The organism is Streptomyces sclerotialus (genome assembly GCF_040907265.1).
Taxonomy (GTDB): domain Bacteria; phylum Actinomycetota; class Actinomycetes; order Streptomycetales; family Streptomycetaceae; genus Streptomyces; species Streptomyces sclerotialus.
The window spans coordinates 4,030,001-4,260,686 of sequence record NZ_JBFOHP010000002.1 but is presented as its reverse complement, the minus strand read 5'-3'; the positions used below and the strand labels follow the sequence as shown (position 1 = coordinate 4,260,686).

Genomic DNA, 230,686 nt, shown 5'->3' with positions numbered 1-230,686 from the left:
GAGAAGGCCAGGGTCGACAAGATCCTGCAGAACCAGGAAGTCCAGGCGCTGATCTCGGCCTTCGGCACCGGGGTGCACGAGGACTTCGACATCGAGAAGCTCCGCTATCACAAGATCATCCTGATGGCGGACGCCGACGTCGACGGCCAGCACATCAACACCCTGCTGCTCACCTTCCTGTTCCGCTTCATGCGGCCACTGGTGGAGGCCGGGCACGTCTACCTCTCCCGCCCGCCGCTGTACAAGATCAAGTGGGGCCGGGACGACTTCGAGTACGCCTACTCCGACCGCGAGCGCGACGCCCTGATCGAGATGGGCAAGCGGGCCGGCAAGCGCATCAAGGACGACTCGGTCCAGCGCTTCAAGGGTCTGGGTGAGATGAACGCCGAAGAGCTGCGCGTGACGACCATGGACACCGACCACCGGGTGCTCGGCCAGGTGTCGCTGGACGACGCGGCCCGTGCTGACGACCTGTTCTCCGTGCTGATGGGTGAGGACGTCGAAGCACGTCGCTCGTTCATCCAGCGCAACGCCAAGGACGTCCGCTTCCTCGACATCTGAGCCCGTCGGCCCGAACAGCAGCCGCAGCTCGAAAGGACTTTGAACAGCAATGGCCGACGAGAACCCCCCTATGACCCCGGACGGCGTGACCGCCGAGGGCGCGCCCGCCGCCATCGAAGGCGTGGGCATGCGCGTCGAGCCCGTCGGGCTCGAGACGGAGATGCAGCGCTCCTACCTCGACTACGCGATGTCCGTCATCGTCTCGCGTGCCCTGCCCGACGTCCGGGACGGCCTCAAGCCGGTGCACCGCCGCGTCCTGTACGCGATGTACGACGGCGGGTACCGCCCCGAGAAGGGCTTCTACAAGTGCGCCCGTGTCGTCGGTGACGTCATGGGTAACTACCACCCGCACGGCGACTCCTCGATCTACGACGCGCTGGTCCGTCTCGCGCAGCCGTGGTCGATGCGGATGCCGCTGGTGGACTCCAACGGCAACTTCGGTTCTCCGGGCAACGACCCGGCCGCGGCCATGCGGTACACCGAGTGCAAGATGGCGCCGCTGTCCATGGAGATGGTCCGGGACATCGACGAGGAGACCGTCGACTTCCAGGACAACTACGACGGCCGTAGCCAGGAGCCGACGGTCCTGCCGTCGCGCTTCCCGAACCTGCTGATCAACGGCTCGGCCGGTATCGCGGTCGGCATGGCGACCAACATCCCGCCGCACAACCTCCGCGAGGTCGCGGCCGGCGCCCAGTGGCACCTGGAGCACCCGGAGGCCTCCAGCGAGGAGCTGCTGGAAGCGCTCATCGAGCGGATCAAGGGCCCGGACTTCCCGACCGGCGCGCTGGTCGTGGGCCGCAAGGGCATCGAGGAGGCGTACCGCACCGGCCGCGGCTCCATCACGATGCGCGCGGTGGTCGAGGTCGAGGAGATCCAGAACCGCCAGTGCCTGGTGGTCACGGAGCTGCCGTACCAGGTCAACCCCGACAACCTCGCGCAGAAGATCGCCGACCTGGTGAAGGACGGCAAGATCGGCGGCATCGCCGACGTCCGCGACGAGACCTCCTCGCGGACCGGCCAGCGCCTGGTCATCGTGCTCAAGCGGGACGCCGTCGCCAAGGTCGTCCTGAACAACCTCTACAAGCACACCGACCTCCAGACGAACTTCGGCGCCAACATGCTGGCGCTGGTCGACGGCGTGCCGCGCACGCTGTCCCTGGACGCGTTCATCCGCCACTGGGTGACGCACCAGATCGAGGTCATCGTCCGCCGGACGAAGTTCCGGCTGCGCAAGGCCGAGGAGCGGGCGCACATCCTGCGCGGTCTGCTCAAGGCCCTGGACGCCATCGACGAGGTCATCGCGCTGATCCGGCGCAGTGAGACGGTCGAGGTGGCCCGCGAGGGCCTGATGGGCCTGCTGGACATCGACGAGATCCAGGCGAACGCGATCCTGGAGATGCAGCTGCGGCGCCTGGCGGCCCTGGAGCGGCAGAAGATCACGGCCGAGCACGACGAACTGCAGGCCAAGATCCGCGAGTACAACGCGATCCTGGCCTCCCCGGAGAAGCAGCGGCAGATCGTCAGCGAGGAGCTGACCGCGCTCGTCGACAAGTACGGCGACGACCGGCGCTCGAAGCTGGTGCCCTTCGAGGGCGACATGTCCATCGAGGACCTGATCGCCGAGGAGGACATCGTCGTCACGATCACCCGTGGCGGCTATGTCAAGCGCACCAAGACCGACGACTACCGCTCGCAGAAGCGCGGCGGCAAGGGCGTACGCGGCACGAAGCTCAAGGAAGACGACATCGTCGACCACTTCTTCGTGACCACCACCCACCACTGGCTGCTGTTCTTCACGAACAAGGGCCGGGTCTACCGCGCCAAGGCGTACGAGCTGCCCGACGCGGGCCGCGACGCGCGCGGCCAGCACGTCGCGAACCTCCTCGCCTTCCAGCCGGACGAGCAGATCGCGCAGGTCATGGCGATCCGTGACTACGAGGCGGCGCCGTACCTGGTCCTCGCGACCAAGGCCGGTCTGGTGAAGAAGACGCCGCTGAAGGACTACGACTCGCCGCGCTCCGGCGGCGTCATCGCGATCAACCTCCGCGAGCAGGAGGACGGTTCGGACGACGAGCTGATCGGCGCCCAGATGGTCTCCAGCGAGGACGACCTGCTGCTGATCTCCAAGAAGGCGCAGTCGATCCGCTTCACCGCGACGGACGAGGCGCTGCGCCCGATGGGCCGCGCCACCTCCGGCGTCAAGGGGATGAGCTTCCGCGAAGGCGACGAGCTGCTCTCGATGAACGTGGTCCGGGCGAACACCTATGTGTTCACCGCCACCGACGGTGGGTACGCCAAGCGCACGAACGTGGACGAGTACCGCGTCCAGGGCCGCGGCGGCCTCGGTATCAAGGCTGCCAAGATCGTGGAAGATCGAGGAGAGCTGGTCGGCGCGCTGGTGGTCGAGGCGAGCGACGAGATCCTCGCCATCACCCTCGGCGGAGGGGTGATCCGCACGCGGGTCGACGAGGTCAGGGAGACGGGCCGTGACACCATGGGCGTCCAACTGATCAACCTGGGCAAGCGCGATGCCGTCGTCGGTATCGCCCGGAACGCCGAGGCCGGTCGCGAGGCCGAAGAGGTCGACGGTCCGGTGGACGGCGAGCCGGCCGATGACGAGGCGCAGGTCCAGGCCCCGGCGGCCGAGGGCGAGGAGCCCGCGGCGGAGTAGCGCGAGGAGTAGGTCGTGAGTGGAGCCACGGGTGCGCAGGCGGACGGATCGGACGACGGGCGGAAGCTTTCTTCCGGGCCCGCGACCGTGACGGACAGCGCCCGTGGCTCCGATACTGACGGCGGCCCCCGCGAGGAGGCCTCCGTCGAGGGGGGAACCGTGACCGACACCAGGCAGCCGCAACCTGAGGCACAGCCGCAGCCCGAGCCCCGCCCGCAGGGCAGCGAGGGCCAGCCCTACCGTCCGCCGTCCGCGTACGCGACCGGGGGCAAGCAGGGCATGCGGGTGCCCCGTCCGGGCCCGGGGGGCCGTACGACTCCGCGTACGCGCAAGGCCCGGCTGCGCGTGGCCCGTGCCGATCCGTGGTCGGTGATGAAGGTCAGCTTCCTGCTGTCCATCGCGCTGGGGCTGTGCACGCTGGTGGCGGTGTCGGTGCTGTGGATGGTGATGGACGCGATGGGCGTCTTCACCACGGTCGGCGGCACGATCAGCGAGGCCACCAGTTCCGACGGCGGCTCGGGCTTCGACCTGGAGACGTTCCTGTCGCTGCCGCGGGTGCTGCTGTTCACCGGTGTCATCGCGGCGATCGACGTGGTGCTGGCGACCGCGCTGGCCACGCTCGGGGCCTTCATCTACAACCTCTCGGCGGGTTTCGTCGGCGGTGTGGAGCTGACCCTGGCCGAGGACGAATGACCTGGTGCGGGCGGCCGCCGAGGGGCTTTCCGGCCCGGCCGGCCCATCGATTTGGGTCATGGCTCTGAAGTGCGCTAATCTTTCGGTGCAGCCAGCGAGGCGGCAACAAGCCAGGGGCTATAGCTCAGACGGTTAGAGCGCTTCCCTGATAAGGAAGAGGCCACAGGTTCAAGTCCTGTTAGCCCCACCGGCAAGGATCGGCCCGGACGGAGAATTCTCCGCCCGGGCCGATCCGTTTGTGCTTCTCACGAGTTGGGGCCGGGCTAGGTCACCGATTGATATCGACCGGTGTGTATCATCGGCCCCCGAAGGTCCCCTACGTCAACGAAAGACGAGGTCGCGCGGTGAAGAAGCTTCTCCTGGTCGCACTGGCCGCCATCGGCGGGCTCCTCGTGTACCGCCAGATCCAGGCGGATCGCGCCGAGCAGGATCTGTGGACGGAGGCGACCGACTCCGTGCCCGCAGGTTCGGGTGTGTGAGCCCCAGTTCCGTACGTACGTGACCCCGGTCACCGCACTCGGCGGTGGCCGGGGTTTCGTCTGTCCGGCGTCGTTGCGGGACTGTGACGCCCCACCGCTTGAGTTTGCTGTAGCACACCACTAGGTTGCGATGGCAAACGTGGCATGGGTGGCAGAGGGGGAAGGGGCACATGGCACGACGACGGACTGCGGCCGCACTGACAGGAGGGCTGCTCCTCACGCTCCTGGGCGCGCCGCAGGCGTCCGCCGCACCGTCCTTCAGCAGCGAAGGCATGGTCATGGTGCTGGACTCCTCCGGATCGATGGCGGAGCCGGACGGCGCAGGACACACCCGGATCGCCGCCGCACGCAAGGCGGTCGGCACCCTCGCGGATTCCCTGCCGGACGGCTTCCCCACCGGACTCCGTGTCTACGGCGCGGACAGGAACCGCGGCTGCGACGACACCCGACTCGTCCAGCCGGTACGCCCGCTGGACCGGGCCGGCCTCAAGAAGGCCGTGGCGGACGTCGAACCCAAGGGCGACACCCCGATCGGGCTCTCGCTCAAGAAGGCCGCCGCCGACCTCCCGCAGGGCACCGGCGGCCGCCGCACCATCGTGCTCATCTCCGACGGCGAGGACACCTGCCAGTCACCGCCGCCCTGCGAGGTCGCCGAACAGCTCGGCAAGTCCGGCCTCGACCTGCGGATCGACACGATCGGCTTCCAGGTGCGCGGCAAGGCCCGGCAGGAGCTGGAGTGCGTCGCGGAGGCGGGCAACGGCCGTTACTACGACGCTCCGGACGCCAAGTCCCTGGCCCGCCAGATGCAGCGCGCGGGCAAGCTCTCCGCGGACAGTTACCGCTTCCGTGGGAAGCAGGTGCGCGGGACCGCCGCACGCTCCGGCGCCCCCACCATCACGCCGGGCCAGTACCGGGACAGCATCGGACCCGGCGAGAAGCGCTTCTACGCGGTGCGGCTGGACGACAGGTCCACCGCGGACTTCTCCGCCACCGCCGTCCCGCACCCCGGCGCGGCCGTCGACACCACCACCGTGCTGCGCACCCAGCTCGCGTACGGCACCGACAGCTCCTGCGGGGCCAGCACCGAGGTGTTCGGCCAGAACGAAGGCGCCACACCGCTGACTTCGGGCGTCAGCCGGATCCCGTCGGAGGACGGCGGCGGCAGCTGTGACAGGGCCGGGCGCTACTGGCTCGTCGTCGAGCGCGAGGCGGCCGACGGCTCCGACGCCGCACGCTGGCCCCTGGAACTGACCTACCGCACCGAGCAGCCGCTCAGGAAGGGCGTCACGCCCGCCCGGTCCGCACCCGAGTACGGCGCGGGCGGCAAGGACGCCGTACTGCCCTCCGGCACCCCGAAGGACGTCACCGGCGGCACCGGCTTCAACGACGCCGAGAAGATCACCGAAGGCGTCTGGCGCGACAAGATCCTGCCCTCGCAGACCCTCTGGTACAAGGTCCCCGTCGGCTGGGGCCAGCAGCTCCGCTACGACGTGGAGTTCGCGAACGAGCCCACAGCGAAGGGCCACAGCGCACGGACCTCGTACGGCGCGACCCAGGTCTACACCCCGGCCCGGCAGCCCGTCGGCGGCGGAACCGGCGAGTTCACCCCGCAGACGCCCTACGACGGGCGGCAGACCGCGCTGCGCATGGGTACCGTCCCGGTCAGCTGGGCCAACCGCTACGAGAACGACCCCAACGTCGTCCCCGTGCACCGCGACGGCGACTTCTACCTCGCCGTCACCCTCGGTGCCAAGGCTGCGGAGATCGCGGACAATCCGCAGATCGGTGTGGTCCTGCGGGTGGCCGTACTGGGCAAGGCGAAGAGCGGCCCCGAGGCGCACGCCGCGGAGGCGAAGGATTCCGCCGACGCGGCGGACAGCGGCACGGCAGGCGATGGAGGATGGGCGGCGCGCCCGGTGATCGCGGCCGTCGGCATCGGTCTGGGAGTGCTGCTCCTGGCCGGCCTCGCGGTGGCGTACTTCACGGGTCGCGGCAAGCAGCGCAACGCCGGTACGGGTTCGGGACGACGAGGAGCAGGCACGTGGTGAGGCGGCGCACGATCAGGAGGGCACTGGCCGGCCCGTTGGCGCTCGGCGTACTGGGGCTGCTGCCGGGGACGGCCTCGGCGGACACGCTGCCCACGTACAGGACCGCGCCGGACGCAGAGCCCGTGAAAGGGACGGCCGACACCTCCCACGCCCCCGAGATCCGCCCCGGCACGTACACCGACTCCCTCAAGCGCGGCGAACAGAAGCGCTACGCCCTCACCCTGGACGACGAGACCAGCGCATACGTGTCGGCGGTTGCCGCGCCCGCGCCCGGCACCAAGGTCGAGGACTACACCGACGGGCTGACCGTCTCCGTCCAGGACGCCGACGGCACGACCTGCGGCACGGACGGCAGCGCGCGCTTCCGCGGCGGCGAGACGGTCTACCCGCTCGCCGACTACGCCACCCGCCGCATCGGCAGCGACCTGTCCGACTGCCAGCAGGCCGGCCCGTACTACGTGGTGGTGGAGCGCTCCGGCAACGCCACTTCGGGCCCCGACAGCTGGCCGGTCGAGCTGCGCTACATGACCGAGCCCCGCCTCAAGGGCGCGGCGCCCGGCGAACCAGGGGAGGGCAGCTGGAGCAGTGCCACGCCCGCCGCGCCCACAGGAGGCGCGGAGCGGCCCGTCTCGGGGGGCACCGGGTTCAACGACGCCGCCTCGGTGGGCAAGGGCCGGTGGCAGGACCGCATCCGGCCCGGCGAGACCCGTTTCTACCGGGTGCCGGTCGACTGGGGACAGCAGCTGGACGTGAGCGCCGAACTGTCCGGCGCCCCGGGGAAGAAGCCCGGTGTGGGCGCCTCGTCCTTCGTGCCCAGCGCGCTCGGCCTGACCGCGTACAACCCGGCGCGCGGCCTCGTCAGCGAGGAGAGCTTCCAGCCGTACGAGGGCGACCGGACGGCGGCGCGGCTGTTCACCGCGCCGGTGCACTACGGCAACCGCTTCAGCGACGACGATTCCGTCAGCCCGATGCGCTTCGCGGGCTGGTACTACCTGGAGGTGTCGCTGAACCCGGACGCCGCGAAGTTCTTCAAGGAGAGCGCGGACCTCACCCTGCGGGTGGACCTCAAGGGAGCGGCGGGACCGGGACCCGCGTACGCGAAGCCGGCCGCCGACTTCTCCGTCACGCCCGAGGACCGGGAGCTGGCCGAGACGGGCCGGGCGGCGTCCGAGGCGGAGCGCGACGGCCACCTGCGGACGGTCGGCTTCACCGGAATCGGGGCGGGTGCGGTGCTGCTCGCCGGGCTGGGCGTGTGGACGGTGACCGCGCGGCGCAAGGCCGCGGCGGGCGCCACGGCGGTCACGGGCCCGGCTCCGGCGGCACCGGCCGGCCCGGGAGCCCCGGTCCCCGGACAGCAGCCGTACGGGGGCCAGAACGGGCCTCAGAACGCCGGACAGGGGTTCGGGCGGCCCCCGCAGGGCTGATGAGCTCCGCGCGCCGCACAGGCCCGCCTGCGGCCCCGCACGGCCCGCGGACGGCGCGCGGGGACGGCGTACGCGGCCGTCAGCCGGCGGACAGCGCCCAGATCCCCACCGCGATGCACAGCAGGGCGACGACCAGCACCGGCACGGCGACCTTCGCCGGCGGCCCGGGGCGTACCGGCTTCGCGCCGTGCGCGTCCGGGCCGGCGGGCGCCGGGGCCTGACCGGGGACGCGCGGCTGGTCCACGGTGTACGGCCGGGTCAGCGGCACGTTCTGGCCCGGCGCGGCGGGAGCCTCGTACGTCCGCACGGGCGGGCCGGGCGGCTGCGTACCGGGCGCCGCGTGGGCAGGCCCCGGGGCCACGGGGAAGCCGGGCCCGGAGGACGCCGCGTCGGGGCCCGTCACCGGGAAGCCGGAGCCGGTCGAGACCTCGCCGGGGCCGGGCGCCGGGAGGGGCGTCGGCGTGGACGGCGTGGGAGGGCCCTGCGGGACGGGCGGCGCCAGCGGGAAGCTGCCGGTCTCCGACATCGAGGGTCCGCCACGGGCGCCGCTCCGAGTGCCGCTGTCCGGCCCGTCGGGCCCGTACCCGGAGGGCAGCGGCCCGATGTGGTCGAAGACCTCGACGATCTCGTCCTCGATCGTCTCCTCGGGCAGCAGCTCGACGGCCGACAGGATCGCCTTGCGGGCCCCGTTCGCCGTCCTGAAACGGGCCTCGGGATCCGGCTGGAGCAGACCGGCCAGTACCTGCCACAGCGGCTCGGGGACGCCCTCGGGCGCGCCCGGCACCCCGTGCTGCACGAAGCGCTCGACCAGCGCCTGGGCGTCCGGCTTGTTGCCGGTCAGCAGGTACAGCGCGAGCAGGCCGACAGCGAAGAGGTCGGCGGGGAAGTCCGGCTCGGCGCCCAGCAGTTGCTCGGGCGCGAAGTAACCGGGCGTCCCGACCACGTAGTTGGCCTCGGTGAGCCGCGGCTCACCCTTGCGCATCGAGATGCCGAAGTCGGAGACGCGCACGTGCGGACGCCCGGTACCGGTGGCCTCCAGCAGGATGTTGGCCGGCTTGATGTCCCGGTGGACCACACCCTCGGCGTGCACCGCGGCCAGCCCCGAGAGCACCTGGTCCAGCAGCAGGCACGTGTAGCGCGCCGGCAGCGGGCCGTAGTCGCCCACGAGGTGCGCCAGCGAACCGCCGTTGACCAGATCCATCGTGAACAGGACCTTGTCGTCGTCGGCAGCCCAGCTGGCCGGCGCGAGCACGTGCGGATGGTCGATGCGCAGCGCCTGCTCCCGTACGAAGCGCAGCAGCGTGTGCGCATCGCTCTGCTGCAGCACCTTGGCCGCCACGTAGCGTCGGCGCCGCTGGTCCCAGGCGCGCCACACGGCGCCCACCCCGCCCCGCCCGATCGGGTCGATCAGTTCGTACCTGCCGGCGAAGACCTCACCCATGACGCCGCGTCCGCTCCCTCACCGCACGTGTGTCTAGTTCTGGTGCGCTTCGTAATGGGCCACCGCGTCCGCGGTCCGGCCCGCTCCGTAGACCCGCAGGAACTCTGCCAGTTCGGGGTGTGTGGCGGCGAGGGAGTCAGCGGCTTCGATGATGTCGCCCGCCGCGGCGACCGACCGCAGCAGCGACTGGATCTCCCGCACGACGCGGCGCACGGTGGTGGCGCCCGTGGTGGCGGTCTGGGTGGTGTTGTTCAGCACCGAGCCGCCCGCGGTCTTCTTGATCTCGTCCATCCGGTCGGTGGCCTCGGCGGCGCTGACGCTGCCGTCGGCGACCTGACTGGCCAGCTCCTGGAGGGCCTGGACACGCTGGACCACGGCGGGATTGCCGATCTTCGCGCGCTGGCCGCTCATCAGCTGCGACAGCATGGGGGCCGAAAGGCCGAGCACCGCGGCGAGGCGGGCCTGATTGAGGCCGAGATCGTCGATGAGACGGCGGAAGAGTGCCCCCAGAGGCTCTCCGTACCAGCTGCGCTGCAGCTCCCGAGCGCGCGCGGTGGCTTCCTGCTGTGCTGCGTCCATGGCGTCTCCCCTTCGCTTCGCTGCCGCGAATCTCGCGAAGCATCCTACGGAGAGCGACCGCCCGGAGCGATACCCGGTCGGGAAAGCGGGCGGGTACCGGGTACTCTGGTGCGCGAAGGGGCCTTAGCTCAGTTGGTAGAGCGCTGTCTTTGCATGGCAGATGTCAGGGGTTCGACTCCCCTAGGCTCCACAGAAAACACCCTCCGAACTGCGGAAACGCGTTCGGAGGGCTTTTCTTTGCGGGACGGGACCGCGGCCGGCCGTCCTACGGGCGGCCGCCACGCTCGTCCGCCTCGGACTCCGCCTGCTTCGCCTGGACCTCGGGGTCCAGGACCGCGCCGGGGCTGCCGTCCACGGCGCTCAGCGGCGTGCGCTCGCCGACCTCGGTCGCGGCGGGCGGCTCGACCAGCCAGTCCGGGTTGGCCTGCTTGTCCCACCACTTCCACGCGGCGTACGCACCGCCGGCGAGGATGCCGACCAGCGCGAACCGCTTGAAGGCCTTGCCGGTCCGGGCCCGGCGGCGGCGCTTCCTGGCGAGCTTCTCGATCTCTGCGGCGGTGACCTGACCGCGCAGTGCGGCCAGCGCGGCGCCACCGCGCAGCATGGCCTCCTCGCGGGCGGGCTCCGCCGCCGCACGGGCACTGCGCACGGCCTTCTCCACGCGCGGCGCGGTGTAGTCGGTGGCCTGCCGGGCGGCCTTACGGGTGCGGGCCGCGGCCTTGGTCGCGGCGGCGTCCACCTTCGGGGGCAGTGCGCCGCGGGCGCTCTCCAGACGGGGCTGCAGCCGCGCGTCGTACTGGTGACGGGCCTGGTGCGCGGCCTCGGCCACCTTGGGAGCCAGCTTGCTGCGCGCCTCGTGCGTGAGGTGCACGGCGGTGTCCTTGGCCGTGCCGGCATACGGAGCCACCACTTCCGCGGCGTGCCGCACGCTGTCCTTGGCGGTGCCGGTCGCGGCGCGCACGCTGTCCTTGCGGGTCACGAGATCCTCCTCATCGGTGGCGTGTCCGGGCTCGGGGGCGTTCGCCCACGTCTGCTGTATCGCCTGTCCGCCCGCTTGCAGATCATGCCTGTGCGGTGGACGAACGGCATGTGCTGGCGGGCATCCGGGTCAATGCGGACTTCGGGCGCTTGTGATGACAATGCCACGGTTCGGCGTGGCGCGCGCCGCTTCGGCGGCTTCCGGCCGCGGTATCGCGATTCGGCGGTTTCTCGCCCCCTGTCTGAGTTTCCTGCCGATCCGGCCGGTAGTGGCCGAAGACCGCCGCCCGGACCGGAATGTACGGGTCCCCGCTGCGGGGAGGGGGAAACCCCAGGGAGGTGGGAAATCAGTGCGAACCTCGGTCGCTAGGTGGCGCGCGGGGGACGGGCGCGGGCGTTCGTGCGAGGATCGGGAACCGTCAGTGAAGACTTATGGAAGGTAGATCGTGGCTGAGCAGCTCTACGCCACCCTGAAGACCAACCAGGGCGACATCGAGATTCGGCTTCTGCCGAACCACGCCCCGAAGACGGTCAAGAACTTCGTCGAACTCGCCAAGGGCGAGCGCGAGTGGACGCACCCGGCGACCGGGAAGAAGTCCACGGACAAGCTGTACGACGGCACCGTCTTCCACCGGGTCATCGAAGGCTTCATGATCCAGGGCGGCGACCCGCTGGGCAACGGCACCGGTGGCCCCGGCTACGAGTTCGCCGACGAGTTCCACCCGGACCTGTCGTTCAACAAGCCGTACCTGCTGGCCATGGCCAACGCCGGCCCGGGCACCAACGGCTCGCAGTTCTTCGTCACGGTGTCCCCCACCACGTGGCTGACCGGCAAGCACACCATCTTCGGTGAGGTCACCAACGAGGCCAGCAAGAAGGTCGTGGACACCATCGCGACCACCCAGACGAACCCGCGCACCGACCGCCCGGTGAACGACGTCGTCATCGAGCAGGTCGTCATCGAGACCCGCTGAAGCCTCGGCGACGAGGTGCCGGCACTGTCCGGTCACCCCTGCCCGCGGCCGGCCGCGGGCGGCGTGGAACCATGACGCCCCGCCCGGTCGTAGACCAGGCGGGGCGCGCAGCTTGTCAGTGCCGCGGGCCAGTGAGGACGAGGGGTAGCGATGGAGCAGGCGGCAGGCAATCCGCAGGAACCGCAGGACGCCCGGGGCGGGAACGGTTCGCCGGAGGGCGGAGACGGTACGCCCGGCTGCTATCGCCACCCCGACCGGGCCACCGGCATCAGCTGCACCCGCTGTGAACGGCCGATCTGCCCGGAGTGCATGGTCAGCGCCTCGGTCGGCTTCCAGTGCCCGGAGTGCGTACGCGACGGCAGCGGCACGGGCCACGCGCCGGGCGCGAACCGGCCCCGTACGGTCGCCGGCGGTGCGCTGACCGCCGACCCGCGGCTGCTCACCAAGGTCCTCATCGGCGTCAACGCCGCGGTCCTCGTGGCCGCCCTGGTCTACCAGGACCCGTTCGTCAACGCACTGGACCTGGTCGGCCGGGCCTTCGACCCCGGCGCCCTGCGCGTGGTCGGGGTCGCGGACGGCCAGTGGTACCGCCTGCTCACCGCGATGTTCCTGCACGAGCAGCTCATGCACTTCGCGTTCAACATGCTCTCGCTGTGGTGGCTGGGGCCTCCACTGGAGGCGGCGCTCGGCCGGGTCAGGTTCCTCGCGGTGTACTTCCTCGCCGGGCTGGGCGGCAGCGCCCTGTCGTACCTGCTCGCCGCGCAGAACCAGCCGTCGCTGGGCGCGTCCGGCGCGGTCTTCGGGCTGCTGGGCGCCACGGCCGTGCTGCTCCGCCGGCTGAACCACGACATGAAGCCGGTGCTGATCCTGCTCGGCATCAACCTCGTCTTCACGTTCCTGTGGCCGAACATCGCCTGGCAGGCACACGTGGGCGGTCTGGTGGTGGGCGGAGCGCTGACGTACGCGATGGTGCACGCGCCGCGCGGCCGCCGGAACCTCGTCCAGGCCGGTGCCTGCGTACTGGCGCTGCTGGTGATCGTCGCGGTGGTGTGGTTCCGCACCGTCCAGCTCACGGGCTGAACCGTCCAGCTCCGGGCTGGACCGTCCAGCTCACCGGCTGAGACGCTCCCGTCCCGCAGTGCACCACTGCGCCATCAGATGCGTCATGCCCCTGAGGACCTTTTCCGCCACACAGGGGCACCCGCTGACGCGCGGGGGGAGTCCGATTACGCACAGGGCGCCCCGTGGAGAGTGACCGGCCGTTCACTTGTCCACAGCTCGTGTCGGCCCCTGTGCGCACCGTGCAGAATCCCGGCAAGGGGGCCCACTGCAGGGACGTTTTCCCAGTACAGCACGGTGGTACCGGGCCTCCGGCAGCCGTGCCACCGGTGTGACCGGCGTCAACCCCACAGGGGTTATCCACAGATCTTCTGAAGTTTTCCCCGGCTGTGGATAACCGTGTGGATGGCCTTGGGTACAGCTTGCGCACAGCGTGGGAATCAGGCCACGCCGATACGGGACCGGAGCTCAGCCCGGGGAGCTGACCGGAGGCAGGACCGGCGTACGGGCCGGGGCTACTTCCACTGGGTGGAGACGCCGAAGCCCACCGCGATGAAGCCGAAGCCGGCGACGATGTTCCAGTTGCCCATCGACTTGATCGGCAGATCGCCCTCGGTCACGTAGAAGCACACGATCCAGGCCAGGCCGATCATGAACATCGCCAGCATCAGCGGAGCCACCCAGCCCCGCCCTGAGTTCAGCTTGATCGAACTGGTCTGCTTCGCCGGCGGCGGCGTGAAGTCGTCCTTCTTGCGGATCCGTGACTTCGGCACGAGGAACTCTCCTGTCGATGCGCTGCGTAACCGCGCGGATGTAGTACAACGGCTGGCGCCGGTCGGGGGGCGTCGGGGATCGGGTGCTCCCCCCGGGCGTCCGTTAGCGTAGTGCTTCCGCGGCGTCGTAAGGAGTAAGGGTACGTTGAGCAATTCCGCTGACTCCTCCGGCCGCCGTTCGCGTCCGCGGCTGCGCCCCGTACGCCTGTTGACGCTCGCCGTCTTCGCGCTGGCCGGTCTGCTCTTCTGGATCAGCTTCGACACGGCACGCGGCACGAACCTGCGCTCGGACGACTCCATGCTGCGGCTGTCGGACCTCATCCAGGACCACAGCCAGAAGAACAAGATCCAGGACGAGCGCAACGCCTCCCTCCGCTCCGACGTCGACCGTCTCGCCGACGAGGACAGCGGCAGCACCGACGCCGACAAGGCCCGGCTCCAGGCGCTGGAGAAGAACGCCGGTACGAAGAAGGTGTCAGGGCAGGGCCTGACCGTCACCCTCACCGACGCGCCGCCCAACGCCACCGCCAAGATCCCCGGCGTGCCCGAGCCGCAGCCCAACGACCTGGTCATCCACCAGCAGGACCTGCAGGCCGTGGTCAACGCCCTGTGGCAGGGCGGCGCCAAGGGCATCAAGGTCATGGACCAGCGGCTGATCTCCACCAGCGCGGTCCGCTGCGTCGGCAACACCCTGATCCTCCAGGGCCGCGTCTACTCCCCGCCCTACACCGTCACCGCCGTGGGCGACCGCCAGGCGCTGTCCGACGCGCTCAACGCCTCCCCGGCGATCCAGAACTACCTCCAGTACGTCGACGCGTACGGACTCGGCTGGAAAGTCGAGCCGCGTGGGGCGATGACTCTGCCGGGCTACTCCGGCACAGTGGATCTCCACTACGCACAGCCTGTGCAGCCGTAGCGCGCGGCAGCGCGCCGGAGCGCCGAGGGCGGGGCGCGGAGCTCCGTGGGGGCGGTGGCCGGGTGACGGGCGGGAGGGACCGGCATGACCGTGCGGTGGATCGTCAGGACCTTCAGCGAACTGTGCCTCACCGTCGGCAGTCTGATCGTCCTCTTCGTGCTCTACCTGCTCTTCTGGACGGGCGTGCGCGCCGACAGCGCCATGGACGGCGAACTCGGCGCGCTGCAGGAACGCTGGTCCACGGGCCCGGCCGCGACCGCTTCGCCCCACCCCGGCGGGCAGTCGCCGGACGCCGGCCGGTCAGCGGGCACGTCGGGGGACAGCGGCCAGGCGCAGGGCGAAGGCCCGCCGCCGCAGCCCGCCTATCAGGACGGCCGGCCTTTCGCCGTCATGTACATCCCGCGCTTCGGCCGCGACTGGGCCAAGCCCGTCCTGGAGGGCACCGCCACCGACACCCTGAAGAAGGGCCTCGGCCACTACGCCCGCACCGCCCGGCTCGGCGCCACCGGCAACTTCGCCGTCGCCGGCCACCGTCGCACCTACGGCGACCCGTTCAAGGACTTCCCGCGGCTGCGGCCCGGCGACCCGGTCGTGATCAGCGACGGCACGACCTGGTTCACGTACCGCATCGACAAGCGGCCCTACCGCACCCTCCCCGGCGACATCGGGGTCATCGATCCCGTACCGCGCAAATCCGGCTACGACGGCCCCGGCCGTTACCTCACCCTTACGACCTGCGAGCCGGAGTGGGGGCACAGCCACCGGCTCATCGCCTGGGCGCACCTGGACGCCACCGCGCCCGTGGCCGAGGGACGTCCGCCGGCATTGCGCAGCTGAGCCCCACCGCCAGGACTCGCCCCGTACTCTGGTAGGGCAAATGACCATTGGCATCGGCAAGTAGGGACGGCATGTACGGCTGGATCTGGCGGCATCTGCCGGGCAACGTATGGGTGAAGGCACTGATCTCGCTCGTGCTCGTGCTGGCGATCGTCTTCCTGCTCTTCCAGTACGTCTTTCCGTGGGCGGAGCCGCTGCTCCCCTTCAACGACGTCACGGTGGACCAGGGAATGGAGGCCGTCCGATGAGCGCGAAGATCCTCGTCGTCGACAACTACGACAGCTTCGTCTTCAACCTCGTCCAGTACCTCTACCAGCTCGGTGCCGAGTGCGAGGTGCGGCGCAACGACGAGGTGGAGCCGGGGCACGCCCAGGACGGCTTCGACGGCGTCCTGCTCTCGCCGGGCCCGGGCGCGCCCGAGCAGGCCGGCGTCTGCATCGACATGGTGCGGCACTGCGCGGACACCGGCGTACCGGTCTTCGGTGTCTGCCTGGGCATGCAGTCCATGGCGGTGGCGTACGGCGGCGTCGTCGGCCGCGCGCCCGAGCTGCTGCACGGCAAGACGTCCCTGGTGACGCACGAGCACAAGGGCGTGTTCCAGGGACTGCCCACGCCGTTCACGGCCACCCGGTACCACTCCCTGTCGGTCGAACGGGACACCCTGCCGGCCGAGCTGGAGGTCACCGCCTGGACGGAGACCGGCCTGGTGATGGGTGTCCGGCACCGCGAACTACCCGTCGAGGGCGTGCAGTTCCACCCGGAGTCGGTGCTCACCGAGTGGGGCCACGGAATGCTCGCCAACTGGCTGGTCGAGTGCGGTGACGAGGGAGCTGTGGAGCGTTCGACGGGGCTCGCCCCGGTGGTCGGCAAGGCCGGCGCGTGACCGCGCTCCGCCCCGAGCGCGAAGGCACGTCGTCGTACGGTCCTCATGATCCGTACGACGACTCTGCCGCGTTCGAGGCGGCCGTCGGGCAGCTCGGCGATCCCCTCACGGATCCGCTGCCCGGCCAGGACGACGGCCGGGGCCCGGGGCCGGGGGCAGGGCCGGGGCCGGTTCGGAGCCGGGCGGCCGGCACCGCGTACGACCAGGCAGCCCGCCCGTACGATCAGCCTGCCGACCACCAGCAGTCCCTCGGCTACCCCCAGTCTGCCGACCACCAGCAGTCCGCCGAGTACTCACAGTCCGCCGGCTACCGGCAAGCTGTCGGCCACCAGCAGGCTGCGGCCTACGAGCCGACCGCCGTCTTCGACCGGATCCCGGCGCTCGACCAGGTGCCGGCACCTGATGCGGCCTCGGCCTTTGACCCGGCTTCGGCCTACGACCAGTCGTCGGCCTACGACCAGTCGTCGGCCTACGACCGGACGTCGGCCTACGGCCGGGAGGATACGTACGGCGGGGCGCACCTCTCGGGCTCCTCCGGCGCCGGCGCGTACGGCGATGCGGCCACGTACGGCGAGGCGGCCCTCGCAGCGGCCGACACCGTCATCGCACCGGCCGTTCCGTCCCTGCCTGCCGACGACGAAACGATGACGCTGCGGCAGGCGGACCCGAAGGCCGTGAAACGGCCCGAGGACGCTGTTTCACGTGAAACAGCGTCTCCGGCGACCGGTGGCCGTGCCGCGCGCCGCAGAGCGGCGCAGGAGGCCGCCAAGCGGGGCGGCAAGCGCGCCCGCCGGGCCGCTCCGGCCGCCGAGCCGTCCACCCCCGAGCCCGCGCCGACCTCGCGGGTCGCCGCACGCCGGGCCGCGCGAGCCCGCAAGGAAAGCGTCGGTGTCGTCGTCAGCCGGATCACGGGCGAGGCGTTCATCACCCTCGGCGTGCTGATGCTGCTGTTCGTCGCGTACCAGCTGTGGTGGACCAACGTCCTGGCGCACAACCAGGCGGGTGGCGCCGCCAACAACCTGCAGCAGCAGTGGGACAAGGACGGCGAGGAGGACAAGCGGGCGGCGGGCGCGTTCTCGCCCGGCCAGGGCTTCGCGATCATGTATATCCCGAAGCTGGACGTGAAGGTCCCGATCGCCGAGGGCATCGACAAGCACGGGGTTCTGGACCGCGGCATGGTCGGCCACTACGGCGAGGGCAAGCTGAAGACGGCGATGCCCTGGGACAAGAGCGGCAACTTCGCCGTCGCGGGCCACCGCAACACCCACGGTGAGCCGTTCCGCTACATCAACCGGCTGGTGAAGGGCGACAAGATCGTCGTCGAGACCCGCAGCCGCTTCTACACGTACGAGATGGAGAGCATCCTTCCGCAGACCTCGCCCTCCAACATCGACGTGATCGGCCCGGTGCCGCCCGGCTCCGGCTTCACAAAGCCCGGCCGGTACATCACGCTGACCACCTGCACCCCGGAGTTCACCAGTACCTACCGGATGATCGTGTGGGGCAAGATGGTCGAGGAGCGGCCGCGGAGCAAGGGCAAGCCGGATGCGCTCGTCAGCTGAGCACCATCAGGGGGTACCACGCGGTGACTGCCACCGGACACGACGCGGACGTCGACGGCGTCGAGGGCGTCGAGGGAACTGAGGACACCGAGGCGTCCGGGACATCCGCCACGAAGGCGTCGAAAACCGCGTCGAAGCCCGCGCCGCGGAAGGTGCGGCGCGGGATAGCCGCCGTCGTCAGCGTCATCGGGGAACTGCTGATCACCGCCGGGGTGATCCTGGGCCTCTTCGTCGCCTACTCGCTGTGGTGGACCAACGTCCTCGCCGACCGTGAGGCGCACCACCAGGGCGACCAGGTACGGCAGCACTGGGCCGACGCCAAGGACCAGGAGCAGAAGGAGCTGGACACCAAGGACGGCATCGGCTTCCTGCACGTCCCCGCGATGAAGAACGGTGAGGTGCTGGTCAAGAAGGGCACCAGCAGCAAGATCCTCAACAATGGCGTGGCCGGTTACTACACCGACCCGGTCAAGTCCGCGCTGCCGCAGGACAAGACGGGCAACTTCACGCTCGCCGCGCACCGCGACGGGCACGGCGCCAAGTTCCACAACATCGACAAGCTCAAGGACGGCGACCCGATCGTCTTCGAGTCGCAGCACCGCTGGTACGTCTACAAGGTCTTCGCGACCCTGCCGGAGACCAGCAAGTACAACGTCGACGTGCTGAACAAGGTCCCCAAGGAGTCCGGCAGGACCAAGCCGGGCCGCTACATCACCCTCACGACCTGCACGCCGGTCTACACCTCGAACTACCGCTACATCGTGTGGGGCGAGCTGGTCCGCACCGAGAAGGTCGACGCCGACCGCACCCCGCCGAAGGAAATCCGCTAGGCGCCGTCGCGCCGTACGCGGGAAAGTCCGGCCGTACGAGGGAGAACCCGGCCGTATGCGAGAGGGCCCGGGGCGTCTCGTGCCCCGGGCCCTCTGCCGTTCCTCTTGTCGCCGCTGCCGGCCTCAGTTCTTGTTGCGGCCCCAGCCGTCCATGCCGCCGAACCAGCCGCCGCCGTCGTCCCCGCCGTCGTTCCCGTTGCCGGGCATCGTCGTGACGTTCACGGAGGTGCCCTTGGCGACCTCCGTGCCGGCGATCGGGTCGGAGACCACGACGGTGGCGTCGTCGTCCTGCGGGCCGGTGATGTTGCCGACCGCGAGACCCATGTCGGTGAGGGTCTTCTTGGCGTCCTTGAGCTTCTGGTTGGCCAGGTCCGGGACCTGGAGCTTCTCCGCCGCCTTGGCGACGGTCAGGGTGATCGTGGAGCCGTTCTCGGCCTGGCTGCCGCCGGCCGGGTCCTGCGACAGCACGGTGTCGGCCGGCTGGTCGGACTCCTGGTCGGTACGCGCCACCTTGAAGCCCAGGTCGGTCAGCTGCTTCTCCGCCTGGTCGAAGGGCTTGTTGGTGACGTCGGGCACCGAGGTCTTCGGCTTGGCGGCCGCGACGGTCAGGGTGATCGTCTTGTCCTTGGCCGCCTCGGTCTGGCTGTCCGGGTTCTGCCTGATGACCTTGCCCGGCGTCTGGTCGGACTGCTCCGTCGTCTGCTGGATGTCCGTGAAGCCCTTGTTCTCCAGGATCGACTTGGCCTTGTCGAAGGTGTAGCCCAGCACGTCCGGCACGCTGATCTTGGCCGGGCCGGTGCACATCGTGACCGTGACCGTGTCGTCCTTCCCGATGTCCGTCCCGGCCGCCGGGTGCTGCTTGGTGACCTGGCCCCTCTTGGCGTTGTCGCAGGTCTTGCTGCCGCCCTTGACGACCTTGAAGTCGCCGTTGCGGCCGGCCTGCTGCGCCTCGTCGAGGGTCTTGCCGACCAGGCTGGGAGCCGGGAAGGTGCCCTCGGTCTTGCCGCCGCTGAACATCGCCTTGCCGATGAAGATCGCACCGATGAGTACCAGGATCGCCGCCAGGATCAGCAGGATCGTGGAGGTGCGGTTCTTCTTCTGGCCGCCGCGGCGCCGGTCGGGGCGCTCGTCGTAGCCGTAACCGCCGTCGTCGGGGTTGGTCGGCGGCAGCATGGAGGTGGCGCCCGCCGGGTCCTGGGGCCGCAGCGTCGCGGTGGGCTGGTCCTGGTCGTAGCCGACGGCACCGAGCGCCGCGGTGGCCGCGACCGGCTGCCCGTCCAGCGCCGCCTCGATGTCGGCGCGCATCTCGTCCGCCGACTGGTAGCGGTAGTCCGGGTCCTTGACCAGGGCCTTCAGGACGATCGCGTCCATCTCCGGAGTGATCTCCGGATCGAATGCGCTCGGCGGCTGCGGCTCCTCCCGCACGTGCTGGTACGCGACCGCGACCGGCGAGTCACCGACGAACGGCGGCCGCACGGTCAGCAGCTCGTACAGCAGGCAGCCGGTGGAGTACAGGTCGGAGCGGGCGTCGACGGTCTCGCCCTTGGCCTGCTCAGGGGAGAGGTACTGGGCCGTGCCGATCACCGCGGCGGTCTGCGTCATCGTCATGCCGGCGTCACCCATCGCACGGGCGATGCCGAAGTCCATGACCTTCACCTGGCCGGTGCGGGTCAGCATGACGTTCGCGGGCTTGATGTCGCGGTGGACGATGCCGGCCCGGTGGGAGTACTCCAGCGCCTGGAGCACACCGATGGTCATCTCCAGGGAGCGCTCGGGCAGCAGCTTGCGGCCGGAGTGCAGCAGCTCACGCAGCGTGGAGCCGTCGACGTACTCCATCACGATGTACGGGATCGAGACGCCGTCGACGTAGTCCTCGCCGGTGTCGTAGACCGCGACGATGGACGGATGGTTCAGCGAGGCGGCCGACTGGGCCTCACGGCGGAACCGGGCTTGGAACGACGGATCGCGGGCGAGATCCACCCGCAGCGTCTTCACGGCGACGGTGCGCCCCAGGCGGGTGTCATGGGCGAGGTAGACCTCGGCCATGCCACCGCGGCCGAGCACCGAGCCCAGCTCGTACCGGCCGCCGAGGCGACGCGGCTCTTCCATAGCTACTCCAGCCCTCTCCGTCGATCCCGACCGCACCTGTGTGTGGTCCGGCGGTGTGCTGTTCGGGCATACCGTACCCGGCCCGCATCATGCGGCCCGGCCGCGGCCGCCACCTGATATGCGACCGGTACGGTCGTGACCGAGGTCACTTGTTGCCGTTGACTACCGCCTCCATGACCGCCTTGGCGATGGGCGCGGCAAGCTTGCCACCTGCGATGTCGCCGCGCAGTGTGTCGGAACCCTCGATGACCACGGCGACGGCCACCGGGGTGCCCTTGTCGGTCTTGGCGTAGGAGATGAACCAGGCGTACGGGTTGTCCTTGTTGTTCTCGCCGTGCTGCGCCGTACCCGTCTTGCCGCCGACCGTGACGCCCGGGATCTGGGCGTTGGTGCCGGTACCGGTCTTGACGACCGTCTCCATCATGTCCTGCAGCTTCTGCGCGTTCTCCGGCTTCAGCGGCTCGCTGAGCTTCTCCGGCTGCTCCTGCTGGATGACGTTGAGGTTCGGCGCGACCAGCTTGTCGACCATGTACGGCTTCATCAGCGTGCCGCCGTTGGCGACCGCCGAGGCGACCATGGCCATCTGCAGCGGCGTGGCGCGGTTGGAGGCCTGCCCGATGCCGGCCATGGCGTTCTGCGGCCGGTTGTCCTCGGGGTAGACGCTGGCTTCGGCGCGGACCGGCGTGAAGTGTTCCTTGTTGAAGCCGAACTTGTCGGCTTCCTCGATCATCTTCTTGTTGCCGAGGTCGGCGCTGATCTTGCCGAAGACGGTGTTGCAGGACCAGCGCAGCGCCTCACGCAGGCTGGCGTTCTCGCACGGGATGTTGCCCTCGTTGGGCAGCGGGATGCGGGTGTCGGGCAGCGTCCAGGGCAGCGGCGAGTCCGTCTTCGCGTCGATGTCCGTGTACAGGCCGTTCTCCAGCGCCGCGGCCGCGGTGACGACCTTGAAGGTCGAGCCGGGCGGGTAGGTCTGGCGCAGCGCCCGGTTCAGCATCGGGTCGTCGGCGTTGTTCTTCTTCAGCAGCCCGTTGTACGCCTTGGCGTCGTCGTCGCTCATCCCGGCGAAGCTCGACGGGTCGTAGGACGGCGCGGAGGCCAGGGCGAGGATCGCGCCGGTCTCCGGGTTGATGGCCGCGACCGCGCCCTTCTTGCCCTTCAGACCGTCGTACGCGGCCTTCTGCGCCTTGGCGTCGAGGGTGGTGACGACGTCGCCGCCCTGCTGCTTCTCACCGGTGAACATGTCCACCGTACGGCTGAAGAAGAGCTTGTCGTCGGTGCCCGTGAGGATCGGGTCGTACAGCTTCTCCAGCTGGTTGGCGTCGAACGCCTGCGACGCGTACCCGGTGACCGGCGCCCACATGGGGCCGTCCTTGTACGTGCGCTTGTACTTGAAGTCGCCGCTGTCGGTCGTGGTCGAGCCCGTCACGGCCTTGTCGCCGACGATGATGTTGCCGCGCGGGATGCTGTACCGCTCGATGGCGACCCGGCGGTTGTGCTTGTCGTTCTTCAGTTCGTCGGCCTGGACGAACTGCACCCAGTTGACGCGGACGAGCAGAGCGAGGACGAGCAGGCCGCAGAAGATCGCGACCCGGCGCAAGGGCTTGTTCACGGTCGGACCACCTGGGTCATCTCGGCGTCGGTGGAGGGGGCGGGCGCCGGGGCCGGCCGGCGCGCGGTGTCACTGATGCGCAGGAGGATCGCGACCAGTGCCCAGTTGGCGATGACGGACGAACCACCCTGGGCCAGGAACGGCATCGTCATACCGGTCAGCGGGATCAGCCCGGTGACACCGCCGGCGACGACGAAGACCTGCAGCGCGAACGCGCCGGCCAGGCCGACGGCCAGCAGCTTTCCGAAGGGGTCGCGGGCGGCCAGCGCCGTACGGATACCGCGCTCGATCAGCAGGCCGTACAGCAGCAGGATCGCCATTACACCGGCCAGGCCCAGCTCCTCACCGACGGTGGCCAGGATGTAGTCGCTCTTCGGCGCGATACCGCCGATGAGGCGGGAGTAGCCCTGCCCGAGGCCCGACCCGAGAATGCCGCCGGAGCCGAACGAGTACATCGCCTGAGCGGTCTCGGTGACACCGCCGTTCAGCAGTTCCAGCGGGTTGAGCCAGTTGTGCACACGGGTCTGGACGTGCGACTCGAAGGTGGCCACCGCGACCGCGCCGGCGCCGCTGAGCAGCAGACCGAAGACGATCCAGCTGGTTCGCTCCGTCGCGACGTACAGCATGATGACGAAGAGGCCGAAGAACAGCAGCGACGTACCGAGGTCGGTCTCGAACACCAGGATCATCAGGCTCAGCGCCCAGATGACCAGGATCGGGCCGAGGTCGCGGCCGCGCGGCAGGTACAGGCCCATGAAGCGGCGGCTGGCCAGGGCCAGCGCGTCGCGCTTCACCATCAGATAGCCCGCGAAGAAGATCGCGATGATGATCTTTGCGAATTCACCCGGCTGCAGCGAACCCACACCCGGAATCGTGATCCAGATGCGGGCACCGAAGCGGGCCGGGAAGAACACCGGCAGGATCAGCAGGACCAGCGCCACGACCATCGAGATGTAGGTGTAGCGCTGCAGGACACGGTGGTCCTTGAGGAAGATCAGCACGCCCAGGAACAGCGCCACGCCCAGCGTGGACCACATCAGCTGCCCCGGCGCCATCGCCCCGCCCAGCTGCGGCGTGGTGATCTGCGGCTCCTGGTCCAGGCGCCAGATGAACACCAGACCCAGGCCGTTGAGCAGCGTCGCGATCGGCAGCATCAGCGGGTCCGCGTACGGCGCCCACTTCCGCACGACCAGGTGCGCGACGCCCGCCAGCAGGCCGAGCCCCAGCGCGTAGCCGAGCACGCCGGCGGGGACCGTGTCCTCCTTGGCGAGCCCGACGTTGATGTAGGCGAACACCGGGATGATCACGGCGAAGACGAGCAGCGCCAGTTCGGTGTTCCGGCGGCTCGGGGCTCCGATCGTCCCGATGGTGGTGGTGTTGCTGGTACTGCTCATGAGATCAACGGCCCCCTACGCCCTCACTGCTGGGTGCTGCAATTCTTTTCCAGCCGCTGCTGCTCCGCGGAGGGGGAGTTGCTGGTGGACGGCGTGGGAGTGGGGCTCGCGCTGCCCGCGTCGGTGCCCGGCTTCGTCGTGCCCGGCTTGGTGGTCGCGTCCGGCTTGGTACCGGCGGTCCCGCCTGCCTGGCGCTCGCTCTTCTTCCGGGCCGCCTCGCGCTCCGCGGCCTCCCGCTGCTGCAGGGACTTGCACGCACCGGCCTGCTTGCCGAGCTCGCCGACCTTGGCCAGAGCCTGCGTCCGGCTGTCGACCGCGATCGTCTCCTCGACCTGATTGCGCTGGTAGGCGGGCAGGTACTTGAGTTCGATCTCGGGGTGATCCTGATCGATCTTGTTCATGGAGAACCACGCCAGGTCCTGGCTGATGCCCTGGTACAGGGCCACATGCCCGTCCTTGGCACCCACGAAGTACTGCGACTGCGTCCAGCGGTACCCCGCGTACAGGCCACCGCCCACCACGGCCAGGCACAGCGCGACGATCAGCGTCGGCTTGATCCACCGGCCCCGGCGCCGCGGCTGCGCGTAGTCCTCGTCGACGAACGCGCCGTACGCGCCCTGCGGCGGAACGGTCTCCGCGCCGCCGCTCCCGGGCGGACCGAACCCGCCGGCCGGCTGCGGGGGCACGTCACCGCGCCCGCCACGGCCCAGCTCGGCCGCACGGCCCGCGGGGGTCTGCATGGCACCGTCACCGAACTGGTGCTGGTTCTCCGCCACCGCGCCCACGATCACCGGGGTGTCGTTCAGCTGCCCGGCGAGCGTGTCGGTGTCGTCGACGTTCAGCACGTCGGCCACGATGCAGGTGATGTTGTCCGGGCCGCCGCCGCGCAGCGCGAGCTGGATCAGCTCCTGCACCGTCTCGTGCGGGCCCTGATAGCTGGCGAGGGTGTCCTCCAGCGTCTGGTGGCTCACCACCCCCGACAGCCCGTCGGAGCAGATCAGATACCGGTCCCCGGCGCGCACCTCTCTGATGGAGAGGTCCGGCTCCACATGGTCACCGCTGCCCAGCGCCCGCATCAGCAGCGACCGCTGCGGGTGCGTCGTGGCCTCTTCCTCGGTGATCCGGCCCTCGTCGACCAGCCGCTGCACCCACGTGTGGTCCTGCGTGATCTGCGTGAGCACGCCGTCGCGCAGCAGGTACGCGCGCGAGTCGCCGACGTGCACGAGGCCGAGCCGCTGACCCGTCCACAGCAGGGCGGTCAGGGTCGTGCCCATGCCCTCCAGCTGGGGGTCCTCCTCGACCATGACGCGCAACTGGTCGTTGGCGCGCTGCACGGCCGTGCCGAGCGAGGTGAGGATGTCCGAACCGGGCACGTCGTCGTCCAGCTGGACCAGCGTGGAGATGACCTCGGAGGAGGCGACCTCACCGGCAGCCTGGCCGCCCATGCCGTCGGCGATGGCGAGCAGGCGCGGGCCGGCGTACCCGGAGTCCTCGTTGCCCTCCCGGATCATGCCCTTGTGGGATCCCGCGGCAAAGCGCAGTGACAGACTCATGCGCACCTCGCCCGTCGGCTCGGGGTACAGCCGGTCTCGCGCCACACTGCCCACCCTCCGGTCGGGAGCGCGCACGGGCCGGCCGAGAGGACCGCCGCGGCTCGCTCGCTCCGCTCGCTCATTGTCGTACTACTTCCGCAGCTCGATGACGGTCTTGCCGATGCGGATCGGCGCTCCCAGCGGAATCGGCGTCGGAGTCGTCAGCCGGGTCCGGTCGAGGTACGTGCCGTTGGTGGACCCGAGGTCCTCGACGATCCACTGCCCGTCCCGGTCCGGGTAGATCCTGGCATGCCGGCTGGAGGCGTAGTCGTCGTCCAGCACGATCGTGGAGTCGTGCGCCCGCCCCAGGGTGATGGTCTGGCCCTGCAGGGCGACCGTCGTGCCCGTGAGGGTCCCTTCGGAGACCACCAGCTTGGTGGGGGCGCCGCGCCGCTGGCGGTTGCCACCGCCGCGGCCGCTCTCCTGACGGCGCTGCTGCTGCGCCTGCGGCGGTGCCGCCTGCCGCTGCGCGCCTCGCGGCTCCTGGCCCCCGCGGCGGGCGGCGCCGCGCTGCGTGACGCGCGTGCCGAACAGATCGCTGCGGATGACCTGTACGGCCACGATGACGAACAGCCACAGTACGGCGAGGAAACCCAACCGCATGACCGTGAGGGTCAGCTCTGACATTGCCCCCGCTTCACCCTTCGGCTTGCCGGTAAACGATGGTGGTGCTGCCCACGACGATCCGCGAGCCGTCGCGGAGCGTAGCGCGGGTGGTGTGCTGCCCGTCCACCACGATGCCGTTCGTCGACCCGAGATCCTGGATCGAGGACGGCGATCCGGTCCGGATCTCGCAGTGTCGGCGCGAGACCCCCGGGTCGTCGATGCGTACATCGGCGTCGGTGCTGCGGCCGAGGACCAGCGTCGGGCGCGAGATCTGATGGCGGGTGCCGTTGATCTCGATCCAGCGCCGGGTCTGGGCCTGCGGCTGCGGTCCGGCGCCGGGGCGCGAGGCCTGCGGCGCACCGGGCGGAGGAGACGAGGGCATGGGGGGCGGGCCCACGTGTCCGCCGCCGGGCCGGCCGGCCCGGGCCGCGCCGGCACCCTGCGGGGCGGCGCCTCCCTGCTGTGACGAACTGGCGGCGAGGGTACGGCTGCGCACGCGGTACAGGCCGGTGTCGAGATCCTCCGCCTTCTCCAGGTGGACCTTGATCGCGCCCATGAACGTGTAGCGCTGCTGCTTGGCGTAGTCCCGCACCATGCTGGACAGCTCGTCACCGAGCTGACCGCTGTAGGGGCTGAGGCGCTCGTAGTCCGGAGCGCTCAGTTCCACGATGAAGTCGTTGGGGACGACGGTCCGGTCGCGGTTCCAGATCGTGGCGTTGTTGTCGCACTCACGCTGGAGCGCGCCCGCGATCTCCACGGGCTGCACCTCGGACTTGAACACCTTGGCGAAGGTGCCGTTGACGAGGCCCTCGAGACGCTGCTCGAAGCGTTTCAGTACTCCCACGGGGCACCTCCTTCCTCAGTCTTCTTCAGGGTCGTCCCTGTACTGCTTACTGATCGTATCCACGCGTCGGGAAAACAGCTGGTTCCCCTTTCCCGCCTAGAGGACGAGTGTCGCCTCTCACAAGGTTGCCCACGCTCGCCGTCCGATGCTGACTGCGATCGTAGATGCGGCCGCACGACAGTGTCCCGCAACTGCCGGTCTCCCCGGGCGGGCGGGGCCGTTGAGGACGTACGGGGTGCCCGGATGGACCTTTCCCACGGGCGCCGTACTGACGCCACGGGGAGGATTGGATGCCCGCGGCGGGGCCGGGCGGGTGACGGACCCATGACCGGCCGGGACGAGCGGGGGTGCGGAGCCGTTCGAGAGCGGGGCGCGCGGCAGGCGTGAAGGGGGTCCGCGAGCGGCCGGGTGGCGGCCGGCGGGGAACGGGTGTGAAGGCACCCCCTGCAGCGTGCTAATGTTTTCCATGTCGAAAGGCGCTCCCGCCGAAGACCCGGACCGAACGGCCCGGATCGCCGGTGAGAGAATCGAACGGCAACACCCATGCGCGGGTGGCGGAATAGGCAGACGCGCTGGATTCAGGTTCCAGTGCCCGAAAGGGCGTGGGGGTTCAACTCCCCCCTCGCGCACAGAGGACCCCCCGGTCCCGGAGAGATCCGGACCGGGGGGTTTTTCGTTGTCCGAGGAGCGGTTGGCCGCGGGGCGGTCGTCCTCGGACCAGTTGTTCCCGGGGCGTCGGCCGGCGTCGGCCGGAACTGGGACGGCGGGGGATGTGAGGCGTACCTCACATCCCCCGCCGTCCCCGCCGTCATGAGGCCGGTCGGGTTCAGGCGGACACGCGCTCCGCGAGCTCCTTGGCCTTGGTGACCGCCTCCTCCTGCGCCTTCTCGCGCGAGGCCTCGAAGAGGGGGATCAGCTCGGCCATCGCCGGGTTCGACGGCGCCATCGTCAGCTCGGGCACGATGAAGTCCACCTCGAAGCCGAACCCGCCGCTGAGCACGGCCTCCAGGTAGTTCTGCACGTACTCGAAGGGCTCGCGCGGGGTGCCCGGGGCGTAGCTGCCGCCGCGGCTGGCCACGACGACGACCGGGGTGCCCTTGGCGGACGGGGTGTCACCGGTGGTGCGGCCCATGATGATCGCCTGGTCCAGCCACGCCTTCAGGGTCGACGGAATCGTGAAGTTGTACATCGGGGCGGCTATGACGATCGCGTCCGCCTGTTCGATCTCCTCGGCGAGCTTCGTCCGCAGCGCGAACGCCGCCTGCTGCTCCGGAGTGTGCGTGGCGGGGTCGCTGAAGCCGGCGGAGGCGGCGACGGCGTCGAGGTGCGGCAGCGGGTCGGCGGCCAGATCACGGTGGATCACCGTGCCGCCGGGGTGCTGTTCCTCCCAGGTGCGGCGGAAGGCAGTGGTCACCGCACGCGAGGCGGAGGCGCCCTCGGGGAAGACGGACGAGTCGATCAGCAGCAACGTGGCCATGGTGGGGCTCCTGGTGGCTATGGGCCGGTAGGGGCCGGGGCTGATGGCCGGCGTCCCCTACCTCGGCGGTAGGTGTAAAACCGTATGTACCTATGAATAGCACAGTCACTTACTTTTCTGCAGTACCCAACGGGAAAGCAGTACCCTGGTCCCATGGCGGATCGCGGCGGAGAGGCATGCAAGCAGGTCGACGGCGGCATGACGCGCGTCTTCGGGCTGCTCGGTAAGCGCTGGACAGGGCTGATCGTGGCCACCCTGATGTCGGGCCCGGTGCACTTCGCCGACCTGCGGCGAGCGATCCCCGGCATCAGCGAGCGCATGCTCTCCGACCGGCTCGTGGAGCTGGGCTCGGCGGGACTGGTGATCCGCGAGGTCGACGCGGGCCCGCCGCTGCGCGTGGCCTACCGCCTCTCCACCGCCGGGCTCGCCCTGGAGCCGGCGCTCAAGGAGCTGGCGCGCTGGGCCGAGACGTACCTGGCGGAGGGCGGCCGGTGCCCGGAGCAGTTCCGGGACTGAGGGCGGAGCTCTTGGCGTCGCGCCTGGTTGTCGCGCCCGGCTCGGTCCCGTCCTGTGGTGGCCGGGCGGGTCAGCCCAGCTTCTGCTGCGCTTCGTTGTAGCGCAGCAGGTACGAGGCGAAGCGCTTCAGGTCCGCGTCGTCCCAGTCGGCCAGCCGGTCGGTGAAGGCCTGGCGGCGCTGCGCGTCCGCGCCGGCGAGCACCTGCGCGCCGAGGTCGGTGGGGTGCAGCACCTGCACCCGGTGGTCGTCGGGGTCGACCCGGCGCTCGACGAAGCCCAGCCGTTCCAGTGCGGAGATCTGCCGACTGACGGTGGACTTGTCCAGCATGTAATGCGCGGCGAGGTCGGTGGCGCGACAGCCCTTCTGGTCGTCCAGGTGGGCGAGGAGGGTGTACGAGACGAGCGAGAGCTCGGGGTGCATCCGGGCCGCGGTGGCGCGTGCGCGGCGTGCGAAGGCGGTCAGCTCCTGCTGGATGATGCCGACGGAGTCGTCTCGCTGAGCCACTGTCGTTGCCTTCCCTTGCCTTTTCCTTGCCTTTCCCGGCTTTTGTTGCATAGTACAACCTTGTGTGGCCTGGTGTCTGAGCTGCCTGCTTTTGCCCTCCCCCTCGAAGTTATCCACAGGCCCTGCCGCCCGCCCCCGCTTGTCTGTAGCGTCTTCCCCGACGACGTCCCGCATTCCGTCCGAAAAGAAGGGGGCGGATGGCTGGATGGGGCGGGTGGTGCGGGGTGGGCTGGGGGGACTGGGGGCTGGGGCCTCGGGACTGGGGACTGGGGACTGGGGACCTGAAGGTCTGAAGGCCTGGATGTTCGAGGGGGCGGGGGGGAGGCCCCCGCGCCGCTCTCCGCCCCCGCCCGACCCTCCCCCTCCCCCCCGCCCCGATTTCCCCTCGCCCCTGCCCGCCTCCCACCCCCGTCCGCGCCACTCCCCGACCGAAGGACCCGCCCATGGACACCCCGCGTCTCCCCTACGTCAGTGGCTTCGCGCGGCGTGGTGACGGGGGTGAGGGCGGGCCCGGGCCGAAGGCCGTCGGGAAGGCGTTGCGGGAGACGGTTCCGCGGTCCGCGCATGCCGCGCTGGTCGTCGGGGGTGGCCGGCCCGGCGCCGTGGCGGCGGTGGAGGAGTCCAACGCCGACCGGCTGCCGGAGCTGGTGCCGATACGGGTCGGCCGGATGGCTGCCTCGCCGTTCGCCTTTCTGCGCGGCTCGGCCGGGTTGATGGCGTACGACCTGATGACCACGCCCGTCACCGGCATCGCGGCGCAGATCTGCGGTGACGCGCACGCCGCGAACTTCGGCCTGTACGCCGACGCGCGCGGGCGGCTCGTGATCGATCTGAACGACTTCGACGAGACCGTGCGGGGGCCGTGGGAGTGGGACCTGAAGCGGCTGGCGGCCTCGCTCGTCCTGGCGGGCCGCGAGGCGGGGGCGGACGAGGACGTCTGCCGGGACGCGGCACGGGACGCGGCGGGCGCGTACCGCCGCACGATGCGGCTGCTGGCGCGGATGCCCGCGCTGGACGCGTGGCACGCCATCGTGGACGAGGACCTGGTCTCGCACGCCGATGCCCGGGATCTGGTGGGGACCCTGGAGCGCGTCATGGACAAGGCGCGTAGGAACACCAGCGCGCGCTTCGCCGCGAAGGCGACCGAGGAAGTACCGGGTGACGGCGGCGGCAGCGGGGGTACGGCAGGCGGGGGCACGGGCGCGGGGCGCGGTGGTGTGCTGCGGCGGTTCGTGGACGCGCCGCCCGTGCTGCGGCGGGTGCCGGACGCGGAGGCAGCGGCGGTGGTGACGGGGCTGGCCGGGTACCTGCGGACGCTGCCCGACGACCGCCGGCCGCTGTTGTCCCGGTACGCGGTGCACGACGTGGCTTTCCGGGTCGTCGGTACGGGCAGCGTGGGGCTCCGGTCGTACGTCGTCCTGCTGCTGGATCACTTGGGCGAGCCGCTGGTGCTGCAGGTGAAGGAGGTGCGTGCCTCGGCTCTGGTGCCGTATGTGCAGAAGGCCGGGTTCGAGGTGACACCTGTGGAGCACGAGGCGCGCCGGGTGGTGCTGGGCCAGAAGCGGATGCAGGTCGTGAGCGACATGCTGCTGGGCTGGACGACGGTGTACGGCGGGGAGGCCGGGCCGGACGGGCGGCGCGAGGGGCTGCCTTTCCAGGTGCGGCAGTTCCGCAACCGTAAGGGCAGCGTGGATCCGGCGGCGCTGCCGGCGGACGAGCTGGACGACTACGCGCGGATGACCGGTGCGTTGCTGGCCAGGGCCCATGCGCACAGTGCCGATCCGCGGCTGGTCGCCGGGTACTGCGGGAAGAACGGAGCGCTGGACGAGGCGCTGGCCTCGTTCGCGGTGGCGTACGCGGACCGTACGGAGGCGGATCATCAGGAGCTGGTGACCGCGGTGCGCAACGGCCGGATGGCCGCGGAGCCGGGAGTGTGAGCCGGGCCTTAGGGTGGCCGGGTGACGAACTCGCAAGCGGAGAACGGGCAGGACGGCCAGGCAGCCGGTGGCGGCGGCCCGCAGGGTCCGGGGGCGGGCGGCCCCGAGGGACAGGACGCCGGTACGGCTCGGCTCGCGCAGGCCGTGCGGGCCGCCGAGCAGGCACTGATCGAGTTCGAGATCGCGGTGGAGACCTTCCGGGTGGAGGTCGAGAACTTCTCCCGTCTGCACCATCAGCGGCTCGGGCCGATGTACTCGCGGCTGGACGAGCTGGATGCGCAGATCGCGGAGGCCGTCGCGGCGCGGTCGGGTGATCCCGAGGATGTGCGCAGGGCGCAGGAGCTGCGTGCCGCCGTCCTGCCGATGCCGGGTGTGGAGGAGCTGTTCCACGGCTGGATGGGCTCGGAGGGCCTGTGGCCGGAGGCGCAGGCGATGCTCACGGACCAGCCGGTGCGCCCGCCGCAGAAGGTCCGGCCGAGCGAGGAGGCCCGCAAGGTCTACCGGGAGCTGGTGCGCAAGGCGCATCCGGACCTGGCGCAGGACGAGCGGGAGCGGGAGCGCCGGGACGCGTTCATCTCGCGGGTCAACGCCGCGTACGCATCGGGTGACGAGGCGGTGCTGCGGGAGCTGGCGGCGGAGTGGGAGGCCGGGCCGGTGCCGCAGGAGCGGCTGCTGAGCGAGAGCGAGGAGCTGTACGCGCGGCTGGAGTGGCTGGCGGAGCGCAAGGAGCTGCTGACGGCGCTGGCCGCGGAGCTGGAGGAGAGCGCGATCGGGCAGATGCTCAAGATGGCGCCGGATGACCCGGACGCGTTGCTGGCGGAGATCGCCGAGAAGCTGCTGGCCGATGTGGCGGAGCGGGAGCAGCGGCTGGCGCAGCTGGTCGGGTAGCGCGGGGAGCGTGGAGAGAGGCCGGTCGGGTAGCGTCGGGGCCATGCATTTTGGTTCTGTGCCCACGGTCGGTGTCGATGCGCTCACGCCGGCGGATTTCCTGCTGGACGTGCGTGAGAACGACGAGTGGGAGGCCGGGCACGCCGAGGGCGCCCTGCACATCCCGATGAGTGACTTCGTCTCGCGTTTCGGCGAGCTGACGGAGAAGGCGCCTGAGGGCGGCAAGGTGTACGTGCTGTGCCGGGTCGGTGGCCGTTCGGCTCAGGTGACGCAGTACCTGGTGCAGCAGGGCGTCGACGCGGTGAACGTCGATGGCGGTATGCAGGCCTGGGAGGCTGCCGGTCGTCCGGTGGTCACCGATCAGGGCGGGACCGGCGCGGTCATCTGACCGTCGGCTGAAGGCTTTTCGCGGCGGCGCTCTGTTTCACGTGAAACGTGGAGCGGGGCGCCGCCGCGCTTTTCGGGTCCGCTTCCCGGGGGCGGTTCACCCCAGCGGATGGGCGGCCGGCAGGTCTCCGAGTGCTTCCTCGTGGGCCGGGGCCGGGGCCGGGCCGGACCGAGTGCGAGTCCAGTTGCTCGGCCCAGGCGTGGTAGCGGTGCAGCGGGTAGTCGGTGTCGGCACAGAGTACGGCGCTGTGGATGCCGTGCAGGGGCCAGTGGGTGCCTTTCTGGTGCCCTCGACGGCCAGTTCGGCCAGTTCGGCCGGTTCGTGTCCGGTGCGGTCGGCGGTGGCGACGGTGAGGACCGGTTCGCCGCGGCCGATGCGGGGCAGCGTTTCCTGGCGGAGGGCGGGGCCGGCGTACGTCTGCAGGGCGAGTGCGGCGGCGCTGGTCTCCAGCAGCGGTACGCGGGCGAGGACCTTGACGGATTCGCGCAGGACGAGGCAGAGCGCGAGGGGGGCGAGCCCGGAACCGCCGTACCCGGGGACGAGGCAGAGGCCGAGCAGGTCGGCGTCGGCCAGGGTGCGCCAGAGACCGGGGTCGATGTCGTCGGCGACGGCTCCTGTGGTGAGGGCGGGGGACGGGACGGTGTCGGGGGCGACTCCGGAGAAGACGGCCCCGGCCGCTTCGGCGGCCGCCTGCTGTTCCTCGGTGAAGGCGGTCAAGGCGAAGTCCACTGCCTGTCCTTCCGCGCGCACCGTCGGGGGCCTGCAAGGCAGAACAGGTTGCAGGAATTGGGAATGGCGGCGGGCGGCCGGGGTGCGGCCGGTGCTGTCCGACGGGGCGGGACGGGAGGTGTCGAGCCTGTGGACAACTGGGGGATCGCTGACGCCGCGTGCGCTGCCTGGGTACGGTTCCGTGGCGGGAAAGCGCCGCACGGGACCGGGGAACGGGGCAGAAATGCAGTCATACGCGGAGGAAACGCGGCCACCGGAGAAGCCACCGGCCGCTGTGCTCTCACTGCCTTCGCGGATCGTGCTGGCGACCGCGGCGGGCGGCATCGCGGTGGCCGCGCTGGTCCACATCGCGATGATGTTCCTACACGTCGCGCCGTCCAACACGCTCACCAAGGCGCACGGTGCCGCGATCGACGACTACGTCTACCCGGAGTACGAGCAGAACTGGAAGCTGTTCGCGCCCAACCCGCTGCAGCAGAACGTCTCCGTACAGGTCCGTGCGGAGGTGCGCCCCGGGGACGGCGGCCGTGCGTGGACGACCGGCTGGACCGACCTGACCGCGCTCGACGGCCGGGCCATTCACCACAACCTTCTCCCCAGCCACACGCAGCAGAACGAGCTGCGCCGCGCCTGGGAGTCCTTCGTCGGCTCGCACGACGAGCAGAACCGCGCCAGAGGCGTCCGCGGTGAGCTCTCCGAGCGCTATCTGCGGCGGATCGCGCTGAACCGCCTCGGTGAGCAGTGGACGGCGCGGGGCGGCACGGTCGACCGGCTGGAGTTCCGGTCGGTGACGACGCCCGTGGGGCCGCCACCGTGGAGCAGCGAGGAGATCAGCGACAAGCCCGTGTACCGGGTCCTGCCCTGGTGGCCGGTCACCGTCGACGACCTGCCCGAGGGGGCGAGCAACAAGTGACCACGCACCCCATGGAGCCCAGGAGTGCCGGCGCGGACGACTACGTCGTACGGGACACCTGGATAGAGCGCGCGATCGGCCGCGGGTTCGCCCGGGTGACGGCCGGTCCGTTCGCCCCGTACCAGACCGCGGTGATCCGTATCGGCTTCGCGGCGACCTGGCTGCTCTTCCTGCTGCGTGAGTGGCCGCACCGCCATGAGCTCTACGGGCCGGACGGTCCCTGGACCTTGGACATGGCCCGCCGGCTGCTCGGGAACAACGGGTCCTTCTCGGTACTGGTCTGGTTCGACGGGCGGGGCTGGTTCGAGCTGGTGTACGGGCTGGCGATGGTGATCAGCGCGCTCCTGCTGGTCGGCTGGCGCACCCGCACCATGTCCGTACTGTTCATGATCGGCGTGCTGTCGCTGCAGAACCGCAGCGTCTTCCTCGGGGACGGCGGCGACAACGTCATCCACCTGATGTCGATGTACCTGGTCCTGACCCGGTGCGGGCAGGTCTGGTCGCTGGACGCCCGGCGCGCGCGGAAGGCGGCCGAGGCCGGTGCCGGCGATGCGCCGGGCCGGGACGTGACCGGCGTGCTCCTGTGGTCCTTCCTCGGACTGGCCCTCGCCCTCGCGCAGCTGCTGGGGCTGTACGGGCTGGAGTGGTCGGCCGACGGGCCGTTCCCGCACGTGGGCTGGGGTCTGGCGCTGTGGGCGCTGTGGCTGGTGCACGGTGTGTGGTGGTGGGTGCGGCGTTACGCGCCGGGGGAGCCCCGTACGGTCCTGAACACCGTCGCCGACCTCGCGCACAACGGTGCGCTGCTGGTCATCGTGGTGGAGGTCTGCCTGATCTACGCCACGGCCGGCTGGTACAAGATCCAGGGCAGCCGCTGGCAGGACGGCACCGCGGTCTTCTACCCGATGCACCTGGACTACTTCTCGCCGTGGCCCGAGCTCTCCTCGGTGCTCGCGGGCAACGGGCTGCTGATCATGCTGATCACCTACGGCACGGTGATCCTGCAGGTCGCCTTCCCCTTCACGCTCTTCAACCGGCGTCTGAAGAATGTCCTGCTGGTGGCGATGATCCTGGAGCACCTGTCCATCGCGGTACTGCTCGGGCTGCCGTTCTTCTCCCTCGCGATGGTGGCGGCCGACTCGGTCTTCCTGCCCACGAACTTCCTGCGCTGGCTGGGTGCGCGGGCGGCAGCGCTCCGCGGCCGGGTGCTCCCGGGTGGCGCCGCGCCGCCGGCGTCCGGGGGTGTGCCGGCGGCGGAGGCCGGGGAGGAGCCGGCCGGCGGGCCAGGGGCTCGTACGCGGGAGTCCGGCGGTGGCCATACGCTCGTGGGGTGAGCAGCGAGAAAACGGCCCCTGGCAGCGGTCGGGACACCTCCGGCAGCGGTCAGGGCACCTCTGAGGGCCAGGACACCTTCGTCGGTGGTCAGGACGGCCCCGGCGGCCAGGATGTCCCCGGTCGTCCGGACGGCCCCGGCCGGCGCACCACCGGACCGGCGACGATCCTGCCCGACGAGTCCGGGAGGTCCGCCGAGCCCGTGCAGTACGACGAGGGCTTCGCGACGGTCGTCGGCGTCGGGCCGCACCCGGAGCCCTGGCCGCAGGACGAGCGGTACGACCCGGAGCTGCTCGCGCACGGTGACCGGCGCAACGTCGTCGACCGCTACCGCTACTGGACCCGCGAGGCGATCGTCGCCGACCTGGACACCCGCCGTCACGACTTCCATGTGGCCGTGGAGAACTGGGGCCACGACTTCAACATCGGCTCGGTCGTACGGACCGCCAACGCCTTCCTGGCGAAGGAGATCCACATCGTCGGCCGGCGACGCTGGAACCGGCGGGGCGCGATGGTGACCGACCGCTACCAGCACGTGCGCCACCACCCCGGCACCGCCGACCTCACCGCCTGGGCGGCCGCCGAGGAGCTGCCGATCATCGGGATCGACAATCTCCCCGGCGCCGTCCCGCTGGAGACCACGGAACTGCCGCGGCGCTGCGTGCTGCTCTTCGGGCAGGAAGGGCCGGGGCTGACCGAGGAGGCCCGGGCGCACGCCTCGATGGTCTGCTCGATCGCGCAGTTCGGCTCGACCCGCTCGATCAACGCGGGGGCGGCCGCCGCCATCGCCATGCACGCCTGGATCGGCCGCCACGCCCGTATCGAAGGTCCCGCCTAGCGCCGGCGGGCCGGCCGGTCAGGCCGGCCGCCGCACCTCCACCGTCCGGAACCGGTTCGCCACGAACGCCCCGTCGCACAGCGCGGCGTTCGCCGCCGGGTTGCCACCGGAGCCGTGGAAGTCGGAGAACGCCGCGGTCTGGTTGACGTACACCCCGCCCGTGAGGTTCAGCGACAGCTGCGCGGGCTCCTCCAGACAGGCCTCCTCGACCAGCCGCTCCACCTCGGGGGAGGTGGTGTACGCGCCGACGGTCATGGCGCCCTTGTCGCGCAGCGTACGGCGCAGCAGCTCCACGGCCTCCGGCGTCGAGTCCACGGCGACGGCGAAGGAGACCGGGCCGAAGCACTCCGTGAGGTAGGCCGGGTCGGCGTCCGGGCTCTCCCACTGCTTCCGCTCGCCGTCCGCCTTGACCAGCACGGGCGTGCGGACCGTGGCGCCGGGGAAGTCGGGGTGCGTCACCTCGCGGGAGGGCAGGGCGACCTCGCCGAGCTCGGGGGCGGCCGTGATGCGCGCGGCGACCTGCGGGTTCACGATCGCGCCGAGCAGGGCGCCGGCACGGACGTCGTCGCCGAGCAGCTTCTGCACGGCGCCCGCCAGGTCGTCGACGACCTCGTCGTACGACTTGTGCCCGGCGTCCGTGGTGATGCCGTCCCGGGGGATGAGGAGGTTCTGCGGGGTGGTGCACATCTGGCCGCTGTAGAGGGACAGCGAGAACGCCAGGTTGCCGAGCATGCCCTTGTAGTCGTCCGTCGAGTCGATGACGACGGTGTTGACGCCGGCCTTCTCCGTGAACACCTGGGCCTGCCGGGCGTTCTCCTCCAGCCAGTCGCCGAAGGCGGTGGAGCCGGTGTAGTCGATGACGCGGACCTCGGGGCGCAGCGCGAGGATCTTGGCCAGGCCCTCGTCGGGGCGGTCCACGGCGAGCGCGACGAGGTTCGGGTCGAACCCGGCCTCGGCGAGCACCTCGCGTGCCGCACGGACCGTGAGGGCGAGCGGCAGGACGGCCCTCGGATGCGGCTTGACCAGCACCGGGTTGCCGGTGGCCAGGGAGGCGAAGAGGCCTGGGTAGCCGTTCCACGTGGGGAAGGTGTTGCAGCCGATGACCAGGGCGACGCCGCGCGGGACGGCCTGGAAGGTCTTGTTCAGCTCCAGCGGGTCGCGCTTGCCCTGCGGCTTGGACCACGGGGCCTCGCCGGGGGTGCGGGTCTGCTCGGCGTAGGCGTACGCCACCGCCTCCAGGCCGCGGTCCTGGGCGTGCGGCCCGCCGGCCTGGAACGCCATCATGAAGGCCTGGCCGCTGGTGTGCATGACCGCGTGCGCGAACTCGTGGGTGCGGGCGTTGATCCGGGCGAGGATCTCCAGGCAGACCGCGGCGCGGGCCTCGGGCCCGGCGTCCCGCCAGGCCGGGATGGCCGCGCGCATGGCGGGCAGCAGGACGTCGGGGTCGGGATGCGGGTAGGTGATGCCCAGCTCGATGCCGTACGGCGAGATCTCCTGGCCGGTCCAGCCGTCGGTGCCGGGCTGGTCCAGCTCGAAGCGGGTGCCGCGGAGTGCCTCGAAGGCGGCCTGGCCCTCGGGCGCGGCATTCTCGCCGTACGCCTTGGGGTGCTCCGGGTGCGGGGACCAGTACGCGCGGCTGCGGATGGTCTCCAGCGCCTTGTCGAGGGTGGGGCGGTGCTTCTCGATCAGCTGCGTGGCGGTCGGGTCGGCGGCCATCGGGGAACCAACTCCTCGTCGATCAGGCTGGGAGCGGACAGGCGACGGGGCTAGAGTAACCGAACGATCGGTCGGGGCAAGGGGGCCCGGAAAGCCTGTGGAAAACTCCGCGGGAGGCCGGTCCGCACGGCGGTCCCCACGGCGGTCCGCGTGCGGCCGGCAGTCCCGCCGCTCCCCCGCCGGCCGCCGTTCCCGTCCCGCTCTCCGGTCCGCTGTGCGGCCCCGTCCCGAAAGCTGCTGTAATCATGACCATGGCCAAGCGCGACACCTACACGCCCGATTCGCTGCTCGCGGTCGCCGTCGAGGTGTTCAACGAGCGCGGGTACGACGGCACGTCCATGGAGCACCTCTCCCGGGCGGCCGGTATCTCCAAGTCCTCCATCTACCACCACGTGCGCAGCAAGGAAGAGCTGCTGCGACGCGCCATAAGCAGGGCGCTGGACGGCCTGTTCGGCGTGCTCCAGGAGCCGGGCGCGACACAGGGGCGGGCGATCGAGCGGCTGGAGTACGTCACCCGGCGCGAGGTCGAGGTGCTGATCGCGGAGCTGCCGTACGTGACGCTGCTGCTGCGGGTCCGGGGCAACACCGACACCGAGCGGTGGGCCATGGAGCGCCGCCGCGACTTCGACAACGAGGTCGCCGAGCTGCTGAAGGAGGCGGCCGCCGAGGGGGACCTGCGGCCGGACGCCGACATCCGGCTGGCGACACGGCTGCTCTTCGGCATGATCAACTCGATCGTCGAGTGGTACCGGCCGGGCCGTGGCGGCTCGGCGAGCAGCGAAGAGGTCGCCGACGCCGTGGTCCGTACGGCCTTCGCGGGCCTGCGCAACGACGCCTGACCCCGAAGTGCGCCCGCCCCCTGGACGTGGGGCGCTCAGCCCTCCGGTTCGAGGTCGGTCTCCTCGAATACCAGCAGCGTGCGGGTGGACAGCACCTCCGGTATCGCCTGGATGCGGGTGAGGACCAGCTCCCGCAGCGCCCGGTTGTCCTTCGTGTGGACCAGCAGCAGGACGTCGAAGTCCCCGCTGACCAGGGCGATGTGGGCGGCGCCCGGCAGCGCCTGGAGCGCCTCGCGGACCGTGCGCCAGGAGTTCTGCACGATCTTCAAGGTGATGTACGCCGACGCGCCCTGACCCGCTCTTTCCTGGTCCACCCGGGCGCTGAAACCGCGGATCACGCCGTCGTCCAGCAGCCGGTTGATCCGGGCGTAGGCGTTGGCCCGGGAGATGTGCACGCGGTCCGCGACGGACCGTATCGACGCCCGGCCGTCGGTCTGCAGCATGCGCAGGATGTCGCGGTCCACGGCGTCCAGGGCGCGGACGGGCTGTCGTCCGGCGGGATTGACCATCTGTTCGTCCGGCATGCCGTCCCGTCTCCCCTTCTTGGACGTACTGACTCCATTCCAGGCTGTGCAGAACCGATTGTCCACAGGGTTCCCCCGCGTGTAGCCAAAATGTGTCGGCAACCGAACAATCGGTAGGGAGGAGTCCGGCCCACCGGCCGTGCCCCTGCATCGCAGTTTTCCCTCCAGCCGCCCGTCCCCACCCCGTACGAGGCGCACAGCGCCACCCCTTCGAACCGAGGAGGTGCCCTCATGACGGTCCTCGAGCAGCCCGGCAGCAGCAGGCACGGCAGCACCGCGACCGGCGACCGCCCTGCCCCGCCGCCCGCCTGGCGCCCCCGCGTCGACCCGGGGCCCCTCCTGCCCGACGAGGAGCCCTACCGCGTACTGGGCACGGAGGCGGCCGGCAAGGTGGATATCGCCCTGCTGAAGCGGCTCTACGAGCAGCTGGTCAGCGGTCGCCGGTACAACACCCAGGCCACCGCCCTCACCCGGCAGGGCCGCCTCGCCGTCTACCCCTCCTCCACCGGCCAGGAGGCCTGTGAGGTGGCGGCGGCGCTCGTCCTGGAGGAGCGCGACTGGCTCTTCCCCAGTTACCGCGACACGCTCGCCGCCGTCGCCCGCGGCCTGGACCCCGTCCAGGCACTCACCCTGCTCCGCGGCGACTGGCACACGGGGTACGACCCGCACGAGCACCGCGTGGCGCCGCTGTGCACCCCGCTCGCCACCCAGCTGCCGCACGCGGTGGGCCTGGCGCACGCCGCCCGCCTCAAGGGCGACGACGTCGTCGCGCTCGCCATGGTGGGCGACGGCGGGACGAGCGAGGGCGACTTCCACGAGGCGCTGAACTTCGCGGCCGTATGGCAGGCCCCCGTCGTCTTCCTGGTCCAGAACAACGGCTTCGCGATCTCCGTGCCGCTCGCCAAGCAGACCGCGGCCCCCTCGCTCGCCCACAAGGCGGTGGGGTACGGCATGCCGGGCCGCCTGGTGGACGGCAACGACGCGCCCGCGCTCCACGAAGTGCTCGGCGAGGCAGTGGCACGGGCCCGGCACGGCGGCGGCCCCACGCTCGTCGAGGCCGTGACGTACCGCATGGAGGCGCACACCAACGCCGACGACGCCACCCGCTACCGCAGCGACGCGGAGGTGGAGGCCTGGCGCGGCCACGACCCGGTAGCCCTGGTGGAGCGCGAGCTGGCCGCGCGCGACCTGCTCACGTCGGCGTACGTGAGCGCCACGAAGGACGCCGCCGAGGAGATGGCCGGCGCGCTGCGCGAGCGGATGAACGCCGACCCGGCGCTGGACCCGATGGATCTCTTCGCCCATGTGTACGCCGCACCGACCGGCCAGCTGCGCGAGCAGTCGGACCTGCTGCGGGCCGAGATCGAAGCGGAAGGGGAGCACTGATGAGCACGGCAGTCGCCGCCGGAGGCACCACCGCGACGGAGCGCAGGCCCGCCACGATGGCGCAGGCCCTGACCAGGGCGCTGCGTGACGCCATGGCCGAGGACCCGGCGGTGCATGTGATGGGGGAGGACGTCGGGCGGCTCGGCGGCGTCTTCCGGATCACCGACGGCCTCGCCGAGGAGTTCGGCGAGGACCGGTGCAGCGACACCCCGCTCGCCGAGGCCGGCATCCTCGGCACGGCCGTCGGCATGGCGATGTACGGCCTGCGGCCCGTCGTGGAGATGCAGTTCGACGCGTTCGCCTACCCCGCGTTCGAGCAGCTCGTCAGCCATGTGGCGCGGATGCGCAACCGCACGCGGGGCGCGCTGCCGATGCCGCTGACGATCCGCATCCCGTACGGCGGCGGGATCGGCGGCGTCGAGCACCACAGCGACTCCTCCGAGGCGTACTACATGGCCACGCCCGGCCTCCAGGTGCTCGCCCCGGCGACCGTCGCCGACGCGTACGGCATGCTCCGGGCCGCGATCGCCTCCGACGACCCGGTGGTCTTCCTGGAGCCCAAGCGGCTGTACTGGTCCAAGGCCGACTGGTCCCCCGAGGACCCGGCGGCCGTCGCGCCCATAGGCCGCGCGGAGGTCCGGCGTACCGGGAGCAGCGCCACGCTGATCACGTACGGCCCTTCGCTGCCGGTGTGCCTGGAGGCGGCCGAGGCGGCGCGCGAGGAGGGCTGGGACCTGGAGGTGCTGGACCTGCGCTCCCTGGTGCCGTTCGACGACGAGACGGTGTGCGCGTCGGTGCGGCGCACGGGGCGCGCCGTCGTCGTCCACGAGTCCACCGGTTTCGGTGGTCCCGGAGGGGAGATCGCCGCCCGGATCACCGAACGCTGTTTCCACCACCTGGAGGCGCCCGTCCTGCGGGTGGCCGGCTTCGACATCCCGTATCCCCCGCCGATGCTGGAGCGGCACCACCTGCCCGGCGTCGACCGGGTCCTGGACGCCGTGGCGCGCCTGCAGTGGGAGTCCGACTGGACCGAGGACGGCACCGGGCGCGGCGCCGGCGGCACCGAGGGGAGTGGTCGTGATGGCCGAGGTGCGTGAGTTCCCGCTGCCCGACCTGGGCGAGGGGCTGACCGAGGCGACGATCGTGCGCTGGCTGGTCGAGGTGGGTGAGGTCGTCGCCGTCGACCAGCCGGTGGTCGAGGTCGAGACGGCCAAGGCGATGGTCGAGGTGCCGTGCCCGTACGGCGGCGTCGTGACCGCCCGGATCGGCGCGGAAGGCGATGAACTGCCCGTCGGCGCACCGCTGGTGACGGTGGCGGTGGGCGCGTCGGAGGGCAGCGGTGGCGGGCCCGCCGCCGATGAGCCGTCGAAGAAGGCCGCGGGGACGGCCGAGGGCTCGGGGAACGTCCTGGTCGGGTACGGGACGAGCGCACCGGCCGGACGCCGGCGGCGGGTACGGCCTGCCGGCACGAGCGCCGGGAAGCCGGCGGGCGCCGGCGCGTCCCTGGGGGCCGCTTCCCCCGAGGCCGCACCCCCGGAGGCCGTCTCCGCGGGGACCGCGTCCACGGAGAGCGCATCCTCGGGGGCCGGGGCCCCGGAGGTCGGTGGTGCCGGTGAGTCGGGGCCCGTGCCGGTGATATCGCCGCTGGTGCGGAGGCTGGCGCGGGAGCACGGCGTGGACCTGCGCACGGTACGGGGGAGCGGCCCTGAGGGGCTGATCCTGCGGTCCGACGTGGAGCGCGCGCTGCGCGTCCCGGAGCAGGCGCCCGTGGCGGGCACCGTCGCCCCGGCGCCCGGGGCGCAGGTCCCGGCGGGAGCCGAGCGGCTGCCGCTGAAGGGGATGCGGGGCGCGGCGGCGGAGAAGTTCAGCCGCAGCCGGCGGGAGATCCCGGACGCGACCTGCTGGGTGGACGCGGACGCGACGGAGCTGCTGGCCGTGCGCCGCGCCATGAACGCGGGCAGTGGCCCCAAGGTCTCGCTGCTCGCGCTGCTGGCCCGGATATGCACGGCGGCCCTCGCCCGCTTCCCCGAGCTGAACTCCACCGTGGACACGGCGACGCAAGAGATCGTCCGGCTGCCGGAGGTGCATCTGGGGTTCGCGGCACAGACCGACCGCGGCCTCGTCGTGCCGGTCGTACGGGACGCGCACGCCCGTACGGCCGAGGGGCTCTCCGCGGAGATGGCCCGGCTCACCGAGACCGCGCGGGCGGGCCGGCTCGCGCCCGCCGAGCTGACGCACGGCACGTTCACCCTGAACAACTACGGCGTCTTCGGGGTCGACGGTTCCACGCCGATCATCAACCACCCCGAGGCCGCGATGCTGGGCGTCGGGCGCATAGCCGCCAAGCCCTGGGTGCACGAGGGGGAGTTGGCCGTACGGGACGTCGTACAGCTCTCGCTCACCTTCGACCACCGGGTGTGCGACGGCGGCACGGCGGGCGGCTTCCTGCGCTTCGTCGCGGACTGCGTGGAACAGCCGGCGATCCTGCTGCGGGGGCTGTGACGGCCCGCTGCGGCCGCTGTGACGGGCGGCCACGCACGAGAACAGGGGTACGGACGGAGTGTTGATCGTCCGGTCCCGGTGATACTCGGAGGGTGACGACCGACTACGACGCCATCGTGCCGGCCGGGGGCGCGGCGCGCCGCCTCGGCGGCGCCGACAAGCCCGCCCTCGCGGTCGGCGGCCGGTCGCTGCTGGACCGGGTGCTCGCCGCCTGCCCCGGCGCGGCGCGCACCGTGGTGGTCGGGCCGGAGCGGCCGACCACGCGCCCCGTGGTGACGACGCGGGAGGACCCGCCCGGCGCGGGACCGGTCGCGGCGCTCGACGCGGGCCTGCGGCGGACCACGGCCGGAACGGTGCTCGTCCTCTCCGCCGATCTGCCCTTCCTCACCGCCGCGACGGTGGACTCCCTGCTCGCGGCGGTGGCGGACGCGGGGCCGCCCAGCGCGCGGCCGGAGGGAGCGGGTCCGCCGGGAGCGGGTCCGCCGGGATCGGGTCCGCGGGGACCGGAACTACCGGAAACTCGTCCGGCGGGAGCGGAGTCGGCAGGGGTGGACGGTGCCCTGCTGGTCGACGGGGACGGCCGTGATCAGCCGCTCGTGGCGGCGTACCGGGCGGCGGCGCTGCGGCGGGCCCTGGAGACGCTGCGGACGGCGCACGGCGGGCTCGCCGGGCTGCCGCTGCGGGCGCTGCTGGCGGAACTGACGGTGCGCCGGGTGCGGGACGACACGGCGACGGCGTCGTACGACTGCGACACCTGGGAGGCCCTCAGCGCGGCGCGCGCCCGGATCAGGGAGCATGGACACGTGTTGGACGAATGGATCACCGCAGTCAAGGCCGAACTGGGCATCGAACTCGATGTCGACACGGCCGTACTCCTCGACCTGGCCCGGGACGCGGCGCACGGCGTGGCCCGGCCGGCCGCGCCGCTGACGACCTTCCTCGTCGGGTACGCCGCCGCCCAGCAGGGCCTGGACGTGGCGGAGGTCAGCAGGCGCGCGGCGGAGCTGGCGAACCGCTGGGCCGCGGAAACGGCGGAATGATGCCAGGTCCGACCGGAGACCCCGGCGAATTCGACGACGCGCTCGCCATCGCCAACGCGGGGCGTGCCCGGACGGGCGACGTGGCACCCCGGACGGCGAGCGCCTCGCCGCAAGCGGGTGCCGGCCCCCGAGCCGACGCGGCACGCCAGGACGCCGAGCCGCGGGGCGCTGAGCCGCGGGGCGCCGCATCCCAGGGCGGCACGTCCCGTACCGGCGAACGCTCCGGTGACGGCGCGTGGTTCGACCCGTGGCACGCGCCCTGGGGCAACAACCGCCGCGAGCCGCAGCCGGAGGCCGCAGCGGTGGCCGACACCCCGGATCCGGCCCGGGAGCCGAGCCCGGACCCGGGCCCGGACCCGGGCCCGAGCCCGGACCGTGGCCCGAGCCCGGACCCGAACGCAGAATCCCTCGGCCTCCCGAATACCCCAGCCCCCGCCCCCGCCCGTACCCCTCACCGCTCCTCCCCCTCCCCCCGCTCCGGCGCCCACGCCCCCTGGCACGTCGCGCGGGCGGCCGCGGCGGGGGCCGTGGACGGGCCGCTGGACGCCGGAGCCGTGGCGCTCGGCCCCGAAGCCCTGGGGCGGGTGCTCGCCGGGGCGCTCACGGCGCTCACGGACCTGCCCTCGTTCGACACCTCGGCGATGGACGGGTGGGCCGTGTCCGGTCCCGGCCCCTGGCGCGTCACCGCGCCCCGTACGGTGGCCTCCGCCGGGTCCGCCGGAATCCTCGCCGGTCAGGGCCCCGCCCGGCCGCTGCCCGACGGACACGCGATCAGGATCGCCACCGGCGCGCGGATACCGCCCGGTGCCTCGGCCGTGCTCCGTTCCGAGCACGGCGAGACCGCGGAACAGCCCGACGGCAGCACCTTGTTGTCGGCGCCCCGCGGCGCGCCGCCCGGCCAGGACATCCGGCCGCGCGGCCAGGAGTGCCGCAACGGGGACCAACTCCTGGCGCCCGGCGCCCCGGTGACCCCGGCCGTTCTCGGGCTGGCTGCGGCGGCGGGCTACGACGAGCTGTGGACGTACCGCCGCCCGGTGGTGGAAATCCTCGTGCTGGGCGACGAGTTGCTGCACAGCGGGCTGCCCCAGGACGGACGCATCCGGGACGCGCTGGGCCCGATGCTCGCGCCCTGGCTGCACGCCATGGGCGCGGAGACCGTCGGGCCGCGCCATCTCGCGGACGACGCGGGCGTGTTGTACGAAGCCGTCGCCGGCTCCACGGCGGACGTGGTGATCACGACCGGCGGTACGGCGGCAGGGCCGGTCGATCACGTCCACCCGACGCTGCGGCGGCTCGGGGCCGAACTGCTCGTGGACGGCGTACAGGTACGCCCCGGCCACCCGATGCTGCTCGCCAGGCTCGGCCCGGCGGAGGGCTCGGCCCGGCGCGGCCGGCGGGCCGGACGCGCCGCCCGTCCCGGGCGTTCCGTCCGCCACCTCGTCGGCCTCCCGGGCAATCCGCTGGCCGCCGTTTCGGGCCTGCTGACACTCGCCGAACCGCTGCTCGGTACGCTCTCCGGCCGTATGCGCGCCGAGCCCCGCCGGGTACGCCTCGCCGACGGCGTGCACGGTCATCCGCACGACACCCGGCTGGTCCCCGTGGCCTGCCGTACCGACGAGAAGGGAGGCGTCGTGGCGCTCCCCCTGCACTTCAACGGCCCCGCCATGCTGCGCGGGATCGCCGCCGCCGACGCGCTGGCCGTGATCCCGCCGGGCGGTGCCGCCGAGGGTGAGCCGGCCGCGCTCCTGGACCTGCCCTGGTCCTCCGCCGGCACGGCACCGGAGACGGGCGCCCACGGAGGCCGCGCGTGAAGCTCCCCACCCACGACGCCGCGGCGCGTGATCTCCCCGAGGACGTCTCGCACCGGGTGCAACTGCCCCGGCGCGCCCCTGAGGCCCCGCTGCGCCAGGTGGTGCGCCGGCTCATGATGGCGCTGATAGTGCTGGTCCTCACGGTCCTGATCGTCTGGGTGGACCGCGACGAGTACCACGACAACGCCGACGACTCGGTCGACTTCCTCGACTGCGTCTACTACGCCACCGTCACGCTCTCCACCACCGGCTACGGCGACATCGTTCCGTACGGAGACACCGCACGGCTGCTGAACATCCTGCTCATCACGCCACTCCGCGTCCTGTTCCTGATCATTCTGGTCGGCACCACCCTGGAGGTCCTCACCGAGCGGACCCGTGAACAGTGGCGGCTGAACCGCTGGAGGACCGCCTTGCGCGACCACACCGTCATCATCGGCTTCGGCACGAAGGGCCGGTCGGCCGTGCAGACGCTGCGCGCCACGGGCGCCAGCCGGGACCGCATCGTCATCGTGGACCCGAGCCCCAAGGTGATCGACTCGGCCGTCGCCGAGGGCTTCGCGGGCGTCCTCGGCGACGCGACGCGCAGCGACGTACTGCTGCGCGCAGAGGTGCAGCGTGCCCGCCAGATCATCATCGCGACGCAGCGCGACGACACCGCCGTCCTCGTGTCGCTGACCGCCCGTCAGCTCAACAAGAAGGCGACGATCGTGGCGGCCGTGCGGGAGGAGGAGAACGCGCCGCTGCTGCGGCAGTCCGGTGCTGACTCGGTGATCACCTCCGCGAGCGCCGCGGGCCGGCTGCTGGGGCTGTCGGTGCACAGCCCGAGCGCGAGCACGGTCATGGAGGACCTGATCCAGCAGGGCAGCGGCCTGGACATCGTCGAGCGCCCGGTGGTGAAGTCGGAGGTCGGCAAGTCGGTACGGGACACCGGTGACCTGGTCGTCTCCGTACTGCGCGGCCACCGGCTGCTGGCGTACGACGACCCGGCGGCGAGCCCGCTGCAGCACGCCGACCGGCTGATCACCATCGTCCGGGCGGTGGCCGGCGACGAGCGGGCCGAGCTGGGCCGCCCGGCCGGGCAGGGGCTGCCGGGCAGCGGTGTGCAGCCGATGCGCCGGGCGGACGAGAAGGACCGGGTGATCCGCCGCGCGGACGAACAGGACCTCGGCGACTGACCCGTACCGGGCCTCCGGCACGTGGCTCACGGCGCCGGGCCTCCGGTACTAGCTCACGCGCCGGTCCTCCGGTACGTGGCTCACGTGTCGGCCTCCGATACCGGGGCTCACGCGCCGGGCCTCCGGTACGTGGCTCACGCGCCGGCCTCCGATACCGGGGCTCACGCGCCGGGCCTCCGGTACGTAGGTCACGCGCCGGTCCTCCGGTACGTGGCTCACGCGCCGGCCTCCGATACGGGGCTCACGCGCCGCCGTACCGGAGTGCCCTCGGACGGGACCGGGCGGGGCGAGTAGCCTCGCGGCCATGCGAGCGATCACCATTCCCGAACCCGGCGGACCCGAGGCCCTGGTGTGGGCCGAGGTGCCCGCGCCGCAACTGTCCGAGGGCGAGGTGCTGGTCAAGGTCGAGGCCAGTGCCGTCAACCGCGCCGATGTCATGCAGCGACAGGGCTTCTACGACCCGCCGCCCGGCGCCTCCGCCTACCCCGGCCTGGAGTGCGCCGGGACGATCACCGAGGTCGGCCCGGGCGTGAGCGGCTGGGCGGTCGGCGACGAGGTCTGCGCACTGCTGGCGGGCGGCGGCTACGCCGAACAGGTGGCGGTGCCGGCCGGCCAGCTGCTGCCGCTGCCGAAGGGCCTCGACGTCACGCAGGCCGCCGCGCTCCCCGAGGTGACCTGCACCGTCTGGTCGAACGTCTTCATGGTGGCCCACCTGCGGCCCGGCGAGACGCTGCTGATCCACGGCGGCTCCAGCGGCATCGGCACCATGGCGATCCAGCTGGCCAAGGCGGTCGGCGCGAAGGTGGCCGTGACCGCGGGCAGCGCCGACAAGCTGGAGAGCTGCCGCGAGCTGGGCGCCGACGTGCTCATCAACTACCGCGAGCAGGACTTCGTCGAGGAGATCCGCAAGGCCACCGACGGCCGGGGCGCGGACGTCATTCTCGACATCATCGGCGCGAAGTACCTGGACCAGAACGTGCGGGCGCTGGCCACCAACGGGCGGCTGGCCATCATCGGTCTGCAGGGCGGCCGGAAGGGCGAGCTGAACCTGGGCGCGCTGCTGGCCAAGCGGGGCGCGGTCACCGCGACGTCGCTGCGCGGCCGGCCGGTCGAGGAGAAGGCCGCGATCGTGGCCGCCGTACGGGAGCACGTCTGGCCGCTGATCGAGAACGGCCAGGTGCGGCCGATCGTGGATCGTACGCTGCCGATGGCGGAGGCCGCCGAGGCGCACCGCGTCCTGGAGGAGAGCAGCCACATCGGCAAGGTCGTCCTGACGGTCGGCTGAGCCGGGCGGTCACCCGTACGGCCGTACGCCACCCGTACGGCCGTCCGTGCCGCCGTCCGTGCCGCGTGGTGTCACCGGCCCGCCGTCCGTACGGCGGTCCCCGCCGCGTGGTGTCACCGGCGCCGCAGCCGCAGCCCGATGAACGCCAGTCCCAGCCCCGTGAGCGCGAGCCCCGCGCCGAAGGGGAGGACGCGTGCGACGCGGGCGGCCCGTTCGGTGGCGTAGGGCGAGCGGAGGGCGCCGGCGGTCCCGCGGCCCGTCCGGGAGGGGCCGATGGACGGGTAGCCCTCGGGCGGGTTCAGCGTCTGCCAGTTGTGGGTGCCCTGGCCGTGCGGCGACAGCGGCCCGTACGGGCGGCCGGGCCGGTCGCCGGCCGGGCGGTCGGACGTGCCGGGGCTCTCCAGGGCCGCGCCCGACCCGAGGGAGCCGGAGTCCTGGGGCGTACCGGGCCCGCTCGTCCCGGTGGTGCGGGACGGGGTGCCGGTGCCGGTCCGGGCCGGGGTGCCCGGGCGGCTGGCCGGCCCGTCGGAGCCGGAGGCCGAGTCGCTGGGCGTGGGCCGGCCGGGCGTCGCGGTGGCGGAGTCGCTCGTCCCCGCCGTCGGGCTCGGGCCGGAGGCGGTCGAGAACGGCGAGGGGCTCCGGCCCGGTCCCGACGGGGCTGCTGACGAACCGGAGGGGCCCGAGGCGCCGGGGCCCTGCGGCCGGCCGGGGGAGTCGCCCGCCGTGCCCTCGGCGGGCGGGGCCTCAGGGACGGCCGGGACCGGGCCCCGGCCGGGGGACGTGCCGTCGGTGGACCGGCCGTCCACGGGGCGCCCGCCGGCGGGCGGCTGCGGCGGATCCGCCACTCGGGTGGTCACCCGTCCGGGTGGCCCTCCGGCGGCAGCGGCGGCCGCGGGAGCGGCGGGGAGCAGCGTGGTGGCCGTCAGCAGTCCGGCGGCGATGAGCGAGCGAAGTCCTGCAACCACGCCGTGTCCTCCCGTGCCGAGCCCTCGAGTGACGTCATCAGGGTCACATGAGCCAACAATTGCGGCATCCCGGGAAAAAGCGAAAGAACCTCTAAAAGGTGGGCGAACTCCCGTGATATGCGTGCATGTGCGCCCAAGTACCGAGACCGTGCCGCCGGACGAGGGTGGATCACCAGTTCCACGGGGCACAACCGTTCCTAAGTGCATGTACGAGAGAATGGCGGCATGGATATGCCGATGAACGAACGGTCGCAGGAGAGCCCGCACGTCCTGGTTGTCGGCCCGGACGGCATGGCTCTCGGCAGCGCAGGCGGCTCCGGTGGCGGAGACGGTGACGACGAGCCACGCGAGGTTCCGGTGACGGAGATGGTCGAACAGCCCGCGAAGGTCATGCGCATCGGCAGCATGATCAAGCAGCTGCTGGAAGAGGTGAAGGCCGCCCCGCTGGACGAGGCGAGCCGGGTCCGTCTCAAGGAGATCCACGCCGGCTCGGTGAAGGAGCTGGAGGACGGGCTGGCCCCGGAGCTCGTGGAGGAGCTGGAGCGCCTCTCGCTCCCCTTCACCGACGACTCCGTGCCCACCGAGGCGGAACTGCGCATCGCGCAGGCCCAGTTGGTGGGCTGGCTGGAAGGCCTGTTCCACGGCATCCAGACCGCGCTGTTCGCCCAGCAGATGGCCGCCCGCGCCCAGTTGGAGCAGATGCGCCGCGCCCTGCCTCCCGGCGCGGTGCCCGCCGACGAGGAGGACCAGCCCCACCCCGGCCGCGGCAGCGCCCGCTCCGGCCCGTACCTCTGATGTCACCTGCACCGAGGGGCCCTGCGCGCGGTGTGCGCGAAGGGCCCCTCGGTGCAGGTGCGTCGGGCACCGGCGTCAGCCGGCCTTGCCCGTCGAGACCACCAGCTGGATCTTCTGGTCACCCTTGGGGTCGTAGTTGTCGTTCTCGCCCGGCGTCTGCCGGATGACGGCGTTCTTCCCCCACATGGGTTCGCTGTTCTCGTAGGTGATGTCCCACTGCCAGCCGGCCTTCTGCATGCAGGTCTTCACCGAGCTGAGGTTCTTGCTGTAGAAGTTCGGCATCATGACCTTCGACTTGTCGTCGAAGCTCTGGATCGCTTCCGTGCATTCCTTCGGATCGATCGTGCGGTCCTTCTGCTCCGGCTGGACCTTGTCGGCGGCGTCCTCGGTGGCGGAGGCGGTGGGCTGGGGGGCGCTGGTGCCGCCGGCCTGGGGGCCGGGCCGGTCCGGGTCGCCGCCGCTGAAGGCGATGACCATGACGACCGCGACGACGGCGATCAGGGCGACCACGGCGGAGCCGATGATCACCGGCTTGTTGCTCCTGCCGCCGCCGGGCTGCCCGCCGCCCTGGGGGGCGATGGTGTACGGCGGCGGGGTCTGCACCCCGTTGTTGTACGGGCCGGGGGCCGGGGTCGGGTAACCGTGGCCGGCCGGCGGCGGGGTCGACGGGCCGAAGCCGCCGAACTGGGCGTTCGCGGGCGGCGGCGTGTACGGGTTCTGCACGTTGGGCGCGCCCGTGGCGGGCGTACCGGTCGCCGAGGGGAAGACCGCGGAGGCCACCGAAGCGCCGCTGGTACGCGGGCCCTGGCCGCCGATGATCACCGGCGAGGCGCCGGACTGCCCGGACTGGGCGATGCGCAGGCACTCGTCCTGCATCGCCTGCGCGGTGGGGAAGCGCTCGTTGGGGTTCTTCTTCAGCGCGCGGGCCACCAGCGCGTCCACCGCGGGCGGCACCGAGCGGTTGATGCTGGAGGGGACCGGCGGCTCCTCCTGCACGTGCGCGTACGCGATGGCCAGCGGAGAGTCCGCGTCGAAGGGCAGCTGCCCGGTCAGCAGCTCGAAGAGCATGATGCCGACGGAGTACAGGTCGGAGCGGGCGTCCACGCCGCGGCCCAGGGCCTGTTCGGGCGAGAGGTACTGCGGGGTGCCGACGACCATGCCGGTCTGCGTCATGGAGGTCACGCCGGACTGCATGGCGCGGGCGATGCCGAAGTCCATGACCTTCACGACGTTGCGCTTGGTCATCATGACGTTGCCGGGCTTGATGTCCCGGTGGACCAGGCCCATCTCGTGGCTGGTCTCCAGGGCCGCCAGCACGTCGGCGGTGACCTTGAGCGCCTTCTCGGTCGGCATGGCGCCGAACTGGGCGATGTCGGCGTCCAGGACCGAGCGCAGCGGCTGCCCGGCGACGTACTCCATGACGATGTACGGCACCATGCCGCCGTCGAGCTCGTCCTCGCCGGAGTCGAAGACCGAGACGATGTTGGTGTGCGAGAGCTTCGCGACGGCCTGTGCCTCGCGGCGGAAGCGCTCGCGGAAGGCCTGCTCGCGGCCGAGCTCGGTGTGCAGCGTCTTGATCGCGACCTCGCGGTCCAGCACGCTGTCGTACGCGAGGTGGACGGAGGCCATGCCGCCGGCGCCGAGAAGATCACGGAGCTGGTAGCGTCCCCGCCCCACCGAACGGCCCGCGCCACGGCCCTGTGCGCCGTCCTGGCTCATGTTTTCCGTTTCCCCCTCGGCGCACTGCCCGCACTGCCCGTACGCGGCACTGGTCGGGCTGTTCTGTTGCTGGCCGGGGCCGGTATGCGACCGGGCGGCCAGGTTCTGGATATCCGCAGCCAAGTGTGCCTGAGGCCTCCGGCCAGTCAAGCCGCGTGCCCGTTCCGTGACCAGATGGGCAACATCCCCGCACGGCCGCGGCGCGTGACAGGAGCCTGTCAGTAATGGGCTCGTCGGTTGTCGCGAGCGTGTCAGAACCATGTCACGAATCTGTCAGCACCGGCCGGGCAAAACGGTCACTCGTAGTGAACTTGCGACATGTGAGCGGTGAACGGTTTGATGGCCGGTCACTCACAAAACCGGTGCGCTCCGTGGAGCCTGTAGCGTGCTCTTGCGAAGACCGAGACTTTAAACCGCGTTCACGCGGAACGATTCGACGGCGAGGACCGATGGCACAGACGCAGAGCCCCCAGGGCCCGTCCGATCCTGAAGCCACCGGCTCCAATATCCCCGACGCACCGGAGATGTGGGGCAACGGCGGTCTGGTCGGCGACGGGCGCTACCGCCTGACGCGCCGTCTGGGCCGGGGTGGCATGGCGGAGGTGTTCGCCGCCGAGGACGTACGGCTGGGCCGTACGGTAGCGGTGAAGCTGCTGCGCTCCGACCTCGCCGAGGATCCGGTGTCCAAGGCCCGCTTCACCCGCGAGGCGCAGTCCGTCGCCGGCCTGAACCACCACGCCGTCGTCGCCGTGTACGACTCCGGCGAGGACCTGGTCGGCGGCAACACCATCCCGTACATCGTGATGGAGCTGGTCGAGGGCCACACCATCCGCGATCTGCTGCTCAACGCCGACGCGCCGCCGCCGGACCAGGCACTGATCATCGTCTCCGGGGTGCTGGAGGCGCTGGCCTACAGCCACCAGCACGGCATCGTGCACCGCGACATCAAGCCCGCGAACGTGATCATCACGAACAGCGGCGCGGTCAAGGTGATGGACTTCGGCATCGCGCGCGCCCTGCACGGCGCGTCGAACACGATGACCCAGACCGGCATGGTCATGGGCACGCCGCAGTACCTCTCGCCCGAGCAGGCGCTCGGCAAGACCGTCGACACCCGCTCCGACCTGTACGCGACCGGCTGCCTGCTGTACGAACTGCTCGCGCTGCGCCCGCCCTTCGTCGGCGAGACGCCGCTGTCGGTGGTGTACCAGCACGTGCAGGACATGCCGGTGCCGCCGTCGGAGGTCGCCGAGTCGGTGCCGCCGGAGCTGGACGGGCTGGTCATGCGGTCGCTGGCGAAGGACCCGGACGACCGGTTCCAGACCGCCGAGGAGATGCGCGGCCTGGTCCAGTACGCACTTCAGATGCTGCACGAGCAGGGCGGCCACACCGGTACCTGGAGCACCGGGCCGGTCGCCGCGCACGAGGGCGGCTCGACCGCCGCCATGGGGGTGGCGGCCACGACGGCCATGCCGCACCCGGCGCACGGCTCGACGGCCGCGCAGCCGATCCTCCCGCAGGGCATGCGGGAGGACGACGGCGGCTACGAGGGCGGACCGCGCGGCTCGAAGGGCGGCCGCGGCAAGATCTGGCTGATCGCCGCGCTCGCGCTGATCGCCGTCGTGGTCGGCGTCGCCATCGCCCTGCAGAACACCGGCGACGACAAGCCCGAGAAGAACCCGAAGCCGACGCCCACGGCGACGGAGAGCAAGGACGAGAAGACCACCGAGCCGCCGTCGGAGGACCCGACGACGGAGGCGACGCTGCCGGGCAACACGGGCGGCAACACCGGTGACTACACCCAGCAGCCGACGAACACCGGGGACCCGACGCCGTCGGACACCCAGACGGCGACGGACGAGCCGACGGACGACCCGACGCCCACGGACCCGACGACGGCGCCGACGACCGAGCCGACCTCGGACCCGACGACGGAGCCGACCGACGACTCGTCGCCGATCATCCCGCCGCCGGCGGACGGCGAGGACGGCGGCGAGTGAGCCGGCCGGGTATGTGACCTGAACGAGCGAGGCACCGATGCGGTGCCTCGCTCGTTCACGTAACGGCCGGACCCTGCCGACGTGCTCAGCCCGTGAACGCCTGCCGTACCGCGGCGTACTCGTCCGTCCACCACACCGCGAGCGCCGCGGCGGCCGGGAAGAGGCCGTCGGCGCGCCGGTCGCCCAGCCGGTAGCGCCAGTCCAGCATCCAGAAGTCGTTCAGGCGTTCCCACCAGACCCGGTGCACGGCGGCCGCCAGCTCGTCCGGGCCGACGCCCGAGGCACGCCGGTAGGCACGTGCGTAGGCCGCCACCTTCGCCAGGTCCAGGCTGCCCGAGGACCGTACGAAGAAGATCGCGGCGGCCCGTACGGTCTCCTCGGCGCGCGGTTTGACCGCCAGCCGGTCCCAGTCGACGATCGCGGCCGGCTCGGCGTCCCGGTAGAGCAGGTTCAGCGGGTGGAAGTCGCCGTGCACCCAGCCGGCGGGCGCCGCGCGGGGCGGCCGGTGGTGGGCGTGCGCGGCCAGCAGGGCGCGGCGTTCCAGGAGCCGGTGCTCGGCCAGCGCGTCGAAGCTGTCGTGCGGACGGGCGTCCCGGGCCAGCGCCAGCAGCTCGTCGATGCCCACGAAGGTGGCGGAGGGGTCGGCGCTCTCCTGGCCCGGCTGCGGCGGCTCCTCGGGCATGACCTGGGAGAGCGCCACATGGACCCGGCCCAGCAGCGTGCCGAGGCGGTGGCACTGGGCGGGGGTGAGCGCCGCGCCGTCCAGGTGACGGCCCTCGACCCAGGGGTGCAGGGCGTAGCAGCGGCCGTCGAGGACGGCGACGGTACGGCCGTCGGCGGCGCGTACGGGCGGCGCGACGGGCAGGCCCATGGCGCCCAGCAGGCGGGTGGCGCGGTGCTGCCGTACGAGGGCGGCGCGGTCGGCGTCGAGGTGGTGCTTGAGGAAGAAGTGGCCGCACGTGGTGACCAGCCGGTAGCCGTGGTTGAGCAGCCCCTCGGCGACCGGCTCGCACGACAGCGGCTCCCCGGCGCCTTCGTAGCGGCGCAGCAGGGAGCCGAGGAGGTGTCCGTCGGGCGCCGTTGCCGTCCGGACCGCAGATGAGCGCAGCACCCGCCAGATGTTAGATCACTTCCGACGGGCGGGTTTCCCGCACCGGTCGGCTATCGGTCAGCCTGAATGGGCGTACCCGAACACCGGGACCCCGGTCAGTGTGTGCACCTTCGCGAAGACCGGATCGATGCGCAGGAACACCGGGTCGAAGGGCTCGCCGTCGGCGAGCGCCGGGGTGCGTCCGAAGGCGTCGTGGTCGGCCGGCTCCGGGCACACGACGCCGGCCGTGCCGGTGAACTGTACGGTCCAGGTCTCGGGCTCGCCGGCGGTGACGTTGTCCGCCTGGTAGGAGACCACGCTGCCGTCCAGGGCGCGGTGGTAGCCGTGACCGCGGTGCAGGCGCAGCAGCAGCCGTCCCTTCTCGGTCACCACGTGCCGGGCGACCGTGGTGAAGGGCAGCGCCCGCAGGCTGGCCGAGACCCGGCCGTAGGGCGTACGGCTGAGCAGCTCCAGTGCGCGGAATTCGTCGGGCATGGGGACCACCCTGCCCGGCGGCGCGGGCACGGCTGTAGGGGCGGCCGCCCCGGTCCGCCGGGACGTTGGTCCCGAAAAGGCCGATGCCGCAGGTCAACCGTGCCGGAAGAAGTCGATGCGATACCGCGGGGCGTGGTTCAGCGGCCTTCCGCCTGCATTCTGGCGACGTATGCGGCGGCCTGTGAACGGCGTTCCATACCGAGTTTCGCGAGCAGGCTGGAGACGTAATTCTTGATGGTTTTCTCGGCCAGATGCAGCCGTTCCCCGATGGCGCGGTTGGTCAGGCCTTCGCCGATCAGATCGAGAATCCGCCGTTCTTGTTCGGTGAGGTCGGCCAGCCGGTCGTCGCCCTTGGGGCCGCCGCCGTCCCGCAGCCGCTCCAGGACCCGCGCGGTGGCCACGGGGTCCAGCAGGGACTTCCCGGCCGCCACGTCCCGGACGGCCGAGAGCAGCTCGTTCCCGCGGATGGCCTTGAGCACGTACCCGGACGCACCGGCCATGATCGCGTCGAAAAGCGCCTCGTCATCGGCGAAAGACGTGAGCATCAGGCACTTGATGTCCTCGTTCTGCGAGCGGATCTCGCGGCACACCTCGACGCCGCTGCCGTCCGGCAGCCGGACATCCAGCACGGCCACGTCGGGACGCGTCGCCGGGATCCTGACCAGGGCATCCGCGGCGGTACCGGCTTCGCCGACCACCTCGATGTCGCTCTCGACCGTGAGCATGTCGTGAACGCCACGCCGTACGACCTCGTGGTCATCGAGCAGGAATACCGTGATTTTTCCGTCTTCGTGCACGGGCTCAGTCTCACATACGAACCCTTCCCGTGCTCCGGTCCGGCGATATAACGTGCCGTTGTCCCGGCGGCCTGCGACGCTGTGACCAGGAGTTGTTCCCACCCTCCGCGATTTACTTGGAAATCCAAGCAAAATCGCAGGTCAGGGCCGTTTTCGCTTAGGCTCGGGAAATGGGTAACGTGCATGGGCAGGCCACGTCCGGGGCAGTTTTGTTCCACCCGGGCCTGACCGCGTTCGCACACACCCCGTGCGCCGTATCGGATACCGGGTGAGCCGCAATACGGCCACCGGCGGACCCCGGGGGCCGGACAGACGGAGGAGCAGCACGTGACCGTGGACAGCACTGCCGCACGGAAAGCTACGCGCAGTAGCGGCAAGCGCACGACCGCGAAGAAAGCGCCCGGCGGGACCGCGGCGAAGGCCAAGGCCGGCACGAAGGCCGGCAGCAAGGCGGCCGTCGGCGCACCGGCTTCGGCGGAGCACGACCCGGACCAGTTCGTCCAGCTGCTGACCCCTGAGGGGGAGCGCGTCGAGCACCCGGAGTACGCGATCGACCTGTCCGCCGACGAGCTGCGCGGGCTGTACCGCGACATGGTGCTGACGCGGAAGTTCGACGCGGAGGCCACCACCCTGCAGCGCCAGGGCGAGCTGGGCCTGTGGCCCTCGCTGCTGGGCCAGGAGGCCGCGCAGATCGGCTCGGGACGCGCGCTGCGCGACGACGACTACGTCTTCCCCACCTACCGCGAGCACGGCGTCGCCTGGTGCCGCGGGGTGGACCCGACGAACCTGCTGGGCATGTTCCGCGGCGTGAACCACGGCGGCTGGGACCCCAACAGCAACAACTTCCACCTGTACACGATCGTGATCGGCTCCCAGACGCTGCACGCGACGGGCTACGCGATGGGCGTCCAGAAGGACGGCGCCGACTCCGCCGTCATCGCCTATTTCGGTGACGGCGCGTCCAGCCAGGGTGACGTCGCGGAGTCCTTCACCTTCGCCGCCGTCTACAACGCCCCCGTGGTGTTCTTCTGCCAGAACAACCAGTGGGCGATCTCCGAGCCGACCGAGAAGCAGACCCGGGTGCCGCTCTTCCAGCGCGCCCGCGGCTACGGCTTCCCGGGCGTACGGGTCGACGGCAACGACGTGCTCGCCGTCCTCGCCGTCACCAAGGCGGCCCTGGACCGGGCCCGCACCGGCCAGGGGCCGATGCTCGTCGAGGCGTACACCTACCGCATGGGCGCCCACACCACCTCCGACGACCCGACGCGCTACCGCGGCAACGACGAGCTGGTGGCGTGGGAGGCCAAGGACCCGATCCTGCGGCTGCGCCGGTACCTCGAGGCCGAGGGGATCGCCGACGAGGCGTTCTTCGCCTCCGTCGAGAAGGAGGACGAGGCGCTCGGCAAGCGGGTGCGCGACGCGGTCCGCACCATGCCGAACCCCGACGACATGGCGATGTTCGAGCACGTCTACGCCGACGGGCACGCGCTCGTCGACGAGGAGCGCGCCCAGTTCGCCGCGTACCAGGCCGCGTTCGCGGAGGAGAACTGAACATGGCTGTCTTCGAGAAGATCACGATCGCCAAGGCGATCAACGAATCGCTCCGTGCGGCCATGGAGGCCGACCCCAAGGTCCTCGTCATGGGCGAGGACGTGGGCAAGCTCGGCGGCGTCTTCCGCGTCACCGACGGCCTGCAGAAGGACTTCGGCGAGGACCGGGTGATCGACACCCCGCTCGCCGAGTCCGGCATCGTCGGTACCGCGATCGGCATGGCCCTGCGCGGCTACCGCCCGGTCGTGGAGATCCAGTTCGACGGTTTCGTCTTCCCGGCGTACGACCAGATCGTCACCCAGCTCGCCAAGATGCACGCCCGCGCGCTCGGCAAGGTCAAGCTGCCGATCGTCATCCGCATCCCCTACGGCGGTGCGATCGGCGCGGTCGAGCACCACTCCGAGTCCCCCGAGACGCTGTTCGCGCACGTCGCGGGCCTGAAGGTGATCACACCTTCGAACTCCTCGGACGCCTACTGGATGCTTCAGCAGGCCATCGCCGGCAACGACCCGGTCATCTACTTCGAGCCCAAGCGGCGCTACCACGACAAATCCGCGCTGGACACCGAGGCCATCCCGCACCCGCTGCACAAGGCCCGGGTCGCCCGCGAGGGCAGCGACCTGACGCTCGCCGCGTACGGTCCGATGGTCAAGGTCTGCCAGGACGTCGCCCAGGTCGCCGAGGAGGAGGGCAGGTCCATCGAGATCGTCGACCTGCGCTCCCTCTCCCCCATCGACTTCGACACGCTCCAGTCCTCGGTCGAGAAGACCCGCCGCCTGGTCGTCGTGCACGAGGCACCGGTCTTCCTCGGCTCCGGCGCGGAGATCGCGGCGCGCATCACGGAGCGGTGCTTCTACCACCTGGAGGCGCCGGTGCTGCGGGTGGGCGGCTACCACGCCCCCTACCCGCCGTCCCGGCTGGAGGACGAGTACCTTCCGAACCTGGACCGGGTGCTCGACGCGGTCGACCGGTCGCTGGCGTACTGAGGGGCTTGAGGAGAGTCGTGAGCATGACTGCAACCGATCAGCGCTTCCGCGAGTTCAAGATGCCCGACGTGGGCGAGGGGCTCACCGAGGCCGAGATCCTCAAGTGGTACGTCACCGAGGGTGACACCGTCACCGACGGGCAGGTCGTCTGCGAGGTCGAGACCGCCAAGGCGGCCGTCGAGCTCCCCATCCCGTACGACGGTGTGGTGCACGAGCTGCGGTTCGGCGAGGGCACCACGGTCGACGTCGGCACGGTCATCATCGCCGTGGACACCGACCCGGGCGCGGGACCCGCCGAAGCCCCGGCAGCCGCTCCGGAGGCCGCCGAGCAGGCGGCCGAGGGCGGCGAGGAGGGCCGTAAGGCGGTGCTCGTCGGCTACGGCGCCGCGCCGTCCTCGACGAAGCGGCGGGCGCGCAAGGCGCAGCCCGGCACCGCCGCCGCGAACGGCGCGCAGGCGGCCGTCCAGGCGGAGCTGAACGGCCGCGCCGTGCCCGAGCCGGCCGCCGCGCCGGTTTCACGTGAAACGCCCGCGGCGACCGCGGCCACCGAGCCCGCGGCCGCCGGCCGGCCGCTGGCCAAGCCGCCCGTCCGCAAGCTCGCCAAGGACCTCGGTATCGACCTGGCTTCGGTCGTCCCGAGCGGTCCCGACGGGATCATCACCCGTGAGGACGTGCACGCGGCGGCCGCGCCCGCGCCCGCGGCGGTACCGGAGTTCGACGTGGCGCCGGCCCCGGCCGCGCCCGCGCCGGCCCCCGAGGCCGTGACCGCGGCCCGGGAGACCCGTGTCCCGATCAAGGGCGTACGCAAGGCCACCGCCCAGGCGATGGTGCACTCCGCCTTCACCGCGCCGCACGTCACGGAGTTCATCACCGTCGACGTGACCCGCACGATGAAGCTCGTGCAGGAGCTCAAGCAGGACCCCGACATGGCGGGCGTCCGCGTGAACCCGCTGCTCCTCGTCGCCAAGGCGTTCCTGGTCGCCATCAGGCGCCACCCGGAGATCAACGCCTCCTGGGACGAGGAGAACCAGGAGATCGTCCGCAAGGACTACGTGAACCTGGGCATCGCGGCGGCCACCCCGCGCGGCCTGATCGTGCCGAACATCAAGGACGCCGGCGCCAAGACGCTGCCGCAGCTCGCCGAGTCCCTCGGTGAGCTGGTCGCCACGGCCAGGGAGGGCAGGACCTCCCCCGCGGACATGGCGGGCGGGACGGTCACCATCACCAACGTCGGCGTCTTCGGCGTCGACACCGGTACGCCCATCCTGAACCCCGGCGAATCCGCGATCCTCGCCTTCGGCGCGGTCAAGGAACAGCCCTGGGTCCACAAGGGCAAGGTCAAGCCGCGTCAGGTGACGACGCTGGCGCTCTCCTTCGACCACCGGCTGGTCGACGGCGAGCTGGGCTCCAAGGTGCTCGCGGACACCGCCGCGGTGCTGGAGCGCCCCAAGCGCCTGATCACCTGGGCGTAGTACGAGGTCAGCGGCCCGGGCAGGGCGGCGCAGGCGAAAAGGAAGTGGTGTCGCCGCGCCGCCCTGCCTACCGTCGTGGTCATGACCGATACACAGATCACTGCTGACGCCACCGCCGACGCGGTTCCGCCCTTGCAGTCCGTCGCCTGGCTGCACATCAGGGACGGCCGCCTGCTGAGCGTCCGCACCCGCGGCAACGACACCTTCTACCTCCCCGGCGGCAAGTACGAGCCCGGCGAGACGGCCGCGGAGGCGCTCTCCCGCGAGCTGGCCGAGGAGATCGGCGTGACGCTCGCGCCGGGGGACCTGACCGAGGCGTTCACCGTCCACGACGTCGCCCACGGCCGTGCCGGCCGCCGCCTGCACATGACCTGTTTCACGGGCGGCCCGGCCACGGTGGACCCCGTACCGGGCCGCGAGATCGCCGAGGTCGCCTGGCACAACGCCGAGGACTTCGAGGTCTGCGCTCCCGCGTTCCGCCAGGTCGTCCGCCGTCTCACGGAGGCGGGCCGGCTGTAGCGCCCCGGCCCGGGCGGTCAGCCCGCGGTGACGCGGAGCTTGGACTGGCCGTGGCCGCGGGCCTCCCAGTCGTCCATGAAGTGGGCTGTCAGGCCGTGCCGCGCGGCGAGGCCGACGAGGGTCTCGGTGCGGTAGTAGAAGTCCTCGCGGAGCACTTGGTGCTCGGCGCCGGTGGTGCGGTCGAAGGTGAAGTCGAAGAAGCCGCCGGGGGCCAGCACCCGCCCCACGTGCGCCAGGCACTCGTCGATGACCTCGACCGGTGAGTGCGAGAAGACGCTGTGCGCGTGCACGACGTCGAAGTGGGCGTCCGGCAGGAAGTCCAGCGTGAGGTCACCGGTCAGGGTCAGGTGCGGGAGCTTCGCCTGGAGGCCCCGGTCGGTCAGCGTCCGCTTCGCCGCGATGAGGATGTCGGGCGAGATGTCGATGCCGTAGTAGTTCCCGGCGTCGAGGTACTCGATGAAGCGCCACCCGGCGCGGAGGTTGCCGCAGCCGATGTCGAGCATCCGGGACTGCCGGGTGAGGCCGTGTTCCCGCAGGTAGTCGAATTGCATCCGGCCGAGCGCGAGCCAGCGGCCGTGGCTCCGGCTGCCGACGGCCGCCTCGGGGTCGCGCCGGGTGTCGGACGCCATGACCGCGCGGTAGTAGCTCACGTGGTCGGGGTGGTGGAGGGCCAGCCAGCGGTCCCGTGCGGCTCGGCGGACGTACGGGGGTATCCGCCCGGGATGGCCGAGGGCGTAACGCACCTTGTGGGCGAGTGCCGTCCGGTCGGCGGTGAGGTTCTTCTTGACGGACATGGGATGCACCCCATCTCGATCACCGGGCGTCACGGGAAGGACACGGTGTCGTGGCGCTCTGCTCATGGAGCGTAGGTGGGGTGTGAGTAGTTGGCGTACGCAGCCTTGCTGCTCTCCGGCGCCACGTCCGTCCGGATGATGGACGAGGACGCAGACGCATACCTGTTGTATCTATCCTGTGCCCATGTCATCAGTATCAGCCCCGACCCCAGTACCCGAGAAGTCCGCCAAGCAGCCGCCCGCCGCCGAGCGGGTGTACGCACACGTCAAGCAAGCCGTCCTGGAGCGCCGCTACGAGGGCGGCATGCTGCTCACCGAGGGCGAGCTCGCCGAGGCCGTGGGCGTCTCGCGGACGCCGGTACGGGAGGCGCTGCTGCGGCTGGAGGTCGAGGGGCTGATCAAGCTCTACCCCAAGAAGGGCGCGCTGGTCCTGCCGGTCTCCGCGCAGGAGATCGCGGACGTCGTGGAGACCCGGCTGCTGGTCGAGGAGCACGCGGCGCGCAAGGCCGTGCCCGCGTCCGCCGCGCTCGTCGAGGAGCTGGAGACGCTGCTGGAGACGATGCGGGCGCAGGTGGCCGCCGGTGACCTGGCCGCCGTGTCGGTCACCGACCGCTGCTTCCACGCCGCGATCGTGCGCAGCGCCGGCAACCAGATCCTGGACCGGCTCTACGAACAGCTCCGCGACCGCCAGCTGCGGATGGGCGTCGCGGTGATGCACGCGCACCCGGACCGGATCGCGAAGAACATCGCCGAGCACGCCGAGATTTTGGAGGCGCTGCGGGCCGATGACCCGGAGGCGGCCACCGCAGCCGTGCACCGCCACGTCAGCTGGGTGCGGAACCTGGCCCAGGGGGACGTGCGATGAGTACCGCACAGAGCGCCCCCGTCTCGTTGCCCGGGGACCCGCCCGGCGGCCGGAAGGCCGTCTGGGTCTGGGGCATCGGCGTCGCCGTCTACTTCGTCGCGATCATCTACCGCACCAGCCTCGGCGTCGCGGGCCTGGACGCGGCCGAGCGCTTCCACATCAACGCCTCGGCGCTGTCGACCTTCTCCATCCTGCAGCTGCTGGTCTACGCCGGCATGCAGATACCCGTCGGCCTGATGGTCGACAAGATGGGTCCCAAGAAGGTCCTGGTCCTCGGTGCCACGCTCTACACCGTCGGCCAGCTCGGCTTCGCGCTCTCCGGCTCGTACGTCATGGCGCTGATCTCCCGTGCGCTGCTGGGCTGCGGTGACGCGATGACGTTCATCAGCGTGCTGCGGCTGGGCACCCGCTGGTTCCCGGCCCGCCGCGGCCCGCTCATCGCGCAGATCGCCGCCCTGATCGGCATGTCCGGCAACCTCGTCTCCACCCTCGTGCTCGCCCGGCTGCTGGACACCCTCGGCTGGACGCCGACCTTCGCGGGCAGCGCCGTCTGCGGCATCGTGGTGATCGCGTTCGTCCTGCTCTTCCTCAAGGACCATCCCGAGGGCTTCGAGCCCGTGCCCGTGAGCAAGCCGGCGGCCGGCAGCGGTTACGTCCGCCGGCAGATATCCGAGTGCTGGCGGGAGCCGGGCACCCGGCTCGGCATGTGGGTGCACTTCACCACGCAGTTCCCCGCGATGTTCTTCCTGCTGCTGTGGGGGATGCCGTTCCTCGTCGAGGCACAGGGCCTGACCGAGACCGCGGCCGGCGGACTGCTCACCCTCATCGTGGTCTCGAACATGGCCTCCGGGCTGGTGTACGGGCAGATCATCGCCCGCCACCACGCGGCCCGGCTGCCCCTCGCGCTCGGCACCGTCGGCGCCACGGCGACGCTGTGGGCGGCCATGCTGTGCTGGCCGGGGCACGCGCCGATGGCACTGCTGGTCCTCACCTGCGTGGTGCTCGGCACCTGCGGCCCGGCCTCGATGATCGGCTTCGACTTCGCCCGCCCGGCCAACACGCCGGAGCGCCAGGGCACCGCCTCCGGCATCGTCAACATGGGCGGCTTCATGGCCTCGATGACGACCCTGCTGGCGGTCGGCGTGCTGCTGGACGCCACGGGCGACAACTACCGCATCGCCTTCGCGACGGTGTTCGTCCTGGAGGCGCTCGGCCTCAGCCAGATCCTGCGGCTGCGCAAGCGCGCGGCGCGCCGTGAGCGCGAGCGGACGGTCGCCAGCCGGGTGGAGGCGGTGCACGTACCGGTATGACCGTCCGGCGCGTGCCCGCGCGGCGTGCGCTTCCCGGGTACGTACGAGGGCCCGCCGCCGTGACCACGGCGGCGGGCCCGCCCGCTTCCGAGGCGTCCCGCGGCGCCCGTGCGGCGGTACGCCCTACGGCGTCACCGCGAAGTGGTCCAGGACCGCGCCGGCCAGCTCCTGGTCGCCCTCGATCTTGATCTGACCGGCGACGGCGGCGGGCCGGACCCGCCCGCAGGCCAGCCGGACATAGGTCTCCCAGTCGGTCGTGAGCGTCGCGGCGGGGCCCAGCGAGACGCTGCCGTCGACCGATCCGTTGCCCTCGGCGTCGACCCGTACCGTCCGCATGAACTCCACCGGGCCGGACACGTCGACCACCACGGCCGAGCCGGCCGGGGCGCCCGCGCCCTCGGCGACGACCTTGGCGAGCGCGGGGATGAGGAAGTCGCGGGTGACGTGGGCGCCGGGGGAGTCGAGGTTGCCGGGCTGTCCGAGCGCCCGGCGGATGTCCTGCTCGTGCACCCAGGTGTCGAAGGCCCTGACCTTCAGCGCGTGTTCGAGCGTCTGCTCCTTGCCCTGCGGGCCGCGGACGACGGTGTCCGGCTCGCGCGTCTCGTTACGCAGCTGCCGGGACCGTCGGATGATCGTGTACTCCAGCTCGGCCGTCATCTCGGGGCCCGTGTGGTGCCGGCGGACGTCGACCTGCATCTCCATGTACCGCGCGAACTCGCTGCGTACGTGGTAGAGATCGCGCGGCAGGGAGTGGATGGGGCGGGGATCGCCCAGCGCCTCGCAGTCCAGGCCGATGAGGTGGGACACGACGTCCCGCACCGACCAGCCGGGGCATTCGGTGGCGCGATTCCACTCCCCTTCCACGAGCGGCGTCACCAGCTCGGATATTGCTTCGATGGAGTGCGTCCAGGCGTCGATGGAGGGCTGAAGGACTGGGTGGACGGTCACGGGACCCCTCGGACGGTTCGTACGCGGGCTGCTGTCTGTGCAGTTAAGTTACGCTGCGCACGGGCACCCCGGCAGTGCTTTCGGGTGACCATCGTAGGCATTTTTTGACGGCGGACCGGGCTCGGAAGACCAGGCGGTGGTACTGTGCGCGCTTCACTGATCCAAGTCGGTGTGGACCAGAAGGAATCGGTCAATTCCCGCCGCGAGCGCGTGGGTTCGCTCGTGCGCTCCCAGGCGGATGCGGATCTCGTCGTCCTGCCCGAGCTGTGGCCGGTGGGCGCCTTCGCGTTCGACGCGTTCGAGGAGGCGGCGGAGACCCTGGACGGCCCGACCCACCAGGCGATGTCGGCGGCGGCGCGGGAGGCGGGTGTCTGGCTGCACGCCGGGTCCGTCATCGAGCGCGCCACGGACGGCACCCTCTACAACACCTCGCTGGTCTACTCCCCCGACGGCGAGCGGGCCGCCCACTACCGCAAGATCCACCGCTTCGGCTTCGACAAGGGCGAAGCGACGCTGCTGGGCGCCGGCACGGACCCGGTCACGGTTGCGCTGCCGGACACCACGCTCGGCCTGGCCACCTGCTACGACCTGCGGTTCCCCGAGCTCTTCCGGCAGCTGGTGGACGCCGGGGCGCAGACCCTGGTGATCCCGGCCGGCTGGCCGGAGCGGCGCCGCTCGCACTGGTCGCTGCTGGCCCGCGCCCGCGCGGTGGAGAACCAGACGTACGTGCTCGCCTGCGGTACGGGCGGCACCCACGCCGGGGTCGAGCAGGCCGGGCACAGCGTGATCGTCGACCCGTGGGGCGAGGTGCTCGCCGAGGCGGGCCCCGGCGAAGAGATCATCAGCGCGGAGCTGGACCCGGAGCTGGTCGGGAAGACCCGGCACGTCTTCCCCGTGCTGCGGGACCGGGTACTGGGGCTGCCGAAGCCGTGAGGGACGGGGCCTGCCCGGGGAAGGCGCGCGCCGGGCGCGGCCCGGGGCCCCGTGCTCAGCCGCTGTGCTCAGTCCTCGCGCTCCCGCTCCGCCAGCCGGATCACGCAGACCGCGATCGCGATCAGCAGCGCCGCGTCGGCGTCCTCCCGCAGGACGTTGACCGCGTAGGTGTCCCGTACGGTCAGCCGGCGCCGGGAGATCTCCGCCAGCAGCTCGCCGTCGTACTCGACCGCGAACTCCCGGTCCAGGATCTTGCCGCTGACGTCCAGCTCCGTGCCGTCCACCAGCTCCACGCGGTAGTGGTTGCGCAGCAGTGACAGCCGCTTCCGGCGGATGGTCGCGATCACCTGGTCGTCGCGCTCGATCGCCATCGTGTCACGCAGGCTGAGCACCTTCTTGCGCAACGTGATCAGGACCCGGCCCTCCCGGTCCTTGATCTCGAAGGTCTCCCGCATCCGGAGCGCCTTGCCGTCGACGAGGTAGACGTTGCGCCCCGTCTCGTCCTCGATCCAGTAGTCCTCGCCGATGCCGAAGATCCGGTCGCGTACCAGGTATCTCATGCTGAACGTGTTCCCCGAACCCCGGCGGAATGCGCACCGGGGGACGTGACGTTGAATGTGCACATGGCTTCACGTGCACGCGTCCGCGCCCCCGAGCTGGTCGGCAAGGGCGGCTGGCTGAACACCGGCGACAAGACCCTGACCCTCTCCGACCTGCGAGGACGCATCGTCGTCCTGGATTTCTGGACGTTCTGCTGTGTGAACTGTCTGCACGTCCTGGACGAGCTGCGGGAGCTGGAGGAGCGGCACCGGGACACCGTCGTGATCATCGGCGTGCACTCCCCGAAGTTCGTGCACGAGGCGGAGCACCAGGCGGTCGTCGACGCGGTCGAGCGGTACGAGGTCGAGCACCCCGTGCTGGACGACCCCGAGCTGGCCACGTGGAAGCAGTACGCCGTCCGCGCCTGGCCGACGCTGGTCGTCATCGACCCCGAGGGCTACGTCGTCGCCCAGCACGCCGGTGAGGGCCACGCCCACGCCATCGAGAAGCTGGTCGAGGAGCTGGAGGCCGAGCACGAGGCCAAGGGCACGCTGCGCCGCGGCGACGGCCCGTACGTACCGCCCGAGCCGGTCGCCACCGACCTCCGCTTCCCCGGCAAGGCGCTCCAGCTGCCCGGCGGGTCCTTCCTGGTCTCCGACACCACCCGGCACCAGCTGGTGGAGCTGGACGCGGACGGCGAGAGCGTGCTCCGCAGGATCGGCACCGGTGAGCGCGGCCTCACGGACGGCCCGGCCGGGCAGGCCGCCTTCAGCGAGCCGCAGGGCCTCGCGCTGCTGCCCGACGGCACGGTGATCGTCGCCGACACCGTCAACCACGCGCTCCGGACGTTCGACCCCGCCACCGGCGAGGTCGCCACCGTCGCCGGCACCGGCAAGCAGTGGTGGCAGGGCTCGCCCACCGAGGGCCCGGCCCGCGAGGTGGACCTCTCCTCGCCGTGGGACGTGGCGTACTTCGACGGCCTGGTGTGGATCGCCATGGCCGGCGTGCACCAGCTGTGGACGTACGACCCGGAGTCCGCGACCGTACGGGCCGCAGTGGGCACGACCAACGAGGGCCTGGTGGACGGGCCGGCCGCCGAGGCCTGGTTCGCGCAGCCCTCGGGCCTGGCAGCCACCGAGGACCGGCTGTGGATCGCCGACTCCGAGACCAGCGCGGTCCGCTGGATCGACCGCGAGGGCGTGGTGCACACGGCCGTGGGCACCGGCCTCTTCGACTTCGGGCACCGCGACGGCGCCGCTGACCAGGCGCTGCTCCAGCACCCGCTCGGCGTGACCGCGCTGCCGGACGGCTCGGTCGCGGTCGCCGACACCTACAACCACGCGCTGCGCCGCTTCGACCCCGCCACCGGCGAGGTGACCACGCTCGCCACCGACCTGCGGGAGCCGTCGGACGCGGTGCTCGTCGGCGACGACATCGTGGTCGTGGAGTCGGCCCGGCACCGGCTGACCCGGCTGCGGCTGCCCGAGGAGGCGGTACGGGTCGAGTCGGTCGCGCACCGCACCCAGCGCGCCGCCACCGAGGTGGCCCCGGGCCGGCTCCGGCTGGACGTGGTCTTCCAGGCGCCGGCCGGCCAGAAGCTGGACACCCGCTACGGCCCGTCCACCCGGCTGCTGGTCAGCTCGACCCCGGCGGAGCTGCTGGCCGAGGGGGAGGGCGCCGGTACGGACCTCAGCCGCGACCTGGTCCTGGCGGACGGGGTGACCGAGGGGGTGCTGCACGTCTCGGCGATGGCCGCGTCCTGCGACGACGCCCCGGACATCGAGTACCCGGCCTGCCATGTGCACCAGCAGGACTGGGGCGTGCCGGTGACGGTCACCGCCGACGGGACGGCCCGGCTGGGCCTGGTCCTGGCGGGGCTGGACAGCGAGGCGTGAGCCGGTGGCGGATGACCCCGGTCACTCGCAGTTGTCGAGCGTCGAGTACTGCAGCTCACCGGGGTCGATCCGGATGCCGGGCATCCACAGCTCCTTGCCGTCCTGCCGGACCCGGAACCAGATGCTGCTGTGGCCGCCGACCTCGTCGGTGACGGTGACGCCGTTGGCGATGCGGCACTCGGCGGTCAGCTGTTCGCCGTGCCATACCCGGCCGCCGATGTTGGACGGACGGTAGGCCAGGTACGGGTCCATGGCCAGGCCCATGGAGCACTCGCGGGTGTGCTTGGACCGGCAGTCCTTGTCGACGTTGTGGACGGTGATCCGCTCGGTGTCCTTGGCGGCCGGTGTTTCACGTGAAACTCCGTCGGACGGAGCGCCGTTGCCGTTCAGGACCACGACGAGGACCGTGGCCGCCGCGATGACCGCGGCCGTGGCCGCACCCGCCAGGACCAGCTTCCGCCGGTGCGCGGGCTTCGGTGCCGGGTCGTCCGTCGGCGGGCGCTGCGCCGGTACGGGCGGCCCCTTGCCCTCCGACGGGCCGGGTGGCGTCGATTCGCCGGCAGCGGCGGCTTCGTTGGCGAGGTGCAGGAGCCGCACCAGCTCCGGCAGCCGGTCCTCGCCGGTGAAGGAGAGCTTGCACCACTGCACCAGCAGCCGTTCGTCAGGCAGGCTCTGCCCCCGGAGGTAGCGGGAGAGGGACGATCTGCTGGCGGGCAGCCGGGCTTCCAGGTCCTTCAGGCTCAGGCCCAGTTCGCGGTGCATGTGACGCAGCCCGGACACGAAGTCGCGTACGGGTCCGTCGAGTTGGTCGGGCAAGGGGGCGAGCGGCTTACGGCGAGGGTGGGTGGCGCGGTTCGGTTTCCCATGCACGGACGGCATTTCAGCACAGCCGTGGCACGCACCGCGAGAGGCACTTCCGCTCCCCTGTGGCGGAAGTGCCTCTCGTGACGGAATCCGGAAACTGCCCGGATCAGTCCGTGAACTTCACGGGGCGGTAGGGCTTGAACTCACCGCCGTTGAGCCCGTAGGTGAGGGACCGGTGGTCGGTGCCGTGGCCGCCGCGCTGCTCGTACGCGGTGTAGGAGGTGTGGGCCGCGTTGTCCCACTTCTCGAACATCACGACGTGCCGGGTGTTGCTGTCGCCCGCGGCGTCGATGAGCAGGTCACCGGGCTTCAGCTCGTTGACGGAGATCGGCCGGGTGATCCTGGAGCTGGTGAGCCCCACGGTGTTGGTGCCGGGCGCGCCCAGGCCCAGCGCCATGGAGACGTAGCCGGAGCAGTCCTGGCGGTAGCCGTCCTTCCAGTTCTTCGCCTGGCTGTAGGGCACCTGCGCACCGTTGTTGGCGGTCAGCCAGGTGGCCGCGCGCTGCAGCGCCTCGCCGCGGGTGCCGCCGGGGGCCGGCGGGGGCGGGTTCTGGCCGCCCTGCTCCGGTACGCCGGGCAGCTTGTCCTGCGGGATGTCGACCGCGATCACGCTGAGGAAGCCGGTCACCGGGCCGGTGATGTGCGCCATGTAGGTCGAGCAGGAGCTGCCCTCGCAGACCTTCCTGCCGGTGTTGACCTGGTAGTCCGCGGTGATCTTGTCCTGGCCGGCGGCGTCCTTGTTGATCATTCCGACGGACGGCGAGTCGACGTCCGGCGAGGCGTGCACCACCCAGCGCGTGCCCCAGGTCGGGAAGGTGCTGCCGGCCGCCGTCTTCTTGAGGGCGGCGGCGCCGCCCGCCTGCGTCTTCAGGTCGGCCTTGGCGTCCCGTGCGGTGACGGTGGTCTGCGCGGCGGCCTTGGTGCCGGTGTCGGCCTCGGCCGTCCCGCCCGAGCACCCCGTGACACCGGCGATGCCGATGCCCGCCGCGGCGACCGCGGGCAGGAGGCGGCGCAGCGTGCGGGCGCCGAATGCGGCGTGTGTGGTCTGCGACATGACGATTTCCCCTCGTTCGTGAGGCTGCTGAGCGCCGCGCTGTTCGGTGCGGTGCCCTGTCGGCCTCGGCGACGGGAATCATCATCAGCCGGGGAACAGGGGGTTTCCGGGGCTGCCGCGTCCCGTGGGACATCCCGCCTGCCGGGACGTCCCGGGAACGCCACTGACCTGCTGGGACGTCAGAGGGAGGCTGCCGAGCGCGGGACGCCCGGCGGGCGGAGCCGGGACATGACGGGACGCACGCGCGGGGACGGTGCTTCAGCGCCCGCAGGGCTGCGGGCCTCCGCGCACGCAAGAGGGGCGCCCGCGCGGGTTGCGCGGGCGCCCCTTCAGGCAAGTCCGTATGTCGTCCGGGTCTCACATGAGGTCACATGGCCGCGGGTCCGTCACTCGTATCCGTGCCGGTGGGTCTCCTCGATCACCGGAGCTGCGGGCGGCGGCGGCTGCATGCGACGCCGCTTGAAGATGCTGACGTACGCGGCAATACCGATGATGCCGACCGCCATCAGAATCAGGCCCACGAGATCGAGGTTGACCCCGGCCATCTGCCAGTCCACCGCGAAGGTCAGGATCCCTCCGACAGCGAGCAGACCGATGCACCAGCCGATGCCCATGATGTGCGCCTCCCTCTCGATCGGCGGTTCCGGGCAGGTCGCGCTCCGGGTACCCGGCCGGAAGGGCGTCAATCAGGCCGCGTCCGACGAGAGTTGTGGTGGCTCAGCCGTGATTCTCCGTCCCGTCCGTCTCACCGGCCCCGCCCCGCGCGAACAGCTGGGTCAGCGTGCTGATCGTGTAGACGTCCGTGGCCGCCTCGTCGACCAGGTGCATCTCGGCGAGCCGCTCCAGTCCGTCCTGCGTCCGCTCCAGGTCCGACCCGGCCAGCGCGGCCGCCGCCGAAGCGTTCAACTGCCCGTCCGTGCTGGTCGCCAGGGCGCTCAGCAGTCGCGCGTCGTCCGCCGACAAGCGGGCCACGGACATCCGCAGCGCCGAGGCGATGCCGGTGTCCTCCGCCGACAGCAGGGCCAGCCGTCGCCGCTCGTCGCGCAGCGCGGCCGCCAGCCGCGCCAGCCGCCAGCGGGGCCGCGCGGTCAGCTGGGCGACCGCCGCGCGCAGCGCCAGCGGCAGCCCGTCGCACAGCTCGACCAGCTCACGGGCGGCTTCCGGATCCTCGTCCACCCGCTCGGCGCCGAGCATCGCGCCCAGCAGCGCCACGCCCTCCGCCACGCCGAACACCTGCAACCCCACCGGCCGGGCGCAGTCGGTGGCCACCAGGCCGTCCAGCCTGCTGCGGCTGGTGACGACGGTGGCGCAGCCGGGCCCGCCCGGCAGCAGCGGCCGCACCTGCGCCGAGCTGCGCGCGTTGTCCAGGACGACCAGCAGCCTGCGGTCCGCGACCAGCGAGCGGAAGAGCGCGGACGCGGCCGTCGCGGAGGACGGCACGGCGTGCTCCGGCGTGCCCAGTGCGGTCAGGAAGAACCGCAGCACGGTGGCCGGTTCCATCGCGTCGCCCTCGCCGAAGCCCCGCAGGTCGGCGAAGAGCTGCCCGTCGGGGAAGTCGGCGGCGTGCTGGTGCGCCCACTGCACGGCACACGCGGTCTTGCCGACCCCGGCAGGCCCGGTCACCACCGCGAGCGGGCTGTCACCGCCGGCAGCGGCGTCCTCGGTGATCGCCGCGGTGAGCTGCCCCAGCGCGGCTTCCCGGCCGAGGAAGCGGGCCGGCGGCCGGGGCAGCAGTCGTGGCGGCCCTGAGACCGGGCCTCCCGCGCCGCCGTCCGCGCCGGGCTCCGCCCCGCCGGTTTCACGTGAAACCGCCGCGTCCGGCCGCCCGGCCGTCTCCCTGCCCCGCTGCTCGGGCACCCGGGCCTCGTCGGCGACCCCGCCGGCCGCCGGTTCGGCCCCGGCGGCCGGCACCGCTTCCTCGGCCCGCAGGATCTCCTCATAGGCACCCCGCAGCCGTGCGCCGGGGTCGACGCCCAGCTCCTCGCTCAGCAGCCGCCGGGTGCGGTGGTACCAGTCCAGCGCATCCGACTGGCGTCCCGTACGGAACAGCGCCCGCATCAGGGCGGCGACCAGCCCCTCCCGCAGCGGATGCTGCACGGCGGCGGTGTAGAGCACCGAAGCGGCCTGCTCGTGCTCGCCCAGCGCGCTGTGGGCGCGGGCCAGGGACTCCACCGCCGTCAGCCGCCGCTCGTCCAGTGCGTGCGTGGCGGCGGCGAACGGCGGACTGGTGACCGTGCCGGTCAGCGCGGGGCCGCGCCACAGGCCCAGCGCCTCGCGCAGCAGCGGCACGGCGTCGGCGGGGGCCGCCTCGGGCCGGGCCAGCGAGACCAGTTCACCGAACCGGTGCGCGTCGATCAGCTCCTCGGGCAGCCGCAGCAGGTACGCCGAGCCGTGCGTGGCCAGCTCCACGCCGTACGCCTCGGCACCGCCCTCGGCGAGCGTGGCGCGCAGCCGCGAGACATGGCCCTGCACGACCGTGCGGGCATGTTCGGGCGGCTCGTCCTCCCACAGGGAGTCGATCAACTGCTCCAGCGGGACGGTGGTGTTGGGCCGCAGGAGGAGCAGCGCGAGCACGCTGCGCCGTTTCGCGGGCCCCAGGGCGAGTTCGCCCGACGCGGTGGTGACGGCGACCGGGCCGAGCAGGGAGAACTCCAACTCAGCCCTCCAGGAAGGCCGTCAGGGCGGCGGCCAGAAGGTGCGGATCCTCGGCGCCGCACAGCTCGCGCGCGGAGTGCATCGAGAGGATGGCCACACCGATGTCGACGGTGGTGATGCCGTGCCGGGCGGCGGTGATCGGTCCGATCGTCGTGCCGCAGGGCATGGAGTTGTTGGAGACGAAGGTCTGCCACGGCACGCCGGCCCGCTCGCAGGCGTCGGCGAAGACCGCGCGGCCGCCACCGTCGGTGGCGTACCGCTGATTGACGTTGACCTTCAGGATCGGGCCGCCGTTGGGCATCGGGTGGTGGCCCGGCTCGTGCCGCTCGGTGTAGTTCGGGTGCACGGCGTGGCCGGTGTCGGAGGAGAGGCAGACCGTGCCGGCGAAGGCACGGGCCTTGTCCTCGTAGCTGCCGCCGCGGGCGAAGACCGAACGCTCCAGGACGGTGCCCAGCAGCGGGCCGTCCGCGCCCGTGTCGGACTGGCTGCCGTTCTCCTCGTGGTCGAAGGCGGCCAGCACGGGGATGCAGGTCAGCCCGTCCTGCGCGGAAGCGGTGGCGAGCGCGGCCGTACCGGCGTGCACGGAGAGGAGGTTGTCCATCCGGGGGCCGGCGACCAGCTCCTGGTCCCGGCCGAGGTACGCGGGCGGCTCGACGCTGTGCACCATCAGGTCCCAGCCGCGCACCTCGCCCGCGGCGAGCCCCGCCTCCTCCTCGACGAAGGAGACCAGGCTGCCTTCCTGCACGTCGCCCAGGCCCCAGATCGGCGTCATGTGGCGCTGCTTGTCGAGCTTGAGGCCGTCGGCGTTGACCGACCGGTCCAGGTGCACGGCCAGCTGCGGCACGCGCAGCAGCGGCCGGTCGACGTCGACCAGCCGGTGGCTGCCGTCCCGCAGCGTCACCCGGCCCGAAAGACCCAGGTCCCGGTCGAGCCAGGTGTTGAGCAGCGTGCCGCCGTAGATCTCGACGGCGATCTGCCGCCAGCCGTGCGCCCCGGTGTCCGGGATCGGCTTCACGCGGAGGTTCGGCGAGTCGGTGTGTGCGCCGACGATGCGGAAGGGCGTCGCCGGGGTGGCCCCCTCGGGCACGTACCAGGCGATGATCGCGCCCCCGCGGAGCACGAACCTGCCGCCCGCTTCTCCGTCCCAGGCATCGGTCTCGGCGACCTGCCGGAAGCCGGCCTTCTCCAGCCGGGCGGCCGCGTTCGCCACCGCGTGGTACGGCGACGGACTCGCGGCGAGGAAGGACATCAGGTCGTCGGTGTGGCCGCGATCGAAGCGGACAGATGTGCTCATGGATTCAGCATAAGGAGGCGTCGCACCGGGTGGGTGGTGCGCCGTACGGATGAGTGGAATCCGGCGTTTGTGTGGCCGGTGTGCTCCCTGTGACGGGCGGGGCCTCGGCGGAGCCGGTGCCCGAAAGCCGGCGGCCCCACCCGGGAAGAGCCGGTGCACGCGCCGCGCCCGGGAAGAGCCGGTGGCCCCGCCCGGAACGAACCGGACGGGGCCACCGAAGCAGCGGACGGGCGCAGGGCCCTCAGCGGCGGTGGGAGCCGCCGCCCCGGATCAGAACGCCGCCTCGTCCAGCTCCATCAGGGACTGGTCGACGGACTCGGCGAGCGAACGCTGGACCGAGACGCCCGGCAGGACGTTGTGCGCGAAGAACTTCGCCGCCGCGATCTTGCCCTCGTAGAACGCCTTTTCCTTGGAAGACGCGGTCGCCAGCTTCTCCTGGGCCACCGCGGCGCCCTTGAGCAGCAGGTAGCCGATGACGACGTCACCCGAGGCCAGCAGCAGGCGGGTGGTGTTCAGCCCCACCTTGTAGATGGACTTGACGTCCTTCTCGGTGGCCGCGAGGTCGGTCAGCATCGCGCCGACGATCGCTTCCAGGTCACCGGCGGCCTTGGCCAGCTCGCCGCGTGCGCCCTCCAGCTCCTCGCCGCCGACCGCCTCGGCCAGGAACTTCTTGATGGTCTCGGACAGGGTGGTCAGCGCCGCGCCCTGGTTGCGGACGATCTTCCGGAAGAAGAAGTCCTGGCCCTGGATCGCGGTGGTGCCCTCGTACAGGGTGTCGATCTTGGAGTCCCGGATGTACTGCTCGATCGGGTACTCCTGCAGGTAGCCGGAGCCGCCGAAGGTCTGCAGCGACTGGGCCAGCTGCTCGTAGGACTTCTCCGAGCCGTAGCCCTTCACGATCGGCAGCAGCAGGTCGTTCAGCGCGTGCTCGGCGGAGGCGTCCTCGCCCGCGGCCTCCTTGATCAGGATCTCGTCCTGGACGGTGGCCGTGTAGAGCACCAGGGCGCGCATGCCCTCCGCGTACGCCTTCTGCGTCATCAGCGAGCGGCGCACGTCGGGGTGGTGGGTGATCGTCACACGCGGCGCGGTCTTGTCGGTGAAGGCCGCCAGGTCCGGGCCCTGCACGCGCTCCTTGGCGTACTCCAGCGCGTTCAGGTAGCCGGTCGACAGGGTCGCGATGGCCTTCGTGCCGACCATCATCCGGGCGAACTCGATGATGCGGAACATCTGGCGGATGCCGTCGTGCTTCTCGCCGATCAGCCAGCCCTTGGCGGGGTGCTTGTCGCCGAAGGTCATCTCGCAGGTGTTGGAGGCCTTCAGGCCCATCTTGTGCTCGACGTTGGTCGCGTAGACGCCGTTGCGGGCGCCCAGCTCACCGGTCTCGAAGTCGAACTCGTACTTCGGCACGAGGAAGAGCGACAGGCCCTTGGTGCCCGGACCGGCACCCTCGGGGCGGGCCAGCACGTAGTGGAGGATGTTCTCCGCCATGTCGTGCTCGCCGGAGGTGATGAAGCGCTTCACGCCGGTGATGTGCCAGGAGCCGTCCTCCTGCTTGACCGCCTTGGTACGGCCCGCACCGACGTCCGAGCCCGCGTCGGGCTCGGTCAGCACCATGGTGGAGCCCCAGCCCTTCTCCGTGGCGACCTTGGCGATGTGCTTCTGCTGCTCGGTGCCCTCCTCGAAGAGCACGCCGGCGAAGGCCGGGCCGGAGGCGTACATCCACACGGCCGGGTTCGAACCCAGGATGGACTCGGCGAAGGCCCACAGCAGGGAGCGCGGCGTGGTGGTGCCGCCGATCTCCTCCGGGACACCCAGCCGCCACCATTCGGCGTCCATGTACGCCTGGTAGCTCTTCTTGAAGCTCTCGGGAACGGGCGCGGTGTTGGTCTCGGGGTCGAAGACCGGCGGGTTCCGGTCGGCGTCCTCGAACGACGCGGCCAGCTCGTTCTCGGCCAGCCGGGCGATCTCGGACAGCACGCTCTTGGCGGTGTCGACGTCCATCTCCGCGAACGGGCCGGTGCCGTACACGCTGTCGCGGCCGAGCACCTCGAAGAGGTTGAACTCGATGTCGCGGAGATTCGACTTGTAGTGCCCCATGGCGACGGCTCCGTAATCCTTCGTGAGGAGGTCCTCAAACGCATACCAGGTAGTAGCTTCTAGGATGCTACCCGTCGGTAATAAGAAGCAACCCCTAACGGCCCATCTGTGACTCAGTACGCTTTGCAGCTATGTACGGCTACGACCAGAACGTGGGCGCGGGTCAGCAGGGTTACGGTGCTGCGCCGCCTCCGCCGCAGCAGGCTCCTGGCGGTTACGGCGGGCAGCCGCTGTACCCGGAGCCGTCCCCGCCCTCCCTCGCCGACGCGGTACGTGCCTTCACCACCGGGTCGATGTCCGCCGAGGACTTCCAGGGGATCTTCGCCACGTCCAAGGTGTACTGCCCGCGGGGCGACAACCCGGGCTTCCTGGCGCTGCACAACACCCAGCAGCCGGTGATCCCGATGTTCACCTCGCTCAAGGAGCTGCGCGCGTACGCCGGCAAGGAGTCCAAGTACTTCGTGATCACGGGCGCCGAGGTCCTGGACCTGCTGCCGACCGGGTACGGCTTCGTGCTGGACATGGAGGGCGAGCACCGCATGGTGTTCGACGCCAAGGCCGTGGAGCAGATGGTCGACTTCGCGATGCGGCGGATGTACGGCTGACGGCACCGCTCCGAAGACGGCTGTCGCCGTCCCGACTCCGACCCGGTGGGCCGGTCGCGTCAGTACGCGACCGGCCCACCGGTTTATTACCCCTTCCGACCAGCGGAGACGCCTTCGGGAACAGAGTGCGCCTTGCGGGTTGTTCAGGCTTCAACTAAATTGAAAGCCGAACGACCGAGGAGGCCGTCATGCCCGCAGTGACCGTTGAGAACCCGCTGACCCTGCCGCGCGTCGCGGCACCCGCCGAGGCCCGGCAGCGCTCCGCGCTCGCCGTATCGACCGCACCCACCGGGTTCGAGGGCGAGGGCTTCCCCGTCCGCCGCGCCTTCGCCGGCATCGACTACAAGCACCTCGACCCGTTCATCATGATGGACCAGATGGGCGAGGTGGAGTACGCGCCCGGCGAGCCCAAGGGCACGCCCTGGCACCCGCACCGCGGCTTCGAGACGGTCACGTACCTGATCGACGGCACCTTCGTGCACCAGGACTCGCACGGGGGCGGCGGCACCATCAACGACGGTGACACCCAGTGGATGACGGCGGGCTCCGGCCTGCTGCACATCGAGGCGCCGCCGGAGTCGCTGGTGATGAGCGGCGGCCTCTTCCACGGGCTGCAGCTGTGGGTCAACCTGCCCAAGCGGGACAAGATGATGGCCCCGCGGTACCAGGACATCGGCGGCGGCCAGGTCAAGCTGCTGACCTCGTCCGACGGCGGCGCGCTGCTGCGGCTGATCGCGGGTGACATCGACGGGCACGAGGGCCCCGGCAGCACGCACACGCCGATCACGATGATGCATGTCTCCCTGAACCCGGGCGCCGAGCTGACACTGCCCTGGCGGTCGGACTTCAACGCGCTGGCGTACGGACTGGCCGGACGCGGCACGGCGGGGCCCGAGGGCCGGCCGTTCCGCATGGGCCAGGCGGTCGTCTTCGGAAACGGCGACGCGCTCACGATCAGGGCGGACGAGACACAGGAGTCCCGCAGCCCGAACTTCGAGGTCGTCCTCCTCGGCGGACAGCCGATCCGCGAGCCGATGATGCACTACGGCCCGTTCGTGATGAACACCCACGCGGAGCTGGCCCAGGCCTTCGAGGACTTCCAGGCGGGGCGGCTGGGCACGATCCCGGCTGCCGCCGGCTGATCCGACGCGCTCCGGCCGGGGCCCGGCGTTTCACGTGAAACGCCGGGCCCCGGCTTTGTGCTGTGCGGACCGCTGCGGGTCCGTGAGGCGCCGGCGGCCCGCCGCAGGGGTGTGGCCGTCGGCCGGGTGCCGGACGTGTCCGGCTGGGCGCGCAGTTCCCCGCGCCCCTGGCGTGCACGTGGTGGACTGGTCGGGTGCAGAAACGGATGAACAGGGATGAACGGGAAGCTCTGCTTCCCCTCGGTGCGCGCCGGACCGCGGCCTGGTGCGGGGTGGCACTGCTCGTCGTCGCGGTGGTCGCGGTCGCCGTATGGCTGACCGTGCACCTGAAGGCGGCCGTGACGCCCGTCCTGCTGGCCCTCCTGGGCAGCGCCCTGCTCGGGCCGCTCTACCGGCGGCTGGTCGCGATGAAGCTCAACAGTTCGCTGGCGTCCGGGCTGACCTGCGCCGCGCTGCTGGTGGTCGTCGGCGGCGCGGGGTACATCGTCGTGTCCGCGCTGATCGACACCGGCGACCAGATCGTGTCGTCGGTGCAGCAGGCGACCAGAGAGCTCAGCAAACACCTGGGCGGTTCCGGTGCCTCGCTGGGGGACCTGACGGCGAACGCCAAGGAGCTGGCGGAGAAGTTCGGCGGCCGGGCCGCCACCGGGCTGCTCTCGGGGATCAGCCTGGTCGGCCAGACGGTGGCCGCCGCCGTGCTGGCACTGCTGCTCACGTTCTTCTTCCTGCGGGACGCGCACAAGGCGGTGGGCGTACTGCGGTCCTGGGCGCCGGGCGACTCCGGGCCGCAGCTGGAGCGGATGGCGCGCCGCGGCTTCGAGGCCGTGGAGGGTTTCATGCGCGGGACGACCGTCATCGCGCTGATCGACGCCGTGTGCATCACCGTCGGGCTGCTGATCCTGGGGGTGCCGGGTGCCGTCGGGCTGGGCGCGCTGGTCTTCGTCGGTGCGTACATCCCGTACCTCGGCGCGTTCATCTCCGGTGCCGTGGCGGTGCTGGTGGCACTGGCCGACCGGGGCTTCGTGATCGCGCTGTGGGCGCTGGGCGTGGTGCTGTTCGTGCAGGTCCTGGAGGGGCACATCCTGCAGCCGATGGTCCAGAGCCGTACGGTCCACATGCATCCGGCCGTGGTGCTGCTGGCGATCACCGCGGGGGCGAGCGTGGCGGGCATCCTCGGCATGCTGCTGGCCGTGCCGCTCACGGCGGCCGCGACCGGGATCCTGTCAGAGCTGCACGAGCGTTATGCCGCCGGTTCCGACAGCGGCGGGCCGGGCAGCGAGGGACCGCCGTCCGGGGGCTCCTCCGGGGACACGCCGGGCAGCGCCCCGGCCTGAGCCCCGTCCGGTACGGCAGCGCCGCCACTGCCCGCGTCCTCGTACAGCTCGAACCAGATGGACTTGCCGTCCCCGCGTGGGTCCACGCCCCACGCGCCGGCCAGCAGCTCCATCAGGACCAGGCCGCGCCCGGAGGAGGCCAGCTCGCCGGGGCGGCGGCGGTGCGGCAGTTCGTCGCTGCTGTCGGCCACGTCCACCCGGATCCGCCGGGCGCCCTTCGCACCGGAGATCTCGGCGACCAGCAGGGCGTCACCGTCGGTGTGCAGCAGCACGTTGGTGACCATCTCGGAGACCATCAGGACGGCCGAGTCCACCTGGTCCTCGTCGGCCCAGTCGTGCAGCACGTCGCGGATCTGGCCGCGGGCCTCGGCGATTCGCTCCGGTTCGGCCTGCGCGATGGTCAGGAGCGTACGGCGGACGGGCAGGCCGGGCTGCGGCCCGCCGGTGCCGATGGCGCAGCCGGCGCCCTCACGGGACAGCAGCAGCATCGCGATGTCGTCCTCGCGGCGGTCCACCAGCGGCCCGGTGGTGTGGTGCGAGGACGGCCCGTGCACGGCCTGTACCAGGGCGTCGGCGAGCCGCTCCAGGCCGTCGCCGGTGTCCGGGTCCTCATGGGCCTCCATGACGTCCCGGAGGCGCGTCCAGCCGCTCTCCAGGTCGTGCCCGCCGGTCTCGATGAGCCCGTCCGTGCAGACCAGCATCGTCTCGCCGGGCTCCAGGACGAGCCGGGTGGTGGGGTAGTCGGTGTCCGGGTCGATGCCCAGCGGCATGCCGCCCGCGGTCGGCCGTACCAGCATCGTGCCGTCGGTCATCCGGATGGCGGGATCCGGGTGCCCGGCCCGTGCGATGTCCAGCAGCCCGGTGGCCGGGTCGACCTCGATGTAGAGGCAGGTGGCGAAGCGCGGGTCCAGCCCCTCGGCCTCGGTGTCGTTCAGGCCGGAGAGGAAGCGGGAGGCGCGGGAGAGCACGGCGTCGGGGTGGTGGCCCTCGGAGGCGTAGGCGCGCAGCGCGATCCGCAGCTGGCCCATGAGCCCGGCGGCCCGTACGTCATGGCCCTGCACGTCTCCGATGACCAGCGCGATCCGGCCCGACGGGAGGGTGATCATGTCGTACCAGTCGCCGCCGACCTCCAGGCCGCCGCCGGTGGGGACGTACCGCGCGGCCACCGCCATGCCCGGGATGTCCGGCTGCACCGTCGGCATCATGCTGCGCTGCAGGCCCGTCGTCAGCTCCAGCTGCGACTCCTGGTCGCCGGCCCGGTGCAGGGCCTGCGCGAGCATCCGGGCGACGGTGGTGAGCACGGAGCGTTCGTCGGGGGTGAAGGCGACGCGGTGGCCGAAGGCGGCCATCCAGGCGCCGACCGTCCGTCCGGCGCTGATCAGCGGCAGGAAGGCCCAGGACTCGCGGTGGAAGCGCTCGGCCATCGGCCAGGTCGCGGGGAACCGGCGGCGGTACTCGTCCGGAGTCGGCAGGTACAGGGCCCGCCCGGTCCGTATCACCTCGGCGGCCGGGTAGTCGGTGTCCAGGGGCATGTCGGCGAACGGCCGCTCGGCCCCGGGGGTGTGGCCGTGGTGGCCGATCACCGATATGCGGTCGCCCTTGATGCCGAAGACGGCCAGCCCGTCGGGCATGAAGCCGGGCATGGACAGGCCGGCCGCCACCCGCAGTACCTCGGCGGTGGAGCGGGCCTCGGCCAGCGCGCGGCCCGCGTCCAGCAGGAACGCCTCGCGGGAGCGGCGCCAGTCGCCGGTGACGGGGGTGCGCGCCGCTGAGGTGCCCGGCTGCGGCTCGGGGACCTCCTGGAGGGTGCCGACCAGCTCGTAGCTGTTGCCGAGCGGCGTGACACGGGCGCGGCAGCGGACGACCCGGAGTACCTTGCCGTCGTCGCGCATGACGCGGAGCCGGCCCTCGGCGAGGGTGTTCTCGGTCAGCGCGAGGTGGACGACGCCGTTGATCTCGGCGAAGTCGACGGCGTGGAAGCGGGAGCGGATGAAGGCCTCGCTGAAGTCGGCGGGCTCTTCGGGCAGGCCGAGCAGCCTGGCCGCCTCGGCGTCCAGCGTCACCTTGCCGTCTGCGTGGTCCCAGTGCCACAGGCCGGTGCCGATGGCGGCCAGGACGTCCTTGGTGCGCATTGCATCACTTTATGTGGGTTTCACGGAGGCCCACCAGTGAGAAGCACGTGACCCTGGTCCCATGGTGTTCCGGAGCGGCGCCCTCGGCAGCTTTTGTCGTGGATATGGCAACCCGGGGCGGCGGGGTGGAGCGGTAACCTGGAGCGGTTATGCCAATCCTGGGGTGATCATCGGGTTTCGCCCGGGAGCCGATCCGGCCTCCCGCCCCGTTGCCCCACCTCGACTCGCGACGACTTGGATGAGCGATGCATCGGTACCGGTCCCATAACTGCGGCGAGCTCCGGGCCGCGGACGTCGACACGGACGTCCGCCTCAGCGGCTGGCTGCACAATCGACGTGACCTGGGCGGCATCCTCTTCATCGATCTGCGCGACCACCACGGCATCACGCAGCTCGTCGCCCGCCCCGGCACCCCCGCCAACGAGAAGCTCGGCTCCCTGACCAAGGAGTCCGTCGTCCGCGTCGACGGCAAGGTCAGCGCCCGCGGCGCGGACAACGTCAACCCCGACCTGCCGACCGGCGAGGTCGAGGTCGAGGTCTCCGACGTGGAGGTGCTGGGCGCCGCCGAGCAGATCCCCTTCACGATCAACGCCGAGGACGGGGTCAACGAGGAGAAGCGCCTGGAGTACCGCTTCCTCGACCTCCGCCGCGAGCGCATGCACCGCAACATCATGCTGCGCACGGCCGTCATCTCCGCCATCCGCCAGAAGATGGTGACGCTCGGCTTCAACGAGATGGCGACGCCGATCCTGTCCGCCACCTCCCCCGAGGGCGCGCGCGACTTCCTGGTCCCCTCGCGCCTGCACGCCGGCAAGTTCTACGCCCTGCCGCAGGCCCCGCAGCAGTTCAAGCAGCTGCTGATGATCGCGGGCTTCGACCGGTACTTCCAGATCGCGCCGTGCTTCCGCGACGAGGACGCCCGCGCTGACCGCTCGCCCGGCGAGTTCTACCAGCTCGACATCGAGATGAGCTTCGTCGAGCAGGAGGACGTCTTCCGGCCCGTCGAGAAGCTCATGACCGAGCTCTTCACCGAGTTCGGCGGCGGCCGCGAGGTCACCTCGCCGTTCCCGCGCATCCCGTTCCGCGAGTCGATGCTCAAGTACGGCAACGACAAGCCGGACCTGCGCGCCAAGCTGGAGCTGGTGGACGTCTCCGACGTCTTCGAGGGCTCGGGCTTCAAGGCGTTCGCCGGCAAGCACGTCCGCGCGCTGGCCGTGCCGGACACCGCCGACCAGCCGCGCAAGTTCTTCGACGGCCTCGGCGACTACGCCGTCGAGCAGGGCGCCAAGGGCCTGGCCTGGATCCGCGTCGGCGAGGAGAACGCCCTGACCGGCCCGATCGCCAAGTTCCTCACCGAGGACGACGTGAAGGCCCTGGTCAACAAGCTGGACCTGGCCCCCGGCCACGCCGTCTTCTTCGGCGCGGGCGAGTTCGACGAGGTCTCCAAGATCATGGGCGCGGTCCGCGTCGAGGCCGCGAAGCGCGCCGGCCACTTCGAGGAGGGCGTCTTCCGCTTCTGCTGGATCGTCGACTTCCCGATGTTCGAGAAGGACGAGGACACCGGCAAGATCGAGTTCTCGCACAACCCGTTCTCCATGCCGCAGGGCGGCCTGGAAGCGCTGGAGACCAAGGATCCGCTGGACATCCTGGCCTGGCAGTACGACATCGTCTGCAACGGCGTCGAGCTGTCCTCCGGCGCGATCCGTAACCACGAGCCCGAGGTCATGTACAAGGCCTTCGAGATCGCCGGTTACTCCAAGGAGACCGTCGAGGCGGAGTTCGGCGGCATGCTCCGCGCGTTCAAGTTCGGCGCCCCGCCGCACGGTGGCATCGCCCCGGGCGTCGACCGCATCGTGATGCTCCTCGCGGACGAGCCGAACATCCGCGAGACCATCGCCTTCCCGCTCAACGGCAACGCCCAGGACCTCCTCATGGGCGCCCCGAGCGAGGTCGAGGAGTCCCGCCTGAAGGAGCTCCACCTGAGCATCCGCAAGCCGCAGGTGAAGTAACCGGCACGCACGCGAAGGGCCCGGAACCGATCGGTTCCGGGCCCTTCGCGCATTGCCGAGCATTACCCTGAGCGTCAGGCGCTGCATCGGCAGGACGTCGCGTGGACCGTGCTGCGCTCATCCGGATGTGGCACGAGCTGGACGTCCCCGACGGGCTGCGCGTCGAGCTGCTCGACGGCGAGCTGGTCATGCAACCCGACCCGGGACTCCTCCACGACCTGCCGGGCCGCAGTCTCGTCCGGCACACACCAGAACCTTTCGAGGCGTGGAGCGGGCGCGGCGTTCTGGTGGCTGACGATTACCGGCCCCGTGCCGATGCCGTCATCATCCGCGCCGAGGACCGCCCGGCCTTCGACAGCGCGGAACCCGACTGGTCACCGCAGATCGTCCTCGCCGTCGTCGAGACGGTCTCCACGACCCGCACGGCCATCAAGCGCGACTGGGAGGACAAGCGCGAGCGGTACGCCGAGGCGGGCATCCCCGTCTATCTGATCGTCGACCCGAACGACGCGACCTGGCATCTGCTCCAGCTCGACGGCCGTCACTACGTCGAGACCGCGAAGGGAATCTTCGGACAGGAGATCGCCATGCCGGAGCCCATGGGGTTCACGGTGCGGACGGCGGGCTGGCACCCGTACGGCGGGACGTCGGCGTAGCGATACGCGGAGGGCCCGGAACCGTGTCGGTTCCGGGCCCTCCGTCATGCCGTGGGGCTACTCCTCCTCGCCGCCGAAACGCTCGCGGTAGGAGGTCAGGTCGTCTTCGGTGATCTTGGCGAAGAGGACCGGGGGGACCGTGAAGGACGTGCCGGCCGGGACGGAGGAGAGCGCCTTCGCCTCGTCCGCCGTGACCCAGAGCGCCGTGTCGTCGGCGAGCGCGAACGCGCCGCGCATGGCCTTGGCCGCGGACGGGATGAACGGCTCGGAGACCACCGAGTACAGGTGGATGAGGTTCATCGCCGTACGGAGGGTCAGCGCGGCCGCGTCCTTGTCGGTCTTGATCTCCAGCCAGGGGGCCTTCTCCTCCAGGTAGGAGTTGCCCGCGCTCCACAGGGCGCGCAGCGAGGCGGCCGCCTTGCGGAACTGGAGGGCCTCCATGTGGCCCTCGTACTCGGCCAGCAGCTCGGCGATCTGCTCGCCCAGCCTCGCCTCGGCCTCGCCGGCCTCGGCGCCCGCCGGGACCTCGTCACCGAAGCGCTTCCGCGAGAAGGACAGCACGCGGTTGACGAAGTTGCCGAGGGTGTCGGCCAGGTCCTTGTTGACCGAGGAGGAGAAGAGCTCCCAGGTGAAGGAGGTGTCGTCGGACTCCGGCGCGTTCGCCATCAGGAAGTAGCGCCAGTAGTCGGCGGGCAGCAGCTCCAGCGCCGCGTCGGTGAAGATGCCGCGCCGCTGCGAGGTGGAGAACTTGCCGCCGTAGTAGTTCAGCCAGTTGAAGGCCTTGAGGAAGTCGACCTTCTTCCACGGCTCGCGGGTGCCCAGCTGCGTGGCCGGGAACATCACGCTGTGGAACGGCACGTTGTCCTTGGCCATGAACTCCGTGTACCGGACGTCGTCGGCCTCGTACCACCACGACTTCCAGTCCCGGGTCTCGCCGTCCGGGGCCGCGTCCGCCCACTCCTTCGTCGAGCCGATGTACTCGATCGGGGCGTCGAACCAGACGTAGAAGACCTTGCCCTCGGCGGCGAGGTCCGGCCAGACGTCGGCCGGCACCGGCACGCCCCAGTCCAGGTCGCGGGTGATCGCGCGGTCGTGCAGGCCCTCGGTCAGCCACTTGCGGGCGATGGAGGAGGCCAGCGTCGGCCACTCCTCACCGGTCTCGTCGATGAACTTTTCGACCTCGCCCTGGAGCTTGGACTGCAGCAGGAAGAGGTGCTTGGTCTCGCGCACCTCCAGGTCGCTGCTGCCGCTGATCGCCGAGCGGGCGTCGATCAGGTCGGTCGGGTCCAGCACGCGGGTGCAGTTCTCGCACTGGTCACCGCGGGCCTTGTCGTACCCGCAGTGCGGGCACGTGCCGACGATGTAGCGGTCGGGCAGGAAGCGCTCGTCGGCCTTCGAATAGACCTGGCGGATCGCCCGCTCCTCGATGAAGCCGTTCTCGTGCAGCTTGCGCGCGAAGTGCTGGGTCAGCTCGACGTTCTGCTCCGAGGAGCTGCGGCCGAAGTGGTCGAAGGCCAGCCCGAAGCCCTCGTAGATCGCCTTCTGCGCGTCGTGCTGCTCGGCGCAGAACGCGTCCACGGACTGGCCCGCGTCCTTCGCTGCCAGCTCGGCAGGGGTGCCGTGCTCGTCGGTCGCGCAGATGTAGAGCACGTCGTGCCCTCGCTGGCGCAGGTACCGGGAGTACACATCGGCCGGGAGCATGGACCCCACCATGTTGCCCAGGTGCTTGATCCCGTTGATGTACGGAAGGGCGCTGGTGATGAGGTGTCGAGCCATTGCCGGCTGCTCCCAAGTCGCTACGGTGAGTGATTTTTTGCACTACGGAACGCCAATATCGTACTCGCCCGGACGGGTGCCACCGCGCCCCCTTTTCGTGGCGCCCGTGGTCCCGCGCATGGTGCGCGGGCGACCGGGGATGCTGTGAGGAGAAGGGACCAGGGGGAGGGGCGGGCCATGGGAGAGCGACTGAGATGGGTCTCGTCGAGCTACAGCTGCGACACGGACGCGACCTGCGTCGAAGTGGCGAGCGCGGCGGGACGGGTACAGGTGCGGGACTCGCGGCAGGGGCCGGATGAGGACGCGCCGCGGCTGACGTTCTCCGCGGCGGCGTGGGCACTCTTCATCGCGCACACGACGGCGGACTGAGCGGCGACCGCGGCGGGCCGGGCGGTGCGTGGCCCCCGGGCCGTGTCAGCCGTGTCGTCTCAGCCGTGTCGACTTCGCCGGTACCGCCGATGCCGGTCAGCTGTCCTTGAGGACGCCCGCGGCGCGGGCCTCGGTGAGCCAGTCCGGGAACTCGATCATCAGCTGCGCGTAGAGGTCGGCGTCGGCCAGCGCGCGCGGGTCACGTCCGGCGTGGAAGAAGCCGGCGTTGTCGACCTTGCGCTTCTCCGGTACGGCCAGGTCGTCCAGCTTGCGCAGGAAGTCGAAGCCCTTGGCCTCGGGGTCGCCGAAGCCGACGAACTGCCAGAAGATCGGCAGCCCGGCCGCCTCGCACAGTGCCTTCTCGGCGGCGGGCTTCGACGTGGGGGCGCCGTCGGTCTGGAAGATCACGAACGCCGGGGCCGTGGTCTTCGACTTCTTGTAGTGGTCGATGACCGCGTTGATCGCCCAGTGGTAGTTGGTCCGGCCCATGTGGCCGAGCCCGGCGTGCAGCTCCTCGATCCGGCCCTCGTACGAAGTCAGGTCGATGTCGGCGGTGCCGTCGACGTCGGTGGAGAAGAAGACGACGGGCACGGTGCCGTCGTCGTCCAGGTTCGCGGAGAGGCCGAGGGCCTGCTCGGCGAGGTGCTGGACGGTGCCGTCCTTGTAGTAGTTGCGCATCGACCCGGAGCGGTCGAGTACGAGGTAGACGGCGGCACGCTGCGTGCCCAGCCCCTGCTTCGCCAGCGCCGCACCGGCGTCCTTGTAGAGGCTGACCAGCCCGGGCGCGACCTCCTCGACCTTGCTGAGGGAGATCGCGGCCGTGGCCCCGCTGTCCGCTGCCGTGGGGACGGAGGCGGGGACCGCCGGGGCCTCAGGGGCCGGCTCGGCCGGGGCCGCCTCCGCGGGAGCCGCCTCCGCGGGAGCCGCCTCCGCGGGAGCCGGCTCGATGGGGGCCTCGGTGCGGGCGGCGGGGATGGTGAGGGCGGGGTTAGCGGGCTCGTCCTGCGGGGCGGCTGCGGGCTCCTCGGCCTCGGCCTTGGGTTCCGCCTCGGGCCCGGCCTCGGCCTTGGGTTCCGCCTCGGGCCCGGCCTCGGCGGCGACCGGCTCGGGGGCCGTGGCCGGCTCGGCAGGCTTCTCGTCCTTGGCCTCGACCTTGGCCTCGACCTCGGGCTCGGCAGCGGGCCCGACCTCGGGCTCGACGGCGGTCGCAGGCTCGGCCCTGGTCTCCGGCGCGGCCTCGGGCTCGTCCTTGCTCCCGGGCTCGTGCTCAGCCTCGGGCTCGGCCTTCGTCCCGGCCGCGGGCGTCACCTCGGCCGGTGCCGCATCCGCCACGGCCTCGGCGTCGCCGGGCTCGGCAGCGGCACCGGCCGCTCCCGCAGGCTTCTCCGCGGTTTCAGCGGCTTCAGCGGTTTCAGCGGCGGCTGCGGTCTCCGCGGGCTGCTCCGTGTCCCGCTCCGTCAGACGCTCCGGCTTCGGGGCCGACGGGCGGTCGAAGGCCTCGCGTACCAGGTCGGACACCTCGGAGGCGGAGGCCTCGGCGGACGTGCCGGCGGCGGACCGGGCCGAACCCGTGAGCAGCGCGGCACCCGCGGCGGGGGCGGTCTCCGCATATACCTCCGTACGGGCCGGCTCCTGCTCCGTACGGGCCGCCGGTACCTCCTTCTCGGCGGCCGGCTTCTCGGCGGCCGGGGCGGCCTGCGCCGGGGGTGCCGACTCCTCGCGGGCCTCCGGGATGGCCGCCGCGTCGGTGGCCTCCGTCGCCGCGGCGGCATTCGGTTCCTTACGGGCCGCCTTGGAGCGACCGAAAGCGTTGCGCAGCAGACTCCGAATGCCCATCGGCGTACCTCTCGTGCGTGTGGTGTCGTGCATGTGTGGGTGCGGCGAATGTCCGAAAAGCGAGGCGCGTTCCTGACCTGGACGGACACCAAAGGGTAGCGGCCTGCCCCTACCGCATCGTGGGACCCCGCGCGTCGTGCTGCGGTACGAGCCGGAGTCACCCGGATTCACCGTCGGTTCATCTTCTTGTCGCCGCGCGTCGGGCCTGTGCCCATACCGTCGCCGCTGTTCGCACGACCAATCGTCACATCGGCCGACAGGCATACCGATCGGGATACCGACCGGCCCAGGGAAGGAACACCGTGCGCAAGCTGCTGCCACTGATCGGCTCGCACCCCGGCGGCCGTTCGGCCATGACCTGCCGTTACCGCTGTGGTGACGCCTGCTTCCACGAGACGCCCAACACCAGCGACAACGCCTATGTGGGCGACGTGATCGCGGGCGCGCTCTCCCGCCGGTCCGTGCTGCGCGCGAGCGCCGTCGTCACGGCCGCCGCGGCGACCGGCGCGGCGCTGACCGGCCCGGGTGCCACGCCCGCCGCTGCCGCGGGGGCCGGTGCCGGGTCCGGTACGGCGGCCGGTGCCACCCGGCACGCGCGCCGTCCCGCCCGCGGCCTGCGGTTCACGCCCGTCGAGCCCAACACCGCCGACGCGGTGACCGTGCCCGCCGGCCATGAGCACAACATCGTCATCCGCTGGGGCGACCCGGTGCTGCGCGGCGCCCCGGCGTTCGACGCGGACCGGCAGTCCGCCAAGGCGCAGGCCGGTCAGTTCGGTTACAACTGCGACTACATGGCCGTGCTGGACCTTCCGGGTGAGCGGGACCGGCAGCTCTTCGTGATCAATCACGAGTACACCGACGAGGCCCTGATGTTCGCCGGCTACGACGCGGAGAACCCCACCCGCGAGCAGGCGGAGATCGGGCTGCAGGCGCACGGCCTGACGGTGCTCGTGACGCAGGAGGAGCGGCGCAGCGGCCGGCTCACCGCGGTGCGCCGCCACCACCTCAACCGCCGGATCACCGGCACCACGCCGTTCGAGGTGACCGGTCCGGCGGCCGGCAGCGACCTGCTGAAGACCTCCGCCGACCCCGAGGGCACCCGCGTCCTCGGCACGCTCAACAACTGCGGTGGCGGCATCACTCCATGGGGCACGGTGCTGTCCGGCGAGGAGAACTTCAACCAGTACTTCGCCAACGGCGACAAGGTCACCGACGCGAAGACCGCCGCACGGCTGAAGCGGTACGGCATCAAGGGCGGGGCCAGCGAGCGCAAGTGGGAACGGTTCGACCGGCGCTTCGACGTCGCGAAGGAGCCGAACGAGAGCAACCGCTTCGGCTGGGTCGTGGAGATCGACCCCTTCGACCCCGACTCCACCCCGCGCAAGCTCACCGCGCTCGGCCGCTTCAAGCACGAGGCCGCCGAGCCGCGGCTGACCGCGGACGGCCGGCCCGTCCTCTACATGGGTGACGACGAGAAGTTCGACTACTTCTACAAGTTCGTCTCCGCCAAGCGGATGAAGCGCGGCAACAGCGCGGCGGCCCGTGAGCACAACCGCACGCTGCTGGACGAGGGCACGCTGTACGTCGCGAAGTTCACCGGCGACAGCCCGGCGGACGAGATCGACGGCTCGGGGAAGCTGCCGGAGGACGGCGAGTTCGACGGCCACGGCGAGTGGATCCCGCTGGCCACCGGCACCACCTCGCACGTGCCCGGCATGACCGCGGAGGAGGTCTACGTCTTCACCCGGATGGCCGCCGACAAGGTGGGTGCCACGAAGATGGACCGCCCCGAGGACGTCGAGCCCAGCCCCCGCACCGGCAAGGTCTACGTCGCGCTGACCAACAACAGCGACCGGGGCAAGGACGGCAAGGCGGCGGCCGACGAGCCGAACCCGCGCAACGGCAACAAGCACGGCCAGATCCTGGAGCTGACCGAGCGCCGTAACGACCCGGCGGCCGGACGTTTCACGTGGAACCTCTTCCTGGTCTGCGGCGACCCCGAGGACCCGGCGACGTACTTCGGCGGCTTCCCCAAGGATCAGGTCAGCCCGATCTCCTGCCCCGACAACATCACCTTCGATGTGCACGGCAACCTGTGGATCTCCACCGACGGCAACGAGCTGGGCAGCCACGACGGCCTCTTCGGCGTGGCGACCACCGGCTCCCGGAGGGGCCAGGTGCGGCAGTTCCTGACCGTGCCGACCGGTGCCGAGACCTGCGGCCCGATCGTGCAGGAGCGCCGGGTGCTGGTCGCGGTGCAGCACCCGGGTGAGGTGGACGGCGCGAGCGTGGAGCAGCCGGCGTCGCACTGGCCGGACGGTCCGGGCGAGCTGGTCCGCCCGTCGGTGGTCAGCGTCTGGCGCAAGGACGGCGGCGACATCGGCGTCTGAGGCGGACAGCGGGCCGGGCGTGCGCGTCCGCGGCGTGCGCGTCCGTGGCGTACGCCCGGCTGCGGCGTACGCCCGGCTGCGGCGTACGCCCGGCCCGGCGCCGGCCGAGCCCGCGCCTCACTCCGCCGGCAGTCGTTTCGCCGCCGCGCTCACCGACCGGGCGCGCCAGCCGTCCCCGGACCATGGATCGGCCGCCTCCAGGCGTTCGGGGGTGGTACGCAGCGTCCAGCGCCGGGCGGTCAGGCCGGGGTCGTCGAGTTCGTCCCGGGTGAGGGGCATGGCCACCGGCGCGCCCGGCTTGGCGCGCACGCTGTAGGGCGCGACCGCGGTCTGGGCGTAGGCGTTGCGCTGCACGTCGAGGTAGATCCGGCCCCGGCCGCCCTTCGTGGGGCGGTCGGCCTTGCGCTGCTCGGTGGTGAGCCGGTCCGGGTGGCGGCCGGCGAGCAGTTCGGCGGCGCGGTGCGCGAAGTCGCGTACCGCGTCGTAGTCGGACTTGGCGTCCAGCGGCGCGATGACGTGCAGTCCGCGCGATCCGGTGGTCATCAGTCGGGTGGGCAGTCCGACCTCGTCCCACAGCTCGCAGACCCGGGCGGCCGCCCAGCGCACGTCCTCGAAGCCGGCGCCCTCCGAGGGGTCGAGGTCGAAGATCAGGAGATCGGGGTCGTGGGGGGCGTCCTCCCGTGAGAGCCAGCGGTGCTGGGTGAGGGAGGCCTGCCCGGCCAGGTAGACGAGGGTGGCGGCGTCGTCGCAGACGACGTGCGTGACCTTGCCGCCGGCCTTCTCCTGCACGGAGGTGCGGATCCAGTCGGGGAAGTGGTCCGGCGCGTTCTTCTGCATCAGGGGCCGGCCGCCGATGCCGTCCGGATGACGCTCCATCATCAGCGGGCGGCCGCGCAGGTGCGGCAGCGCGCGCTGGGCGACGGCGCGGTAGTGCTCGGCCACGTCCAGCTTCGTGATGCCGTCGTCCGGGAAGAGGACTTTGTCAGGGCGGGTGATCGCGACGGTACGCCGGCCCGCCCGTACGGTCTCTTCGTCCTTCTTGTCGCCCTTCATAAGGGGGAGGGGTAACCGCACCGGCCGGCTGCCAAACCCGGTGCCGCGGTGCCGGGCCGGCCACCGGGGACGGCCGTACGAGTTGCTTCCGGGGCACGGCCCTTCGCCTGCCGCGCCGGGCGGTACCCGCGTGCTTACGATCCTTGACGGCAGGGGCCGGACAGGTGCCGGGTGCAGGGGCCGGACAGGTGCCGGGTACGGAGAGGTGGAAGGAACGCCACGATGAGAGCCGTAGCAGTCAGTGCCTTCGGGGCCGAGCCCGAGCTGATGGACCTGCCGCAGCCCGAGCCGGGACCCGGCGAGGTGCTGGTCGCGATGGCGGTCGCGGGCCTGAACCCGGTGGACTGGAAGATCGCCGACGGCATGCTCAAGGACACCGTGCCGCACTCCTTCCCACTGGTGCTGGGGGCCGACGGCGCCGGCGAGGTGGTCGCGGTCGGCCCCGACGTGCGCCGCTGCACGGTCGGTGACCAGGTCTTCGGGCAGTTCCAGCTGGTGGGCAGGGGCGGCGGTTCGTACGCGGACTACGCCGTCGCCGCGGAGGACGCCGTCGCGCCCGCGCCGCGGAACGTCACGTACGCGACGTCGGCGGCGGTGCCGACGGCCGGGACGACCGCCTACAACCTCGTCGAGGAGACCCGGGTCTCGGAGGGCAAGCGGGTCCTGGTCGTGGGCGCGACCGGCGGCGTCGGCACCTTCGTCACCCAGCTCGCGGCGCAGCGCGGTGCCGAGGTCATTGCCACGGCGCGGGCGGGCAGCGCGGAGCTGATGGGGCAGTTCGGCGCGGCGGCCACGGTGGACCACACCCAGGGCCCGGTGGCCGACCAGGTGCGTACCGGGTACCCGGACGGCGTGGACGTCCTGATCGACCTGGTCAGCGGGCCGGCGGCGTTCGCGGACCTGACCGGTGCCGTACGGGACGGGGGCACGGTCGTGTCCACCGTCGGCGCGGCCGACACGGACATGCTCATCGAGCACAACCTGCGCGGCTTCAACTTCCTCAACCGCCCCTCGCCGCAGCTGCTGTCGATCCTCGCCGACCATCTCGACGCGGGCCGGCTCACCGTCCTGATCACCAGTGAGGTGCAGCTGGAGGACGCCCCGGAGGCCCTCGCCCGCAGCCGCACGGGCCGGGCGCAGGGCAAGACGGTCATCGGTCTCTGAGCCCCCGGCGGGCGCGCAGGCGTGCCGCCGGTACCCCCGACAGGACGGCCGCCAGGGCGGCGACGAGCCCCGCGGCGAGCAGCAGCCGACCGCCGAGCCGGGCGCTCTCGGTGAGCGTGTCGTACACCGTGGCGCCGGTGGCCCGGGTCACCGCAGCGGGCAGCGCGTCCAGGGCGTACCCGCGTCCGGCGGCGAACACGGCGAGCACGAGCGCGCCGCCGGCCGCCCAGCCCAGGCCCGTACCGATCAGCGCCCGGCGTCGGCGTGGTGCCAGCGCCAGTCCGGCCGTCAGACACAGGACGGCCGCGACGGGCAGCACCTGGCCGAGCATGCGCACCGCGGCGTACGGACCACGGGCCTCGGCCACCTCGTCGGGCCGCAGCAGCACGAGCGTGGTGCCGGAGACATGGACCCGCTGGATCAGCCGGGCGCCGGCCGGCACGGTGTGGACGAGGCGGGCCCGGGCGCGGTCGACGACGGGCTGGAGGTCGAGCTCCACGGCCCGTTCGCCGGAGGCCGAGAGGGCGGTGACGAGGGAGCCGTGGGTGGTGCCGTTGACGCGGTTCCACAGTGCGGGGAAGGAACGCGAGGTGACCACGCCGCGGATCTGGGTGGCCACGAACTCCCGTACACCGTGGGTGAACCGCTCCCGTACGGCGGGCCGTTGGTCCGGTGGTACGGCGTCCACCAGCGGCGACAGGTCCACGCGCCGCATCACGCCGTCGGTGATCGCGGTGACCATGTTCCGCTGTACGGCCGGGTCACGGGAGAGCGGTGCGGTGGTGGCCGTGTAGCGGGCGGTGTCGGTCAGTTCGGCGCGCGCCCAGCCGGCGGTGAGGGCCGGCGGGGTCAGAAGACAGCCGAGGACCAGCAGCACGACGGCAAGGACGGCACGCGGCCGGTGGCGGGTCGGTGTTGCGGGTACGGGCGGAGCGCCGGTGCGGGCCGGTGCGCTCGCTGCCATGTCTCCTCCGTTTCACGTGAAACCGGCAGTCCCGGGCGTGTCGTGGACGCGCCCCTTCCCCGCAAGTGTGCCGCGCCCCGTCCCGCCGGCGGCTGACACGGCAGGACGGGGCGCGTCGACACAGGCTCAGTGGTCGTGCGGCCCCGGCCGGTGCACGGGCCCGTGCGTGTCGGCGCAGTGGGCCGCGTCGGCGGTCCCGGAGTGCTGGTGGTTCCCTATGCGCAGCAGCTCGTCACCGTCGTGTTCGCCGAGATGGTCGACCTGGAGCGTGGCGTGCGTGATGCCGTACTCGGCCGCGAGCAGTTCCTGGAGGGTGCGGCGGACCTTGTGGCAGTCACCGCCCGGCTCGACCAGGACGTGCGCGGAGAGCGCGGGATCACCGGAGGTGATCTCCCAGACGTGCAGGTCGTGGACCTCCACGACCTGGTCGGCGGCGACCAGCCGGTCCCCCAGCGCGTCCGGGTCCACGCCGGCGGGCGCGGCTTCCATGAAGATCCGGCCCGAGTCGCGGACCAGCGCGATGCCGGCCTTGAGCATCAGCGCGACCACGAACAACGACGCGATGGCGTCCGCCCGGGCGAAGCCGGTGGTCAGCACGACCGCACCGGCCACCGCCGTGGCGATGAAGCCGAAGAGGTCGGTGAGGACGTGCTGGTAGGCGCCCTCGACGTTCAGGCTGGAGCGGTTGGCCTTGGAGATGCACCAGGTCGCGACGAGGTTCACCACGACGCCGGCGAGCGCGGTGACGAGTACGAGTCCGCCGGTGACCTCGGGCGGTTCGATGAGCCGGTGGATCGCCTCGTACGCCAGCCAGGCCGACAGCACCAGCAGTGTGACGCCGTTGGCCTGGGCGGACAGGATCTCGGCGCGCTTGAGGCCGTACGTGTAGCCGCCGCGCGCGGGGCGGGCCGCCAGCCGCATCGCGATCAGCGCGAGCACGATCGAGGCGGCGTCGGTGAGCATGTGCGCGGCGTCGGAGATCAGTGCCAGCGACCGGGCGATGAACCCGATCACGACCTCGATGGCCATGAACGAGGTGATGAGGATCAGTGCGGCGCGCAGCCAGCGGCGGTCCGCGTCCGCGGCCACCGAGTGCGAGTGGCCTGAGTGATCTCCGTGCGCGTGGGCGTGCCCCGACATGGCCCACTCCCTCCTGGGTCGGGCGGCATGGCTGCCGCAAGGGCGCTCGAACGAAGGAAACCGCACTTCGGCGAAAGATCCAAAGGCTGCATCGGTACCCGTTGTCATTCCCCCGACAACCTCGCATCGCCGCAGGTCAGGGCGGTGCGCGCGAGGAATCGCCGAAGGTTCTCATGAAAAGGATTTCCGTCGGCGGTCTTGAAAGGGCGCGGGGCAGAGACGATCTTGGTGAGGACCGCAGGACCCCACCCACACCCCCAGGGAGCGTTCTTGGCCGCGAACCGAGAAGCGCCGGACATACTGTCGCCGGAGTTCATGGCGGACCCGTACGCCGCGTACCGCGTCATGCGCGACGACTTCCCGCTGCTCCACCACGAGCCCACCCAGAGCTACATCGTCTCCCGGTACGAGGACGTCGAGCGGGCCTTCAAGGACCCGGCGTTCACCACCGACAACTACGACTGGCAGCTGGAGCCGGTGCACGGCCGGACCATCCTCCAGATGAGCGGCCGCGAGCACGCCGTACGCCGGGCGCTGGTGGCGCCCGCCTTCCGCGGCACCCCCCTCCAGGAGACCTTCCAGCCGGTCATCGAGCGCAACGCGCGCGAACTCATCGACGGCTTCCGCGACACGGGCCGGGCCGACCTCGTCGCGGAGTTCGCGACCCGCTTCCCGGTGAACGTCATCGTCGACATGCTCGGCCTGGACCGCGCCGACTTCGACCGCTTCCACCGCTGGTACACCGCGATCATCGGCTTCCTCGGCAACCTGAGCCAGGACCCGGACGTGGCCGCGGCCGGGCTGCGGACACAGCAGGAGTTCGCCGCGTACATGCTGCCGATCATCCGGGAGCGGCGCGCGAACCCCGGCGACGACCTGCTCTCCACGCTGTGCACCGCGGAGATCGACGGTACGGCGATGAGCGACGAGGACATCAAGGCGTTCTGCAGCCTGCTGCTGGCCGCGGGCGGGGAGACCACCGACAAGGCGATCTCGAGCGTCATGCACAACCTGCTGCGCCACCCGGAGCAGCTGGCCGCGGTGCGCGCCGACCGGTCGCTGATCGAGCGGGCCTTCGCCGAGACGCTGCGGTACACGCCCCCGGTACACATGATCATGCGGCAGCCGGCGGAGGACGTCGAGATCGGCGGCGGCAAGGTGCCCGCGGGATCCACCGTGACCTGCCTGATCGGTGCGGCCGGCCGGGACGAGCGGCGGTACGCGGACCCGGACACCTTCGACATCTTCCGCGATGACCTGAAGTCGGCGACGGCCTTCTCGGCCGCCGCCGACCACCTGGCCTTCGCGCTCGGCCGGCACTTCTGCGTCGGCGCGCTGCTGGCCAAGGCCGAGGTGGAGACCGGCATCGGGCAGCTGCTGGACGCGCTGCCGGACGCGGCGATCGAGGACGGGTTCACCCCGCGCGAGCAGGGTGTCTTCACCCGCGGCCTGGACGCCCTGCCGGTCCGGTTCACGCCGGTGGGCTGAGCCGGCCGGGCAGGCGAGTGGGCCGTACGGGTAGCCCCCGTACGGCCAGGGCCCCGGGTGGCGGACCTCAGGCGGGCCCCGGGGTGTACGTCGGCGTGAACGTCACCGGCAGGCCCGTCAGCCCGCGCATCCACAGCGACGGGTGCCAGACCAGGTCCTTGTCCGGCACCGCCAGCACCACGTCCGGCAGCCGGTCCAGCAGCACCTCCACCGCGGCCCGCGCCATCACCTCGGCCAGCTGCGGCGCCGGGTACGGACAGGCGTGCTCGCCGTGGCTGAACGCCATGTGCGCCTGGTTGCCGTCGGCGCCGGCCGCGGTGAAGTCCGGCCGTACCAGCGGGTCGTCGTTGGCCGCCGCCAGGCCGAGGACGATCATGTCGCCGGCCTTGATGCGGTGGCCGCCGAGCTGGGTGTCACGGGTCGCCCAGCGCCCGATGAAGTTCTGCGTGGGGGTGTCCTCCCACAGCACCTCGTTCAGCGCCTGTCCCACGCTGCGCCGCCCGCCGGTCAGGCTCACCGCGAAGCGGTCGTCGGTCAGCATCAGCCGCAGCGTGTTGCCGATCCAGTTGGCGGTGGGCTGCTGCGCCGCGGCCATCACCACCAGCAGGTCGATGACCACCTCCTCGTCCGTCAGCCCCGCGGGATGGGCCAGCAGCCGGGAGGGCACGTCCGGGCCCGGCCGGCCGTGTTTGGCGGTGACCAGGCGGCCCATCCGCTCCGCGACCCGCCGGTGCGCGTCGATCGCGCCCTCGTGGACGTCCAGCGACTCGGCGATGTCCCGTACCAGGCCCGGCACTTCGTCGGTGGGGGCGCCGTACAGCTCGACGACCACGCGCAGCGGCAGCCGCAGCGCGTACTCGGCCATCAGGTCCGCCTCACCGCGCCCCGCGAAGCCGTCGACCAGCCGGTCCGCGATGCGCTCGCAGATCTGCCGCAGCTCGAACTGGTCGATGGCCAGCAGCGCGTCGCTGATCGCCCCGGCCCGCCGCCGGTGCTCGGGCCCCTCGGCGAACATCACCGACGGCTGGTACCCGACGAACGGCAGCAGCGGCCAGTCGTCCGGTACCTCGTCCCAGGCGTGCCAGCGGCGCGAGTCGCGGGCGAACAGCTCGGGGTCGGAGGTGACCTGGTGCAGCTCGCGGTAGCCGATCACGTACCAGGCGGGGAAGCCGCCGTCCAGCAGGACCGGCACGACCGCGCCGTGCCGGCTGCGCATCTCCCGGTACAGCCGGCCCGGATCGCCGCTCAGCCCCTCGCCGTACAGCGGTACGGCCCCGGCGGATACGGGGCAGCCGGCGGTCTGCGGGGCTTCGGTCACGGAGCACCTTCCTGAACTCGGGTCATGCGCTGGGGCCCTGGGCGGCGAGCGCGTACAGGTGGCGGACGAGGGAGATCAGCACCTGCTTGCTGGACTCCCGGTCACGGGCGTCGCAGGAGATCAGCGGCACGCCGGGGGAGAGGTCCAGCGCGTCCCGTATCTGCTCCAGGGTGTGGTGCTCGCCGCCGAAGTCGTTGTGGGCGACGACGAACGGCATCCCGTGGGCCTCCAGGCGGTCGATCGCGTACCAGGAGTCGTGCAGCCGCCGGGTGTCGACGAGCACCACGGCGCCCAGTGTCCCGGCGAAGAGCCGGTCCCACAGGAACCAGAAGCGTTCCTGGCCGGGGGCGCCGAAGAGGTACAGGACGTTGCGCTCGTTGATCGTGATGCGGCCGAAGTCGAAGGCGACGGTGGTCGTCGACTTGCCCTCGACGCCGGCCGGATCGTCCACGCCGACGCCCGCCTGGGTCATCGTCTCCTCGGTGTTGAGGGGACGGATCTCGCTGACCGAGCGGACCATGGTGGTCTTGCCGACGCCGAAGCCGCCGACGATCACGATCTTCAGGCCGTTGTCGGCGGACTGGTGCAGCGGGGCCCGTACGCTCTCGTCCACAGCGGCGTCGGCCGCGTCGTCACAGGCGGTGGAGTGCATCGAGCACCTCCTTCAGCAGGTCGGGTTCGGGCAGCTCGGCCCGGGCGGCCGCGCGCGGATGACGGGCGGTGATCCGGCCCGTGTCGAGCAGATCGGTCAGCAGGATCCGTACGACGCTCACCGGCAGCCGCAGCGCCGCCGACAGCTCGACGACCGCGGTCGGGCGCCGGGCCAGCTCCAGGATGCGGACGTGCTCGGACTGCATCCCGGGCGCCGGCTCGCACTCCGCCACGATCAGCGTGACCAGGTCGAAGCCGCTCCCGGCGGCCCGGCTGCGGCCGCCGGTGACGGTGTAGAGGCGGTCCGGGTCGTCGTCCGGGCCCAGCGGGCTCATGCCGGCCGGCCCGGTAGGCCCGCGTCACGGGGCGCGGCACTGAGGTACTCGCCGATCTGCTCGACCAGTTCGTTCATGTTGAAGCCGATCACACCGACGTCGGCGTCCTCGACGGCGACCACGGCCAGGTGCGCGCCGTGCCCCGCCTCGACGATGAACAGGATGCCGCCATGGAACTCGGTCATCGCCTGCCGCACCCCGCCGCTGCCGTCACCGAACTCCACGGACGCGCCGTGCGACAGCGACTGGATGCCGGAGGCGATGGCCGCCAGCTGGTCGGCCTGGTCGACGCTGAGCTCCTTGGAGTGGCACAGCTTCAGGCCGTCACGGGACAGCACCAGCGCGTGCCGGGCGCCCGGCGTCTTCTGCAGGAGGTTCTCCAGCATCCAGTCCAGGCGGTTGTCGGTCGTGTTCATCGGGGATCGTCCTTCGGGGCTTCTTCGGGGGTGGTGGGCCGCGCGTGCGGGGCCTCGCCCTGCACGGCCCGGCGGAAGGAGCGCAGGCGCGCCGCGGACTCCTCGTGGGAGCGGCTGCGGGTGCGTCCGGTGGCCTGCGGGGCCTGCGGGATCGGCGCGCCGGCCAGGGTCTGGCCGCGCCGCCGCTTGGGCAGCCCGCTCGGTCCGTACTCCGTCGCGGGCGGCGTACCGGCCCCGCGCGGCGCGGGCACGTCCGGCGCTTCCCGGTCCTGGGAGGCGCTCCGGCCGTGCGGGTCGTCCGGGCCCCGCGCCGCGCCCCCGTCGCGTGCGGTGCCCGCGTCCCGGTCGGGGACGGTGGGGTGGTCGTCGGTGGCCGCCCGCGCGGTACGGCTACCGGGGGCGGTGCCGCGCTCGCGGGCGGCGGGCAGTTCGGGCACGACGCGCTCGTGCACCTCGCGGTCCTGCCGGTCGTGCGCCGCGCGCAGGCCCTCGGCGGGTGCTTCGCGGACGTCGGCCCGGCGGCCGGCCGGCGTGCGCGCCGGCTGCTGGGTGATCAGCTGCTGCGGGATCAGTACGACGACGCCCGTACCGCCGCGTGCCGAGGGCCGGAAGGAGACCGTCAGGCCGTGCTTGCCGGCCAGGCAGCCGACGACCGCGAGGCCGAGCCGGGTGCCGGACAGCGACATCAGGTCCAGCGTCTTCGCGGACACCGCCGCCTCGGCGCGGCGCAGCGCCGTCTCGGTCATGACCAGTCCGCTGTCCTCGACGCTGACCACGACGCCGGCCTGGGTCTCCTCGACGTACACGTGCACCGTCGAGGTGGGCGGCGAGAAGGACGTGGCGTTGTCCATGATCTCGGCGAGTGCGTGCATCACGCCCTCGGCCGCGTGCCCGGCGACCGCCGCCGTGCTGCTGCTGTGCAGCCGCACCCGGCGGTACGCGCTGATCCGGCCCATGGCGCCGCGCAGGATGCTCTCCATGGAGATCGGTTTGGTCCAGCGGCGGCCGGAGCGGGCGCCGGTCAGTACGGCGATGCTGTCGGCGAGCCGGCCCGCCTGCGCGGTGCTGTGGTCCAGCTTCAGCAGGTCGCCGAGGACCTCTTCACCGTGCCGGTGCTCCATCTCGCGCAGGTCGGCGAGCATGCTGGTGGCCAGCGCCTGGACCCGGCCGGCGGCGTTGGCGCAGGCGGACATCGCCGCGGTGCGCATCCGCTCACCGCGGCCGACCTCGGTGGCCAGCGTCTCCACGATGCGGCGGTGCGCCGTGGCCTCCGGCATCACGGTGTGGCCGAGCGCGGTGTCCACCGAGGCGCCGTCGCGCAGCCGGGCCACCAGCGCGGGCAGCGTCTCGTCCGCGAGCCGGTCCGCCGCGGCCTCCATGTCCGCGAGCCGGGCGCGGTGCCGGGCGGCGGTGCGGAAGGCGTACACCGCGAGGGCCGTCAGCACGCTCAGCACCACCGCGACCGCGCCGCTGCCCCACGCCAGCCAGGCGGGCCCGGCGAGCGCCGCCCACAGGACCGCGGCGCCGGTCACGACGAGGCCGGCGAGGAGCGCGTACAGCGCCGCCGCCAGGGGCGAGCGCGCCGGCTGCGGGCGGGCAGGTGTCTGAGCTGTCATCAAACGGGTCCTCGGGCGGTCGCGGCATCGCAAACAGGCCCTGCGGGCGCAGGAGAAGCGAAGATCGGAAGCACCCTATCCGCTTCCTACCGGCGAGCAACTTCCGCGTACGGGCGAAGTTTTGAATGCGTGTATGTACCCGGTGCGCCGCTGGGCCCGCCCGTGCCCTGGCACCGGTTCCGCGGAGTTCTCCGGGCCCCTTGTTGAACATGATTATCAACTGCTACGGTCTCGGTATGCACCACACGCCGCCCGAAGGCCGGCTGCCGGTCACCGTGCTCTCCGGTTTCCTCGGCGCCGGCAAGACCACCCTCCTCAACCACGTGCTCGGCAACCGCGAAGGACTGCGCGTCGCGGTCATCGTCAACGACATGAGCGAGATCAACATCGATGCCTCGCTCGTACGGGACGGCGCCGCGCTCTCCCGCACCGAGGAGCGGCTGGTCGAGATGACCAACGGCTGCATCTGCTGCACGCTCCGCGACGACCTGCTCGAAGAGGTCGAACGGCTGGCCCGGGCCGGCCGCTTCGACCACCTGCTCATCGAGTCCAGCGGCATCTCCGAGCCGATGCCGGTCGCCGCCACCTTCGCCTTCGCCCGCGACGACGGCGCCTCCCTCACCGACATCGCCCGCCTGGACACGATGGTCACCGTCGTGGACGCGGTGAACTTCGACGACGAACTCGGCCGCGGTGACGATCTCGTCGAGCGCGGCCTGGCACCGGTCGAGGACGACGAGCGGACCGTCAGCGACCTGCTCGTCGACCAGGTCGAGTTCGCCGACGTGATCCTGCTCAACAAGACCGACCTGGTGTCGAGCGAGGAGGCGGACCGGCTGGAGGCCACGCTGCGGCGGCTCAACCCGGCGGCACGCGTGCTGCGCACCGTACGCGGCGACATCCCGGTCGCCGAGATCGTCGGCACCGGGCTCTTCGACCTGGCCAGGGCCGAGCAGGCGCCGGGCTGGGTGGCCGAACTCAACGGCGACCATGTGCCGGAGACGGAGGAGTACGGCATCTCGTCCGTGGTGCTGCGCGACCCGCGGCCCTTCCACCCCGGGCGGCTGTGGGACCTGATCACCGGACCGCTCGACGCCGGCACGTACGGCACCGTCCTGCGGTCCAAGGGTTTCTTCACGCTCGCCACCCGGCCCGACGTCACCGGGCTGTGGTCCCAGGCGGGCGCGGTGGCCCGGTTCGAACCGACGGGCGTCCACGACCACGACCACGGGCACGACCAGGAACACGGCCACGGCCACCCCGACGAGCACGGAGCCGGTGACCGGACCGCCGTACAGGGCCAGGAACTGGTCTTCATCGGCACCGGCCTGCGGGCCGACGCACTGCGCGAGGCGCTGGCCGACGCCCTGCTCACCGCCGGTGAACTGGCCGACGGCCCGGCGGCCTGGGCCGCGTACGACGACCCTTTCCCCGCCTGGGACCTCACCGTCCAGGTGGCCTAGACCCGGGGATGTCCGGCGGGCCTGGCAGCCCTCGTCGGGCATTCCCGAAACCCGGGTGGCGGCGGGCGCCGGAGGACTGCGGTCCGGCGCCCGCCCCGCCCGCCGCGCGACCGGTCCCTGTCCTGCCGGTCACGCGCCCGGCACCGGCGGCTCCACAGCGAAGCTGCCGGTGTTGGCGCGTACCCACCTCCGCAGATGGGCCAGCGGTTCCAGCGCGCCGCGGCCCAGCTCGGTGAGCTCGTACTCCACGCGGGGCGGGACCTCCGCGTGGACGGTCCGGCTGACCAGGCCGTGGGCCTCCAGCCGGCGCAGCGTCTGGGTGAGCACCTTCGGGCTCACGCCCTCCAGCTTGCGGCGCAGCTCACCGAAGCGGCGCGGGCCGTCCTCCAGCGCGGTGACCGCCAGCCCCGTCCACTTGTTGGCGAGCAGTTCGTAGACGGCCCGGCCGGGGCAGAGCAGCGCGTAGATGTCGTGCCGCGAAGCCTGGTCCGTACTCGGGTGAATCCCTCGCTGTGCAGTCATGGTTCCCAGAAGATAGCAAGGTCCCTTGCGGGTTATCAGGGTCCTTCGCCTAGCGTCCCCGCCATGACGAATCCCACCGCACCGGTCCGTGTCGGCATCATCGGTCTCTCCGCGCGCGGCGGCTGGGCGGCGCAGGCCCATCTGCCCGCGCTCCGCCGTCTTCCCGGCTTCGAGGTACGCGCCCTGTCGGCGAGCAGCGCGGCTTCGGCGCGGGCGGCCGGTGAGAAGTACGGCGTCCCGCTCGCCTTCGGAAGCGCGGAAGAGCTGGTCCGCAGCGACGAGGTGGACCTGGTGGTGGTCAGTGTGAAGGTGCCGCTGCACCGCGAGGCCGTACTGGCCGCGGTCCGGGCCGGCAAGGCCGTGCTGTGCGAATGGCCGCTGGGCAACGGTGTGGCGGAGGCGGAGGAACTGGCGGCGGCCGCGGCGGCCGCGGGCGTGCGGACCTTCACCGGGCTGCAGGCGCGCACCTCGCCCGCGGTCCGGTACCTCCGTGACCTGGTCGCCGACGGGTACGTGGGGGAGGTGCTCTCGACCAGCCTGGTGGCCTCGGGACGCGGCTGGGGCGCTGAGTACCGGCCGGGTGTGGAGTACGTCCTGGACCGGGCGAACGGGGCCACCATGCTGACCGTCCCCTTCGGACACACCATCGACGCGTTCGCCATGGTGCTGGGCGAGTTCACCGGGCTGTCGGCGGTGACCGCGACCCGGCGCCGGACCGTGCACGAGGAGGGCACGGGGCGTCCCGCGCCGATGACCGCGGCGGACCAGATCGCGGTGAGCGGGCAGCTCACCTCAGGCGCGGTGGCGTCTGTGCACTTCCGCGGCGGGCTGTCGCGCGGCACCGACTTCCACTGGGAGATCAACGGGACGGACGGCGACCTGGTCGTCACGGGCGACTCCGGCCACCTCCAGCAGGCCGTGCTCACGGTGCGCGGCGCCCGTGGCGACACCGCCCGCCTGGCCGAACTGCCCGTACCGGCCCGCTACTACGACACCCCGGCGCTCGGTGACGTGCTGGACCGTACCCCGTACAACGTCGGCGCCCAGTACGCCGAGATCCTCGCCGACCTCACCGAAGGCACCGCCGCCGTACCGGACTTCGCGCATGCCGCCCGCAGGCAGCGGCTGCTCGCCGGGATCGAGCGGGCAGCCGCTACGGGAGAGCGTGTGACAGCGCCCTAGTAGGGCCACTTCCAGTCCGCGACCTCCGGCATGTCCGTCCCGCGCTCGCGGATGTACGCATGGTGCCGGGTGCGCGCGTCCTGCATCTCCTGGCGCAGCGCCGTGGCCCGCACGGCGAGCCCCGGCACCCGGTCGATGACGTCCATGACCAGCCGGTACCGGTCCAGGTCGTTGATGACCACCATGTCGAACGGGGTGGTCGTGGTGCCCCGCTCCTTGTAGCCGCGGACGTGCAGGTGGGCGTGGCCGGTACGGCGGTAGGCCAGCCGGTGGATCAGCCACGGGTAGCCGTGGTACGCGAAGATCACCGGCTTGTCGGGGGTGAACAGCGCGTCGTACTCGGCGTCCTTCATGCCGTGCGGATGGTCCTCGCTGGGCAGCAGCCGCGCGATGTCCACGACGTTGACCACCCGTACGGCCAGGTCGGGCAGGTGCTCGCGGAGCAGCGCCGCAGCGGCCAGCACCTCCTGGGTCGGCACGTCGCCGGCGCAGGCCAGCACCACGTCCGGCTCGTCGCCGTCGCGCTCGGTGCCCGCCCAGTCCCAGACGCCCGCGCCCCGCGCGCAGTGCGCGATGGCCTGGTCCATGTCCAGCCAGTCGAAGGTGGGCTGCTTGCCCGCCACGATGACGTTGACGTAGTCCCGGCTGCGCAGCGCGTGATCGGCCACGGAGAGCAGGGTGTTGGTGTCCGGCGGCAGGTAGACCCGTACGGCCGGCGGGTACTTGTTGAGCACGTGGTCCACGAAGCCCGGGTCCTGGTGCGAGAAGCCGTTGTGGTCCTGGCGCCAGACGTGCGAGCTGAGCAGGTAGTTGAGCGACGGGATGGGGTGCCGCCACTCCAGGTCGCGGGTGACCTTCAGCCACTTGATGTGCTGGTTGACCATCGAGTCGACGATGTGCACGAACGCTTCGTAGCAGGAGAAGAGGCCGTGCCGGCCGGTGAGGAGGTAGCCCTCCAGCCAGCCCTGGCAGGTGTGTTCGGAGAGGATCTCCAGCACCCGGCCGTGCCGGTCCAGGTCCTCGTCGGTGTCCAGCAGCCGGTCCTGCCAGTTCTTGCCGGACGCCTCGTACACCGCCTGCAGCCGGTTCGACGCGGTCTCGTCCGGGCCCACCACACGGAAGTTGCGGCTCTCCGCGGTGTCGGCCATGATCCGTTCCAGCAGCTGTCCGAGCACCTTGGTCGGCTCGCGCAGCTCGGTGCCGGGCTGCTTGACCGGTACGGCGTACTCGGTGAGCGGCGGCATGGGCAGGGAGCGGGTCAGCTGCCCGCCGTTGGCGTGCGGGTTGGCGCCCAGCCGGCGCGCCCCCTTCGGCACCCAGCGCAGTACCTGCTCGCGCGGGCCGCCCCGCTCGTCGAAGAGCTCCTCGGGGCGGTAGGAACGCATCCAGCGCTCCAGTTCGCGCAGGTGGTCGGGGTTCTCGCGGGTGCCGGCCAGCGGGACCTGGTGGGCGCGCCAGGTGCCCTCGACGGGCTTGCCGTCGACCTCGCGCGGCCCGGTCCAGCCCTTCGGCGTGCGCAGCACGATCATGGGCCAGGGCTGCCGGGCGGGCGGGGCTGTGGCGGAGCCGTCCCGGGCGGCGCGCTGGATGCCGGCGATGCGGTCCAGCGACCGGTCCATGGCGGCGGCCAGCTCGCGGTGCACGGTGTCCGGGTCGTCGCCCGTGACGTACACCGGGTCGTGGCCGTACCCGCGCAGCAGCGCATCCAGCTCCTCCCCGGGGAGCCGGGCGAGCACCGTCGGATTGGCGATCTTGTAGCCGTTCAGGTGCAGGATCGGCAGCACGGCCCCGTCGTGCTGCGGGTCCAGGAACTTGTTCGAGTGCCAGGACGTGGCCAGCGGCCCGGTCTCGGCCTCGCCGTCACCGATGACACAGGCCACGACCAGTCCGGGGTTGTCGAAGGCGGCGCCGTACGCGTGCGCCAGCGAGTACCCCAGCTCACCGCCCTCGTGGATGGAGCCGGGCGTCTCGGGCGCCACGTGGCTCGGCACGCCGCCGGGGAACGAGAACTGCTTGAACAGCCGGGCCATGCCCGCCTCGTCCTGGCCGACGTCCGGATAGATCTCCGAGTAGCTGCCCTCCAGCCAGGAGCCGGCGACCACGGCGGGGCCGCCGTGCCCCGGCCCCCAGATGCACATCGCGTCCAGGTCGCGCTCGACGATCACCCGGTTGAGGTGGGTGTAGACGAGGTTGAGCCCGGGCGAGGTGCCCCAGTGGCCGAGCAGCCGGGGCTTGATGTGCTCGGGAGCCAGCGGCTCGCTCAGCAGTGGATTGTCCAGCAGGTAGATCTGGCCCGCCGCGAGGTAGTTCGCCGCCCGCCAGTGGGCGTCCAGCGCCCGCACGTCCTCGTCCGACAGGGGGGCGGCCGCCCGGCCGCCGCCGCTCTCCGCCGTCCCGGTCCCCGGTGCATCCCGCATGTATCTACCCTTCTCCGGCCTTCTCCAGCCTTCTCCGGCTTTCCCGTCGAACCGACCCTTTCCATGCTGGGAGCCGGGGCGCCACCCGGCAACGCAGGATCGGCCGGGGTACGCGGTACCCGTGGCCGGAAGAGCAATGCCGGCGGACCGCCGGGGATCTCCACGGGAGGAGGGCCGGTCACGTACCGTGCGGGCAGGAGGCGGCGGACGGCCGCCGCACGCGAAGGGGGAACGCGCATGGATCCGGAGATCGCGGCGCTGGCGGGCACCGCCGGCACGACACTCGTCACGCTGATGGCCACCGAGGCCTGGCAGGGCGTACGGGAGGGTGTCGTCGGCCTGTGGCGGCGGGTCCGCCCGGACCGCGCCGACGCCGTCTCGGCCGAGCTGGAGGCGGCTCGCGAGGACCTGCTCGCGGCCCGCGGCACGGAGGACGAGGAGACCGAGGAGGAGCTGCGCCGGGACTGGCAGGGCCGCATCCGCCGGCTGCTCGCCGCGCGCCCGGACGTCGCCGACGACCTCCGCGCGCTGCTGGCCGAGGTCTCCCCCGACGACGCTCCGGCGGCCCCGGTGATCACCCAGCACGCCACGGCCTCCGGCTCCGCCCGGGTCTACCAGGCGGGCCGGGACCAGCACCTCCACGAACGGTGACGCGCACGGTGACGCGCACGGTGACGCCGGTCACGGCGGGCCCGAAGCCTCTTACGGGTCAACTTACTCCGGAGTAAGGTCGCGCTTCCCGGGCCTCTTCCGGCGGCCCGCCCTCCCGGGCCGCTCTTTGCGGCCCGCTCGCACTCCCGGCCCGTACTGGAGGCGCCATGTCCCGCACCACCGACCGCACCGCTGACCGCATCACCGACCGCACCGCACGTTCGCCCAAGCTGCTCGCGGGCCTGCTGGCCGGTGCGGGGGTGCTGCACTTCGCCGCGCCCAAGCCGTTCGACGCGACCGTGCCGCGCGCCCTGCCCGGCGCGGCACGTGGCTGGACGTACGCCAGCGGCGTGGCGGAGCTGGCCCTGGCGGCCGGCCTCGCCCACCCGCGTACCCGGCGGGTGGCGGCCCTGGCCACCGCCGCCTTCTTCGTCGGTGTCTTCCCCGCGAACGTCCAGATGGCCGTCGACTGGCGGCACCGCCCAGCGCCGCTCAGGAACGCGGCCCTCGCCCGCCTCCCGCTCCAGGCCCCCCTCGTCCTCTGGGCCCGCGACGTCGCCCGCCGGGCGGGGCGCTGAGGCGGGGACCGGCGACCCGCTGAGCCGGGAACGGGTCGGCCCGCTGAGCCGGAAGGGACCGGTCAGCACCCGCGCACCGCTGGGGGAAACCCCAGCGACATCGGGGTACTTGCGCCAATGTGACGGGTGGGGCGGGAGCGACAGAGTACGGGCATGACGACCGCGACTCACCTCCGCCGACGGCAGATCGCCGCATCCGCCGTGCTCGCCACGGCATGCGCCGTGTCCCTCCTGGCACCGTCCGTACCCGCCTCCGCCGACAGCCCGCCCCCGACGGCGGCAGCCGCCTCCACCGCCCCCTTCGCCCCCTTCTTCTCCTCCGCCTCCCTCTTCTCCTCCTCCGCCTCCTCCGGCGAGCGGCACGCCGCACGCGGCTCCGTCGTCTCCCGTACCGAAGTGGCCGACCTGACGGCGGCCGAGGTCGCCGCCCGGCTGGAGCGGGCGGGCATCGACGCGTCGCAGGTCCGGTACGGCGTACGGGCGCACCGCGTCGTCTACCGGACCCGCGACGCCAAGGGCGCGCCCACCACCGCCAGCGCACTGACGGCCGTACCGGCGAACGGCCGACGGCACCTCCAGGCCGTTTCCTGGCTGCACGGCACGACCGTGTACCGGGGCGACGTGGCCTCCGTGAACCCGGATTCCACCGACCGGGCCGCCGCGCTGCTGTTCGCCTCGACGGGCCGGGCCGTCTCGGCACCGGACTACCTCGGGCTGGGCGAAGGGCCCGGCACCCACCCGTACGGCGACCCGCGGGCCACCGTGGACGCCGCGCTGGACGCGCTGCGGGCGACCCGTACGGTCGTACGCCGGGACGGCCGTACCCTCGCCCGGCGCGTGAAGGTCAGCGGGTTCTCCCAGGGCGGGCCCGCCACGATGATGTTCGGCCGGGCGCTGCAGCAGCGCGTCGACCCCTCCTTCCGGCTGGGTGCGCTCGCCCCGATCGCCGGCCCGTTCGACCTGAGCGCCTTCGAGGCGGCGGCCGCGGACGACAAGATCGTCCGGTCCTCGCTCTACCTCGCCTACTTCACGGTCGCCTGGGACCGGCTGTACGGGCTGTACGACGCGCCGGGCGAGGCGTTCCGCGCCCCGTACGACAAGACCGTGGAGACGCTCTTCGACGGCGACCACACGTCGTCGGAGATCGCGGCCGCGCTGCCGCCTGCCTCGAAGGACCTGTTCACCGAGGCGTTCCTGGAAAAGGTGCGGCACCCCACGGGCGAGCTGCGGCGCCGGCTGAACACCCTGGACACGACATGCGACTGGCGGCCCACCGTCCCCATGCACCTCTACCACGCGAAGGGCGACAAGGACGTCGCGTACGACAACACGCTGCACTGCCAGGCCCAGTTGACCGGGAACGGCGCCGAGCACCGGCTCACCGACATCGGCCAAGCCGACCACAACACCACGGTCCGCAAGGCCCTGCCCCTGGTGGCCCGCGAGTTCAACTGACCCCTGCCTACGGTCACCGGTCCTCTGCGGTCAGACTCCCCGCCAGACGTTGTCGAAGGCCGCCTCCTCGATGGCGCGCCGTTGCCGTACGGCCTCCAGTTCCAGCAGCGCGTCGTTGACGGCGGCCAGCACGGCCGCCACCACGTCGTCCACGTCGTCCACGTCGTCCGTCACGGGCGGGGGCTCTCCGACCGGGGGCTCTCCGGCCGACTCACCGCGCACTCCGAGGGCCGCTCCGAGGGCGGCCAGGACGGGTTCGTCCGCCGCCCAGCGGTCCACCGCCCGGCGGCGGTCGGCCGTATCCGCCGGTGCCGGATGACCGGCCCGGGAGAGCAGCCGGCGGGAACGCTGCCGGGTGAGGAGCCCCTCGGCCTCCAGAGCGGCCAGGTACGCCTGGGCGAGTCCGCGGCCCCGGCGCCACAGCCAGTCCTCGACCGACTCGTACGGCGCCTGCCGGACGACCGCAGCGGCGGCCTCGGCCAGCAGGTGATCCCCCACCGCCGGCTGGTCACGCGGCACGATGCGATCGCCGTCCAGCCCGACGGCCCGGGCGGCCAGGAGGTCGATCAACTCGGCACCCGCCAGCGCGAGCGACAGCTCGCCCTGCTCCGGAGGACGGCCGGGTGCTGTGTCCAGAACGGTGAGCAACAGGTCCCGCGATGTCGTCATGGAGGCTCCACCTCGAAGAAGACGACCGGCGTCACACGCCGGGCCCGTACGAGCTTACGGAGCGGGACCGACTGCCGCACCGGTTACCGAGCCCCACCCCTCACAGCTCGGCGCACAACAACAAGGCCCAGGTCCTCCGACCTGGGCCTCAACTCTGGAGCGGGTGACGGGAATCGAACCCGCGCTCTGAGCTTGGGAAGCTCATGTTCTACCATTAAACTACACCCGCGTGACCGCCTGATCTTGCAAGGCGGTGCATCGTCGCACACTGTACCCCATCCCTGGCCTCCGGTGCATTTGACCGTGAGGCCTTTGTCATGTCCGGGGGTGGTGCGGGGGGCGTATGCGGGGTGCGGGGTGCGGGAGTTGGGGCGTACGGTGGGGACTCTTCCCCGGTTCGGAGTGCCGCCTGGGAGTGCGCCCAGTTCATCCCCTAATGTGGCTTTTGTTGTCCATGCGTTTGGGAGAGGGACTTGATGGAGCGCACCGTCGTCCGTTGTGCCGAAGGGCACGTGTTCAGCACCGCTTCGTTCCCGATGCAGACCACTGACCGGCTCGGTCCCGGTCGGCTGCTGCGGTGCCCGCGCTGCGCGCGGCTGCGCCACGCGGTCCCTGTGCAGATGGAGAAGCGTTAACGAGAGCGGCGAGGGCCCGGTTCCCGGAAGGGGGCCGGGCCCTCGCGTATGCCCGGAAGGGGACGGCGGCGGGGCAGGGACGGGACGGGGCGGGGTGAGGAGCCGGGGCGGGAGCGGGATGCGGAGCCCCGGGTACCGGACGCGTATCCTCGTGGCGTGCTTCTCTCAGACAAGGACATCCGGGCCGAGATCGACGCGGGCCGGGTGCGTATCGATCCCTACGACGAGTCGATGGTCCAGCCGTCGAGTATTGATGTGCGCCTCGATCGGTACTTCCGAGTGTTCGAGAACCACCGGTACCCGCACATCGACCCCTCCGTCGAGCAGCTCGACCTGACGCGGGAGGTCGTGCCCGAGGGGGACGAGGCCTTCATCCTGCACCCGGGCGAGTTCGTGCTGGCGTCGACGTACGAGGTCATCACGCTGCCCGACGACATCGCGTCCCGGCTGGAGGGCAAGAGCTCGCTGGGGCGGCTGGGGCTGCTGACGCACTCGACGGCCGGCTTCATCGACCCCGGGTTCAGCGGGCACGTCACGCTGGAGCTGAGCAACGTCGCGACGCTGCCGATGAAGCTGTGGCCGGGCATGAAGATCGGGCAGCTGTGCATGTTCCGGCTCACCTCGCCGGCCCAGTTCCCGTACGGGTCGGAGCGGTACGGCTCCCGCTATCAGGGGCAGCGCGGGCCGACGCCCTCGCGGTCGTTCAAGAACTTCCACCGTACGCAGGTCTGAGGACCGTACGGCGGCGGGGGAACGCAGTGGCCCGGCGGCGTGCTCGCAGGGGAGCGGCGCCGTGGGGCGGGATCGCTAGAGGGCTGAGAGAGATACGTGAGTGACGTGCGGGAAAATCTGACGTACGAGCGCTTCGGCGTCGCCATCCGCGAGCTGGCGCAGACGATCGCCGACGACGGGTACGAGCCCGACATCGTGCTGAGCATCGCGCGCGGTGGTGTGTTCGTCGCCGGCGGTCTGGCGTACGCGCTGGACTGCAAGAACATCCACCTGGTGAACGTGGAGTTCTACACCGGCGTGGGCGAGACGCTGGAGATGCCGGTCATGCTGGCGCCGGTGCCGAACGCGATCGACTTCTCCGACAAGAAGGTCCTGATCGCGGACGACGTCGCCGACACCGGGAAGACGCTGAAACTGGTGCACGACTTCTGCCAGGGGACCGTCGCCGAGGTGCGCAGCGCGGTGATCTACGAGAAGTCGCAGTCGCTGGTGAAGTGCGAGTACGTCTGGCAGCGCACGGACGACTGGATCAACTTTCCGTGGAGCGTCGAGCCGCCGGTCGTCCGGCGTGAAGGCCAGGTTCTCGACGCCTGAAGTCCTCTGCCGGGCGCACCGGTCGGTGCGTATGGCGAAATCGGGCCAATCCTGTGGCGGGTGTTCCGCCGGGGTCTACCTGCGAGTAGAAACCGGCGGTAACAGCAGACCGGAGGGGAGGCCCAATGGTGCGTGCGAGACGAGGGCGGCGGCTGGTGACCGCAGCCGCCGCCGTGATGGTGCTGACCGGTGGTGTGACCGCCGCCGGTACGGGGGCGAGCGTGGCGGCCCAGCCGTCGGCCGGGGCCGCGGCGGCCGTGGCGGACAGCAAGCCGCTGCCGCCCGAGCTGGAGAAGATCAGGGCCCGGGAGGCCACCGAGCTGTACGGGGACCCGGCCGAACGCCCGATGGAGCAGCGCAAGACCTCGCTGATCTCGCTGGGGGACAGTGAGATCTCGGGCGAGGGCGTCGGGACGTACGAACCGGGGACCGACGGGCCGGACAACTGGTGCCACCGGTCGCCGGACGCGGCCATCCACCGGACCGGCATCGCCGCGGACGTGACGTACAACGTCTCCTGCTCGGGTGCGTACACCGGGAACATCAGGGCCGGTGGCAGCAAGCAGTACGCCGATGAGCTGGTGCAGAGCGACAGCCTGGCGGTCAAGGCCAGGAACACCCGGCTGAAGATGGTCGTGCTGGTGGCCGGGGCCAACGACGACCTGCAGTTCGGGCCGGTGATGACGGACTGCGTCACCCGCTGGCTCCTGCTGCAGGGCGCCTGCGAGCCGAAGTACGCGCCGGGGTGGCAGGCGCGGGTGGACGGGCTGGTGCCCAAGGTCGAGCAGACCGTCGCCGACCTGCGGACGGTGATGCGGGACGCCGGGTACGCGGACGGCGACTACAAGCTCGTGGTGATGGGCTACCCGAGCCCGATCGGGCCGGACATCGAGGACAACCCGAACTACCCGGGGAAGCTGCCGGGCGGCTGCACGGGCTACACCTCCGACTCGGCATGGGGGCGCAACGCCGCGGTCCCGGCCTTCGAGGAGGGCATGCGGAAGGCGGCGCGGGACTCGGGCGCCGTGTACCTGGACAACTCGCGGCTCTTCCACGGGCACGAGGTGTGCATGGAGGACCCCTGGGCGCGCGGCCTGTACGTCGACCTCTCGAACCCGTTCCCGCCGGACGCCAACTCCGTACGCCAGTCCTTCCACCCGAACGCGCGCGGGCACGCCGCCTTCGCCTCCTGCCTCACCCAGCTCTACGCCTCCGGCCTGCGCGAGGCGTCCTGCGCGGACCCGGCGAGCACGGGGAAGCCTGAGCTGTACGCGGGGGCCTGGGACGACGCGTACCGGCCGCTGACGAACGCCGGTACGGGAAGCTGCGTGGACGCGACCGGTGGCAGTTCGCGCAACGGCACCGCGGTCGGCGGCTGGGACTGCAAGGACCAGCGGAACCAGGGCTGGTGGTACGACAGCGGCCGGCGGTCGCTGCACGTCGAGCTGACGCAGGACCGGTGCCTGGACGTGCCGGGGGCGAAGTACGAGGCCGGGGCCGGGCTGGTGCTCTGGAACTGCTCGGGCGCGGCCAACCAGCGGTTCGTGAAGGACGGGCAGACCATCCGTCCGGAGGCGGCCCGCGACCTGTGCCTGACGCTGGCCTCGGCGAAGGACGCGCTGCGACTGCGGAAGTGTGAGGGTGCGGCTACGCAGCGTTTCACGTGAAACCACGCGGACCGGGCGGGAGTTCGGCACGGGCCGCGCGCTGGTCGATATGCGACAGGGCCCCGTTCCCTCGGGAACGGGGCCCTGCCTCAGGATGTGTCGCCGGTTCTGCGGGCAGCGGGCGGCGCTACAGCGTGCCGAGCTTCACCAGGGCCAGCAGGGCGACCAGCTGGATCGCGGAGGCGCCCAGCGCCTTGGGCCAGGGCAGGTCGTGCGACCTGCGGACCATCGTGGTGAAGAGGTAGGCGGCGGCGAGCCAGGTCAGCCAGCCGATGACCTGCACGAGCGTGCTGTCACCGCCCAGGAACATCGCGAAGAGCAGCCGCGGCGCGTCCGTGATCGACATGATCAGCATGGACAGGCCGATGGTCGGCTGCCACGCGCCGTCGCCGCCGAGCTGCCGGGCGAGCGTGTGGGTCACGGCCCCCAGGATCAGCCCGCCGAGGACGAACATCACGCCGGTGATCAGCACCCACGGGATGCTCTGGGAGAGCGTGGCGTTGAGCACGTCCTCGCGGGCCGCGTCGAAGCCGAAGACCGCGAGCAGGCCGTAGATGAAGGTCACGACGAGGGCCGGGGCCCACACCGCGTAGTCGCGCATCTGCCAGAAGGTCTGGTCGGGCCGGCGGACGATGCCGGTCAGCAGTTCCTTCCACGGCAGCCGCGGGCCGGCCGGCGGCGCCGCCGACTGGCCGGCCTGGTAGGTGCTGCCCCCGCCGTACTGGCCGTCGTCGTACGGCGCGTTGCCGTACTGGCCGCCGTACGCGTCCGGCGCCTCGCCCACACTGAACTGCTGGGTGTGGCCCGGCGCGTCCGAGCGGGCGCCGCCGTAGGGCGGCTGCTGCGGGGCGTGCCCCGCGTCGCCGAAGTACTCGGGCTCACCGTGCTGCCCGGCCCCCCGGGCCGCGCCGTGCGGAGCCTGCTGCTGCCACTGCCCCTGAGCGGGGGGCGGAGCCTGGCGGCCGTACGGCGTCTGCTGCTGACCGTAAGGTGCCTGGCCGTACGGGGCAGGCTGACCGTAAGGAGCCTGCTGACCGTACGGGGCCTGGCCCTGCTGCCCCTGCTGCGCGGCGCGGGAATCCCGCCCGCGACCCATCCTGAATCCAGCCACGGTTCGAACGTACCTGGTCCCGGCGGTTCGCAGGCGGGAGAGAGCGGACAGGACGGGCATTGCTGCCGACCTGTGACATCCCCTAGGGGGTTCCCGGCGGGGAGCGAGGAGCGCGCGGGTCAGCCGGCCAGGAAAGCACCGAACTGCGGTCGGCCCGTGGTGGGCACGCCGACCGCGCTCGGGGAGACCGAGCGGGCGCCGGTGGTCCCGATGCGGGTGCCGTCGGACGGCAGGGAGACGACCGAGCCGTTGCCGTCGTTCTCGTAGCCCGCGCCGACGGTCAGGTCGGCCTTGCCGTCCCCGTCGACGTCGGAGAGGAAGACCTCGCCGCCGAAGAAGTCGCTGGTCTCGGAGGTGCCGGGGACGCCCGGGACGTCCTGGTGGAAGTACTGCACGCCATGGGCGGTGTCGATGCCGGAGGCGGAGCCGCGCAGCACGGTGACCGCGCCGGTGTCGGTGACGCCGTCGATGTCCTCGCCGCCCGAGCCGATGGCCAGGTCCTGCCTGCCGTCGCCGTCGATGTCGCCGAGTGAGACCCCGTACCCGAAGACGTCACCGCGCTCGGAGTTGCCGGGCACGGCGCCGGTCTCCTGGGTGATGGTGTCCATCCGGGTGGTGGGCCCGCTCGCCGAGCCGTAGATGACGTTGACCTTGCCGCCCTTCGTGCTCCCGGGCACGGTGTCGTCCCAGTGCACGCCGGTGACCAGGTCGCCGTACCCGTCGCCGTCCGTGTCCCCGATGGCGGTGATCAGGCCGGCGGGCAGCTTGCGCATGCCGGAGCCGGAGGGGCCGGAGGACGAGCCGGGCAGGAAGTAGTTGGCGTTGTAGTAGTTCTCGCCCTGCGGGGTGTCCTGGAAGCCGTCGACGACCAGGTCCGTGCGGCCGTCACCGTTGACCTGACCCGCGGTGAGGCGGAAGATCCCGGCGTCGGAGCCGCTGAGGATCGGGAGGGTGACGGCCGACTTGGCGGCCGGGACGCCCGACGTGCTGAAGCCGCCCTTGAGGACGCGGAGGGTCGCCGCCGTGGTGCCGACGGCCAGGTCCGCCTTCTTGTCGCCGTCGAAGTCGCCAGCGGCCAGCGCGTTGCCGAAGGAGTCGTGCTTCGTCGGGGCCGGGTCGGGGACCGTGGCGGCACGCGATATGCCGGACGCCGAGCCCCACAGGATCTGCACGGTGCCGCCGTCCGTGTCGCCCGAGACGTCCTCGCAGGGGGCACCGACGGCGAGGTCCGCGTAGCCGTCGGAGTTGAAGTCGCCCGCCGAGAGGGCAAGGCCGAACCAGTCGTCGGTCTCCGCCGCGCCCGGTACTCCCGCGGTGTTCTGGGTGAAGGTGGCGTGCCGGGCGGCGGACACGCCGTCGGCCGAGCCGTACAGGACGGTGACCGCACCGGCGTTCTTGTGGCCGGCGACGGTGGCGGCGGGGGCCGCCACGGCGAGATCGCGGTAACCGTCGCCGTTGAAGTCGCCCTGCAGGCCGCTGCCGGCGGCGGCAGCGGGGGCGGTGGAGAGGGTGAGCAGACCGCCGGTCAGGGCCGCGGCTGCCGCGGCGGCCAGGGCCGTACGAAGGTGCTTGGGCACGCTGTTCTCCTGCTGCATGCGGGACGCTCGCGCGTCCCGTCCGGATGAAGGCCGTCCACCGTCGTCCGTCACCGGTCGTTTCTTGGGAATTCAGCGGCAGTTGGCGATCACAAGACCCGCGAAGGGGCGTGAGGGTTGCACGCCGCACTCCCGCGCCGAGCCCCCGGCGCCGCGTTCACTCGGTGAAGGCCGCCGTGCTGAACGACACCGCCGGCTCGTCCGCGAAGCCCGCGGCCGTCCCCCGGTGCACCGTGACCGTGTCCCGGTCGTCCGAGACGGTGCGGAGAACCAGGTCGGCCCGGCCGTCGTGGTCGTAGTCGGCCAGCCGGAGCACCGTCGGGCGGGCGCCGGCCGGCATGCCGGGGGCCTTCGGTACGTCCTGTCTCCGGTCCGCGCGGAGTCCGGTGGCCGAGCCGGGCAGGAGCACGGGGCGCGTCGTGCCGCCGGACACGACGAGGTCCGTACGGCCGTCGCCCGTGACGTCCCCCGCGGCCACCGACCGCCCCGCCACCTGGACGGACGCGCTCCGCGGTGCCGCCGTACCGATGCCGTACCGCACGGCGAGCCGGCCGCCTCCGGCGACCGCCGCGTCGACCGAAACGCCGCCGTCGAACCGGCCGAACGCCGCCTCGTACCCCGCCGGCAGCGCGGCGCCCGCCGTGTCCGGCCCCCGCGTGCCGCCCAGCGCCAGCCGGCCCGGCGCGCCGCGGCCCACGGCCCCGGACCGTACGAGCAGGTCGTCGGCGCCGTCGCGGTCCACGTCGACCGGGGACGGCAGCCCGGCGAGCACCGTCCCGGGCACGTCCAGCGGCGCGCCGGCCCCCTTGGGCGCGCCCTTCCGCGTGAACGGGCCGCGCAGGAAGCTGGCCCGGGGCCCGGACGCGGTGACCGCCAGGTCCTGCGCGCCGTCGCCGTCGAAGTCGCCGCAGACCGGCTGGTCGGGCCACTCGTTGCCGAACCTGGCCCGGTCGGGGATGCGCAGCTTCACGGCGCGCGCGGTGAGTCCTCCGGGGGAGCCGAACAGGATCTGTACGGGGACCGGCGGGCGCCCCTGGCCGTCGTACGGCGGGTCCGTGCTGACCACGAGGTCGGTGAAGCCGTCGCCGTCCAGGTCGCAGGCGGCCTCTGCGTCGAACACGGCCGGTTCCACGCCCCCCGTGGGCGCGGCGTGCCGGGCCGGGGTGAGAAGCTGCCGGACAGCCGGGTCGAGGCCTAGGTCCGAGCCGTAGACGATGCCGATACCGGGGTCGTCGTCGTGGCTGTCGTCGGGGTTGAGCAGCGAGTCGAGCACCAGGTCGGGGTGGCCGTCCCCGTTGAAGTCGGTGGCGGTTCCGCTGCCCTTGCCGTGCGGGACGGGCCGGGGCGGCGGGCCGGAAGCGGCGTGCCGGCCCGTGGTCCGGGTGTCCCCGCCGCCCGCCGGGAGCAGGCCGCAGCCGGCCGCAAGCAGTGCGCAGCACAGTCCGGCTCCTGCCGCCCGTGCCGCTCGTGACCCCCGGTACCGCACTTCGCCCCCCAGCGCCCCATCCGTATCCGGCGCCTCATGGTGGCACGGACATACGTCGTGCGCCCGTACGTTCGTCCGGTTTTGGACACCGGCGTGCGGAGGGCCGGGGCGGGGCGGCCGGACGGGAGGTGAACGGCGACGGCCGGCCCCGCGCGAGGCGGGACCGGCCGTCGGAGGGACGTGCGTGGCGGTTACTTCGCCGGCTCGGGCTCCGGCTCGTCGGCGGGCTCCTCCTCGCCGGCCGGGTCGGCCGGGGTCTTGACGGAGTCCAGCAGCAGCTGGGCCACGTCGACGACCTGGACGTTCTCGCTGACCTTGCCGTCGTTCTTCTTGCCGTTGACCGAGTCGGTCAGCATGACCAGGCAGAACGGGCAGGCGGTGGAGACGATGTCCGGGTTGAGGGACAGGGCTTCGTCGACGCGCTCGTTGTTGATGCGCTTGCCGATCCGCTCCTCCATCCACATCCGGGCGCCGCCGGCGCCGCAGCAGAAGCCGCGCTCCTTGTGGCGGTGCATCTCCTCGTTCCGCAGGCCGGGCACCTTGGCGATGATCTCGCGCGGCGGCGTGTAGACCTTGTTGTGGCGGCCCAGGTAGCAGGGGTCGTGGTAGGTGATCAGACCCTCGACCGGGGTGACGGGGGTGAGGCGGCCCTCGTCGATGAGGTGCTGGAGCAGCTGCGTGTGGTGGATGACCTCGTACTCGCCGCCCAGCTGCGGGTACTCGTTCGCGATCGTGTTGAAGCAGTGCGGGCAGGTCGCGACGATCTTCTTCTTGGACTTCGGCTTCCTGGTCTCCGGGTCCTCGTCGTCCTCGCCGAAGGCCGCGTTCAGCGTGGCGACGTTCTCCGCGCCCAGCTGCTGGAAGAGGAACTCGTTGCCCAGACGGCGCGGGGAGTCACCGGTGCACTTCTCGTCGCCGCCCATGATGGCGAAGTTGACGCCCGCGATGTGCAGCAGCTCGGCGAAGGCCTTGGTGGTCTTCTTGGCGCGGTCCTCCAGGGCGCCGGCGCAGCCGACCCAGTACAGGTAGTCGACCTCGGTGAGGTCCTCGACGTCCTTGCCGACGACCGGGACCTCGAAGTCGACCTCCTTGGTCCAGGCGAGCCGCTGCTTCTTGGCCAGGCCCCAGGGGTTGCCCTTCTTCTCCAGGTTCTTCAGCATCGTGCCCGCCTCGGACGGGAACGAGGACTCGATCATGACCTGGTAGCGGCGCATGTCGACGATGTGGTCGATGTGCTCGATGTCGACCGGGCACTGCTCGACGCAGGCGCCGCAGGTGGTGCAGGACCACAGCACGTCCGGGTCGATGACACCGTTCTCTTCGAGGGTGCCGACCAGCGGGCGCTCGGCCTCGGCCAGCGCCTCCTTGGGCACGTCCGTCAGCTGCTCCTCGGACGCCTTCTCGTTGCCCTCCATGTCCTTGCCGCCACCGGCGAGGAGGTACGGGGCCTTGGCGTGCGCGTGGTCGCGCAGCGCCATGATCATGAGCTTCGGGGAGAGCGGCTTGCCGGTGTTCCACGCGGGGCACTGCGACTGGCAGCGGCCGCACTCGGTGCAGGTGGAGAAGTCCAGCAGGCCCTTCCAGGAGAAGTGCTCGATCTGGGAGACGCCGAACTGGTCGTCCTCGCCCGGGTCCTCGAAGTCGATCTCCTTGCCCTCGGACGTCATCGGCTGCAGCGCGCCGAGCGCGACGTCGCCGTCCGCCTCACGCTTGAACCAGATGTTGGGGAAGGCCAGGAAGCGGTGCCAGGCGACACCCATGTCGGTCTTGAGCGCGACCGTGATCATCCAGATGAAGGAGGTCGCGATCTTCAGGCCCGCGAAGAAGTAGGTGAGGTTCTGGAGCGTCGAGACGTCCATGCCCTCCAGCCACGCGACCACCGGGTACGAGATGAAGAACGAGGCCTCGTAGCCGTCCACGTGGTGCTGGGCGCCCTCCAGCGCGTGCAGCATGAAGATGCAGACGCCGACGATGAGGATGACGGCCTCGACGAAGTACGCCTGGCCGAAGTTGGAGCCCGCGAAGCGGGACTTGCGGCCCGCGCCGCCCGGCCTGCTCAGCTGCCGGATGACGATCAGCACCAGGATGCCGAGCACCGTCATCGTGCCGATGAACTCGACGAAGACGTTGTACGGCGCCCACTCACCGATGACGGGCAGGAGCCAGTCGGCCTGGAAGAGCTGCCCGATGGCGTTGACGATCGTCAGCAGCAGCGAGAAGAAGCCCACCGCGACGAACCAGTGCGCGGCGCCGACGATGCCCCACTTGTTCATGCGGGTATGGCCGAGGAACTCCTTGACCACCGTGACGGTGCGCTGCACGGGCTCGTCTGTCCGGAGGCCGGCGGGTACGGACTGGCCGAGCCGCATGAAGCGGAAGATCTGCACGATTGCGCGGCCGAACAGTGCGACGCCGACCGCGATTAGGACCAGCGACACGATGATCGCGGCGAGTTGCATGGGGGCTCCTCGGGCCTGCGTGAGCGGGGAATCCAGAAGGTCTCTGTGAGGGACGTGGTGGGCAACTACTAAGCAGTAACTTAGTCAATCCGTGCTGAGGGTACCCACTATTCATGCCGTCCTGTACCGGCTGCGGCGGTGATCTGTGTCGCTGAGGGTGGCCTAAGGGTGCCGTAAGAGCCACGCCCCCGGTGCGGACGCGACACGCCGGAGATGCGCCGGACGTCCGCGCGGGGGAGGGTGGGGGTGTCGGCGCCGCGCCCGTCGTCGGACGGAAGACGCTTCCCTTTCCCGTGAACACCGCGCTGACCTGCACTTATAACGCTGTGCGCAGAACTTCCGCAGGAGACTTGAGCGGAACCGACTCAGGTCCTTTGACAGCGGGAAGTCTCTGGTGCACCCTTGAGCCAGTTCCACTCAATGTCAGCTGGAGGAATCGAAATGGCACGTGCGGTCGGCATCGACCTGGGCACGACGAACTCCGTCGTCAGTGTTCTCGAAGGCGGTGAGCCCACCGTCATCACCAACGCCGAGGGCGCCAGGACCACGCCGTCCGTCGTCGCTTTCGCCAAGAACGGTGAGGTGCTCGTCGGTGAGGTCGCCAAGCGTCAGGCGGTCACGAACGTCGACAGGACCATCCGGTCGGTCAAGCGCCACATGGGCACCGACTGGAAGGTGGACATCGACGACAAGAACTTCAACCCGCAGCAGATCTCCGCGTTCATCCTGCAGAAGCTGAAGCGCGACGCGGAGTCCTACCTCGGTGAGAAGGTCACGGACGCGGTCATCACCGTCCCGGCGTACTTCAACGACTCCGAGCGGCAGGCCACCAAGGAGGCCGGCGAGATCGCGGGCCTGAACGTCCTGCGCATCGTCAACGAGCCCACCTCCGCGGCGCTGGCGTACGGCCTGGAGAAGGACGACCAGACCATCCTGGTCTTCGACCTCGGTGGCGGTACCTTCGACGTCTCGCTGCTGGAGATCGGCGACGGCGTGGTCGAGGTGAAGGCCACCAACGGTGACAACCAGCTCGGTGGTGACGACTGGGACCAGCGCGTCGTCGACTACCTGGTCAAGCAGTTCCAGAACGGCCACGGCGTCGACCTGTCCAAGGACAAGATGGCGCTCCAGCGCCTGCGCGAGGCCGCCGAGAAGGCGAAGATCGAGCTGTCGTCCTCCACCGAGACGACGATCAACCTGCCCTACATCACCGCCTCGGCCGAGGGCCCGCTGCACCTGGACGAGAAGCTCACGCGCTCGCAGTTCCAGCAGCTCACCAGCGACCTGCTCGACCGCTGCAAGACCCCGTTCCACAACGTCATCAAGGACGCCGGCATCCAGCTGTCCGAGATCGACCACGTGGTCCTGGTCGGCGGTTCGACCCGTATGCCGGCCGTCGCCGAGCTCGTCAAGGAGCTGACCGGCGGCAAGGACGCCAACAAGGGCGTCAACCCGGACGAGGTCGTCGCCATCGGCGCGTCGCTGCAGGCCGGTGTCCTCAAGGGTGAGGTCAAGGACGTCCTGCTGCTGGACGTCACCCCGCTGTCCCTCGGTATCGAGACCAAGGGCGGCATCATGACCAAGCTCATCGAGCGGAACACGACGATCCCGACCAAGCGTTCGGAGATCTTCACCACCGCCGAGGACAACCAGCCCTCCGTGCAGATCCAGGTCTACCAGGGCGAGCGCGAGATCGCGGCGTACAACAAGAAGCTCGGCATGTTCGAGCTGACCGGTCTGCCGCCGGCCCCGCGTGGCGTCCCGCAGATCGAGGTCTCCTTCGACATCGACGCCAACGGCATCATGCACGTGACCGCGAAGGACCTGGGCACGGGCAAGGAGCAGAAGATGACCGTCACCGGCGGCTCCTCGCTCCCGAAGGAAGAGGTCGACCGCATGCGCGAGGAGGCCGAGCGCTACGCGGACGAGGACCACAAGCGCCGTGAGGCCGCCGAGACCCGCAACCAGGGCGAGCAGCTCGTCTACCAGACGGAGAAGTTCCTCAAGGACAACGAGGAGAAGGTTCCCGCCGAGGTGAAGACCGAGGTCGAGACCGCCGTCGGCGAGCTGAAGGAGAAGCTCAAGGGCGAGGACACGGCCGAGATCCGTACCGCCACGGAGAAGGTCGCGGCCGTCTCGCAGAAGCTGGGTCAGGCCATGTACGCCGACGCCCAGGGCGCGCAGGCCGCGGGCGGTGCCGAAGGTGCCGCCGGTGGCGAGCAGGCCAAGGCCGAGGACGATGTCGTCGACGCCGAGATCGTGGACGACGAGAAGCCCAAGAAGGACGGTGCCGCGTGACGGAGGAGACCCCGGGCTTTGACGAGAAGCCTGACGTCCCCTCTGACGCCGCAGCCCCTGACGATGCGGCGCAGGGCGCCGGGTCCGCCGACAAGGCGGGCCCGGCCCCGGCCGGGGACGCGAATCAGGACGTCGGTCTGACGGCCCAGCTGGACCAGGTGCGCACCGCGCTGAACGAGCGCACCGCGGACCTCCAGCGGCTGCAGGCCGAGTACCAGAACTACCGCCGGCGGGTGGAGCGGGACCGGGTGACGGTCAAGGAGATCGCCGCGGCGAACCTCCTGTCCGAGCTCCTGCCGGTCCTCGACGACATCGGCCGGGCCCGCGAGCACGGCGAGCTGGTCGGCGGCTTCAAGTCGGTCGGCGAGTCGATCGAGACGGTCGTGGCCAAGCTCGGTCTGCAGCAGTTCGGCAAGGAGGGCGAGCCCTTCGACCCGACGATCCACGAGGCGCTGATGCACTCGTACGCACCGGACGTCACGGAGACGACGTGCGTTGCGATCCTGCAGCCGGGGTATCGGATCGGCGAGCGAACGATTCGCCCTGCGCGGGTCGCGGTCGCCGAGCCCCAGCCGGGGGCACAGCCCGCCAAGTCCGAGGAGAAGTCGGACGAGGAGAGCGGTGGCCCGGACGAGGGCTGACGTGAGAAGCAGGACAGTACGGGAGGAGGGACGTCGGGGATGAGCACCAAGGACTTCGTCGAGAAGGACTACTACAAGGTCCTCGGCGTCCCGAAGGACGCCACCGACGCCGAGATCAAGAAGGCGTACCGCAAGCTGGCCCGGGAGAACCACCCGGACGCCAACAAGGGCGACCCCAAGGCCGAGGAGCGCTTCAAGGAGGTCTCCGAGGCGAACGACGTCCTGGGCGACCCCAAGCGCCGCAAGGAGTACGACGAGGCGCGGGCGCTGTTCGGCAACGGCGGCTTCCGTGCCGGCCCCGGCGGCGCCGGCGGCGGCAGCTTCAACTTCGACCTGGGTGACCTCTTCGGGGGCGCGCAGGGCGGCGCCGGCGGGTTCGGCGGCGGCCTCGGGGACGTCTTCGGCGGCCTGTTCAACCGGGGCGGCGGCGCGGGGACGCGTACCCAGCCGCGCCGCGGCCAGGACATCGAGTCCGAGGTGACGCTCAGCTTCACCGAGGCGGTGGACGGGGCCACGGTCCCGCTGCGGATGTCCAGCCAGGCCCCCTGCAAGGCCTGTTCCGGTACGGGTGACAAGAACGGCACCCCGCGGGTCTGCCCGACCTGCGTGGGTACGGGGCAGGTCAGCCGGGGCGCGGGCGGCGGCTTCTCGCTCACCGACCCGTGCGCCGACTGCAAGGGCCGCGGCCTGATCGCGGAGCACCCCTGCGACGTGTGCAAGGGCAGCGGACGCGCCACCAGCGCGCGCACGATGCAGGTGCGCATCCCCGCGGGCGTCTCCGACGGGCAGCGGATCCGGCTGCGCGGCAAGGGCGCGCCGGGCGAGCGCGGCGGGCCCAACGGCGACCTGTACGTCGTCGTGCACGTCGACGCGCACCCGGTCTTCGGGCGCAAGGGCGACAACCTCACCGTCACCGTGCCGGTCACCTTCCCGGAGGCCGCGCTCGGCGGCGAGGTGAAGGTCCCGACCCTCGGCGGACCGCCGGTCACCCTGAAAATACCGGCCGGGACGCCGAACGGCAGGACGATGCGTGCCCGCGGCAAGGGTGCGGCGCGCAAGGACGGCACCCGGGGCGACCTCCTGGTCACCATCGAGGTGGTCGTGCCCAAGGACCTCGGTGACAAGGCACGCGAGTCGCTGGAGGCCTATCGCCAGGCGACCGCGGGCCAGGACCCGCGATCGGAGCTCTTCCAGGCCGCGAAGGGGGCTTGATGATGGACAGCCGGGGCGGACGGCGCAGTCGTAACCCATATGAACTGACCGATGAGTCGCCGGTGTACGTCATCTCCGTCGCGGCTCAGCTCTCCGGACTGCATCCGCAGACGCTGCGCCAGTACGACCGGCTCGGTCTGGTCTCCCCGGACCGTACGGCCGGGCGCGGCCGGCGGTACTCGGCGCGGGACATCGAGCTGCTCCGGCAGGTGCAGCAGCTGTCGCAGAACGAGGGCATCAACCTCGCGGGCATCAAGCGCATCATCGAACTGGAGAATCAGGTCGCGGCGCTCCAGCAGCGGGTCGCCGAGCTGCAGAGCGCGGTGGAGGGTGCCGCCGCGGCGATCCAGCAGCGGGAGGCGGCGGTGCACGCCAGCTACCGCCGCGACCTGGTGCCGTACCAGGACGTGCAGCACACCAGCGCGCTGGTCGTGTGGCGGCCGAAGCGGTCGTCCGAGTAGCCGCTGTGCCCTGACAGGGCGGGCCGGGGTCTTCGGGCCCCGGCCCGTTCGCGTCCGGGCGCGGGCGCGGAACGGGTCCGGCTGATCCGACCGGGGTGATGACACAGGCTCTCAGCAGCCGTTGTACCCGGCCGTCGGCATCGAGAGCCGGCGGTGCACCCGGGACTTCATCTCCGCGGTGTAGACCGGTTCGGCCCCGTCGGCGGTCTCCAGGCGGACGCCGGCCGCGGCGCAGCGGCCGGTGAACTCCCCGGCGGAGTCGACGGCGTTCTCCAGGGCGCGGCGGTTCGGTACGACGAAGACGTCGACCAGCCCCGCTTCCACGTCCTGCCACAGGGCGCAGTGGTCGGCGCGCAGGTGGTGGAGGCTCAGCCGGCAGGTGAGGCGGTAGGTGCGGTCCTCGGCCCAGCGGGCGCACATCTCGTGCTGGCTGCGGTCGTCCACCAGGAAGGGATCGTCGTCCAGCTCCGAGAGCGGCATCAGGCACGCGATGGCCGTCACTCGCACCGCATTCATCCTGCCCCCCGGGACGTGGCGACTGTGGAGGTGACGATACCCCGCGGGCCGAGCGGGGGGGGCGGTGCTGCGCCGGGGGGCCGATGCCCGCTGTGCAGGGCCGGCGCGGTGGTGCGTGTCCTCAGACCCGTCCCAGCATCTTCGTCACCCGGATCTCGATGACGACGCGCTCGGGGTTGGGCCGCGGCTGCCGCTCGTACCGTACGGCGTACCGGGCCTCCGCGTCGCGCACGTCGGCCTCGTCCGTACGGACCGTCGCCAGCCCCTCCAGGGTCGCCCACCGGCGCCCCTGCATCTGGCAGACCGCGACGCGCGCGCCGCCGTCGCCCCTGGACAGGACGTTGCGTGCCTTGGTGGTGCCCTTGCTCGTGATGACGCGGGCCAGGCCCTGCTCGGGGTCGAACGTCACCCCCACCGGCACGACGTGCGGCGTCCCGTCCGGCCGCATCGTGGTCAGCGTGCAGACGTGCCGCTCCTGCCAGAAGGCGAGGTACGCGGGGTCGGGGTTCTGGAGATCCTGGGCCATGCCTGCACCTTACGGGGCGGTGCGGTGGGGGAGCCGGCGCGGTCCGGCGGCCCGCCGGTCAGAGGAATTCGCCGGTGTCGAGGTCGAAGGAGAAGGGGGCGGGGAGGGGGAGGGGTTTGCCGAAGGGCACCGAGTGGACCTCGACGTAGTCGCCGTCAGCCGGCTCGCTGAACAGAGTGATCGTTGACTTCGTCCGGTCGACGAGGAGGTAGAGCGGAATGCGTGCGCGGGCGTAGGCCTGCCGCTTGGGGCCGCGGTCCTTGTTCGGCTTGCTCGATGTCACCTCGATGACCATCGCGACGCCGTCGCTCGGCATCCATGGCGGAGCGCCCCGGAAAAGGCGCAGCTCACGCGGGGCGATGGTGGCGTCCGGGATCACGTGATCGTCAGCATGGCCTGCCGTACCGGGGAGGACGAGCCCTTTGTAGCCGGAGATCTGCATGTGCGTGCTGGACTCGGCCCTGACCTGGCCAGAGATCAGGTCCAAGTAGTCCTCGTGATCGCCGTCCGTCGGTGGTGACACAACGATCTCCCCCTCGATGAACTCAGGCCGGAACCCCACGGGGGTCTCCAGCTCGAGGAAGTAGTCCAGGAGGGTCTCTTCGTCACTGGCCATCGGCTCCTGTGCCATAGCCGTCATGCTGCACCTCCTTGTCGCGGAAGGCCAGCATGTCGGCTCAGGGGTACCGACGGGCCGATCATCAGAACGGATCACCCGCACGAGTGGAGTGCGGGCCCGGCGGGAACCCAGGCCGCAGCGCCCGGCAAAGGTCGGCGTTTCCGCCTTGAGTGGAATAGACTCAACTTATCGCACGTTGATCCAGGCAAAGGGGCCCGTACGGGGCCGCTGACGTGCAGGCCGGACAAGAGGAGGAGCGCGAGCACGTGGACGCCGAGCTGACCAACAAGAGCCGGGAGGCGCTGAGCGCCGCCAACGAGCGGGCCGTGACCGCGGGCCACGCGGACATGACCGCAGCCCATCTGCTGCTCGCGCTGCTCGCCGGGCAGGACAACGAGAACATCACCGACCTGCTGGCCGCCGTCGGCGCGGACGCGGCAGCGCTGCGCGCCGGGGCCGAGCGCCGGATCGCCGCGCTCCCCAGCATCCAGGGCTCGACCGTCGCCCCGCCGCAGCCCGACCGCGAGCTGCTCGCCGTCATAGCGGACGCCTCGCAGCGCGCCAAGGAGCTGGGCGACGACTACATCTCCACCGAGCACCTGCTCATCGGCATCGCCGCCAAGGGCGGGTCCACCGGCGAGCTGCTGGACCAGCAGGGCGCCTCCGCCAAGAAGCTGCTGGACGCCTTCGAGAAGGCGCGTGGCGGCCAGCGGGTGACCAACCCCGACCCCGAGGGCACGTACAAGGCACTGGAGAAGTTCGGTACGGACTTCACCGCGGCCGCGCGCGAGGGCAAGCTCGACCCGGTCATCGGCCGGGACCAGGAGATCCGCCGCGTCGTACAGGTGCTCTCGCGGCGTACGAAGAACAACCCGGTGCTGATCGGCGAGCCCGGCGTCGGCAAGACCGCCGTCGTCGAGGGCCTGGCCCAGCGCATCGTGAAGGGCGACGTGCCCGAGTCGCTGCGCGACAAGCGGCTGGTGGCACTGGACCTCGGCGCCATGGTCGCGGGCGCGAAGTACCGCGGTGAGTTCGAGGAGCGGCTGAAGACCGTCCTGGCGGAGATCAAGTCCAGTGACGGCCAGATCATCACCTTCATCGACGAGCTGCACACGGTCGTCGGCGCGGGCGCCGGCGGCGACTCCGCCATGGACGCGGGCAACATGCTCAAGCCGATGCTGGCCCGCGGCGAGCTGCGGATGGTCGGCGCGACCACGCTGGACGAGTACCGCGAGCGGATCGAGAAGGACCCGGCGCTGGAGCGGCGCTTCCAGCAGGTGCTGGTCGCCGAGCCGACCGTCGAGGACACCGTCGCGATCCTGCGCGGCCTCAAGGGCCGGTACGAGGCGCACCACAAGGTGCAGATCGCGGACTCGGCGCTGGTCGCCGCCGCGACCCTCTCCGACCGGTACATCACCTCCCGGTTCCTGCCCGACAAGGCCATCGACCTGGTCGACGAGTCGGCGTCCCGGCTGCGCATGGAGATCGACTCCTCCCCGGTGGAGATCGACGAGCTGCAGCGGTCCGTGGACCGGCTGCGCATGGAGGAGCTGGCGCTCAAGAACGAGACCGATGCCGGTTCCGTGCAGCGCCTGGAGAAGCTGCGGAAGGACCTCGCGGACAAGGAAGAAGAACTGCGCGGGCTGACCGCACGCTGGGAGAAGGAGAAGCAGGGCCTGAACCGCCTCGGTGAGCTGAAGGAGAAGCTCGACGAGCTGCGCGGCCAGGCCGAGCGCGCCCAGCGCGACGGCGACTTCGACACCGCCTCCAAGCTGCTGTACGGCGAGATCCCCGGCCTGGAGCGGGAGCTGGACGAGGCCGCCGCCGCCGAGGCCGAGCAGGAGGCCAGCAAGGAGTCCATGGTCAAGGAGGAGGTCGGCCCGGACGACATCGCCGACGTGGTCGCCTCCTGGACCGGCATCCCGGCCGGCCGTCTGCTGGAGGGCGAGACGCAGAAGCTGCTGCGCATGGAGGAGGAGCTGGGCAAGCGGCTCATCGGGCAGACCGAGGCCGTGCGCGCGGTGTCGGACGCGGTGCGCCGTACGCGTGCCGGGATCGCCGACCCCGACCGCCCGACCGGCTCGTTCCTCTTCCTCGGCCCGACCGGCGTCGGCAAGACCGAGCTGGCGAAGGCGCTCGCGGACTTCCTCTTCGACGACGAGCGGGCGATGGTCCGCATCGACATGAGCGAGTACGGCGAGAAGCACTCCGTGGCCCGCCTGGTCGGCGCGCCGCCCGGCTACGTCGGGTACGAGGAGGGCGGCCAGCTCACCGAGGCCGTACGGCGCCGCCCGTACAGCGTCGTGCTGCTGGACGAGGTGGAGAAGGCCCACCACGAGGTCTTCGACATCCTGCTCCAGGTGCTCGACGACGGCCGGCTCACCGACGGTCAGGGCCGCACGGTCGACTTCCGGAACACCATCCTCATCCTGACCTCCAACCTCGGGTCGAACTTCCTGATGGACCCGCTGCTGAAGGAGGACCAGAAGAAGGAGAAGGTGCTGGAGACGGTCCGCTCCGCCTTCCGCCCGGAGTTCCTGAACCGGCTGGACGACACGGTCGTCTTCCACCCGCTCGGCACGGACCAGCTCCAGCGGATCGCGCAGATCCAGATCGCGCACCTGCAGAAGCGCCTCGCCGACCGGCGGCTGACCCTGGACGTCTCGGACGCGGCGCTGACCTGGCTGGCGTGGCTGGGCCAGGAGCCGGTGATCGACAAGCCGGAGCAGGCCGCCTCTTCGGGGCCCGACCTGTCCTACGGCGCCCGGCCGCTGCGCCGCCTCGTCCAGACCGCCATCGGCGACCAGCTCGCGCGGGCGATCCTGGCGGGCGACGTGCACGACGGCGACACCGTACGGGTGGACGTGGACGGCGACCACCTTTCGGTGACGGCGGAGCGGGAGCCGGTGGCGGCGGCCTGACCTGCGCGCGCCCCCGCCGTGCGGCGGTGCCCTCTATCCGGTCCGCCCCGTCCGCTTGCCAGGACGGGGCGGGTGTGGGAGAGGATGGCGGGGACCATACGAAGGGACTTCCACGGTGACTATCGACCCGTCCTCGATTCCGAATTTCGGGGGCCAGCCCGAACCGCAGCCGACGGGGCCGGAGGGTCCCATCGTGCCTGACCAGGACCTGGTCAAGCAGCTTCTGGACCAGATGGAGCTGAAGTACGTCGTCGACGACGAGGGCGACCTCGCCGCCCCGTGGGAGCAGTTCCGCACGTACTTCATGTTCCGGGGTGAGGAGGAGCAACAGATCTTCTCCGTCCGCACCTTCTACGACCGCCCCCACGCGATCGAGCTCAAGCCGAAGCTGCTGGAGGCGATCGACGACTGGAACCGCCGCACCCTGTGGCCCAAGGCCTACACCCACACCCACGACGACGGCACGGTCCGTCTGATCGGTGAGGCGTCGATGCTCGTCGGCACCGGCGTCTCCCTGGAGCACTTCGTCTCCAGCACGGTCAGCTGGATCCGCGCGTCCATCGAGTTCGACAAGTGGCTCGTCGAGCAGCTCGGCCTGGAGGCCGACATCGACGGTGGCGCCGAGAAGCCGGACGACGAGGCGTAAGGCCTCTCGTACGGCACGCGTAAGGGCCCCGGGGCATGGCGCTCCGGGGCCCTTACGCGTGGCGGGGGTCAGCCGCCCGACAGCTGCTTGAGCCGGGACGCCGCCTCGCGCAGTACCTCGTCGCGCTTGCAGAACGCGAAACGGACCAGCGTGCGCCCCGCCTCGGTGTCGTCGTAGAAGACGGAGTTCGGTACGGCGACCACGCCGCAGCGCTCGGGCAGGCCCAGGCAGAACGCCAGGCCGTCCTGTTCGCCCAGGGCCGTGATGTCGGTGGTGATGAAGTACGTGCCGCTCGGCCGGAAGACCCGGAAGCCGGCCTCCGCCAGCCCGTCGGCCAGGATGTCCCGCTTGCGGCGCAGGCCCGCGCGGAGCCCGTGGAAGTAGTCGTCCGGCAGCGCGAGCGCCTCGGCGACGGCGTACTGGAAGGGGCCCGCCGACACGTAGGTGAGGAACTGCTTGGCGCCGCGGACCGCGCCGACCAGCTCGGGCGACCCGGTGACCCAGCCGACCTTCCAGCCGGTGAACGAGAAGGTCTTGCCCGCGCTCCCGATGGAGACGGTGCGCTCGCGCATCCCCGGGAAGCAGGCGATCGGCACGTGCTCGCCCTCGAACACCAGGTGCTCGTAGACCTCGTCCGTGACGACGAGGAGGTCGCGCTCGCACGCCAGCTCGGCGACGGCGGCCAGCTCGTCGCGGTTGAGGACGGTACCGGTGGGGTTGTGCGGGGTGTTGAGGAGGATGAGGCGGGTGCGGTCGGTGACCGCGTCGCGCAGCTCGTCCAGGTCGAGGCGGTAGTACCCCTGTGCGGCTGCGCCGCCTGGCGAGTCCTCGACGGTGGCGCGCAGGGTGACCGGGACGCGGGTGGCACCGGCCATGGCGATGCAGGCCGCGTAGGAGTCGTAGTACGGCTCCAGCGCGATCACCTCGTCGCCGGGCTCCAGCAGCGCCAGCAGCGACGCGGCGATGGCCTCGGTCGCGCCGGCGGTGACCAGTACCTCGGTGTCCGGGTCGTACGTCAGGCCGTACCACCGCTGCTGGTGCGCGGCGACGGCGGTGCGCAGCTCGGGGATGCCGGGGCCCGGCGGGTACTGGTTGCCGCGGCCGTCGCGCAGCGCGCGTACCGCCGCTTCGCGTACCTCTTCGGGGCCGTCGGTGTCGGGGAAGCCCTGGCCCAGGTTGATCGAACCGGTGCGCACGGCGAGCGCGGACATCTCCGCGAAGATCGTGGTGCCGAATTCGGCGAGGCGGCGGTTGAGCAGCGGTCGTCCCATGGGCGTCATCCTCCGCCGAACCTCTGGAGTTCCTCAACTCCGCTTTTGGGATCAGTGAGGCCGGGCATGTGACCCGCACGTAAGAACGCACGTACGGGGGTGAAGCGAATGACAGGCCTTGTGATTTTCCTGGTGATCTGCGCCTTTGTGGCGGCGGTGGTCTGGATGGCGCGGGTGGCCGCGGCCAACGAGTCGCCGAAGGGCCGGAAGAAGAGCAGGTGGTCCCCGGGCAGCAGCGGGGGCTCCGGCGGGGGCAGCTGGTGGGCCGGTGACGGCGGGACGGGCGGCGGCCACCACGGCAGCCACCAGAGCTGCGGCGGTTCGTCCTGCGGGGGCAGCTCGTCCTGCGGGGGCAGCTCGTCCTGCGGCGGCGGAGGCGGGGGCGGTGGCTGCGGCGGAGGCGGAGGCGGCGGTTCCTGAGCGGTTCCCCCGCGCGTCCCGCAGCGGTCGCACGGATGGCCGGTACGGAACATGCAACTGGCCCATGCCCTGTCGCATATGCGCCCGGTGGTTCTCAACAGCCGCCGGGCGCAAGGCTGTTGAACAACTGAACTGAGAGGCCCTCTGAGGGATGGAAACCCGGCGAAGATGGGTAAAAAGGCTGTGGGACCCGCGAGTTTCATGATTCCCTCTCTTGTGAGAATCCACCAGTTCTCGGACCCCACGTGGTCACGAGCCGGCAGCCGGTAAGTCGTATCCCTGGTCCTCCTCCGGGGCGGGCCGGCCCACCATCCACTGCGTGCTTGCGGAGCCGACCCATGCTCACCACCATCAAGACCGCCTACACCGACACCCGCGCAGCCGATCTCGCCTGGGCCCTCGGCCGGGAGCCGCTTCCCGCGCTCGCCGTCCTCGACCTGCGATTGAACGACGCCAGTGTTCAGTTGCGGCTGCTCGGCGCCTCGCACCAGGTGCTCCTGGAGGAGGAACGCGGCAGTTGCTCGGAGACGGTGGCGTGCATGCCGGGCAGCAGCACCCCGCTCCCGCTCGGTGTGGCGAAACGCGTCGGGGACTGGGAGTACGAGTTCGCCGCCCATGTGGAGACGCTCTCCCGCGGCTCGTTCGCGGGCCGGGCACAGGAGTTGCTCGCTCTGGTGGCCGAGCATCCGCACGGACTCGCCGGGACGTTCCCCGGCTCGCCGCACGCGTTCACCGCGATGCTTGCGCAACGGGAGGGCGGCCAGGTGCGCTGGCGGACCTGGCACGCCTACCCCCAGGAAGGGCGGCTGGTGGCGACCCGTACGCGCGTGGGGGCGCGGGCGGTGGCGGCGCTGTGAGGGGGAGCGCGGCAGCGTCCCGGCGTCTGCTCCGCACGAATCCAATGCACTCTTGTGGGTGACGAGGCGCCACAGGGCTGTCACGTAGCGTGCGCAGCATGATCGATCCGCCAGTGGCCCTCACCGCCGGCGCCCGCAGGCCCCCGGAGATCGTCCGGCCACCGCGGCTGCCGGTGCCGGCCGGGGTCGGCCGCCTCCTCGTCCTCGTCGTGGTCTTCCTCTGCGCGGCATGCGGGCTGGTGTACGAACTGGAACTGGTCGCCCTCTCCTCCTACCTGGTCGGCGACTCGGTGACCCAGACCTCCGTGGTCCTCTCCGTGATGGTCTTCGCGATGGGCGTCGGCTCGCTGCTGGCGAAGCGGCTGCGCTGCCGGGCCGCGGTCGGCTTCGGCGCGGTGGAGGCGGTGCTGGCCCTGGTGGGCGGCGTCTCGGCGATGGCGCTCCACGCCTGCTTCGCCTGGTTCGGCCAGTCCAGGTCCGCGCTGGTCGGCTTCTCCCTGGTGATCGGCGTGCTCATCGGCGCCGAGGTGCCGCTGCTGATGACGCTCATCCAGCGCATCCGGAACCAGGACGCGGGCGGCGCGGTCGCCGATCTCTTCGCGGCGGACTACGTGGGCGCCCTGGTCGGCGGGCTCGCCTTCCCCTTCCTGCTGCTGCCGGTGCTCGGACAGCTGACGGGCGCCCTGGTGACCGGCGGGGTGAACGCGGTGGCGGGCGGCGCGCTCGTCCTCGGGCTGTTCGGCCGCGACCTCTCCGTACGGGCACGCCGGTCGCTGCTGGCCGCCAACGCGCTGGTGCTCGCCCTGCTCGCCACGTGCACCGCGCTGGCCGGCCCGTTCGAACGGGCCGCACGCGAGGCGGTCTACGACACGGGCCCGCGGGTCGCCCTCCAGACGGACGTGCAGGAAGTCGTGCTGACCGGCGGTACGGGCGGCGGGCGCGCGGACCGGGACGGCGGACCCGTCCGCACGCCCCTCGCGCTCTACCTGGACGGCCGGCTGCGGGCCGACGCCACCGACGAGTACCGGTACCACGAAGCGCTGGTCCACCCGGCGACGGCGGGCGGGCCGCACGGCAGGGCGCTGGTCCTCGGCGGCGGCGACGGCCTGGCGGCACGCGAACTGCTGCGCTACGACGACGTCGAGTCCGTCACCGTCGTCGACCGCGACGGCGGCCTGGTCCGGCTGGCCCGCACCGACCCCGGCCTCGCCCGGCTCAACCACCGGGCGCTCGACGACCCGCGGGTGCGCGTCGTCACCGCCGACGCCTTCGACTGGCTGCGCTGGGACGCCCGGCGCGAGGTACGCCGGGACGGCCCGTACGACGTGGTCCTCGCCGACCTGCCCGGCCCCGGCAGCACCGCCGGCGCCCAGCTGTACTCCCGGGAGTTCTACGGACTCGCGGCCCGGGCGCTGGCCCCGGACGGCCGGCTGGCGGTGCACGCGGGGCCGCCGCGCGCCCGGCCGCACGATTTCTGGACGGTCGAGGCGACCGTGCGCGCCGCGGGACTGCGCACCGTCCCGTACCGGATGCCGGGCCGCGTCCCCGCGCACGCGGGCGGCCCCGGCCGGGACCCGTCCGGCACCGTGCACGCCGGCCCGGGAACCGCCCGCTCCTGGGGCTTCCTCCTGGCCGGCCGCACCACACCCGGCCTGCGCCTCTCGCCGGCCGCTCCGCCGCTGCGCTCCCTGACCCCCGCCCTGCTGCGCTCCGGCCGCGCCGCCCTGGACCGTACGCGCCTGACGGGCCTGCCGCCGTCGACGCTCATGCACCCGCGGTACGGCGGCTGACCCCTGCCGGGGCGGCGCCCGGACGGTGACGGCATGCCGAGAAAGTTGTGCGGGAGCGGGCACGGGGCGGGGCGTGCTGGGTAGGCTCCGATGTCATGGAGCATGAGGTGTACGTTCCGTTTCCCGTCGGTACGGTGCGGCAGGCGCTCACCGAGCCGGAACGCCTGGCCCGCTGCGTCCCGGGCGCCCAGCTCGACGCGGACCCCGCATCCGGAGTTCCGGAGGGCCGGCTGCGGCTGCGGGTCGGCGGCTCCACCATCACCTACCGCGGGTCGCTGCGGGTGACCCCGCGGGACGGCGAAGCGGATGCCTTCGACGCCGAGGTCCGGGGCACGGAGGTACGCGGCGACGGCTTCGCCGAGCTGGACCTCACCGTCCGGGTGGCGTCCGACGAGGGCGGCAAGGGCACGACGCTCTCCTGCACCGCCGCCGTACGGTCCGGCGGCCGGCTCGCGGCCGCCTCGGACGACGCCGTCCGCGCGGCCGGCCACCGCCTCCTGGACCGCTTCGTCACCACCCTCACCGAAGACCTGTCGCTCCGGCCGGTGGCCGCGGGAGAGCCGGACGGGCCGACCGGGCCGACCGGGCCGGGGGCGGCGGCCGGGGCCACGACGGCGGCGGACGGTACGGCGGTGTTCGCGGGGGGACCGGCGGATGCTTCAGGGGCGTCGGATGCGCGGGGCGCCGAGACGGACGCCGAGGGGGGTGAGGAGGCGCTTGCCGAGGAGTCCGCGGTCGCCGGGGAGAACGTGCCCTCCGGGGAGGACGCGCTTGCCGAGGCGGACGTCGAGGACGCGGCGGACGCCGACGGTCTGGACGGTACAGGCGGCCTGGACGGCACGGACGGTCTGGACGGCACCAGGGAGCCGGGCGCCGAGGATGACCCCGCCGACGTCACCGGTGGGGACGACGCCGACGTGGACGACGGCGACGAGGCGGGCGACCTCGTGGACGCACCGCCCCGGCCCGGCGTCTTCGAGACCGAGATCCCGCCCTCCTCGCTGGACCCGCTCGCCGAGGAGGAGCTGGGCATGCCGGCCGAGCCGCCCGCCGAGGCCGCGCACGCCCGCCGCACGATGATCGGCCGCAGCGCGGAGGAGGTCGACCACGCCCCGCCGCGCGGCCGCTACGCCCCCGTGCCCGCGCCCGACACCTCCACCGCCTCGGCCACCCTCCGCTGGGCGGCCCCCGCGGCCGCCGTCGTCCTGGCCTCCGCCGTCGTGGTCGGCCGGGCCCTGCGCCGCCGCCGCTGACCCCGGTGCCGGGACCAGCGTGCCCGGGACGCCGCTGACGAGCCGCACCGCTAAGGTCGAGCCGTGAGCACTGAGAACCGCACAGAGCCCGCCCAGAAGCCGCGCGTGGCGCGCACCGTACGGCTGGCCGCCGGAGACACCGAAGTGGCCGTCCGCCCGGACAACGGCTGCCGTATCGAGAGTCTCCGGGTCGGCGGCACGGAACTGCTCCGGCAGGGAGCCAAGTACGGCTGCTTCCCGATGGTGCCGTGGTGCGGCCGCATCGAGCACGGCCGGTTCCGCAACGGCTCCGAGACGCACCAGATGCCGCTGAACTCCCCGCCGCACGCCATCCACGGCAACGGCCGCAACCTCTCCTGGCGCACCGCCCGCACGACCGGGACCACCGCGGCCTTCACGTACGACCTGGACGACCCGGCCGACCCCTGGCCGTATCCCGGCAAGGTCACCCAGCTGGTCGAGCTGGCCGAGGACGGCGGCTCGCTGACCCTGAGCATGGGCGTCGAGACGTACGGCGACTCCTTCCCGGCCCAGGCCGGCTGGCACCCCTGGTTCCTGCGCCACCTCGACGACGGCGGCGAGGGCGTACGCATCGACTTCGCGCCCGAGTGGCAGGAGGAGCGCGGCGAGGACCACCTCCCGACCGGCCGGCGCATCGACCCCCTCCCCGGCCCGTGGGACGACTGCTTCGGCATGCCGCAGGGCGTGGACGTGACGCTGACCTGGCCGGGCCGGCTGGAGCTGAAGGTCACCAGCCGCGCGGAGTGGGCCGTGGTGTACGACGAGCAGGAGGCGGCCGTGTGCGTGGAGCCGCAGTCCGGCCCGCCCAACGGTCTGAACACTCAGCCGCGCCTGGTGACGCCCATCGACCCGCTGGAGATCTCCACGACCTGGACCTGGCGTTCCCTGGCCTGAGCCGCGTCCCGGACCGGCCCCGGGGCTGTCCTAAGCTCGTGCGCATGAGTGACGACGTGCGCGGCGAGCTGCTGCAGCAGATCAAGGACAAGGCCGTGGTGCACGGCAAGGTGACGCTTTCCTCCGGCAAGGAAGCCGACTACTACATCGACCTGCGCCGGATCACCCTGGACGCCGAGGCCGCGCCGCTGGTCGGCCAGGTGATGCTGGACGTCACCGCCGACCTGGACTACGACGCGGTCGGCGGGCTCACGCTCGGTGCCGACCCGGTCGCGACGTCGATGCTGCACGCCGCCGCCGCGCGCGGGCAGAAGCTGGACGCCTTCGTGGTCCGCAAGGCCCAGAAGACGCACGGCATGCAGCGCCGTATCGAGGGCCCGGACATCAAGGGCCGCCGCGTCCTGGTCGTCGAGGACACCTCCACCACCGGCGGCTCGCCGCTGACCGCCGTCGAGGCGGCCCGTGAGGCGGGCGCCGAGGTCGTCGCGGTCGCGACGATCGTCGACCGCGGCGCCGAGTCGGCCATCGCCGGGGCCGGCCTGAAGTACATCACCGGCTACCGGCTCACCGACCTGGATCTCGCCTGAGAGATCCGGCGGTCTCACCGGTCAGGTCGGCGCGCCGACTGTGGTTTCCCGGTACCGACCTCGGTGACCTGCGGTTTCGCCACGGGGCGGGCTGTTTCACGTGAAACAGCCCGCCCTTTCCGCCGTCCGGGTGGCAGCGCGATGTGGAGGTATCCGGCAAGTCTGGGAAGATGGGCCGCGACGATGACGTCGCCCCCCTGGTCAGGGCCCAGAACGTACCCGGTACCCGCACACACAAGGAGCGGACAGATGCCCATCGCAACCCCCGAGGTCTACAACGAGATGCTCGACCGGGCGAAGGCAGGCAAGTTCGCCTACCCGGCCATCAACGTCACCTCGACGCAGACCCTGCACGCGGCACTGCGCGGTTTCGCCGAGGCCGAGAGCGACGGCATCATCCAGATCTCCACGGGCGGTGCGGAGTTCCTGGGCGGCCAGTACAACAAGGACATGGTGACCGGCGCCGTCGCCCTGGCCGAGTTCGCGCACGTCGTGGCCGCGAAGTACGACATCACCGTCGCGCTGCACACCGACCACTGCCCCAAGGACAAGCTCGACGGCTACGTCCGCCCGCTGCTCGACATCTCCGCCGAGCGCGTGGCCAAGGGCCAGAACCCGCTCTTCCAGTCGCACATGTGGGACGGCTCGGCCGAGAACCTCGCCGACAACCTCTCCATCGGCCAGGAGCTGCTCGCCAAGGCTGCCGCCGCCAAGATCATCCTCGAGGTCGAGATCACCCCGACCGGCGGCGAGGAGGACGGCGTCACCCACGAGATCAACGACGAGCTGTACACCACCGTCGACGACGCGATCCGCACCGCCGAGGCGCTGGGCCTGGGCGAGAAGGGCCGCTACCTGCTCGCCGCCTCCTTCGGCAACGTCCACGGCGTCTACAAGCCGGGCAACGTCGTCCTCCGCCCCGAGCTCCTCAAGGACCTCCAGGAGGGCGTCGGCGCCAAGTACGGCAAGCAGTCCCCGTTCGACTTCGTCTTCCACGGCGGCTCCGGCTCCACCGAGCAGGAGATCGCTACCGCGCTGGAGAACGGCGTCGTGAAGATGAACCTCGACACCGACACCCAGTACGCCTTCTCGCGCCCGATCGCGGACCACATGTTCCGCAACTACGACGGTGTCCTGAAGGTCGACGGCGAGGTCGGCAACAAGAAGGTCTACGACCCGCGCAGCTGGGGCAAGCTGGCCGAGGGCGGCATGGCCAAGCGCGTCACCGAGGCCTGCGCGAACCTGCGCTCCACCGGCACCAAGATCAAGTAACTCCGCCGCGGCGCCGCACCGGCGCCCGCAGCCGGGTACCCCGGAGGGCCCCGTACGCATGAATTCCCATGCGTACGGGGCCCTCCGCGCACAGGCGCGGTACCCGGGCCGCCGGGGTGCCGTGCGAACGGGGCGGCCGGCCCCGTCGCGCGCGTGGACGATCCTCCGTGCGCCCCGGCCGAACGGCCACCGCCGGGGCGTCGCGTGCCGCACGGACCAGGCAGACTTGGACCCATGGCCATTCACGAGAACCTGCTCGGGGGACCGCCCCCGACCCACCTGCCCGACGACCCGGAGCCCCGTGAGCTGCTCGCCACGGGCACCGCACCGGCCGACGTCGCCGCGAAGTACCCGGCGTCCTCGCTGGTCTGGGCACAGCTGGCGGACGACGCCTTCCAGGCCGGCCGGACCGTCGAGTCCTACGCGTACGCCCGCACCGGCTACCACCGCGGCCTGGACGCGCTGCGCCGGGCCGGCTGGAAGGGCCACGGCCCGGTCCCGTTCGAGCACGAGCCGAACCGCGGCTTCCTGCGGGCGCTGCACGCGCTCGCCCGCGCCGCCCAGGCGATCGGCGAGCAGGAGGAGTACGAGCGCTGCACGGCCTTCCTGCGCGAATCCTCGCCGACCGCGGCCGACACGCTCTCCTGAGGGAGCCCCCTCCCGAGATGACCCGCTCAGGACCGGCCCGGCGACGCGTTCCGGCCGGTCCTGAGCCGGTGGCGGCCCCGCGGGTCGGCCGGGACGGCCCTTGCCAAACCTCGGAGAGTTGCGGAAGATGCGCAGCAGGTCCGGTGAGCCGGGCCTGACGAGGGGACCGGGGCTCCGATGCCGACAGGAAGGGGCGGACCGCTACCCGGAGGCATGCATCACGAGGAGTTCTGATGTCGCACTCGTCATCAGCGTCCCAGGCGTCCCCGTCCCCGGAGCCGGCCCCGCGCTGCCCGGTCGGCCACGCGGAGGCGGACCCGAACCTGGACTTCAAGGGCACCACGCCGTACGAGGACTACGTACAGGCGGAGCTGCTCACCCACGCCCAGCATCTGCTCTCCGACGACCCCGGAGAGATGGCCTTCCTGGTGACCACCCAGGTCATGGAGCTGTGGTTCACCGGCATCGTCCACGAGTGGCACACCGCGGCGCAGGCCCTGCGCCGTGACGACGTGCCCACCGCGATCGACGCGCTGCGCCGCTCCACGTACGAGCTGGAAGCGCTCAACGCCGCGTGGAAGCCGCTGGCCCGGCTGACCCCCGCGCAGTTCAACGCCTACCGCGGCGCCCTCGGCGACGGCTCCGGCTTCCAGTCCGCGATGTACCGGCGGCTGGAGTTCCTGCTCGGCGAGAAGTCCGCCTCCATGCTCGTCCCGCACCGCGGCGCGCCGCGCGAGTACGCCGAGCTGGAGAAGGCGCTGCACGAGCCGAGCCTGTGGGACGAGGTGCTGCGGCTGCTGGACCGCCGGGGCTTCGCCGTCCCGGTGTCGGTACTGCAGCGCGACCCCACGCTCAGGTACGAGCCGCACCCGGCCGTCGAGGCCGCCTGGACCGAGGTCTACGCAGGCGACCCGCGGCACGAGCTGGTCGAGCTGGGGGAGGTCCTCACCGACGTCGCCGAACTGGTCTGGCGCTGGCGCAACGACCATCTGGTGGCCACCCGCCGGGCGATGGGCGCGAAGATGGGCACCGGCGGCTCCTCCGGGGTGGCCTGGCTGGAGAAGCGGGCCCGCAAAAACGTCTTCCCTGAGCTGTGGACGGCCCGCAGCCATGTCTGAGCGGACCGGTGCCGGACAGCGGCACTCGTCTCCGCCGGACGGGGCACTCGTGCCGGAGCGGCCGCTCAGGACCGGGACGGCCGGGTCCGAGCGGCCCTCACGAGAGAGCGGCGCGGCCGGGTCCGAGCGGCCCCCCACGACGAAGCGATGCGGTCAGGCCCGAGCGGAGGGTGACGACGAAGTGCAGCAGGAAGCGCAGCGGAACGAGAGTGCCGGTACCGGCGTGTCCGGCCAGAGAATCGATCCTTCGGACGTGGGCGACGCGCTGGCCGCCCGCGCCGTCGCCGCGGCCGTGGTCCGTGACGACCTCGCCGCCCGGGCCGCGCAGCTGGACGACGGCGACCCGCTGAGCGGCAAGCGCGCGGAGTTCGTGCTCGACGAGGCGGTCTACCTCGACGGCAACTCCCTCGGCGCGCTGCCGCACGCGGTCCCCGAACGGGTCCGCGAGGTCGTCGCCCGCGAATGGGGCGAGCTGCGCATCCGCTCCTGGTCGGAATCCGGCTGGTGGACCGCGCCCGAGCGGATCGGCGACCGGATCGCCCCGCTCCTCGGCGCCGCGCCGGGCCAGGTCGTGGTCGGCGACTCCACCAGCGTCAACGTCTTCAAGGCCGTGGTCGCCGCCGTCCGCATGGCGGACGAGACCGGCCCGGCCGTGGACGGCGTCCCCCGGGACGAGATCCTGGTCGACGCGGCCACCTTCCCGACCGACGGCTACATCGCGGCGTCGGCCGCCCGGCTCACCGGCCGTACGCTGCGCCCCGTCGAGGCCGCCCGGATGCCCGCCGAGGTGTCGGACCGTACCGCCGTCGCCCTGGTCAACCACGTCGACTACCGCACCGGCCGGCTCAACGACCTGCCCGGCATCACCGCCGCGCTGCACGAAGCCGGCGCGTTCGCCGTCTGGGACCTCTGCCACAGCGCGGGCGCGCTGCCGGTCGGCCTGGACGCGCACGGCGTGGACCTCGCGGTCGGCTGCACGTACAAGTACCTCAACGGCGGCCCCGGCTCGCCCGCCTACCTGTACGTACGCGCCGAGCACCAGCCGCGCTTCGACTCACCCCTGCCCGGCTGGAACTCCCACGCCGACCCCTTCGGCATGGACCCCGCGTACGTACCGGCGGCGGGCATCGAACGCGGCCGCGTCGGCACCCCGGACATCCTCTCGCTGCTCGCCCTGGAAGCCGCGCTGGAGGCCTGGGAGGGCGTGGCCGTCGAGGACGTACGCGCCAAGAGCCTCGCCCTGACCGACTTCTTCCTGGAGTGCGTCCGGGCGTACGTGCCGCGCGGCCGGGTGCGGTCGGTGACCCCGGAGGCACACGACGAGCGGGGCAGCCAGGTCGCGCTGGAGTGCGCGGGGGCCGGCGAGGTGATGGGCGAGCTGATCCGGCACGGCGTGATCGGCGACTTCCGCCACCCCGACGTGCTGCGCTTCGGCTTCACCCCGCTCTACACCTCCTTCGCGGACGCGGAGCGCGCGGCCCGGACCCTCGCGGAGGTCCTGGCGTACGTACCGGGCGACGGCAGCGCGTCCGCGGTCGCGGCGGGCGCCACGGCACAGGGCCCGACCACGATATGAGCGGCACGGCGGCGGACGAGGAGGAAGTGCTGCTGGCCCGCGCGCCCGTGGCGCCGGACGCCCGCGTCGCCTACGGCGACCACCCCGACCAGGTCGTCGACCTGTACCGGCCGCCGGGCACGGCGTACTCCCCGCCGGCCGGCCGCCGGACCGGCCCGATGGTCCTCCTGCTGCACGGCGGCTTCTGGCGGGTGGCCTACGACCGTACGCACCTGTCGCCGCTGGCCGCCGCGCTGGCCAGGGACGGCCTGCCGGTCGCGCTCGCGGAGTACCGCAGGGCCGGTGGCGGCGGCGGTCTGCCGGAGACGTTCGACGACGTGACGAGCGCGGTACGGGTGGCGGCCGCCGAGGCGCACCGGGGAACGCCCGTGGTCGTCGCCGGCCACTCCGCCGGCGGCCACCTGGCCCTCTGGACGGCAGCGCGGCCGGGCCCGGCCACCGCCGCCGTCGCCGTGGCCCCGGTCGCCGACCTCGCCCGCGCCCACGAACTGCGGCTGAGCAGTGGGGCCGTGGCGGAGTTCCTGGACGGCGGCGCCGCGGCACCCCTGGGTCGTACGGCCCTGGCGGAACGTATCGCCGCGACCGATCCGGTACGGCTGGCGCCCCGCGTACCGGTGACAATCCTGCACGGCACGGCCGACCCCGACGTACCGCTGGAACTGTCGCAGCGCTACGCACGGACCCACCGCGGAACCGGTACCGCCACCGCAGCCGCCCCCGGACGCGACGGCACCGGAGCCGACGCCGTGCTCGGCGGCCCCGTCGCCCTGCACGAACTGCCCGGCGTGGGCCATTACGCGGCCGTCACCCCCGGCACCGAGGCGTACGGCGCGCTCCGCGACGCACTTCTCGGCGTCCTCAGCGGCACACCACGCCCCGTGCCGGGCGGCGGAGAATCCGGCGCCACCGGACCCTGACCGCCGGGCCGTGCCCGGCGGTACCGTCCCCCCATGGCAGCCGTCGCCGCATTCGACCCCTGGTCGCCCGAGTTCGTCGCCGACCCCTACCCCGGCTACGCCGAACTGCGCCGCGCCGGCCGGGTGCACCACTTCCCGCCCACCGACCAGTGGCTGGTGCCGCACCACGCGGACGTCAGCGCGCTGCTGCGGGACCGCCGCCTCGGCCGTACCTACCTGCACCGCTTCACCCACGAGGAGTTCGGCCGCACTCCGCCCCCGCCCGAACACGAGCCCTTCCACGTCCTCAACGACAACGGCCTCCTCGACATGGAGGCGCCCGACCACACCCGCCTGCGGCGCCTCGTCTCGAAGGCGTTCACGCCCCGCACGGTCGAGCAACTGGCGCCCGTCGTCGCCCGGCTGGTGGACCGTCTGGTCGAGGACTTCGTGGCGGCGGGCGGCGGCGACCTGCTGACCGCGATCGCCGAACCCCTCCCGGTCGCGGTCATCGGCGAGATGCTCGGCATCCCCGAAGCCGACCGCTCACTGCTGCGCCCCTGGTCGGCCGACATCTGCGGGATGTACGAACTGAACCCGGCAGCGGAGACGGCGCGCCGCGCGGTACGGGCGTCGCTCGAATTCTCCGCGTACCTGCGCGAACTGATCGCCGCCCGGCGCAAGGACCCGGGCGAGGACCTGATCAGCGCCCTGATCGCGGCGTACGACGAAGGCGACCGGCTGACCGAGCAGGAGATGGTCTCCACCTGCGTGCTGCTGCTCAACGCCGGGCACGAAGCGACGGTCAACACCACCGTCAACGGCTGGCTCGCCCTCCTCCGGCACCCGGACCAGCTCGCCGCGCTGCGCGCCGCGCCGGACACGCTGCTGCCGACCGCCGTCGAGGAACTGCTGCGGTACGCCACCCCGCTCCAGCTCTTCGAACGCTGGGTCCTCGACGACATCGAGATCGACGGCACCGTCGTACCGCGCGGCGCGGAGGTGGCCCTCCTCTTCGGCTCGGCCAACCGCGACCCGGCACGCTTCGACCGCCCCGAGGAACTGGACCTCTCCCGCCCGGAGAACCCGCACGTCTCCCTCGGCGCGGGCATCCACTACTGCCTGGGCGCCCCGCTCGCCCGCCTCGAACTGACCGCCTCGTTCGGTGCCCTGCTCCGCGCCGCCCCGGCCCTCCGCCTCGCCGCCGAACCGTCCTGGAAGCCGAACTTCGTGATCAGGGGGCCGGTGGAACTGCTGGTGGAGGTATGAACCGCCGAGGTCCGGGTGGGGGAGCGGTCCGGGGAAGGTGTACCGGAGTGCCGCACCGCGCAGCACGTAGTACTTGAGACGGACCCCCGCAGATCCCCACTGGGCCGGACGCCGTCGCCCGCCCCCGTCCCTACCGTGGGGTGCGTGAACGAGACACCTCAGTTCGTGGACGGCACACGCCGGAAACAGAGCGATGCCGAGTACGTACGGGACGGCCGGCACCCCGAGGCCCGCACAACGAGCGGCGTGCTGAGCGGCCTCCGCCGGGACCTGTTCTCCCACCCCTTCGCCGCCCGCCCGCTGCCCCCGCTGGACGGTGACCGGGTGGCCGGCCGGGTGCCCTGGCTGTCGCCCCGGCAGGGCCGTTACCTGCGCTGGTTCCCGCACGCGCTGGTCCTCGGCTACGCCTTCGTGCTGCTGATGTTCGCCGTTCAGACGACCACCGTCGGGCCGCCACTGATCATGCTGATCTTCGGTGTGCTCGTCGCGGGCCCGCCGGCGATGACCCTGATCCGCCCGGTGGGAGCCTTCTGGCTCTCGCTGCTGGCCGCCTGCTTCGGGATGCTGGGCGGCGGGGGCGGAGGCGCCTGGATGCTCTCCTTCCTCGGACACGTCGCGACGATGGTCCTGGTCGTCCTGCGTACCCGGCCCCGGCTGGCGACGGAGATGTGGGCGGTGACGTTCGTCCTGCTCACGCCGGGCATCACCGTCCTCGGTACCGACGGTTCGCTGCTGCCGCAGGCGGCGGTGCTGAGCGGAATCGTGCTGATGGCCGCCGCGGCCGTCCGCGCCTGGCGCGAGGAGCGGCAGCAGGTCGAGGAGACCCGCACCGTCACCGCGGAGGAACGGTCCCGGCGCACCACGCTGGAGGAGCGCGCGACCATCGCCCGCGAGCTGCACGACGTCGTCGCGCACCACATGTCGGTGATCGCCATCCAGGCGGAGGCCGCGCCGTACCGGGTGCGGGACACGCCGCCCGAACTGGCCACCGCCTTCTCGACCATCCGCGAGAACGCCGTGGCGGCCCTCACCGAACTGCGCCGCATCCTGGGCGTCGTACGCTCCGAGGACCCCGACGCCTTCGCCGGCCCCGAGGCGCCACAGCCCACCCTCGCCGACCTGGACGCGCTGCTGGAGAGCGTGCGCGGGGCGGGGCTGACCGTCACGGCGGTGGTGACCGGGGCCGTACGGCCGCTGCCGCAGGGCGTGGAGCTGTCGGCGTACCGGATCATCCAGGAGGCGCTGAGCAACACGCTGCGGCACGCGCCGGGCGCGGAGGCCCGGGTGGAGGTCGCGTACGTACTCGGCGGCCTCGGCCTGCGCGTCGTCAACGGGCCCCCGAACCGCCTGGCCAAGCCCTCTCCCGGCGCGGGCCACGGCGTCCTCGGCATGCACGAACGCGTCGGCATGCTCAACGGCGACATGACCAACGGCCCGACGCCGGACGGGGGATACGAGGTGACGGTGTTCCTCCCGGCGGCGCGGGACCCGGAGCCGTCCCGGCCGTCTGCTGCGGAGTCGTCTGGGATGTCCGTGCCGGAGTCGTCTGGGATGTCTGTGCCGGAGTCGCCTCGGACGGCTGTGCCGGAGCCGTCCCGGACGTCTGCTGCGGAGTCGGTCCGGCCGTCTGCTCCGGAGCCGCCTGGGATGTCTGTGCCGGAGCCGCCTCGGATGTCTGTGTCGGAGCCGTCCCGGCCGTCTGCTCCGGAGTCGCCTCGGGTGACCGGTCCACAGGCGTCTGCGTCTGCTGCACATACGATGGAGCCGACCTCGGCCCCGGCCACCCGGCCGATGGGGCAGCCCGCCGGCACGCAGCACGCGGCGGCTCGTCCGCCCGCCGGTCAACAGCCCACCGTGTCGCTGCAGAAGCCGGACACCCCGCCGGGAAGGCCGCAGTAATGATCAATGTCCTGATCGTCGACGACCAGGTCATGGTGCGGGAGGGGTTCTCCGTCCTCCTCAACGCGATGCCGGACATCGAGGTCATCGGCGAGGCGGTGAACGGCCGCGACGCGGTCCAACAGGTCGCGGCCCTGCGCCCGGACGTCGTCCTGATGGACATCCGCATGCCGGAGGTCAACGGCCTCGAAGCGACCCGCGAGATCGCCGCCGCCGACGCGGACGCCAAGGTGCTCGTACTGACCACCTTCGACCTGGACGAGTACGTCTACCAGGCGCTCCGCGCGGGAGCCAGCGGCTTCCTCCTCAAGGACGCGTCCGCCGGCCAACTCGCCGAGGGAGTACGCATCGTGGCGTCCGGCGAAGCGCTGCTCGCGCCGACCGTGACCAAACGGCTGATCTCGGAGTTCTCCCGGCTGGGCGCGCCCCGGCAGCCCGCCCAGGAACGCATCGGTGACCTCACGGAGCGGGAGACGGAGGTGCTGGTACTGGTCGCCCAAGGCCTGTCGAACGGCGAGATCGCCGAACATCTCGTCGTGGCCGAATCCACGGTCAAGACACATGTGAGCCGCATCCTGGTGAAGCTCGGCCTCCGCGACCGCACCCAGGCCGCCGTCTTCGCCTACGAAACGGGCCTCGTGACACCGGGGTTCTGAGGCGGGGGCCCGGCCCGGCCCGCCCCCGTTCGCGGGCCGGGCCTTCCCCTTCCCTCCCCCCTCCCCCTCCCCCCACCTCCTCCACCGCTCCCTCCTCGCCCTGGCCTCGCCCCAGAGGGAGCTCCCCTCCGAGAGCCCGCCCCGGGAAATATCCACAGGGTGTGGATATCGCTGTGAGGTCATCGCCGTACGGTCATCCCTCCCTCGTTCATCCCATGTCCCGGCGCCGCAGCGCGATCAGGCCCGCGGCCGTGCTGAGGACGGCTGTCAGCAGGAGCCACAGGAAGGGCGCCGCCGTCGCGTCGCCGCCCGGCAGCTTCGGCAGGTGGCTGAAGGGGGAAAGGTCCATCACCCACTGCGGGAGGTCGAGCGCCGGACCGATCCAGCCGATGCCCAGCGACGCCCCGGTCAGCCCCCAGGCCGCCGTGGTGAGCTTCGGGAGGGCGCCGAAGAGGAAGGCGGCCAGACCGGCCAGCACCCAGACCGCCGGTATCTGCGCCAGCGCCGCCCCCACCACGGCCCCGAAGCGTCCGCCCACGTCACCGACCGTGGCCCCGTACCCGAGCGCCAGGCCCACCCCACCCGTCGCCAGCACGACGCCCGTGCCCAGAAACGCGATCAGCAGGTGGCTCACCGCCCAGCGCAACCGCCCCACCGCGCAGGCCAGTACCGGCTCGGCCCGGTCGCCGGTCTCCTCGCCGCGCAGCCGCAGCACCGCCCCCGTCGCGTAGAGGGCCGCGACCATGCCGAGCATGCCGGCCATGGTGGCCAGGAAGGTGTCGGTGAGTGCCTGGGCGCCGCCCATCCGCTCCAATATCCGGCGGGTCTGCTCGTTGTCGCCGACGAGGTCGGAGGCGCCGTCGGCGATACCGCCGAACACCCCGCCGGCCACCGCGAATCCGACGGCCCAGCCCAGCAGCGTCGTACGCTGCAGCCGCCAGGCGAGACCGAACGCGCCGCTCAGCGACGCCGGTGCGCGGGCCGGTCCGGGCCGGGCCGGCAGGAAGCTCATCCCGATGTCGCGCCGCGCGGCCAGCGCGTACCCGGCGCAGGCCGCGCCGACGGTGCCGGCGGCGAACAGCAGGAGCACCCACCAGCGTTCACCGGCGTACGCCCGCAGATGCTGGGCCCAGCCGACCGGTGACAGCCAGGTCAGTGGCGAGGAACCGTCGGCACTCGCGGCGTCGCCCGCGGCCCGCAGGACGAATGCGAGGCCCACGGCCGCGCCCGTCAGCCCCTTGGCCAACCGCGCGCTCTCGGTGAGCTGCGCCGCGACGGTGGCGACGCCGGCGAAGAACATCCCGCACCCGCCGACGGCCAGCCCCAGTGCCAGCGAGCCCGCGACCGGTTGACCGCTCTCGATGAGTCCGGCGGTGATGACCATGGCCAGTGCGGCATTGGCGAGGAGCGCGGTCAGCAGTGCGGCGCTGATCGGTGCGCGGCGTCCGACCACGGCGGCCGACAGCAGCTCCTGACGGCCCGTCTCCTCCTCTTCCCGGGTGTGCCGTACGACGATCAGGAGACTCATCACGGCGGCGAGCACAGCGCCGAAGCCGGCCATCCGCCAGGTGACCAGCCCGCCGATCGAGTCGCCGAACACCGGGCCGTACAGCGCGCGCATCGAGGTGTTGGCGTTCATCGACTGCGCCAGCTCGGCACGCTTGGCCGCGGTGTCGTACAGCGCCTCGAAGGGCCCGGTCAGGCCGGCCACCGTCAGCCCGAGCAGCAGTACCCACAGCGGGACCATCAGCCGGTCGCGGCGGAGGGCGAGGCGCAGCAGGGCACCCGTCCCTGCGAGGTCGCGGGGCCCGCTCCGGACCACGGGACCGGCGGTCACGGCGGTCATCGCGGCGTCACCTCTTCAGCACCGGACGGCTCGGCGGCAGCGGCCGTGCCCTCGGCGGCGCGACGGTCACCGGTGCCCAGGTCGTCCTGGTAGTGCCGCAGGAACAGCTCCTCCAGCGTCGGCGGCGTACTCGTCAGGCTGCGTACTCCGGACGAGGTGAGGGAGCGCAGCACGGCGTCGAGCTTGTCGGTGTCGACCTGGAGCCGGACGCGTCTGCCGTGCACGTCGAGGTCGTGCACCCCGGGGAGCCGGGACAGTCCGTCGGGCGGGCCCGCCAGTTCGGCGATGACCGACGTGCGCGTGAGGTGGCGCAGGTCGGCCAGGGAGCCGCTCTCCACGGTCCGGCCCTTGCGGATGATGCTGACCCGGTCGCACAACGCCTCGATCTCCGACAGGAGGTGACTGGAGAGCAGGACCGTGCACCCGCGGTCGCGGGCCTCCAGGACGCACTCCTGGAAGACCTCCTCCATCAGCGGGTCGAGGCCGGAGGTCGGCTCGTCGAGGATCAGCAGGTCGACGTCGGAGGCGAAGGCGGCGACCAGGGCGACCTTCTGCCGGTTGCCCTTGGAGTAGGTGCGTCCCTTCTTGGTGGGGTCGAGCTCGAAGCGCTCCAGCAAGTCCGCCCGGCGGGCGCCGTCCAGGCCGCCGCGGAGCCTGCCGTACAGGTCTATGACCTCGCCGCCGGAGAGGTTGCGCCACAGCGTCACGTCGCCGGGCACGTACGCGATGCGGCGGTGCAGCTCGACCGCGTCGCGCCACGGGTCCTTGCCCAGCAGGCGGGCGTCGCCGGCGTCGGCGCGCAGCAGGCCCAGCAGGACGCGGATGGTGGTGGACTTCCCGGCGCCGTTGGGGCCGAGGAAGCCGTGGACCTCGCCGGGGGTGACGGTGAGGTCGAGGCTGTCGAGCGCGCGGGTGCGGCCGAAGGACTTGCGGAGACCGGCGACGTGGACCGCCGCGGCAGGGTCGAGTGATGTACTCATGTTTTTGAACGTACGCGGCTTTCACAAATTTGTGAAGTTAAGGAAGCGTATAAAATCGAGAGCGGGGTGTGCTGCGGCGGAGATGCGCAGGTCGGGTGGCGGGAGAAGGCGAGAGGATGGGCAGATGAGCGAGGAGCAGCCTGTGGAAAACCGGGACGACGAGGCGGTCGCCCAGTTCGTGGAACGTTTCGCCGCGCAGCTGGCGGACGCGGGGATGCCGCGCATGCCCGCGCGGGTCTTCGGCTGCCTGCTCGCTTCCGACTCCGGCGTACTGACCTCGGCGGAGATCAGCGAGCGGCTGCAGATCAGCCCGGCCGCCGTCTCCGGCGCGATCCGCTATCTCTCGCAGGTCGGCATGGTCAGCCGCGAGCGTGAGCCCGGCTCCCGCCGCGACCGGTACCGCGTGCACAGCGACCAGTGGCACGAGGCCCTGACCCGCAAGGACAGCAGTCTCACGCGCTTCGAGATCGCGTTGCGCGACGGCGTGCAGAGCCTCGGCGAATCCTCACCGGCCGGCAGGCGGGTCGGCGAGACGCTCGCGTTCTTCGAGTTCATGCAGCAGGAGCTGAACGTGATGATGGACCGCTGGCGCGTGCACCGGGACGAGCTGCGTGCCCAGCACGAGGGCGACGCGGCGGACGAACTCCGGAAGTGAGCGCCGGCCGCGCCGGCGCACGGCGCACGGCGGCCTGCGCGACGTGAGAAGCGTCACCCGCAGTCGCCCGCAGGCGCTGCCTCATCCCCGGGGCAGCGTCAGCCGCCACGCCGAGGGCTGGACCGTCCACGTCCGCGTCCTGACCGGCCCGCCGATCACCGCGTCCGCCCGGTAGCGGAAGTCCGGCCCGGACACCGTCACGGCCCGCGCCCGTACCCGTACCGGCGCCTCCGCGGCCTGCCACTGCACGACCACCTCGGCCAGCCCTTCCGGCTCCTGCGAGGAGCACTGCGCCCCGTCACCGGGTGCCGTGCCGTGCGCCGCCGTGCAGCCCACGGGTGCGACCGACACCCGGTGCACCGGCCGGTCCAGGTCCGCCAGCACCACCCCGTCCGCCTCCACGCGCAGCCGGGGCAGCACCCGGTCGCGGCGCCGGGCACGGCCCTCACCGCCGCCCGGAACGGGCGCCGTGAGCAACGACAGGGCCGCTCGCGCGGTCCGGGCGGCCGGGGACCACCAGGGCTGCTGCGCGGGCACGGACGGCGCTTCGTTGGCCGTACGGACGGGCTGCGCGGGCCGCTCGGCCGGTTCGCCGCCCGGAATGCGCAGCCCGCCCAGCACGATCCCGTCGCTGTCGTCGGCGAGCAGGTCGAGGGCGCGCTCCTGGCCGTCCAGAACGGCACGCGCGGCGGTCACGGTGTCCGTGGGGACGCCCAGTGCCCGGCACAGCGCGACACCGGGCGGCGGCCCGACGGGCACCAGCGACAGGGCCACCCGGGCCAGCTCACGTTCCTTGTGGAGCAGCTCGACGGTGCGCATCAGGGCGCGGTCGTCGCCGATCACCACGGGGCGGCGTTGCCCCCTTCGGGCGAGCACCCGGGCGAATTCTCCGGGATCGTCCGGGAAGCAGATCTTCGTGGTCGCGGCCGCGCACAGGACGTCCTTGGCGATGCGTACGGACTCGCCGTCCACACGGCGGGCGACCGGGTCGATGACCACGAGCAGGGAGCGCCCGGCAAGGTCTGGAGCCGACACCTCGGTCCTTCCTAGGGCTTGCGTTCTCTCGGGGAACGGACTCGGACAGGACAGGGGCAAAACGGTCGTCGCGGCCGCCGCGGGCCCCCGTACCCCGGCGGTGGCCGGGCGCCCCGGGACTGTCCTGTTCGTCGCCCGAGAGAAATGTTGGGTAATCTCTCGGTGCAAGAGCCCCTGTCGTTGTTGCGCCAGGGGCTTCGTCTATCCGGGGCACCGGTTCGACGGCTCGCGCGGCGGCTGCACCAGGCAGTGAGCCGCTCGCACGTTGGACATGCCCCGCCCGGAAGGGGTGTACGCCTGTGCCCGCACTTGTGCTGCTCGGTGCTCAGTGGGGTGACGAGGGCAAGGGAAAGGCCACCGACCTGCTCGGTGGGTCCGTCGACTATGTAGTGCGCTACCAGGGCGGCAACAATGCCGGCCACACGGTCGTCGTGGGCGACCAGAAATACGCACTGCACCTGCTCCCTTCCGGGATCCTCTCACCGGGGTGCACCCCGGTGATCGGTAACGGTGTCGTCGTCGACCCGGCGGTCCTGCTCTCCGAGCTGAGCGGACTGAACGAGCGCGGCGTCGACACGTCCAAGCTGCTGATCAGCGGTAACGCCCACCTGATCACGCCGTACAACATCACCGTCGACAAGGTGACGGAGCGCTTCCTCGGCAAGCGCAAGATCGGCACCACGGGCCGCGGCATCGGCCCGACCTACGCCGACAAGATCAACCGCACCGGCATCCGGGTGCAGGACCTGTTCGACGAGTCGATCCTGCTCCAGAAGGTCGAGGCGGCCCTCGACTTCAAGAACCAGGTGCTCGCCAAGCTCTACAACCACCGCGCGGTGGTCGCCGAGCAGGTCGTCGAGGAGATGCTCGGCTACGCGGACCAGATCAAGGGCTACGTCGCCGACACCACGCTGATCCTCAACGACGCCATCGACGAGGGCAAGGTCGTCCTCTTCGAGGGCGGCCAGGGCACCCTCCTGGACGTCGACCACGGCACGTACCCCTTCGTGACCTCGTCGAACCCGACCGCCGGTGGCGCCTGCACCGGTGCCGGCGTCGGCCCGACGAAGATCAACCGGGTCATCGGCATCCTCAAGGCGTACACCACGCGCGTCGGCGCCGGCCCGTTCCCGACCGAGCTGTTCGACGAGGACGGCGAGGCGCTGCGCACCATCGGTGGCGAGCGCGGTGTGACCACCGGCCGGGACCGCCGCTGCGGCTGGTTCGACGCGGTCATCGCGCGCTACGCGACCCGTGTCAACGGCCTCACCGACTTCTTCCTGACCAAGCTGGACGTGCTGACCGGCTGGGAGCAGATCCCGGTCTGCGTCGCCTACGAGGTCGACGGCAAGCGGGTCGAGGAGCTGCCGCACAACCAGAGCGACTTCCACCACGCGAAGCCGGTCTACGAGATGCTGCCGGGCTGGTCCGAGGACATCACCAAGGCCAAGACCTTCGCCGAGCTCCCGAAGAACGCCCAGGCGTACGTCAAGGCGCTGGAGGACATGTCCGGCGCCCCGATCTCCGCGATCGGCGTCGGCCCGGGCCGTGACGAGACGATCCAGATCAACTCGTTCCTCGACTGAGGCACCCGAAGGGGGCCTCTCGCCCCCGCTGCCCGTGAAGGCCGCCCGCCCCGTGGCGGGCGGCCTTCACGAGTGACGTCAGCAGCCGCGTTCACCGCACCTTCGTGTAGGTACGCGGCTGCTTGTCGTTGCCGCGGAACTCGCGCACCAGGGTGCCGTCGCCGCCGATCCTGAAGAAGGACGAACTGCTGGGCGCGCACCCGGGGGCGGGGCGCTGCACCACGGAGGGGCCGACGGACAGCTTCCCGTCGGCCGAGTAGAAGTCCGCGCGGGCCGTGCAGTGCCCGCCGCTGCCCCGTACGTCGATCGTCACGGCGGGGCTGCCCACCGGGGTGCGCTTGATCGTCACCACCTGGGTGCCCACACCGTCGGCGTTGGGGCGCTCCCAGGTGCCCAGGTACGCCGTGGGGACCACCTCGTGGCCCGCGGGGCGCAGCGTCGCCGTACGGCCCGCCGCGCTCCACAGGAGGGTGCCCTTCGGCCCGGGCTTCAGGTGGTGCTCGCCCAGCGCCGAACAGCGCCCTTCGGGTGTGGACCGCACCACAGTGGTGTCCAGCCGCAGCCCGCCCCCGGCCGATACGGAGACCAGCTTCCCGTCGCTCTTGCACTCGTAGGTGGCGCCGAGGCTGATGCTGTTGGCGACCACCTCGCCGACCGACCCGCGCGAGATCACGAACCGCCGCTGCTGCCCCGTCGGCTCCCCGTACCGCTCGACGTCGCCGGTCCAGGTGCCCACGTAGGCGGCCGGGATGTCGGAACCGCCGTCGCCCTTCCCGCTGCCGCCCAGCGCGGGCACGGCCACCACCGCCACACCGGCACCGGCGAGCGCCACGGTGACGGCTGCGACAGCGAGAGCCCAGCGACGCCGGGGCGGGGTGGGCCTGGGGCCGGGCGCGGCGCTCCCAGGAATGGGCGCGGCGCTCCCGGGACCGTACGAGCCACCCGACTCCGGCTCCGATACCGGCTCCGGCTTCGCTGCCGACCCCGGCCCCGATCCCGTCCCCGTTCCCGAGCCGGCCGGCAGGACCGTCGTCCGCGCTTCCGCGCGCTCCGGTACGGAGCCACCGCCCGGTACGGAGACGCCGCCGCGTACCGAGGTGCCGCCGCGTACCGAGGTGCTGCCCGACACGTAGCCGGGGCCCGACACGGAGGCGGCGCCCGTCCCGGTCGTGCGTCCCGGACGTGCCGGCTGCCCCGAGGGCGGCGTATCCGTGTCCAGCAGCCGTACGGCGTGCCGGCCGAGCTGCGCGATCAGCTCGGCCGGCAACCAGGGAGAGCTCGCCCCGCCGCTGCTCACCGGCCCGATCTCCGAGATGAGGTCCTCCGGTGCCGGCCGCTCCTCCGGGTCCTTCGCCAGACAGCCGCCGATCAGCCCCCGCAGGTGCTCCGGTACGGCGTCCAGGTCGGGCGTGGATTCGGCGACGCGGAACATCACCGCGTGCACGCCCGATGCCGGCGACCCGAAGGGCATCCGTCCGGACGCCGCGTACGCGAGCACCGAGCCCAGGCAGAAGACGTCGCTCGCGGGCGTGATGCGTTCACCGCGCACCTGCTCGGGCGACATGAAGCTCGGCGAGCCGACGACCATGCCGACCTGCGTCTGGGTGTACTCGCTCACCGCGTCCAGCGCCCGCGCGATACCGAAGTCGATGACCCGCGGACCGTCGATGGTCAGCAGCACGTTGGACGGCTTCAGGTCGCGGTGCACCAGGCCGGCACCGTGAATGTCGAGCAGTGCGCTGGCAAGCCCGTAGGCGAGCCGTCTGACGCCGTACTCCGGCAGCGACCCGTACGTGCCCTCCACGACCTCGCTCAGCGCCGGGCCCGCGATGTACCCGGTCGCCACCCACGGGACGTCCGCCTCGGTGTCGGCGTCCAGTACGGGCGCTGTCCAGCGGCCGCCCACCCGCCGCGCCGCCGCGACCTCGGCGCGGAACCGGTCCCGGAACTCCTGTTCGGCCGCCAGCTCGGTCTTGACCAGCTTCACGGCCACCGTCCGCCCGCCTTCGGAACGCGCGAGGTAGACCCGGCCCATGCCGCCCGTGCCGAGCCGGCCGAGCAGGCGGTAGGCACCGATCGTCCTCGGGTCCTCGGTGGTCAGTCCCTTGAGGCCGTCCATTCTCGGCTCCATCCCCGTTCGTCCTGCCGTTGCCGTCGCGCCCTGTGCCGTTCCGGCATCGTCAGCCGAGCGTAGGCCGCCGGGGATCGCGCGGGAGCGGCCGGGGCGTCACGAGGCGGGAACGATCGGACCGGCGGGTCCGTTGTCAGGCAGCAGCGCTCGGGGGGAAATTGCGGGCGATGAGCGATTCGATGGCAGGGGGGTGGAATTCGGGGAAGTCCATGACCACGACGCCGAGGTGGACGCCTGGCTGCTGATGGCTGCTGAGGTAGGTCAGGACGGTGGGCATGACCGCGTCGGCGAGGTGCTTGGGCCAGCGGAAGCCGTTGGCCGCATCCGGAGCGAGGCTGGCGAAGTTGAGGTAGAGCCGGCCGGAGTCCTGATGGGCCGTCACAGCGTCGAAGTGCCGCAGGACGTCGCGCCGTTTGGTGTCGACGGACGTCGCGTAGTGGTCCTGCAGCGCGAACCACTCGTTCGAGAAAGTGCCGTTGTCGCCCGCGGGCCAGGCGGGTGCGCTCAGCCCGGAGGCGAACTGGGTGATCAGCACGACCTTGCCGCGGGCCGCGCCGAGCGAGGGAAGGTCGGGCGCGACGAGGAAGAGATCTCCGTACCCCTTCGCCCCCAGGTACTCGCCGAACCTGTCGCTGAGCTGCGCGTCGGTCAGCCCGTGCTCGTTCTTGACGCGCATCAGCACGGTCTCACCCGGCGCCTCCCGCAGGAAGTCGCGGCACTGGTCGAGGACGGTGTTGAAGGTGATGTCCTGGTAGTACGCCCCGTGGTAGACGCCGAGTTCGCCGGGCACGTCCGGCGGCGGCGTGCCGAGGCGGATGTCGAGGAAGCGTATGCCGCGCCGCAGTTGCTCCGGTATACCCATGTTCTGGGTGTGCGACCACTCCGTACCGTTCATCGGGTCGGTGGCGCAGGTGTCATGCGTACCGGGCACGGTCAGCCGGGTCAGCGGGACACCGTCCGGCAACGCGGCCATCCACCGGGCCGGGTCGGGCGCCGCGGCGGCACGGCCGGCCGCAGGGGTGGCGGGGGCCGGGAGCGCGCGGGCCGGCGCTCCGGCGAGCAGGGCGGTCGCGGAGCCGGTCAGGGCCGCGGTGACGAATCCTCGACGGCTGATGGGCATGCTCAGTCCCCTCCAGTGGCATGCGGCCCGGCACCACACAGCGAGGGCCTCGGCGGCAGGGCTGCGTGTGGTGAGAGGAGAGTAGCCCCAGCGACAACAGCGACGGGAGGTGCCGACGAAACAGCTGTGACGGGCGTCCACCACGGCTGACGCCCCAGCCGCTTTCCTTAACGCCAGTGAGGGGCGCGCTTAACCCACGGATTCCTAGCTTCTTTCTCGTGCCTCCCGCCGTGCGGCTCCGCGCCGCGCCACGGGAGCGAATCGCAGGAGACGTGGCCGCCGGACGGGCCGGCCACCCGTGACCGTACGAGGAAAGCAATGGTTACTCTCGGACAGCTGGCCGCCCACCTGGGGCTCGACCTGGCCGCGGTGTGCGTGCTGACGTTCGCCGTGTACTACCCGCGGCACCGGCGCCGCGACCTGGTGCCGGCCTACCTCGCACTGAACGTCGCGCTGTTCTCGGTCGTCGCGGCACTCGCGGAGGTCAACGGCAGCGGGGGCACGGCGCTGGCGTTCGGCCTGTTCGGCGTGTTGTCGATCATCCGGCTGCGCTCGGACTCCATCCAGCACGAAGAGGTCGCGTACTACTTCACGACCCTCGTCCTGGGCCTGCTGTGCGGGCTGCCGCAGCTGGAGCTGGGCTTCGCCGCGATCTTCACCGTGCTGCTGCTCTTCGTCATCTGGTGCGCCGACCACCCCAAGCTGCTGACCCGCAGCCGCCGCACGGTGGTCACCCTCGACGTCGTGCACACCGACCCGGCCGCGCTCCGCGCCGACCTGGCCCGCCGGGTGGGCGAGCCGCTCAACTGGACCGTCAAGCAGGTCGACTTCGTCCGGGACGTGACGGTCGTGGACGTCCGTTACCGCGAGATGGAACGTTCCGTCGCCGTCGCTCGTACGCCTCACAAGGCGTCCGATCACCAGACGCCCGGGGAACCGGCCACCCAGTACCGCGCCGACCGCACGCCGCACGTACCCGACCGCTCCACCGACCTCCCCTCCGGACGTACCGCCGACGCCTCGAAGGAGACCGTGTGAACCCCGCCGTACGCGCCATCGCCCGCGCCGCACTGGCCGCGCACCCCATCACCCTCGCCGAGGTGCAGGCCCGTGCCGAGCTGCTGGCCCGCCACGACAACAGCTACCTCGTGCCGGTCGAGATCTTCGCCGACTTCGCGGCCCGGCTGACGGACCCGAAGCGCCCCGGCGGACCGTTCAAGTCGCTGTGCATCAACGGCCGGCGCTGGTTCCGGTACAACTCCCTCTACTACGACACGCCTGACCTGCGGGCCTTCCACGACCACCGGCAGGGCCGACGGCTTCGCTTCAAGATCAGGGAGCGGCTGTACGAGGACACCGGGGAGCGGCAGTTCGAAATCAAGCTCAAGAGCGGGCGCGGCGAAACGGTCAAGTTCCGGCAGCCGATGATCCCCGGTACGACCGCACTTGATCAGGCGCAGCGCAACTTCCTGGCCTCGGTGCTGCGCCGCACGTACGACATGACGGCCCCCACCGACCTCGCCACCTCGCTCGTCACCGACTACCAGCGGGCGACCTTCGTGGCGGACGGCCAGCGCATCACCTGCGACGCGGGCATGATCTGCCGCGACCCGCGTACGGGACGTGCCGTCCGCGCCGATGGGGGCCTGGTGCTCGTCGAGTCCAAGACGGACGGACATCTGACCGAGGCTGACCGGCTGCTGCACGCTTATGGCGTCCGCCCGGCCGAATTCACCAAGTACTGCGGCGCGCTGTCCGCCCTGCGCCCCGACCTCACCGCGAACGCCTGGCGACGCGCCACCCGCCGGGTCTTCACCCCGGCCGAGCCGCACGCGGCCTGACGAGATGAGGCGGGGACTACGCCGACGGCCCCCCGAGGTGGGCCTCCACCCGGGCACCACGGCCGCCCTCGCCGCCGCCGGTACCGTCAGGGGCCGCCTCCCCGCCGCTCGCCCGCCGCGCGGCGGTCAGCACCGTGCGGCCGCCGGACTCCTCCGCGACGCGGCGCACGATGTCCAGACCGAGCCCCGTGGAGCCGCCGCCGCTCTTACCCCGCTGCGGCACGTGCCCCTCGGGGAAACCGGGCCCGTCGTCCTCTATGACCAGCAGCCCGCCGCCCCCGCTACGGCTCCCCGCAGCCTCGCCCGCGCGCTCGTCACCGGCGGCGGACACGGACAGCCGCATACCCACGCCCTCCGGCGTGTGGTCGAAGACATTGCCGATGAGCGCGTCCACCGCGGCTGCCAGCTCCGCTTCGTCCGCCCGTACGGGCACCGGCGCATCAGGGGCTTGGAAGTCCAGCGTGCGCCCCTGGTCCTCCGCCAGCGGGCGCCAGAAGTCCGCGCGCTCACGGGCCACCGCGACCAGGTCGGCGGACGGCGCACCGGCTCCGCCACGGGACGGGCCACCCGCGCCCCCGTACCCGGCGGCTTCCCGCAGCGGCTTGCGCGCCGTACGGATGACCTCGTCCACGCTGCGCTCCAGTGCCGCCACGTCCGCCGCGATCCGCTCCGCCTCGGCCGGGTCGCGCAGCCCCTCGGCATCCAGGCGCAGCGCCGCGACCGGCGTACGGAGGCGGTGCGCCAGGTCCGCCGCGTTCTCCCGCTCGGCGGTGAGGAAGCCCTCGATGCGACCCGCGAGATTGTTCAGCTCACCGGCCACCAGGCGCAGCTCCGGCGGCCCGTCCGGCTCCGCGCGGGCGGTCAGGTCGCCGGCCGCGAGCCGGTCGGCGACCTTCGCGAGCCGCTGTGTGGAGCCGACCAGCCGGGCGCCCAGCCGGTCGGCGACCAGCAGGCCGAGCAGTACGAGCCCGACCCCGAGCCCGGCGAACGCCAGCCAGGACGGGAGAGTCCCCGCGTACAGTTGCTCATCGGTCAGCGCGACATGGATGACGGCGGTACCGCCGGAGGCGCCCTGTACGGGGACCAGCACCGTCTGGCCGCCTCCAGGGGGCGCGTACGCGAACGCACGCCCGTAACGCGCCAGGCGCACGGCGTCCGTGACGCGCGCCGGTGGGCCCAGCACGGTCCCGTCCGCGAGGATCACCGACGTACGCGGCAGATTCGCCCCGTTGGCGGCCGTCACGAGCGACGCGGCGGTGGCCAGGCTGCCCTCGGGGCCGGGATGGGCCAGCGCGGTACCGATGCCGGCGGCCAGCGACTGCGCGCGGGCGGTGGCGTCGGCCGTGGCCCGGTCCGCGGCGTGACTACGGGTGAGGATCGCGAGCGGCACCAGGAGCGCGGCGAGCACGAGCGCGGTAGTCAGGGCCGTGACCAGCAGAATCCGCAGACGCATCGCATCTACTCCGACCGCCGGGCCGAGCCGTCGACACTGCCGCCACCACCGTGGCCACTTCTGCCACCACGATCACTGCCGCCACCGCGATCACTGCGATCACTGCCGACATCGCGATCACTGCCGCCACTGTCACCGTCACCGCTGTCCGGGGCCGCGAGCTTGACGCCCACGGTACGGACGGTGTGCAGGTACCGCGGCTTCTGGGCGGTCTCCCCGAGTTTCCGGCGTAGCCAGGACAGATGGACGTCCACCGTCTTGTCCGCCCCGCCGAGCGGCTGCTGCCACACCTCCGCGAGCAGCTCCCGGCGCGAGACGACCTGGCCGACGCGGCGGGCGAGATAGACCAGCAGGTCGAACTCGCGGGGCGTGAGGTCCAGCGGCGCGCCGTCGAGCACGACCTCGCGCGCCGCCGTATCCAGGACCAGCCCGCCGACCCGGAGCGGCGCCTCCGGCTCGGCCGTACCCAGACGGCGCAGTACCGCCTTGATGCGGGCGTCCAGCTGCGCGGCGCCGAACGGCTTGACGATGTAGTCGTCCGCGCCGTCGTCGAGCACCGCGACCATGTCGCCCTCCTCGTCGCGCGCGGTGGCGACGATGATCGGTACGTCGCTGACCGCCCGCAGCATCCGCAGCACCTGGGCGCCGTCCACGTCGGGCAGCCCCAGGTCCAGCACGATCAGATCGGGACGGTCGGTCACGGCAGCGTCCAGGCCGGACATCCCGGTCGCGGCGGTGGCCACGGCATGACCGCGGTCCCGCAGCGCCCGCACGAGCGCACTGCGCAGCTGGGGGTCGTCCTCGACGACGAGCAGGTGGGACATGACGCCACGGTAACCAGCGATGATCCCGATCGGAGGGCCGGCCACAGGCTTTGGGGCCGCCTTAACCGGCCGTTAGGGAATGGTGCGCGAGTCTGGAACGTGCCTGGTCGACTCGTTCCTGTACGGGCGTCGTGGAATCTGTGGACAACCCGCTCACCCGGACGAGACCGGCAAGAGACACATCCGGCCTGTGGAAAACCCGCCGACGGCGGATCGAGCAGGCAGAGTGAAGAAACACCGGGACCGGCCGGCCCAGGCAGCCACCGAGGCAGGCACGGGGCACCGGTAAGGCATGGGCACTGGCGAGACACGGGGCACCGACGAAGGCACGGGGCACCGGCGAAGACAACGCACCGGCGGAAACAGAGCACCGGCGGAGACAGAGCACCGCAGGAAACGCGGGGACAGGGAAAGGAGGACGCGCGATGAAGTGGCGAGGCGCCGTGGTGACGGCCGTATGGGTCTGCGCGTTCGCGGGAGCGGGCGGGCTGGGCGCGTGGTCGCTGGCCAACACCGACATGGGGCTGCAGAACACCCGCGCCGAGCCGCTGGACGACGACGGGGTACGCCAGAAACTCGCGGCCGCCCGCACCTCCGCCCGGCCCGGCTCCTCGGAGCCAGGCGGCGGCGCCTCCGACTCCGCCGCCCCGGACGCGAGTGGGGCCGGTACCCCCTCCGGCGGTGCCACGCCCGGCTCCGGTGAGACGTCCTCCGCCGGTTCCGCCGGGCGGGTGGGCACCGTCAACGTCACCGGCGGCAGCGCGACCGCCGAGTGCCGCCCCGACGGCCGGGTGTACCTCACGGTCTGGAGCCCGGCCTCGGGCTACCACATGGACACCGTGAAGCGGGGCCCGTCCGACGTCGCGACGATCGAGTTCGAACCTATCGACGACGGCGACGACCGTACGTACGCGATCCGGTGTACCGACGGTCACCCCAAGGCCATACCGGTGGCGGACCACGACGCGGACGAGGATGACGACGACGATGACGACTGAGCCGCGGCACGGCGCGGCCGACGACTGAGGTGGAGTGGGGAGGGGGAGGGGAGGGGGAGGGCCCCGGTTACTAGGACGCGGAGACCCGGGCTCGGGCATCCGGCCCTGCCCCCGGCCCCCGCCCCTGCCCCCGGTCCCCGCCCCCGTCTCCGGTCCCCGCCCCCGTCTCCGGTCCCCGCCCCCGTCTCCGGCCCCCGTCTCCGGCCCCCGTCTCCGGCCCCCGCCCTCGCCCCCGTCTCCGGCCCCCGCCCCAAAGCCAATTCACCCCGCGATCGACAACCTGTCAGAGCGCGTGGTGAGTGCCATACACACTGTCGGTACCGTCGCCGGCGCGGTGATCCTTAGGCTGGTCAGCGTCCGCCGCCCCGTACCCGCGCCTCCCTGCACAGCGTCCTCGTCGTGCGGAGTTCCCGCGTTCCCGAAGTCCTGGCGGCCCTGAGCGATCCGAGGTAGTGACCGTGACCACGACGCAACCAGACCCCGCCGTCGGCGCGGCCGTGAAGGCCGCCGACCGTGCCCACGTCTTCCACTCCTGGTCGGCGCAGGGCCTGATAGACCCGCTGCCGATCGCGGGCGCCGAGGGCTCGTACATGTGGGACTACGACGGCAACCGCTACCTCGACTTCACGTCTCAGCTGGTCAACACCAACATCGGGCACCAGCACCCGAAGGTCGTCGCCGCCATCCAGGAGCAGGCCGGCAAGCTGTGCACCCTCGCGCCGGGCTTCGCCGTGGACGTGCGGTCCGAGGCCGCGCGGCTGGTCGCCGAGCGTACGCCCGGCGACCTGGACAAGATCTTCTTCACCAACGGCGGCGCCGAGGCCGTGGAGAACGCCGTGCGCATGGCCCGGCTGCACACCGGCCGGTCGAAGGTGCTCTCCACGTACCGCTCGTACCACGGTGCCACGGCCGCGGCGATCAACCTCACGGGTGACCCGCGGCGCTGGCCCTCGGACACCGCGTCGGCCGGCGTGGTGCACTTCTGGGGCCCGTTCCTGTACCGCTCGCCCTTCCACGCGGAGAACGAGCAGCAGGAGTGCGAGCGCGCACTGCGCCACCTTGAGGACACCATCGCCTTCGAGGGCCCGCAGTCGATCGCCGCGATCATCCTGGAGACCATTCCCGGCACCGCCGGCATCATGGTCCCGCCGCCCGGCTACCTCGCCGGCGTGCGGGAGATCTGCGACCGGTACGGCATCGTCTTCATCCTGGACGAGGTCATGGCGGGCTTCGGGCGGACGGGCCGCTGGTTCGCGCTCGACCACTTCGACGTCGTGCCCGACCTGATGACCTTCGCCAAGGGCGTGAACAGCGGTTACGTGCCGCTGGGCGGTGTCGCGATCTCCGCTGAGATCGCCGCGACCTTCGACAAGCGCCCCTACCCGGGCGGTCTGACGTACTCCGGCCATCCGCTGGCCTGCGCCTCGGCGGTCGCGACGATCAACGCGATGGCGGAGGAGCGCATCGTGGAGAACGCCGCGGAGATCGGCGAGAAGGTCATCGGCCCGGCGCTGAAGGACATCGCCGAGCGGCACCCGTCGGTGGGCGAGGTGCGCGGCATGGGCGTCTTCTGGGCCCTTGAGCTGGTCAGGAACCGTGAGACGCACGAGCCGCTGGTGCCGTACAACGCCTCGGGCGCGGACAACACCCCGATGGCGCAGTTCGCGGCGGCGTGCAAGGAGCGGGGCCTGTGGCCGTTCCTGAACATGAACCGTACGCATGTCGTCCCGCCGTGCACGATCACCGAGACGGAGGCGAAGGAGGGCCTGGCAGCGCTCGACGAGGCCCTGACCACGGCAGACGCGTACACGGTCTGACGTACTCCCGTGCGGCCCGGCCGGTGGGGCAGCCCACCGGCCGGGCGCACGAAACCGCCGACCGGCCCACACCGTGCCCGGCCACCGGCCCGCACCACGCCCGGCCACCGGCCCACACCGCGTCTCGCCGACCGGCGCGCACCGCGGCCCCGCCACCGGCCCCACCACGCCCCGCCACCGGCCCCACCGCGCCCCGCCACCGGCCCCCGTCACCGGCCCCCGCCACGTCCCGCCACGCCTCTCGTGGAGCCCTTTCGTAACCACCGTCCCATCCGTCTCGTGCGACGCTCGCCTATCGTGAGAGCGAGGGCCGCTCCAGTTCCGTGCGGTCGTGGAAGGAGACGGACACGATGCCCGCCGGGCCGGTCAGCGGAGTCATCCAGCGCAGCACACTCCGACAGCAGATCGCAGACGCGCTGCGCGACGAGGTGCTGGCCGGACGGCTGCCCGCGGGCCGCCAGTTCACCGTCAAGGAGATCGCCGAGCAGTACGGGGTCTCCGCGACCCCGGTCCGTGAGGCGCTGCTCGACCTTTCCGCGCAGGGCCTCCTGGACGTGGAGCAGCACCGCGGGTTCTGCGTCCACACGTTCACGGCCGCCGATTACCGCGCCATGGTCGAGGCTCGCACGCTCGTCGTGGAAGGTGTCTTCCGTACCGGCGCCGAGGAACTGGTCCGCGGTGTCACGTCCGACGCGCTGGTCTCCATCCGGCGCCGCGCAGAGGAAGCGGAACGGTCGGCGCGCTGCGGCGACCTGGACGTACTGATCGGCTACGACCTGCGGTTCTGGCGCGAGTTCGGCAATCTCGTGGGCAATTCCTACATCGCGGAGTTTCTGGACCGGATGCGGGTACAGGGCTGGGTGTTCGCTGTGCCGATGCTGCGTGCCAAGGCTGATCTGCGCGGTCATCTGTGGCAGGGGCACCAGGAGTTGGCGACCGCGGTCGTCCACCGTGACGTGGCCACCGCGCAGCGCCTGGTGCGCGAGTACAACGCCCATGCCCTCGCCCTCGTCGAGAACCTCGCCTAGCACTACGCTGTCCCGACCATCGGCTTCGTCAGCCGGACCCGAGCGGAAGCGAGAACTTGTGGCGTGTGACCTGTGGCTGGTCCCCCTCGTCGACGTGCTGTGCCACAGCCCCGACAATCCCTTCTCCGAAGAGCTCGCCTCCTACGACAAGGCGCTGAACGACGCGGGGCTGCCTCCCGTGCCGGTCTTCAACTACATGCCGGGCCTCTCCGGGGACGTCGCGCCGGTCGCCGGGTTCGACTACGACGCGCTGCATTTCCTGCGCCGCGCGTACCTCCTCCAGATCTGCGGCCTCGCCGTCTCGCCGGTGGACGAACTGGGGGGTGACTACGAGCAGTTGCTGGAGATGTTCGAGAGTACGGCGCAGGAGTCGCACCTGGTGTGGCACTACGACCACGCGGGCGCGTACGTACCGGTGGACTTCCCGCATCCGCTCGCCAACGACGAACTGCTGGCCGGTGGCGGCCCGCTGGGTTCGTCCCACGGGCTGCTGCGGGAGCTGGAGATGGTCGGACCGGCCATCGGCATCGACCCGGCCAATCCGCCCGCGGCCCCGACGCCGCCGGAGCGGCCCACGAAGCTGGAGGAGCGGGCGGAGGGCGCGGTCGGCGACGACAGTCCGTTCGCCCGGGAACGCCATGTCTGGCTCGGGCTGCACGCGGCGGCGACCCGCAGCCTCGGCCAGGGTTCGATGATCGTCTTCAGCTGACCGGAAGCGGGCGCCGGACCGGGCGCCCCACCCCTGGAGCGGCCCGCTCACCATGCGTCTCCGGGGACGCCGCGTGGGCCGTCCTGCCGACACCTGAGCCCTGCAACGGCCCGCTCACCGCAGCGTCTCCGCCGGTAACTGCCGGGGCGTCTCCGGCCGACGGCCCACCTCCCGGCACGCCCCGCTCACCGTGGCGGCTCCGGCGGGCGCTGGCGGGGCATGTTCGGGCGGGTGCCCGGGGGGAGCACGATGCGGCCCGTGCGGTCCGGCGCGGTTTCCTGGCGCGGCGGCCCCCACGGGGCCGGTGTCGCCTGGCTGCCGGTCGGTACCGGGCCGGTACGGAACGCCATCATCCAGTCGGCCGTCTCGGAGCGGACCAGCTCCGCGATGTCCTCGTTGAAGCGCCGCAGTACGGTCAGGCAGCGCTCGGCCGCCTCGGCGGCGGTGCCCTCCGTGGGGCCGAGCACTTCCCGGACGCTCTCCGACGCCCAGTCGAACTGCAGCGCTTCCAGTCGCCGCTGTACGGCCTGCGCCGCTGCCACGTCCCGCATCCAGCCCGCCGTCACGCCGAAGAACCGGTCGCAGCCCATGCAGACGGCGGCGACCAGCAGGGCCAGATAGCCGTACTGGGTGCCGTCCTCCAGCGCGCCGGTGAGGCCGAGCAGGGGCAGCAGCGCCCCCGCCGAGACGCCGGTGGCGGCGCCGGCCCGCAGGATCCGGGCGGTGCGCCGTTTGACGACGCGGTCCGCGAGATACCAGTCGATGACGTGCAGGGCACCGGTCTCGGCCCATTGGTACAGCTCGTCCAGGCGCTCGGCCGGTTCTCCCCAGTCACCGAGGGGGAAGGCACGGCCGGCGAGATCACCGCGATCCCGCCCCTGCGCGTCCTCGCCTTCCTCCCGAGGGGGCCCCTCGGGAGGCCTCTCGGGCTGCATCTCCGGCTGGCTCACCCGTGCACTCCCTGTTGAAGATACGTGCGGTGCGCGCGATGCGATGGAGACGGCCGTGGCGCGCGACACCCTTCCTACCGCCGAACGGCTGGCGTTGCCGCCAGGATCCAGCTATTTCCGCCCGGAAGTGGTGCGGGATCAGGTATAGGCCTGTTCCCGGCCTCACTCGAAAGAGTTGCTACACCCCATGAACTCCACCTAGGTACCCAAGATGGGGACAGGCGCGCGTCCCTCGATCAGCTGTACCCGTTCGCCGGGTTGTACCTGTTTATCCATGTTCAGCCGGTCGTATGCGCATGTTCGACCAGCCGTGCCCTGTTGTGTCCGTTCGTGTGGCGGGGAGTGACAGCATCTGCCGGCTTGCAGGGGCGGACGGGCGCGTCGCCCTCAGGGGCGCCACGGCATGCCGTCACCCGGGACGACTAGGCTGCCCCTGTGAAGGTCCTCGTCATCGGCGGCGGCGCCCGCGAACACGCCCTGTGCCGCTCCCTGTCCCTCGACCCCGACGTCACCGCGCTGCACTGCGCCCCCGGCAACGCCGGCATCGCCGAGGTGGCCGAGCTCCACCCGGTGGACGCCCTCGACGGCGCGGCCGTTGCCGAGCTGGCCGTGAGCCTGCAGGCGGAGCTGGTCGTCGTCGGCCCGGAGGCACCGCTCGTGGCCGGTGTCGCCGACGCCGTACGCGACCGTGGCATCCCGGTCTTCGGCCCCTCGGCCGACGCCGCGCAGCTGGAGGGCTCCAAGGCCTTCGCCAAGGATGTGATGGCGGCGGCCGGCGTGCCGACGGCGCGCAGCTACGTGTGCACCACCCTCGCCGAGATCGACGAGGCCCTGGACGCGTTCGGTGCCCCGTACGTGGTCAAGGACGACGGGCTCGCGGCGGGCAAGGGCGTCGTGGTGACGGACGACGTCGAGGCGGCCCGGGCGCACGCGCTGGCCTGCGACCGCGTCGTGATCGAGGAGTTCCTGGACGGCCCCGAGGTCTCGCTCTTCGCCGTCACCGACGGCGAGACCGTCGTACCGCTCCAGCCCGCGCAGGACTTCAAGCGCGCCCTGGACGGCGACGAGGGCCCGAACACCGGCGGCATGGGCGCGTACAGCCCGCTGCCGTGGGCCGACCCGAAGCTGGTCGACGAGGTCATGCAGTCCGTGCTGCAGCCGACCGTGGACGAACTGCGGCGCCGCGGGACCCCGTTCTCCGGTCTGCTGTACGCGGGCCTGGCGATCACCTCGCGCGGTGTCCGTGTGATCGAGTTCAACGCGCGCTTCGGCGACCCGGAGACCCAGGTCGTCCTCGCCCGCCTGAAGACCCCGCTCGCGGGCCTGCTGATGGCCTCGGCGACCGGCAACCTCGCCGCTCTCCCGCCGCTGCGCTGGAGCGACGGCGCGGCCGTCACGGTCGTCATCGCCTCGCACAACTACCCGGGCACCCCGCGTACCGGTGACCCGATCACCGGCCTGGACGCGGTGGCCGAGCAGGACGAGGCGTACGTGCTGCACGCGGGCACCCGGTACGACGCCGAGGGCCGGATCCTCAGCGCGGGCGGCCGGGTGCTCTCCGTCACCGCCACCGGGTCCGATCTGGCCAGTGCCAGGGACCGCGCGTACACCGCGGTCGGCCGGATCTCCCTGGACGGGTCCCACCACCGGACGGACATCGCCGCCAAGGCCGCCGAGCAGGCCGGCTGAGGAGAACACGCCGGGACCGCCGGGCCTCCGCAAAGGCCCCGGTCCCGCCCTGTACGAGGAACCGGCCGTCCGCGGCCGGTTCCGTGCTTTACCCAAAGCCATTCCATCGAGTGACCGAACCGGTTAACGGCTGACGTGCGGCGGCGCCCCAACTAGGGTTCCGCGCAAGCGTCCTGTGGTGTCCGTTCCGGCTCCCGGCCCGGCTGCCCCTGAGACGTCCGGCAAGTGGCTCACCGGCATTGCGATGTCAGTGGCCGGTGCCAGAGTGGTGGGGAGCGAGCAACGCGCCGACGGTCGCGAGCGGCCGACGGCATGGTGCCGGCTCTCTTCCGTCCCGTCTTCTCTCCGTCCCGTTCATGCAGGACAGCAGGGGGTGTACAGGCTCGTGGCAGGTCCGGAAGCAGGCGAACAGGCAGCGCGCGCCCGGGCGCTCGCGGTACTGCGCATCCGCGGCGCGGCCCTGGGCGCGGCCGTGCTCCCGGCCGCGCTGGCCGTGGTGCTCTTCGCCGGGGCCGCGACCGGCGGGCCCGGTTCCTGGGATTCCGGCGGCTGGGCCCTCGCCCGCTGGATCGTGGCGGGCTTCGCGGCGGTGGTGCTGCTGCTGGCGGCGCTGGTCGCGACGGTGGTCGCCCGGGCCAGGCCCGCGCTCAGTCCCACGGTCCCGGTCGCCGAGGAGTCGGCGCCCGATCTGTACCGCCTGGTGCGTGACCTCGCCGACCGCCTGGAAGTGCCGGCGCCCTCCGCGATAGCGCTCACCCCCGACTGCGACAGCTGGCTGGAGGACCGTACGCACCGCACGCACGCGTCGCCCGGAGGCGCGGCGTCCGCGTCCCGCGTGGCCGGGGCCGGTGCGGACCGGCAGGCACCGGCGCCGGTGCTGGTCATCGGCTCGCCGTTCCTGTGGTGGATGCGGGTCGGCGAGCTGCGGGCCCTGCTGGCCCCCGTCGTCGCGGGTACGGGCCCCTCGGCCCACCCCGACATAGCGGCCGCGCGCCGCTTCGTCCGCGGCCTGGACGCCGCCGTGGCGGTCGCGGCCCGGGCCCGGGGCACGCTGCGCGGGGTACCGCTGCGCTTCGTTGGCCGGGTGGCGCGGCTGCTGCTGCGCGGCTGCGGTGAGCACGCCGCACAGATGGAGCGCGGGGTCGCGGCGGCGGCGTCCGCGCGCGCCCAGGGCGTGGACTACGGCCTGCGGATCGTGGCGCAGGAGCAGGTGGGCCTGGCGTACGCGGGCTGGGACCGGCTGCTGACCCGGGTGGCGCTGCCGGCCTGGCGGATGGGCCGCTGGCCCGCCCGGCTGGACGCCGGTGTGGTCTCCGCGCTCACCGAGCTCTCCCGCCGTGACCGTCTCGCCGAGGGCTTCACCTCCCGGCTGGGCGAGCGCCCGGCCTGTGACCTGCTGGAGGAGCCCGGCGCCATCGACCGCGCCGCGTCCCTGCTGGCGGCCCGGCTCTTCCACGGCGGCCCCGCCGAGACCGGCCCCGACTGGGCGCCGGTGGCCTGGGACCGCTATCCGGAGGAGGTCGTCGACCGCAAATGGCGGCTGGAGGCCGCCCGCCTGCACCGCGTGCTGGACGATCTCCCGGCTCTCGCGGCTGCCGGTCCCGACGAGGGGACCGGTGCGGCCCAGCCCGTACGGGCGAAGGAGCCGGTGGGCACGAAGAGCTCCGTGGGCGAGCCCGTCGGGGCGGCCGAGGCCGGCGCGGGCCGGGCCCTCGGCGAGCCGCCGGCGGAGGCCGCCGAGCGCCTCGGCGGCCGGGTGCGGACGGCGGATGCCGAGGCCGTGGCCGCTTCCAGGAGCGCGGTCCGTCCCGAGGCCGCGGCGTCTTCGGACGCCGCTCGCGCGGCGATCGGTGGCGAGTCCGCCGTGGCCGGGCCCACGCTGACCCGGGTGATCGAGCGGCTGGCCCGGGACGCGGCGGAGAGCGACCTGGTCGCCGCGCGCCTGGTGACCGAGCTGGAGCGGGAGGAGCGGGCCACCGCCGACCGCCGGGCCGCTGTCCGTACGGCGGGTCCGGCCCAGGAGGCCGCCGAGACCGCGGGGCCCGGGGTGTCCTGGGGGGACGGGCTGGTCGACGGCGGGGTGCCGCTGTTCCCCCTGCAGGCGCCCCGCTCGGGCCGTGAGCTGCTCGCCGACCACGTCACGGCGATGGTCTGCTGCGCCGCCGTGGACACCGCGGGTGCCGCTCCGGGACTGGACTGGCTGGACGGGCCCGCGCTGCTGGTCGACGGCGCCCGCCGGGCCGACGTGAGCCGCCCGGTCCGCAGCCTGGTGGACGACGGCGACGCCGAGCCGCTCCGCGACTGGCTCGGCGAGCTGGGCGTACGCCCCGACAAGCCCGTACGCCTGGTGTAACCGCCACCCCGCCCTCCACCGAGCGTCGCCCCCGGCCGCTGCCGGCCGCCCACCGCGTACGGGCTCCGGCCTTCCGTTTCCCTCCAATTCGCCTTCCGGTCGTTCTCGACCGTAAATTCACGACGAAGGGTGACGGTCCAAGTGCGTAATGTGATGTGCTGGGGGTACTCGCCGCTTCTCTTAGGAACGAACGTGTACCCGAGAGCTCGTACACGCGAGCTCGTCCTGCCGCCCGTACCGGTGACGCCGTGCGGGCGGCAGGACAGCGCAGCCGACGGGTGCCGAGAGAGCCGGTGGGGCGAGGGAGGGGAGTGGGAGCGTGGGCACACAGCAGATCCGGCGGTGGGAGTCCGGGGCGCTCGCGCATGCCGTGACGGATCCGTTCGGCCAGGGGCCGCTTCCGTGGCTGCGTGGCAGTGAGAACTACTTCGACTCCGGGCAGGTGGTCCCCTGGTACGTCGATCCGGTTCTCACCCATGACGAGGCGCCCATCCCGCTGCCCCGCTCCTGCGCGGGCCCCCGCACCGCCGACGACGTGCGCCGCCAGATCAAGGGCTTCACCGCGAGCGGCGCGGTGGCCCCCGGCGAGGCCATCGACTTCCGGATCACCGTCGACCCGCCGCAGCCCTTCAGCATCGACGTCTACCGCATCGGCCACTACGCCGCGGCCGGAGCCTCGAAAATCACCACCAGCCCCCGGCTCTCCGGCATCGTCCAGCCCGCCCCGCTCACCGCCGACCGCACGGTCTCCTGCCACCACTGGTGGCTCTCCTGGCGGCTCCAGATCCCCGAGTACTGGCACGTCGGCGCGTACGTCGCCGTGCTGACCACCGCCGACGGCTACCGCAGCCACATCCCCTTCACGGTCCGCGACGACCGCCCGGCCGACCTGCTCCTGCTGCTCCCGGACGTCACCTGGCAGGCGTACAACCTCTACCCCGAGGACGGCCGGACGGGCGCCAGCCTGTACCACGCCTGGGACGAGGACGGCGCGCTGCTCGGCGAGAAGGACGCGGCGGTCACGGTCTCCTTCGACCGCCCGTTCGCGGGCGCGGGCCTGCCGTTGCACGTCGGCCACGCGTACGACTTCATCCGCTGGGCGGAACGGTACGGCTACGACCTCGCCTATGCCGACGCCCGGGACCTGCACGCCGGCCGGGTCGATCCGACGCGCTACCGCGGCCTGGTCTTCCCCGGGCACGACGAGTACTGGTCGGTCCCCATGCGCCGGACGGCCGAGCGGGCCCGTGACACGGGCACGTCCCTGGTCTTCCTCTCCGCCAACACCATGTACTGGCAGGTCGAGCTGTCCCCGTCGCCTTCGGGTCCGGACTCCCTGCTGACCTGCCGCAAGCGCCAGGGCCCCGGGCGCCCCGCGCTCTGGCGCGAGCTGGGGCAGCCGGAGCAGCAGCTGATGGGCATCCAGTACGCGGGCCGGGTGCCCGAGCCCGCCCCGCTCGTCGTCCGCAACGGCGACCACTGGCTGTGGGAGGCCACCGGCGCGCACGAAGGGGACGAGCTGGCCGGGCTGGTCGCCGGTGAGGCGGATCGGTACTTCCCGCGCACGAGCCTGCCCGAGCACACCAGCCGGGTGCTGCTGGCCCACTCCCCGTACCACGACGGGGACGGCATCCGGCGGCACCAGGAGACGTCCCTGTACCGCGCGCCCAGCGGCGCCCTGGTCTTCGCGTCCGGCACCTTCGCCTGGTCGCCGGCGCTGGACCGGCCCGGCCACATCGACGAGCGGATCCAGCGGGCGACCGCCAATCTCCTCGACCGCATCTGCAAACGCGACTGAGAGCCGGACACCGGCGAGAGCCGGTCACCGGCTCCGAGCCCGCGAGCGGCGGCCCCGGGCCCTCGGACGGAAGCGCCGGGGGCCGCGTCGGCCGACCCTGAAGCGCTGCCGGGCCCCCGCATGCGCGAGAATCGGAAGGACTCCTGGATCAACCTACGCGGAGGCAGCGTGTCCGGATTTGTTGAAAAGCCCGAACCCGTGGAGGTGCAGGGCCTGGTCCACCTCCACACCGGCAAGGTGCGCGACCTCTACGAGAACGCCGACGGCGACCTGATCATGGTCGCCAGCGACCGTACCTCCGCGTACGACTGGGTGCTGCCCACCGAGATCCCCGACAAGGGCCGGGTCCTCACCCAGCTCTCGCTGTGGTGGTTCGACCAGCTCGCCGATCTTGCGCCCAACCACGTGCTCTCCACCGACGTCCCGGCCGGCGCCCCCGCCGACTGGGAGGGCCGCACCCTGGTCTGCAAGTCCCTCGACATGGTCCCGGTCGAGTGCGTGGCCCGCGGCTACCTCACCGGCTCGGGCCTGAAGGAGTACGAGGAGAGCCGTACGGTCTGCGGACTTGCGCTCCCCGAGGGGCTGGAGGACGGCTCCGAGCTGCCCGGCCCGATCTTCACCCCGGCCACCAAGGCCGAGGTCGGCGAGCACGACGAGAACGTCTCCTACGAGGAGGTCGCCCGGCAGGTCGGCGCGGAGACCGCGGCGCAGCTGCGGCAGGCGACCCTCGCGGTGTACGGCCGGGCCCGGGACATCGCCCGGGAGCGCGGCATCATCCTGGCGGACACCAAGTTCGAGTTCGGCTACGAGGTGGGCGAGGACGGCACGCGGACGCTGACCCTGGCCGACGAGGTGCTGACGCCGGACTCCTCGCGCTTCTGGCCGGCCGACCAGTGGCAGCCGGGCCGTGCCCAGCCGTCCTTCGACAAGCAGTTCGTCCGGGACTGGCTGACCTCGCCGGACTCCGGCTGGGACCGCAGGAGCGAGCAGCCGCCGCCCTCGCTGCCGGCGGAGATCGTGGCGCAGACCCGCGCGAAGTACGTCGAGGCGTACGAGCGGCTCACGGGTCTCAAGTGGTCCTGATCCACCACGGACAGCGATAAGGCCCCGGTCTTCCGACCGGGGCCTTTCGTATGGAGCGGACGACGAGGCTCGAACTCGCGACCTCAACCTTGGCAAGGTTGCGCTCTACCAACTGAGCTACGTCCGCAATCTCCGGCGCCGGAGCGCTCGGTGTGTGCACCACTATAGCCAACCGCGCGGGGTGCTCGTGCCCTTCAGGCGGGGCGGGGCAAGGATTGTGGCCACGGCCACAGATCGTTTTCCCGGTGACCAGGGTGAAGGCGGCGGATAAAGCAGAAGACCCCGGTCGCGGGGACCGGGGTCTTCTTTCTCTGAGCGGACGACGAGGCTCGAACTCGCGACCTCAACCTTGGCAAGGTTGCGCTCTACCAACTGAGCTACGTCCGCATGCATCCACCCGGCTTTCACCGAGCGGCGCGACAGCTACTCTACCTGATCCGGAGGACTGGTCGAGACTGTCAGAGCGGGTGACAGGGATTGCACACTGCGCCTCCCCCTTGGAAAGGGGGCGCTCTACTACTGAGCTACACCCGCGTGACTCCTCGGGGCCCGGCCTTCCGGCCTCGCCCCTCGGCGTGCTCCAGACTTTAGCTGATCAACGGGGGTGCAGCGCAAGTCCGCTGCCCGCCGGGCTTCCGGTGCCGGCCGCCGGCCGGGCCGCCGGTGGCCCCTGAGGACCGCCGGCCCCTCCTCGGCCGTCAGCTGTTGGCGGCCTCGAACGCCTCGTAGACCTTCTTCGGGATGCGGCCCCGCGGCGGCACCTCCATCCGGTGCGAGCGGGCCCAGGCCCGTACCGCGGCGGGGTCGGCCGCCACCGGGGTGTGGCGGTAGGCCTTGCCGGACTTCGCACGCTTGCGGCCGGCCTCGACGTACGGAGCAAGTGCCTCACGGAGTTTCTTCGCATTGGCGGGATTGACGTCGATCTCGTACGTCTTCCCGTCCAATCCGAACGTGACCGTCTCTGCGGCTTCTCCGCCGTCGATGTCATCGGAGAGCGTGACCACTACGCGCTGCGCCACGGATATCGGTCCTTTCGTGCAGCATCTCGGTGCTGACATGGGGAGATGCGGCAGATCCGGATGTCAGGGATCAATGCTTTTTCATTTGTACAGCGATGAGCAATGCATTGGGAAGCCCAGTTAATTTCCTCAGCGTGTCCCCGCGCAATCCGGACTGCGGATCTTTTCGAGGATTTTTCCCGGGTGTTCACGACCGCCGATACCTGAACGTGATCGCGTGCGTACAGTTCTATGCGCGTAGATTTTTCGGCAAGGTAGTGTGAAGGAACCGAGTCGGGGTCCGGGGTGTCCCCGGATAAACCCAGCCGCACCACACAACCGGGAGTGCCAGTGGCACGCGTCGTAGTCGACGTCATGCTCAAGCCCGAGATCCTCGACCCGCAGGGACAGGCGGTGCAGCGTGCACTGCCGCGTCTGGGCTTCGAGGGCATCTCCGACGTACGTCAGGGCAAGCGTTTCGAACTCGAGGTGGAGGGGCCGGTCGACGACGCCGCCCTCGCCCGCATCCGCGAGATGGCCGAGACCTTCCTCGCCAACACCGTCATCGAAGACTTCGTCGTACGGGTCGACGAGCCCGCCGGAGCCGGCTCATGACCGCTCGCGTCGGAGTCATCACCTTCCCCGGCACGCTCGACGACCGCGACACCCAGCGCGCGGTCCGGATCGCCGGCGCCGAGGCCGTGCCGCTGTGGCACAAGGACAAGGACCTCAAGCAGGTCGACGCAGTGGTCCTGCCCGGCGGCTTCTCCTACGGCGACTACCTGCGGGCCGGTGCCATCTCCCGCTTCTCGCCGGTCATGGAGACCGTCATCGAGCAGGCCAAGGGCGGTCTGCCCGTCCTCGGCATCTGCAACGGCTTCCAGGTCCTGACGGAGACCCACCTCCTCCCCGGCGCGATGCTGCGCAACAACCATCTCCACTTCATCTGCCGCGACCAGAAGCTGCGGGTGGAGAACGCCGGTACGGCGTGGACGGCGGACTACACCGCCGGCCAGGAGATCAGCATCCCGCTGAAGAACATCGACGGCCGGTACGTCGCCGATGAGCGCACCCTCGACGAGCTCGAGGCGGAAGGCCGCGTGGCCTTCCGCTACCTGGACGGAAATCCCAACGGCTCGCTGCGGGACATCGCCGGCATCACCAACGCGGCCGGCAACGTCGTCGGCCTCATGCCGCACCCGGAGCACGCCGTCGAGCCGCTGATCGGTGCCGGCGGCACCGACGGCCTCGGATTCTTCACCTCGATCCTGAAGAAGTTGGTCAACGCATGACGCTGGACACGGTCAAGCACGCGGCCGAGACCCCGGACACCGACCAGCCGTGGGCCGAACTGGGCCTGAAGCAGGAGGAGTACGAGCGGGTACGCGAGATCCTCGGCCGCCGTCCGACCGGCGCCGAGCTCGCGATGTACTCGGTCATGTGGTCCGAGCACTGCTCGTACAAGAGCAGCAAGGTTCACCTCCGCCAGTTCGGTGAGAAGGCCCCGGAGACCGACGCGCTGCTCGTCGGCATCGGTGAGAACGCGGGCGTCGTCGACGTCGGCAACGGCTACGCGGTCACCTTCAAGGTCGAGTCGCACAACCACCCCTCGTACGTCGAGCCGTACCAGGGCGCCGCGACCGGTGTCGGCGGCATCGTCCGCGACATCATCGCGATGGGCGCCCGCCCGGTCGCCGTGGTCGACCCGCTGCGCTTCGGCGCCGCCGACCACCCCGACACCAAGCGCGTGCTGCCCGGCGTGGTCTCCGGCATCGGCGGCTACGGCAACTGCCTGGGCCTGCCCAACATCGGCGGCGAGGTCGTCTTCGACTCCTGCTACCAGGGCAACCCGCTGGTCAACGCCGGTGCCATCGGCGTGATGAAGCACGAGGACATCCACCTCGCCAAGGCCTCGGGTGCCGGCAACAAGGTCATCCTCTACGGCGCCAGGACCGGCGGCGACGGCATCGGCGGTGCCTCGATCCTGGCCTCCGAGACCTTCGACGACAGCAAGCCGAGCAAGCGCCCGGCCGTCCAGGTCGGCGACCCCTTCCAGGAGAAGCTGCTCATCGAGTGCACCCTGGAGGCGTTCGCCGAGAAGCTGGTCGTCGGCATCCAGGACCTCGGCGCGGCCGGTCTGTCCTGCGCCACGTCCGAGCTCGCCTCGAACGGCTCCGGCGGCATGCGCGTCGAGCTGGACGACGTGCCGCTGCGCGACTCCACGCTCTCGCCCGAGGAGATCCTCATGAGCGAGTCGCAGGAGCGCATGTGCGCGGTCGTGGAGCCGGAGAAGGTCGACCGCTTCCTGGAGATCTGCGAGAAGTGGGACGTCACCGCCACCGTCATCGGTGAGGTCACCGACGGCGACCGGCTGGAGATCTTCTGGCACGGCGAGAAGATCGTCGACGTGGACCCGCGGACCGTCGCCCACGAGGGCCCGGTGTACGAGCGTCCGTACGCCCGCCCCGAGTGGCAGGACACCCTGCAGGCCGACGACGCCGCGAAGCTGGCCCGCCCGGCCAACGGCGACGAGCTGCGCGAGCAGGTCCTGAAGCTGGTGGCCCACCCGAACCAGGCCTCCAAGTCCTGGATCACCTCCCAGTACGACCACTTCGTGCAGGGCAACACCGTGCTGGCGAGCCCGGAGGACTCCGGGATGATCCGCATCGACGAGGAGTCGGGGCTGGGCGTGGCGATCGCCACCGACGGCAACGGCCGCTTCGCGAAGCTGGACCCGTACCACGGTGCGCAGCTCGCGCTCGCCGAGTCGTACCGGAACGTGGCGGCCACCGGCGCCAAGCCGCTCGCCGTCTCGGACTGCCTGAACTTCGGCTCGCCCGAGGACCCGGCCGTCATGTGGCAGTTCGCCGAGGCCATCCGCGGTCTCGCGGACGGCTGCCGGCAGCTCGGTACGCCGGTCACCGGCGGCAACGTCTCGCTCTACAACCAGACGGGCGAGGCCGCCATCCACCCGACGCCGGTCGTCGCCGTCCTCGGCGTGATCGACGACGTGGCGCGCCGTACGCCGGTCGCCTTCGCGGAAGAGGGCCAGCTCCTCTACCTGCTCGGCGACACCCGTGAGGAGCTGAGCGGTTCGGCCTGGGCGCAGGTCGTCCACGACCACCTGGGCGGTCTGCCGCCGAAGGTGGACCTGGAGCGCGAGCGGCTGCTCGCCGAGATCCTGATCTCGGCGTCCCGCGACGGCATGATCGACGCGGCGCACGACCTGTCCGACGGCGGTCTGGTCCAGGCGCTGGTCGAGTCCTGCCTCAAGGGCGGTAAGGGCGCCCGAGTGGTCATCCCCGAGGGCCAGGACCCGTTCGTCACGCTGTTCTCCGAGTCCGCAGGGCGTGCGGTCGTCTCGGTGCCGCGCAGCGAGGAGCTCCGCTTCACCGACATGTGCGGTGCGCGTGGTCTCCCGGCGACCCGGATCGGTGTCGTCGACGGTGAAGCGCTCGACGTGCAGGGCCAGTTCAGCATCGCGCTGAGCGAGCTGCGCACGGCGCACGAGGAGACCATCCCCGGCCTCTTCGGCTGAGCCACGCGGCACGCCTGCGGAAGCCCCCGTCCGGACCAGGTCCGGACGGGGGCTCCGGCGTTTCCGGGACCTGACCCTTGCACGAGATTACGTAATTACGTAATCTCGGGAGCATGGATCTGGAAGAGCGCGTCGCCGAGCTCGAACGGCGCATGGCGGAGCTGGAGGGCGCGGGCCCGGCCGCGCCCGCCGTGGGGGAGGGGGACTTCTGGGCCCTCGACGCGCTGAAGGCGCGGCATCCGGTGACGCCGGACGCGGACGGTGCCGTCCTGTTCACCGGGGCGGTGCGCGTGCCCACGGGACACCGGTACGAGTGGCAGTACGGCCTGCTCACCGAGACGGTCTTCGAGGGCGACTGGACCGAAGCGGCCGAATCGTTCGCCGCGCTCGGCAATCCCGTACGGCTGCGGCTGCTGCGGGAGATCCTCGGCGGCCTGCGTACCGCCGCCGAGCTGGCCGCGCTCGAAGACGTCGGCACGACCGGCCAGATCTACCACCACCTGCGCCAGCTGACCGGCGCGGGCTGGCTGCACACCACGGAGCGCGGCCGGTACGAGGTGCCTGCCGGGCGGGTGGTGCCGCTTCTCGTGGTGCTCACCGCCGCGCGCCCCGTCGCCTGACCGTTTCCGTACGAGTCCCAGTTACCAGGGGGGATGCATGTCCGCAGGCCGACGCAAGCTCGCCGCGCTGGTCCAGCACGTGCTGTGGATCGTCTTCTTCGTCCAGATGGTCGTCGGGTTCTTCGTGGACCTGCCGTACAACTACTGGCTGAGCTGGCTGCCCGCGCTCGGCGCGATCGCCCTCGACATGGCGGCCTCCCGTTCCGCCCGTCGGCGGATCGAGACGGAGTCCCCGGCGCCGGTCGAGGTCGAGCCCCCGGTCACCGGCCGCTGGTCCGCCCTCAACAGCCCCGCCGACAAGGTGCCGAGCCACGGCACGCACGGCTTCGGGCAGACGTACGCCATCGACATCACGGCCGAGCCGGAGACGGGGCCCGAGCGCCCCGCTCCCGTCTGGTTCTGGCCCGTCGCCCGGCCCGCCCGTGCCTATCCCGCCTTCGGGGCGCCGCTGCACGCGGTGGCCGATGCCACCGTCGTGCACGCCGAGGACGGCCAGCGCGATCACCTCAGCCGGAGCTCCCTCGTCGGGGTCCTGTACTTCTGGCTGGTCGAGGGCGTGGGCAGGACGCTCGGCGGCACCCGCCGCGTCGTCGGCAACCACGTCGTCCTCGACCTCGGCGAGGGAACGTACGCCATGTACGCGCACGTCCAGCAGGGCTCCCTCAAGGTCCGCGCCGGCGACGCGGTCCGCGCAGGACAGGTGCTCGGCCACTGCGGGAACTCGGGCAACTCCACCGAGCCGCACGTGCACTTCCAGCTGATGGACGGGCCAGACCTGGACACCGCCCGGGGCATCCCCTTCAACTGGCGCGGGGTCGGAGTGCCCGGGAACGGTGCGAAGTTCACCGTTCCTGAGGCCATCGCGGCCCCATAACCCCGTACGTCTCGTAGGCTCGGCAGCATGCCCACGACACCGGCCAAGAAGCGTCCCCGCAAGTACGACCCCGCCAGGACCCGGACCGCGGTGACCGCGCAGCTCGGTCACGTACGGGACGCCGTACGGGCCTTGGGGCCCGAGGACTTCGCGCGGCCGACCCGGCTCGGGGAGTGGACCGTACGGGAGCTGGTGGCGCACTTCGCCATGGCGGTCGACCATGTGCCCGCCGCCCTCGAACGTCCCGCGGCGCCGAAGCAGGAAATAGTGCTCGCCGAGTGGCCTTTCGGGGCCGCCCCGTTCGCCGACGCGGTCGACGCGCGCGTGCGGACGATGGCGGCGGAGCAGGACCCGGTCACCCTGCTGGACCGGGCGGCCGAGCGGTACGCCGCGCTGGTGCCCGCGGCCCCCGACGACCGGCTCATGGAGGTCAGGCCCGGGGCGATGCGACTGGACGAGCTGCTGGTGACCCGCTGCCTCGAACTGGTCGTGCACAGCGACGACCTCGCCGAAGCGACCGGCGCTGAGATCCCGTTCGACCGGCACGCGCTGGCCGCCACGGCCCGGCTCCTCGCCGACGCGCTGGCCACGAAGGCCCCGGGCGGTGCGGTGGAGGTGCGGGTCCCGCCGTTCGCCGTCGTGCAGTGCGTCGAGGGCCCCCGGCACACCCGCGGCACCCCGCCGAACGTCGTGGAGACCGACCCGCTGACCTGGGTGCGGCTGGCCACCGGCCGTGCGGAGTGGACGGCGGCGGTGGCGGACGCCCTGGTGAGCGCGAGCGGCGAGCGTGCCGACCTCGGACCGTACCTCCCGGTGTTGTCCTGAGACGTACGGGCCGAAGGCCGTGCACGGGGCCGCCATTCAGACGGACGGGTACGGCAGCAGCGTGGCGTCGATGCGTTCCCAGGCGGCGGTACGGAGATCCCGCAACAGGTCCTGCTCCGTACCGGCCCGGTCGCCTGTTCGCGCGGGTCGGCGGTGAGGTCGAAGAGCTGGTCGGCGCCGCCGTTGCCGCGGTAGTACTTCCAGTCGCCGCGGCGCAGCGCCCGCTCGCCGCGTACCCGCCAGAACAGGTCGCGCTCGGGCAGCCGCTCGCCGCGCAGCAGGTGGCCCGCCAGGCTCGTGCCTTCTCCTGCCCGGAGCGCTTGAGCGCGTCCAGGACCTCGCCGACGGAGCGGTCCAGGTCCTCGACCATCTCCTGGTACTTGGCGAGCGAGCCGCCGTCGCGGTGGTGGAGCGCGTGGTCCGCTCCGGTTCCGCCGCCCGCTCCCGTACGTGGTCCACGGCCCGTTCTGTGAGGATGCGGGGGTGCAGTACCGCAGGTCCTTGTACGGCGATGGGCGCGGCGAGGCCGCCTTCCGTACGGCCGGGGAGGGGCACCTCCCATGCCCGTTCAGGGCTATGGCGAGCCCGGTGCAGAGCGAGAAGCGGGTGGGGGACAGGTCGCGGACCCGGAGCAGGCCTGGGTGAAGCGGACGCCCTGGCGGGCCGGCCGGTCCAGGCGCGGGCTGCGGATGTGCGGTGAGCCGTACGAGGAGAGGTCCGCCCAGCCCAGATCGTCGCCGAGGATGAAGAGGGTTCGGGCGACTTCACGAACGGGTTGTTTGCTGGAGGGAAAGTGGCGACCGTGCGCACCGCGGCCTCCGCTGGTAAATCCTGATAAATGCCGCCCAAAAGCACCGGCCTGGTGCGCGATGGCCGGGAAGTGACGCTTCTCACCCCATGTAAGGCGCTGATCAAGGGGGCGGAAACCGCCCCGGTGGCCGTCGTGCTGGCCCTGCGACGGGAAGTCCTGCCTGGTCAGGCGGGGTTCGGCAGTGGACGGACCGGAGTGGTTGCGGCCCGGCCGGCGGCGGCGCGGCGGTGTACGGGATGTACAGAAGGCACGCGGCGGAAGGGATGCGCGGAAGACGCGCTCGGAAGCGGCGACAGATGGCGCTCGCGATGCGACCGAGGTCCACGTGGCGGCGCTGCACCAGGAATCGCGGGGGCTGCACGGCCCTGGAACCTGGCGGTGATCAGGTGTTCACGTCAAGCACATGTCCAAGGTCGGCGACCATCCCCGGTTCGGATGAATCCCGTACCTGCCCTAGACTTCTTGATGTGCGTGGTGACGGACGACTCAACCACGACCTGCTCCCCGGTGAGAAGGGTCCCCAGGACGCCTGCGGCGTCTTCGGTGTCTGGGCCCCGGGAGAAGAGGTCGCCAAACTCACCTATTTCGGGCTGTACGCGCTGCAGCACCGTGGACAGGAGTCTGCGGGCATCGCAGTGAGCAACGGCTCACAGATCCTGGTCTTCAAGGACATGGGTCTCGTCTCGCAGGTCTTCGACGAGACCTCCCTCGGCTCTCTCCAGGGCCACATCGCCGTGGGCCATGCCCGCTACTCCACCACCGGTGCGTCCGTGTGGGAGAACGCCCAGCCGACCTTCCGTGCCACCGCGCACGGCTCGATCGCGCTCGGCCACAACGGCAACCTGGTGAACACCGCCGAGCTGGCCGAGCTGGTCGCCGACCTGCCCCGTGAGGGCGGCCGGGCGACCCAGGTCGCGGCCACCAACGACACCGACCTGGTGACGGCGCTGCTGGCCGGCCAGGTCGACGAGGACGGCAAGCCGCTGACCGTCGAGGAGGCCGCGCCGCGCGTCCTCCCCAAGGTCAAGGGCGCCTTCTCGCTCTGCTTCATGGACGAGAACACCCTGTACGCGGCCCGTGACCCGCAGGGCATCCGGCCGCTGGTCCTCGGCCGCCTGGAGCGCGGCTGGGTGGTCGCCTCCGAGACCGCGGCGCTGGACATCTGCGGCGCCAGCTTCATCCGGGAGATCGAGCCCGGCGAGATGGTCGCCATCGACGAGGACGGCCTGCGGACCACCCGCTTCGCCGAGGCCCGCCCCAAGGGCTGCGTCTTCGAGTACGTCTACCTCGCGCGTCCCGACACCGACATCGCCGGCCGGAACGTCTACCTCTCCCGCGTGGAGATGGGCCGCAAGCTGGCCGCCGAGGCGCCCGCCGACGCCGATCTGGTGATAGCGACGCCCGAGTCCGGTACGCCGGCCGCCGTCGGCTACGCCGAGGCCAGCGGCATCCCCTTCGGCTCCGGTCTGGTGAAGAACTCCTACGTCGGCCGGACCTTCATCCAGCCCTCGCAGACCATCCGCCAGCTGGGCATCCGGCTGAAGCTCAACCCGCTCAAGGAAGTCATCCGCGGCAAGCGCCTGGTGGTCGTCGACGACTCGATCGTCCGCGGCAACACCCAGCGCGCCCTGGTGCGCATGCTCCGCGAGGCCGGCGCCGCCGAGGTCCACGTGCGGATCTCCTCCCCGCCGATCAAGTGGCCGTGCTTCTTCGGCATCGACTTCGCCACCCGCGCCGAGCTGATCGCCAACGGTCTCTCGGTCGAGGAGATCGGCAAGTCCCTGGGCGCCGATTCGCTCGCGTACATTTCCATCGACGCCATGGTCGAGGCGACCACGATCGCCAAGCCGAACCTGTGCCGCGCCTGCTTCGACGGCGAGTACCCGATGGACCTGCCGGACCCGGAGCTGCTGGGCAAGCACCTGCTGGAGTCGGAGACCGAGGGCCGGGCGACGTCCGACGTGGACGGCGTCCAGACGCTCACCGCCGGGGTCGGCGGCGCCGACGCGCTGCGTCGCCCGTAGAACCCCTGCAAGACGACACGAAAGCTCTCAGCCATGTCTGCTGAATCTCCTGGTGCCAGCTACGCGAGCGCGGGCGTCGACATCGAAGCGGGCGACCGCGCCGTCGACCTCATGAAGGAGTGGGTGAAGAAGGCCACCCGCCCCGAGGTCGTGGGCGGGCTCGGCGGCTTCGCCGGCCTCTTCGACGCCTCCGCGCTCAAGCGGTACGAGCGCCCGCTGCTCGCCTCCGCCACCGACGGTGTGGGCACGAAGGTCGACATCGCCCGCAAGATGGGCGTGTACGACACCATCGGCCACGACCTCGTCGGCATGGTCGTGGACGACCTGGTCGTCTGCGGCGCCGAGCCGCTGTTCATGACCGACTACATCTGCGTCGGCAAGGTCTACCCCGAGCGGGTGGCGGCCATCGTCAAGGGCATCGCCGAGGGCTGTGTGCTGGCCGGCTGCGCACTGGTCGGCGGCGAGACCGCCGAGCACCCGGGCCTGCTCGGACAGGACGACTTCGACGTCGCGGGCGCCGGTACGGGCGTGGTCGAGGCCGACCGCGTCCTGGGCGCGGATCGCATCCGTAAGGGTGACGTGGTGATCGCCATGGAGTCCTCCGGCCTTCACTCCAACGGGTACTCACTCGTTCGCCACGTGCTCTTCGACCGGGCCGGCATGGCGCTCGACCAGGACGTGCCGGAGTTCGGCCGCACCCTGGGCGAGGAGCTGCTGGAGCCCACCAAGATCTACTCGCTGGACTGCCTGGCGCTCACCCGTACCACCGATGTGCACGCCTTCTCGCACATCACCGGCGGCGGCCTCGCGAACAACCTCGCGCGGGTCATCCCGGACGGGCTGCACGCCACGGTCGACCGTTCGACCTGGACCCCTGGCGCGGTCTTCGACCTGGTCGGCAAGGCCGGGTCGGTCGAGCGCCTGGAGCTGGAGAAGACCCTGAACATGGGCGTCGGCATGATGGCCGTCGTCCCCCAGGAGTCGGCGGACGTCGCGCTCGCCACTCTCGCGGACCGGGGCGTCGACGCCTGGGTCAGCGGAGAGATCGTCGAGCGCGGTGCGCACGCCGAGGCCGTGACGCTGACCGGTGACTACGCGAGCTGAGGCCCGCCTCGCACCGCAGGGCAGCACAGAACCCGGTCCGGGCGATGCGCCGGACCGGGTCCGTGATGCTGCTGTGGCTGCCTTGAACGCGCGGCGGCGTCAGGCGCGACGACGCTGGTCGGACGAGTCGCCCTCGTCCTCCTCATCGTCATCGTTGTTGTACAGGTCGGCGTACCGTGCGTACGGGTCGTCGTCCTCGTCATCCTCGAACGGCTCACCGTTCGGCGGCTGCTGTGCCGGCGTTGCACCCAGCTCTTCGGCCAGGCGTGAGAGATCAGTCCCACCGCTGTTGTACTTCAGCTGGCGGGCGACCTTCGTCTGCTTGGCCTTGGCCCGGCCGCGCCCCATGGCTCGACCCCCTCAACGACGGGGCTCGACGGCCCCAGAGTCTTGACACGCGTTCATGATTCAGAGCGGACTCTCGACGGAGAGTCCGGCCCGTAGGGCTTTAACGGTACCTGCTTCCGCGGCCATACGGTACGTCGCCCGCACCACCGGCCGCCCGGCATGACTCGCGGGACGCCCCGTACCCGCTGGTCAGCTGCGATTTTAACGTGTCGCCTCCGGCGACCCGCCGGTGGGTGGTGAGGGATGTCTCCTTCATCAGCCACCGAGCGTGTCGCCGGAGCAACTCCACGGTCACCGTCCGGGTCCCGGGGAGGTGGCGGAGGTCACGCGGAGCGGGCCTCCGCCATCCGCAGTTCGGCGAGCCGGTCGGCCGCCGCGGCCGGCGGAATGCCGTCCGCCTTCGCACGAGCGAATATTGAAAGTGTCGTGTCGAAGATCTTTCCGGCCTTCATTTTGCACCGGTCGAAGTCGAACCCGTGCAGCTCGTCCGCCACCTGGATGACACCGCCCGCGTTGACCACGTAGTCGGGCGCATAAAGGATTCCGCGGTCGGCGAGGTCCTTCTCCACGCCCGGATGGGCGAGCTGGTTGTTGGCCGCGCCGCAGACCACCTTCGCGGTCAGAACCGGTACGGAATGATCGTTGAGCGCGCCGCCCAGGGCGCACGGCGCGTACACGTCGAGGCCCTCCGTACGGATCAGCGCCTCGGTGTCGACGGCCGCGCGGACCTGCGGATGGTTGGCCAGAATTCGATCCACCGATTCGGGCCGTACGTCCGTGATGACCACATCTGCCCCGTCTTCGAGCAGATGTTCGACGAGGTGCCGGCCGACCTTGCCGACGCCCGCGATGCCCACCTTCCTGCCGCGCAGGCTCGGATCGCCCCACTGGTGCTGCGCGGCCGCGCGCATGCCCTGGAAGACGCCGTAGGCGGTGAGTACGGAGGAGTCGCCGGCGCCGCCGTTCTCCGGCGAACGGCCGGTGGTCCAGCGGTTCGTGCGGGCCACGACGTCCATGTCGGCGACGTACGTACCGACATCGCAGGCCGTGACGTAACGGCCGCCGAGGGAAGAGACGAAACGGCCGTAGGCCAGGAGCAGTTCCTCGGTCTTGAGCACTTCGGGATCACCGATGATCACGGCCTTGCCGCCGCCGTGGTCCAGGCCCGCGAGCGCGTTCTTGTACGACATGCCGCGGGAGAGGTTCAGCGCGTCCAGCACGGCCTCCTCCTCGGAGGCGTACGCGTGGAAGCGGGTGCCGCCCAGGGCCGGGCCGAGCGCGGTGTTGTGGATCGCGATCACGGCCTTCAGGCCGCTGGCGCGGTCCTGGCAGAGCACGACCTGCTCGTGGCCGCCCTGGTCGGTCCGGAACAGGGTGTGCAGGACACCGCCGTCGGCGTGGACTGGGGAAACCCCCGGCACGGAGTGCTCGGAGGCGGGACGTACGTCGGTCACTGTGGTGACTCCCATAGTCGCGGTGGACGCCCTCGGGTCGTTCCCCCCGCTTGTGGCAGGGGAAGCGGGGGGAGGGCCGGTCGAGGGCAGCGTATGACCTTCGGCGGCCGTTGATCGGCACAGTGCGGAGGATCACCCCTTAGTGGGGGACGGGCATGGGACGATTTGCGCATGCCGGGCCGCTCGCGGGGAGGCAACTCCCGGCGGCGCGCTCCTGCTTGGCAGACTCCCCTGTGGCGGACTTCCCTCGCGGTCCCCCTCCGGAGGACCGACAGAAGAATGGAGCGGGCGTGGCCCTGGCGTCATCGGTGATGGTCCCGTACGCGGCGTATCTACGGGTCTACGAACCGCTGGCAGCGTTCCCCGAGCCGGAGCGCTCCCACTGGGCGCGCTACGCGAAGCGGGAGACCACCCCCACCGCCCAGGACGAGCTGCGGCGCTCGCTGGCCGACCTGCTGCCGACCCCGCCCGTCGCGGTGCCCGTGCACGAGAGCAGCGACGCGTTCGTCGCCGTCGTGGACGGCGTGACGTGCGTGTGCCCCTGGCGGACGCGGCTCCGCGGCTGGCAGGCGCTGGAGGAGCTGCCCGAGCGGCTTCCCGGCCCGGTGCTGGACGCGGCCCTGCCCCCGGTCGTCCGCCGGCAGGCCGCCGCCGACTACGAGCGGTGGCTGGATCGCAACCCTGACGCCCGGCCCTGGATCCGCACCGCGACCTGGCACGTGCCGGTGCGCTGGTTCGTGCTCTTCGACGACGCGGAGCGTGAGTACACGAAGGGTGACCAAGGGCTCGTGCTGCGTTACCGGACGCCGATGGTGGAGGCCAGGCGCCGGGTCGCACGCGGGCTGCGCACGCTGCGGGACGCGCTCGAAGAGGGGCCGCTGATCGACGGCCTGGTAGATGTGGGGCGCTGGCTGGAGGAATTCCACCCGCGCGCTCTCGTGGAGCTGGACTACGGAGGACTGGTGCACGCCGTCCCCGAAGGACAGCTGGCCGAGGACCGTTCCGCGGCGGAAGTGGCGGAGGGGCTCGTGGCGCTGCGTGAGGGCGACGGGGAGCGGGCCGGCGTGGCGTACGAGAAGCTGTCGGACCGCTGGCGTGAGATCCGGGAGCGGCAGTACGCCAGCTGACCGCCGGGCTTCGGGTGATCATTTTCGGAGGCACGCGTCGTAACGGCGCGCGCCTCGGTTGTGCGCCCCCGGCGGACGCACCGGCGCGTACCTACGGGTGGTGGGCTGCGGGCTGTCCCTGTGCGGTGGTTGAGGGCTTTCCGTGCGGTGGCGTCCGATCGCGTGCACTGGTCAGGAGGTAGGGGACCTAGGTCCCGATACGGGTCAAACCGTAAAACAGTGACCTAACGCACTGACTTCGGGCCTTGCCACCAACTACCACCCTCGTGCCAAAATAGGACAAGGAGCCTGACTGGGGCTCCTTCCGTCCAACTAAGGGCGGATAGATCGGTATTGCACTCCTTGGTGGGACTGGTGACGCCTGATCACGTTGTGACTGATCGTCACAGTGGCGTGACTGTCCGCTATGGCACGGTCCATCGGCTTCCGCCGAGGTTGAACACCTGAGAGGGCAATTCCATCGGTTTGGCCGACGCGGCTGGACAGATGGTGTAGTTGTAGTGCCGAGGACAAGCCGTTCGTCCTATAACCGACTCGGCCCGCGTCCGCCATTTCGGGCAACGCGGGTCAAGGTGCAGAATTTAGAGGAAAGAACCGTGATGGTTCGGTTCTCCCGAGGAGGCCGCTCATGACCGCTCGCACCCCTGACGCCGAGCCGCTGCTGACCCCTGCCGAGGTTGCCACGATGTTCCGTGTCGACCCGAAGACGGTGACCCGCTGGGCCAAGGCAGGCAAGCTCACGTCCATCCGTACGCTCGGTGGACACCGGCGCTACCGCGAGGCTGAGGTCCGCGCACTGCTCGCGGGTATCCCGCAGCAGCGCAGCGAGGCCTGAAAAACCGCATAACCGGGCATTTTCGGGTCCCCCAACCCGCCTGATGCCCATAGAGCACCACATAGCTCGTTATGACGCGGAGCCTGCCCCAACAGGCCCCACACCCGCAGCACATGGGTACGTCATCGATCGCGCTGGACTCCGCCGGGTCCAGCGCGATCTTTTTTGTGCGTTCGTGTGCTCTTCGGCGCGCGGGGCGCACATCGGCCGGCCCCGCGATCCGGGCCGTCTCCGCAGCCCGGGCGGTAGCTCTTGGTCACCGCCCACAGGGGACTCCTAGGGAGCGGTCCCGGTACTCGCCGGTACAGCCGGGCGGCTGCCGGGTGGGCGGTGCAATTGCACATATTAAATTGACCACCTGTAGGCAGGGCGTAAGTTCCGCTGATCCCAAAATCCGTACGGTGACACCCGTCACAGGCGCCACCGGTTGTACCGATGACGCCCGCTGCGGTAGTGCACAGCGACCACTTCCCCACACCAACACCCTCTCACCGCACGGGAGCTGACGGAGGCGCCATTGGTCACCTGGGGAGCGGACTTTCGTCCTTGGTCCGGACCACGCGCGCGGAAATGGTGGCGCGAGGGGCCGCCCGGAGCGCCGATGGCCCCGAAGAGGGCGTCACGCGCCGCGTGCGGGCCGCGGAGGCGGTCCTGGGCGATGAAGAGAGGGCGGCGGCGGGAACGGCCGCAGAAGGCGGCACGGAGACGATCTTGGTCTGCGGGGGTTCCGCAGTGTGGTCGAGCGCCAGCCGCAGGAGCCGGCGGCACACCGGGCAGAGCCGGGTGGCGTGCCGGAAGCGCGCGGCGGCGGCCAGATGTGCCCGGAGCAGCGCGCCGGTCGAGTGGTTCCCCGCTGCCGTCATCGCCCGCACCTCCCGTGCCCGGCTCTGCTTCGTGAGTACCGGCGGCAGGTGACGCCGTCAAGAAGCGGGAGAAGGTGCGGCAGGCCGTATCCGCTGAGCGACGGAGGTCGCGAAGGGTCGTGTCCGGTCGCTGAGTACGGCAAAAGGGCCCGCATCCTGACCGGATGCGGGCCCTTCAAGTGCGGTCCTGACGGGATTTGAACCCGCGGCCTCCACCTTGACAGGGTGGCGAGCACTCCAAACTGCTCCACAGGACCTTGTCGCCGGCGCCCCTCTCGGGTGCCTGCGAAGCAAGACTCTACAGCAGTTCAGAGGGTGGGTCGAACTCGCTGCCGGAGAAGGGCCTGGTCGGCGCCCGTTCGTGACCCAGCGCACACCGCGCCGGGCCCCGGACGCTTACGGCGCGGCCGCGTCCACCGCCTTCATGATCCGCTTGTCGGAGACCGGATACGCCGTGCCCAGCGCGTGCGCGAAGTAGCTCACCCGCAGCTCCTCGATCATCCAGCGGATCTCCAGGGCCTGCTGCGGCACGGGACGCCCCGCCGGGAACTGCTCCAGCAGCCAGGCGAATTCGTCCTGCATCTCCTTCACCTTCGCCATCCGGGAGCGGTCCCGCTCGGCGTTGGCGGGCATCTGCTGCAGCCGGCGGTCGGCCGCGACCAGGTACCGCATGAGGTCCGGCAGCCGCTTGGCGCCGTGCTCGGTGACGAAGCCCGGCTTGATGAGCGCCGCCAGCTGCTCCCTGACGTCCGTGACCGAGGACAGCAGCACCGGCGAGGTGGTGTCTTTCAGCCACCGCTCGCACGCCTGCCAGGCCGCCAGCACCTCGCGCACCTGCTGCACGGTCTTCATCGTGGCGTCCACCAGGTCGGCCCGGACCGCGTCGAAGAGCTTCTTGAACCCCTCCTCGTCCCAGGCCGGGCCGCCGTGCGCGGCGATCAGCCGGTCGGCCGCGGCGGTCACGCAGTCGTCGAAGAGCGACTGGATCGAGCCATGCGGATTGCTGGAGAGCGCCAGCTTCTGCTGGTTGGTGAGCTTGCTCTGCGCGAACTTGGCCGGGTTCGACGGGATGTTGAGCAGGATGAGGCGGCGGGTGCCGGCCCACATCGCGCTCCGCTGCTCGGCCTCGGTGTCGAAGAGCCGTACGGCCACCGAGGAGCCCTCGTCCACCAGCGCCGGGTACGCCTTGAGCGGCTGGCCCGCGCGCCGCGTCTCGAAGGTGTGGGGGAGCGTGCCGATGGTCCAGGAGGTCAGGCCCGTGCGCTGCTCCGGCCCCGCCGGGCCGGCGGCCGCGCCCTCCTTGCCGGGCTGCCCGCCCTGCTTCTGGGACGCCTGCTTCTGGGCCGCCTGCTCGAACGCCTTGGAGATCGCCGCCCGGGTCTTGGGTTTGAGCTTCAGCTGCAGCGCTTCGAGGTCCTTGGCCTCGGCGAGCTTGCGCCGCCGCTCGTCGACCACCCGGAACGTGATCTTGAGGTGGTCCGGCACCTTGGACAGATCAAAATCAGCCGCGTCGACCGGCACGCCGACCATCCGCTGCAGGCCCGCCGCCAGCGACGCCGTCAGCGGGCCCTGGAGGGGAACCGTCTCGTCCAGGAAGCGGGCCGCGAAGTTCGGGGCCGGGACGTAGTTCCGCCGGATCGGCTTGGGCAGCGACCGGATCAGCTCGGTGACCAGCTGTTCGCGCAGGCCGGGGATCTGCCAGTCGAAGCCCTCGGCAGAGACCTGGTTCAGCACCTGGAGCGGGATGTGGACGGTCACGCCGTCCGCGTCGGCGCCCGGCTCGAACTGGTACGTGACCTTGAACTTCAGCTTCCCCTGCCGCCAGGAGTCCGGGTAGTCGTCCTTGGTGACGGCCTCGGCGGTCTCGTTGATGAGCATCGAGTGCTCGAAGTTGAGGAGTTCGGGCTCCTCCTTGCGCTTCTTCTTCCACCAGGAGTCGAAGTGCGCACCGGACACGACATGTTCGGGGATGCGCTGGTCGTAGAAGTCGAAGAGTGTCTCGTCGTCCACGAGGATGTCGCGGCGCCGCGCCCGGTGCTCCAGCTCCTCGACCTCGCCCAGCAGCTTCCGGTTGTCGTGGAAGAACTGGTGGTGGGTCCGCCAGTCGCCCTCGACCAGGGCGTTCCGGATGAAGAGGTCGCGCGAGGTCTCCGGATCGATCCGGCCATAGTTGACCTTGCGCTGGGCGACGATCGGTACGCCGTAGAGCGTGACCCGCTCGTACGCCATCACCGCGGCCATCTTCTGTTCCCAGTGCGGCTCGCTGTACGTCCGCTTCACCAGATGCTGGGCGAGCGGCTCGACCCATTCGGGCTCGATCTTCGCGTTCACCCGCGCCCACAGGCGGGACGTTTCGACCAGCTCCGCCGACATGATCCAGCGCGGCGGCTTCTTGAAGAGCGCCGAGCCGGGGAAGACCGCGAACTTGGCGCTGCGGGCGCCCAGATATTCGTTCTTGGCGTCCGTGTCCTTCAGTCCGATATGCGAGAGCAAACCGGCGAGCAGGGACGTGTGGATCTGCTCCGGGGCCGCGTCCTGCTCGGAGAGGTGGACGCCCATCGTCTTGGCGACCGTACGCAGCTGCGTGTAGATGTCCTGCCACTCGCGTATCCGCAGGTAGTTCAGGAACTCGTTGCGGCACATCCGGCGGAACGCCGACGAGGACAGCGCCTTCTGCTGTTCCCTGACGTACCGCCAGAGGTTCAGATACGCCAGGAAGTCGCTGGTCTCGTCCTTGAAGCGGGCGTGCTGCTGGTCGGCCTGCTGCTGCTTGTCGGCGGGCCGCTCGCGCGGGTCCTGGATGGACAGCCCCGCGGCGATGACCATGACTTCGCGTACGCAGCCGTTGCGGTCGGCCTCCAGGACCATCCGCGCGAGCCGCGGGTCCACCGGCAGCTGGGAGAGCTTCCGGCCGGTCTGGGTGAGCCGCTTCTTCGGGTCCTTCTGCTTCGGGTCGATCGCGCCGAGCTCTTCGAGGAGCTGCACGCCGTCCTTGATGTTGCGGCGGTCCGGCGGGTCGATGAAAGGAAACTTCTCGATGTCGCCGAGGCCGGCCGCGGTCATCTGCAGGATGACGGACGCGAGGTTCGTCCGCAGGATCTCCGCGTCCGTGAACTCCGGCCGGGATTCGAAGTCCTCCTCCGAATACAGCCGGATGCAGATGCCGTCGCTGAGCCGGCCGCAGCGGCCCTTCCGCTGGTTGGCGCTGGCCTGCGAGATCGGCTCGATCGGCAGCCGCTGCACCTTCGTGCGGTAGCTGTAGCGCGAGATGCGGGCCATGCCGGTGTCGATGACGTACCGGATGCCGGGGACCGTCAGCGAGGTCTCCGCGACGTTCGTCGCCAGGACGATCCGCCGGCCCGAATGGCGCTGGAAGACGCGGTGCTGCTCGGCGTGCGACAGGCGCGCGTACAACGGCAGCACCTCGGTCTCGCGCGCCAGTGCGCCGCCCCGGTTCAGGCGTTTGGTGAGCGCGTCCGCGGTGTCCCGGATCTCCCGTTCGCCGGAGAGGAAGACCAGGATGTCGCCGGGCCCCTCGGCCTGCAGCTCGTCCACGGCCTCGCAGATCGCGCTGACCTGGTCGCGGTCGGCGTCGTCGGAGCCTTCCTCCAGCAGCGGGCGGTACCGCACCTCCACCGGATACGTACGCCCGCTCACCTCGATGATCGGCGCGTCCCCGAAATGCCGGGAGAACCGTTCCGGGTCGATCGTCGCCGAGGTGATGACGACCTTCAGGTCCGGCCGCTTCGGCAGCAGCTGCGCCAGGTAGCCGAGCAGGAAGTCGATGTTCAGGCTGCGCTCGTGCGCCTCGTCGATGATGATCGTGTCGTACTGGCGCAGCTCGCGGTCCGTCTGGATCTCGGCGAGCAGGATGCCGTCCGTCATCAGCTTGACCAGCGTGTCGCCGCCGACCTGGTCGGTGAAGCGGACCTTCCAGCCGACCGCCTCGCCCAGCGGGCTCTTCAGCTCCTCGGCGACCCGCTCCGCGACCGTACGGGCGGCGATCCGGCGCGGCTGGGTGTGGCCGATCAGGCCCTTCACCCCGCGGCCCAGCTCCAGGCAGATCTTGGGGATCTGCGTCGTCTTGCCCGAGCCGGTCTCACCCGCGACGATCACGACCTGGTGGTCGCGTATCGCCTCCAGGATGTCGTCCTTCTTCTGGCTGACCGGCAGCTGCTCCGGGTACGTGATCTCCGGAACGGCGGCCCGGCGCTGCTCGACGCGGAGCTGGGCTTCGTCGATGCCCTGGGCGATCTCGCCCAGCACGGCGGCCCGCGCCTCGGGCTTGCGGATCCGGCGCGCGCCGTCGAGACGGCGGCCGAGTCGCTGCTGGTCACGCAGCATCAGCTCGGGCAGCTGCGCCAGGAGAGCGGGCAGGACGGGAGCACCCTCGGGCGTGGCGCCCCTGGGCGCGGCGGAGGCAGGCTGACTGGACATACGCGATCCAGGATCTCACCTCGCCGAAACGACTGGCGAACGAATTGCGGCCGGGCGGCCCCCGGGAGGGCCGGGCCCGGCCGGATATGGGCGTTCCGGACGGCGTCGGCGCGGGCCGGACATGGGCGCTCGCGGTGCCGTCGGCGCGGGCCGGGGAGAATGTCCGCGATGGGTGTTTTAGCGTGTTCTCATGTCCGATGATCATGACGCCGCACCCGCTGACCGTGACGCACCCGCTGACCGTGACGCACCCGCCGACCGTGACGCACCCGCCGCTCGTGAAGCGTCCGCCGACCGTGCAGCGCCCGCAGCCGGTGGAAGGGCCGCCTCCGGTGGAGGGATCTCCGGCCAGGAGGCACCGGCCGACCGCCCGGCGCCCGTCGCGCACGGCGCGCACGCCCGGTCCCGGACCGCGGCCGAGAAGTGGGCGGCCTTCAAGAAGTCGCCGTTCCTGCCCGCGACCGTCCTGATCTTCATCCTCGCGGTCGCCGCCGGTCTCTTCGCCGGCTCGTACACCTACTCCATGGCCAACCCGACCCCGCACCGCATCCCCACGGCGCTCGTCGGCGCCCCGGACGACGCCCGCGGCAAGGCGTTCGTCCAGGGCATGGAGAAGGCCCTGAACGCGTCGCTGGAGCTGCACGACTACCGGACGTACGCGCAGGCCCGCGAGGCGATCGACGAGCAGAAGGCGTTCACGGTCATCAGCGTGGACGGCTCGGGCGTACGAATGGATCTCGCCAGCGCCTCGGGCTCCTCGGTGAGCCAGCTGCTCCAGCAGGCCGCGCCGCAGGTCGGCAAGAAGGCCGGCGTCCCGGTCACGATCAAGGACATCAAGCCGGTGCAGCCCGGCGACCCGCGCGGCCTGGCGCTCTTCTACGTCTCGCTCGCCGCGGTGATCATCGGCTTCGTCGGCGCGATCCAGCTGAGCGTGCACGCGCGCGGGCTCAACCCGGCCGAGCGGATCGCGTTCACCCTCGCGTACGCCCTGCTCGGCGGCTTCTCCGTCGCCGCGGTCGTCGACTGGCTGCTCGGCGCGCTGACCCTGCCCTTCGTGCAGTCCTGGCTGATCCTGGCGTTCACCATGTTCACGTCCGGCATGGTCTTCACGATGTTCAACACCCTGATCGGCCGCTGGGCGATGGTGCCGACCTGGGGCCTGATGGTGCTGCTGGGCAACCCCTCGTCCGGCGGCGCGGTCTCCTGGCCGCTGCTGCCGTCCGTCCTCGGCCACATCGGCCAGTGGCTGCCGCCGGGCGCCTCGGTGAACGCCCAGCACACGGCCGTCTATTTCCCCGGCCACCAGCACGTCTTCCCGTACCTGGTGCTGGCCGGCTGGTCCCTGCTGTCCTGCACGGTCTTCTGGGTCTGGCGCCACCGCCACCCGGGCGGGCGCTCCACGGCCCCTGCCCACGCGGCGAACTGAGCGAGCCGACGCCCCGCGCGCCCGGCGGGGCCGACAGCCCACCGGGCGCGCGGTGCGGGTGCGGGGCGCCGAGGCTTACGGGTGGTACTTCTCCTCGACCGTCTCGGCGGCGCCGGACTTGGTGCTCATGGTGACGCGGACGGTCACGCTGCCGGTCTTCGCGGCCTTCTCCAGCTGCTCCACGGTGCACTCCGCGGTGCCGTAGCCGTCGTCGCCGAGCGCCACGCCGTCGTCGGGGTCGTCGGAGCAGATCGCGGCCGCGCCGAGCACCTTCGTGGCGTTGGCGACGAAGAACGCCTGGTCCGTGCCGCCGTCCTCGGGCTTGACGATCAGCTTGCCGGGCGCGAGGTACTCCAGCTTGCCGACGACCGTGCGGTGGTTGCCGGCGTTGGCGACGCCGCCTCCCTCAGGGGCGGACCCGCTGTCGGTGGTGGGCGCCGGCGCGGACGTGCCGCCGCCGTCCTGGCCCTGCGCGGCGGAGCCGCCCGAGGAGGAGCCGCCAGAGGAGGTGCCCGTCGAGGAGGAGCCGCCGGTGTCCCGGCCCGAGGCCGAGTCGGCGGTGGCCGACGAGCCCGGGGAGCCGGCGGAGCCCGCCGCCTGGGAGTCCTGCCCTCCGCAGGCCGTGACCCCCAGGCTCAGCGCCGCGGCGGCGACGAGGGCGGCGGCGATACGGCGGCCGGAGCGGCCGCGGAGGCGGTGGGTGGCGGTGGCGGTGTTCATCGTCTTCTCCCGTTGCACGTTGCACGTTGCGCTGTGCTGTCGTCGTTGTCGTCTCGCTCCCGGACGACAACCAGCCTCGAAGACCGGGCTGGCGTCCCACTAACGGACGGCTAACGCCAGGTCAGCGGCGTACGGGCAGCACCGTCACCGGCCGGGGAACCGGAGATGGCCTGGTTGAGCGCAGCCACGCGGCGTCCCGGTTCCGGCCCGTGGCGGTGGCGGTGGCGGATCGCAGAAGGAGCGCGGCGGACCGGATGACGGCCGCTGCTGCACGCGATACGTAGCGCCCAGGCCGACGAGTCGTGTGCCGCTGTGGGCGTACGGACTGGCGTACTGAGCAGACAAAAAACCCCGGCGGGAGATCCCGTCGGGGTTTTTTCGCTGTTCAGCGGTTGTGGCTGGGGCCGGGGTCGAACCGGCGACCTTCCGCTTTTCAGGCGGACGCTCGTACCAACTGAGCTACCCAGCCACGCGACTCGCGAGGAATCGCAGCGGTCCTGACGGGATTTGAACCCGCGGCCTCCACCTTGACAGGGTGGCGAGCACTCCAAACTGCTCCACAGGACCAAGCTTTGTGCGAGCACTAGTCTCGCACAGGGTGTTGCGTGCCCCCAACGGGATTCGAACCCGTGCTACCGCCTTGAAAGGGCGGCGTCCTGGGCCACTAGACGATGAGGGCTGATGGCCCACCTGAGCGCCTTGTCGGCGCCGTCGGGGACGTGAGAAGCATATGGGATGGGGGGACGGTTCGCCAAAACGGTTTACGAAGAGGGGCTCGGTGAGGTCCGTGACGGCGTGCCCGACGGGGTGGCGCCGGGCCGGTTGTCGGCCGGGAGATGGCGGCTGACCTCGGCTTTCGACAGGCCGAGCCCGCCGAGTGTGATCTCGTCCCAGGCCTGGAGGCGGCGCGTCTCGCGGTCCAGGTAGAGCACCGAGGTCTGCACCTGTTCGGGTGTCGCGCCCTCGACCGCGCGCAGTCCGCCGCCACCCGTGGAGCCCTCGATCATCAGCCGGGTGCCCTTCGGGAGCACGCGCGTGTCGCGGTGGTGGACGTGGCCGGCGAGCACCAACGGGACCTGGCCGTCGGTCTCGGACGCGGCGACCGGATTGTGCGCCAGCGCGATGTCGGCGGGCGTACGGGCACGGGAGAGCGTGCGCAGGGCCTCGGCCAGACGGCGCCCGGAGGCACGTTCCGCCTTGTCCCCGGACGCGGCCACCGAGCGGTCCGGGGTGAACTGCGGGTCGCCGATGCCCGCGATCCGCAGCCCTCCGGCGCGTACGGAGGTGCCCTCGTCCACGACGTGCACGTTCTTCAGCTTCTTGCTCTGCTGCAGGTACTTCTGCGTCGTCATCGAGTCGTGGTTGCCGCGCACCCAGACGTACGGGGCGCCGAGCGTGCCGATCGGGTCCAGGAAGTGGTTCTCGGCGGCCGTGCCGTGGTCCATCGTGTCGCCGGTGTCGATGATCACGTCGATGTCGTACTGCTTCACCAGGGACTTGATGATCTGCCAGGCGGCCGGGTTCAGATGGATGTCCGAGACGTGCAGGACGCGGACGGTGGTCGGGTCCGGCTGGTACGCGGGCAGCGTGGAGGTCACGTCGTAGAGCTTGGTGACGTTGGTGACCAGGCGGGCCAGCTCCTTCTGGTAGACGTCGAACTCGCTGACGATGGAGCGGGCGTTGCCGACCACGGAGGGCGCGGAGGACAGCAGCCCGGAGAAGCGGGGTTCCAGTACGGACTTGGGGTTCCAGGTGGCGTACGCCATACCTCCGGAGGCCGCGAGCAGCACGAGGGCGAGGCCGCCGGCGGCCAGCGCGCGGCGCGGCCGGCGGTAGACCGCGAGGCCCAGCGCGGTCGCGCCGGAGACCACCGCGACGGAGGAGCGGAGGGCGAGGTCGGCGGTGCCGCGCTCGACGTCCCGGGTGACCTCGGCCTGCAGCCCGGAGAACCGTTCCGGGTGGTCGACCAGGGCCTGGGCGCGCGCCGGGTCCAGCTGGTCCACGTCGACGTCCAGCCGTATCGGGGCGTGATGGCTCTCGAGGTCCAGCGCGCCCAGCGGGGACACGTTGATCTTCGTGCCGCCGCTGAGGGACGGGCGCAGCGCCATGGTCGTGTCCACAGGGCCCACGGGCGTGCGGACGCTGCCGACGATCAGCAGGCCGAGCCAGGCGCCGAGCAGCGTCACGGCGATCAGTCCGAGGGTGCGGGCATACGGGTGCGGTGTGTGCGTCAGCGTGAAGGTGGGCGCCTGGTGGTGGGCGCGGTAGTGCCGCAGGGCGGCGGCGGGGGCGCTCCGTACGCGGTCGTACGCGGCACGGAGCAGCCGGAGCACGGAGGAGCCGGGGGACGGCCCCCCGGACGGCGCGGTGCGGGCCATTGTGGCCGTATGCCCGTACGCGGGGCCCGTTATGCCGGGGGTTGCGGCATACGTGGGGTGAGGACGCGGAATTGCCGGACGTACGCGGTGGTGGTGTGCCGGAGTGCGTGCGGGGGCGGGGCCCGGGGGTGCGCGCGGGAACGTGGTGGACGCGTCCGGCGTGAGGGCGGGGCCCTGAGCGGCTCCGTGACCCACAATGGGCGCGTGCTGGAGATGACGCGCGAGGAGTTCGAGGAACTGGTCGGCGAGGCGCTGGACCGGATCCCGCCGGAGCTGACCCGCCTGATGGACAACGTGGCCGTGTTCGTCGAGGACGAGCCCCCGGCGGACGACCCCGAGCTGCTCGGGCTCTACGAGGGGACGCCGCTGACCGAGCGCGGTGAGTGGTACGCGGGCGTGCTGCCGGACCGGATCACGATCTACCGGGGCCCGACGCTGCGGATGTGCGACACCAGGGAGGACGTGGTCGCCGAGACCGAGGTCACGGTGGTGCACGAGATCGCCCACCACTTCGGCATCGACGACGAGCGGTTGCACGCCCTCGGGTACGGGTGAGCACAGCCTCGGGGCGCGGGTCCGCTTCCGTAGGGGCGCGCTGGTCCGTGCCCCGGTACGGGCGTTCCGCCGCGCCTGAGTGGGGGCTGACGCACCGCGCCCCGGTACGGCGCATGCGCCGCGTGCCCGGTATCCGTGCCGCGGCCCGGGCGTGTCCTCCGGTGGGCGGCGGGAGTTGGGCAGGGCACCTGTCCCGCGTGTCCGCTCCGGATCCGGAGGTCCCGCCCGTGCCTCGTCCGCTCCCCGTCAGCCGCCCGCCCCGGTCCGCTGTGCCGTCCGCTCCGCCCCCGCCCTCCGTCTCCTCCGCCTCGTCGCCCGCTTCCCCCGACGGCTCGATCTCGCCCCGTACGGCGTCGCGTACGGCCCGCTCCCTGGCCCGTACGGCCGCCGTGGCCGCCGCTGCCTCGGCCTTCGCCGTGTCGCTGACCGGCTGTATGAGCGTCAGCGACGACGCGCCGAAGCCCAAGACGTCGGGCTCGTCCGCCGGGCATCACGGCAGCGACGCGCAGCCGGACGGCGGGGCGGCCGAAGTGTCCGGTGACGGGCCGCGCCGGATGGGCCGCTCCGCGGGCCCCATGGAGGACGGGGACCGTGCCACGCCTTCGGGCGGCACGAAGCCGTCGGCGGGCGAGGAGCGCACGCCCGGCGCCCCGGCGGGCAGCGGGACCCCGGGAGACGGCCGCCCGGGGTCGGAGAGCCCCACGGAGGACGTCCCGCCGCGCCCGGCGCCGCCGCGGCCCACCGGCTACCCGAAGCCCACCCCCACCCCGCCCCGTACGACCCCGGCACCGGACCCGACGCCCACCCCGAGCCAGGACCCGCCGCCGAGCAGCCCCGAGCAGACCGGCTCGCAGTCGGGCACCCCGGCCTCCGCGGAGCCCGGCACCGGCGGTGCCCAGTAGGCCGCCGCCGACCGCCTCCGGAAGGGCGCGCCGCCTGGCCCTCCGAGAGGCCGCGACCCCGCCCTCCGGCAGGCCGCCACCCGGCTTCGGCAGGGGCGATGATCAGCCTTCGAACGGCGAGAACCGGACGACCAGCGGTGTCGGGAGGGTCCTGCCGACACCGCATTTGCCTTCAGGGGGTCCGGGTGCGTATGGTGGTAGATCGTTTGATCCCATTTGCCCGGCGCCCACCGGATCCCCTTCACCGAAGAGGACGAAGCGCGCCGCGTGGCGCGTTCTCTCCTTACCGTGGCTGACCGCATAGAGGCGGTCTTTTGTGAAACAACACGGAGTTTGGGCGCGTGCCGAGACTCCGGAAGGTTTCGCATTTCGCATGTCCGTTTCCACTGACCAGTCCGCCCTGCCCGCGCACGACGAGCAGGTCCCCTTCGACGCCGAGCAGGCCGTCGGCCACGACGAGCAGGCCACGGCCCCCGAGGCCGTCGCCGAGGAGCCGCAGGCCCCCGAGGAGCCGCAGGCCCCCGAGGAGCCGCAGGTCACGTTCGCCGACCTCGGCCTGGACGAGAAGATCGTCCGCAAGCTGGCGCAGAACGGCGTCACCACCCCGTTCCCCATCCAGGCGGCGACCATCCCGGACGCCATCGCCGGGCGCGACATCCTCGGCCGCGGCCGCACCGGCTCCGGCAAGACGCTCTCCTTCGGCCTGCCGCTGCTGACCCGGCTGGCCGGCGGCCACACCGAGAAGAAGCGCCCCCGCGGTGTGATCCTCACCCCGACCCGCGAGCTCGCCATGCAGGTGAGCGACGCGCTCCAGCCGTACGGTGACGTCCTCGGCCTCAAGCTGAAGGTCGTCTGCGGCGGTACGTCCATGGGCAACCAGATCTACGCCCTGGAGCGCGGCGTCGACATCCTCGTCGCCACCCCGGGCCGGCTGCGCGACATCATCAACCGCGGCGCCTGCTCCCTGGACAAGGTCGAGGTCGCGGTCCTGGACGAGGCCGACCAGATGGCCGACCTGGGCTTCCTGCCCGAGGTCACCGAGCTGCTGGACCTGGTGCCGACCGGCGGCCAGCGGATGCTCTTCTCCGCGACGATGGAGAACGAGATCGGCACGCTGGTCAAGCGCTACCTGGACAACCCGGTCAGCCACGAGGTCGACGCGGCCCAGGGCGCGGTCACGACCATGTCCCACCACGTGCTGGTCGTGAAGCCGAAGGACAAGGCGCCGGTCACGGCCGCCATCGCCGCCCGTAAGGGCCGCACGATCATCTTCGTCCGTACGCAGCTGGGCGCCGACCGCGTCGCCGAGCAGCTGTGCGACTCGGGCGTGCGCGCCGACGCGCTGCACGGCGGCATGACGCAGGGTGCGCGTACGCGTACGCTCGCCGACTTCAAGGACGGTTACGTCAACGTCCTGGTCGCCACCGACGTCGCCGCGCGCGGTATCCACGTCGACGGCATCGACCTGGTCCTGAACGTGGACCCGGCCGGTGACCACAAGGACTACCTGCACCGTTCCGGCCGTACGGCCCGCGCGGGCCAGTCCGGCACGGTCGTCTCGCTGGCCCTGCCGCACCAGCGCCGGCAGATCTTCCGCCTGATGGAGGACGCGGGCGTGGACGCCTCGCGCCACATCGTGGGCGGCGCCGGCCAGTTCGACGAGGACGTGGCCCGGATCACCGGCGCCCGCTCGCTCACCGAGGTGCAGGCCGAGTCGGCCGCGAACTCCGCCAAGCAGGCCGAGCGCGAGGTCGCCGAGCTGACCCGCGAGCTGGAGCGGCTGCAGCGCCGCGCCGCCGAGCTGCGCGAGGACGCCGACCGGCTGACCGCCAAGGCCGCGCGCGAGCGGGGCGAGGACCCGGCCGCCGCGGTGCAGGCCAAGGCCGAGGCTGAGGCCGCCGAGGCGGAGAGCGCCGCGCAGGCCGACGTGTCGCTGCCGGCCCAGGCCGCACGCACGCCCGAGGCCGACGACACGGAGCGCCGCTCCACGTACCGCGACGAGCGGGGCAACTACGAGCGCCGTGACCGCCGGGACGACCGTGGTGGTCGTTCCTTCGAGCGTCGTGACGACCGCGGTGGCTTCAACCGTGACCGTCGTGACGACCGCGGTGGCCGGTCCTTCGACCGTAACGACCGCAACGACCGCGGTGACCGGGGCGACCGGGGCGGTTTCAACCGTGACCGCCGGGACGACCGTGGTGGTCGTTCCTTCGAGCGTCGTGACGACCGGGGCGGCTTCGGCCGTGACCGCCGCGACGACCGTGGCGGCCGGTCCTTCGACCGCAACGACCGCGGTGACCGGGGCGACCGCGGTGGCTTCAACCGTGACCGCCGGGACGACCGTGGTGGTCGTTCCTTCGAGCGTCGTGACGACCGGGGCGGCTTCGGCCGTGACCGCCGCGACGACCGCGGTGGCCGGTCCTTCGAGCGCCGTGACCACCGTGGCGGCGACCGCCCGTACAACCGTGACCGCCGCGACGACCGCTTCGGCCGCGACCGGGACAACGACCGTCGCCCGCACACCCGTCGCGACGACCACCGCGGCGGCAACGCCGGCGGCCGTTCCTTCGACCGGCGCGCCGACAAGCCGCGCTGGAAGCGCAACGGCTGACGAACAGGCAGGCTGAACCGGTGGGCCCGTCCTCTTGGAGGGGCCCACCGGCGCGCTCCCACCGGCCGTCGCGGGCCCGCATCGGGCCACTTCGACCCCGCCGAGCGCCAATGCCTTCCGACTGTGACTGAAGCGCGGGCTATGCTGCTCGGTGCGGGCCATTAGCTCAATTGGCAGAGCAGTGGACTTTTAATCCATTGGTTCAGGGTTCGAGCCCCTGATGGCCCACCGTCCGGCGTCCTCCACGGACGCCGCTCCGCCCCTCACGCCCCGGCCGGTCACCGGCCGGGGCCTTCTCATGGCCGGGCAGGCCGCGACGGTCGTGTCACAGCCCTGTGGCCGGCGTCGTCCGGGTTGCCCCTGAGCGGCGATGATGGTTCCGCAATCGGCCCGATGCCGGTCGCGAAGCCTTTTCAGCAGCGTGCCAGGGGGAAGCCGCGGTGAAGACCGAGCTGAAGCGGGATCAGGTCCCGCGGTACACCGGGGACCTGGGCCGGCTGGAGAAGGGACTTCTTTTCACCGACTTCCACGGGGACAGCGCTGACCCGGACGACGTCATCAGCGAAGGCCTCGACGGCGGTTACCGGGACCGTACCGAAGCACTGGTCGAGGTGTTCCGGGACCGGACCGTGGGCCCTTACGGGCGATTCCTGGCCTGCCTGGCGCTGACCAGGTGGGGTGACGCCGTCGGCTATGCGGCGGTAACCGATGCGGCGGCGGACCCCGAAGCGGTGGAGTGGCGCGGAGCGTCGTACGACCGGCTGCACACCCAGGACGACACCTTCGGTCTCCTGGCCGACGCGGTGGGGGACAGCGCCGACATGGTCGAGGAGCGCGGCACACAGGACGAGCGGGTCCGTGCCGCGAGGGCGCTGCTCGCCGTCGCCGACCGTGTCCAGTTCGGCCGGCGCATCAGTTCCCTGCTCCGCCGCGAGCTGGTCTCCCTGTGCCTGCCGGAGCTGCGGGACGCGGTGGACGGCGGCGTCCGGCGGGTGGCGGGGCAGCAGCGGCTCGGCTTCGACCTGGGACTGCAACTGGCCCTGATGATCGTTGCGGCTCGGGAGTACGGCGTGCGGTGGGCTTCCGACGCCGCCCGACGACTCGCGGAGGCCCGGCCCGGCGAACGCGCGCTGCGGGAGTTGCAGGAGCTCCGGGCACCGGGGGCGTGACCGGAAGCCGCGCCGTGTTCACCCCTCGGGCGCAAGGGGCGCACGAGAGGTGAATGCGGCGTGCGATTCTGCCGTGCGCTCCCGGTGGTCGATGGCCTTCCCTTCGCCGGGAACACTCCGGCGGCTGCCGGGAGTTGAAGAAGTGTCCGGAGAGACTCTTGTCGCTTCCGAGGGGCCGAGGGGGAGTGCATGACGCACGTACGGCTGACACTGCACGGAACACAGAACACCCAGGAGTTCCGGTCGCTCCACCGCTGGCTGAGGGACGGCGCGCCGGAGCTGCGGAGCGCCGGCGTCGCCGTGCGGGACGTGGGCGAGGATCCCGCGCCGGGTGAGATGGGCGGCGCGTTCGAGGTCATACAGCTGCTGGTCGAGCACGGCGCCGGCTGGGGCAGCCTCGCGGTGGCGCTCGCGGCCTGGTGGGAGGCGCACCGCCCGCGCTCTTCGGTCACCTTCGAGCGGGACGGCGTCAAGGTCACGCTCACGGGTGCCGAGCTGCGGGACGAGGAGGCCGTACGGCGCGCGCTGGCCCGGCTGGAGCAGGAGGACGCGGCATGAGCACGCCGACCTCGGGGGAGCCGGACGCGTCGGGGGCCGGGCAGCAGGCGGGTCCCGCGGCGCCCGCGGCAGGCCGGCCGCTCGACCCGGCGAAGTCCGCCTGCGTGCTCATCGGCGTCGGGTCGTACGAGCACCTGGAAGACCTCCCGGCCGTCCGCCACAACCTCGTCAAGCTGCGCGAGCTGCTGACCGACCCGGACGTGTGGGGCGTGCCGCACAAGCGGGTCCACGTCGTGTCCAACCCCGACTCGCAGGGCAGGATGACGGACCCGATCGTGCGCGCCGTCGACGAGGCCACCGACACCCTGCTCGTGTACTACGCGGGCCACGGCCTGCTCGACGCCCGTGACAACGACCTGTACCTCGCGACTCCCGCCTCCCGGCGCGGCCGCCGGGAGACCGCCCTGGGGTACCGGGTTCTGCGCGACCTCATGGAGGACGCCAAGGGCTCGGTACGCCGCCGGATCGTCGTGCTGGACTGCTGCTACAGCGGCCGCGCGGCGAACGGCGTGATGGCCGCCGACGGCACCACGGTCCCCGGCGAGGACCTGGTCGCCATCGAGGGCTCGTACGTCCTCACCTCGACCACGGAGAACCTCAAGGCGGAGGCGAAGGGCGACGCCGCGTACACCGCCTTCACCGGCGAGCTCATCCGCCTCCTGGAGCGCGGCGACCCGGCCCGCGCCGGCGAGCCGTACCTGACCCTCAACCAGCTCCACGGCACCCTCCGGCAGACCCTCGCCGCCAAGCACCTGCCCCGCCCGCAGCGGCTGGACAACGGCGGCGTGGGCGACCTGCCGTTCGTACGGAACAGACAGGCGGCGGAGGCGGCCCGGACGGCCGTCCCGGCCCGCCGCGGCCCCGGGCCGCTGGTCCTCGGCGCCGCCGGGCTCGCCCTGCTCCTCGTCGGCGCCGCGGCGGGGACGGCCGGGACGCTGCGGTGGGGGCCGGAGCGGCGGCCCGCGGCCGCGGCCGTCCCGTCGATTCCCGGCAGCTGCGGCAAGGACGGCCGGGCCACCCTGCTGGACGTCTCCGACCGGCTCAGCGAGCAGCCGTACAACGAATACCTCGGCAACGAGGTGGCCGGTCTCTCCGCACTGGCACTGACCGACGGCGGCCCGCACGGCGGAGGCAAGGGCGGCGCCTCCGGGGCGGCCGGGCCGCGGGTGCTGGCGCTGCGGGACGGGGAGCCCGCCCAGGTCTTCAGCATCGCGCTCGGCAGCCCCCAGAAGCTGCGCCCCGAGGTCACCGGCGTGCAGGGGCTCTACCGCTCCGACCGCGGCAAGTTCCCGGAGTTCGACGGCGAGGGGCTGGTCGTCGAGAAGGGCGGCCGGACGATACTGGCCAGCTCCGAGCTGGGTCCCGCGATCCGCCGCTTCAGCCTCGCCGACGGCAAGCAGAAGGGCGCCGACCTGCCGGTGCCCGACGCCTTCAAGCCGCCGCCCAAGGGCGCGGCGGACAACACCCGCAGCCTGGAGTCGCTCACGGTCACCCCGGACGGCAAGCACCTCTTCGCGGGCATGGAGGGCCCGCTGCTGGGCGACGACGACGTGCACGGCCGCCACCAGATCCGCATCGAGCGCTACGAGGGCGCCTCGGGCAAGGCGTACACCCCCGAGAGCCAGTACGCGTACCAGACCGAGGAGGGCCTGTTCCTGTCCGAGCTGGTCGCCGTGGACGAGACGCACCTGCTCGCCCTGGAGCGCGGCTACATCAGCGGCCTGGGCAACGGCATACGCGTCTACGAGGTCGACCTGACCTCGGCCGACGACGTCACCGGCCACACCTCCGTGACCAAGGACGACAACGACCTCATCGCGCCCAAGCAGCTGCTCTTCGACCTCTCCCGCTGTCCGTGGGGCGGCATCCGCACCGAGGAGCCGCAGCCCAACCCGGTCCTGCAGAACGTCGAGGGCATGGCGCTGGGCCCCGCCCTGTCCGGGCGGTACGCGGGCCATCGGGTGCTGTACATGATCGCGGACGACAACGCCCGCAGCGCCCAGGCGACCCGGCTGTACTCCGTCGCGGTACGGCTCAGGAACTGAGAGCCGTCGCGGTACGGCTCAGCAGCTGAAAAGCCGTCGCGGTACGGCTCAGAAGCTGAGGAGCCGCAGGTAGCCGGTGTGCTCGAAGGGAGCGCCCGTGGGACCCGGGGGTCGCCCGACCGGCCCCCGCCGGGTCGCCGTACCGTTCCAGGGCGGTCACCCTGGGACGGCGGTGGTGACGGGAGCGTGACGGGGCACGGGAAGCGGCGCGGGAAAGAGGCCGGTGCGGATGGGGCGAGGCGGAACGGGCATGCCGGGAGAGCGGGAGCGGCAGGCCCGTCGGGACGGGCTGCCGCGGTTCGGCCGCCGGCTGGTGTGCTGGCTGCCCGCGATCCTCCTGGTCGGCGGCCTGGCCTTCGACCTGCTGACGCCGCCGCGGTACACCGCGGCGCCCTTCTTCTCGGCCGCTCCGCTGGTGGCGGCGCCGCTGTACTCCCTGCGGTACACCGCCCTGACCGCCGTCCTCTCCGTCCTGGCGGAGCTCGGCGCGGTCCTCTCCCACGGCCGGATGGGCGGCTACGAGTCGTACACCGAAGCGGTGACCGTCCTGGTCGTGGCCGTCCTCGCGCTCGGCATCAACCGCGTCGTACGGCTCAGCGACGCCCGGCTCGCCTCCGTGCGGGACGTGGCGGAGGCCGCCCAGCGGGCCGTGCTGCCGCTGCCGCCGGACCGCATCAGCGGGCTGGACGTGGCCGCACGGTACGAGGCGGCGCAGGCGGACGCGCGCATCGGCGGTGATCTGTACGCCGTGCAGGACACTCCGCACGGCGTACGGCTGATCGTCGGCGACGTACGCGGCAAGGGCCTGGAGGCGGTGGAGGCCGCCGTGATCGTCATCGGCGCTTTCCGGGAGGCAGCGGAGCAGGAGGCCACCCTGGAGGCGGTGGCCGGGCGGCTGGAACGGGCGCTGCAGCGCGAGGGCAGCAGGCGCGAGGGCCTGGACCAGTTCGAGGGGTTCACCACGGCCGTGCTCGCCGAGGTGCCGTCCGAGGAGCGCGGGGTGCTGCGGGTGCTGAACCGCGGCCATCCGGCGCCGCTGCTGCTGTGCGCGGACGGCACGCTGAGCGAGCTGGCGCCGCGGGTACCGGCGCTGCCGCTCGGGCTGAGCGAGGTCGCGGGCTGGCCGGACCGGGCGGACGAGGCGCGGTTCCCGCCGGGCGCGATGCTGCTGCTGTTCACCGACGGGGTGACCGAGGCGCGGGACGGCGCGGGCGCGTTCTACGAGCCGGCGGTTCGGCTGTCCGGCCGGGTGTTCACCGGCCCCGGTACGCTGCTGGACACCCTCGTGGCCGACGTCGCGCAGCACACGGGAGGCGAGACGGCGGACGACATGGCCCTGCTGGCGCTGCGGAGGCCGGAGGGCTAGGGCCGTCCGGACGCCACGGGGCCCTCGGGCTCCTCGGGCCCCGTGGGCCCCTTGGGCCCCTCGGGCTAGGCCGGCGTCTCCTGCGGGCTCGAAGCTGTCTCAGGCCTGCCGCGGCTCCGTGAGCCACTGGATGCTCTGCCCGTGCTGCCCCGTGAGCGCGACCGGCCGGCCGTCGACGGCGAGGGTGAGCTGGTGCGCGTCGGCGGGCCGCGGGCCGGGCAGCCACGGCAGCACATTGTGGTGCTCGTGGGAGACCCAGTGCCCGGGCCGGTCCACCAGCAGCGACCGTACGACCCGGGCGAACTCCTCGCGGCGCTCCAGAGGCAGGCAGGTCAGCACCGCCGTGTGGAAGACCACCAGCGTCGCCTCGCGCGGCGCCTGCGCGGCCAGCGCGGGCAGCTCGTCCAGGAGGTCGCCGCGTACGAGCGGAACCGGCGGCGCCTTCCGTACGGCCTCCACGGCGGCCAGCTGACGGCCGGCCCGGTCGACGGGGGCGCCGGCGCCGGTGCCGGGTGCGGCACCCGGCCAGACGAGGGCCTGGAGCCAGCGGACGTCGTCCGGGTCGGACAGGTCGAGGGGGGCGAGGTCGATCCCGGCCCGCCAGACGATCCGCGGCAGCGCGTCCGGCACCGGCGTGCCCGGGGACGTACGGCACGGGAAGACCACCGGGCTGTCCGGATCCCCGAACTCGGGCCCGTCGTCGTACCGGTAGCGGTACCGGTCCGGATGCAGGCACAGCCCGGCCGACGCGCCGACCTCCAGCAGCGCGAGCGGCTGGGGGAGACGGGCGAGGAGGGGGAGGAGCGCGGCGCAGCGCGCGGGCTCGTCGGTCCGGGTGAGCCGCCGCACGAGGACGTCGCGTACGTCGTCCCAGTGCCGGATCGTCCACTCGCGCCAGGTGCGGTACGCGAAGTCGCCGCGCGGGCCCTGCGCGGCGTGCGGGCCGTCGAGGTATCGGACGGCGGCGAGCAGGAGAGGGGGCTGCTGCTCGTCGCCGGGCGGCAGCGAGGCACCCAGGAAGTCGCAGAACTCCGGGTCCTGGCTGATGCGGGCGGTCAGTTCCTCATGGGCTTCGGACTCGCCCCGCGCCTGCTGCCACGAGAAGTCCGCGTACCGATCCGCCACTGCCTGCGCGCTGTTGACGACCATGCGCAGACGCTACTGCTCTCACGGTCCGTAATCGCTGCGCACCCCTCCGCATAACAACTGGCAAACGATCAGTCCGGTTGAGGTTTTCGATACTCGATCAACTCGCCCCTATTTAGCCGGTACTGCGCACATAAGTCCTGGCCAGGACGCATACGGATTCCGGGGAACGCTTGGAATCCGGCCGTCCCGTCTATTACTGTCCGATAACGCAGCGCGGTCGTACCAGCCGTCGCAAGAGGCGGCACCGCGCGCCGACGCCGAATCCCAACAGCGCACTTCACCACGCACCACCCGCCAAGGGAACCGGGGAACCACCACCTTGGGGTGAATCGGGCGACTCCCCCGGAGCCGCCCGTAGGAGACCTTCCTGCTCCGAACCCGTCAGCTAACCCGGTAGGCGAGAAGGAAGGAAAGGAGTGCGCCCCCGTGGCGTCCAACAAGCCTGCCCCCGACCCGAACCGACGGCCCTCGCCCTCGTACGAGCCCTTCACGACACACGAACCGCTCGCGACGCAGGGGCAGTTCCCGGCACGGGAACCGTTCGCCGCGCACGAGGGTGCGGTGTACGACCCGTACGCGCACCCGGGCCACGAGGTTCCCGGCACCCACACCGATCCGGTGCTCACCGAGACCGCGGCCTTCCCCGTCGTGGACGGTGCCGGGACCGGTGGCCGCAGCGTCTCCCGTGACCACAGCGCCTTCCGCGACGGCGGGGCCTCGTACGACGGTGGGGTCTCGTACGACGGTGGGGCCTCGTACGACGGCGGCGTCTCCCACGACGGGTCGTGGGAGGAGTGGAACCCCACGGAGGAGTCCGTACGCCCGGTACGCGGCCGGCACCGCGTCGCCAAGCAGCGCGGCGGCGGCCTCGCCCGCAGCAGTACGGTCCTGGGCGTCGGCGTCATGGCGGCGGTCGGCGCGGGCGGCATCGCCACCGCGCAGGGCAAGCCGCAGGTCTCCATATCCATGCCCGACCTGGGCGGCATGGCCGAGCACGTATCCGAGAAACTCCCCGACGCCAAGTCCCTGCCGGGCATCGGCGAACTGGTCTCGCGCGACTCCGCCGAGACGGCGGACGCGCAGGGCGGCCCGTTCACCCAGGCGGCCGCCGGGGGCGAGCAGCCCCAGGGCGGCGACGCACTCCGCGCCCGCATCCTGGAACAGGCCGAGCAGGCGCAGAACTCCGCCGACCAGGAGGCCCGCGAGGCCGCCGAACAGGCCGCCGTCGAGCAGGCCGAGGCGGCCGCCGCCGAACGTCAGCAGCAGGCCGAGGCGGCGAAGAAGAAGGCCGAGGCGGAAGCCAAGGCCAAGGCCGAGGAGGCGGAGCGCAAGAAGGCCGAGGCGGCCCGTGCCGCCAAGCTCGCCGAACTGGCCAAGAGTTACACCCTTCCGGTCTCCTCCTTCACGATCAGTGCCACTTTCGGGCAGGCCGGGGACCGCTGGGCCGCCGACCACACCGGCCTGGACTTCGCCGCGCCGACCGGCACCCCGGCCAAGGCGGTGCACAGCGGCACGATCACGCAGGCCGGCTGGGCGGGTTCGTACGGTTACCGCATCATCGTCACCCTCGACGACGGCACGGAGCTCTGGTACTGCCACCTCTCCTCGATGGTGAAGACCTCGGGCAAGGTGAACACCGGCGACGTCATAGGCCGGGTCGGCGCCACGGGCAACGTGACGGGCCCCCACCTCCACCTGGAGGTCCGGCCGGGCGCCGACTCCCCGGTCGACCCACTGCCCTGGCTCCGCGACCACGGCCTGACGGTCTGATCCGATCCGGTTCATGCGATCCGGTCGTCCGTTTCGGTCGTCCGTTCCGGTCATCCGTTCCGGTTCATGCGATCCGGTCGTCCGTTTCGGTCGTCCGTTCCGGTCATCCGTTCCGGTTCATGCGATCCGGTCGTCCGTTTCGGTCGTCCGTTCCGGTCATCCGTTCCGGTTCATGCGATCCGGTCGTCCGTTTCAGTCGTCCGTTCCGGTCATCCGTTCCGGTCGTCCGACCCGGAAGGCCTCAGTTACGGACATTCCTCCGTCCCCAGGCTTCCGACCGCCCGTCCGGGGCACTTGTCTGCCGTAGCCGCCGCCTCGTGCGTCCCGCCCTGCAGGGCGCACACAGCAGGAGGGGAGAGGCGGTGGCCGACGGCCGGGCCTCCGCGTGCATGCAGGCCGTCACCGGCTTCGTACGCGGGCCCGCAAGCTCCGGCGGCCCCGATGCCCCACACATCGGGGCCGCCGGTCCGCGCGTACCCCGGCAGGAACGCACGTATCAGGACAGCGCAGTACGCCTCGTGCGCCCTGCCCGGATCGGCACCCGTCGGTCAGCGGAATCCGTCCCCCTCGCGCAGAATGTCCACCAGCACCACCGCACCCCTGGCCCGGACCGCGAGACCTGATGCCCCGCCGGGCCGGCCGGCCGACGGACAAGGACGACCGCCGTGGACTTCACCCTCGAACTCATCACCGTCCCCGTCACCGACCTGGACCGCGCGAAGAGCTTCTACGAGGAGCGGTGCGGTTTCACGGTGGATGTCGACGCGCAGGTCAGCGAGGGAGCACGGGTCATCCAGCTGACCCCGCCCGGCTCCCGCTGCTCGATCGGCCTCGTCCAAGGGATGCCCGAAGCGCCCGGTCAGGCAGGTATGGCACCGGGCTCGCTCCAGGGCCTCCAGCTGTGCGTGGTGGACATCGAGGCGGCCCGCGCGGAACTGGTCCGCCGGGGCGTCGACGTCGGCCCCGTCCAGCACCTCGGCGCCGACGGCTGGACCGAGGGCCGCGGCGAGACCTGGAACGCGTTCATGTTCTTCAAGGACCCCGACGGGAACGGCTGGACGGTCCAGGAGGCCCCGGCGCCGCTGACCGAGCGTTAGCCCGCCCGGGTGGGCGACGGCCTCACCCGGGCGGCCAACGGAATAACCCCCCGGCCCACCTCGCTGAACGACAACATGTCCACTCCCACTTCAGCTTCCGTACCCGGCCCGGTCCCCTCCTCCAAGCCCCTCGGCTCGCTCTCCGTCTCTCCGCTCTCCCTCGGGGGCAACGTCTTCGGCTGGACCGCCGACGAGGCGACGTCCTTCGAGGTGCTGGACGCGTTCACCGCGGGCGGCGGCAACTTCATCGACACGGCGGACGGGTACTCCTTCTTCGCCCCAGGCAACAAGGGCGGCGAATCCGAGACGATCATCGGCGACTGGCACACCGCCCGCGGCAACCGCTCCGACCTCGTCATCGCCACCAAGGTCGGCTCCCTCCCCGAGCGCAAGGGCCTGTCCGCCGCCAACATCAAGGCGGCCGTCGACGACTCCCTGACCCGCCTCCGCACCGACTACATCGACCTCTACTACACCCACTTCGACGACGAGACGGTCGAGGTCTCGGAGATCATCACCGCCCTCGACGACCTGGTGAAGGCCGGCAAGGTCCGTGAGATCGGCGCGTCCAACATCTCCCCGGAGCGCCTGGCGGCGTCCCTCGACTTCTCCGATCGCGAAGGACTGGCCAAGTACGTCGCGATCCAGCCGCACTACAACCTCGTCTCCCGCGACACGTACGAGGGCCCGCTGCGCGACGTCGCCGCCCGCCACGGCCTGGGCGCCATGCCGTACTACGGCCTCGCCTCCGGCTTCCTGACCGGCAAGTACCGCCCGGGCAGCGACGTCGACAGCGTCCGCTCCAGCAAGGCCGCCGAGCACCTGCACACCGAACGCGGCCGCCGCGTCCTGGCCGCCCTCGACGAGGTCGCCGAGCGCCACGAGGCCGAGCAGGCCACCGTCGCCCTCGCCTGGCTCGCCGCCCAGCCCACGGTCACGGCCCCCATCGCCAGCGCCCGCACGGTCGCCCAGCTCCCGGCCCTCATGGCCCTCGGCACCCTGCCCCTCACCGCCGAGGACCTGAAACTCCTGACGGACGCCTCGGCGTGACACCGGGCCCTCCGACGCACTGAGGGGCGACGTACGTTCCCACGTACGCCGCCCCTCAGCAGTTGCAGCACATGCAGCACATGCAGCAATGCAGCACATGACCGCTCAGGTACTTCTCCTGTCACTTCCGGTCGACGACCACCCACGAAACCGCCGCCACGGCCCCGGCCACCGCGAACACCGAAGGCCAGGCCCCCATCTTCTTCGCCAGCGGATGCGACCCGGCGAACGCCGCGACGTACAGCCCGGTGAGAGCGGCAGCCGTACCGTTCCCACCCTTCCGCCGCCACTCCCGCGCCGCCACGGCCCCGGCCGCCGCCAACGCAACCCCACCCAACGGCCGCTTCTCGGTCCACCGAGCCACGCCATAACCCCCTACGAGCCCACCCGCAGCCACTACACCCACCGGCACCCCAGCCATCACCAAAACCTCCACATCAGGGACATCTCTGCCCATGACCTTACGCTCGGTCCTTTCGACCCTGGCGAGGGGCATTCGACAGGGCGGTGGCGATGCTCGCTGCCACGTCGGCGGGGTCCTCGTGTTCCCAGAAGCGGAGGACCGTCCAGCCGGCGGTGGTGAGGTGCTCGGTCGTCTCCAGGTCGCGGGCCATGTTGCGGTCGAGCTTCTGGCGCCACCATTCGGCGTTCGCCTTCGGATGGGTGGCGTGTTCGGGGCAGCCGTGCCAGAAGCAGCCGTCGAGGAAGACCGCGATCTTGGGGCCGGGGAAGGCGATGTCGATCGTTCGGCGAGGCAGGTCGGGCACGCGCCGATGCAACCGGTAGCGCATCCCGGCGGCGTGGAGCAGGCGGCGGACGGCCATCTCCGCGGAGGTGTCCTTGCGGGCCTGGCGACTCATGCGGGCCGATACACCGGGGGACGAGGGCGTGACAGGCACGGAGCCCATTGTGCCGGAGGGCGCGGGGGCGGGGTCAAAGATCACTGCCGGGCGGCGGGTCCCCGTGGTGCGAGGAGACTTCTTCCTGCGCGGTGACGAGTTGCGCCTGGTGCCGACTGTGATGCGCGTGAGTGAGGGCCGGGTGGGCCAACGGCTTTGTTTGCCAGAGGTGGTGGAGGAGGGTGCGTTCTCGGGTGTGGAAGTCGGGGGTGGGGCCGGTGCGGTGGGCGCGGCGGCGGAGGAAGGCCAGGGAGGTGGCGAGGGCGGCGTACTCGGTGACGGCGCGGGCGGCGGCGGGGCCGTGGGTGCGGCGGGCGATCGTGCGGGCCAGGGCGCGCGTCTTGAGGGAGGAGAGGGTGAGCGGGTCGGTCGGGGTGAGCCAGCCGGCGGCGGCGTACGGGGGGAGATAGGTGCGCAGGGAGAGCAGTTCCTCGCGGCGGGACCAGACGGCGAGGCAGGAGACGGCCGCGAAGACCGGAACCATGAAGAGCCCGTAGACGGCCAGGAAGCCGATGCTGCCGAGGGAGGACGCGCTGTTCCATATGGAGTGGAGCAGGATCGCCGTCGTCAGGCCCAGGACAGGCAGGGCCACGCGCAGCGGGCGGTGGTGGGGGTAGCGGGTCGCGGCGATGCCGAAGGCCAGGCCGGTGAGGACCGTGAACAGCGGGTGCGCGAACGGCGACATGATGACGCGTACGAAGAAGGTGCCCGCGGTGAGGGAGTCGGCGAGGCCGGCCAGTGAGTGCAGGCTGAGCGAGCCGAGGGTGAGGTCGCGGCCGAAGGCGTTGCCGAGGTAGAGGACGTTCTCGGTGAACGCGAAGCCGGTGGCGGTGAGGCCGGCGATGACGATGCCGTCCGTGATGCCGTCGACGTGCCGTCTGCGGAAGACGAAGAGCAGCAGGATGGCGGCGGCCTTCGCCGATTCCTCGACGACAGGGGCCACCACCGTACTGCTCCAGGTCTCGGCGTCGGTCGGCGAGACGCTGGCGATGTTCGTACTGAGCCACTGGGTCGCGAAGCCGTTGGCGACGATCGCGACGAGGGTCGCGGCACAGGCGCCCCAGGCGAAGGCGAACGCGAGGTTGCGCCATGGCTCCGGCTCCACGCGGTCGAGCCAGCGGAAGACCGTGACCAGGGCCGGTACCGGGAAGACCGCGAGGGCGCAGCCGACCAGGAACCCTTCGGTGCCGGTCTGCCGGCGGACCATGGTCAGGATGGCTATGCCGGACAGGGTCAGCAGGGCGATGAGCGTGAGGAGGGAGAGGACGCGGAGCACCGCGCCACGGGGGGCCGCTCCGCGGGAGGACGCCTTGTGGGAGAGCGCTCCGCGGGAGGACGCCTTGTGGGGGGTCTCCTCGTCGGGTGCCTGTGGCATCGCCGGGGGGCCACCCGGTGGTCCGTACGGGGGACCCGAGGGGCGGTCCGGTGACGGCTGAGACGGGTGCACTCTTCGACAGTAACCACCAGGTGGCGGCGGCGCGCGCAGTCGCCCACCCCGGCTGATAGGTGCGGGTGGAGGGGGTGCATACGGGCCAGAACCTGCCCTCAGGGGCAGGAAGGGGGCGTTGCCGTGGTCAGTCGGCACGGCGGCGGAAGAGGAGGTCGTGGACCACGTGTCCCTTGTCCAGGCCCTGGCCCTCGAACTTGGTGAGCGGGCGGAAGTCGGGGCGGGGCGCGTAGCCGTCGTGGAGGTTCTCCAGGGTCGGCTCGGCGCTCAGCACCTCGAGCATCTGCTCGGCGTACGGCTCCCAGTCGGTCGCGCAGTGGACGGTCGCGCCCGGGGCGAGTCGCGTCGTGACCAGCGAGAGGAACTCCGGCTGGATCAGGCGGCGCTTGTGGTGGCGCTTTTTCGGCCACGGGTCGGGGAAGTACACGCGCAGACCGGCCAAGGAGGCGGGCGCGAGCATCTCGCGGAGGAGGATGATCGCGTCACCGTTGGCCACCCTGATGTTGGACAGGCCGTTGCGCTCGGCGAGGGCGAGGAGGTTGCCCTGGCCGGGGGTGTGGACGTCACAGGCGAGGATGCCGGTGTCCGGGTCGGCGGCGGCCATCTGGGCCGTCGCCTCGCCCATGCCGAAGCCGATCTCCAGGACGACGGGGAGGCCGTCGAAGAGCGCGTCGAGGTCGATGCGGGAGAGGCCGTCGATGTCCAGGCCCCACCGGGGCCACAGCCGGCGGATCGCGTCGGCCTGGGAGGGGGACACCCGGCTGCGGCGCGGCTGGAACGAGCGGATGCGGCGCTCGTGGTGCGAGCCCGCCGGGTCGGCGGCCGGACCCGTGCCGTCGGGGAACATCGGCTCGTCGCGGTGGCGCGTGGGCGCCTGGCGCGCGAGGGGCGTCTGGGGGGCGGCGGAGTCGCCGCCCGTGTGCCCCTCGGGCGCGGTGGGGGCGGCGTCGGCTGGGGTGGCGGGGTTCTCGGACACAGTGGGTCGATTCTACGGGCGGGTGGGGGCGCGCTTCGGTTGGTCGGGTGGGGTGCCGCCCCAGCGGCGGCACCTTGCCCACAGCTGCCGCCCCAGCGGCGGCACCCCTGCCCGCAGCTGCCGCCGCTGCGGCTCAGCCCAGCAGGCGTAGCGCTCGGTCCGCTATCTCCCGGCCGATGGGGAGGGAGGCGGTGGCCGCGGGGGACGGGGCGTTGAGGACGTGGACGGTGTGCGGGCCCTCGGTGATGAGGAAGTCGTCGACGAGGGTGCCGTCGGGGAGTACGGCCTGGGCGCGTACCCCGGCCGGGGACGGGATGAGGTCGTCGGCCGTGACGGCCGGGAGCAGGCGGCGGACCGCGTCCGTGAAGGCGCGCTTGGACAGGGAACGGTGCAGCTCGCCCGTGCCGTACCGCCAGTGGCGGCGGGCTATCTGCCAGGTGCCCGGATACGCGAGCGTGCCGGCCAGCTCGCCGGGCCGCACCGTACGCCAGTCGTACCCCTCGCGGGCCAGGGCCGGGACGGCGTTCGGCCCGACGTGCACCCCGCCGTGGACGCCGCGGGTCAGGTGGACGCCGAGGAAGGGGAAGGCCGGGTCGGGCACGGGGTAGACCAGGCCGCGTACCAGGGAGTCGCGCGCGGGGGAGAGGGAGTAGTACTCGCCGCGGAACGGCACGATGCGCATTCCCGGGCTGTCGCCGGCCAGCCGGGCGAGGCGGTCGCAGTGCAGGCCCGCGCAGTTCACCAGGGCCCGGGCGCGGACGACCCGGCCCGTGGCCGTGCGGACCGCGACGCGGCCGGCGCGGCGGCCGATCGTGCGTACGTCCGCGCCGTACTCGATGCGCGCGCCGCCCTCTGTCGCGAGCTGCCCCAGCCGGGCGGCGACCGCGCCGAAGTCGGCGATGCCGGTCGTGCCGACGTGGATGGCGGCGAGGCCGCGCACCTCGGGCTCGTACTCCAGGATCTGTGCGGGGCCCAGCTCGCGCACCGGAATGCCGTGCTCCCGGCCGCGCTGGATGAGGGAGTGGAGACGGGGCAGCTCGGCGCGGTCGGTGGCGACGATCAGCTTGCCGGTGATCTCGTGCGGGATGTCGTGCTCGGCGCAGAACTTGGCCATCTCGGCCGAGCCCTCCAGCGCGAAGCGGGCCTTGAGGGAGCCGGGCGGGTAGTAGATACCGCTGTGGATCACGCCGCTGTTGCGGCCCGTCTGGTGACGGGCGGGGCCGGACTCCTTCTCCAGCACGACCACGCGGGTGCCGGGCGCCGCCTGGGTGATCGCGTACGCCGTCGAGAGGCCGACGATGCCGGCGCCGATGATCACGACGTCGCAGTCGGAGCGGGGGGCCGTGCCGGCGGTCCGGGTGGCACGGCGGGCCCGGTACGCGGGTGAGGTGCTTCCGGGGCGCGCGGTGCTCCGCGGCACGCCGGCAGGCTCTCCCGTGCCCGTGCCCGTGCCCGTGCCCGTGCCCGTGCCCGTGCCCGTGCTCGTGCCCGTACTCGTGCCCGTTTCCGCACGCCGCGCGGCTTCCGCGGGCCCCTCGGGCGCCTCCCCCACGGGCCGCCCCTCCGCCTGCTCGAACGCCATCGCGGCAGCACCTCCCCATCACGAGCAACGACACGTCACGACCGACATACCCATCATGCCGGGGAGCACTGACATCCGACCGGTACCGGCTTCGTCACCCGTACGGCGGACACTGCGGTGGCCAGCGTCGGAGCGCGGGGAGCGGCCGTGTGGCGAGCTGCGAATGCCACCGAAAGAGCGGCTCGTGATCCGGCCCACAGGCGGGCACGGGGCTCTTCCGCGCCCCTGGACCGATGCCCGCGCCCCTGGACCGGTGCCCGGGACGCGGTGGGTCTTGGGGGCTGTCCGGACGGCCAGGGACTCTAGACCGGCGCCACCAACAGTGGCCGGGCCCTTTCGCGCAGTTCCACCACGCGCGGCTCGTCGCCGTACGGCTCCAGGCGGTGCAGGAGGTCGCGTACGTACTCCGTCGTGCGGGCGGAGGAGATCCGCCCGGCCACCTCGACCGCGCGGGTGCCCGCCGCGCAGGCCGCGTCCAGATTGCCCGATTCCAGCTCGGCCACCGCCGACACCACCAGCCGGAGACCGTGCGAGCGCACGAATTCCTCGGTCGGGCGGGACAGGGCCTGTTCCGTGAAGCGCCGCACCTGGCGCGGAAGTCTCAGGTCGCGGTAGCACTCCGCGGCATCGGCGGCGAACCGCTCGTACGAGTAGAAGTCCAGCCAGGACGGGTCCGGGTCGCCCTCACGGGACCGTTCGAGCCAGCCCTCGGAGGCCTTCAGGGCGACCTCGCAGGCGCGGCCCTCGCCGGCCTTCGCCTGGGCCCTGGCCTCGACCAGCCGGAAGAAGCTCATCGTGCGGGCGGTGGCCAGCCCCCTGTTGCGCTCCAGCGCGGCCTGGGCGAGGTCGACGCCCTCGTCGGCGAAGCCGCGGTAGGTGGCCTGCAGCGACATCGAGGCGAGGACATAGCCGCCCAGGGGGACGTCGGCGGCGGCACGGGCGAGGCGCAGCGCCTGGATGTAGTACCGCTGCGCCGCCTCCTGCTGGCCCGTGTCGAACGCCATCCAGCCGGCCAGCCGGGTCAGTTCGGCGGTGGCCCCGAACAGTGCGCGCCCCACCTCGTCGCTGTACGAGGCGAGGAGTAACGGTGCCGCGTCCACGCGGAGGCACTCGGGCACCATGGAGGAACGCCAGTCGCCGCCGCCGTACTTGGAGTCCCAGCGGCGCGCGTCCTCGGCGGCCTCGCGCAGCTTGGAGACGTCGCTGTGGCCGACGTGCTGGGGCAGCGGATCGCTGCCGGGCGCCGCGTCCTTCGGGTCGTCCTTGCCGGCGGCTCTGTCCCTGGCGGAGACGGCGGCGCCACCGGGACCGCGGGCGACGCCGCCGGCCGCACCCGAAGGGCCGCCTCCCGCCTCCATGTCCGTGTCGTGCGGCTCACCGGGGCCCGTGCCCGCTTCGGGGACGCCGCGCGCCACGGAGCTGTCGGCGGGGCTTATGAGCCAGCGGGAGGCGGGTGTGGCGTACGCGCTGACGGCGAAGGAACCGGCCAGGCTCTGCCAGATGCCGCCGCCGCCCGCGCGCCGTCCGGCCAGATCCAGTCGGTACAGCTCGGTCGCGGACCGTACGGCGGCGCCCACGTCTCGCGGGAAGGCGAGGCCCACCTCGGGCGCGGGGTCGGCGTCGGCCAGCCCGATCTCGTGCAGCGGCACCGGCCGGCCGAGCTTGCTGCCGATCGCAGCCGCAATCAGATGCGGCGCCGCACCCTGCGGGACCATGCCTTTCGACACCCACCGGGCGACCGACGTCTTGTCGTAGCGAAGCGTCAGTCCGCGCTGCGCACCGAGGTCGTTGACCCGACGGGCGAGCCCGGCGTTACTGATCCCCGCGAGGGCGAGAACGGTGCCGAGTTTTTCGTTCGGCCCGCGAGTATCCCTGGACATGCGCACCCCTCGACCAAGCGACGGCCACCCCGTACTCCCCGGGGCATGCGTCCACCCAGAGTAGTTCGCTGAATCCCGACCGTTAAGGGCCGGTATCCCGGATGGCGAGATTCATGTCCGGTGGGGAGGACGGGCGTGGGCATGTGCTCCGGGTACGTGTTGCCGTGCGCCCGTCCGTGCGCGCTGGCCGCTCCGTCGCGGGCACGTTTCCATGGAACCTGCGTGGGTCGGCCCGCTGCACTGGATCCAGTGGGCTGGGGGACACCGCCACCTCATTCCCCGCGGGTGGCGGTCCGGTCCGGGGGGTGAGTCCCACCTCCCGGACTGTCGCGATCACTTCCGCAACGCATCGCAACGGGACCGCCGTACGGACCGAACGGTCCATGGTGCGGTCCGCGTGCCTCGTCGGCCGCCCCTGAGTGCGCCGGGTATGCGCCGAGAGCGCTCCCCTCCGCAACGTATCGGTACGGAACGGACTTTGGCTGAATACCGTCACCCGTCAGTTTCTCGCCGCGGGCCCCGCGAGGGCGCTCCGGGCGCGGTGGCAGGGTCCTCCTGGCGCGGCCGCGGGGCGGGTACACGCCGTCCCCGTGCCCCCTCTCGGCCGCCCCTGTCGTGGCAGAGTGGTCCGCACAACAGCTGTGCCATGCGCCGTACGGGGCGGCCGAGCGTCCCGTGACCGGTGTACGGAGCGACGGGGAGACGGGCGGGGAGGCCGCGATGCGCTGGTTGGTGGGGTGGAGCAGTAGCGCCACGGGCCCTGACCTCACCGACGACAGCCGGACCGTGCTCCCCGTGGGCGCCCACCTCCTGTGGGGCGACCCCGATCCGCTCTGGGCGGTCGGCGACTGGCGTCCCGACGAGGTGCGCGTCGTACAGGCCGACCCCGAGACCCGGATCGCGGTCTTCGGGGTCTGCGGTGCCACCGACGACCAGTTGCGGGTGGGCCTGCTGGCCGCGCGCGGCGGGGCGCTGCGCCATCTCACCGCGTGGGCCGGCAGTTACACCGCCGTCGCGCAGGTGGGCCGGCGGCTCACCGTCACGGGTGATCTGGCCGGTGCCCGCCCGGTGTTCCACACGCGATGGGCGGGCGGCACGGCCTACGCGACCGCCGCTCTGCCGCTCGCCGACCTGACCGAGGCCAGTCTCGACGTGGGGCACCTGGCGGCGCTGCTGGCCTGCCCGGACGCCCCTGAGGCGCTCGGCCACGGCACGCCGTACACAGGTGTGCGGCGCGTCCCGCCCGGCCACGCCCTCGTGCTGCGCGGCGGCGCCGGCGAGATCACCTCGTACGAGCAGAGCCACTCGCTCGCCGTCTCCGCGCCGCAGCTCGCTCCCGAACAGGCCGTGGACGGCGTACGGGAGGCGCTGGTGGAGGCCGTACGCGTGCGTCTGGCGGCCCCGCGGCACGCACCCGACCCGCGCGGCGGCCCGGGCGCTCCCGGCGGCCTGGACCCCGGTCCGGTGCCGGGGATGGGCCCGGCGGACCGGCGGGCCGCACGCGGTGCCCCGGCGCCCGGTGTCGGCGCCGACCTGTCCGGCGGCAGCGCTTCGGGCACCCTCGCGCTGCTCGCGGCCGGCCTGCCGGGGCAGCCGGGGCGGCTCAACGGGCAGGGCGAGCGGCTGCTCGCGGTGACCTTCAACGACCGGGCCACCAACGGCGGCCGGGCGTACCACGAGGCCGAGCTGGAGCGCGCCCGCAGCATCGCGGACAACCCCCGGCTGCACCACGTGGTCGTCGCGGCGGGAGAGGAGGCGCTGCCGTACGCGGACCTCGGGGCCGGCCCGCTCACGGACGAGCCGGGGCCCTCGATGGTCTTCGCCGAGCGGCATCGCAGGAGGCTGCTCTCGGGGAGCGCCGACCACTTCGTGGGGCACGGCGCACGACAGGTGCTGGACGCCCATCCGGCGCGCCTGGCGGACCTGTTGCTGGACCGGCGGCGACGGCATCTGCTGCGCCCCGTCACGGCGCTGGCCAAGGCCGACGGCGCGGCCGCGCACTCGGTGTCCATTCCGTTCACGGTCTACCGGGCCGCGCGCCGGCTGGCCCGTACGCCCTACGGGGCGGGGGTCTCCGAGGCCGCCGGGCGGCTGCTGGGGCGGGAGTTCGCCGACGAGCCGGTGGCGGGCAGCGCGGTGGACGCCTCACTGGCGGCGCTCGCGTGGTGCCGGCCCGGTCCTGCCGCGCGCTGGCTCACGGGCGAGGCGCTCGCTGAAGTATCGGTTCGGCTGAGCGACGCGGCGCTGCGCGCACCGGCCGTCGGGCGCCCCGGCCAGCAGCGGGCGCGCGCGGCACTCACCCGGCACGCCGCCGATCACCGGGTCTTCGAGCAGGCCGCCGAGGTACGGAACCAGCGCCTGCACGCCCCCTTCCTCGACAACCAGGTGGTGCTCGCCTGCCGCGCGCTCCCGGACACGCTCCGGGTGCAACCGGGGGCGCGGGCCTCGGTGTTGCGTGCCGTGCTCTCCGGCGCGGGCATCCGCGACCTGCCGCCCGGCTGGGGCGCGACCTCGCACGTGACGCACGCCGCCGCGGTACGGGCCGGGCTGCGCGCCTCGATGGACGACCTCGTCCGGCTCTTCGACGCGCCGCTGCTCGCCGACGCCGGGCTGGTGGAGGCCCGCGTCGTCCGCAAGGCGCTGCGGGCCGCCGGTGACGGTGTGCCGCTGCCGCTGGACGGCCTCGCTGAGCTGGTCTCCACGGAGCTGTGGCTGCGCCGCCTGCTCGCCCGGCGCGGCACCTGCTGGACGGGCGCGGCGGCTCCCAGGCAGCGCGCCGTCGCGAGCGGGGTCGAGCGGCTGGCGCTCTAGCGGGACGGCGCCGTCCGGGCGGACCGTCCGGACGCCCCACGGGGCCCTGTGGCGCCCGCACAGCCGCCCTCAGGAGCGCTACCGGCAGCTGATCTGTGACTGTGCCCAGTCGCTGAACGTCAGGGTGTCGGCGGGCGTCTGCGGCTCGGCCACCAGCCGCAGGGTCGTACGGCCCGCCACCGGTACGTGCACCGGTACGGCCGCGTCGCCGCCCCGCACGACACCGGAGCGCCACTGCCGCACCCCGTCCGCGTACACGGAGAAGCGCACCGCGCCGTGCCCGAGGGCCAGGTCGTCCACGCCCGCGAAGGCGTCGAACGCCGTGCACTCCCTGTTGAGGTCGATCGTCACCGAGGACGGGGCGTGCGTCGTCACCCCATGGGGGTAGTGCTTGCCCCCGATGCTGACGCCTCCCGGGCGCTTCCACAGGAAGCCGCTCTCCGCGGTGCGCACCTCCGGCTTGCTGCCGTCACCCATGAAGTCCCAGTCCAGGGTGTTGACGGGGAACGTGGCGGCCGGTGGCGGCGGCGCCGGCTCGGGCGGCTCCGGCTTCGGCTCCGGCTCCGGAGGCGGCGTCGGCTCCGGCGTGGGTGCCGGCTTCGGCTCGGGCGCGGGCTCCGACGGCGTGGGCTTCGGCTTCGGGGGCGGGGTGGGTTCCGGCTCAGGGGGCACCGGCTTCGGCGGCTCGGGCTCCGGCTTCGGGGCGGGCTTCGGCTCCGCCTTCTGCGGCGCCGGGCTCGACGGTGCCGGTGGGGGCGGCGGGGGCGGCCCGGCGTGCGTCTTCGGCGGATCCTGGAGCCCTGCCAGCGCCAGGGCCACGCCCGCCGCGGTGATCGTGAGCCCGGCCCCGATACCGACCTTCGCGGGCGTCCCGAGCCCCTCAGCGGCCGCTCCGGCCCCCGCGGAGTTCCCCGAGCCCCCGGCGGCCGCCGCGGCACCGGTAGCGGCCGCCGCGCCCGCTCCCGCGGCCCCCACGACCCCGGCCGCCGCCTTGACCGCGTACCCGGCGGCGAACCAGCCGATGACCGCGACCGGCAGCACCGTGCGGATCCGCTGGTTGACGTCCGCGACCTCGCGCGCCGCCAAGCGGCAGCGCGGGCACTCCTCCAGGTGTTTGCGCAGGCCCCGCTCGGCGCGCACGCGCAGGCCCCCGCGGGCGTAGGCGCCCAGCCGGTCCGCGTACCGGGCGCAGTCGCCGCCCGCCGTCAACGTCTCGCTGACGTGCGCCTGGAGGTACGCCTGCTTGAGCCCTTCCCGGGCCCGGTGCGCCAGTACGGCCGTGGCGTTGGCGGACAGCCCGAGGAGCGGCGCCACCTCGCTCGGGGACTCCTCCTCGACCGTCGTGTGCCACAGCACCGTCTGATAGCGCTCGGGCAGGCTGCGGAACGCCCGGACCGCCAGGGAGCGCTCGGCCTCGTGCATCGCGCGCACGTCGGCCCCGAGGTCCAGCGTGTCGTCGTCCAGGGAGGCGCCGGCGGCGGAGGACGCGAAGACCGCGAAGTCCTCGACCAGATGCTCGCGCCTGGCCGTCCTGCTCCAACTGGCGGCGGCGCGGCGCACGGTGGTGAGCAGGTACGCGCGGACCGCGGTCTTCGGCCCCGCACCCCCGCGCACCGCCTGGAGGGTACGCGCGAACACCTCGCCGGTCAGGTCCTCGGCGGTGTGCGCGTCCCGGCAGCAGGTGCGGGCGTAGCGGCGTACGGCATCGGCGTGCCGGCGGTACAGCTCCTCGTACGCGCTGTCGTCACCGGCGCGCATACGGGCGACCAGCTCGGTGTCGGAGGGCGTCGGCCCGGCCGTACCGGACGCGCCGGCACCGGGCGTGCGCTGCTGCGGTACGGCTTCCGGGCGGCCCCTGGCCGGGCCGCCGCTCCTGGCGGGGCCGGTGACGCCGCCCGCGCCGACGCCGCCGTCGCGCTCGTCGCGCCCCTCAAAAGTCATTGCCGAGGCTCCCGGACCGCTCCCACCCTGACCATCGCGCAAGACTGCCACAACGATGGCCGAAGCCTTACGGGAGAGCCGGGCTATCACCCGTCCGAGGTGACTTGCCCGGCAACAGCTCTAGGAGCCGCCTTTCCGGGGCATGATCGACGGTTCGGGGCGGGTGCCGTACGGGCCCGTGACACGGCAGTGGCCGGGGCCATCGCCCCGGCCACACCGTCCGTACTCCGCTCAGGCCACCGGCCGCGACCTCAGGCCCTCCAGCAGGATCTCCAGGAGCCGTGCCGAGGCGGCCTGCTGCTGCGCCGCGTCCGGGAGCGACGGCGCGCCCGTGGCGATCACCAGCAGGACGTCCGAGACCGTCACGTCGGCGCGCAGCTCTCCTGCCTCGCGCGCCCGCTCCACGAGCTGTCCGACGACCTCCAGGAGGGCCTGTGCGCCCCCGCTGTCCGCCGCGGGAGCCTCCGGCCCCTGCCCGTTGGAGTGCGGCTGGGCCGGTTCGTCGTCCGGCGCCGTGCGCTGCGCCACGATGCGCAGTTCACCGGGCGCGACGGCCGGTTCCAGCGCGGACCGCTGCTGCGGCACCCGCGCCCCGGCGAGCCCGTCGGCCCCGTCCACGCCGCTGCCCACCCGCAGGATGCTGGGCGGCAGCAGGCGGCCGGCGCCGGACGCCACGGAGGTGCGCAGGAAGCGCGAGAGGGCCGACCACGGGTCGTCCTCCTGACCGAGCGCGGTGCGCGCCTGGTCCGTCAGCCGAGCGGTCTCCTCCTCCGCTATCCGGCGGACCAGCACGTCCTTGCTCGGGAAGCGGCGGTAGACCGTGCCCACCCCGACGCGGGCCCGGCGGGCCACGTCCTCCATGGGCGCGCCGTACCCCAGCTCGCCGAAGACTTCACGGGCGGCCCGCAGAACATGTTCCAGGTTGCGCTGTGCGTCCACCCGGAGCGGTGTGGTCCGGCCGGGCACGCCTGCCTCGCTCACGCCGCCGGTCCGGTCACCCGCAGCGGTCGCCACGGCTGCCGGCCAATGAGAACTCTGCATGTGCATAGATGATCCCCCGGTAATGACGTCTCCCCCCGGAGACTCCCCGCCCTGACTGCCGGGGCTGCCGACAAACAGGCTCCACCCCGACGGAGTACGAACATAGTTGAGCGCAGGTCAAGAATGAAGGGGGCAGTTCCGTACAGTCCGCCCCTCGATCGGAGTACGGGCCCGATCCGCCCCGTTTCCGTACACTCCCGCCATGTCGTACCCCCGTCTGACCTGCGGACCTCATTCCACACCGGCGGAAGGAAGGGTTCCAAGGGGGTCTCCGGCGCACCGTCCGTATTTCGCCTTTCCTGTGGACAAAGAAACGGCGGGAAGGCGTCATGGAGAAATGCTGTGCCCCGGAGCGGGTACACGGCTATCTGATCGTGGCTCCGCCGGGGCCGGACCGACGCCCCCGGACGCACCCCACGGGCCACGGGCGACGTCGCGAGGAGATCCTCTGTGAAGCACCCGGCGCGCATTCTCGTGGTCGGCGGCGGCTACGTCGGCATGTACACCGCCCTCCGCCTGCAGCGGAAGCTACGGAAGGAACTCCAGGACGGCACGGTCGAGATCGTGGTGGTCGATCCCGAGCCGTACATGACCTACCAGCCGTTCCTGCCAGAAGCGGCGGCCGGCTCCATCTCGCCCCGGCACGTCGTCGTCCCCCTGCGCCGCGTCCTGGACCGGTGCCATGTCGTCATCGGCGAGGTGACGGGCATCGACCACGCCAAGCGCACCGCCACCTTGAAGACGCCGGCCACGGAGGAGGAGGGCACCGGCGGCACCGAGACGGAGTACGACGAGCTGGTGCTCGCGCCCGGCTCGATCTCGCGCACGCTGCCCGTCCCGGGATTGGCCGATTTCGGTATCGGCTTCAAGACCGTCGAAGAAGCCATCGGCCTGCGCAATCACGTACTGGAGCAACTCGACATCGCTTCCTCCACCCGCGACCCCGCGGTCCGGGACGCCGCGCTCACGTTCGTCTTCGTGGGCGGCGGCTACGCGGGCGTCGAAGCCCTCGCCGAGCTGGAGGACATGGCCCGGTACGCGGTGCGGTACTACCACAACGTGCGCGCGGAGGACATGAAGTGGCTGCTGGTCGAGGCGACCGGCCGCATCCTCCCCGAGGTCGGCGAGGAGATGGGCCGGTACGCCCTTCGGGAGCTGCGCGGACGGAACATCGATGTCCGCCTGAACACGCGCCTGGAGTCGTGCGAGAACCGCGTCGCCGTCCTGGGGGACGGCTCGCGCTTCCCGACCCGCACCCTCGTATGGACGGCGGGCGTCAAGGCGCATCCCGTCCTGGCCGCGACCGACCTGCCGCTCGACGAACGCGGCCGTCTGAAGTGCACCGCCGCGCTTCAGGTGGTGGGCGTCGAGCACGCCTGGGGCGCGGGTGACGCCGCCGCCGTACCGGATGTGACGGCTGGGGGCACCTCCCGGACGAAGTCCGGAGGAGAGCCGGGCAAGGAGTGCGCGCCCAACGCCCAGCACGCCGTGCGCCAGGCCAGGGTGCTCGCGGGCAACATCGTCGCCGCCCTACGGGGCGAGCCCGTCCAGGAGTACGCCCACAAGTACGTCGGTTCGGTGGCCTCCCTGGGACTGCACAAGGGAGTCGCGCACGTGTACGGGCGGAAGCTGAAGGGCTATCCGGCGTGGTTCATGCACCGCGCCTACCACCTCAGCCGCATCCCGACCCTCAACCGCAAGGCCCGCGTGCTCGCCGAATGGTTGCTCGCCGCGTTCTTCAAGCGCGAGATCGTCTCGCTCGGCTCGCTGGAGCACCCGAGGGCGGAGTTCGAGCTCGCCGCGGGCACCGGGCGGCACACCGGGACGGGTTGACGACGGGACGGGCGCGCGGTTGACGCCCCTTCGGGTGGCCCGGCCCTCCCGGGTCGCCCCCCGTACTGCCACGGCCTCCGTACGATGCTGCGCGCGGCGCTCACGGTGGCGACTGCGGCATACCCCTGGACCATATGCCCTCGTCGGTCATACGTTCACCGTTGCGTTCAGTCGAACGGGCGGTGTGCAGCCCGGTCAGGAACTCCGCCCGGCGCTCCGGCGTCTGACGGATGTCGGACGGGTCGGTCACACTGGACGTGTGACCATGGGTGGGCTCGTATTTGCAAAGAGTGACAAGCGCGAGGAATTGGGACGTTTGCTGCATCACGCCAGAGGGCGCTCGGCGCGCCCCCGCCCGACCTTCCGCCGGCCAACGGCCGGGAGGCTCTTCCCGGCCGCCGGACCGGCTCGGCGCCGCGTCGCGATCTAAGAGGTACACCTCCGTGAACTTCACTCGCTGGAGCGCCCGTTTCCCCGGTACGCAGCGCCGTGCCGCGCGGGCCGACCGAGGTGCGGCCCCGGGCGCGTCGTCCCCCAGGCCGCCCCGGAGAGCCGCCGCCCCCACGGACACGCCTGCCCAAGGCCCCTCCGGCGCTCCCGCCACCCCGCCGGCCGAAGCCGCTGGGCGGCCCGAGGCCGACCCCGCCGCGGCCACCACGACGGACGCCGCGGCCACCACGACGGACACCACGGGCACTTCGCAGGAAGTCACCGGGAGCTCGGTCCCCGCCGCCCGCGCCGGCCGCCCCGAAACGCACGCCCCCTCCTTGGACGGCGCGTCCGGTACGCAGCCACCCACCGTCGACGTGCTCTCCGCCCACGAGATCCTCGGCACGATCCCCGCCCTGGTCGCCGTCGTCTACGGCCCCGAGCACCGCATCGCCTACGTCAACGGCGCGTACGCCAAGGTCTTCGGCAGCCGCCCGGCGGGCCTGACCGCCCGCGAAGCCCTCCCCGAGCTCGACGAGCTCGGCCTGCTGCCGCTGATGGACCAGGTGCTGCGCAGCCGCAAGCCCCGTACGGTCAAGGCCCGCAAGGTCCCCGGCGGCGCCGGCTCCGACCTCAGCCGTGACGGCTACTACACGTTCACCTGCACGCCCATCGAGGTCGCCGCCGCCAGCACCCCGGCCCCCGACCCCGAGATCGCCTGCGTCGCGCCGCACAAAGGCGTCCTCGTCTTCGCCGCCGACGTCACGGACCAGGTCGAGGCCGCCGAACGGCTGCGGGCCGCCGAGCGCCGCCAGCGCGAGGCCGCCGTCACCCTCCAGCGCTCCCTGCTGCCCCAGGAGCTCGAACAGCCCGACGACCTCAGGGTGGCCGCGATCTACCACCCCGGCGGCACCGACGCGGCGGTCGGCGGCGACTGGTACGACGTCATCACGCTCGGCGCCGGGCGCACCGCCCTGGTCATCGGCGACGTCATGGGCCGCGGGGTGCGCGCCGCCGCCGTCATGGGCCAGCTCCGTACGGCCGTCCGCGCCTACGCCCGGCTCGACCTCCCGCCGCACGAAGTCCTGCAGCTCCTGGACGGCCTCGCCGCGGAGATCGACGCCAGCCAGATCGCCACCTGCGTCTACGCCGTCCACGACCCCAACGAGGGCCGTCTGGTCTACGCCTCCGCCGGCCACCTGCCGATCCTCGTGCGGGACCAGGACGGCACGGTCCACCGCGCCGAGGAGCCGACCGGCCCGCCCCTCGGTACGGGCGGCTGGCTGCACACCTCCGGCAGCGTCCCGCTCGGCCCCGGCTCCACCGCCGTGCTCTACACGGACGGCCTGGTCGAACGGCGCGACAAGGACATCGACGAGGGCGTGGCGGCCCTGGAGGACGCCGTGGCGGGCGCGACCGGCGCCCCCGACATCATCTGCGACCGCCTGCTGCGCGCGCTCGGCATCTCCAACGACCACGACGACGACGTCGCCGTCCTCGTCCTCCAGCACCCGGACCGCACCGGCCCCGAGGCCGAGCTCTTCCACAACGCCGCACTGGAACTGCACGGCGGTACGGAGGCGGCGCCGCGCGCCCGCGCCTTCGCCTCCGGGGTGCTCGCCTCCTGGCGCTTCTCCCCGGAGCTGCACGACCTCGGCGTACTGGCCGCGAGCGAGCTGGTCGCCAACTCGCTGCAGCACGGCACACCGCCCATGCGGCTGCGGCTGAGACGTACGGACCGCCGGCTCATCGTCGAGGTCACCGACGGCGACGAGCACCTGCCGCGGCGCCGCCGCGCCGAGCCGGTCGACGAGGCGGGCCGCGGCATCTCGATCATCGCCACCATCGCCTCGAACTGGGGCTCCCGCCGCACACCGGGCGGCGGGAAAGCGGTGTGGTGCGAGTTCGCGCTGCCCAGCGAGGGCTGAGGCCTGTGCCGTCACCCCGGCCGGGCGCCCGGGAACCACGAAAGAGGCCGGGTCCGTACGGATGTACGGACCCGGCCCCGGCCGGTCACACGGCTCACGCGACGCAGGCGACCTCGTCCCGCACCGGCACCTCCGCCGGCTCGGCGGCGGCACGCGGGTTGTCCTGCGCGGGGGTCAGCATCCGGCCCAGGCGCAGGGCCAGCGCCGAGATGCCCAGCGCGCACAGGATCAGCATCACGATGTACGCGGCCGACGCCCCGTGGCCGACCATCAGCGCGCCCACGGCCGGGCCGACCGCCAGCGCCAGCTGCTTCACCAGGGCGAAGACCGAGTTGTACTGACCGATCAGCCGGCTCGGCGCCAGGTCCGCCACCAGCGGCGACACCGTCGGCGACAGCAGCGACTCACCCACGCCGAACAGCATGTACGTGGAGATCAGCAGCCCCGTGGCCACCGCCTGCGCGCCGTGCACCAGGCCGGACAGCCCCGCGGCGATCCACGCCACCGTCCAGATGAGCCCGACCACCGCGACGACCCGGCTGCGGCGGCGCCGCTCCACCAGCTTCAGGACGACGAACTGCGCCATCACGATGGCCGCGGTGTTGGCCGCCAGCGCGATGCCCAGCGTCGACGGCTGGATGCGGGTGACCTCGGTCGCGTACGCGGCGAGGCCCGACTCGAACTGCCCGTAGCAGGCGAAGAACAGCACGAACCCGAGGGCGCACAGCCACAGCATGCGCCGGTCGGCGAGCAGCGCGCGCCAGGCACCCTCGGCCCGCGCCTCGACCGGGACCTCACCCTCGACCTTGGGCGCCTTCGGCAGCCGTACGGTCGCCACGGCGGCGCCCAGCACCAGGAACATCACGGCCTCGATCGCGAACAGCCGCACGAAGCTCGCCGGGTCGCTCTCGTCGACGAGCATGCCGCCGATCAGGCCGCCGATGCCCAGGCCCAGGTTGTTCAGGAAGAACTGGGTGGCGAAGGCGCGCGACCGCGTCACGGTCGTCGAGCACCAGACGATCATCGTCGCCAGCGCCGGCTGGATGACCGCGATGCCCGCGCCGAGCGCCACGGTCGAGGCGATGACCAGCGGCTCGGTGTCGGACAGCCCGAGGCCGAGTGCGCCGAGGGCGGCCGCGAACGTGCCCACCACGGCCACCGGCAGCGGACCCCGCCGGTCGATGGCACGACCGGTGAAGGGCAGCACGACGAGCGCGGCGACGGCGAGCATGGCGAGCACGACACCTGCCGTACTCGCACCAAGATCACGCACCTTCGCCACGTAGACGTACAGATACGGGACCGTGAAGCCGTTGCCGAACGCGCTCAGTGCGTTGCCCAGCTGGATCCGGCGCAGCGCGGCGCCCATTGCGGTGGTCACACTCACCTACCTAGGTCGAGAAGGTCGTCAGATACGTATGCAGGTGTGCAGGGCAGGGCGCGGCGGCACACGGGAATCGAGACCCCCGGAGCAGACCTGGTGCCCCCCCGGCACTGGCGGACTTCAGAGGAAGAGGAGAGCCGCAACGTGTTCGGTCCGTCCCGGACAGTCACAAGCTGAAGACTTCAACTCTAAAGTTCGAAGCTAAAGAGTACATGACCAAGGACTTCAACGCCAACGACTTCCGTGCCATACTGCGCCGCATGTCAGAGCCCTCAGAAGCGGTCCCGAGCCCGGCCGAGCCGAGCCTCGAGGAACAGATCGCGGCCTACCAACGCGAGTTCCAGGACCTCGACCCGCAGGTGGAGAAGGTCGTCTCCGCGCTGCAGCGCCTCAACCGCCGGATGAACGTCGCCTACGGCCGGCAGACCGCCACGCTGGGGATAAGCAATGCGGAGTGGGAAGTACTGAAGGCCCTCGTCGTCTCCGGCGCCCCGTACCGCCTCGGCCCCGGCGAGCTCGCCAAGCGGCTGGGCCTCACGCCGGCGGCGATGACGCACCGCATCGACCGCATGGCGAGCGAGGGGCTCGTCAACCGGGAGCGCGACGAGAACAACCGCGTACGTGTGATCGTGGAGCTCACCGACGAAGGCCGCGAGAAGTGGCTGGAGGCCATGCGCCTCGCCTCGGTGTTCGAGGAGGACCTCCTCCAGGACCTCGACTCCCGAGAGCGGGGCCTCCTCGGCGACGTACTGACCCGACTGCTGCGCAGGGTGGAGGACGCCCAGCCGGACGCTGACGGCCGCCTCACCGACCTCGACTGAACACCCCTGCCACGCCTGTTCCGGCAGCCCGGACCCCGGTTGACACGGGGTACCTCGATCCGTAGTGTTCTCCGAGTTGCCACACAGCCGTAACGGTTTTGCGGCAGCCACTCACGCCGCACCGGCGGCAACCCACTACTGCACGACCTTCCTTCGGGAACAATTTCGGCATGCCGAAATTCGACCGACCGGCTCGATTATGAACCGGCAGGGAAAACCGCTAAAGTAGTGGACACGCCGGAAGGCGCGAAAAACCCCGCCGACGGGGATTCGGAAGCGAATTCGGACCGGAAACGAGCCGGAAAGCGTCTGATAGAGTCGGACTCGCCGAAAGGGAAAGCCCGAAAGGGCCGACCGGAAAGCGAACCCCGCTCCAACAGGGGGCCGGAAACGCCAAGCGGATCTGGTAAGGTTGGAACCGCGAAGAAGCCGAAAGGCCGAAACGCACCGGCGAAAATCGGAGCCGCAAGGATCTGATAGAGTCGGAAACGCAAGACCGAAGGGAAGCGCCCGGAGGAAAGCCCGAGAGGGTGAGTACAAAGGAAGCGTCCGTTCCTTGAGAACTCAACAGCGTGCCAAAAGTCAACGCCAGATATGTTGATACCCCGTCTCCAGCAACTCTGCTGGGACGAGGTTCCTTTGAAAGCCCTCCCAAGCTTGGGAGGCAACACAGCGAGGACGCTGTGAACGGATCGGACTATTCCTCCGATCTGTTCCGCTCTCGTGGTGTTCGCCCCGATCACGGGGAAGCATTCACGGAGAGTTTGATCCTGGCTCAGGACGAACGCTGGCGGCGTGCTTAACACATGCAAGTCGAACGATGAAGCCGCTTCGGTGGTGGATTAGTGGCGAACGGGTGAGTAACACGTGGGCAATCTGCCCTGCACTCTGGGACAAGCCCTGGAAACGGGGTCTAATACCGGATACGACACGGGATCGCATGGTCTCCGTGTGGAAAGCTCCGGCGGTGCAGGATGAGCCCG

At 71.8% G+C, this 230,686-nt stretch carries 188 protein-coding genes, 12 tRNA genes, 1 rRNA gene, 3 pseudogenes and 1 riboswitch (2 of these 205 cut by a window edge); of the genes and pseudogenes, 118 read left to right on the top strand and 86 right to left on the bottom strand.

The window, feature by feature from the left end:
* From gyrB to AAC944_RS18925, 7 genes are all read left to right on the top strand, one after another.
* Positions 1–561 carry the 3' end of a DNA topoisomerase (ATP-hydrolyzing) subunit B gene (gyrB, locus tag AAC944_RS18955; protein ID WP_030615222.1) on the top strand. Its footprint begins 1,473 nt before the window's first position, so the window shows 561 of its 2,034 coding nt (coding positions 1,474–2,034); the start codon falls outside the window, past its left edge; it ends in the stop codon at positions 559–561.
* A 49-nt stretch (positions 562–610) separates the two neighbouring features.
* A complete protein-coding gene (gene gyrA, locus AAC944_RS18950) occupies positions 611–3,235 on the top strand; it encodes a DNA gyrase subunit A (protein ID WP_030615221.1) in 2,625 nt (874 codons plus the stop codon).
* Positions 3,236–3,250: 15 nt separating this feature from the next.
* Positions 3,251–3,928, top strand: coding sequence for a DUF3566 domain-containing protein (locus AAC944_RS18945; RefSeq protein ID WP_078888578.1), 678 nt, complete (start codon positions 3,251–3,253; stop codon positions 3,926–3,928).
* Positions 3,929–4,041: 113 nt separating this feature from the next.
* Positions 4,042–4,115, top strand: a tRNA-Ile gene (locus tag AAC944_RS18940).
* Between the two features lie 157 nt (positions 4,116–4,272).
* Positions 4,273–4,407, top strand: coding sequence for a DLW-39 family protein (locus AAC944_RS18935; RefSeq protein WP_003958712.1), 135 nt, complete (start codon positions 4,273–4,275; stop codon positions 4,405–4,407).
* A gap of 170 nt (positions 4,408–4,577) precedes the next feature.
* Complete coding sequence (locus tag AAC944_RS18930) at positions 4,578–6,455, top strand: vWA domain-containing protein (protein WP_078888576.1); 1,878 nt, start codon at positions 4,578–4,580, stop codon at positions 6,453–6,455.
* Positions 6,449–7,879 carry a hypothetical protein gene (locus AAC944_RS18925; protein WP_037772269.1) on the top strand — a complete coding sequence of 477 codons (1,431 nt, stop codon included), beginning with the start codon at positions 6,449–6,451 and terminating at the stop codon, positions 7,877–7,879. Before AAC944_RS18930 ends, AAC944_RS18925 begins: the two co-directional genes overlap by 7 nt.
* A 79-nt stretch (positions 7,880–7,958) precedes the next feature.
* Here the strand turns inward: AAC944_RS18925 and AAC944_RS18920 are convergent, their stop codons facing one another.
* Together AAC944_RS18920 and AAC944_RS18915 are read right to left on the bottom strand one after the other, a co-directional pair.
* Positions 7,959–9,320, bottom strand: coding sequence for a serine/threonine-protein kinase (locus tag AAC944_RS18920; RefSeq protein ID WP_030615216.1), 1,362 nt, complete (start codon positions 9,318–9,320; stop codon positions 7,959–7,961).
* 33 nt (positions 9,321–9,353) lie between these two features.
* A complete protein-coding gene (locus AAC944_RS18915) occupies positions 9,354–9,899 on the bottom strand; it encodes a helix-turn-helix domain-containing protein (RefSeq protein WP_030615214.1) in 546 nt (181 codons plus the stop codon).
* A gap of 117 nt (positions 9,900–10,016) precedes the next feature.
* Here AAC944_RS18915 and AAC944_RS18910 point away from each other — a divergent pair.
* Positions 10,017–10,089: transfer RNA gene (locus tag AAC944_RS18910), tRNA-Ala, on the top strand.
* A 75-nt stretch (positions 10,090–10,164) separates the two neighbouring features.
* Here AAC944_RS18910 and AAC944_RS18905 read toward each other — a convergent pair.
* Positions 10,165–10,878, bottom strand: a complete 714-nt coding sequence (locus tag AAC944_RS18905; protein ID WP_030615212.1) for a DUF5324 family protein — start codon at positions 10,876–10,878, stop codon at positions 10,165–10,167.
* A 445-nt stretch (positions 10,879–11,323) separates the two neighbouring features.
* Between AAC944_RS18905 and AAC944_RS18900 the strand changes: the two genes are divergently transcribed.
* A complete protein-coding gene (locus AAC944_RS18900) occupies positions 11,324–11,851 on the top strand; it encodes a peptidylprolyl isomerase (RefSeq protein WP_030615211.1) in 528 nt (175 codons plus the stop codon).
* Positions 11,852–12,001: 150 nt separating this feature from the next.
* On the top strand, positions 12,002–12,931 hold the full coding sequence (locus AAC944_RS18895; RefSeq protein WP_030615200.1) for a rhomboid family intramembrane serine protease: 930 nt from the start codon (positions 12,002–12,004) through the stop codon (positions 12,929–12,931).
* Between the two features lie 494 nt (positions 12,932–13,425).
* On the opposite strand, the gene crgA is transcribed toward AAC944_RS18895, so the two are convergent.
* Positions 13,426–13,683, bottom strand: coding sequence for a cell division protein CrgA (gene crgA, locus AAC944_RS18890; protein ID WP_030615198.1), 258 nt, complete (start codon positions 13,681–13,683; stop codon positions 13,426–13,428).
* A 145-nt stretch (positions 13,684–13,828) separates the two neighbouring features.
* Between crgA and AAC944_RS18885 the strand changes: the two genes are divergently transcribed.
* From AAC944_RS18885 to AAC944_RS18860, 6 genes are all read left to right on the top strand, one after another.
* A complete protein-coding gene (locus AAC944_RS18885; protein ID WP_030615196.1) occupies positions 13,829–14,599 on the top strand; it encodes a DUF881 domain-containing protein in 771 nt (256 codons plus the stop codon).
* 84 nt (positions 14,600–14,683) lie between these two features.
* Complete coding sequence (locus AAC944_RS18880; protein WP_030615193.1) at positions 14,684–15,436, top strand: class E sortase; 753 nt, start codon at positions 14,684–14,686, stop codon at positions 15,434–15,436.
* Positions 15,437–15,507: 71 nt separating this feature from the next.
* A complete protein-coding gene (locus tag AAC944_RS18875) occupies positions 15,508–15,684 on the top strand; it encodes a hypothetical protein (RefSeq protein WP_030615190.1) in 177 nt (58 codons plus the stop codon).
* Positions 15,681–16,319 (top strand): aminodeoxychorismate/anthranilate synthase component II, encoded by a 639-nt coding sequence (locus AAC944_RS18870; RefSeq protein ID WP_030615187.1) that lies wholly within the window; start codon positions 15,681–15,683, stop codon positions 16,317–16,319. Before AAC944_RS18875 ends, AAC944_RS18870 begins: the two co-directional genes overlap by 4 nt.
* Entirely contained in the window at positions 16,316–17,881 is a 1,566-nt protein-coding gene (locus tag AAC944_RS18865; protein ID WP_030615184.1) for a class E sortase, read from the top strand. The genes AAC944_RS18870 and AAC944_RS18865 overlap by 4 nt, the downstream gene beginning before the upstream one ends.
* 23 nt (positions 17,882–17,904) lie before the next feature.
* Positions 17,905–18,711 carry a class E sortase gene (locus AAC944_RS18860; protein ID WP_063759950.1) on the top strand — a complete coding sequence of 269 codons (807 nt, stop codon included), beginning with the start codon at positions 17,905–17,907 and terminating at the stop codon, positions 18,709–18,711.
* A gap of 123 nt (positions 18,712–18,834) precedes the next feature.
* On the opposite strand, the gene pknB is transcribed toward AAC944_RS18860, so the two are convergent.
* From pknB to AAC944_RS18830, 6 genes are all read right to left on the bottom strand, one after another.
* A complete protein-coding gene (gene pknB / locus AAC944_RS18855) occupies positions 18,835–20,820 on the bottom strand; it encodes a Stk1 family PASTA domain-containing Ser/Thr kinase (RefSeq protein ID WP_030615178.1) in 1,986 nt (661 codons plus the stop codon).
* 145 nt (positions 20,821–20,965) lie between these two features.
* Positions 20,966–22,429 carry a peptidoglycan D,D-transpeptidase FtsI family protein gene (locus AAC944_RS18850; protein WP_030615175.1) on the bottom strand — a complete coding sequence of 488 codons (1,464 nt, stop codon included), beginning with the start codon at positions 22,427–22,429 and terminating at the stop codon, positions 20,966–20,968.
* Positions 22,426–23,823, bottom strand: coding sequence for an FtsW/RodA/SpoVE family cell cycle protein (locus tag AAC944_RS18845; protein WP_030615172.1), 1,398 nt, complete (start codon positions 23,821–23,823; stop codon positions 22,426–22,428). Before AAC944_RS18845 ends, AAC944_RS18850 begins: the two co-directional genes overlap by 4 nt.
* Positions 23,824–23,846: 23 nt before the next feature.
* Positions 23,847–25,376, bottom strand: coding sequence for a PP2C family protein-serine/threonine phosphatase (locus AAC944_RS18840; RefSeq protein WP_196943016.1), 1,530 nt, complete (start codon positions 25,374–25,376; stop codon positions 23,847–23,849).
* Between the two features lie 129 nt (positions 25,377–25,505).
* On the bottom strand, positions 25,506–26,042 hold the full coding sequence (locus AAC944_RS18835) for an FHA domain-containing protein FhaB/FipA (protein WP_030615165.1): 537 nt from the start codon (positions 26,040–26,042) through the stop codon (positions 25,506–25,508).
* 10 nt (positions 26,043–26,052) lie between these two features.
* Entirely contained in the window at positions 26,053–26,865 is an 813-nt protein-coding gene (locus tag AAC944_RS18830; protein WP_030615164.1) for an FHA domain-containing protein, read from the bottom strand.
* 545 nt (positions 26,866–27,410) lie between these two features.
* Between AAC944_RS18830 and AAC944_RS18825 the strand changes: the two genes are divergently transcribed.
* A tRNA-Leu gene (locus AAC944_RS18825) sits at positions 27,411–27,494 on the top strand.
* 197 nt (positions 27,495–27,691) lie between these two features.
* Here AAC944_RS18825 and AAC944_RS18820 read toward each other — a convergent pair.
* Positions 27,692–28,342, bottom strand: coding sequence for an FMN-dependent NADH-azoreductase (locus AAC944_RS18820; RefSeq protein WP_030615161.1), 651 nt, complete (start codon positions 28,340–28,342; stop codon positions 27,692–27,694).
* A 153-nt stretch (positions 28,343–28,495) separates the two neighbouring features.
* On the opposite strand from AAC944_RS18820, the gene AAC944_RS18815 reads away from it, so the two are divergent.
* Positions 28,496–28,858 (top strand): winged helix-turn-helix transcriptional regulator, encoded by a 363-nt coding sequence (locus tag AAC944_RS18815; protein WP_030615157.1) that lies wholly within the window; start codon positions 28,496–28,498, stop codon positions 28,856–28,858.
* A gap of 70 nt (positions 28,859–28,928) precedes the next feature.
* On the opposite strand, the gene AAC944_RS18810 is transcribed toward AAC944_RS18815, so the two are convergent.
* Positions 28,929–29,363 (bottom strand): MarR family winged helix-turn-helix transcriptional regulator, encoded by a 435-nt coding sequence (locus AAC944_RS18810; protein WP_030615154.1) that lies wholly within the window; start codon positions 29,361–29,363, stop codon positions 28,929–28,931.
* Positions 29,364–29,806: 443 nt separating this feature from the next.
* Here AAC944_RS18810 and AAC944_RS18805 point away from each other — a divergent pair, with 443 nt between their 5' ends.
* The 3 genes from AAC944_RS18805 to AAC944_RS18795 are packed head-to-tail and all read left to right on the top strand — an operon-like array spanning position 29,807 to position 32,576.
* On the top strand, positions 29,807–31,300 hold the full coding sequence (locus AAC944_RS18805) for a DUF2252 domain-containing protein (RefSeq protein WP_030621627.1): 1,494 nt from the start codon (positions 29,807–29,809) through the stop codon (positions 31,298–31,300).
* A gap of 21 nt (positions 31,301–31,321) precedes the next feature.
* A complete protein-coding gene (locus tag AAC944_RS18800; RefSeq protein ID WP_368396345.1) occupies positions 31,322–32,188 on the top strand; it encodes a J domain-containing protein in 867 nt (288 codons plus the stop codon).
* A gap of 43 nt (positions 32,189–32,231) precedes the next feature.
* Positions 32,232–32,576, top strand: coding sequence for a rhodanese-like domain-containing protein (locus AAC944_RS18795; RefSeq protein ID WP_078888850.1), 345 nt, complete (start codon positions 32,232–32,234; stop codon positions 32,574–32,576).
* A gap of 238 nt (positions 32,577–32,814) precedes the next feature.
* Here the strand turns inward: AAC944_RS18795 and AAC944_RS18790 are convergent.
* Positions 32,815–33,305 (bottom strand): annotated as a pseudogene (locus AAC944_RS18790) (acyl-CoA dehydrogenase family protein); the annotation flags it as partial.
* Positions 33,306–33,528: 223 nt separating this feature from the next.
* On the opposite strand from AAC944_RS18790, the gene AAC944_RS18785 reads away from it, so the two are divergent.
* The 3 genes from AAC944_RS18785 (at position 33,529) to AAC944_RS18775 (ending at position 36,385) form a co-directional block, all read left to right on the top strand.
* Positions 33,529–34,218 carry a DUF5819 family protein gene (locus tag AAC944_RS18785; RefSeq protein ID WP_030621620.1) on the top strand — a complete coding sequence of 230 codons (690 nt, stop codon included), beginning with the start codon at positions 33,529–33,531 and terminating at the stop codon, positions 34,216–34,218.
* Between the two features lie 11 nt (positions 34,219–34,229).
* Positions 34,230–35,549, top strand: a complete 1,320-nt coding sequence (locus AAC944_RS18780; RefSeq protein ID WP_051872218.1) for an HTTM domain-containing protein — start codon at positions 34,230–34,232, stop codon at positions 35,547–35,549.
* 167 nt (positions 35,550–35,716) lie between these two features.
* On the top strand, positions 35,717–36,385 hold the full coding sequence (locus tag AAC944_RS18775) for a TrmH family RNA methyltransferase (protein ID WP_030621617.1): 669 nt from the start codon (positions 35,717–35,719) through the stop codon (positions 36,383–36,385).
* 18 nt (positions 36,386–36,403) lie between these two features.
* On the opposite strand, the gene paaN is transcribed toward AAC944_RS18775, so the two are convergent.
* A complete protein-coding gene (gene paaN, locus AAC944_RS18770; RefSeq protein ID WP_030621616.1) occupies positions 36,404–38,101 on the bottom strand; it encodes a phenylacetic acid degradation protein PaaN in 1,698 nt (565 codons plus the stop codon).
* A 245-nt stretch (positions 38,102–38,346) separates the two neighbouring features.
* Here paaN and AAC944_RS18765 point away from each other — a divergent pair, with 245 nt between their 5' ends.
* Positions 38,347–38,940 carry a TetR/AcrR family transcriptional regulator gene (locus tag AAC944_RS18765; protein ID WP_030621615.1) on the top strand — a complete coding sequence of 198 codons (594 nt, stop codon included), beginning with the start codon at positions 38,347–38,349 and terminating at the stop codon, positions 38,938–38,940.
* A 35-nt stretch (positions 38,941–38,975) separates the two neighbouring features.
* Here AAC944_RS18765 and AAC944_RS18760 read toward each other — a convergent pair whose 3' ends face one another.
* Positions 38,976–39,464: an Lrp/AsnC family transcriptional regulator gene (locus tag AAC944_RS18760; protein ID WP_030621613.1), complete on the bottom strand. Its 489-nt coding sequence runs from the start codon at positions 39,462–39,464 to the stop codon at positions 38,976–38,978.
* A gap of 231 nt (positions 39,465–39,695) precedes the next feature.
* Between AAC944_RS18760 and pdhA (AAC944_RS18755) the strand changes: the two genes are divergently transcribed.
* The 7 genes from pdhA (AAC944_RS18755) to AAC944_RS18725 all read left to right on the top strand — a co-directional run bounded on the left by pdhA (AAC944_RS18755) (position 39,696) and on the right by AAC944_RS18725 (position 48,666).
* Positions 39,696–40,850: a pyruvate dehydrogenase (acetyl-transferring) E1 component subunit alpha gene (gene pdhA / locus AAC944_RS18755; protein ID WP_030621611.1), complete on the top strand. Its 1,155-nt coding sequence runs from the start codon at positions 39,696–39,698 to the stop codon at positions 40,848–40,850.
* Complete coding sequence (locus tag AAC944_RS18750) at positions 40,850–41,947, top strand: alpha-ketoacid dehydrogenase subunit beta (protein WP_030621610.1); 1,098 nt, start codon at positions 40,850–40,852, stop codon at positions 41,945–41,947. Before pdhA (AAC944_RS18755) ends, AAC944_RS18750 begins: the two co-directional genes overlap by 1 nt.
* Positions 41,931–43,352, top strand: coding sequence for a dihydrolipoamide acetyltransferase family protein (locus AAC944_RS18745; RefSeq protein ID WP_030621607.1), 1,422 nt, complete (start codon positions 41,931–41,933; stop codon positions 43,350–43,352). The genes AAC944_RS18750 and AAC944_RS18745 overlap by 17 nt, the downstream gene beginning before the upstream one ends.
* Positions 43,353–43,444: 92 nt before the next feature.
* A complete protein-coding gene (locus tag AAC944_RS18740) occupies positions 43,445–44,392 on the top strand; it encodes a DUF6457 domain-containing protein (protein WP_030621606.1) in 948 nt (315 codons plus the stop codon).
* Entirely contained in the window at positions 44,392–46,203 is a 1,812-nt protein-coding gene (locus AAC944_RS18735; protein WP_078888852.1) for a molybdopterin-binding protein, read from the top strand. The genes AAC944_RS18740 and AAC944_RS18735 overlap by 1 nt, the downstream gene beginning before the upstream one ends.
* Positions 46,200–47,381: a potassium channel family protein gene (locus tag AAC944_RS18730; protein WP_051872209.1), complete on the top strand. Its 1,182-nt coding sequence runs from the start codon at positions 46,200–46,202 to the stop codon at positions 47,379–47,381. The genes AAC944_RS18735 and AAC944_RS18730 overlap by 4 nt, the downstream gene beginning before the upstream one ends.
* A gap of 304 nt (positions 47,382–47,685) precedes the next feature.
* Entirely contained in the window at positions 47,686–48,666 is a 981-nt protein-coding gene (locus AAC944_RS18725) for an NAD(P)H-quinone oxidoreductase (RefSeq protein WP_030621601.1), read from the top strand.
* Positions 48,667–48,779: 113 nt separating this feature from the next.
* On the opposite strand, the gene AAC944_RS18720 is transcribed toward AAC944_RS18725, so the two are convergent.
* On the bottom strand, positions 48,780–49,631 hold the full coding sequence (locus AAC944_RS18720; protein ID WP_196943223.1) for a hypothetical protein: 852 nt from the start codon (positions 49,629–49,631) through the stop codon (positions 48,780–48,782).
* Between the two features lie 225 nt (positions 49,632–49,856).
* Between AAC944_RS18720 and AAC944_RS18715 the strand changes: the two genes are divergently transcribed.
* Positions 49,857–50,426 (top strand): bacterial proteasome activator family protein, encoded by a 570-nt coding sequence (locus AAC944_RS18715; RefSeq protein ID WP_030621596.1) that lies wholly within the window; start codon positions 49,857–49,859, stop codon positions 50,424–50,426.
* Positions 50,427–50,501: 75 nt separating this feature from the next.
* Here the strand turns inward: AAC944_RS18715 and AAC944_RS18710 are convergent, their stop codons facing one another.
* Positions 50,502–52,145 carry a protein kinase domain-containing protein gene (locus AAC944_RS18710; RefSeq protein WP_030621593.1) on the bottom strand — a complete coding sequence of 548 codons (1,644 nt, stop codon included), beginning with the start codon at positions 52,143–52,145 and terminating at the stop codon, positions 50,502–50,504.
* A gap of 449 nt (positions 52,146–52,594) precedes the next feature.
* On the opposite strand from AAC944_RS18710, the gene AAC944_RS18705 reads away from it, so the two are divergent.
* Positions 52,595–54,145 (top strand): protein kinase domain-containing protein, encoded by a 1,551-nt coding sequence (locus AAC944_RS18705; protein ID WP_030621591.1) that lies wholly within the window; start codon positions 52,595–52,597, stop codon positions 54,143–54,145.
* 85 nt (positions 54,146–54,230) lie between these two features.
* Here AAC944_RS18705 and AAC944_RS18700 read toward each other — a convergent pair whose 3' ends face one another.
* From AAC944_RS18700 to AAC944_RS18690, 3 genes are all read right to left on the bottom strand, one after another.
* Complete coding sequence (locus AAC944_RS18700; RefSeq protein ID WP_030621589.1) at positions 54,231–55,256, bottom strand: phosphotransferase; 1,026 nt, start codon at positions 55,254–55,256, stop codon at positions 54,231–54,233.
* Between the two features lie 57 nt (positions 55,257–55,313).
* A complete protein-coding gene (locus tag AAC944_RS18695; RefSeq protein WP_030621587.1) occupies positions 55,314–55,730 on the bottom strand; it encodes a pyridoxamine 5'-phosphate oxidase family protein in 417 nt (138 codons plus the stop codon).
* A gap of 137 nt (positions 55,731–55,867) precedes the next feature.
* Positions 55,868–56,527 (bottom strand): response regulator, encoded by a 660-nt coding sequence (locus tag AAC944_RS18690; RefSeq protein ID WP_030621584.1) that lies wholly within the window; start codon positions 56,525–56,527, stop codon positions 55,868–55,870.
* Between the two features lie 327 nt (positions 56,528–56,854).
* Here AAC944_RS18690 and pdhA (AAC944_RS18685) point away from each other — a divergent pair, with 327 nt between their 5' ends.
* The 4 genes from pdhA (AAC944_RS18685) to AAC944_RS18670 all read left to right on the top strand — a co-directional run bounded on the left by pdhA (AAC944_RS18685) (position 56,855) and on the right by AAC944_RS18670 (position 61,055).
* On the top strand, positions 56,855–58,078 hold the full coding sequence (gene pdhA, locus AAC944_RS18685; protein WP_030621582.1) for a pyruvate dehydrogenase (acetyl-transferring) E1 component subunit alpha: 1,224 nt from the start codon (positions 56,855–56,857) through the stop codon (positions 58,076–58,078).
* 2 nt (positions 58,079–58,080) lie between these two features.
* Positions 58,081–59,064 (top strand): alpha-ketoacid dehydrogenase subunit beta, encoded by a 984-nt coding sequence (locus tag AAC944_RS18680; RefSeq protein ID WP_030621580.1) that lies wholly within the window; start codon positions 58,081–58,083, stop codon positions 59,062–59,064.
* Positions 59,065–59,087: 23 nt separating this feature from the next.
* The gene (locus AAC944_RS18675) at positions 59,088–60,536 is read left to right on the top strand and encodes a dihydrolipoamide acetyltransferase family protein (RefSeq protein WP_030621578.1); all 1,449 of its coding nucleotides are present in this window, start codon (positions 59,088–59,090) and stop codon (positions 60,534–60,536) included.
* Between the two features lie 81 nt (positions 60,537–60,617).
* Positions 60,618–61,055, top strand: a complete 438-nt coding sequence (locus AAC944_RS18670; protein WP_051872215.1) for an NUDIX hydrolase — start codon at positions 60,618–60,620, stop codon at positions 61,053–61,055.
* Between the two features lie 17 nt (positions 61,056–61,072).
* Here the strand turns inward: AAC944_RS18670 and AAC944_RS18665 are convergent, their stop codons facing one another.
* Positions 61,073–61,849 (bottom strand): class I SAM-dependent methyltransferase, encoded by a 777-nt coding sequence (locus AAC944_RS18665; RefSeq protein ID WP_030621574.1) that lies wholly within the window; start codon positions 61,847–61,849, stop codon positions 61,073–61,075.
* A 184-nt stretch (positions 61,850–62,033) separates the two neighbouring features.
* Here AAC944_RS18665 and AAC944_RS18660 point away from each other — a divergent pair, with 184 nt between their 5' ends.
* Both AAC944_RS18660 and AAC944_RS18655 read left to right on the top strand, forming a co-directional pair.
* Positions 62,034–62,714: a GntR family transcriptional regulator gene (locus AAC944_RS18660; RefSeq protein WP_030621572.1), complete on the top strand. Its 681-nt coding sequence runs from the start codon at positions 62,034–62,036 to the stop codon at positions 62,712–62,714.
* The gene (locus tag AAC944_RS18655) at positions 62,711–64,024 is read left to right on the top strand and encodes an MFS transporter (RefSeq protein ID WP_030621570.1); all 1,314 of its coding nucleotides are present in this window, start codon (positions 62,711–62,713) and stop codon (positions 64,022–64,024) included. The genes AAC944_RS18660 and AAC944_RS18655 overlap by 4 nt, the downstream gene beginning before the upstream one ends.
* 123 nt (positions 64,025–64,147) lie before the next feature.
* On the opposite strand, the gene AAC944_RS18650 is transcribed toward AAC944_RS18655, so the two are convergent.
* A complete protein-coding gene (locus AAC944_RS18650; RefSeq protein WP_030621567.1) occupies positions 64,148–64,972 on the bottom strand; it encodes a maleylpyruvate isomerase family mycothiol-dependent enzyme in 825 nt (274 codons plus the stop codon).
* Positions 64,973–65,116: 144 nt separating this feature from the next.
* Between AAC944_RS18650 and AAC944_RS18645 the strand changes: the two genes are divergently transcribed.
* Positions 65,117–65,905, top strand: coding sequence for a carbon-nitrogen family hydrolase (locus AAC944_RS18645; protein WP_030621565.1), 789 nt, complete (start codon positions 65,117–65,119; stop codon positions 65,903–65,905).
* Positions 65,906–65,973: 68 nt separating this feature from the next.
* Here the strand turns inward: AAC944_RS18645 and AAC944_RS18640 are convergent, their stop codons facing one another.
* The gene (locus AAC944_RS18640; RefSeq protein ID WP_030621563.1) at positions 65,974–66,465 is read right to left on the bottom strand and encodes an LURP-one-related/scramblase family protein; all 492 of its coding nucleotides are present in this window, start codon (positions 66,463–66,465) and stop codon (positions 65,974–65,976) included.
* Positions 66,466–66,528: 63 nt separating this feature from the next.
* Here AAC944_RS18640 and AAC944_RS18635 point away from each other — a divergent pair, with 63 nt between their 5' ends.
* Complete coding sequence (locus tag AAC944_RS18635; protein ID WP_030621561.1) at positions 66,529–68,340, top strand: NHL domain-containing thioredoxin family protein; 1,812 nt, start codon at positions 66,529–66,531, stop codon at positions 68,338–68,340.
* Between the two features lie 21 nt (positions 68,341–68,361).
* On the opposite strand, the gene AAC944_RS18630 is transcribed toward AAC944_RS18635, so the two are convergent.
* The 6 genes from AAC944_RS18630 to AAC944_RS18605 form a co-directional block, all read right to left on the bottom strand.
* Positions 68,362–69,156, bottom strand: a complete 795-nt coding sequence (locus AAC944_RS18630) for a helix-turn-helix domain-containing protein (protein ID WP_368396344.1) — start codon at positions 69,154–69,156, stop codon at positions 68,362–68,364.
* A gap of 154 nt (positions 69,157–69,310) precedes the next feature.
* Positions 69,311–70,258 carry an NlpC/P60 family protein gene (locus AAC944_RS18625; RefSeq protein ID WP_030621559.1) on the bottom strand — a complete coding sequence of 316 codons (948 nt, stop codon included), beginning with the start codon at positions 70,256–70,258 and terminating at the stop codon, positions 69,311–69,313.
* 386 nt (positions 70,259–70,644) lie between these two features.
* On the bottom strand, positions 70,645–70,872 hold the full coding sequence (locus AAC944_RS18620; RefSeq protein ID WP_030621558.1) for a DUF6458 family protein: 228 nt from the start codon (positions 70,870–70,872) through the stop codon (positions 70,645–70,647).
* Between the two features lie 103 nt (positions 70,873–70,975).
* The gene (locus tag AAC944_RS18615) at positions 70,976–72,913 is read right to left on the bottom strand and encodes an AfsR/SARP family transcriptional regulator (protein ID WP_030621557.1); all 1,938 of its coding nucleotides are present in this window, start codon (positions 72,911–72,913) and stop codon (positions 70,976–70,978) included.
* A 1-nt stretch (position 72,914) separates the two neighbouring features.
* The gene (locus tag AAC944_RS18610) at positions 72,915–74,207 is read right to left on the bottom strand and encodes a M18 family aminopeptidase (RefSeq protein ID WP_030621555.1); all 1,293 of its coding nucleotides are present in this window, start codon (positions 74,205–74,207) and stop codon (positions 72,915–72,917) included.
* 270 nt (positions 74,208–74,477) lie between these two features.
* Complete coding sequence (locus AAC944_RS18605) at positions 74,478–76,304, bottom strand: acyl-CoA dehydrogenase (RefSeq protein ID WP_030621553.1); 1,827 nt, start codon at positions 76,302–76,304, stop codon at positions 74,478–74,480.
* Positions 76,305–76,435: 131 nt separating this feature from the next.
* Between AAC944_RS18605 and AAC944_RS18600 the strand changes: the two genes are divergently transcribed.
* The 3 genes from AAC944_RS18600 (at position 76,436) to AAC944_RS18590 (ending at position 79,385) form a co-directional block, all read left to right on the top strand.
* Entirely contained in the window at positions 76,436–76,909 is a 474-nt protein-coding gene (locus tag AAC944_RS18600) for an SseB family protein (protein WP_030621550.1), read from the top strand.
* Between the two features lie 188 nt (positions 76,910–77,097).
* Entirely contained in the window at positions 77,098–78,051 is a 954-nt protein-coding gene (locus AAC944_RS18595) for a pirin family protein (RefSeq protein ID WP_030621548.1), read from the top strand.
* A gap of 206 nt (positions 78,052–78,257) precedes the next feature.
* Positions 78,258–79,385, top strand: coding sequence for an AI-2E family transporter (locus AAC944_RS18590; RefSeq protein WP_030621547.1), 1,128 nt, complete (start codon positions 78,258–78,260; stop codon positions 79,383–79,385).
* Here the strand turns inward: AAC944_RS18590 and AAC944_RS18585 are convergent.
* Positions 79,292–81,517: an ATP-binding SpoIIE family protein phosphatase gene (locus AAC944_RS18585; protein WP_078888848.1), complete on the bottom strand. Its 2,226-nt coding sequence runs from the start codon at positions 81,515–81,517 to the stop codon at positions 79,292–79,294. The genes AAC944_RS18590 and AAC944_RS18585 overlap by 94 nt on opposite strands.
* Before the next feature lie 245 nt (positions 81,518–81,762).
* On the opposite strand from AAC944_RS18585, the gene aspS reads away from it, so the two are divergent.
* On the top strand, positions 81,763–83,526 hold the full coding sequence (aspS, locus tag AAC944_RS18580; RefSeq protein ID WP_030621545.1) for an aspartate--tRNA ligase: 1,764 nt from the start codon (positions 81,763–81,765) through the stop codon (positions 83,524–83,526).
* Between the two features lie 101 nt (positions 83,527–83,627).
* Positions 83,628–84,182: a Uma2 family endonuclease gene (locus tag AAC944_RS18575; RefSeq protein WP_078888847.1), complete on the top strand. Its 555-nt coding sequence runs from the start codon at positions 83,628–83,630 to the stop codon at positions 84,180–84,182.
* A 57-nt stretch (positions 84,183–84,239) separates the two neighbouring features.
* Here the strand turns inward: AAC944_RS18575 and metG are convergent, their stop codons facing one another.
* Positions 84,240–85,958: a methionine--tRNA ligase gene (gene metG / locus AAC944_RS18570; protein WP_030621542.1), complete on the bottom strand. Its 1,719-nt coding sequence runs from the start codon at positions 85,956–85,958 to the stop codon at positions 84,240–84,242.
* 177 nt (positions 85,959–86,135) lie between these two features.
* On the opposite strand from metG, the gene AAC944_RS18565 reads away from it, so the two are divergent.
* Positions 86,136–86,327, top strand: a complete 192-nt coding sequence (locus AAC944_RS18565; RefSeq protein WP_030621540.1) for a DUF397 domain-containing protein — start codon at positions 86,136–86,138, stop codon at positions 86,325–86,327.
* 96 nt (positions 86,328–86,423) lie between these two features.
* Here AAC944_RS18565 and AAC944_RS18560 read toward each other — a convergent pair whose 3' ends face one another.
* Positions 86,424–88,163 (bottom strand): VWA domain-containing protein, encoded by a 1,740-nt coding sequence (locus tag AAC944_RS18560; protein ID WP_030621537.1) that lies wholly within the window; start codon positions 88,161–88,163, stop codon positions 86,424–86,426.
* Between the two features lie 302 nt (positions 88,164–88,465).
* Here AAC944_RS18560 and AAC944_RS18555 point away from each other — a divergent pair, with 302 nt between their 5' ends.
* Entirely contained in the window at positions 88,466–90,553 is a 2,088-nt protein-coding gene (locus AAC944_RS18555) for a PhoX family protein (protein ID WP_030621535.1), read from the top strand.
* Between the two features lie 117 nt (positions 90,554–90,670).
* Here the strand turns inward: AAC944_RS18555 and ligD are convergent, their stop codons facing one another.
* Positions 90,671–91,606, bottom strand: coding sequence for a non-homologous end-joining DNA ligase (gene ligD, locus AAC944_RS18550; protein WP_030621532.1), 936 nt, complete (start codon positions 91,604–91,606; stop codon positions 90,671–90,673).
* A gap of 222 nt (positions 91,607–91,828) precedes the next feature.
* Here ligD and AAC944_RS18545 point away from each other — a divergent pair, with 222 nt between their 5' ends.
* Positions 91,829–92,770 carry an NADP-dependent oxidoreductase gene (locus tag AAC944_RS18545; RefSeq protein ID WP_030621530.1) on the top strand — a complete coding sequence of 314 codons (942 nt, stop codon included), beginning with the start codon at positions 91,829–91,831 and terminating at the stop codon, positions 92,768–92,770.
* Here the strand turns inward: AAC944_RS18545 and AAC944_RS18540 are convergent.
* Both AAC944_RS18540 and AAC944_RS18535 read right to left on the bottom strand, forming a co-directional pair.
* The gene (locus AAC944_RS18540; RefSeq protein ID WP_030621527.1) at positions 92,757–93,734 is read right to left on the bottom strand and encodes a hypothetical protein; all 978 of its coding nucleotides are present in this window, start codon (positions 93,732–93,734) and stop codon (positions 92,757–92,759) included. The genes AAC944_RS18545 and AAC944_RS18540 overlap by 14 nt on opposite strands.
* A 126-nt stretch (positions 93,735–93,860) precedes the next feature.
* Positions 93,861–94,874, bottom strand: coding sequence for a cation diffusion facilitator family transporter (locus AAC944_RS18535; RefSeq protein ID WP_030621525.1), 1,014 nt, complete (start codon positions 94,872–94,874; stop codon positions 93,861–93,863).
* A gap of 315 nt (positions 94,875–95,189) precedes the next feature.
* Between AAC944_RS18535 and AAC944_RS18530 the strand changes: the two genes are divergently transcribed.
* Positions 95,190–96,362, top strand: a complete 1,173-nt coding sequence (locus tag AAC944_RS18530; RefSeq protein ID WP_438272831.1) for a cytochrome P450 — start codon at positions 95,190–95,192, stop codon at positions 96,360–96,362.
* A gap of 67 nt (positions 96,363–96,429) precedes the next feature.
* On the opposite strand, the gene AAC944_RS18525 is transcribed toward AAC944_RS18530, so the two are convergent.
* From AAC944_RS18525 to AAC944_RS18505, 5 genes are read right to left on the bottom strand one after another with little or no spacing between them, the layout of a single operon-like run.
* Positions 96,430–97,680 carry a cytochrome P450 gene (locus tag AAC944_RS18525; RefSeq protein ID WP_030621521.1) on the bottom strand — a complete coding sequence of 417 codons (1,251 nt, stop codon included), beginning with the start codon at positions 97,678–97,680 and terminating at the stop codon, positions 96,430–96,432.
* Positions 97,681–97,702: 22 nt separating this feature from the next.
* Entirely contained in the window at positions 97,703–98,332 is a 630-nt protein-coding gene (locus AAC944_RS18520; RefSeq protein WP_030621518.1) for a GTP-binding protein, read from the bottom strand.
* Positions 98,313–98,666, bottom strand: coding sequence for a DUF742 domain-containing protein (locus AAC944_RS18515; RefSeq protein ID WP_030621516.1), 354 nt, complete (start codon positions 98,664–98,666; stop codon positions 98,313–98,315). Before AAC944_RS18515 ends, AAC944_RS18520 begins: the two co-directional genes overlap by 20 nt.
* Positions 98,663–99,082 carry a roadblock/LC7 domain-containing protein gene (locus tag AAC944_RS18510; RefSeq protein WP_030621515.1) on the bottom strand — a complete coding sequence of 140 codons (420 nt, stop codon included), beginning with the start codon at positions 99,080–99,082 and terminating at the stop codon, positions 98,663–98,665. Before AAC944_RS18510 ends, AAC944_RS18515 begins: the two co-directional genes overlap by 4 nt.
* The gene (locus tag AAC944_RS18505) at positions 99,079–100,698 is read right to left on the bottom strand and encodes a sensor histidine kinase (RefSeq protein ID WP_078888846.1); all 1,620 of its coding nucleotides are present in this window, start codon (positions 100,696–100,698) and stop codon (positions 99,079–99,081) included. Before AAC944_RS18505 ends, AAC944_RS18510 begins: the two co-directional genes overlap by 4 nt.
* Before the next feature lie 236 nt (positions 100,699–100,934).
* Between AAC944_RS18505 and AAC944_RS18500 the strand changes: the two genes are divergently transcribed.
* On the top strand, positions 100,935–102,161 hold the full coding sequence (locus AAC944_RS18500) for a GTP-binding protein (protein WP_037773017.1): 1,227 nt from the start codon (positions 100,935–100,937) through the stop codon (positions 102,159–102,161).
* A gap of 129 nt (positions 102,162–102,290) precedes the next feature.
* On the opposite strand, the gene AAC944_RS18495 is transcribed toward AAC944_RS18500, so the two are convergent.
* Complete coding sequence (locus AAC944_RS18495; protein WP_051872208.1) at positions 102,291–102,683, bottom strand: winged helix-turn-helix transcriptional regulator; 393 nt, start codon at positions 102,681–102,683, stop codon at positions 102,291–102,293.
* A 63-nt stretch (positions 102,684–102,746) separates the two neighbouring features.
* Between AAC944_RS18495 and AAC944_RS18490 the strand changes: the two genes are divergently transcribed.
* On the top strand, positions 102,747–103,865 hold the full coding sequence (locus tag AAC944_RS18490; RefSeq protein ID WP_030621507.1) for a Gfo/Idh/MocA family protein: 1,119 nt from the start codon (positions 102,747–102,749) through the stop codon (positions 103,863–103,865).
* Here the strand turns inward: AAC944_RS18490 and AAC944_RS18485 are convergent.
* Complete coding sequence (locus tag AAC944_RS18485) at positions 103,862–106,282, bottom strand: phosphoketolase family protein (protein WP_051872207.1); 2,421 nt, start codon at positions 106,280–106,282, stop codon at positions 103,862–103,864. The two genes, AAC944_RS18490 and AAC944_RS18485, sit on opposite strands and share 4 nt — an antisense overlap.
* A gap of 237 nt (positions 106,283–106,519) precedes the next feature.
* Between AAC944_RS18485 and AAC944_RS18480 the strand changes: the two genes are divergently transcribed.
* The 3 genes from AAC944_RS18480 to AAC944_RS18470 all read left to right on the top strand — a co-directional run bounded on the left by AAC944_RS18480 (position 106,520) and on the right by AAC944_RS18470 (position 108,966).
* A complete protein-coding gene (locus AAC944_RS18480; protein WP_030621502.1) occupies positions 106,520–106,933 on the top strand; it encodes a hypothetical protein in 414 nt (137 codons plus the stop codon).
* Between the two features lie 167 nt (positions 106,934–107,100).
* Positions 107,101–107,511: a DoxX family protein gene (locus AAC944_RS18475; protein WP_051872206.1), complete on the top strand. Its 411-nt coding sequence runs from the start codon at positions 107,101–107,103 to the stop codon at positions 107,509–107,511.
* 153 nt (positions 107,512–107,664) lie between these two features.
* Positions 107,665–108,966, top strand: coding sequence for an alpha/beta hydrolase family protein (locus tag AAC944_RS18470; RefSeq protein ID WP_107054224.1), 1,302 nt, complete (start codon positions 107,665–107,667; stop codon positions 108,964–108,966).
* A gap of 30 nt (positions 108,967–108,996) precedes the next feature.
* Here AAC944_RS18470 and AAC944_RS18465 read toward each other — a convergent pair whose 3' ends face one another.
* Positions 108,997–109,635 (bottom strand): GPP34 family phosphoprotein, encoded by a 639-nt coding sequence (locus AAC944_RS18465; RefSeq protein ID WP_030621496.1) that lies wholly within the window; start codon positions 109,633–109,635, stop codon positions 108,997–108,999.
* Between the two features lie 155 nt (positions 109,636–109,790).
* Positions 109,791–109,864: transfer RNA gene (locus AAC944_RS18460), tRNA-Gly, on the bottom strand.
* 562 nt (positions 109,865–110,426) lie between these two features.
* Here AAC944_RS18460 and dcd point away from each other — a divergent pair.
* The 3 genes from dcd (at position 110,427) to AAC944_RS18445 (ending at position 113,263) form a co-directional block, all read left to right on the top strand.
* Positions 110,427–111,002 carry a dCTP deaminase gene (dcd, locus tag AAC944_RS18455; protein ID WP_030621494.1) on the top strand — a complete coding sequence of 192 codons (576 nt, stop codon included), beginning with the start codon at positions 110,427–110,429 and terminating at the stop codon, positions 111,000–111,002.
* A gap of 96 nt (positions 111,003–111,098) precedes the next feature.
* Complete coding sequence (locus AAC944_RS18450; protein WP_030621492.1) at positions 111,099–111,596, top strand: phosphoribosyltransferase; 498 nt, start codon at positions 111,099–111,101, stop codon at positions 111,594–111,596.
* Positions 111,597–111,721: 125 nt separating this feature from the next.
* On the top strand, positions 111,722–113,263 hold the full coding sequence (locus AAC944_RS18445; RefSeq protein WP_030621489.1) for a ricin-type beta-trefoil lectin domain protein: 1,542 nt from the start codon (positions 111,722–111,724) through the stop codon (positions 113,261–113,263).
* A 127-nt stretch (positions 113,264–113,390) separates the two neighbouring features.
* On the opposite strand, the gene AAC944_RS18440 is transcribed toward AAC944_RS18445, so the two are convergent.
* The 4 genes from AAC944_RS18440 to AAC944_RS18425 form a co-directional block, all read right to left on the bottom strand.
* Entirely contained in the window at positions 113,391–114,359 is a 969-nt protein-coding gene (locus AAC944_RS18440; RefSeq protein WP_030621488.1) for a Yip1 family protein, read from the bottom strand.
* Positions 114,360–114,493: 134 nt separating this feature from the next.
* Positions 114,494–115,951: an FG-GAP-like repeat-containing protein gene (locus tag AAC944_RS18435; RefSeq protein WP_368396342.1), complete on the bottom strand. Its 1,458-nt coding sequence runs from the start codon at positions 115,949–115,951 to the stop codon at positions 114,494–114,496.
* 175 nt (positions 115,952–116,126) lie between these two features.
* Complete coding sequence (locus tag AAC944_RS18430) at positions 116,127–117,455, bottom strand: FG-GAP repeat domain-containing protein (RefSeq protein WP_037773016.1); 1,329 nt, start codon at positions 117,453–117,455, stop codon at positions 116,127–116,129.
* Between the two features lie 191 nt (positions 117,456–117,646).
* Entirely contained in the window at positions 117,647–119,914 is a 2,268-nt protein-coding gene (locus tag AAC944_RS18425) for a (Fe-S)-binding protein (RefSeq protein ID WP_030621478.1), read from the bottom strand.
* A gap of 441 nt (positions 119,915–120,355) precedes the next feature.
* On the opposite strand from AAC944_RS18425, the gene dnaK reads away from it, so the two are divergent.
* Genes dnaK through AAC944_RS18405 form a run of 4 tightly spaced genes read left to right on the top strand, consistent with a single transcriptional unit; the run spans position 120,356 to position 124,526 of the window.
* Positions 120,356–122,212, top strand: a complete 1,857-nt coding sequence (gene dnaK, locus AAC944_RS18420) for a molecular chaperone DnaK (protein ID WP_030621475.1) — start codon at positions 120,356–120,358, stop codon at positions 122,210–122,212.
* The gene (gene grpE / locus AAC944_RS18415) at positions 122,209–122,853 is read left to right on the top strand and encodes a nucleotide exchange factor GrpE (protein WP_030621474.1); all 645 of its coding nucleotides are present in this window, start codon (positions 122,209–122,211) and stop codon (positions 122,851–122,853) included. Before dnaK ends, grpE begins: the two co-directional genes overlap by 4 nt.
* A gap of 39 nt (positions 122,854–122,892) precedes the next feature.
* The gene (dnaJ, locus tag AAC944_RS18410; protein WP_030621472.1) at positions 122,893–124,065 is read left to right on the top strand and encodes a molecular chaperone DnaJ; all 1,173 of its coding nucleotides are present in this window, start codon (positions 122,893–122,895) and stop codon (positions 124,063–124,065) included.
* A 2-nt stretch (positions 124,066–124,067) separates the two neighbouring features.
* A complete protein-coding gene (locus tag AAC944_RS18405) occupies positions 124,068–124,526 on the top strand; it encodes a heat shock protein transcriptional repressor HspR (RefSeq protein WP_030621470.1) in 459 nt (152 codons plus the stop codon).
* Between the two features lie 111 nt (positions 124,527–124,637).
* Here the strand turns inward: AAC944_RS18405 and AAC944_RS18400 are convergent, their stop codons facing one another.
* From AAC944_RS18400 to AAC944_RS18390, 3 genes are all read right to left on the bottom strand, one after another.
* Positions 124,638–125,042 carry a hypothetical protein gene (locus tag AAC944_RS18400; RefSeq protein ID WP_030621468.1) on the bottom strand — a complete coding sequence of 135 codons (405 nt, stop codon included), beginning with the start codon at positions 125,040–125,042 and terminating at the stop codon, positions 124,638–124,640.
* 121 nt (positions 125,043–125,163) lie between these two features.
* A complete protein-coding gene (locus AAC944_RS18395; protein WP_030621464.1) occupies positions 125,164–125,568 on the bottom strand; it encodes a PPOX class F420-dependent oxidoreductase in 405 nt (134 codons plus the stop codon).
* Positions 125,569–125,626: 58 nt separating this feature from the next.
* On the bottom strand, positions 125,627–126,208 hold the full coding sequence (locus tag AAC944_RS18390; RefSeq protein WP_030621462.1) for a Uma2 family endonuclease: 582 nt from the start codon (positions 126,206–126,208) through the stop codon (positions 125,627–125,629).
* A 245-nt stretch (positions 126,209–126,453) separates the two neighbouring features.
* Here AAC944_RS18390 and clpB point away from each other — a divergent pair, with 245 nt between their 5' ends.
* Together clpB and AAC944_RS18380 are read left to right on the top strand one after the other, a co-directional pair.
* Complete coding sequence (clpB, locus tag AAC944_RS18385) at positions 126,454–129,108, top strand: ATP-dependent chaperone ClpB (protein ID WP_030621460.1); 2,655 nt, start codon at positions 126,454–126,456, stop codon at positions 129,106–129,108.
* A 115-nt stretch (positions 129,109–129,223) separates the two neighbouring features.
* Positions 129,224–129,754 carry a YbjN domain-containing protein gene (locus AAC944_RS18380; protein WP_030621458.1) on the top strand — a complete coding sequence of 177 codons (531 nt, stop codon included), beginning with the start codon at positions 129,224–129,226 and terminating at the stop codon, positions 129,752–129,754.
* A gap of 68 nt (positions 129,755–129,822) precedes the next feature.
* Here the strand turns inward: AAC944_RS18380 and AAC944_RS18375 are convergent, their stop codons facing one another.
* A complete protein-coding gene (locus tag AAC944_RS18375; protein WP_078888845.1) occupies positions 129,823–131,025 on the bottom strand; it encodes a pyridoxal phosphate-dependent aminotransferase in 1,203 nt (400 codons plus the stop codon).
* Between the two features lie 108 nt (positions 131,026–131,133).
* Between AAC944_RS18375 and AAC944_RS18370 the strand changes: the two genes are divergently transcribed.
* The 14 genes and pseudogenes from AAC944_RS18370 (at position 131,134) to AAC944_RS18305 (ending at position 146,181) form a co-directional block, all read left to right on the top strand.
* Positions 131,134–131,445 (top strand): hypothetical protein, encoded by a 312-nt coding sequence (locus AAC944_RS18370; protein ID WP_078888844.1) that lies wholly within the window; start codon positions 131,134–131,136, stop codon positions 131,443–131,445.
* 338 nt (positions 131,446–131,783) lie between these two features.
* Positions 131,784–132,302, top strand: coding sequence for a DUF2617 family protein (locus tag AAC944_RS18365; protein ID WP_030621455.1), 519 nt, complete (start codon positions 131,784–131,786; stop codon positions 132,300–132,302).
* Positions 132,303–132,400: 98 nt separating this feature from the next.
* Positions 132,401–134,092 carry a polyamine aminopropyltransferase gene (locus tag AAC944_RS18360; RefSeq protein ID WP_030621454.1) on the top strand — a complete coding sequence of 564 codons (1,692 nt, stop codon included), beginning with the start codon at positions 132,401–132,403 and terminating at the stop codon, positions 134,090–134,092.
* A gap of 95 nt (positions 134,093–134,187) precedes the next feature.
* A complete protein-coding gene (locus AAC944_RS18355; RefSeq protein WP_030621452.1) occupies positions 134,188–135,345 on the top strand; it encodes an SRPBCC domain-containing protein in 1,158 nt (385 codons plus the stop codon).
* A gap of 63 nt (positions 135,346–135,408) precedes the next feature.
* A complete protein-coding gene (locus tag AAC944_RS18350; RefSeq protein ID WP_037773011.1) occupies positions 135,409–136,260 on the top strand; it encodes an aldose epimerase family protein in 852 nt (283 codons plus the stop codon).
* A gap of 44 nt (positions 136,261–136,304) precedes the next feature.
* Complete coding sequence (pyrE, locus tag AAC944_RS18345; RefSeq protein ID WP_030621448.1) at positions 136,305–136,847, top strand: orotate phosphoribosyltransferase; 543 nt, start codon at positions 136,305–136,307, stop codon at positions 136,845–136,847.
* Between the two features lie 249 nt (positions 136,848–137,096).
* Complete coding sequence (fbaA, locus tag AAC944_RS18340; RefSeq protein ID WP_030621446.1) at positions 137,097–138,119, top strand: class II fructose-bisphosphate aldolase; 1,023 nt, start codon at positions 137,097–137,099, stop codon at positions 138,117–138,119.
* A 234-nt stretch (positions 138,120–138,353) separates the two neighbouring features.
* Positions 138,354–138,767 carry a DUF3151 domain-containing protein gene (locus AAC944_RS18335; protein ID WP_030621443.1) on the top strand — a complete coding sequence of 138 codons (414 nt, stop codon included), beginning with the start codon at positions 138,354–138,356 and terminating at the stop codon, positions 138,765–138,767.
* Between the two features lie 233 nt (positions 138,768–139,000).
* Positions 139,001–139,885, top strand: a complete 885-nt coding sequence (locus tag AAC944_RS18330) for a tryptophan 2,3-dioxygenase family protein (protein WP_030621441.1) — start codon at positions 139,001–139,003, stop codon at positions 139,883–139,885.
* Positions 139,886–140,177: 292 nt separating this feature from the next.
* Positions 140,178–141,461, top strand: a complete 1,284-nt coding sequence (gene kynU / locus AAC944_RS18325) for a kynureninase (RefSeq protein WP_051872211.1) — start codon at positions 140,178–140,180, stop codon at positions 141,459–141,461.
* Positions 141,458–142,378 (top strand): alpha/beta hydrolase family protein, encoded by a 921-nt coding sequence (locus AAC944_RS18320; RefSeq protein ID WP_030621436.1) that lies wholly within the window; start codon positions 141,458–141,460, stop codon positions 142,376–142,378. Before kynU ends, AAC944_RS18320 begins: the two co-directional genes overlap by 4 nt.
* A gap of 33 nt (positions 142,379–142,411) precedes the next feature.
* Positions 142,412–143,626 (top strand): cytochrome P450, encoded by a 1,215-nt coding sequence (locus AAC944_RS18315; RefSeq protein WP_030621435.1) that lies wholly within the window; start codon positions 142,412–142,414, stop codon positions 143,624–143,626.
* A gap of 246 nt (positions 143,627–143,872) precedes the next feature.
* A pseudogene (locus AAC944_RS18310) lies at positions 143,873–145,141 on the top strand (sensor histidine kinase); the annotation flags it as partial.
* 383 nt (positions 145,142–145,524) lie between these two features.
* Positions 145,525–146,181, top strand: a complete 657-nt coding sequence (locus tag AAC944_RS18305) for a response regulator (RefSeq protein WP_030621430.1) — start codon at positions 145,525–145,527, stop codon at positions 146,179–146,181.
* Between the two features lie 208 nt (positions 146,182–146,389).
* On the opposite strand, the gene AAC944_RS18300 is transcribed toward AAC944_RS18305, so the two are convergent.
* Positions 146,390–148,027 (bottom strand): ABC transporter permease, encoded by a 1,638-nt coding sequence (locus tag AAC944_RS18300; RefSeq protein ID WP_030621429.1) that lies wholly within the window; start codon positions 148,025–148,027, stop codon positions 146,390–146,392.
* Complete coding sequence (locus AAC944_RS18295; protein ID WP_037773008.1) at positions 148,024–149,007, bottom strand: ABC transporter ATP-binding protein; 984 nt, start codon at positions 149,005–149,007, stop codon at positions 148,024–148,026. Before AAC944_RS18295 ends, AAC944_RS18300 begins: the two co-directional genes overlap by 4 nt.
* 124 nt (positions 149,008–149,131) lie before the next feature.
* Between AAC944_RS18295 and AAC944_RS18290 the strand changes: the two genes are divergently transcribed.
* Entirely contained in the window at positions 149,132–149,662 is a 531-nt protein-coding gene (locus tag AAC944_RS18290; protein WP_030621424.1) for a GbsR/MarR family transcriptional regulator, read from the top strand.
* 81 nt (positions 149,663–149,743) lie between these two features.
* Here the strand turns inward: AAC944_RS18290 and AAC944_RS18285 are convergent, their stop codons facing one another.
* Positions 149,744–150,697, bottom strand: a complete 954-nt coding sequence (locus AAC944_RS18285) for a diacylglycerol kinase family protein (protein ID WP_030621423.1) — start codon at positions 150,695–150,697, stop codon at positions 149,744–149,746.
* 299 nt (positions 150,698–150,996) lie between these two features.
* Between AAC944_RS18285 and AAC944_RS18280 the strand changes: the two genes are divergently transcribed.
* On the top strand, positions 150,997–152,283 hold the full coding sequence (locus tag AAC944_RS18280; RefSeq protein ID WP_030621421.1) for an adenylosuccinate synthase: 1,287 nt from the start codon (positions 150,997–150,999) through the stop codon (positions 152,281–152,283).
* Between the two features lie 91 nt (positions 152,284–152,374).
* Here AAC944_RS18280 and AAC944_RS18275 read toward each other — a convergent pair whose 3' ends face one another.
* Both AAC944_RS18275 and AAC944_RS18270 read right to left on the bottom strand, forming a co-directional pair.
* Positions 152,375–154,402 (bottom strand): serine/threonine-protein kinase, encoded by a 2,028-nt coding sequence (locus tag AAC944_RS18275; RefSeq protein ID WP_037773006.1) that lies wholly within the window; start codon positions 154,400–154,402, stop codon positions 152,375–152,377.
* A gap of 145 nt (positions 154,403–154,547) precedes the next feature.
* On the bottom strand, positions 154,548–155,534 hold the full coding sequence (locus AAC944_RS18270; protein ID WP_051872205.1) for a phosphatidylinositol-specific phospholipase C: 987 nt from the start codon (positions 155,532–155,534) through the stop codon (positions 154,548–154,550).
* A gap of 318 nt (positions 155,535–155,852) precedes the next feature.
* Between AAC944_RS18270 and AAC944_RS18265 the strand changes: the two genes are divergently transcribed.
* Positions 155,853–156,572: a DUF4956 domain-containing protein gene (locus AAC944_RS18265; RefSeq protein WP_078888842.1), complete on the top strand. Its 720-nt coding sequence runs from the start codon at positions 155,853–155,855 to the stop codon at positions 156,570–156,572.
* The gene (locus tag AAC944_RS18260) at positions 156,569–157,375 is read left to right on the top strand and encodes a polyphosphate polymerase domain-containing protein (RefSeq protein WP_030621411.1); all 807 of its coding nucleotides are present in this window, start codon (positions 156,569–156,571) and stop codon (positions 157,373–157,375) included. Before AAC944_RS18265 ends, AAC944_RS18260 begins: the two co-directional genes overlap by 4 nt.
* A gap of 16 nt (positions 157,376–157,391) precedes the next feature.
* Here AAC944_RS18260 and AAC944_RS18255 read toward each other — a convergent pair whose 3' ends face one another.
* Both AAC944_RS18255 and AAC944_RS18250 read right to left on the bottom strand, forming a co-directional pair.
* A complete protein-coding gene (locus AAC944_RS18255; protein WP_051872204.1) occupies positions 157,392–158,828 on the bottom strand; it encodes a sensor histidine kinase in 1,437 nt (478 codons plus the stop codon).
* Positions 158,829–158,833: 5 nt separating this feature from the next.
* Positions 158,834–159,652 carry a response regulator transcription factor gene (locus AAC944_RS18250; protein WP_078888841.1) on the bottom strand — a complete coding sequence of 273 codons (819 nt, stop codon included), beginning with the start codon at positions 159,650–159,652 and terminating at the stop codon, positions 158,834–158,836.
* 425 nt (positions 159,653–160,077) lie between these two features.
* Between AAC944_RS18250 and AAC944_RS18245 the strand changes: the two genes are divergently transcribed.
* From AAC944_RS18245 to AAC944_RS18230, 4 genes are all read left to right on the top strand, one after another.
* Positions 160,078–160,650: a hypothetical protein gene (locus AAC944_RS18245; protein WP_030621405.1), complete on the top strand. Its 573-nt coding sequence runs from the start codon at positions 160,078–160,080 to the stop codon at positions 160,648–160,650.
* A gap of 458 nt (positions 160,651–161,108) precedes the next feature.
* The gene (locus AAC944_RS18240; protein ID WP_030623553.1) at positions 161,109–162,467 is read left to right on the top strand and encodes an aspartate aminotransferase family protein; all 1,359 of its coding nucleotides are present in this window, start codon (positions 161,109–161,111) and stop codon (positions 162,465–162,467) included.
* Between the two features lie 350 nt (positions 162,468–162,817).
* Entirely contained in the window at positions 162,818–163,495 is a 678-nt protein-coding gene (locus AAC944_RS18235; RefSeq protein WP_030623550.1) for a GntR family transcriptional regulator, read from the top strand.
* Positions 163,496–163,553: 58 nt separating this feature from the next.
* Positions 163,554–164,204 (top strand): putative DNA-mimic protein, encoded by a 651-nt coding sequence (locus AAC944_RS18230; RefSeq protein ID WP_030623547.1) that lies wholly within the window; start codon positions 163,554–163,556, stop codon positions 164,202–164,204.
* Positions 164,205–164,389: 185 nt separating this feature from the next.
* On the opposite strand, the gene AAC944_RS18225 is transcribed toward AAC944_RS18230, so the two are convergent.
* A complete protein-coding gene (locus tag AAC944_RS18225) occupies positions 164,390–165,154 on the bottom strand; it encodes an SLATT domain-containing protein (protein ID WP_030623543.1) in 765 nt (254 codons plus the stop codon).
* A gap of 435 nt (positions 165,155–165,589) precedes the next feature.
* Here AAC944_RS18225 and purD point away from each other — a divergent pair, with 435 nt between their 5' ends.
* The 4 genes from purD to AAC944_RS18205 all read left to right on the top strand — a co-directional run bounded on the left by purD (position 165,590) and on the right by AAC944_RS18205 (position 172,077).
* On the top strand, positions 165,590–166,843 hold the full coding sequence (gene purD, locus AAC944_RS18220; protein WP_030623540.1) for a phosphoribosylamine--glycine ligase: 1,254 nt from the start codon (positions 165,590–165,592) through the stop codon (positions 166,841–166,843).
* 385 nt (positions 166,844–167,228) lie between these two features.
* Positions 167,229–169,196 (top strand): hypothetical protein, encoded by a 1,968-nt coding sequence (locus AAC944_RS18215; RefSeq protein WP_030623537.1) that lies wholly within the window; start codon positions 167,229–167,231, stop codon positions 169,194–169,196.
* A gap of 319 nt (positions 169,197–169,515) precedes the next feature.
* Positions 169,516–170,994: a N,N-dimethylformamidase beta subunit family domain-containing protein gene (locus AAC944_RS18210; protein WP_030623535.1), complete on the top strand. Its 1,479-nt coding sequence runs from the start codon at positions 169,516–169,518 to the stop codon at positions 170,992–170,994.
* A gap of 168 nt (positions 170,995–171,162) precedes the next feature.
* A complete protein-coding gene (locus AAC944_RS18205) occupies positions 171,163–172,077 on the top strand; it encodes a phosphoribosylaminoimidazolesuccinocarboxamide synthase (protein WP_030623518.1) in 915 nt (304 codons plus the stop codon).
* A 51-nt stretch (positions 172,078–172,128) separates the two neighbouring features.
* Here AAC944_RS18205 and AAC944_RS18200 read toward each other — a convergent pair.
* From AAC944_RS18200 to AAC944_RS18185, 4 genes are all read right to left on the bottom strand, one after another.
* A tRNA-Gly gene (locus tag AAC944_RS18200) sits at positions 172,129–172,204 on the bottom strand.
* Positions 172,205–172,391: 187 nt separating this feature from the next.
* Positions 172,392–172,464, bottom strand: a tRNA-Gly gene (locus AAC944_RS18195).
* 75 nt (positions 172,465–172,539) lie between these two features.
* A tRNA-Gly gene (locus AAC944_RS18190) sits at positions 172,540–172,611 on the bottom strand.
* Between the two features lie 164 nt (positions 172,612–172,775).
* Complete coding sequence (locus AAC944_RS18185) at positions 172,776–173,096, bottom strand: histone-like nucleoid-structuring protein Lsr2 (protein ID WP_030623505.1); 321 nt, start codon at positions 173,094–173,096, stop codon at positions 172,776–172,778.
* 330 nt (positions 173,097–173,426) lie between these two features.
* Here AAC944_RS18185 and purS point away from each other — a divergent pair, with 330 nt between their 5' ends.
* The 6 genes from purS to AAC944_RS18155 all read left to right on the top strand — a co-directional run bounded on the left by purS (position 173,427) and on the right by AAC944_RS18155 (position 178,932).
* Complete coding sequence (gene purS / locus AAC944_RS18180) at positions 173,427–173,690, top strand: phosphoribosylformylglycinamidine synthase subunit PurS (RefSeq protein WP_030623503.1); 264 nt, start codon at positions 173,427–173,429, stop codon at positions 173,688–173,690.
* Complete coding sequence (gene purQ, locus AAC944_RS18175) at positions 173,687–174,367, top strand: phosphoribosylformylglycinamidine synthase subunit PurQ (RefSeq protein WP_030623500.1); 681 nt, start codon at positions 173,687–173,689, stop codon at positions 174,365–174,367. The genes purS and purQ overlap by 4 nt, the downstream gene beginning before the upstream one ends.
* Positions 174,364–176,613, top strand: a complete 2,250-nt coding sequence (purL, locus tag AAC944_RS18170) for a phosphoribosylformylglycinamidine synthase subunit PurL (RefSeq protein WP_037773414.1) — start codon at positions 174,364–174,366, stop codon at positions 176,611–176,613. Before purQ ends, purL begins: the two co-directional genes overlap by 4 nt.
* A gap of 113 nt (positions 176,614–176,726) precedes the next feature.
* Positions 176,727–177,233, top strand: coding sequence for a helix-turn-helix domain-containing protein (locus tag AAC944_RS18165; protein WP_030623496.1), 507 nt, complete (start codon positions 176,727–176,729; stop codon positions 177,231–177,233).
* Positions 177,234–177,270: 37 nt separating this feature from the next.
* Positions 177,271–178,107, top strand: a complete 837-nt coding sequence (locus AAC944_RS18160) for a M23 family metallopeptidase (protein ID WP_030623494.1) — start codon at positions 177,271–177,273, stop codon at positions 178,105–178,107.
* Between the two features lie 27 nt (positions 178,108–178,134).
* Positions 178,135–178,932 (top strand): maleylpyruvate isomerase family mycothiol-dependent enzyme, encoded by a 798-nt coding sequence (locus AAC944_RS18155; RefSeq protein WP_030623491.1) that lies wholly within the window; start codon positions 178,135–178,137, stop codon positions 178,930–178,932.
* 36 nt (positions 178,933–178,968) lie between these two features.
* On the opposite strand, the pseudogene AAC944_RS36540 reads toward AAC944_RS18155, so the two are convergent.
* Together AAC944_RS36540 and AAC944_RS18140 are read right to left on the bottom strand one after the other, a co-directional pair.
* A pseudogene (locus AAC944_RS36540) lies at positions 178,969–179,710 on the bottom strand (sulfatase family protein); the annotation flags it as partial.
* Between the two features lie 133 nt (positions 179,711–179,843).
* Positions 179,844–180,104 carry a putative leader peptide gene (locus tag AAC944_RS18140; RefSeq protein ID WP_368397229.1) on the bottom strand — a complete coding sequence of 87 codons (261 nt, stop codon included), beginning with the start codon at positions 180,102–180,104 and terminating at the stop codon, positions 179,844–179,846.
* 106 nt (positions 180,105–180,210) lie between these two features.
* Here AAC944_RS18140 and purF point away from each other — a divergent pair, with 106 nt between their 5' ends.
* Positions 180,211–181,767: an amidophosphoribosyltransferase gene (gene purF, locus AAC944_RS18135; RefSeq protein WP_030623489.1), complete on the top strand. Its 1,557-nt coding sequence runs from the start codon at positions 180,211–180,213 to the stop codon at positions 181,765–181,767.
* Between the two features lie 33 nt (positions 181,768–181,800).
* Positions 181,801–182,871, top strand: a complete 1,071-nt coding sequence (purM, locus tag AAC944_RS18130; RefSeq protein WP_030623486.1) for a phosphoribosylformylglycinamidine cyclo-ligase — start codon at positions 181,801–181,803, stop codon at positions 182,869–182,871.
* A gap of 99 nt (positions 182,872–182,970) precedes the next feature.
* On the opposite strand, the gene AAC944_RS18125 is transcribed toward purM, so the two are convergent.
* Both AAC944_RS18125 and AAC944_RS18120 read right to left on the bottom strand, forming a co-directional pair.
* On the bottom strand, positions 182,971–183,219 hold the full coding sequence (locus tag AAC944_RS18125; protein WP_030623483.1) for a DUF3073 domain-containing protein: 249 nt from the start codon (positions 183,217–183,219) through the stop codon (positions 182,971–182,973).
* A gap of 323 nt (positions 183,220–183,542) precedes the next feature.
* Positions 183,543–184,688 (bottom strand): Leu/Phe/Val dehydrogenase, encoded by a 1,146-nt coding sequence (locus tag AAC944_RS18120; protein WP_030623480.1) that lies wholly within the window; start codon positions 184,686–184,688, stop codon positions 183,543–183,545.
* A gap of 275 nt (positions 184,689–184,963) precedes the next feature.
* Between AAC944_RS18120 and AAC944_RS18115 the strand changes: the two genes are divergently transcribed.
* Positions 184,964–185,800: a DUF8083 family protein gene (locus AAC944_RS18115; RefSeq protein ID WP_030623477.1), complete on the top strand. Its 837-nt coding sequence runs from the start codon at positions 184,964–184,966 to the stop codon at positions 185,798–185,800.
* A 628-nt stretch (positions 185,801–186,428) separates the two neighbouring features.
* A complete protein-coding gene (bldC, locus tag AAC944_RS18110; protein WP_003949541.1) occupies positions 186,429–186,635 on the top strand; it encodes a developmental transcriptional regulator BldC in 207 nt (68 codons plus the stop codon).
* A 521-nt stretch (positions 186,636–187,156) separates the two neighbouring features.
* On the opposite strand, the gene AAC944_RS18105 is transcribed toward bldC, so the two are convergent.
* The 3 genes from AAC944_RS18105 to hrpA form a co-directional block, all read right to left on the bottom strand.
* A complete protein-coding gene (locus AAC944_RS18105) occupies positions 187,157–187,498 on the bottom strand; it encodes a DUF6274 family protein (RefSeq protein WP_078888948.1) in 342 nt (113 codons plus the stop codon).
* 182 nt (positions 187,499–187,680) lie between these two features.
* Positions 187,681–187,755, bottom strand: a tRNA-Asp gene (locus AAC944_RS18100).
* 139 nt (positions 187,756–187,894) lie between these two features.
* Positions 187,895–191,935: an ATP-dependent RNA helicase HrpA gene (hrpA, locus tag AAC944_RS18095; RefSeq protein ID WP_030623470.1), complete on the bottom strand. Its 4,041-nt coding sequence runs from the start codon at positions 191,933–191,935 to the stop codon at positions 187,895–187,897.
* A 190-nt stretch (positions 191,936–192,125) separates the two neighbouring features.
* On the opposite strand from hrpA, the gene AAC944_RS18090 reads away from it, so the two are divergent.
* Positions 192,126–193,361 carry an ABC transporter permease gene (locus tag AAC944_RS18090; protein WP_368397228.1) on the top strand — a complete coding sequence of 412 codons (1,236 nt, stop codon included), beginning with the start codon at positions 192,126–192,128 and terminating at the stop codon, positions 193,359–193,361.
* A gap of 75 nt (positions 193,362–193,436) precedes the next feature.
* Here AAC944_RS18090 and AAC944_RS18085 read toward each other — a convergent pair whose 3' ends face one another.
* From AAC944_RS18085 to AAC944_RS18065, 5 genes are all read right to left on the bottom strand, one after another.
* The gene (locus AAC944_RS18085; RefSeq protein WP_030623465.1) at positions 193,437–194,081 is read right to left on the bottom strand and encodes a hypothetical protein; all 645 of its coding nucleotides are present in this window, start codon (positions 194,079–194,081) and stop codon (positions 193,437–193,439) included.
* A 395-nt stretch (positions 194,082–194,476) separates the two neighbouring features.
* Positions 194,477–194,550, bottom strand: a tRNA-Phe gene (locus AAC944_RS18080).
* A gap of 23 nt (positions 194,551–194,573) precedes the next feature.
* Positions 194,574–194,648, bottom strand: a tRNA-Asp gene (locus tag AAC944_RS18075).
* A 39-nt stretch (positions 194,649–194,687) separates the two neighbouring features.
* A tRNA-Glu gene (locus AAC944_RS18070) sits at positions 194,688–194,760 on the bottom strand.
* Between the two features lie 82 nt (positions 194,761–194,842).
* Positions 194,843–196,459 carry a metallophosphoesterase family protein gene (locus tag AAC944_RS18065; RefSeq protein ID WP_030623450.1) on the bottom strand — a complete coding sequence of 539 codons (1,617 nt, stop codon included), beginning with the start codon at positions 196,457–196,459 and terminating at the stop codon, positions 194,843–194,845.
* 204 nt (positions 196,460–196,663) lie between these two features.
* Here AAC944_RS18065 and AAC944_RS18060 point away from each other — a divergent pair, with 204 nt between their 5' ends.
* From AAC944_RS18060 to AAC944_RS18025, 8 genes are all read left to right on the top strand, one after another.
* Positions 196,664–197,014 carry a metallopeptidase family protein gene (locus AAC944_RS18060; protein WP_030623447.1) on the top strand — a complete coding sequence of 117 codons (351 nt, stop codon included), beginning with the start codon at positions 196,664–196,666 and terminating at the stop codon, positions 197,012–197,014.
* A 227-nt stretch (positions 197,015–197,241) separates the two neighbouring features.
* On the top strand, positions 197,242–197,916 hold the full coding sequence (locus AAC944_RS18055; RefSeq protein WP_196943336.1) for a hypothetical protein: 675 nt from the start codon (positions 197,242–197,244) through the stop codon (positions 197,914–197,916).
* Between the two features lie 373 nt (positions 197,917–198,289).
* Positions 198,290–200,527, top strand: coding sequence for a DEAD/DEAH box helicase (locus AAC944_RS18050; protein ID WP_030623441.1), 2,238 nt, complete (start codon positions 198,290–198,292; stop codon positions 200,525–200,527).
* A 155-nt stretch (positions 200,528–200,682) separates the two neighbouring features.
* A tRNA-Lys gene (locus AAC944_RS18045) sits at positions 200,683–200,755 on the top strand.
* 212 nt (positions 200,756–200,967) lie between these two features.
* Positions 200,968–201,696, top strand: coding sequence for a hypothetical protein (locus tag AAC944_RS18040; protein WP_051872373.1), 729 nt, complete (start codon positions 200,968–200,970; stop codon positions 201,694–201,696).
* 189 nt (positions 201,697–201,885) lie between these two features.
* Complete coding sequence (locus AAC944_RS18035) at positions 201,886–202,254, top strand: effector-associated constant component EACC1 (protein WP_051872372.1); 369 nt, start codon at positions 201,886–201,888, stop codon at positions 202,252–202,254.
* Positions 202,251–204,299 (top strand): caspase, EACC1-associated type, encoded by a 2,049-nt coding sequence (locus AAC944_RS18030; RefSeq protein ID WP_030623433.1) that lies wholly within the window; start codon positions 202,251–202,253, stop codon positions 204,297–204,299. The genes AAC944_RS18035 and AAC944_RS18030 overlap by 4 nt, the downstream gene beginning before the upstream one ends.
* Positions 204,300–204,549: 250 nt before the next feature.
* Complete coding sequence (locus tag AAC944_RS18025; protein ID WP_051872371.1) at positions 204,550–205,665, top strand: PP2C family protein-serine/threonine phosphatase; 1,116 nt, start codon at positions 204,550–204,552, stop codon at positions 205,663–205,665.
* Positions 205,666–205,764: 99 nt separating this feature from the next.
* Here the strand turns inward: AAC944_RS18025 and AAC944_RS18020 are convergent, their stop codons facing one another.
* Positions 205,765–206,814, bottom strand: a complete 1,050-nt coding sequence (locus AAC944_RS18020) for a DUF2332 family protein (RefSeq protein WP_030623428.1) — start codon at positions 206,812–206,814, stop codon at positions 205,765–205,767.
* A gap of 273 nt (positions 206,815–207,087) precedes the next feature.
* A riboswitch (cyclic di-AMP (ydaO/yuaA leader) is annotated at positions 207,088–207,229 on the top strand.
* A gap of 11 nt (positions 207,230–207,240) precedes the next feature.
* On the opposite strand from AAC944_RS18020, the gene AAC944_RS18015 reads away from it, so the two are divergent.
* From AAC944_RS18015 to AAC944_RS18005, 3 genes are all read left to right on the top strand, one after another.
* Complete coding sequence (locus tag AAC944_RS18015; RefSeq protein ID WP_368397226.1) at positions 207,241–208,584, top strand: M23 family metallopeptidase; 1,344 nt, start codon at positions 207,241–207,243, stop codon at positions 208,582–208,584.
* A gap of 665 nt (positions 208,585–209,249) precedes the next feature.
* Positions 209,250–209,681, top strand: coding sequence for a VOC family protein (locus AAC944_RS18010; RefSeq protein WP_030623419.1), 432 nt, complete (start codon positions 209,250–209,252; stop codon positions 209,679–209,681).
* A 75-nt stretch (positions 209,682–209,756) separates the two neighbouring features.
* Positions 209,757–210,731, top strand: a complete 975-nt coding sequence (locus AAC944_RS18005) for an aldo/keto reductase (protein WP_030623416.1) — start codon at positions 209,757–209,759, stop codon at positions 210,729–210,731.
* A 121-nt stretch (positions 210,732–210,852) separates the two neighbouring features.
* On the opposite strand, the gene AAC944_RS18000 is transcribed toward AAC944_RS18005, so the two are convergent.
* The 6 genes from AAC944_RS18000 to AAC944_RS17975 form a co-directional block, all read right to left on the bottom strand.
* Complete coding sequence (locus tag AAC944_RS18000) at positions 210,853–211,152, bottom strand: hypothetical protein (RefSeq protein ID WP_030623414.1); 300 nt, start codon at positions 211,150–211,152, stop codon at positions 210,853–210,855.
* Between the two features lie 40 nt (positions 211,153–211,192).
* On the bottom strand, positions 211,193–211,591 hold the full coding sequence (locus AAC944_RS17995; RefSeq protein WP_107054260.1) for a very short patch repair endonuclease: 399 nt from the start codon (positions 211,589–211,591) through the stop codon (positions 211,193–211,195).
* 73 nt (positions 211,592–211,664) lie between these two features.
* Positions 211,665–213,005, bottom strand: coding sequence for a PrsW family intramembrane metalloprotease (locus AAC944_RS17990; protein ID WP_078888947.1), 1,341 nt, complete (start codon positions 213,003–213,005; stop codon positions 211,665–211,667).
* A 199-nt stretch (positions 213,006–213,204) separates the two neighbouring features.
* A complete protein-coding gene (gene trmB / locus AAC944_RS17985) occupies positions 213,205–214,053 on the bottom strand; it encodes a tRNA (guanosine(46)-N7)-methyltransferase TrmB (RefSeq protein WP_030623406.1) in 849 nt (282 codons plus the stop codon).
* Between the two features lie 133 nt (positions 214,054–214,186).
* Entirely contained in the window at positions 214,187–215,635 is a 1,449-nt protein-coding gene (gene lhgO, locus AAC944_RS17980) for an L-2-hydroxyglutarate oxidase (RefSeq protein WP_368397225.1), read from the bottom strand.
* A gap of 302 nt (positions 215,636–215,937) precedes the next feature.
* Positions 215,938–217,515, bottom strand: coding sequence for an NsdA family TPR-like regulatory protein (locus AAC944_RS17975; RefSeq protein ID WP_030623400.1), 1,578 nt, complete (start codon positions 217,513–217,515; stop codon positions 215,938–215,940).
* A gap of 720 nt (positions 217,516–218,235) precedes the next feature.
* On the opposite strand from AAC944_RS17975, the gene AAC944_RS17970 reads away from it, so the two are divergent.
* Positions 218,236–220,326 (top strand): asparagine synthase-related protein, encoded by a 2,091-nt coding sequence (locus AAC944_RS17970; protein ID WP_030623398.1) that lies wholly within the window; start codon positions 218,236–218,238, stop codon positions 220,324–220,326.
* Positions 220,327–220,404: 78 nt separating this feature from the next.
* On the opposite strand, the gene AAC944_RS17965 is transcribed toward AAC944_RS17970, so the two are convergent.
* Together AAC944_RS17965 and AAC944_RS17960 are read right to left on the bottom strand one after the other, a co-directional pair.
* A complete protein-coding gene (locus AAC944_RS17965; protein WP_078888946.1) occupies positions 220,405–222,267 on the bottom strand; it encodes a sigma-70 family RNA polymerase sigma factor in 1,863 nt (620 codons plus the stop codon).
* Positions 222,268–222,498: 231 nt separating this feature from the next.
* The gene (locus AAC944_RS17960; protein ID WP_030623395.1) at positions 222,499–223,314 is read right to left on the bottom strand and encodes a TetR/AcrR family transcriptional regulator; all 816 of its coding nucleotides are present in this window, start codon (positions 223,312–223,314) and stop codon (positions 222,499–222,501) included.
* A gap of 444 nt (positions 223,315–223,758) precedes the next feature.
* Between AAC944_RS17960 and AAC944_RS17955 the strand changes: the two genes are divergently transcribed.
* On the top strand, positions 223,759–225,141 hold the full coding sequence (locus tag AAC944_RS17955; RefSeq protein WP_030623393.1) for an NAD(P)/FAD-dependent oxidoreductase: 1,383 nt from the start codon (positions 223,759–223,761) through the stop codon (positions 225,139–225,141).
* 443 nt (positions 225,142–225,584) lie between these two features.
* Positions 225,585–227,498: an ATP-binding SpoIIE family protein phosphatase gene (locus tag AAC944_RS17950; protein WP_030623391.1), complete on the top strand. Its 1,914-nt coding sequence runs from the start codon at positions 225,585–225,587 to the stop codon at positions 227,496–227,498.
* A gap of 94 nt (positions 227,499–227,592) precedes the next feature.
* On the opposite strand, the gene AAC944_RS17945 is transcribed toward AAC944_RS17950, so the two are convergent.
* On the bottom strand, positions 227,593–228,879 hold the full coding sequence (locus tag AAC944_RS17945) for an MFS transporter (protein ID WP_030623389.1): 1,287 nt from the start codon (positions 228,877–228,879) through the stop codon (positions 227,593–227,595).
* Positions 228,880–229,142: 263 nt separating this feature from the next.
* Here AAC944_RS17945 and AAC944_RS17940 point away from each other — a divergent pair, with 263 nt between their 5' ends.
* A complete protein-coding gene (locus AAC944_RS17940) occupies positions 229,143–229,703 on the top strand; it encodes a MarR family winged helix-turn-helix transcriptional regulator (protein ID WP_030623387.1) in 561 nt (186 codons plus the stop codon).
* A gap of 752 nt (positions 229,704–230,455) precedes the next feature.
* A 16S ribosomal RNA gene (locus AAC944_RS17935) occupies positions 230,456–230,686 on the top strand; it runs 1,298 nt beyond the window's last position.

What these genes read in the sequence shown, in the direction of transcription:
- AAC944_RS17970 (WP_030623398.1), top strand. Translation starts at nt 218,236, where the DNA reads ATGCGCTGGTTGGTGGGGTGGAGCAGTAGCGCCACGGGCCCTGACCTC.
- dnaK (WP_030621475.1), top strand. Translation starts at nt 120,356, where the DNA reads ATGGCACGTGCGGTCGGCATCGACCTGGGCACGACGAACTCCGTCGTC.
- AAC944_RS18500 (WP_037773017.1), top strand. Translation starts at nt 100,935, where the DNA reads ATGCACCACACGCCGCCCGAAGGCCGGCTGCCGGTCACCGTGCTCTCC.
- AAC944_RS18930 (WP_078888576.1), top strand. Translation starts at nt 4,578, where the DNA reads ATGGCACGACGACGGACTGCGGCCGCACTGACAGGAGGGCTGCTCCTC.
- AAC944_RS17940 (WP_030623387.1), top strand. Translation starts at nt 229,143, where the DNA reads ATGTCAGAGCCCTCAGAAGCGGTCCCGAGCCCGGCCGAGCCGAGCCTC.
- fbaA (WP_030621446.1), top strand. Translation starts at nt 137,097, where the DNA reads ATGCCCATCGCAACCCCCGAGGTCTACAACGAGATGCTCGACCGGGCG.
- AAC944_RS17965 (WP_078888946.1), bottom strand. Translation starts at nt 222,267, where the DNA reads ATGACTTTTGAGGGGCGCGACGAGCGCGACGGCGGCGTCGGCGCGGGC.
- AAC944_RS18480 (WP_030621502.1), top strand. Translation starts at nt 106,520, where the DNA reads ATGGATCCGGAGATCGCGGCGCTGGCGGGCACCGCCGGCACGACACTC.
- AAC944_RS18370 (WP_078888844.1), top strand. Translation starts at nt 131,134, where the DNA reads ATGACAGGCCTTGTGATTTTCCTGGTGATCTGCGCCTTTGTGGCGGCG.
- AAC944_RS18395 (WP_030621464.1), bottom strand. Translation starts at nt 125,568, where the DNA reads ATGGCCCAGGATCTCCAGAACCCCGACCCCGCGTACCTCGCCTTCTGG.
- AAC944_RS18475 (WP_051872206.1), top strand. Translation starts at nt 107,101, where the DNA reads ATGTCCCGCACCACCGACCGCACCGCTGACCGCATCACCGACCGCACC.
- AAC944_RS18085 (WP_030623465.1), bottom strand. Translation starts at nt 194,081, where the DNA reads ATGAACACCGCCACCGCCACCCACCGCCTCCGCGGCCGCTCCGGCCGC.
- ligD (WP_030621532.1), bottom strand. Translation starts at nt 91,606, where the DNA reads ATGAAGGGCGACAAGAAGGACGAAGAGACCGTACGGGCGGGCCGGCGT.
- AAC944_RS18485 (WP_051872207.1), bottom strand. Translation starts at nt 106,282, where the DNA reads ATGCGGGATGCACCGGGGACCGGGACGGCGGAGAGCGGCGGCGGCCGG.
- AAC944_RS18565 (WP_030621540.1), top strand. Translation starts at nt 86,136, where the DNA reads ATGGGAGAGCGACTGAGATGGGTCTCGTCGAGCTACAGCTGCGACACG.
- AAC944_RS18795 (WP_078888850.1), top strand. Translation starts at nt 32,232, where the DNA reads ATGCATTTTGGTTCTGTGCCCACGGTCGGTGTCGATGCGCTCACGCCG.
- AAC944_RS18305 (WP_030621430.1), top strand. Translation starts at nt 145,525, where the DNA reads ATGATCAATGTCCTGATCGTCGACGACCAGGTCATGGTGCGGGAGGGG.
- AAC944_RS18705 (WP_030621591.1), top strand. Translation starts at nt 52,595, where the DNA reads ATGGCACAGACGCAGAGCCCCCAGGGCCCGTCCGATCCTGAAGCCACC.
- AAC944_RS18660 (WP_030621572.1), top strand. Translation starts at nt 62,034, where the DNA reads ATGTCATCAGTATCAGCCCCGACCCCAGTACCCGAGAAGTCCGCCAAG.
- AAC944_RS18595 (WP_030621548.1), top strand. Translation starts at nt 77,098, where the DNA reads ATGCCCGCAGTGACCGTTGAGAACCCGCTGACCCTGCCGCGCGTCGCG.
- AAC944_RS18620 (WP_030621558.1), bottom strand. Translation starts at nt 70,872, where the DNA reads ATGGGCATCGGCTGGTGCATCGGTCTGCTCGCTGTCGGAGGGATCCTG.
- AAC944_RS18655 (WP_030621570.1), top strand. Translation starts at nt 62,711, where the DNA reads ATGAGTACCGCACAGAGCGCCCCCGTCTCGTTGCCCGGGGACCCGCCC.
- lhgO (WP_368397225.1), bottom strand. Translation starts at nt 215,635, where the DNA reads ATGGCGTTCGAGCAGGCGGAGGGGCGGCCCGTGGGGGAGGCGCCCGAG.
- dnaJ (WP_030621472.1), top strand. Translation starts at nt 122,893, where the DNA reads ATGAGCACCAAGGACTTCGTCGAGAAGGACTACTACAAGGTCCTCGGC.
- AAC944_RS18375 (WP_078888845.1), bottom strand. Translation starts at nt 131,025, where the DNA reads ATGGGACGACCGCTGCTCAACCGCCGCCTCGCCGAATTCGGCACCACG.
- AAC944_RS18025 (WP_051872371.1), top strand. Translation starts at nt 204,550, where the DNA reads ATGCCGGGAGAGCGGGAGCGGCAGGCCCGTCGGGACGGGCTGCCGCGG.
- AAC944_RS18275 (WP_037773006.1), bottom strand. Translation starts at nt 154,402, where the DNA reads ATGGACGGCCTCAAGGGACTGACCACCGAGGACCCGAGGACGATCGGT.
- AAC944_RS18005 (WP_030623416.1), top strand. Translation starts at nt 209,757, where the DNA reads ATGTCCACTCCCACTTCAGCTTCCGTACCCGGCCCGGTCCCCTCCTCC.
- AAC944_RS18425 (WP_030621478.1), bottom strand. Translation starts at nt 119,914, where the DNA reads ATGCAACTCGCCGCGATCATCGTGTCGCTGGTCCTAATCGCGGTCGGC.
- AAC944_RS18590 (WP_030621547.1), top strand. Translation starts at nt 78,258, where the DNA reads ATGAACAGGGATGAACGGGAAGCTCTGCTTCCCCTCGGTGCGCGCCGG.
- hrpA (WP_030623470.1), bottom strand. Translation starts at nt 191,935, where the DNA reads ATGTCCAGTCAGCCTGCCTCCGCCGCGCCCAGGGGCGCCACGCCCGAG.
- AAC944_RS17975 (WP_030623400.1), bottom strand. Translation starts at nt 217,515, where the DNA reads ATGTCCAGGGATACTCGCGGGCCGAACGAAAAACTCGGCACCGTTCTC.
- AAC944_RS18035 (WP_051872372.1), top strand. Translation starts at nt 201,886, where the DNA reads ATGACGCACGTACGGCTGACACTGCACGGAACACAGAACACCCAGGAG.
- AAC944_RS18265 (WP_078888842.1), top strand. Translation starts at nt 155,853, where the DNA reads ATGGTTACTCTCGGACAGCTGGCCGCCCACCTGGGGCTCGACCTGGCC.
- AAC944_RS18300 (WP_030621429.1), bottom strand. Translation starts at nt 148,027, where the DNA reads ATGACCGCCGTGACCGCCGGTCCCGTGGTCCGGAGCGGGCCCCGCGAC.
- AAC944_RS18625 (WP_030621559.1), bottom strand. Translation starts at nt 70,258, where the DNA reads ATGTCGCAGACCACACACGCCGCATTCGGCGCCCGCACGCTGCGCCGC.
- AAC944_RS18545 (WP_030621530.1), top strand. Translation starts at nt 91,829, where the DNA reads ATGAGAGCCGTAGCAGTCAGTGCCTTCGGGGCCGAGCCCGAGCTGATG.
- AAC944_RS18535 (WP_030621525.1), bottom strand. Translation starts at nt 94,874, where the DNA reads ATGTCGGGGCACGCCCACGCGCACGGAGATCACTCAGGCCACTCGCAC.
- AAC944_RS18120 (WP_030623480.1), bottom strand. Translation starts at nt 184,688, where the DNA reads ATGGGAGTCACCACAGTGACCGACGTACGTCCCGCCTCCGAGCACTCC.
- AAC944_RS18020 (WP_030623428.1), bottom strand. Translation starts at nt 206,814, where the DNA reads ATGGTCGTCAACAGCGCGCAGGCAGTGGCGGATCGGTACGCGGACTTC.
- AAC944_RS18665 (WP_030621574.1), bottom strand. Translation starts at nt 61,849, where the DNA reads ATGTCCGTCAAGAAGAACCTCACCGCCGACCGGACGGCACTCGCCCAC.
- bldC (WP_003949541.1), top strand. Translation starts at nt 186,429, where the DNA reads ATGACCGCTCGCACCCCTGACGCCGAGCCGCTGCTGACCCCTGCCGAG.
- pknB (WP_030615178.1), bottom strand. Translation starts at nt 20,820, where the DNA reads ATGGAAGAGCCGCGTCGCCTCGGCGGCCGGTACGAGCTGGGCTCGGTG.
- AAC944_RS18255 (WP_051872204.1), bottom strand. Translation starts at nt 158,828, where the DNA reads ATGCGTCTGCGGATTCTGCTGGTCACGGCCCTGACTACCGCGCTCGTG.
- AAC944_RS18605 (WP_030621553.1), bottom strand. Translation starts at nt 76,304, where the DNA reads ATGGGGCACTACAAGTCGAATCTCCGCGACATCGAGTTCAACCTCTTC.
- AAC944_RS18765 (WP_030621615.1), top strand. Translation starts at nt 38,347, where the DNA reads ATGACCATGGCCAAGCGCGACACCTACACGCCCGATTCGCTGCTCGCG.
- AAC944_RS18750 (WP_030621610.1), top strand. Translation starts at nt 40,850, where the DNA reads ATGAGCACGGCAGTCGCCGCCGGAGGCACCACCGCGACGGAGCGCAGG.
- AAC944_RS18560 (WP_030621537.1), bottom strand. Translation starts at nt 88,163, where the DNA reads ATGGGCATTCGGAGTCTGCTGCGCAACGCTTTCGGTCGCTCCAAGGCG.
- AAC944_RS18725 (WP_030621601.1), top strand. Translation starts at nt 47,686, where the DNA reads ATGCGAGCGATCACCATTCCCGAACCCGGCGGACCCGAGGCCCTGGTG.
- AAC944_RS18065 (WP_030623450.1), bottom strand. Translation starts at nt 196,459, where the DNA reads ATGGCCCGCACCGCGCCGTCCGGGGGGCCGTCCCCCGGCTCCTCCGTG.
- AAC944_RS18105 (WP_078888948.1), bottom strand. Translation starts at nt 187,498, where the DNA reads ATGACGGCAGCGGGGAACCACTCGACCGGCGCGCTGCTCCGGGCACAT.
- AAC944_RS18235 (WP_030623550.1), top strand. Translation starts at nt 162,818, where the DNA reads ATGCCCGCCGGGCCGGTCAGCGGAGTCATCCAGCGCAGCACACTCCGA.
- AAC944_RS18875 (WP_030615190.1), top strand. Translation starts at nt 15,508, where the DNA reads ATGTACGGCTGGATCTGGCGGCATCTGCCGGGCAACGTATGGGTGAAG.
- AAC944_RS18365 (WP_030621455.1), top strand. Translation starts at nt 131,784, where the DNA reads ATGCTCACCACCATCAAGACCGCCTACACCGACACCCGCGCAGCCGAT.
- AAC944_RS18445 (WP_030621489.1), top strand. Translation starts at nt 111,722, where the DNA reads ATGGTGCGTGCGAGACGAGGGCGGCGGCTGGTGACCGCAGCCGCCGCC.
- AAC944_RS18670 (WP_051872215.1), top strand. Translation starts at nt 60,618, where the DNA reads ATGACCGATACACAGATCACTGCTGACGCCACCGCCGACGCGGTTCCG.
- AAC944_RS18735 (WP_078888852.1), top strand. Translation starts at nt 44,392, where the DNA reads ATGCCAGGTCCGACCGGAGACCCCGGCGAATTCGACGACGCGCTCGCC.
- AAC944_RS18090 (WP_368397228.1), top strand. Translation starts at nt 192,126, where the DNA reads ATGTCCGATGATCATGACGCCGCACCCGCTGACCGTGACGCACCCGCT.
- AAC944_RS18695 (WP_030621587.1), bottom strand. Translation starts at nt 55,730, where the DNA reads ATGCCCGACGAATTCCGCGCACTGGAGCTGCTCAGCCGTACGCCCTAC.
- AAC944_RS18250 (WP_078888841.1), bottom strand. Translation starts at nt 159,652, where the DNA reads ATGTCCCACCTGCTCGTCGTCGAGGACGACCCCCAGCTGCGCAGTGCG.
- aspS (WP_030621545.1), top strand. Translation starts at nt 81,763, where the DNA reads ATGCATCGGTACCGGTCCCATAACTGCGGCGAGCTCCGGGCCGCGGAC.
- AAC944_RS18490 (WP_030621507.1), top strand. Translation starts at nt 102,747, where the DNA reads ATGACGAATCCCACCGCACCGGTCCGTGTCGGCATCATCGGTCTCTCC.
- AAC944_RS18745 (WP_030621607.1), top strand. Translation starts at nt 41,931, where the DNA reads ATGGCCGAGGTGCGTGAGTTCCCGCTGCCCGACCTGGGCGAGGGGCTG.
- AAC944_RS18360 (WP_030621454.1), top strand. Translation starts at nt 132,401, where the DNA reads ATGATCGATCCGCCAGTGGCCCTCACCGCCGGCGCCCGCAGGCCCCCG.
- AAC944_RS18895 (WP_030615200.1), top strand. Translation starts at nt 12,002, where the DNA reads ATGGAGCAGGCGGCAGGCAATCCGCAGGAACCGCAGGACGCCCGGGGC.
- AAC944_RS18815 (WP_030615157.1), top strand. Translation starts at nt 28,496, where the DNA reads ATGGCGGATCGCGGCGGAGAGGCATGCAAGCAGGTCGACGGCGGCATG.
- AAC944_RS18585 (WP_078888848.1), bottom strand. Translation starts at nt 81,517, where the DNA reads ATGCGCACCAAGGACGTCCTGGCCGCCATCGGCACCGGCCTGTGGCAC.
- AAC944_RS18835 (WP_030615165.1), bottom strand. Translation starts at nt 26,042, where the DNA reads ATGTCAGAGCTGACCCTCACGGTCATGCGGTTGGGTTTCCTCGCCGTA.
- AAC944_RS18600 (WP_030621550.1), top strand. Translation starts at nt 76,436, where the DNA reads ATGTACGGCTACGACCAGAACGTGGGCGCGGGTCAGCAGGGTTACGGT.
- paaN (WP_030621616.1), bottom strand. Translation starts at nt 38,101, where the DNA reads ATGGCCGCCGACCCGACCGCCACGCAGCTGATCGAGAAGCACCGCCCC.
- AAC944_RS17995 (WP_107054260.1), bottom strand. Translation starts at nt 211,591, where the DNA reads ATGAGTCGCCAGGCCCGCAAGGACACCTCCGCGGAGATGGCCGTCCGC.
- AAC944_RS18000 (WP_030623414.1), bottom strand. Translation starts at nt 211,152, where the DNA reads ATGGCTGGGGTGCCGGTGGGTGTAGTGGCTGCGGGTGGGCTCGTAGGG.
- AAC944_RS18390 (WP_030621462.1), bottom strand. Translation starts at nt 126,208, where the DNA reads ATGACGGCTATGGCACAGGAGCCGATGGCCAGTGACGAAGAGACCCTC.
- AAC944_RS17960 (WP_030623395.1), bottom strand. Translation starts at nt 223,314, where the DNA reads ATGCACATGCAGAGTTCTCATTGGCCGGCAGCCGTGGCGACCGCTGCG.
- AAC944_RS18465 (WP_030621496.1), bottom strand. Translation starts at nt 109,635, where the DNA reads ATGACGACATCGCGGGACCTGTTGCTCACCGTTCTGGACACAGCACCC.
- AAC944_RS18245 (WP_030621405.1), top strand. Translation starts at nt 160,078, where the DNA reads ATGAAGTGGCGAGGCGCCGTGGTGACGGCCGTATGGGTCTGCGCGTTC.
- AAC944_RS18540 (WP_030621527.1), bottom strand. Translation starts at nt 93,734, where the DNA reads ATGGCAGCGAGCGCACCGGCCCGCACCGGCGCTCCGCCCGTACCCGCA.
- gyrA (WP_030615221.1), top strand. Translation starts at nt 611, where the DNA reads ATGGCCGACGAGAACCCCCCTATGACCCCGGACGGCGTGACCGCCGAG.
- AAC944_RS18520 (WP_030621518.1), bottom strand. Translation starts at nt 98,332, where the DNA reads ATGCACTCCACCGCCTGTGACGACGCGGCCGACGCCGCTGTGGACGAG.
- AAC944_RS18780 (WP_051872218.1), top strand. Translation starts at nt 34,230, where the DNA reads ATGGAGCCCAGGAGTGCCGGCGCGGACGACTACGTCGTACGGGACACC.
- AAC944_RS18530 (WP_438272831.1), top strand. Translation starts at nt 95,190, where the DNA reads ATGGCGGACCCGTACGCCGCGTACCGCGTCATGCGCGACGACTTCCCG.
- AAC944_RS18155 (WP_030623491.1), top strand. Translation starts at nt 178,135, where the DNA reads ATGCCCACGACACCGGCCAAGAAGCGTCCCCGCAAGTACGACCCCGCC.
- AAC944_RS18405 (WP_030621470.1), top strand. Translation starts at nt 124,068, where the DNA reads ATGGACAGCCGGGGCGGACGGCGCAGTCGTAACCCATATGAACTGACC.
- AAC944_RS18400 (WP_030621468.1), bottom strand. Translation starts at nt 125,042, where the DNA reads ATGAATGCGGTGCGAGTGACGGCCATCGCGTGCCTGATGCCGCTCTCG.
- purM (WP_030623486.1), top strand. Translation starts at nt 181,801, where the DNA reads ATGTCTGCTGAATCTCCTGGTGCCAGCTACGCGAGCGCGGGCGTCGAC.
- AAC944_RS18030 (WP_030623433.1), top strand. Translation starts at nt 202,251, where the DNA reads ATGAGCACGCCGACCTCGGGGGAGCCGGACGCGTCGGGGGCCGGGCAG.
- AAC944_RS18715 (WP_030621596.1), top strand. Translation starts at nt 49,857, where the DNA reads ATGGATATGCCGATGAACGAACGGTCGCAGGAGAGCCCGCACGTCCTG.
- AAC944_RS18320 (WP_030621436.1), top strand. Translation starts at nt 141,458, where the DNA reads ATGAGCGGCACGGCGGCGGACGAGGAGGAAGTGCTGCTGGCCCGCGCG.
- AAC944_RS18470 (WP_107054224.1), top strand. Translation starts at nt 107,665, where the DNA reads ATGACGACCGCGACTCACCTCCGCCGACGGCAGATCGCCGCATCCGCC.
- AAC944_RS18640 (WP_030621563.1), bottom strand. Translation starts at nt 66,465, where the DNA reads ATGAGATACCTGGTACGCGACCGGATCTTCGGCATCGGCGAGGACTAC.
- AAC944_RS18315 (WP_030621435.1), top strand. Translation starts at nt 142,412, where the DNA reads ATGGCAGCCGTCGCCGCATTCGACCCCTGGTCGCCCGAGTTCGTCGCC.
- AAC944_RS18635 (WP_030621561.1), top strand. Translation starts at nt 66,529, where the DNA reads ATGGCTTCACGTGCACGCGTCCGCGCCCCCGAGCTGGTCGGCAAGGGC.
- pdhA (WP_030621611.1), top strand. Translation starts at nt 39,696, where the DNA reads ATGACGGTCCTCGAGCAGCCCGGCAGCAGCAGGCACGGCAGCACCGCG.
- AAC944_RS18330 (WP_030621441.1), top strand. Translation starts at nt 139,001, where the DNA reads ATGTCGCACTCGTCATCAGCGTCCCAGGCGTCCCCGTCCCCGGAGCCG.
- AAC944_RS18920 (WP_030615216.1), bottom strand. Translation starts at nt 9,320, where the DNA reads ATGGGTGAGGTCTTCGCCGGCAGGTACGAACTGATCGACCCGATCGGG.
- AAC944_RS18760 (WP_030621613.1), bottom strand. Translation starts at nt 39,464, where the DNA reads ATGCCGGACGAACAGATGGTCAATCCCGCCGGACGACAGCCCGTCCGC.
- AAC944_RS18675 (WP_030621578.1), top strand. Translation starts at nt 59,088, where the DNA reads ATGACTGCAACCGATCAGCGCTTCCGCGAGTTCAAGATGCCCGACGTG.
- pyrE (WP_030621448.1), top strand. Translation starts at nt 136,305, where the DNA reads ATGAGTGACGACGTGCGCGGCGAGCTGCTGCAGCAGATCAAGGACAAG.
- AAC944_RS18880 (WP_030615193.1), top strand. Translation starts at nt 14,684, where the DNA reads ATGACCGTGCGGTGGATCGTCAGGACCTTCAGCGAACTGTGCCTCACC.
- AAC944_RS18515 (WP_030621516.1), bottom strand. Translation starts at nt 98,666, where the DNA reads ATGAGCCCGCTGGGCCCGGACGACGACCCGGACCGCCTCTACACCGTC.
- purL (WP_037773414.1), top strand. Translation starts at nt 174,364, where the DNA reads ATGACGCTGGACACGGTCAAGCACGCGGCCGAGACCCCGGACACCGAC.
- AAC944_RS18805 (WP_030621627.1), top strand. Translation starts at nt 29,807, where the DNA reads ATGGACACCCCGCGTCTCCCCTACGTCAGTGGCTTCGCGCGGCGTGGT.
- AAC944_RS18160 (WP_030623494.1), top strand. Translation starts at nt 177,271, where the DNA reads ATGTCCGCAGGCCGACGCAAGCTCGCCGCGCTGGTCCAGCACGTGCTG.
- AAC944_RS18125 (WP_030623483.1), bottom strand. Translation starts at nt 183,219, where the DNA reads ATGGGGCGCGGCCGGGCCAAGGCCAAGCAGACGAAGGTCGCCCGCCAG.
- AAC944_RS18290 (WP_030621424.1), top strand. Translation starts at nt 149,132, where the DNA reads ATGAGCGAGGAGCAGCCTGTGGAAAACCGGGACGACGAGGCGGTCGCC.
- AAC944_RS18870 (WP_030615187.1), top strand. Translation starts at nt 15,681, where the DNA reads ATGAGCGCGAAGATCCTCGTCGTCGACAACTACGACAGCTTCGTCTTC.
- AAC944_RS18355 (WP_030621452.1), top strand. Translation starts at nt 134,188, where the DNA reads ATGGAGCATGAGGTGTACGTTCCGTTTCCCGTCGGTACGGTGCGGCAG.
- AAC944_RS18840 (WP_196943016.1), bottom strand. Translation starts at nt 25,376, where the DNA reads ATGAGTCTGTCACTGCGCTTTGCCGCGGGATCCCACAAGGGCATGATC.
- purQ (WP_030623500.1), top strand. Translation starts at nt 173,687, where the DNA reads ATGACCGCTCGCGTCGGAGTCATCACCTTCCCCGGCACGCTCGACGAC.
- AAC944_RS17990 (WP_078888947.1), bottom strand. Translation starts at nt 213,005, where the DNA reads ATGCCACAGGCACCCGACGAGGAGACCCCCCACAAGGCGTCCTCCCGC.
- AAC944_RS18270 (WP_051872205.1), bottom strand. Translation starts at nt 155,534, where the DNA reads ATGCCCATCAGCCGTCGAGGATTCGTCACCGCGGCCCTGACCGGCTCC.
- AAC944_RS18710 (WP_030621593.1), bottom strand. Translation starts at nt 52,145, where the DNA reads ATGAGCCAGGACGGCGCACAGGGCCGTGGCGCGGGCCGTTCGGTGGGG.
- AAC944_RS18510 (WP_030621515.1), bottom strand. Translation starts at nt 99,082, where the DNA reads ATGAACACGACCGACAACCGCCTGGACTGGATGCTGGAGAACCTCCTG.
- AAC944_RS18845 (WP_030615172.1), bottom strand. Translation starts at nt 23,823, where the DNA reads ATGAGCAGTACCAGCAACACCACCACCATCGGGACGATCGGAGCCCCG.
- AAC944_RS18680 (WP_030621580.1), top strand. Translation starts at nt 58,081, where the DNA reads ATGGCTGTCTTCGAGAAGATCACGATCGCCAAGGCGATCAACGAATCG.
- AAC944_RS18165 (WP_030623496.1), top strand. Translation starts at nt 176,727, where the DNA reads ATGGATCTGGAAGAGCGCGTCGCCGAGCTCGAACGGCGCATGGCGGAG.
- metG (WP_030621542.1), bottom strand. Translation starts at nt 85,958, where the DNA reads ATGGCTCGACACCTCATCACCAGCGCCCTTCCGTACATCAACGGGATC.
- AAC944_RS18505 (WP_078888846.1), bottom strand. Translation starts at nt 100,698, where the DNA reads ATGACAGCTCAGACACCTGCCCGCCCGCAGCCGGCGCGCTCGCCCCTG.
- AAC944_RS18820 (WP_030615161.1), bottom strand. Translation starts at nt 28,342, where the DNA reads ATGGCCACGTTGCTGCTGATCGACTCGTCCGTCTTCCCCGAGGGCGCC.
- AAC944_RS18610 (WP_030621555.1), bottom strand. Translation starts at nt 74,207, where the DNA reads ATGAGCACATCTGTCCGCTTCGATCGCGGCCACACCGACGACCTGATG.
- AAC944_RS18440 (WP_030621488.1), bottom strand. Translation starts at nt 114,359, where the DNA reads ATGGGTCGCGGGCGGGATTCCCGCGCCGCGCAGCAGGGGCAGCAGGGC.
- AAC944_RS18495 (WP_051872208.1), bottom strand. Translation starts at nt 102,683, where the DNA reads ATGACTGCACAGCGAGGGATTCACCCGAGTACGGACCAGGCTTCGCGG.
- AAC944_RS18335 (WP_030621443.1), top strand. Translation starts at nt 138,354, where the DNA reads ATGGCCATTCACGAGAACCTGCTCGGGGGACCGCCCCCGACCCACCTG.
- AAC944_RS18915 (WP_030615214.1), bottom strand. Translation starts at nt 9,899, where the DNA reads ATGGACGCAGCACAGCAGGAAGCCACCGCGCGCGCTCGGGAGCTGCAG.
- AAC944_RS18785 (WP_030621620.1), top strand. Translation starts at nt 33,529, where the DNA reads ATGCAGTCATACGCGGAGGAAACGCGGCCACCGGAGAAGCCACCGGCC.
- AAC944_RS18050 (WP_030623441.1), top strand. Translation starts at nt 198,290, where the DNA reads ATGTCCGTTTCCACTGACCAGTCCGCCCTGCCCGCGCACGACGAGCAG.
- AAC944_RS18295 (WP_037773008.1), bottom strand. Translation starts at nt 149,007, where the DNA reads ATGAGTACATCACTCGACCCTGCCGCGGCGGTCCACGTCGCCGGTCTC.